The 216,290-nt window shown below is 61.3% G+C and carries 203 protein-coding genes, 3 tRNA genes and 24 pseudogenes; 123 read left to right on the top strand and 107 right to left on the bottom strand.

Annotation, left to right across the window (positions count from 1 at the left end; all coding sequences use genetic code 11):
* The 10 genes and pseudogenes from X744_RS0137215 to X744_RS153570 all read right to left on the bottom strand — a co-directional run.
* Nucleotides 1-608, bottom strand: a pseudogene (locus X744_RS0137215) (PP2C family protein-serine/threonine phosphatase); the annotation flags it as partial.
* Nucleotides 568-1,197, bottom strand: a complete 630-nt coding sequence (locus X744_RS1000000176260) for a SpoIIE family protein phosphatase (RefSeq protein ID WP_348626164.1) — start codon at nt 1,195-1,197, stop codon at nt 568-570. The gene X744_RS1000000176260 and the pseudogene X744_RS0137215, both read right to left, overlap by 41 nt.
* Nucleotides 1,198-1,226: 29 nt before the next feature.
* Nucleotides 1,227-1,562: pseudogene (locus X744_RS1000000173835) on the bottom strand (HAMP domain-containing protein); the annotation flags it as partial.
* A gap of 3 nt (nt 1,563-1,565) precedes the next feature.
* Nucleotides 1,566-3,123 (bottom strand): annotated as a pseudogene (locus X744_RS01000000169830) (HAMP domain-containing protein); the annotation flags it as partial.
* A pseudogene (locus X744_RS1000000173830) lies at nt 3,120-3,470 on the bottom strand (SAM-dependent methyltransferase); the annotation flags it as partial. The pseudogenes X744_RS1000000173830 and X744_RS01000000169830, both read right to left, overlap by 4 nt.
* 12 nt (nt 3,471-3,482) lie before the next feature.
* Nucleotides 3,483-4,499, bottom strand: a pseudogene (locus X744_RS14275) (methyltransferase domain-containing protein); the annotation flags it as partial.
* Nucleotides 4,500-4,604: 105 nt separating this feature from the next.
* Nucleotides 4,605-5,096: pseudogene (locus tag X744_RS0137195) on the bottom strand (ubiquinone biosynthesis methyltransferase UbiE); the annotation flags it as partial.
* Nucleotides 5,097-5,269: 173 nt separating this feature from the next.
* Nucleotides 5,270-6,181: pseudogene (locus X744_RS0137190) on the bottom strand (GGDEF domain-containing phosphodiesterase); the annotation flags it as partial.
* Nucleotides 6,147-6,920, bottom strand: coding sequence for a diguanylate cyclase (locus X744_RS1000000175230; protein WP_280948953.1), 774 nt, complete (start codon nt 6,918-6,920; stop codon nt 6,147-6,149). The pseudogene X744_RS0137190 and the gene X744_RS1000000175230, both read right to left, overlap by 35 nt.
* Before the next feature lie 700 nt (nt 6,921-7,620).
* Nucleotides 7,621-8,562, bottom strand: a complete 942-nt coding sequence (locus X744_RS153570) for a helix-turn-helix domain-containing protein (RefSeq protein WP_245266668.1) — start codon at nt 8,560-8,562, stop codon at nt 7,621-7,623.
* A gap of 1,249 nt (nt 8,563-9,811) precedes the next feature.
* On the opposite strand from X744_RS153570, the gene X744_RS0137180 reads away from it, so the two are divergent.
* From X744_RS0137180 to X744_RS153600, 7 genes and pseudogenes are all read left to right on the top strand, one after another.
* Nucleotides 9,812-10,042, top strand: coding sequence for a hypothetical protein (locus X744_RS0137180; RefSeq protein WP_031260381.1), 231 nt, complete (start codon nt 9,812-9,814; stop codon nt 10,040-10,042).
* A 1,449-nt stretch (nt 10,043-11,491) separates the two neighbouring features.
* Nucleotides 11,492-11,860: a hypothetical protein gene (locus X744_RS153575; protein ID WP_023759994.1), complete on the top strand. Its 369-nt coding sequence runs from the start codon at nt 11,492-11,494 to the stop codon at nt 11,858-11,860.
* A 635-nt stretch (nt 11,861-12,495) separates the two neighbouring features.
* On the top strand, nt 12,496-12,810 hold the full coding sequence (locus X744_RS153585) for a YMGG-like glycine zipper-containing protein (RefSeq protein WP_023759992.1): 315 nt from the start codon (nt 12,496-12,498) through the stop codon (nt 12,808-12,810).
* A gap of 337 nt (nt 12,811-13,147) precedes the next feature.
* A pseudogene (locus X744_RS01000000169825) lies at nt 13,148-13,437 on the top strand (pyrroline-5-carboxylate reductase dimerization domain-containing protein); the annotation flags it as partial.
* A 560-nt stretch (nt 13,438-13,997) separates the two neighbouring features.
* Entirely contained in the window at nt 13,998-15,503 is a 1,506-nt protein-coding gene (locus X744_RS153590; RefSeq protein WP_023759990.1) for a family 16 glycosylhydrolase, read from the top strand.
* A 48-nt stretch (nt 15,504-15,551) separates the two neighbouring features.
* Entirely contained in the window at nt 15,552-17,315 is a 1,764-nt protein-coding gene (locus tag X744_RS153595) for a type I secretion system permease/ATPase (protein ID WP_023759989.1), read from the top strand.
* The gene (locus tag X744_RS153600; RefSeq protein WP_023759988.1) at nt 17,312-18,631 is read left to right on the top strand and encodes an HlyD family type I secretion periplasmic adaptor subunit; all 1,320 of its coding nucleotides are present in this window, start codon (nt 17,312-17,314) and stop codon (nt 18,629-18,631) included. The genes X744_RS153595 and X744_RS153600 overlap by 4 nt, the downstream gene beginning before the upstream one ends.
* Nucleotides 18,632-19,019: 388 nt before the next feature.
* Here X744_RS153600 and X744_RS153605 read toward each other — a convergent pair whose 3' ends face one another.
* The gene (locus tag X744_RS153605; RefSeq protein WP_023759986.1) at nt 19,020-19,451 is read right to left on the bottom strand and encodes a hypothetical protein; all 432 of its coding nucleotides are present in this window, start codon (nt 19,449-19,451) and stop codon (nt 19,020-19,022) included.
* Between the two features lie 95 nt (nt 19,452-19,546).
* On the opposite strand from X744_RS153605, the gene X744_RS1000000171035 reads away from it, so the two are divergent.
* Nucleotides 19,547-20,662: an acyltransferase gene (locus X744_RS1000000171035; protein WP_050589543.1), complete on the top strand. Its 1,116-nt coding sequence runs from the start codon at nt 19,547-19,549 to the stop codon at nt 20,660-20,662.
* 75 nt (nt 20,663-20,737) lie between these two features.
* Here the strand turns inward: X744_RS1000000171035 and X744_RS153610 are convergent, their stop codons facing one another.
* Nucleotides 20,738-21,913 carry an acyltransferase gene (locus X744_RS153610; RefSeq protein ID WP_023759984.1) on the bottom strand — a complete coding sequence of 392 codons (1,176 nt, stop codon included), beginning with the start codon at nt 21,911-21,913 and terminating at the stop codon, nt 20,738-20,740.
* A 351-nt stretch (nt 21,914-22,264) separates the two neighbouring features.
* Between X744_RS153610 and X744_RS153615 the strand changes: the two genes are divergently transcribed.
* On the top strand, nt 22,265-22,501 hold the full coding sequence (locus X744_RS153615) for a PQQ-binding-like beta-propeller repeat protein (protein WP_023759982.1): 237 nt from the start codon (nt 22,265-22,267) through the stop codon (nt 22,499-22,501).
* A gap of 5 nt (nt 22,502-22,506) precedes the next feature.
* On the opposite strand, the gene X744_RS0137165 is transcribed toward X744_RS153615, so the two are convergent.
* Nucleotides 22,507-22,998, bottom strand: a complete 492-nt coding sequence (locus tag X744_RS0137165; protein ID WP_245266666.1) for a GFA family protein — start codon at nt 22,996-22,998, stop codon at nt 22,507-22,509.
* Here X744_RS0137165 and X744_RS1000000175225 point away from each other — a divergent pair.
* The 4 genes from X744_RS1000000175225 (at nt 22,997) to X744_RS153635 (ending at nt 24,569) form a co-directional block, all read left to right on the top strand.
* Nucleotides 22,997-23,425, top strand: coding sequence for a hypothetical protein (locus tag X744_RS1000000175225; protein WP_023759980.1), 429 nt, complete (start codon nt 22,997-22,999; stop codon nt 23,423-23,425). The genes X744_RS0137165 and X744_RS1000000175225 overlap by 2 nt on opposite strands.
* A 61-nt stretch (nt 23,426-23,486) precedes the next feature.
* A complete protein-coding gene (locus X744_RS1000000175220; RefSeq protein ID WP_023759979.1) occupies nt 23,487-23,726 on the top strand; it encodes a hypothetical protein in 240 nt (79 codons plus the stop codon).
* A gap of 74 nt (nt 23,727-23,800) precedes the next feature.
* Nucleotides 23,801-24,049: a hypothetical protein gene (locus tag X744_RS153630; RefSeq protein WP_023759978.1), complete on the top strand. Its 249-nt coding sequence runs from the start codon at nt 23,801-23,803 to the stop codon at nt 24,047-24,049.
* A 217-nt stretch (nt 24,050-24,266) separates the two neighbouring features.
* The gene (locus X744_RS153635) at nt 24,267-24,569 is read left to right on the top strand and encodes a DUF1330 domain-containing protein (RefSeq protein ID WP_023759977.1); all 303 of its coding nucleotides are present in this window, start codon (nt 24,267-24,269) and stop codon (nt 24,567-24,569) included.
* 47 nt (nt 24,570-24,616) lie between these two features.
* Here the strand turns inward: X744_RS153635 and X744_RS1000000176255 are convergent.
* Nucleotides 24,617-24,851: pseudogene (locus X744_RS1000000176255) on the bottom strand (transcriptional regulator).
* A 200-nt stretch (nt 24,852-25,051) separates the two neighbouring features.
* Between X744_RS1000000176255 and X744_RS153640 the strand changes: the two are divergent.
* The 9 genes from X744_RS153640 to X744_RS153685 all read left to right on the top strand — a co-directional run bounded on the left by X744_RS153640 (nt 25,052) and on the right by X744_RS153685 (nt 34,216).
* Nucleotides 25,052-26,179 (top strand): FAD-dependent monooxygenase, encoded by a 1,128-nt coding sequence (locus tag X744_RS153640; RefSeq protein WP_023759975.1) that lies wholly within the window; start codon nt 25,052-25,054, stop codon nt 26,177-26,179.
* A gap of 356 nt (nt 26,180-26,535) precedes the next feature.
* The gene (locus tag X744_RS153645; protein ID WP_023759974.1) at nt 26,536-27,468 is read left to right on the top strand and encodes a PfkB family carbohydrate kinase; all 933 of its coding nucleotides are present in this window, start codon (nt 26,536-26,538) and stop codon (nt 27,466-27,468) included.
* Nucleotides 27,469-28,635: 1,167 nt separating this feature from the next.
* Entirely contained in the window at nt 28,636-29,769 is a 1,134-nt protein-coding gene (locus X744_RS1000000172185; protein ID WP_023759972.1) for a DUF3182 family protein, read from the top strand.
* Nucleotides 29,770-29,783: 14 nt separating this feature from the next.
* Nucleotides 29,784-29,930, top strand: a complete 147-nt coding sequence (locus X744_RS153660) for a hypothetical protein (RefSeq protein WP_023759971.1) — start codon at nt 29,784-29,786, stop codon at nt 29,928-29,930.
* Between the two features lie 97 nt (nt 29,931-30,027).
* Nucleotides 30,028-30,672 (top strand): redoxin domain-containing protein, encoded by a 645-nt coding sequence (locus X744_RS153665; protein WP_023759970.1) that lies wholly within the window; start codon nt 30,028-30,030, stop codon nt 30,670-30,672.
* Between the two features lie 39 nt (nt 30,673-30,711).
* Complete coding sequence (locus X744_RS153670) at nt 30,712-31,713, top strand: MBL fold metallo-hydrolase (RefSeq protein ID WP_023759969.1); 1,002 nt, start codon at nt 30,712-30,714, stop codon at nt 31,711-31,713.
* Nucleotides 31,714-31,778: 65 nt separating this feature from the next.
* On the top strand, nt 31,779-31,928 hold the full coding sequence (locus X744_RS1000000173825) for a hypothetical protein (RefSeq protein ID WP_023759968.1): 150 nt from the start codon (nt 31,779-31,781) through the stop codon (nt 31,926-31,928).
* Between the two features lie 439 nt (nt 31,929-32,367).
* Entirely contained in the window at nt 32,368-33,606 is a 1,239-nt protein-coding gene (locus X744_RS153680) for a hypothetical protein (protein WP_023759966.1), read from the top strand.
* Nucleotides 33,593-34,216: a hypothetical protein gene (locus X744_RS153685; protein ID WP_023759965.1), complete on the top strand. Its 624-nt coding sequence runs from the start codon at nt 33,593-33,595 to the stop codon at nt 34,214-34,216. The genes X744_RS153680 and X744_RS153685 overlap by 14 nt, the downstream gene beginning before the upstream one ends.
* A 97-nt stretch (nt 34,217-34,313) precedes the next feature.
* On the opposite strand, the pseudogene X744_RS1000000172180 reads toward X744_RS153685, so the two are convergent.
* A pseudogene (locus X744_RS1000000172180) lies at nt 34,314-34,953 on the bottom strand (AraC family transcriptional regulator); the annotation flags it as partial.
* Between X744_RS1000000172180 and X744_RS1000000174495 the strand changes: the two are divergent.
* Entirely contained in the window at nt 34,904-35,230 is a 327-nt protein-coding gene (locus tag X744_RS1000000174495; RefSeq protein ID WP_198032234.1) for a hypothetical protein, read from the top strand. The pseudogene X744_RS1000000172180 and the gene X744_RS1000000174495 overlap by 50 nt on opposite strands.
* A gap of 36 nt (nt 35,231-35,266) precedes the next feature.
* Here the strand turns inward: X744_RS1000000174495 and X744_RS153695 are convergent, their stop codons facing one another.
* From X744_RS153695 to X744_RS153745, 13 genes and pseudogenes are all read right to left on the bottom strand, one after another.
* Nucleotides 35,267-35,749, bottom strand: a complete 483-nt coding sequence (locus tag X744_RS153695) for a GtrA family protein (protein ID WP_245266664.1) — start codon at nt 35,747-35,749, stop codon at nt 35,267-35,269.
* Nucleotides 35,694-36,386, bottom strand: coding sequence for a class I SAM-dependent methyltransferase (locus X744_RS153700; RefSeq protein WP_023759962.1), 693 nt, complete (start codon nt 36,384-36,386; stop codon nt 35,694-35,696). Before X744_RS153700 ends, X744_RS153695 begins: the two co-directional genes overlap by 56 nt.
* Nucleotides 36,361-37,428 carry a glycosyltransferase family 2 protein gene (locus X744_RS153705; RefSeq protein ID WP_198032233.1) on the bottom strand — a complete coding sequence of 356 codons (1,068 nt, stop codon included), beginning with the start codon at nt 37,426-37,428 and terminating at the stop codon, nt 36,361-36,363. The genes X744_RS153700 and X744_RS153705 overlap by 26 nt, the downstream gene beginning before the upstream one ends.
* A gap of 177 nt (nt 37,429-37,605) precedes the next feature.
* A complete protein-coding gene (locus X744_RS153710; protein ID WP_023759960.1) occupies nt 37,606-37,830 on the bottom strand; it encodes a DUF768 domain-containing protein in 225 nt (74 codons plus the stop codon).
* Between the two features lie 261 nt (nt 37,831-38,091).
* Nucleotides 38,092-39,498: a DUF6600 domain-containing protein gene (locus tag X744_RS1000000171025; RefSeq protein WP_023759959.1), complete on the bottom strand. Its 1,407-nt coding sequence runs from the start codon at nt 39,496-39,498 to the stop codon at nt 38,092-38,094.
* A 711-nt stretch (nt 39,499-40,209) separates the two neighbouring features.
* Nucleotides 40,210-40,412, bottom strand: a pseudogene (locus tag X744_RS1000000175215) (IS91 family transposase); the annotation flags it as partial.
* A 37-nt stretch (nt 40,413-40,449) separates the two neighbouring features.
* The gene (locus X744_RS153715) at nt 40,450-41,154 is read right to left on the bottom strand and encodes a GntR family transcriptional regulator (RefSeq protein WP_023759958.1); all 705 of its coding nucleotides are present in this window, start codon (nt 41,152-41,154) and stop codon (nt 40,450-40,452) included.
* A gap of 102 nt (nt 41,155-41,256) precedes the next feature.
* Nucleotides 41,257-41,997, bottom strand: coding sequence for an aspartate/glutamate racemase family protein (locus X744_RS153720; protein WP_023759957.1), 741 nt, complete (start codon nt 41,995-41,997; stop codon nt 41,257-41,259).
* A gap of 8 nt (nt 41,998-42,005) precedes the next feature.
* Complete coding sequence (locus tag X744_RS153725) at nt 42,006-42,728, bottom strand: ABC transporter ATP-binding protein (protein WP_023759956.1); 723 nt, start codon at nt 42,726-42,728, stop codon at nt 42,006-42,008.
* Nucleotides 42,729-42,730: 2 nt separating this feature from the next.
* Nucleotides 42,731-43,510, bottom strand: a complete 780-nt coding sequence (locus X744_RS153730; RefSeq protein ID WP_023759955.1) for an ABC transporter ATP-binding protein — start codon at nt 43,508-43,510, stop codon at nt 42,731-42,733.
* Between the two features lie 4 nt (nt 43,511-43,514).
* Entirely contained in the window at nt 43,515-44,489 is a 975-nt protein-coding gene (locus X744_RS153735; protein ID WP_023759954.1) for a branched-chain amino acid ABC transporter permease, read from the bottom strand.
* Between the two features lie 5 nt (nt 44,490-44,494).
* Nucleotides 44,495-45,361, bottom strand: coding sequence for a branched-chain amino acid ABC transporter permease (locus tag X744_RS153740; protein WP_023759953.1), 867 nt, complete (start codon nt 45,359-45,361; stop codon nt 44,495-44,497).
* A gap of 77 nt (nt 45,362-45,438) precedes the next feature.
* Entirely contained in the window at nt 45,439-46,641 is a 1,203-nt protein-coding gene (locus X744_RS153745) for an ABC transporter substrate-binding protein (protein ID WP_031260363.1), read from the bottom strand.
* Nucleotides 46,642-47,748: 1,107 nt separating this feature from the next.
* Between X744_RS153745 and X744_RS153750 the strand changes: the two genes are divergently transcribed.
* On the top strand, nt 47,749-48,144 hold the full coding sequence (locus X744_RS153750; RefSeq protein WP_023759950.1) for a hypothetical protein: 396 nt from the start codon (nt 47,749-47,751) through the stop codon (nt 48,142-48,144).
* Nucleotides 48,145-48,422: 278 nt separating this feature from the next.
* Here the strand turns inward: X744_RS153750 and X744_RS01000000169815 are convergent.
* Both X744_RS01000000169815 and X744_RS1000000175210 read right to left on the bottom strand, forming a co-directional pair.
* Nucleotides 48,423-49,815: pseudogene (locus X744_RS01000000169815) on the bottom strand (PRC-barrel domain-containing protein).
* Between the two features lie 345 nt (nt 49,816-50,160).
* Nucleotides 50,161-50,465: pseudogene (locus X744_RS1000000175210) on the bottom strand (hypothetical protein); the annotation flags it as partial.
* 299 nt (nt 50,466-50,764) lie between these two features.
* Between X744_RS1000000175210 and X744_RS0137145 the strand changes: the two are divergent.
* Nucleotides 50,765-51,121: pseudogene (locus tag X744_RS0137145) on the top strand (transposase); the annotation flags it as partial.
* 1 nt (nt 51,122) lies between these two features.
* On the opposite strand, the pseudogene X744_RS1000000173815 reads toward X744_RS0137145, so the two are convergent.
* From X744_RS1000000173815 to X744_RS153760, 4 genes and pseudogenes are all read right to left on the bottom strand, one after another.
* Nucleotides 51,123-51,275: pseudogene (locus X744_RS1000000173815) on the bottom strand (transposase); the annotation flags it as partial.
* 5 nt (nt 51,276-51,280) lie between these two features.
* A pseudogene (locus X744_RS1000000175205) lies at nt 51,281-51,397 on the bottom strand (transposase); the annotation flags it as partial.
* Between the two features lie 155 nt (nt 51,398-51,552).
* Nucleotides 51,553-52,035: a GNAT family N-acetyltransferase gene (locus tag X744_RS153755; RefSeq protein WP_245266663.1), complete on the bottom strand. Its 483-nt coding sequence runs from the start codon at nt 52,033-52,035 to the stop codon at nt 51,553-51,555.
* A 186-nt stretch (nt 52,036-52,221) separates the two neighbouring features.
* Entirely contained in the window at nt 52,222-53,958 is a 1,737-nt protein-coding gene (locus X744_RS153760; protein WP_023759946.1) for an adenylate/guanylate cyclase domain-containing protein, read from the bottom strand.
* Between the two features lie 403 nt (nt 53,959-54,361).
* On the opposite strand from X744_RS153760, the gene X744_RS153765 reads away from it, so the two are divergent.
* The 4 genes and pseudogenes from X744_RS153765 to X744_RS01000000169810 all read left to right on the top strand — a co-directional run.
* Entirely contained in the window at nt 54,362-54,748 is a 387-nt protein-coding gene (locus X744_RS153765; protein WP_023759945.1) for a hypothetical protein, read from the top strand.
* Nucleotides 54,745-55,317, top strand: coding sequence for an RES domain-containing protein (locus X744_RS1000000175200; protein ID WP_245266661.1), 573 nt, complete (start codon nt 54,745-54,747; stop codon nt 55,315-55,317). Before X744_RS153765 ends, X744_RS1000000175200 begins: the two co-directional genes overlap by 4 nt.
* The gene (locus tag X744_RS153770) at nt 55,296-55,910 is read left to right on the top strand and encodes an NAD(P)H-dependent oxidoreductase (RefSeq protein ID WP_023759944.1); all 615 of its coding nucleotides are present in this window, start codon (nt 55,296-55,298) and stop codon (nt 55,908-55,910) included. Before X744_RS1000000175200 ends, X744_RS153770 begins: the two co-directional genes overlap by 22 nt.
* A 317-nt stretch (nt 55,911-56,227) precedes the next feature.
* Nucleotides 56,228-56,657: pseudogene (locus tag X744_RS01000000169810) on the top strand (glutathione S-transferase); the annotation flags it as partial.
* Nucleotides 56,658-56,900: 243 nt separating this feature from the next.
* Here X744_RS01000000169810 and X744_RS153775 read toward each other — a convergent pair.
* A complete protein-coding gene (locus X744_RS153775; protein WP_023759943.1) occupies nt 56,901-58,001 on the bottom strand; it encodes a GSU2403 family nucleotidyltransferase fold protein in 1,101 nt (366 codons plus the stop codon).
* Nucleotides 58,002-58,290: 289 nt separating this feature from the next.
* On the opposite strand from X744_RS153775, the gene X744_RS153780 reads away from it, so the two are divergent.
* Together X744_RS153780 and X744_RS01000000169805 are read left to right on the top strand one after the other, a co-directional pair.
* Nucleotides 58,291-58,626, top strand: coding sequence for a helix-turn-helix transcriptional regulator (locus X744_RS153780; RefSeq protein WP_023759942.1), 336 nt, complete (start codon nt 58,291-58,293; stop codon nt 58,624-58,626).
* Nucleotides 58,619-59,817: pseudogene (locus tag X744_RS01000000169805) on the top strand (HipA domain-containing protein). Before X744_RS153780 ends, X744_RS01000000169805 begins: the two are co-directional and overlap by 8 nt.
* 666 nt (nt 59,818-60,483) lie before the next feature.
* On the opposite strand, the gene X744_RS153790 reads toward X744_RS01000000169805, so the two are convergent.
* Together X744_RS153790 and X744_RS1000000175190 are read right to left on the bottom strand one after the other, a co-directional pair.
* The gene (locus tag X744_RS153790) at nt 60,484-61,164 is read right to left on the bottom strand and encodes a peroxiredoxin-like family protein (RefSeq protein ID WP_023759940.1); all 681 of its coding nucleotides are present in this window, start codon (nt 61,162-61,164) and stop codon (nt 60,484-60,486) included.
* A 277-nt stretch (nt 61,165-61,441) separates the two neighbouring features.
* A pseudogene (locus tag X744_RS1000000175190) lies at nt 61,442-61,818 on the bottom strand (hypothetical protein); the annotation flags it as partial.
* A 965-nt stretch (nt 61,819-62,783) separates the two neighbouring features.
* Between X744_RS1000000175190 and X744_RS153795 the strand changes: the two are divergent.
* Nucleotides 62,784-64,124 (top strand): ISNCY-like element ISMesp5 family transposase, encoded by a 1,341-nt coding sequence (locus tag X744_RS153795; RefSeq protein WP_023759937.1) that lies wholly within the window; start codon nt 62,784-62,786, stop codon nt 64,122-64,124.
* Nucleotides 64,125-64,980: 856 nt separating this feature from the next.
* On the opposite strand, the gene X744_RS01000000169795 is transcribed toward X744_RS153795, so the two are convergent.
* Complete coding sequence (locus X744_RS01000000169795; protein WP_156938566.1) at nt 64,981-65,427, bottom strand: hypothetical protein; 447 nt, start codon at nt 65,425-65,427, stop codon at nt 64,981-64,983.
* Between X744_RS01000000169795 and X744_RS1000000173795 the strand changes: the two genes are divergently transcribed.
* On the top strand, nt 65,426-65,785 hold the full coding sequence (locus tag X744_RS1000000173795; RefSeq protein WP_156938565.1) for a hypothetical protein: 360 nt from the start codon (nt 65,426-65,428) through the stop codon (nt 65,783-65,785). The genes X744_RS01000000169795 and X744_RS1000000173795 overlap by 2 nt on opposite strands.
* Nucleotides 65,786-65,935: 150 nt before the next feature.
* Here the strand turns inward: X744_RS1000000173795 and X744_RS1000000172140 are convergent.
* Nucleotides 65,936-66,842: pseudogene (locus X744_RS1000000172140) on the bottom strand (transposase); the annotation flags it as partial.
* Nucleotides 66,843-67,176: 334 nt separating this feature from the next.
* On the opposite strand from X744_RS1000000172140, the gene X744_RS153805 reads away from it, so the two are divergent.
* Together X744_RS153805 and X744_RS1000000172135 are read left to right on the top strand one after the other, a co-directional pair.
* Nucleotides 67,177-68,382 (top strand): AI-2E family transporter, encoded by a 1,206-nt coding sequence (locus tag X744_RS153805; RefSeq protein WP_023759933.1) that lies wholly within the window; start codon nt 67,177-67,179, stop codon nt 68,380-68,382.
* Between the two features lie 94 nt (nt 68,383-68,476).
* Nucleotides 68,477-68,878 (top strand): hypothetical protein, encoded by a 402-nt coding sequence (locus X744_RS1000000172135; protein ID WP_023759932.1) that lies wholly within the window; start codon nt 68,477-68,479, stop codon nt 68,876-68,878.
* A 120-nt stretch (nt 68,879-68,998) separates the two neighbouring features.
* Here the strand turns inward: X744_RS1000000172135 and X744_RS153810 are convergent, their stop codons facing one another.
* The 3 genes from X744_RS153810 to X744_RS153820 all read right to left on the bottom strand — a co-directional run bounded on the left by X744_RS153810 (nt 68,999) and on the right by X744_RS153820 (nt 71,398).
* The gene (locus X744_RS153810; RefSeq protein WP_023759931.1) at nt 68,999-69,895 is read right to left on the bottom strand and encodes a DMT family transporter; all 897 of its coding nucleotides are present in this window, start codon (nt 69,893-69,895) and stop codon (nt 68,999-69,001) included.
* A gap of 127 nt (nt 69,896-70,022) precedes the next feature.
* A complete protein-coding gene (locus tag X744_RS153815; protein ID WP_023759930.1) occupies nt 70,023-70,787 on the bottom strand; it encodes an arginyltransferase in 765 nt (254 codons plus the stop codon).
* Between the two features lie 140 nt (nt 70,788-70,927).
* Nucleotides 70,928-71,398: an RDD family protein gene (locus tag X744_RS153820; RefSeq protein WP_023759929.1), complete on the bottom strand. Its 471-nt coding sequence runs from the start codon at nt 71,396-71,398 to the stop codon at nt 70,928-70,930.
* Between the two features lie 202 nt (nt 71,399-71,600).
* On the opposite strand from X744_RS153820, the gene sthA reads away from it, so the two are divergent.
* Nucleotides 71,601-72,989: a Si-specific NAD(P)(+) transhydrogenase gene (sthA, locus tag X744_RS153825; RefSeq protein ID WP_023759928.1), complete on the top strand. Its 1,389-nt coding sequence runs from the start codon at nt 71,601-71,603 to the stop codon at nt 72,987-72,989.
* A gap of 26 nt (nt 72,990-73,015) precedes the next feature.
* Here sthA and X744_RS153830 read toward each other — a convergent pair whose 3' ends face one another.
* Nucleotides 73,016-73,684: an alpha/beta hydrolase gene (locus tag X744_RS153830; protein ID WP_023759927.1), complete on the bottom strand. Its 669-nt coding sequence runs from the start codon at nt 73,682-73,684 to the stop codon at nt 73,016-73,018.
* Between the two features lie 253 nt (nt 73,685-73,937).
* Here X744_RS153830 and X744_RS153835 point away from each other — a divergent pair, with 253 nt between their 5' ends.
* On the top strand, nt 73,938-75,128 hold the full coding sequence (locus tag X744_RS153835; protein WP_245266659.1) for an OpgC family protein: 1,191 nt from the start codon (nt 73,938-73,940) through the stop codon (nt 75,126-75,128).
* Nucleotides 75,129-75,142: 14 nt separating this feature from the next.
* Here X744_RS153835 and X744_RS153840 read toward each other — a convergent pair whose 3' ends face one another.
* The gene (locus X744_RS153840; RefSeq protein ID WP_023759925.1) at nt 75,143-76,222 is read right to left on the bottom strand and encodes a substrate-binding domain-containing protein; all 1,080 of its coding nucleotides are present in this window, start codon (nt 76,220-76,222) and stop codon (nt 75,143-75,145) included.
* A 355-nt stretch (nt 76,223-76,577) separates the two neighbouring features.
* Here X744_RS153840 and X744_RS1000000172125 point away from each other — a divergent pair, with 355 nt between their 5' ends.
* A complete protein-coding gene (locus X744_RS1000000172125; RefSeq protein ID WP_023759923.1) occupies nt 76,578-76,727 on the top strand; it encodes a hypothetical protein in 150 nt (49 codons plus the stop codon).
* Between the two features lie 51 nt (nt 76,728-76,778).
* Here X744_RS1000000172125 and X744_RS153845 read toward each other — a convergent pair whose 3' ends face one another.
* Together X744_RS153845 and X744_RS153850 are read right to left on the bottom strand one after the other, a co-directional pair.
* Nucleotides 76,779-77,150: a DUF423 domain-containing protein gene (locus X744_RS153845; RefSeq protein ID WP_031260359.1), complete on the bottom strand. Its 372-nt coding sequence runs from the start codon at nt 77,148-77,150 to the stop codon at nt 76,779-76,781.
* A gap of 29 nt (nt 77,151-77,179) precedes the next feature.
* A complete protein-coding gene (locus X744_RS153850; RefSeq protein WP_023759921.1) occupies nt 77,180-78,439 on the bottom strand; it encodes a multidrug efflux MFS transporter in 1,260 nt (419 codons plus the stop codon).
* A 176-nt stretch (nt 78,440-78,615) separates the two neighbouring features.
* Here X744_RS153850 and X744_RS153855 point away from each other — a divergent pair, with 176 nt between their 5' ends.
* On the top strand, nt 78,616-79,281 hold the full coding sequence (locus X744_RS153855) for a GntR family transcriptional regulator (protein WP_023759920.1): 666 nt from the start codon (nt 78,616-78,618) through the stop codon (nt 79,279-79,281).
* A 90-nt stretch (nt 79,282-79,371) separates the two neighbouring features.
* The gene (locus tag X744_RS153860) at nt 79,372-79,632 is read left to right on the top strand and encodes a DUF982 domain-containing protein (protein ID WP_023759919.1); all 261 of its coding nucleotides are present in this window, start codon (nt 79,372-79,374) and stop codon (nt 79,630-79,632) included.
* 96 nt (nt 79,633-79,728) lie between these two features.
* Here the strand turns inward: X744_RS153860 and X744_RS1000000172120 are convergent, their stop codons facing one another.
* Nucleotides 79,729-79,881, bottom strand: a complete 153-nt coding sequence (locus X744_RS1000000172120) for a hypothetical protein (protein WP_023759918.1) — start codon at nt 79,879-79,881, stop codon at nt 79,729-79,731.
* 349 nt (nt 79,882-80,230) lie between these two features.
* On the opposite strand from X744_RS1000000172120, the gene X744_RS153865 reads away from it, so the two are divergent.
* Nucleotides 80,231-81,202 carry a glycosyl transferase family 90 gene (locus tag X744_RS153865; RefSeq protein ID WP_023759917.1) on the top strand — a complete coding sequence of 324 codons (972 nt, stop codon included), beginning with the start codon at nt 80,231-80,233 and terminating at the stop codon, nt 81,200-81,202.
* Nucleotides 81,203-81,235: 33 nt separating this feature from the next.
* Here the strand turns inward: X744_RS153865 and X744_RS153870 are convergent, their stop codons facing one another.
* Nucleotides 81,236-82,279 carry an aldo/keto reductase gene (locus tag X744_RS153870; RefSeq protein ID WP_023759916.1) on the bottom strand — a complete coding sequence of 348 codons (1,044 nt, stop codon included), beginning with the start codon at nt 82,277-82,279 and terminating at the stop codon, nt 81,236-81,238.
* A gap of 279 nt (nt 82,280-82,558) precedes the next feature.
* Between X744_RS153870 and ppk2 the strand changes: the two genes are divergently transcribed.
* Complete coding sequence (ppk2, locus tag X744_RS153875) at nt 82,559-83,479, top strand: polyphosphate kinase 2 (protein WP_023759915.1); 921 nt, start codon at nt 82,559-82,561, stop codon at nt 83,477-83,479.
* A 24-nt stretch (nt 83,480-83,503) separates the two neighbouring features.
* On the opposite strand, the gene X744_RS153880 is transcribed toward ppk2, so the two are convergent.
* From X744_RS153880 to X744_RS153895, 4 genes are all read right to left on the bottom strand, one after another.
* A complete protein-coding gene (locus X744_RS153880) occupies nt 83,504-84,151 on the bottom strand; it encodes a dihydrofolate reductase family protein (protein WP_023759914.1) in 648 nt (215 codons plus the stop codon).
* A gap of 513 nt (nt 84,152-84,664) precedes the next feature.
* Nucleotides 84,665-84,961: a nucleotidyltransferase gene (locus X744_RS153885; protein ID WP_023759913.1), complete on the bottom strand. Its 297-nt coding sequence runs from the start codon at nt 84,959-84,961 to the stop codon at nt 84,665-84,667.
* Between the two features lie 48 nt (nt 84,962-85,009).
* Entirely contained in the window at nt 85,010-86,041 is a 1,032-nt protein-coding gene (gene hemB, locus X744_RS153890) for a porphobilinogen synthase (protein WP_023759912.1), read from the bottom strand.
* Between the two features lie 99 nt (nt 86,042-86,140).
* The gene (locus tag X744_RS153895; RefSeq protein ID WP_023759911.1) at nt 86,141-86,968 is read right to left on the bottom strand and encodes a DUF2066 domain-containing protein; all 828 of its coding nucleotides are present in this window, start codon (nt 86,966-86,968) and stop codon (nt 86,141-86,143) included.
* Nucleotides 86,969-87,278: 310 nt separating this feature from the next.
* Here X744_RS153895 and X744_RS153900 point away from each other — a divergent pair, with 310 nt between their 5' ends.
* From X744_RS153900 to X744_RS153980, 17 genes are all read left to right on the top strand, one after another.
* Nucleotides 87,279-88,322, top strand: a complete 1,044-nt coding sequence (locus X744_RS153900) for an enoyl-CoA hydratase/isomerase family protein (RefSeq protein WP_023759910.1) — start codon at nt 87,279-87,281, stop codon at nt 88,320-88,322.
* The gene (locus tag X744_RS153905) at nt 88,319-88,741 is read left to right on the top strand and encodes a DUF6163 family protein (protein ID WP_023759909.1); all 423 of its coding nucleotides are present in this window, start codon (nt 88,319-88,321) and stop codon (nt 88,739-88,741) included. The genes X744_RS153900 and X744_RS153905 overlap by 4 nt, the downstream gene beginning before the upstream one ends.
* A 238-nt stretch (nt 88,742-88,979) precedes the next feature.
* A complete protein-coding gene (locus X744_RS153910) occupies nt 88,980-89,495 on the top strand; it encodes a winged helix DNA-binding protein (RefSeq protein WP_008875359.1) in 516 nt (171 codons plus the stop codon).
* A gap of 350 nt (nt 89,496-89,845) precedes the next feature.
* Entirely contained in the window at nt 89,846-91,099 is a 1,254-nt protein-coding gene (locus X744_RS153915) for a L,D-transpeptidase family protein (RefSeq protein ID WP_023759908.1), read from the top strand.
* 139 nt (nt 91,100-91,238) lie between these two features.
* Complete coding sequence (locus tag X744_RS153920) at nt 91,239-92,885, top strand: Na+/H+ antiporter (protein ID WP_023759907.1); 1,647 nt, start codon at nt 91,239-91,241, stop codon at nt 92,883-92,885.
* A gap of 177 nt (nt 92,886-93,062) precedes the next feature.
* Entirely contained in the window at nt 93,063-94,376 is a 1,314-nt protein-coding gene (glyA, locus tag X744_RS153925; protein ID WP_023759906.1) for a serine hydroxymethyltransferase, read from the top strand.
* Between the two features lie 81 nt (nt 94,377-94,457).
* Nucleotides 94,458-95,048 carry a hypothetical protein gene (locus tag X744_RS153930; RefSeq protein ID WP_023759905.1) on the top strand — a complete coding sequence of 197 codons (591 nt, stop codon included), beginning with the start codon at nt 94,458-94,460 and terminating at the stop codon, nt 95,046-95,048.
* Nucleotides 95,049-95,438: 390 nt separating this feature from the next.
* Complete coding sequence (gene nrdR, locus X744_RS153935; protein ID WP_023759903.1) at nt 95,439-95,918, top strand: transcriptional regulator NrdR; 480 nt, start codon at nt 95,439-95,441, stop codon at nt 95,916-95,918.
* A 2-nt stretch (nt 95,919-95,920) separates the two neighbouring features.
* Nucleotides 95,921-97,036, top strand: coding sequence for a bifunctional diaminohydroxyphosphoribosylaminopyrimidine deaminase/5-amino-6-(5-phosphoribosylamino)uracil reductase RibD (ribD, locus tag X744_RS153940; RefSeq protein ID WP_023759902.1), 1,116 nt, complete (start codon nt 95,921-95,923; stop codon nt 97,034-97,036).
* An 11-nt stretch (nt 97,037-97,047) separates the two neighbouring features.
* The gene (locus X744_RS153945; RefSeq protein WP_023759901.1) at nt 97,048-97,665 is read left to right on the top strand and encodes a riboflavin synthase; all 618 of its coding nucleotides are present in this window, start codon (nt 97,048-97,050) and stop codon (nt 97,663-97,665) included.
* 312 nt (nt 97,666-97,977) lie between these two features.
* Nucleotides 97,978-98,472, top strand: a complete 495-nt coding sequence (locus X744_RS153950) for a 6,7-dimethyl-8-ribityllumazine synthase (RefSeq protein ID WP_023759900.1) — start codon at nt 97,978-97,980, stop codon at nt 98,470-98,472.
* Nucleotides 98,469-98,969 (top strand): transcription antitermination factor NusB, encoded by a 501-nt coding sequence (gene nusB / locus X744_RS153955; RefSeq protein ID WP_023759899.1) that lies wholly within the window; start codon nt 98,469-98,471, stop codon nt 98,967-98,969. Before X744_RS153950 ends, nusB begins: the two co-directional genes overlap by 4 nt.
* Nucleotides 98,966-100,183, top strand: coding sequence for an MFS transporter (locus tag X744_RS153960; RefSeq protein ID WP_023759898.1), 1,218 nt, complete (start codon nt 98,966-98,968; stop codon nt 100,181-100,183). Before nusB ends, X744_RS153960 begins: the two co-directional genes overlap by 4 nt.
* Before the next feature lie 178 nt (nt 100,184-100,361).
* Nucleotides 100,362-101,273, top strand: a complete 912-nt coding sequence (locus X744_RS153965; RefSeq protein WP_023759897.1) for an ABC transporter substrate-binding protein — start codon at nt 100,362-100,364, stop codon at nt 101,271-101,273.
* Nucleotides 101,274-101,586: 313 nt separating this feature from the next.
* Entirely contained in the window at nt 101,587-102,750 is a 1,164-nt protein-coding gene (locus tag X744_RS153970; protein ID WP_023759896.1) for an ABC transporter permease, read from the top strand.
* Entirely contained in the window at nt 102,747-103,685 is a 939-nt protein-coding gene (locus tag X744_RS153975) for an ABC transporter ATP-binding protein (RefSeq protein WP_023759895.1), read from the top strand. The genes X744_RS153970 and X744_RS153975 overlap by 4 nt, the downstream gene beginning before the upstream one ends.
* Nucleotides 103,682-104,431 carry an ABC transporter permease gene (locus X744_RS153980; protein WP_023759894.1) on the top strand — a complete coding sequence of 250 codons (750 nt, stop codon included), beginning with the start codon at nt 103,682-103,684 and terminating at the stop codon, nt 104,429-104,431. The genes X744_RS153975 and X744_RS153980 overlap by 4 nt, the downstream gene beginning before the upstream one ends.
* Nucleotides 104,432-104,437: 6 nt before the next feature.
* On the opposite strand, the gene X744_RS153985 is transcribed toward X744_RS153980, so the two are convergent.
* From X744_RS153985 to X744_RS1000000173780, 3 genes are read right to left on the bottom strand one after another with little or no spacing between them, the layout of a single operon-like run.
* A complete protein-coding gene (locus X744_RS153985; protein WP_023759893.1) occupies nt 104,438-104,644 on the bottom strand; it encodes a type II toxin-antitoxin system HicA family toxin in 207 nt (68 codons plus the stop codon).
* Nucleotides 104,641-104,844 (bottom strand): type II toxin-antitoxin system HicB family antitoxin, encoded by a 204-nt coding sequence (locus X744_RS153990; RefSeq protein ID WP_023759892.1) that lies wholly within the window; start codon nt 104,842-104,844, stop codon nt 104,641-104,643. Before X744_RS153990 ends, X744_RS153985 begins: the two co-directional genes overlap by 4 nt.
* The gene (locus X744_RS1000000173780) at nt 104,841-105,227 is read right to left on the bottom strand and encodes a hypothetical protein (protein ID WP_156938563.1); all 387 of its coding nucleotides are present in this window, start codon (nt 105,225-105,227) and stop codon (nt 104,841-104,843) included. Before X744_RS1000000173780 ends, X744_RS153990 begins: the two co-directional genes overlap by 4 nt.
* On the opposite strand from X744_RS1000000173780, the gene X744_RS153995 reads away from it, so the two are divergent.
* The gene (locus X744_RS153995; protein ID WP_023759891.1) at nt 105,205-107,346 is read left to right on the top strand and encodes a sodium-translocating pyrophosphatase; all 2,142 of its coding nucleotides are present in this window, start codon (nt 105,205-105,207) and stop codon (nt 107,344-107,346) included. The two genes, X744_RS1000000173780 and X744_RS153995, sit on opposite strands and share 23 nt — an antisense overlap.
* Nucleotides 107,347-107,636: 290 nt before the next feature.
* On the opposite strand, the gene X744_RS154000 is transcribed toward X744_RS153995, so the two are convergent.
* Nucleotides 107,637-108,152 (bottom strand): outer membrane protein assembly factor BamE, encoded by a 516-nt coding sequence (locus X744_RS154000; RefSeq protein ID WP_023759890.1) that lies wholly within the window; start codon nt 108,150-108,152, stop codon nt 107,637-107,639.
* A 114-nt stretch (nt 108,153-108,266) separates the two neighbouring features.
* On the opposite strand from X744_RS154000, the gene X744_RS154005 reads away from it, so the two are divergent.
* The 7 genes from X744_RS154005 (at nt 108,267) to X744_RS154035 (ending at nt 113,101) form a co-directional block, all read left to right on the top strand.
* On the top strand, nt 108,267-108,809 hold the full coding sequence (locus tag X744_RS154005) for a ubiquinol-cytochrome C chaperone family protein (protein ID WP_023759889.1): 543 nt from the start codon (nt 108,267-108,269) through the stop codon (nt 108,807-108,809).
* A gap of 3 nt (nt 108,810-108,812) precedes the next feature.
* On the top strand, nt 108,813-109,361 hold the full coding sequence (locus tag X744_RS154010) for a YceD family protein (RefSeq protein ID WP_023759888.1): 549 nt from the start codon (nt 108,813-108,815) through the stop codon (nt 109,359-109,361).
* Nucleotides 109,362-109,474: 113 nt separating this feature from the next.
* The gene (gene plsX, locus X744_RS154015; RefSeq protein ID WP_023759887.1) at nt 109,475-110,545 is read left to right on the top strand and encodes a phosphate acyltransferase PlsX; all 1,071 of its coding nucleotides are present in this window, start codon (nt 109,475-109,477) and stop codon (nt 110,543-110,545) included.
* A gap of 9 nt (nt 110,546-110,554) precedes the next feature.
* Nucleotides 110,555-111,526: a beta-ketoacyl-ACP synthase III gene (locus X744_RS154020; protein WP_023759886.1), complete on the top strand. Its 972-nt coding sequence runs from the start codon at nt 110,555-110,557 to the stop codon at nt 111,524-111,526.
* Between the two features lie 103 nt (nt 111,527-111,629).
* Nucleotides 111,630-111,953 carry an integration host factor subunit alpha gene (locus X744_RS154025; protein ID WP_023759885.1) on the top strand — a complete coding sequence of 108 codons (324 nt, stop codon included), beginning with the start codon at nt 111,630-111,632 and terminating at the stop codon, nt 111,951-111,953.
* A 126-nt stretch (nt 111,954-112,079) separates the two neighbouring features.
* Entirely contained in the window at nt 112,080-112,619 is a 540-nt protein-coding gene (locus X744_RS154030; RefSeq protein WP_023759884.1) for a MerR family transcriptional regulator, read from the top strand.
* 179 nt (nt 112,620-112,798) lie between these two features.
* Nucleotides 112,799-113,101, top strand: a complete 303-nt coding sequence (locus tag X744_RS154035; RefSeq protein WP_023759883.1) for a hypothetical protein — start codon at nt 112,799-112,801, stop codon at nt 113,099-113,101.
* A gap of 143 nt (nt 113,102-113,244) precedes the next feature.
* On the opposite strand, the gene X744_RS0137105 is transcribed toward X744_RS154035, so the two are convergent.
* Nucleotides 113,245-113,448, bottom strand: a complete 204-nt coding sequence (locus X744_RS0137105; RefSeq protein ID WP_031260354.1) for a hypothetical protein — start codon at nt 113,446-113,448, stop codon at nt 113,245-113,247.
* Nucleotides 113,449-113,754: 306 nt separating this feature from the next.
* Between X744_RS0137105 and X744_RS154040 the strand changes: the two genes are divergently transcribed.
* The 3 genes from X744_RS154040 to X744_RS154050 all read left to right on the top strand — a co-directional run bounded on the left by X744_RS154040 (nt 113,755) and on the right by X744_RS154050 (nt 114,870).
* Nucleotides 113,755-114,039 (top strand): helix-turn-helix domain-containing protein, encoded by a 285-nt coding sequence (locus tag X744_RS154040; RefSeq protein ID WP_023759881.1) that lies wholly within the window; start codon nt 113,755-113,757, stop codon nt 114,037-114,039.
* Between the two features lie 183 nt (nt 114,040-114,222).
* Entirely contained in the window at nt 114,223-114,684 is a 462-nt protein-coding gene (locus X744_RS154045; RefSeq protein ID WP_023759880.1) for a YbaK/EbsC family protein, read from the top strand.
* Nucleotides 114,685-114,793: 109 nt separating this feature from the next.
* A tRNA-Pro gene (locus X744_RS154050) sits at nt 114,794-114,870 on the top strand.
* Nucleotides 114,871-114,935: 65 nt separating this feature from the next.
* Here X744_RS154050 and X744_RS154055 read toward each other — a convergent pair.
* From X744_RS154055 to X744_RS154065, 4 genes and pseudogenes are all read right to left on the bottom strand, one after another.
* The gene (locus tag X744_RS154055) at nt 114,936-116,186 is read right to left on the bottom strand and encodes an O-antigen ligase family protein (RefSeq protein ID WP_023759879.1); all 1,251 of its coding nucleotides are present in this window, start codon (nt 116,184-116,186) and stop codon (nt 114,936-114,938) included.
* On the bottom strand, nt 116,183-117,718 hold the full coding sequence (locus X744_RS154060; RefSeq protein ID WP_023759878.1) for an undecaprenyl-phosphate glucose phosphotransferase: 1,536 nt from the start codon (nt 117,716-117,718) through the stop codon (nt 116,183-116,185). The genes X744_RS154055 and X744_RS154060 overlap by 4 nt, the downstream gene beginning before the upstream one ends.
* A gap of 81 nt (nt 117,719-117,799) precedes the next feature.
* Nucleotides 117,800-118,941: pseudogene (locus tag X744_RS01000000169785) on the bottom strand (glycosyltransferase family 4 protein).
* A gap of 8 nt (nt 118,942-118,949) precedes the next feature.
* Nucleotides 118,950-119,513, bottom strand: coding sequence for a polysaccharide biosynthesis/export family protein (locus X744_RS154065; RefSeq protein WP_023759877.1), 564 nt, complete (start codon nt 119,511-119,513; stop codon nt 118,950-118,952).
* 258 nt (nt 119,514-119,771) lie between these two features.
* Between X744_RS154065 and X744_RS154070 the strand changes: the two genes are divergently transcribed.
* A complete protein-coding gene (locus X744_RS154070; RefSeq protein ID WP_023759876.1) occupies nt 119,772-122,042 on the top strand; it encodes an exopolysaccharide transport family protein in 2,271 nt (756 codons plus the stop codon).
* Between the two features lie 42 nt (nt 122,043-122,084).
* Here the strand turns inward: X744_RS154070 and X744_RS154075 are convergent, their stop codons facing one another.
* From X744_RS154075 to X744_RS154100, 6 genes and pseudogenes are all read right to left on the bottom strand, one after another.
* Nucleotides 122,085-122,921: a GNAT family N-acetyltransferase gene (locus tag X744_RS154075; RefSeq protein ID WP_023759875.1), complete on the bottom strand. Its 837-nt coding sequence runs from the start codon at nt 122,919-122,921 to the stop codon at nt 122,085-122,087.
* 5 nt (nt 122,922-122,926) lie between these two features.
* Entirely contained in the window at nt 122,927-123,673 is a 747-nt protein-coding gene (locus X744_RS154080) for an aspartate/glutamate racemase family protein (RefSeq protein WP_023759874.1), read from the bottom strand.
* 2 nt (nt 123,674-123,675) lie between these two features.
* Entirely contained in the window at nt 123,676-124,494 is an 819-nt protein-coding gene (locus X744_RS154085) for an ABC transporter permease (protein WP_023759873.1), read from the bottom strand.
* Nucleotide 124,495: 1 nt separating this feature from the next.
* Nucleotides 124,496-125,332: pseudogene (locus tag X744_RS154090) on the bottom strand (ABC transporter permease); the annotation flags it as partial.
* Nucleotides 125,333-125,504: 172 nt separating this feature from the next.
* Entirely contained in the window at nt 125,505-126,794 is a 1,290-nt protein-coding gene (locus X744_RS154095; RefSeq protein WP_023759871.1) for a PotD/PotF family extracellular solute-binding protein, read from the bottom strand.
* A gap of 33 nt (nt 126,795-126,827) precedes the next feature.
* Entirely contained in the window at nt 126,828-127,916 is a 1,089-nt protein-coding gene (locus X744_RS154100; protein ID WP_023759870.1) for an ABC transporter ATP-binding protein, read from the bottom strand.
* Nucleotides 127,917-128,178: 262 nt separating this feature from the next.
* Here X744_RS154100 and X744_RS154105 point away from each other — a divergent pair, with 262 nt between their 5' ends.
* Complete coding sequence (locus X744_RS154105; protein ID WP_023759869.1) at nt 128,179-128,892, top strand: GntR family transcriptional regulator; 714 nt, start codon at nt 128,179-128,181, stop codon at nt 128,890-128,892.
* Between the two features lie 3 nt (nt 128,893-128,895).
* On the opposite strand, the gene X744_RS154110 is transcribed toward X744_RS154105, so the two are convergent.
* Entirely contained in the window at nt 128,896-130,125 is a 1,230-nt protein-coding gene (locus X744_RS154110) for a GNAT family N-acetyltransferase (RefSeq protein ID WP_023759868.1), read from the bottom strand.
* A 91-nt stretch (nt 130,126-130,216) separates the two neighbouring features.
* On the opposite strand from X744_RS154110, the gene X744_RS154115 reads away from it, so the two are divergent.
* Nucleotides 130,217-131,275, top strand: coding sequence for a polysaccharide deacetylase family protein (locus tag X744_RS154115; RefSeq protein WP_023759867.1), 1,059 nt, complete (start codon nt 130,217-130,219; stop codon nt 131,273-131,275).
* A 23-nt stretch (nt 131,276-131,298) separates the two neighbouring features.
* Here the strand turns inward: X744_RS154115 and X744_RS154120 are convergent, their stop codons facing one another.
* A complete protein-coding gene (locus tag X744_RS154120; protein WP_023759866.1) occupies nt 131,299-131,514 on the bottom strand; it encodes a DUF2842 domain-containing protein in 216 nt (71 codons plus the stop codon).
* A 200-nt stretch (nt 131,515-131,714) separates the two neighbouring features.
* Between X744_RS154120 and X744_RS154125 the strand changes: the two genes are divergently transcribed.
* Complete coding sequence (locus tag X744_RS154125; protein ID WP_023759864.1) at nt 131,715-132,806, top strand: COX15/CtaA family protein; 1,092 nt, start codon at nt 131,715-131,717, stop codon at nt 132,804-132,806.
* Between the two features lie 91 nt (nt 132,807-132,897).
* Here X744_RS154125 and X744_RS154130 read toward each other — a convergent pair whose 3' ends face one another.
* Nucleotides 132,898-133,215, bottom strand: coding sequence for a hypothetical protein (locus tag X744_RS154130; protein ID WP_023759863.1), 318 nt, complete (start codon nt 133,213-133,215; stop codon nt 132,898-132,900).
* 244 nt (nt 133,216-133,459) lie between these two features.
* Here X744_RS154130 and X744_RS154135 point away from each other — a divergent pair, with 244 nt between their 5' ends.
* Complete coding sequence (locus tag X744_RS154135) at nt 133,460-134,704, top strand: serine/threonine-protein kinase (RefSeq protein ID WP_023759862.1); 1,245 nt, start codon at nt 133,460-133,462, stop codon at nt 134,702-134,704.
* A gap of 18 nt (nt 134,705-134,722) precedes the next feature.
* On the opposite strand, the gene argC is transcribed toward X744_RS154135, so the two are convergent.
* Complete coding sequence (gene argC, locus X744_RS154140; protein WP_023759861.1) at nt 134,723-135,652, bottom strand: N-acetyl-gamma-glutamyl-phosphate reductase; 930 nt, start codon at nt 135,650-135,652, stop codon at nt 134,723-134,725.
* 30 nt (nt 135,653-135,682) lie between these two features.
* Nucleotides 135,683-136,693: an agmatinase gene (gene speB / locus X744_RS154145; RefSeq protein WP_023759860.1), complete on the bottom strand. Its 1,011-nt coding sequence runs from the start codon at nt 136,691-136,693 to the stop codon at nt 135,683-135,685.
* 543 nt (nt 136,694-137,236) lie between these two features.
* On the opposite strand from speB, the gene X744_RS154150 reads away from it, so the two are divergent.
* From X744_RS154150 to X744_RS154160, 3 genes are all read left to right on the top strand, one after another.
* On the top strand, nt 137,237-137,881 hold the full coding sequence (locus tag X744_RS154150) for an XRE family transcriptional regulator (protein WP_023759859.1): 645 nt from the start codon (nt 137,237-137,239) through the stop codon (nt 137,879-137,881).
* Between the two features lie 48 nt (nt 137,882-137,929).
* Nucleotides 137,930-138,568 (top strand): FMN-binding negative transcriptional regulator, encoded by a 639-nt coding sequence (locus tag X744_RS154155; RefSeq protein WP_023759858.1) that lies wholly within the window; start codon nt 137,930-137,932, stop codon nt 138,566-138,568.
* Between the two features lie 353 nt (nt 138,569-138,921).
* Nucleotides 138,922-139,980: a glycerophosphodiester phosphodiesterase family protein gene (locus tag X744_RS154160; protein ID WP_023759857.1), complete on the top strand. Its 1,059-nt coding sequence runs from the start codon at nt 138,922-138,924 to the stop codon at nt 139,978-139,980.
* Between the two features lie 225 nt (nt 139,981-140,205).
* Here the strand turns inward: X744_RS154160 and X744_RS154165 are convergent, their stop codons facing one another.
* Nucleotides 140,206-141,078 carry an aldo/keto reductase family oxidoreductase gene (locus tag X744_RS154165; protein ID WP_023759856.1) on the bottom strand — a complete coding sequence of 291 codons (873 nt, stop codon included), beginning with the start codon at nt 141,076-141,078 and terminating at the stop codon, nt 140,206-140,208.
* 91 nt (nt 141,079-141,169) lie between these two features.
* Here X744_RS154165 and X744_RS154170 point away from each other — a divergent pair, with 91 nt between their 5' ends.
* Nucleotides 141,170-142,069 (top strand): LysR family transcriptional regulator, encoded by a 900-nt coding sequence (locus tag X744_RS154170; RefSeq protein WP_023759855.1) that lies wholly within the window; start codon nt 141,170-141,172, stop codon nt 142,067-142,069.
* Between the two features lie 99 nt (nt 142,070-142,168).
* Here X744_RS154170 and rpsI read toward each other — a convergent pair whose 3' ends face one another.
* The 4 genes from rpsI to X744_RS154185 form a co-directional block, all read right to left on the bottom strand.
* A complete protein-coding gene (rpsI, locus tag X744_RS154175) occupies nt 142,169-142,651 on the bottom strand; it encodes a 30S ribosomal protein S9 (RefSeq protein WP_023759854.1) in 483 nt (160 codons plus the stop codon).
* 1 nt (nt 142,652) lies between these two features.
* Complete coding sequence (gene rplM, locus X744_RS154180) at nt 142,653-143,117, bottom strand: 50S ribosomal protein L13 (protein ID WP_023759853.1); 465 nt, start codon at nt 143,115-143,117, stop codon at nt 142,653-142,655.
* 345 nt (nt 143,118-143,462) lie between these two features.
* Nucleotides 143,463-144,296, bottom strand: coding sequence for a class I SAM-dependent methyltransferase (locus tag X744_RS1000000171010; protein WP_023759852.1), 834 nt, complete (start codon nt 144,294-144,296; stop codon nt 143,463-143,465).
* A 146-nt stretch (nt 144,297-144,442) separates the two neighbouring features.
* The gene (locus X744_RS154185) at nt 144,443-144,895 is read right to left on the bottom strand and encodes a PaaI family thioesterase (RefSeq protein ID WP_023759851.1); all 453 of its coding nucleotides are present in this window, start codon (nt 144,893-144,895) and stop codon (nt 144,443-144,445) included.
* Nucleotides 144,896-145,049: 154 nt separating this feature from the next.
* Here X744_RS154185 and X744_RS154190 point away from each other — a divergent pair, with 154 nt between their 5' ends.
* From X744_RS154190 to X744_RS154215, 6 genes are all read left to right on the top strand, one after another.
* Nucleotides 145,050-145,871, top strand: coding sequence for an enoyl-CoA hydratase (locus X744_RS154190; RefSeq protein ID WP_023759850.1), 822 nt, complete (start codon nt 145,050-145,052; stop codon nt 145,869-145,871).
* 10 nt (nt 145,872-145,881) lie between these two features.
* A complete protein-coding gene (locus tag X744_RS154195; protein WP_023759849.1) occupies nt 145,882-146,304 on the top strand; it encodes a VOC family protein in 423 nt (140 codons plus the stop codon).
* Entirely contained in the window at nt 146,304-147,086 is a 783-nt protein-coding gene (locus X744_RS154200) for an AAA family ATPase (RefSeq protein WP_023759848.1), read from the top strand. Before X744_RS154195 ends, X744_RS154200 begins: the two co-directional genes overlap by 1 nt.
* A complete protein-coding gene (locus tag X744_RS154205) occupies nt 147,083-147,604 on the top strand; it encodes a CoA-binding protein (RefSeq protein ID WP_023759847.1) in 522 nt (173 codons plus the stop codon). The genes X744_RS154200 and X744_RS154205 overlap by 4 nt, the downstream gene beginning before the upstream one ends.
* Before the next feature lie 159 nt (nt 147,605-147,763).
* Nucleotides 147,764-149,044, top strand: a complete 1,281-nt coding sequence (locus X744_RS154210) for an O-acetylhomoserine aminocarboxypropyltransferase (protein WP_023759846.1) — start codon at nt 147,764-147,766, stop codon at nt 149,042-149,044.
* Between the two features lie 95 nt (nt 149,045-149,139).
* Nucleotides 149,140-149,487, top strand: a complete 348-nt coding sequence (locus tag X744_RS154215) for a cupin domain-containing protein (RefSeq protein ID WP_023759845.1) — start codon at nt 149,140-149,142, stop codon at nt 149,485-149,487.
* 178 nt (nt 149,488-149,665) lie between these two features.
* On the opposite strand, the gene X744_RS154220 is transcribed toward X744_RS154215, so the two are convergent.
* The 3 genes from X744_RS154220 to X744_RS154225 form a co-directional block, all read right to left on the bottom strand.
* Nucleotides 149,666-150,625 carry an AraC family transcriptional regulator gene (locus X744_RS154220; protein WP_023759844.1) on the bottom strand — a complete coding sequence of 320 codons (960 nt, stop codon included), beginning with the start codon at nt 150,623-150,625 and terminating at the stop codon, nt 149,666-149,668.
* 154 nt (nt 150,626-150,779) lie between these two features.
* Nucleotides 150,780-150,950 carry a hypothetical protein gene (locus X744_RS1000000173765; protein WP_023759843.1) on the bottom strand — a complete coding sequence of 57 codons (171 nt, stop codon included), beginning with the start codon at nt 150,948-150,950 and terminating at the stop codon, nt 150,780-150,782.
* A complete protein-coding gene (locus tag X744_RS154225; RefSeq protein WP_023759842.1) occupies nt 150,947-152,197 on the bottom strand; it encodes a cytochrome P450 in 1,251 nt (416 codons plus the stop codon). Before X744_RS154225 ends, X744_RS1000000173765 begins: the two co-directional genes overlap by 4 nt.
* Nucleotides 152,198-152,302: 105 nt before the next feature.
* Between X744_RS154225 and X744_RS154230 the strand changes: the two genes are divergently transcribed.
* The 4 genes from X744_RS154230 (at nt 152,303) to lon (ending at nt 158,546) form a co-directional block, all read left to right on the top strand.
* Nucleotides 152,303-153,406, top strand: coding sequence for an FAD-dependent oxidoreductase (locus X744_RS154230; RefSeq protein ID WP_023759841.1), 1,104 nt, complete (start codon nt 152,303-152,305; stop codon nt 153,404-153,406).
* 280 nt (nt 153,407-153,686) lie between these two features.
* Nucleotides 153,687-154,316 carry an ATP-dependent Clp endopeptidase proteolytic subunit ClpP gene (gene clpP, locus X744_RS154235; RefSeq protein WP_023759840.1) on the top strand — a complete coding sequence of 210 codons (630 nt, stop codon included), beginning with the start codon at nt 153,687-153,689 and terminating at the stop codon, nt 154,314-154,316.
* 296 nt (nt 154,317-154,612) lie between these two features.
* Nucleotides 154,613-155,887: an ATP-dependent Clp protease ATP-binding subunit ClpX gene (gene clpX / locus X744_RS154240; protein WP_023759839.1), complete on the top strand. Its 1,275-nt coding sequence runs from the start codon at nt 154,613-154,615 to the stop codon at nt 155,885-155,887.
* A gap of 307 nt (nt 155,888-156,194) precedes the next feature.
* Nucleotides 156,195-158,546 (top strand): endopeptidase La, encoded by a 2,352-nt coding sequence (lon, locus tag X744_RS154245; RefSeq protein WP_023759838.1) that lies wholly within the window; start codon nt 156,195-156,197, stop codon nt 158,544-158,546.
* A 36-nt stretch (nt 158,547-158,582) separates the two neighbouring features.
* Here lon and X744_RS1000000173760 read toward each other — a convergent pair whose 3' ends face one another.
* Nucleotides 158,583-158,852, bottom strand: coding sequence for a hypothetical protein (locus X744_RS1000000173760; protein WP_156938561.1), 270 nt, complete (start codon nt 158,850-158,852; stop codon nt 158,583-158,585).
* Between X744_RS1000000173760 and X744_RS154250 the strand changes: the two genes are divergently transcribed.
* Nucleotides 158,845-159,117, top strand: a complete 273-nt coding sequence (locus X744_RS154250; RefSeq protein WP_015318196.1) for an HU family DNA-binding protein — start codon at nt 158,845-158,847, stop codon at nt 159,115-159,117. The genes X744_RS1000000173760 and X744_RS154250 overlap by 8 nt on opposite strands.
* An 88-nt stretch (nt 159,118-159,205) precedes the next feature.
* Here the strand turns inward: X744_RS154250 and X744_RS154255 are convergent, their stop codons facing one another.
* The gene (locus X744_RS154255; protein WP_023759837.1) at nt 159,206-160,228 is read right to left on the bottom strand and encodes an aldo/keto reductase; all 1,023 of its coding nucleotides are present in this window, start codon (nt 160,226-160,228) and stop codon (nt 159,206-159,208) included.
* A gap of 175 nt (nt 160,229-160,403) precedes the next feature.
* Here X744_RS154255 and X744_RS154260 point away from each other — a divergent pair, with 175 nt between their 5' ends.
* Together X744_RS154260 and X744_RS154265 are read left to right on the top strand one after the other, a co-directional pair.
* Complete coding sequence (locus X744_RS154260; protein WP_023759836.1) at nt 160,404-160,970, top strand: SIS domain-containing protein; 567 nt, start codon at nt 160,404-160,406, stop codon at nt 160,968-160,970.
* A 3-nt stretch (nt 160,971-160,973) separates the two neighbouring features.
* A complete protein-coding gene (locus tag X744_RS154265) occupies nt 160,974-161,717 on the top strand; it encodes a creatininase family protein (RefSeq protein WP_023759835.1) in 744 nt (247 codons plus the stop codon).
* A 245-nt stretch (nt 161,718-161,962) separates the two neighbouring features.
* On the opposite strand, the gene X744_RS154270 is transcribed toward X744_RS154265, so the two are convergent.
* The 3 genes from X744_RS154270 to X744_RS154280 all read right to left on the bottom strand — a co-directional run bounded on the left by X744_RS154270 (nt 161,963) and on the right by X744_RS154280 (nt 165,808).
* A complete protein-coding gene (locus X744_RS154270) occupies nt 161,963-162,880 on the bottom strand; it encodes a carbohydrate ABC transporter permease (protein WP_023759834.1) in 918 nt (305 codons plus the stop codon).
* A gap of 45 nt (nt 162,881-162,925) precedes the next feature.
* Nucleotides 162,926-164,047, bottom strand: coding sequence for a sugar ABC transporter permease (locus X744_RS154275; RefSeq protein ID WP_031260347.1), 1,122 nt, complete (start codon nt 164,045-164,047; stop codon nt 162,926-162,928).
* Nucleotides 164,048-164,131: 84 nt separating this feature from the next.
* Nucleotides 164,132-165,808, bottom strand: a complete 1,677-nt coding sequence (locus X744_RS154280; RefSeq protein WP_023759832.1) for a sugar ABC transporter substrate-binding protein — start codon at nt 165,806-165,808, stop codon at nt 164,132-164,134.
* A gap of 284 nt (nt 165,809-166,092) precedes the next feature.
* On the opposite strand from X744_RS154280, the gene ugpC reads away from it, so the two are divergent.
* The 4 genes from ugpC (at nt 166,093) to X744_RS154300 (ending at nt 169,239) form a co-directional block, all read left to right on the top strand.
* Nucleotides 166,093-167,151 carry a sn-glycerol-3-phosphate ABC transporter ATP-binding protein UgpC gene (gene ugpC, locus X744_RS154285; protein WP_023759831.1) on the top strand — a complete coding sequence of 353 codons (1,059 nt, stop codon included), beginning with the start codon at nt 166,093-166,095 and terminating at the stop codon, nt 167,149-167,151.
* Nucleotides 167,152-167,178: 27 nt separating this feature from the next.
* Complete coding sequence (locus X744_RS154290) at nt 167,179-167,631, top strand: RbsD/FucU family protein (RefSeq protein ID WP_023759830.1); 453 nt, start codon at nt 167,179-167,181, stop codon at nt 167,629-167,631.
* 4 nt (nt 167,632-167,635) lie between these two features.
* A complete protein-coding gene (gene rbsK, locus X744_RS154295; protein WP_023759829.1) occupies nt 167,636-168,565 on the top strand; it encodes a ribokinase in 930 nt (309 codons plus the stop codon).
* A gap of 356 nt (nt 168,566-168,921) precedes the next feature.
* Nucleotides 168,922-169,239 carry a hypothetical protein gene (locus X744_RS154300; RefSeq protein ID WP_156938560.1) on the top strand — a complete coding sequence of 106 codons (318 nt, stop codon included), beginning with the start codon at nt 168,922-168,924 and terminating at the stop codon, nt 169,237-169,239.
* Nucleotides 169,240-169,363: 124 nt separating this feature from the next.
* Here X744_RS154300 and X744_RS154305 read toward each other — a convergent pair.
* Nucleotides 169,364-169,440: transfer RNA gene (locus X744_RS154305), tRNA-Asp, on the bottom strand.
* A 216-nt stretch (nt 169,441-169,656) separates the two neighbouring features.
* Between X744_RS154305 and X744_RS154310 the strand changes: the two genes are divergently transcribed.
* The 3 genes from X744_RS154310 (at nt 169,657) to X744_RS154320 (ending at nt 171,308) form a co-directional block, all read left to right on the top strand.
* Nucleotides 169,657-169,732: transfer RNA gene (locus tag X744_RS154310), tRNA-Val, on the top strand.
* Between the two features lie 187 nt (nt 169,733-169,919).
* Nucleotides 169,920-170,351 carry a hypothetical protein gene (locus X744_RS154315; RefSeq protein ID WP_023759827.1) on the top strand — a complete coding sequence of 144 codons (432 nt, stop codon included), beginning with the start codon at nt 169,920-169,922 and terminating at the stop codon, nt 170,349-170,351.
* Nucleotides 170,352-170,780: 429 nt separating this feature from the next.
* Nucleotides 170,781-171,308, top strand: a complete 528-nt coding sequence (locus X744_RS154320) for a ferritin-like domain-containing protein (RefSeq protein ID WP_023759826.1) — start codon at nt 170,781-170,783, stop codon at nt 171,306-171,308.
* 138 nt (nt 171,309-171,446) lie between these two features.
* Here the strand turns inward: X744_RS154320 and X744_RS1000000172105 are convergent, their stop codons facing one another.
* Both X744_RS1000000172105 and X744_RS1000000175180 read right to left on the bottom strand, forming a co-directional pair.
* Nucleotides 171,447-171,614 carry a DUF3309 family protein gene (locus tag X744_RS1000000172105; RefSeq protein WP_023759825.1) on the bottom strand — a complete coding sequence of 56 codons (168 nt, stop codon included), beginning with the start codon at nt 171,612-171,614 and terminating at the stop codon, nt 171,447-171,449.
* 292 nt (nt 171,615-171,906) lie between these two features.
* Nucleotides 171,907-172,302, bottom strand: coding sequence for a DUF1236 domain-containing protein (locus X744_RS1000000175180; protein WP_245266657.1), 396 nt, complete (start codon nt 172,300-172,302; stop codon nt 171,907-171,909).
* A 40-nt stretch (nt 172,303-172,342) separates the two neighbouring features.
* Here X744_RS1000000175180 and X744_RS1000000175175 point away from each other — a divergent pair, with 40 nt between their 5' ends.
* From X744_RS1000000175175 to X744_RS154335, 4 genes are all read left to right on the top strand, one after another.
* Nucleotides 172,343-172,804 carry a hypothetical protein gene (locus tag X744_RS1000000175175; protein ID WP_245266655.1) on the top strand — a complete coding sequence of 154 codons (462 nt, stop codon included), beginning with the start codon at nt 172,343-172,345 and terminating at the stop codon, nt 172,802-172,804.
* A gap of 198 nt (nt 172,805-173,002) precedes the next feature.
* On the top strand, nt 173,003-173,302 hold the full coding sequence (locus X744_RS154325) for a DUF1236 domain-containing protein (protein WP_023759824.1): 300 nt from the start codon (nt 173,003-173,005) through the stop codon (nt 173,300-173,302).
* Between the two features lie 393 nt (nt 173,303-173,695).
* Nucleotides 173,696-174,031 carry a PRC-barrel domain-containing protein gene (locus X744_RS154330; protein WP_023759823.1) on the top strand — a complete coding sequence of 112 codons (336 nt, stop codon included), beginning with the start codon at nt 173,696-173,698 and terminating at the stop codon, nt 174,029-174,031.
* Between the two features lie 777 nt (nt 174,032-174,808).
* Nucleotides 174,809-174,958: a hypothetical protein gene (locus X744_RS154335; protein ID WP_245266653.1), complete on the top strand. Its 150-nt coding sequence runs from the start codon at nt 174,809-174,811 to the stop codon at nt 174,956-174,958.
* Nucleotides 174,959-175,101: 143 nt separating this feature from the next.
* Here the strand turns inward: X744_RS154335 and X744_RS154340 are convergent, their stop codons facing one another.
* Together X744_RS154340 and X744_RS154345 are read right to left on the bottom strand one after the other, a co-directional pair.
* A complete protein-coding gene (locus X744_RS154340) occupies nt 175,102-175,542 on the bottom strand; it encodes a DUF2267 domain-containing protein (protein ID WP_023759820.1) in 441 nt (146 codons plus the stop codon).
* Nucleotides 175,543-175,560: 18 nt separating this feature from the next.
* A complete protein-coding gene (locus tag X744_RS154345) occupies nt 175,561-175,932 on the bottom strand; it encodes a hypothetical protein (RefSeq protein WP_023759819.1) in 372 nt (123 codons plus the stop codon).
* Between the two features lie 76 nt (nt 175,933-176,008).
* Here X744_RS154345 and X744_RS154350 point away from each other — a divergent pair, with 76 nt between their 5' ends.
* From X744_RS154350 to X744_RS154355, 4 genes are read left to right on the top strand one after another with little or no spacing between them, the layout of a single operon-like run.
* Nucleotides 176,009-176,809, top strand: a complete 801-nt coding sequence (locus X744_RS154350) for a Ku protein (RefSeq protein ID WP_023759818.1) — start codon at nt 176,009-176,011, stop codon at nt 176,807-176,809.
* A 51-nt stretch (nt 176,810-176,860) separates the two neighbouring features.
* The gene (locus X744_RS1000000174490; protein ID WP_050589538.1) at nt 176,861-177,232 is read left to right on the top strand and encodes a hypothetical protein; all 372 of its coding nucleotides are present in this window, start codon (nt 176,861-176,863) and stop codon (nt 177,230-177,232) included.
* Complete coding sequence (locus X744_RS01000000169765; protein WP_050589537.1) at nt 177,184-178,131, top strand: cytochrome P450; 948 nt, start codon at nt 177,184-177,186, stop codon at nt 178,129-178,131. The genes X744_RS1000000174490 and X744_RS01000000169765 overlap by 49 nt, the downstream gene beginning before the upstream one ends.
* Nucleotides 178,128-179,126 carry an ATP-dependent DNA ligase gene (locus X744_RS154355; protein ID WP_023759817.1) on the top strand — a complete coding sequence of 333 codons (999 nt, stop codon included), beginning with the start codon at nt 178,128-178,130 and terminating at the stop codon, nt 179,124-179,126. The genes X744_RS01000000169765 and X744_RS154355 overlap by 4 nt, the downstream gene beginning before the upstream one ends.
* 82 nt (nt 179,127-179,208) lie before the next feature.
* On the opposite strand, the gene ligD is transcribed toward X744_RS154355, so the two are convergent.
* The 3 genes from ligD to X744_RS154370 form a co-directional block, all read right to left on the bottom strand.
* Entirely contained in the window at nt 179,209-181,752 is a 2,544-nt protein-coding gene (ligD, locus tag X744_RS154360) for a DNA ligase D (protein ID WP_023759816.1), read from the bottom strand.
* A gap of 3 nt (nt 181,753-181,755) precedes the next feature.
* Nucleotides 181,756-182,625: a Ku protein gene (locus X744_RS154365; protein ID WP_023759815.1), complete on the bottom strand. Its 870-nt coding sequence runs from the start codon at nt 182,623-182,625 to the stop codon at nt 181,756-181,758.
* A gap of 259 nt (nt 182,626-182,884) precedes the next feature.
* Nucleotides 182,885-183,085: a hypothetical protein gene (locus X744_RS154370; RefSeq protein ID WP_023759814.1), complete on the bottom strand. Its 201-nt coding sequence runs from the start codon at nt 183,083-183,085 to the stop codon at nt 182,885-182,887.
* Between the two features lie 248 nt (nt 183,086-183,333).
* Here X744_RS154370 and X744_RS0137070 point away from each other — a divergent pair, with 248 nt between their 5' ends.
* On the top strand, nt 183,334-183,774 hold the full coding sequence (locus X744_RS0137070) for a hypothetical protein (protein WP_023759813.1): 441 nt from the start codon (nt 183,334-183,336) through the stop codon (nt 183,772-183,774).
* A gap of 71 nt (nt 183,775-183,845) precedes the next feature.
* Here X744_RS0137070 and X744_RS1000000172095 read toward each other — a convergent pair whose 3' ends face one another.
* The 9 genes from X744_RS1000000172095 to X744_RS154410 all read right to left on the bottom strand — a co-directional run bounded on the left by X744_RS1000000172095 (nt 183,846) and on the right by X744_RS154410 (nt 191,728).
* The gene (locus X744_RS1000000172095) at nt 183,846-184,064 is read right to left on the bottom strand and encodes a hypothetical protein (protein WP_084025454.1); all 219 of its coding nucleotides are present in this window, start codon (nt 184,062-184,064) and stop codon (nt 183,846-183,848) included.
* 10 nt (nt 184,065-184,074) lie between these two features.
* Complete coding sequence (locus tag X744_RS1000000172090) at nt 184,075-184,254, bottom strand: hypothetical protein (RefSeq protein ID WP_084025452.1); 180 nt, start codon at nt 184,252-184,254, stop codon at nt 184,075-184,077.
* A gap of 232 nt (nt 184,255-184,486) precedes the next feature.
* The gene (locus X744_RS154380; RefSeq protein ID WP_023759809.1) at nt 184,487-185,257 is read right to left on the bottom strand and encodes an SDR family oxidoreductase; all 771 of its coding nucleotides are present in this window, start codon (nt 185,255-185,257) and stop codon (nt 184,487-184,489) included.
* A 13-nt stretch (nt 185,258-185,270) separates the two neighbouring features.
* Nucleotides 185,271-186,266 carry an ABC transporter permease gene (locus X744_RS154385; RefSeq protein WP_031260342.1) on the bottom strand — a complete coding sequence of 332 codons (996 nt, stop codon included), beginning with the start codon at nt 186,264-186,266 and terminating at the stop codon, nt 185,271-185,273.
* 149 nt (nt 186,267-186,415) lie between these two features.
* Nucleotides 186,416-187,456 (bottom strand): sugar ABC transporter substrate-binding protein, encoded by a 1,041-nt coding sequence (locus X744_RS154390; RefSeq protein ID WP_023759807.1) that lies wholly within the window; start codon nt 187,454-187,456, stop codon nt 186,416-186,418.
* 40 nt (nt 187,457-187,496) lie between these two features.
* The gene (locus X744_RS154395) at nt 187,497-188,261 is read right to left on the bottom strand and encodes an ATP-binding cassette domain-containing protein (protein ID WP_023759806.1); all 765 of its coding nucleotides are present in this window, start codon (nt 188,259-188,261) and stop codon (nt 187,497-187,499) included.
* The gene (locus X744_RS154400) at nt 188,258-189,424 is read right to left on the bottom strand and encodes an ROK family transcriptional regulator (protein ID WP_023759805.1); all 1,167 of its coding nucleotides are present in this window, start codon (nt 189,422-189,424) and stop codon (nt 188,258-188,260) included. The genes X744_RS154395 and X744_RS154400 overlap by 4 nt, the downstream gene beginning before the upstream one ends.
* Before the next feature lie 383 nt (nt 189,425-189,807).
* Nucleotides 189,808-191,112, bottom strand: coding sequence for a M23 family metallopeptidase (locus X744_RS154405; RefSeq protein ID WP_023759804.1), 1,305 nt, complete (start codon nt 191,110-191,112; stop codon nt 189,808-189,810).
* Between the two features lie 148 nt (nt 191,113-191,260).
* Nucleotides 191,261-191,728, bottom strand: a complete 468-nt coding sequence (locus X744_RS154410) for a peroxiredoxin (RefSeq protein ID WP_023759803.1) — start codon at nt 191,726-191,728, stop codon at nt 191,261-191,263.
* Nucleotides 191,729-191,823: 95 nt separating this feature from the next.
* Here X744_RS154410 and X744_RS1000000176250 point away from each other — a divergent pair.
* Together X744_RS1000000176250 and X744_RS154415 are read left to right on the top strand one after the other, a co-directional pair.
* A pseudogene (locus X744_RS1000000176250) lies at nt 191,824-195,086 on the top strand (hypothetical protein).
* A gap of 10 nt (nt 195,087-195,096) precedes the next feature.
* Nucleotides 195,097-195,585: a hypothetical protein gene (locus X744_RS154415; RefSeq protein ID WP_156938558.1), complete on the top strand. Its 489-nt coding sequence runs from the start codon at nt 195,097-195,099 to the stop codon at nt 195,583-195,585.
* Nucleotides 195,586-195,613: 28 nt separating this feature from the next.
* On the opposite strand, the gene tyrS is transcribed toward X744_RS154415, so the two are convergent.
* Nucleotides 195,614-196,867 (bottom strand): tyrosine--tRNA ligase, encoded by a 1,254-nt coding sequence (tyrS, locus tag X744_RS154420; RefSeq protein WP_023759801.1) that lies wholly within the window; start codon nt 196,865-196,867, stop codon nt 195,614-195,616.
* A 482-nt stretch (nt 196,868-197,349) separates the two neighbouring features.
* Here tyrS and X744_RS154425 point away from each other — a divergent pair, with 482 nt between their 5' ends.
* Both X744_RS154425 and X744_RS154430 read left to right on the top strand, forming a co-directional pair.
* Entirely contained in the window at nt 197,350-198,993 is a 1,644-nt protein-coding gene (locus tag X744_RS154425) for a glycosyltransferase family 39 protein (RefSeq protein ID WP_023759800.1), read from the top strand.
* A 45-nt stretch (nt 198,994-199,038) separates the two neighbouring features.
* On the top strand, nt 199,039-199,866 hold the full coding sequence (locus X744_RS154430; protein WP_023759799.1) for a phosphatase PAP2 family protein: 828 nt from the start codon (nt 199,039-199,041) through the stop codon (nt 199,864-199,866).
* Between the two features lie 84 nt (nt 199,867-199,950).
* Here X744_RS154430 and X744_RS154435 read toward each other — a convergent pair whose 3' ends face one another.
* Nucleotides 199,951-200,625 carry an alpha/beta hydrolase gene (locus tag X744_RS154435; protein ID WP_013532163.1) on the bottom strand — a complete coding sequence of 225 codons (675 nt, stop codon included), beginning with the start codon at nt 200,623-200,625 and terminating at the stop codon, nt 199,951-199,953.
* Between the two features lie 236 nt (nt 200,626-200,861).
* Here X744_RS154435 and X744_RS154440 point away from each other — a divergent pair, with 236 nt between their 5' ends.
* The 8 genes and pseudogenes from X744_RS154440 (at nt 200,862) to X744_RS154470 (ending at nt 208,569) form a co-directional block, all read left to right on the top strand.
* The gene (locus tag X744_RS154440; protein WP_023759798.1) at nt 200,862-202,040 is read left to right on the top strand and encodes a cysteine desulfurase family protein; all 1,179 of its coding nucleotides are present in this window, start codon (nt 200,862-200,864) and stop codon (nt 202,038-202,040) included.
* Between the two features lie 185 nt (nt 202,041-202,225).
* Nucleotides 202,226-203,743 carry a Fe-S cluster assembly protein SufB gene (sufB, locus tag X744_RS154445; RefSeq protein WP_023759797.1) on the top strand — a complete coding sequence of 506 codons (1,518 nt, stop codon included), beginning with the start codon at nt 202,226-202,228 and terminating at the stop codon, nt 203,741-203,743.
* 27 nt (nt 203,744-203,770) lie between these two features.
* Nucleotides 203,771-204,526, top strand: coding sequence for a Fe-S cluster assembly ATPase SufC (sufC, locus tag X744_RS154450; RefSeq protein WP_023759796.1), 756 nt, complete (start codon nt 203,771-203,773; stop codon nt 204,524-204,526).
* Between the two features lie 19 nt (nt 204,527-204,545).
* Entirely contained in the window at nt 204,546-205,814 is a 1,269-nt protein-coding gene (gene sufD, locus X744_RS154455; protein ID WP_023759795.1) for a Fe-S cluster assembly protein SufD, read from the top strand.
* A 4-nt stretch (nt 205,815-205,818) separates the two neighbouring features.
* Complete coding sequence (locus tag X744_RS154460) at nt 205,819-207,186, top strand: cysteine desulfurase (protein ID WP_023759794.1); 1,368 nt, start codon at nt 205,819-205,821, stop codon at nt 207,184-207,186.
* A 21-nt stretch (nt 207,187-207,207) separates the two neighbouring features.
* A pseudogene (locus X744_RS01000000169755) lies at nt 207,208-207,539 on the top strand (iron-sulfur cluster assembly protein).
* Nucleotides 207,540-207,639: 100 nt separating this feature from the next.
* Nucleotides 207,640-208,026, top strand: coding sequence for a Fe-S cluster assembly scaffold SufA (gene sufA, locus X744_RS154465; RefSeq protein WP_023759793.1), 387 nt, complete (start codon nt 207,640-207,642; stop codon nt 208,024-208,026).
* A gap of 9 nt (nt 208,027-208,035) precedes the next feature.
* Entirely contained in the window at nt 208,036-208,569 is a 534-nt protein-coding gene (locus tag X744_RS154470; protein WP_084025450.1) for a DUF2199 domain-containing protein, read from the top strand.
* On the opposite strand, the gene X744_RS154475 is transcribed toward X744_RS154470, so the two are convergent.
* On the bottom strand, nt 208,566-209,063 hold the full coding sequence (locus tag X744_RS154475) for a GFA family protein (RefSeq protein WP_023759791.1): 498 nt from the start codon (nt 209,061-209,063) through the stop codon (nt 208,566-208,568). The genes X744_RS154470 and X744_RS154475 overlap by 4 nt on opposite strands.
* A gap of 89 nt (nt 209,064-209,152) precedes the next feature.
* Between X744_RS154475 and X744_RS154480 the strand changes: the two genes are divergently transcribed.
* Nucleotides 209,153-209,476, top strand: coding sequence for a TfoX/Sxy family protein (locus X744_RS154480; protein WP_023759790.1), 324 nt, complete (start codon nt 209,153-209,155; stop codon nt 209,474-209,476).
* Between the two features lie 210 nt (nt 209,477-209,686).
* Here the strand turns inward: X744_RS154480 and X744_RS154485 are convergent, their stop codons facing one another.
* Complete coding sequence (locus X744_RS154485) at nt 209,687-210,604, bottom strand: pseudouridine-5'-phosphate glycosidase (protein WP_023759789.1); 918 nt, start codon at nt 210,602-210,604, stop codon at nt 209,687-209,689.
* A 76-nt stretch (nt 210,605-210,680) separates the two neighbouring features.
* On the bottom strand, nt 210,681-211,625 hold the full coding sequence (locus X744_RS154490; RefSeq protein WP_023759788.1) for a carbohydrate kinase family protein: 945 nt from the start codon (nt 211,623-211,625) through the stop codon (nt 210,681-210,683).
* Between the two features lie 285 nt (nt 211,626-211,910).
* Here X744_RS154490 and recA point away from each other — a divergent pair, with 285 nt between their 5' ends.
* Together recA and alaS are read left to right on the top strand one after the other, a co-directional pair.
* On the top strand, nt 211,911-213,008 hold the full coding sequence (recA, locus tag X744_RS154495) for a recombinase RecA (protein ID WP_023759787.1): 1,098 nt from the start codon (nt 211,911-211,913) through the stop codon (nt 213,006-213,008).
* A 293-nt stretch (nt 213,009-213,301) separates the two neighbouring features.
* Nucleotides 213,302-215,968, top strand: a complete 2,667-nt coding sequence (gene alaS / locus X744_RS154500) for an alanine--tRNA ligase (protein WP_023759786.1) — start codon at nt 213,302-213,304, stop codon at nt 215,966-215,968.
* The last annotated feature ends 322 nt before the right edge of the window (nt 215,969-216,290 follow it).

Below are 216,290 nucleotides of genomic sequence, written 5' to 3'. Positions count from 1 at the left end.
TGGATCCCGATATGGGCCATCAGATCGTCGATGATGCCGGTCTTGATGTCCTCGGCGCTGCTGCCGCGACGCTTTTGTGCGCTCTCGCAGAGGCGCTCGAATCCGAACAATTTTCTGTCTTGGTCTTCCGCCTCGGTCACTCCGTCCGTGTGCAGCACGATCACGTCGCCGCTCCCGAACACGATGTCGCGCGTGGCGATGAACTTCGAGATGTCATTCTCTAGGCCAACCGGCAGACCCAGATCCATCGTGTCGATACGTTCGACGTCCCCGTCCGCACGCACGACGAGAACGTCCTCATGCTGGCCGGATAGCGTTACCCGCTCATCCTCGAAGTCAAGGAAGGCCAGCGAGAGATGCTTGCCGGTGTTCGTCCGCTCGATGTTCTTGTAGATCGCTCTGTTCAGCCGATCCAGAAACTGGTGCGGATCCCTTTCGTTGGTCTCCTGCAGCGCGCGTGCAACGGATTGGACCATGAGCATCAGCACGCCGCTCTCAAGACCATGACCGGTCACGTCGCCGATGCCGATTTTGACTCGTGACCCGTTCTGCAGGACGTCATAATAGTCACCGCCGACCTCGTCGGCCGGCCGCATGTAGGCCGCGATNGGTGTTCGTCCGCTCGATGTTCTTGTAGATCGCTCTGTTCAGCCGATCCAGAAACTGGTGCGGATCCCTTTCGTCGGTCTCCTGCAGCGCGCGTGCAACGGATTGGACCATGAGCATCAGCACGCCGCTCTCGAGACCATGACCGGTCACGTCGCCGATGCCGATTTTGACCCGTGACCCGTTCTGCAGGACGTCATAATAGTCACCGCCGACCTCGTCGGCCGGCCGCATGTAGGCCGCGATCTCCAGCCCTGGAATCGCTTCGAGTTCGAATTGTTTCGGCAGGACCATCATCTGTATCTGCCTAGCGACCGCGAGTTCGGCGCCAAGGCGGACGTTCTCATCCTGCAGCTTTTCGTTGAGTGCGGAAATCTCCTGATTGGCNACCGCGAGTTCGGCGCCAAGGCGGACGTTCTCATCCTGCAGCTTTTCGTTGAGTGCGGAAATCTCCTGATTGGCATCCCCGAGTTCCCGAGTTCGTTCGTCGACGATTTGCTCGAGGTTTTCCGTGTGAAAGCTGATCTGCTCGGCCATCCGGTTGAAAGCGATCCCTGCCGCTCCAACCTCGTCGCGCGTTGGAATGCTCACGCGGACCGAATAATCTTTGGACTGTAGCNGACCGCGAGTTCGGCGCCAAGGCGGACGTTCTCATCCTGCAGCTTTTCGTTGAGTGCGGAAATCTCCTGATTGGCGTCCCCGAGTTCCCGAGTTCGTTCGTCGACGAGTTGCTCGAGGTTTTCCGTATGAAAGCTGATCTGCTCGGCCATCCGGTTGAAAGCGATTCCTGCCGCTCCAACCTCGTCGCGCGTTGGAATGCTCACGCGGACCGAATAATCTTTGGACTGTAGCCGCTGGGCGGCGCTGGCGAGCGCCCTGAGACCTGCGGTGATCCGCTTCGAAATTCCGAGCACGGCGGCAAAAACTATCAGAAGCGAAACGACGATCGCAGCGATCTNCCCTGCCGCTCCAACCTCGTCGCGCGTTGGAATGCTCACGCGGACCGAATAATCTTTGGACTGTAGCCGCTGGGCGGCGCTGGCGAGCGCCCTGAGACCCGCGGTGATCCGCTTCGAAATTCCGAGCACGGCGGCAAAAACTATCAGAAGCGAAACGACGATCGCAGCGATCTGAAAAAGCAGGACACGGTTGGTCGCGCGGGAAATACTGTCCTGCGCGGCGAACAGGGACGCATAGATCTCCCGTTCGGGAACGACGATCCCGACCGACATCGTTTCGGACTTGATCGGTCCTGAACTCCACAGATTGGTTGGCTTCAATCTTTTGAGGACAACAATGTAGGGTACGTGTTCGCCCTTNTCGTCGAGCATGATATGCTGAATCACGCCGTCATTGTTCTGGTCGAGAGGCAGCACTGCGATAGCCGGCTGCGTGCTTCCCCGCAGTGACCTCTCCAGGCCAGTGACGCCTTGGCTGCCCGCATCGCTCGATGACGTCAGGCCGATGATTGCCTGGCCCGACGGATTGATCGCCACCACGTTGCCAGTCGACATCGTGAGAAAGCCGAACCCGGTTTCAGCGATCTTCACACGTTCGACGACTTCCGCGAGTTGGTCGAGAGTGATGTCTGCTCCCGCTGTACCGGCAATACCGGTGTGATCACGCGTCCACAGCGGATGGAAAAAGCTGACGATCAGCTTTCCCGTGATTGCATCGGTGTAGGGCGCCGTCTGGGTAATGTCATCGGGCACCGGCCGAGAGGCCGGATCCCTACCCCATTGCTGCCACGACCCGTAGATACCCGGAAAGAAGAACTCCCAGAATTCCGCCTTGTTGTGGCCCGGATAGANCCCATTGCTGCCACGACCCGTAGATACCCGGAAAGAAGAACTCCCAGAATTCCGCCTTGTTGTGGCCCGGATAGAGCTTGTCGAAGGTCTGTGCCTGGTCCGTATACGGTACGGTCCTAAATATCGGCCGTTCTTTTGGACCAATATAATACATCTGCAGTTTGGATGACCCGCTGGCCATTAGCGTCGGCGCAACGAGGTCTAGGACGGTGCTGTCTTCTATTGCCTGCTGAACGCTTGGCAGCGGACTGTGGTCGGCGCCCAGCAGGTAGCCCCAGACGCTGACCACGGACGGCGCGCCCGGCAGGTTCTGTGCCCAATCGCCCTGCGCGTCATAGACCACCTTTACCGAGCCGGGCGCTTGCTGCGAAAGCGTGGCTCCGACCTGTTGCTGCCTGCTTGGATCGTCGATCTGGGCCTGCAGCACGCCGGCCAACGCCTTGACGTCCCCATGAACTCGATCGAGCAGCAGGTCGACGCTCAGCGCTGTCGATTGGGCATAGGAACGAATGTATTCCTGGTTTGCGGTCGTCAGGCCCTCACCGACTTCCGATGTGGCATCGCGCGACAGCTTTTGAACGTTCCAAAGCGCCAGGCCACCGCTCAAAAGGAGATCGAACAGCACGGCGCCGCCAACGACCAACACGAATTTCGCTCGAAACGAGCGCAAGCCGAAGCGCGGCGTTCCCTCATCGGCGGCTTTCATTGCGGCCGTCGCCCCGATGCGACCCAGATCGGCCAACCCGCATAACCCTTGGGGTGGAGCGCAGCGAAAATGTGGTCCTCGAAGCCCTGCCGAAAGCGCGTGACGAACTCCGGCCCATCGCCGCGTCTGGTCGCCATCTCGCCCGCATAGACATCCGCCCAGGCTGCAATGACATCGGCGAAGTCCTGCGGATCGCCGTCCAGGTTAGTGACCATGAAGGTCTCCACAAGGATGTCTTCGAATCCAGCTTCCACCAGGTATCGCCGACTCTTGGGCCCAAGCTCGACGTCCATCTCGAAATGCCCGAACAGCTTCGCCACCTCGTCGTAGGTCCAGCGAATGCTTTCGCCGCNATCCGCCCAGGCTGCAATGACATCGGCGAAGTCCTGCGGATCGCCGTCCAGGTTAGTGACCATGAAGGTCTCCACCAGGATGTCTTCGAATCCGGCTTCCACCAGGTATCGCCGACTCTTGGGCCCGAGCTCGACGTCCATCTCGAAATGCCCGAACAGCTTCGCCACCTCGTCGTAGGTCCAGCGAATGCTTTCGCCGCGCGGCTCGCCGAGGCAATGCGAATTCTTTTCGTTCGTGATATAGACCCGACCGCCTGGCTTGCAGATGCGGTAGAGCTCCTTGAGGATGAGTTCAGGTCGATTGAAGATTTGCAGGGAATGTCGGCAGGTGACCAAGTCGAACTGCGCTTCGTCGAGCAGCATCTCCGACGCATCGCCATACGTATATTCGATGCCTCGGATGTCGAACTCCCGCATCACTCGTCGAGCATAGTTCAGGCTTGATCTGGAGTGGTCGAGGGCGACGATGCGTGATGGCTGGAACTCCTTCTGCGCGAGCACAGCGAAATCGCCGATCCCGCAACAGATGTCGGCCATGACGATCCCGGGCCTCATCCCGTGTCGCGGCAAGATTGCCCGCTCGTGGCGCCATGTCATCTTTGTCTGAGTACGCAGGATCGGCACGAACCCGCCTTCCTCAAGAAAGCCCTGCCCCGGATAGAATTCGGTATCATATTCCTCGACGGTGATGTTCGGTTCAATTCCGCTCAGGCGACCGAATTTTCGCGAGGTCCATCCGACGACGCTTGACGTGATGACGACGAATTTGAGATCGGGTCGAGCGCGACAGGCGTCGATGATGATCCTCGAAAAGATGTGAAACGCGGCGTTGTTCATCTGCGTCAGGCGCCTGACATTGACGTAGAGAACGCCGCGCACACGGCCGATCGCATCGCGAAGCAATGCTATGCTGGGCCCAAGCTCATCGATCGCCTGAGGCCGGACCACTCCCGATATGGAGAACTCCTGGTTGTTCGCGTCATATTGCGCCTTAAAGCGCGGGAGAAGGTCGTATGGGCTCAATTTTGCAAGCCCTCGAGCGGAAGATCCAGGACAAGCTTGATTGCATCGCCGTCGGCCTCCTCGATCCAGAGTGTCGCGTTGTAGTCGACAGCCAGTTCCACGAGNGACAAGCTTGATTGCATCGCCGTCGGCCTCCTCGATCCAGAGTGTCGCGTTGTAGTCGACAGCCAGTTCCACGAGTATGACCCCGCGGCTCGGCGCGAGATCCCCAGACACCGAATTGAGGTATCGCTCTCTGGCCTCCATTCCTGCAAGTTGCGACACGGCTTCTTCGTAAAATTGGCGCTCCGCCGGCAAGCAAGGAAATGTCAACTCGATCCTATCTGTCGCGCCATGGCGAGACACCCTGCATGCCAGTTCGCCATCGGCATGGCGCGTGCGAAAGGCGACTTCGAGCAATTCGTTGAAGGCGGAGGAAAAAAGATTTGAATGCCGGACCGAGTCAGACCTGTTCTGACTGATCATCCGGGCCATGTATGTCGAGACATAATCGCAGTGTCTCCAGGCTGAGACAAAAGCTTTGATTCCCATGTCGATCTGGATCATGGGTTCAAAGGTCGGTCCGCCGTCAGCCAAGTCATGATGAACAGGTCCCATCGGCATCCTCACTTGTTGCTTCAGCATTGAACCCCGCGGGGTGATGGCCTCCGCGACGAAAAACTTCAACGCCCGTGGTCAGGCAGTCTGGCACCGACTTGAACAATTGCGCGGTATTGCCCTCGATCGTTCCACAAATCCCCACTTCATCGTTAGCAAAAGGGTTCGAAGCGCTAGAGCGCCCGATTTGATTCCTGCATCGCTCGTGCCACCCTCGGCGGGGACCGCTTGATGAAATCGCCGATCGCCTCGGCTGGGAGAGGCCGCCCCAGGAAATAACCTTGCAGACAATCGCAATTTTCCTTGATCAGCCACCGTGCCTGTGCCGATGTCTCGACCCCCTCGGCAGTGACATTTATCCCTAGGCCGTGCGCCAGGTTCATGATCGATCGCACGATCGTTTGGCTTTTGAGGTCGGTCTCCAGGTCCGCAATGAAGTACTGATCGATCTTCAGAGTATCGAAGGGAAAGTTCTTAAGATAGCTTAGCGATGAGTAGTATGTTCCAAAATCGTCGAGCGAAATTCGTATTCCCAGGACGTTCAGGGTATTCAACGTATCGATATTGTCGATCGTCTTCTCAAGCAGGACCGTCTCCGTTATCTCAAGTTCAAGTCTGTCGGCTTCGATTCCAACTGCGTCGATGATCTGGGCGATGGTGTCCGTCAGTGAACCGCTAAGGAACTGAGCTGGTGACAGGTTCACCGCGACTGTCAGCGAGGAAGGCCACGTCAATGCCTGGCGACAGGCTTCCTCGAGCACCCATCGTCCAATCTCTTCCATCAGACCGTCGGCTTCGGCGATCGGTATGAACACGTTAGGTGGAATGATTCCGACCTCAGGGTGCCGCCACCGCAGCAGCGCTTCGAAACCGATCACCGACGAGGGGGGCCGAATGAGCGGCTGATACTCCAGATAAAGCTCGCCCCGCTCCAGCGCGGTTCGAAGGCTGCGTCTCAGATTCTCGCGTTGCTCAAGCAAGAGCAGCATCGAACGATTGAATATTCGAGCGCAGCCGCGTCCATCTGTCTTGGCCGCGTAAAGAGCAATGTCAGCGGCTTTCATCAACTGTTCGCCATCGGTCCCGTGCTCCGGCCCGAAAGCAATNTATGAACACGTTAGGTGGAATGATTCCGACCTCAGGGTGCCGCCACCGCAGCAGCGCTTCGAAACCGATCACTGACGAGGGGGGCCGAATGAGCGGCTGATACTCCAGATAAAGCTCGCCCCGCTCCAGCGCGGTTCGAAGGCTGCGTCTCAGATTCTCGCGTTGCTCAAGCAAGAGCAGCATCGAACGGTTGAATATTCGAGCGCAGCCGCGTCCATCTGTCTTAGCCGCGTAAAGAGCAATGTCAGCGGCTTTCATCAACTGTTCGCCATCGGTCCCGTGCTCCGGCCCGAAAGCAATTCCGATACTCGAGCCGACGAAGACGGGAATGCCGTTGATGACGAACGGGTTCTTGAACGCGTCGACCAGGGAACCGGCAAGGCGCTCAGCTTCAGCTGGCTGCTCTTTTCCCAATTGGATGACAGCGAACTCATCGCCGGCATACCGGTACGCGGATTCGCCGTCCTGCAGCGCGTCGCGGATACGGCCCGCCGCGAGCTGAAGAAGCGTATCGCCTGCTCCATGCCCGAGCGTGTCGTTGACTGCTTTGAAATCGTCAAGGTCGATCTGCAGCAGGGCGGCTTTCGGCTTCAGTTCACCGAGGGCCGCCAACGCTTGCTGAAGCCGCTCGCCGAATCGCCGCCGATTCTGCAGTCCGGTCAGCATGTCGTGCGTCGCCTGATGGAGCAGAATTACATGCTCTTGCTCGTCCGTCACGCTGCGCCCATCGCGCTCCCTTGATTCAATGATTCCAACACCATTTGCAGTGGCGAAAACAAAAACGGACCGCAGCCCTTCGCCCGATGACCGCGGCAAATCGATGCTTGCCGGTGAGCCACCGTGGAACACACGAAGAAATTCGCCGCGATACGTTGCATCGAGGAAGCTCGGGTAGATCTCCCAAAGGGCTGCACCCGGTGTCACCGCGCCTCCGTACACGCCCCTGAGCTTGGTTGCGTAGTGGGTCAGACAGAAGTCGCGGTCGTAGAACGACAAAAGTTCGGTCGTGTTGGCCAAAAGGTCAGCGAGAAGCGCTTCGCCGGGACGTCGAACATCGCTTGAGGAAGCCCCGTCACTCCCGTTGCCGACGCCTGATGCCTCTGGAGCCAAGAGTCACCTCCATAAGCGGCGCGAATCCACGCCGCCCAGTCCAAAAATAACATAACTGTCAAGCTTGGCAAACTTTTAACTCGCAGTCTTAACAAGTGCGGCATACGGCGTAGGTGCAATGCGTGCTCTGCTGTGGTTTTCGACGATAATAGTCAAAAATCACAGTTGGTTAATAAATCGGGAATTGTTTCGAATTGGCAATATGATTGATGGCGCGGTAGACGCGACACGAAATATTCTGGTCCATGAGGCGGCGTGGCCTTCCCCTGTTTTGAGCCCGCCCCCTCAACCGCCGCCAATCTTGTACTCAGCTTCCGAGCGCTTTGAGCCAACCTTCAAAGGAAGACGCCTTCACGTGTTCAGCAAGCGAAACAGAGTGGGCGGGGCGCGGTAACACCACAGTACTGCGACCTTCGCGGGGGCTGTAACCGAATTCCTTGCTGAATGCTCGGCTGAAATTAGCCGCTGAACTAAACCCGAAGGCCTCAGCGATATCGACAATTCGTCGGCTGTCCGCCGGATCGCTAAGCGCAAGATGGGCTGCCAGAAGTCGACGACTTTGTATGTAATGGAGAACACCACCGCTCGGTTCGAATAATTGATAGAGACGAGAGCGCGATACGCCGAGCGCTCGGCACATTGAATCGGGTGCCAGATGAGCCGCATCCAGATTGGTTTGGACATATCGACGCGCTCGCTCCATCAGCGCGACACTCGCCAATTGTTCGGCGGCCGCGGCATGTTCCGCCGGAGGCGCGAGGCAGGCAATGATCATGCTCCGGGTAGCGTGTACGATGCGGGGCAGATCTTCAGCCGTGAGACTGCGCAGTCTTGCTTCTATGCTGTTGACGTAGTCGGCAAAGAGGTTGGCAAAGTTGCCGGACATAATTGTATTGTTCTTTGCGTCGAGGGTTGACGCCGCATCAGAGAACAAATCACGCGGCAGATAGAGAAAGAGGCTTTCCGAGTCCGTTACCCTCCCGCGAAACGGGTAGCCAAGCGACCTGATCTCCAAATTGCCCGGCTGGTTTTCCGCAACGCGGCGATCGACCTCCGTCCATGACCGGCCACTACGCGGCAAGACGATGTACCAGTGATCGATCGAACTGGATCGGAGCTTCGCGGCGGAACGCATGTAGCTATGTGCCGGCGCGCGCTGTTGAACGATCAGCACGCCACCGAGATTCCAGGCTGTGTGGTCGGCGGGGAAACCATCGTCCAGCGATTTGTCNTCGACAAGCGGCGCCATTTGCGCTTGCCAAGCGGCGAATTGATCCCCTGGCGCCAGCTCGAGCGTTGAAAAGGACAGAGGTTCCAGCGCCGGCGCGAACGATGGAGCGGCCTCATTGCGGGGTTGGTCTTCGCGCGACCAACGACGTCGCTCACGGTCCCGCGGCTGCCTCGCAGGAGCCTCGTCTTGCCTCTTGGTGTCCATCGCGTGGTGCCATATCCGAATCGGGTATGCCCATGCCCCTTTCAATCATGTGGTGTATTTCAGGCATCTGGCAAGGCTGGCGGAACTCCAGTCGACCGAAACGGCGATCACGCTGGATTACAGTAAGAAATGCATTCCGGGATAAGTTTCTGGATGCGAAGATAACGACNCCGAAACGGCGATCACGCTGGATTACAGTAAGAAATGCATTCCGGGATAAGTTTCTGGATGCGAAGATAACGACACTCTCAACCTGATGCGTATAAAATCTGGCATCGTGAAATAGTGAGTTGAGGATGTCACCGAAATGACCACAAAGCTCAACGGCGAAGCTCGTCGCAAGGTAATTCTTGAGGGATACGGTAACAATGAGCCGTTGAAAGCTATNCACAAAGCTCAACGGCGAAGCTCGTCGCAAGGTAATTCTTGAGGGATACGGTAACAATGAGCCGTTGAAAGCTATTGCGGCAAAGATCGGATGCTCGCTGGCCAGTTTGAAAGTCACCGCCAGCAAACTCGGCTGTACACGAACTCCGAAAGAAGCGGCGGAATTTCGACGCGGATTTCAGGTTCCGGAAGACAAGCAGCGAGATTACTACCAGCTTATGACTGCCGGGCAATATAGAGCTCGTGAGTGCGCGCTGATNCACAAAGCTCAACGGCGAAGCTCGTCGCAAGGTAATTCTTGAGGGATACGGTAACAATGAGCCGTTGAAAGCTATAGCGGCAAAGATCGGATGCTCGCTGGCCAGTTTGAAAGTCACCGCCAGCAAAATCGGCTGTACACGAACTCCGAAAGAAGCGGCGGAATTTCGACGCGGATTTCAGGTCCCGGAAGACAAGCAGCGAGATTACTACCAGCTTATGACTGCCGGGCAATATAGAGCTCGTGAGTGCGCGCTGATTTTGGGACTCTTAACAGAGCAATCATCAGGTAGCAGGTAAACTGATTCCAATACACCTGTGGACGATATTGTCACCTAAGCATTCCATCGTGACAGCGGTTCATCACTAAAAAGCCCGCCGCAAAGCACGGGCGGCAGGCGCTGAAAGGTTCGCACAGATGCTGCGTCGGCGTTTCAATCACTCCTGCCTCAGCCCTCACGATCTGGCTATTTGCGAACGTGTGTTCGATCGGGTCTGCGCGAATGAACATCTCGACCCTTTAGACCCGGACGCCGAAATCTTGGCGGTGATGGTCGTGGCCATTTTTCAAAATGTTCACACCGGCGAGCGCGAACTGCTGGAGGCGGTCAAGTGTCGTCGGCAAAAGGCTGCGGGAACCGGGCACTAGTATATGTCGCCCAAAAGTGCGCAGCGGTTTTAGTANCAAGTGTCGTCGGCAAAAGGCTGCGGGAACCGGGCACTAGTATATGTCGCCCAAAAGTGCGCAGCGGTTTTAGTAGACCTACTTCGACAGGAACATTCCGCCCCGCAAGCAGCTCATGCATCCGAGAAAGTTCAAGGCCCATGAAAAAACCGGAATCATTAAAGACCGGCAAGAGTTCAAGTGGACAAGTTTCGCGACGCCGCTCGCGGATAGTAAACCGACGAGTCACAAGAAGCCTTTGACCGCGCGTTGAAAAAGGTTGTAAAGGCTCCCAAGCTGGACCGAATTGCGATCAGATCACAAAGAGCCCCGGCATGATCCGGGGTTTTTGTTGCGGCTATAGCCATTCCCCTACGGCTGGGTAATCCTTTTGGCGAAATTGCGCGGGCGCTGACGTGCCCTTAAATTGCGGTTGTCCCCGTGAAAGAGTGACCAGTGCGGCAGCCCTCTCCACAAGTCCCGCCGCACTGGTCATGCTCCCTACGGCTGAGCAGCTAGGCCGGCTATCCCTTCGTCAATAATCTCTCGTATCTGCGGCGCGTTCGCCTCGTGCACCGCCTGCCTATGAGCCAGTTCAAGGTCATGCGACCTTTGAAGCGTATGGGTCTCTTGGTCCATTCGCCCCAACGTTGGCGATTGTGCGCGGTTCCTCGATTTGGTGATCTGCCGGCCTATGATTTGGCTGGGTTGGTCAAAGGGACAATCGCCGCTGCAAACATGAACAAAAAGTGAACAGATAGTTAAAATGAAGCCTTGACCAGAGAGGAATATGTTCCTTATTCATGGCAGTATCTGAGCAGAAAAGGCTATGCCGGAAGCGCCGAGGCACGCCGACTGGTGAGGTTATGCCTGAATTGGTAACACGGATCGGTGGACGATTGATAAGGCTCGCGGCGACGTCGTTGTCGCGTTGCTGCCCCTCATTGCCTAAAATGAGGCGCTTCGCCGACAACTTGCTTTGTATCGTATAGCCCTGTCGAACGGCTAATTCGCGCGGCTGACACAAGGGTCGTTGCTAAATGTGGACCCGCCGAGGACATTCTCAGAACGGAGGTTAGGGCCGGGAGGGAACGCGCATCGAACCGGGGCCGATCTCCGGATGCGATGGTCTGCAGCCGCTTGCACGCTGTCGTCCGACGCCGACCCAGGGTGATGTTGATTTACTACAACAGCCGACATGGCGTGGAAAAGAATCCCGACACCAGGCGAGCCCACAGTGGGCCGCTGCAAACGGCTATGCAGGCCCCGTACCAAAATGCTCACAGGATGCTGAGGTGAGAGGCCGGCCCGACTCATCAAGCGCTATGGAAAAGGGCTCTGTTCAGCTTGCGCTTTTCTGCACCAGTGGCGACCGGGGGCCGGTCCTGCGAGGTTAGAAGTCCACAGGTTACCGAGAAATTGAGAGACTTGGACATGCATGACTTGATCGATTTCTTCCAGGCGAATGCGACGTTGGTAATCGCCAATCCCGCACCCTTTGCAATCTTCGCCTTGCTCTTTGGCAGCGGAGGGTTCGCCGTGGGCCGCTTCTTTTTGACAGAACGCATCGCCAATCTTGAAAGCCGTATCGCGCGGCGCGATGACGAGATAAAGCAGCTGAAATCTCGGAGCACCACGAACAAGACGGAAGGATCGCTGATCCCGATCATAGGCACCTCGGCAAGCGGAAACGAAACGGCTCCGCTGTTGGGAAAATGGCCAGATCGGCGCCAGTCGGGCAAACTGTCAGCCCCGCCGCGTCACAAAGACAATCGAACGGCTATAGACGAGCCGGCACCCTGAGGGGAGCGTGAGGTCAGCGGCCGATCTTCTGACACTCTTCGAGGGTGCCGCCGAGTTCCTGGCAAAGAAAGACTTGGGCCAACTCATTCGACTTGTTATCCAGGCCAATCCACCTGTTATAGGCCGACACCTCGTCCCTCAATTGGGACACTCGGCCAGCCCTGTGACCGCTGGAATAAGCCCAGCCGCCTACAGCACATGTGATCAGTACATAAACCAAGAGATCAATGGTCACCCTGCTGCCGCGCACCTTTTCAGGCAACAATTTAACGACCCGCCTGGACCACCTGGTGAAATTTAGACAGTGCGCTGGATCTATGATGAATGCGCGCCATCTGCAGCTCGACGGGCCGCATGGACCTGTTCCATCATCCAGCGCCTAAAAGGCAGTTTGAACGTTCGCCTAAACCTGCCAATCTAACGGACTGGCGCTGGAATTTCGTTAAATTTTCATGGACACTTTGTGTCAAATGGAGCCTTGTTGCTATGGCACGATGCTCGAAACTCGAAGGCAAGCCTCAATCAACGCCCGAGAAACCATGTTTTCTTTCGTGAGGCCCCGTGCCCCCGTTCCGCCGCAATGCAGCGGCACGGGACGAGCCATAGGGATTTTAGGCCTTCAAGGGAGACCTCACATGAACTTTCACCAAGCCATAGCCGCCGTGCTGATGACCGCAGCACTGGCGGGCTGCGCGCAGACCGAGGGCCAGCAGCGGGCCGGAACCGGCGCGCTGATCGGCGGCGCCGGCGGCGCCCTCGTCGGCCAAGCCATCGGCGGCAACACCAAGAGCACGGTCATCGGTGCTGCCAGCGGCGCCCTGCTCGGCGCGGTCGTCGGCTCGGCCACCACCCCGCAGCGCCGCGGCGAGCAGCTCTGCCGCTACCAGGACCGCTACGGCCGCATCTACACTGCGCCTTGCGACGACCGATACTACAACGGCGACTACTAACCAGAGATGGTATCTGATCGTCGTCGTCGTCGGTTCGGAAGTTAAGGACGCGCGGCGAAGCAGCCCGAGAAGCGCTGGTCGCGCATTCTTTCTCATCGGCGCCGCCGGAAGCGGCGCTACGACCGCCTCTGTCGCCTTCGGCAACATCTCCGCCTCAAGGGGAGATTGGCAGGCCCTTACTCGGCCGGCGTCCTCTCGGGCGCTGGCCAGGTCTTGCGGCCAAAGCGCTGGCCGACAAAGCAGCCCGCCTTCTGGCCGGGAACCTCGATCAGATCATAGGTGACTAAGACAACGGGTCACAGTCGGCAGGACGATTGCAACGACGATCGCGAAAGCCAGCGGCGCCGCCTTCCCTGCCCTGCTCGCCGACGCCATGGTATGCGACGCCGTTGCCTTCGGCATCGCGCCGGACGTGGCGCGCCGCGCCGTCGCCACGGTGCTCACCGGAACCGGCCGGCTGCTGGAGCTCCACGACGCCTCGCCGGCCGACACGGCGGAAGCCTTCCTCGGCTATCGCGGCACCACGGCGGCCGCGATCGAAACCATGTGCGAAGCAGGCTTCGAGGCGGCGGTGTCGAAGGGGGACTGGCGGCGTTCCTGAAGTCGATCGCGATGGGCAAGGGGTGAGCGGCGCCGGTCATCGTGACCCGAAGGCGGCAATGCGCCGATCGCCGACACCTCGCCTGTGCGGTCTAATTGGTCTGCCGGCACGCTCGAGGCATATTCCTTTTTTAAATATGACCTGGGAGAGGCTCACAGCGGTGGCTCGGCGCGGCCGACCTCAACGGCAACATGGATGAGAACTGGCTCCCCAGCCACGGACCCCTGTGGCATTCACCGTTGTGCCGCTTCCAAAGCTATGGGTGCTTCCGAAGGCTTGGCCGATTCGAACCTCCGCCCAGGTCAGAGCGGCGACGTTGAAACAAATGCATTCACCGCGACGGCCTGCCGAACCAGTTAGGCAGAAATTCAGAAATATTGTATAAAATTGGCATGGCTTCACGCTTAAGTTGTATTGGCAAATTCCCTCATTCTACCTGTTAATCGATCCGTGGAGATTTTTTCTCTGTACTACATGGTTATTCCGTGAAACTATCATTTGAATAACAAGTTGGTCCGGCAGTGATCGGTCGAACGCGCATCGACGGTTTCAGGCAAGGTCACGCACTACGAGGAGGGTCTGGGTTATGACGACGATCGTCAACGCTATAGGCGTTCCTCTTCCGTACAGTGGATCTTCAAGTCATTGGTTCTCGGCCTCAGGGGCTGGATCGGACTTGTACGGCACCCCCGGAAACGACACCTTCTACGGAGCATCCGGCGTCAATGTCACCATGCACGGTGGCTATGGCGACGACATCTACTACCTCTACGCGGCGGGCAACAAGGTGGCGGAGGCCGGCAGCCAAGGGATCGACACGATCAGCACATGGATGAGCTACACGCTCCCGGGCAACGTCGAGAATCTGGTCGTAACCAACGCCAACAACTATGCATTCGGAAATGGATTGGACAACATCATCACCGCCAAGGCCGGCCACCAGACGCTGGACGGCGGCAAGGGCAATGATGTTCTGATCGACGGTGGCGGCGGCTACGACACTTTCATCATCGCGAACGGCAACGGAAGCGACCTGATCGCCAATTTCGCCGCGACCGACACCGTCCGTCTCGATGGCTATGGGTTCATGTCCTTCGACGCCATCCACGCGAACATGATCCAGGCTGGACCGAACGTGATCTTGAATCTCGGATCCGGCGAGATCCTCGAGTTCAAGGACAGGACCATCGACAAATTCCAGCCCAGCCAGTTCGAGCTGCCGATTAACAAGGTCGGAATGACCCTGTCCTTCAACGACGATTTCAACGCATTGAGCCTTCATAATAGCCAAGGCGGCACGTGGGACACCAACTTCTGGTGGGGAGCGCCCAACGGCAGTACCTTGACCGGCAATGGCGAGCTGCAGTGGTATATCGACGCGAGTTATGTCCCGACGAGCTCCGTCCACCCGTTTAGCGTGAACAACGGCGTGCTCACCATCACTGCCGCGCAGACACCGGCGGATATCAAGCCGCTGATCAACAATTACGAGTACACATCCGGCATCCTGACGACGCACGACTCCTTCTCGCAGACTTATGGCTATTTCGAAATGCGCGCCGACCTGCCCGAGCACGCCGGCGCCTGGCCGGCCTTCTGGCTGCTGCCGGAAGACGGCTCGTGGCCGCCGGAATTGGACGCGGTGGAAATGTACGGGCAGAAGCCCAACTCGCTTGTGATGACCGCGCACAGCAACGAGACGGGAACGCACACCAAGGTCTCGACCACGGTGAACGTCATGGATACCGCAGGCTTCCACACCTATGGTGTGCTGTGGACACCGGACAAGCTTATCTGGACCTATGATGGCGTGCAGGTTGCGGAAGCGGCGACACCGTCCGACATGAACAAGCCCCTGTACATGCTGGTCGATCTTGCGATCGGCGGTCAAGCCGGCGCGCCGCCGGACCATCTCGCCACGCCGGCCGAGATGAAGATCGACTACATCCACGCCTATACGCTGGACGCTGTGCAGGCGAACCCCTTGCTCGTCAGCAGTAGCAGCAGCACCACCACGCACAGCGTTGCCACGCACAGCTTCGGCAACAGCACACTGCACCACGGTGGTTCCGAATTTGGTGGCCACGTGTAAGATCAGGCGACCGGTTCGATGTCTCGGGATCATGCAGCGGCGGCAGAAATGACTGGATCGTTGAGCCTGCGCGCGGTGTTCCTGCGCGCCATCGCCGATGTCGGCGTCTTCTCGCTGCTGATCAACATCCTGGTTCTGGTGATCCCGCTCTATTTGCTGCAGCTCTATGACCGCGTGCTGCCGTCGTCCAGTGTGGAGACGCTTGTCTATCTGTCGGCCATCGCGGTCCTCGCGCTTGCTTTCCTCGGCTTGCTCGACGCAGTGCGTGCCGTTTACACGCAGCGCGTCGCGGCCACCGTCGACAGGAAGCTCGGCGCGAGGACATTTGCCCTTTCGCTGGCGCCCAAATATGCCAGCGGCCGATCGCCGCTGCGCGACCTCGCCTCGGTCTGCGCTTTCATCAGGTCGCGCGGTGTGGCTGTGCTGTTTGACCTGCCCTTTGCACCCGTGTTCCTCGCGCTCCTCTATCTCATCCATCCCGTCCTGTTCTGGCTGACGCTCGCCGGCACGGCGCTGCTCGTTGCGCTGGTCGCGGCCAACCAGCTTGCCATCGGCAGGAAGGATGCGCTGTCCACGGAGCGTTCGGCGCTCGCCAGCCACGCCGAGCAGGTCTTTGCCCGCAATGCGGAGACGCTGCGCGCCATGGGCATGGTCGAGAATGCCGCTCGCGTCTGGGGAAGGCATGTCGGGGCAGCGCTCACCCTTTATGACCGCTCCTCGAGCGCCAACGCGATCTTCAGCGCCGCCTCGCGGGCGCTGCGCATGATGTTGCAGCTGGCGATCCTCGGCGCCGGTGCCTGGCTGGTGATCGAGGGGCAGATGACGCCCGGCATGATCTTCGCCTCCTCGCTGGTGTCGTCGCGCGCGCTGCAGCCGCTCGACCAGTTGATCGGCTCCTGGCGGCAGATCGTCGACGCCAGGCGAGCCTGGAAGCAGCTGGAGACGGCACTTGCGGCGCATCCGACTGAAGCGCGCAAACTGACGCTGCCCGACCCGTCGGGGACGTTTTCGGTGCAGGACGTTTTCTTCATGGCGCCGAATGCACGGCCCGGCACCGAACCCATCCTCACGCGGCTGAACTTCGCGGTTCGCGCCGGCGAAGCTATAGCGATCGTCGGCCCGAGTGGCGCCGGCAAATCGACGCTGGCGCGATTGCTCATCGGTGCTGTGCAGCCGACCGGCGGCTCGGTCCGGATCGACGGCGCCGATCTCCGGAACTGGGACCAAAGACAGCTCGGAAAGCAGATCGGCTACCTGGCCCAGGAGGTGGAGCTCTTCCCCGGATCGATCGGCGACAATGTCGCCCGCTTCGACGCGCAGGCGGCGGATGCCGCGATCGTCGAGGCGGCGCGGCGCGCTGAGGCGCATGAGCTGATCCTGGCGCAGCGCGACGGGTACCAGACGATGATCGGGCCTTCGGACAGGACGCTCTCGGGCGGCGAGCGCCAGCGGATCGGGCTGGCGCGCGCCTTCTATGGCGGCCCGCGGATCCTCGTGCTCGACGAGCCCAGCTCCAATCTCGACGGCAGCGGCGAAACGGCGCTCGAAGCGATGCTTGTCGCGGCGAAAGCCGCGGGCGTCACGACTATCGTGATCACGCATCGCCCGTCCATCGCCACGGCCTGCGATCGCGTGATGGTTTTGCGCGGCGGCATCATCGAGGCCTTCGGCCCGAGCGCCGAGGTGCTGCGGCAGCCTGTGGTCAGCAATGGCGTCGCCAAGGGTGTTCCGGCCCGGCCGAGCACGGTGGTGACCGGGTCCTTCGCGCCGACGATCCGCACGCACGACATCCGCTTCGGTCCCACACGATGACGGCCAAGAGCCTTGCCAGGAACGGCGAGCCGCGCACCGACATAAGGCGCGTGGCCCTCACCGGCTACGTGGCAATAGGGCTGCTGGCGGGCAGCTTCGGCTATTGGGCGGCCACCGCGCCGCTCTCCGGCGCGGTGATCACGCAGGGCACGATCTCCGCAACGGGCGGCAACATCCACATCCAGCAGCCCGAAGGCGGCATCGTCCAGCAACTGCTGATCCACGAGGGCGATCGCGTGCAGCAGGGCCAGGACCTTGTCATCCTCGACAAGACAGCCGCACAGGCCGAGCTCAACCGGCTGACCAGACAGTCGATCGCGCTCGAGGCGAGCATGGCGCGGCTGGAGGCCGAACGCGACGGGATGGACAGGCTGGCGCCGATCAACGAGGCGGCGCCGGCGTCGTTCCAGCAGGATTTCCAAAAGCTCATCCGTGAACAGCAAAAGGAGTTCGACGCAAGGCTCGCTCGGTTCCGGTCGGAACAATCGATCATGGCGCAGCGGGTCGCCATGCATCGGGAGTCAGTCGTGGGCCTGAACGCCCAGAAGCTTGCCATCGAGCAGCAGTCCGAGGTGGTAAAAAAGGAGCTCGGCATCAAGACCGGCCTGCTCGACAAGGGCCTCACCAACCGCACCGAATATTCGCAGCTACTGCGCAGCGAGGCCGATCTCGTCGGCCAGGCCGGCGCGCTGGAGGCAAATCTTGCCGCAGCCAACAGCCAAATCGTCGAAGCCCAGGTGCAGGTCGAGCGCCTGACCTCGCAACGCGTGGAAGAGGCGCTGACCAAGCTCAACGAGGTCCGCACCAATCTCGCCGATTTCGGGGAACAGATCAGGGCGGCCGAGGCGGTGCTTCAGCGCACGACGATCAAGGCGCCGGTAGCCGGCATCGTGGTGTCGTCGACCTATAATTCCAAGGGCAGCGTGATCGCGCCCGGCGAAAAGATCATGGAGATTCTGCCCACGGCATCGGGTCTCAACGTCCATGCGAAGCTGCGGCCGAAGGATGTCGATCAGGTGCGTGTCGGCCAGCGAGCGAAACTCAGATTGTCGGCGCTCAACATGCGCCTGACGCCCGAGGTTTCAGCCACAGTCACACAGATCTCCGCCGACCGGCTGGTCGACCAAGTCACGCATGAACCCTATTTCCGCGCCAAGCTCAAGATTGCCGACGCCCTGCCGCCCGGCGTGAAGGCCGAGCAGCTTTATCCCGGAACGCCGGTCGAAGCCTTCATCAATACCGGCGACCGGACTTTCTTCGAGTATCTCGCACGGCCGATGATGGACTCGTTTGCGCGGGCATTCGCCGAGCGGTAGGTTCATGCGCCACTTCACATTCCGATTTTGATTTCATTTCCGATAGGCCCTGCATTATGCGCCATGCGATGCACGATTCCTTGCGGAGCGGTAAGCGTTGTCCTCAGGGTGCGTAATTGCTCACGTCCCGACGTTTGGTGACGGGGGATGGCTTATCAGGCGGCAACTATTTTTTGGTGAACCGGGCGGCGAGCACGGTGTTGGCCGTGTTGCAGATCGAAGTCGGCCGGGTTGAACTCCTGGCCGATCCAGTCGATAGCTCCAGACGCCGCCCACTTTGGCGCGCACGAGAGGGCGTGACACAGTTTTAGCTGGATTTGGTTGCCCGCCGGTTGTGTCATGACAGCGTGCCCATTTGGCCGACGCGATTGCGATCGGCAGCGCACAATCACGCGCTGCGCTTGACGCTCTCCAGCGCCGGCCCGCCCAAAGCGCCGGACGACGAAGCGGCCCGCCTTCTGGGAATCTCGATCAGCTTGCAGGTGATCCAGGACAGCAGGGTCACCGTCGGCAGGACGACGGCAACGACGATCGCGAAACGCAGCGGCGCCGCCGGACCATGGCCGTATTGGCTGATGACGAACGCCGCGACAAGACCCGGAGGTGAATCAGGTAGGCTGAAGGAAGGCTCGCCCGTTATATGAAAGACCCGTTGCTGAGCGTCACGGCCATAGCCCTCGCCAGCGTCCGCCGCTTCCGGCAGCATGCGGTACAGAACCAGCGCAAAGAACCCCGCCGCCAGCTTCATGCACCAGAAGCTTCCCCGGGTGGCGGACAAGGAGTCGCGGGCGCGGCTGATCGAGCCTTCTGCAATGCCCATGTCTGGCTTCCTGGATGTGGGTTGAGTGTGCGTCGCAAAACGATGTTGTGCATTGCAGCAATCCGTGCGTAGATGAACGAAGTAACGGATACGGAATGACCAAAACGCCAGAACCAAGGGCGGAAACGGCCCACTTCGACGCTTTGCATGGTCTCCGGGGCATCGCTGCTGTTTTGGTGATGCTAGGCCACTTCACCGAATTCACGGGCCGGCGATATGATCTGGCGCCGTCCGGCTTCCTCGCCGTCGACCTGTTTTTCCTCTTGAGCGGCTTCGTGATCGCCCATGCCTACGACGATAAGTTCCGAAAAGGCATGTCATTTTGGGAGTTCACGGAGATCCGTCTCCTCAGGCTCTACCCGCTATATTTTGCCGCAGTCGGCCTGGCCGTGATCGGCGTGGGTGCAATCGTCGCAACGCATGGGCTCAGTTCGTATTCGCGGCTGGATTTGCTCGCAAGTGTTGGGTTTTCCGTTCTTTTCTTACCCACGCCGCCGTCGCTCTCGACATTTCCCGACGTGCTTTTCCCGCTGAATGGCCCGGCGTGGTCGCTATTTTATGAACTCGTCGCCAACGCCGTATTTGCCGCGCTGGCCGTAAGGCTGGCTGCTCGGTCACTTGCGCTCATTGTCGGTGTTGCCTTCCTGGCCCTGGTGCTTCTGGCTTGGCAGGGCTTCGTCCTTGGGGGCGGCGCCCATTGGGACGACACGATCGCGGCTCCCGCCCGGATCGCGTTCTCGTTCTTCCTCGGGGTCTTTCTCAACCGATATGCGACCGGAAAGAGTCGGGATGGCAATCTCTATATGCCGTTTCTCCTGACGCTATGCGGCCTGCTCATGATCTTCAGACCCGTCGAACATGTGCAACTATACAGTCTGGCGATCATAGCCCTGGTCTGGCCCTGGCTCGTTCTCGTCGCCTCCCGTTTGCGGCTATCCGGGTTTTGGCGCTGGATTGCGCTCTTCTCCGGCAATATCTCTTATGCCCTCTATGTTCTTCACACTCCGCTCATCCGCCTTTCGAACGCCGTGGTCGAATCTGTGACCGGGACCTCGTGGAACGAGCACGGCTTGCCGTTCATTCTGGGAACATCCGTGGTCATCATCGCGATCTCGGCATTCGCGCATTATGTCTACGACAAGAACATCCGGACGTTGCTGCGGCAGTGGCTTTCACTTTGGCGCGCACGAGAGGGCGTGACACAGTTCTAGCTGGATTTGGTTCGCCGCCGGTTGTGTCATGACAGCGTGCCCATTTGGCCGACGCGATTGCGATCGGCAGCACGATCACGCACTGCGCTTGACGCTCTCCAGCGCCGGCGCGCCGCCCTTGCGGCCAAAGCACTGGACGACGAAGCGGCCCGCCTTCTGGCCGGGAACCTCGATCAGATTGTAGGTGACCCAGGACAAAAGGGTCACCGTCGGCAGGACGACGGCAACGACGATCGCGAAACGCAGCGGCGCCGCCAGCCCGTGGCCATATTGGCTGATGACGAATGCCGCGACAGGCTGCAACACCAGCAGATGGATCAGGTAGATGCTGAAGGAAAGCTCGCCCATGAGATGAAAGAACCGGTTGCTGAGCGTCATGGCTATCGCCCTCGCCAGCGTTCCCGCCGCCCCCGGCAGCATGCGGTAGAGAACCAGCGCAAAGAACCCCGCTACCAGCGCTTCACGCACCAGCAGCTTTTCCAGTCCGTAGTCGCCGCCAAACGGCAGCGCCGCCAAAAGCAGCGCCAGTGCCAGATACAGGATCGGCCGTGGTTGGCTTTGATGCACGACGCCCGCCAGCAGCATGCCGCACAGGAATATCTGGATCTTCAGCGCCAGGAACGACGGCATCGGAAAATGGATCGACAATCGACCCAGCGCAAACACGATGATGCAGCCAACCGCGGCGACCAACCCGGCGCTTCTTATCCAGTCGAACCTGCGCACCAACAGCATGATGGCCGGGAAAGCTGCGTAAAACTGCATCTCCAGCCCCAGGCTCCAGTCGGGGAGCGGCGTGCGATAGGCGAAATCTGGCAGCAGGCCGAACAGGAACGTCAGATGCGCGACGATGTTCTTCAGGCCGCTGTCGAGATAGCGCTCGGGCGCCTGGTGCGATCTCGACAGGAAATCGTCGATGATCATCCTGCAGTCGTAGAGATAGGGGCCAAGCACGAGTGCCAGCAAAAGCATGACGTAGAACAGCGGCGCGATCCTGAAGTAGCGGCGCGTCCAGAATTTCAGCCATGTTCCCGGTCTTTGCCAGGGCTCCTTGTCCTGGCGCAGCTGATAATGAAACACCATCAGGAAGCCGGACAGCATGATGAAGAGATCGACGCCGAGATCCGGCTCGCCGACGATGGGAACACGCCAGCCGGTCAGAAGCAGGCAATGCCCGACAAGCACCCAGATCGCCGCGAGCGCGCGAAGCCCGTCCAGGCATTCGATGCGCGATGACCTGATATCTGTCATTGCGGACTCCGAGATAGAAATGTTGCAGTGCAGCATGGCGGCCGAGGCCGGATTGTCAACCCGCCGCAAGATGACGAATTGCTCTCCGCTGTTACGCAAAAGCGGGTGGGAGACTGAAGTCCACTTCGTCAGTGACTGATCGACGACATGAACAGGCGGCGTTTCTCACGGGAAACGCAGCGCAACTATCTCCGCGACATCGGCGCCCTGGCGCCGTTTCTCGGGCGCTCGCCGGACACAGCACCACCGACGACCTGAGCCGGTTCCACCATCGACCTCAAGACAGGCAGGAGCCTGGGGGACGAGCTGCTCGGCAGCGCTAACAACAACGGCCCGTTCGGCATCCCGTCCATGCTGCCGCTAGCCATCGGAACACCGAACAATGGCGGTCCGCTGGTGACGGCCGGTGGCTTGATCTTTATCGCCGCGACCACCGACAACAAGCTGCGCGCGCTCAACATCAAGACCGGAAGGCAGGTCTGGCAGGATGATCTTCCGGCCGGCGACCAGACGACGGAGGCGCATCGATCCCTGGCGCCCCTTAGCCATCATACCGGCAGCGTGGCCGGGCCATCGTGCGTTCTCTAACCCCTCTAACCTGCCTGCTCCTTTGGAAGGCGGTCAGTCAGATCATAGAAGTCGGATTTCGAGCCGACGAAAATATGTTTGCTAATCCGAAGGCCAGTCGGCGGGTCGAGAGTACCGGCCGCGACGAAGGTCTGCAGGCCAGGCGCCGCCTTCCAGAACAGGTTGCCGCCGCAGCGCGAGCAGAAGCCGCGTTCGACGTAACGCGACGAGCGGTACCACCTGAGCGTGGACGAGGTCAGCAGCATGAGATCGGCCGAGCGGCAGGCCGCCATGGCCGCAAAATTACCACTTGTTCGCGCGCACTGGGAGCAGTGACAGGCTATCAGCGGGGCAAGCTCGCCTGCGATTTCGTAGCGCACGCCCCCGCATAGGCAATGTCCCGATGACACCTTATCACGTGTTGTTTCCTTCATCGGACGGTTCTCACGTTCAATTTCGCTAAAATGCAACCAAATCGGCCCGGGCGCCTTGTCTGGCAGTTGGAGGATCGAGTGCATGCGTAACGCCGCAGGCCGGCTGAAGTTCATCAAGCCGCAGGAACCGGTCCTGGTCGAGACGCCGCCGGTCAGCGACGACTGGCTGCACGAGATCAAGTATGACGGCTTTCGCACCCAGATCATTTCTCGACTGGGCTGGCGCGCGCGCCTTCACCCGCACCGGGATCATTTTGGTCCAAGCGCTACTGGCCGATTGTCGCCGCTGCCGAGAAGCTCAAGGCGAAATCCTTCGTCCTCGACGGCGAGAGCGCATGGCGATCCTGTGGGATTTGATCAAGCCGGCACAAGGCATCATTCAGTACAGCCAACATGTGAGGGCGGCGGTGCCGAGTTCTTCGAGGCGGCCGAGAAAATGGGCCTCGAAGGAATGGTGTCGAGCCGACGGGAAAGCTCCTACCGCAGCGGCGCCAGGACGAGGCCTGGCTGAAAATCAAATGCTGGGACATCTCCGAGTTTGATCTAATTGGCGTGAAGCGACAGGCCGGCAAGTGGACCGAGGGCTGTTTGCTTGGGACGAGAAGTATGTCGGCAAGGCTGTGATCGCCACGACCAACGCAATCAAGGACCGGCTACGGAAACGTGTGCAGCAGGCCCGCAGCAGCCCAGCCGGTGCGGTAGTCACTCCGGACGTCGAACGGGTCAAGCCCATCAAGGCGAGCGTCAGGACGCTACGTGGTGAGCGCAAGCTGCGCCATGCGTCGATGCAGAATTTCAGGGAGGAGTCCTGAAGACGGTCTTGGCGGTTCGCTGGAGATAGGAATATAGTCCTCCAGTTGCGGCGCCCATTCAACGGAGATCGCCAATGGCCAGGACCAAATTATCCAAGCACCTTTCACAAGCTGAGATTGACCACTTTTTGGCCGAGGCAGAACGGCTGCATAAGAGCATCGTCCAGCCGCGTCTGTCGCCAAGCAGCGAGCATTACCGCTCGCTGCAAAACACGCATGAGGCGCTGTTGAAGACGGTCAAGGATATCACCGGCAAGGATGCGTCATTCATTAGGTGGCACGGTACAGGACCGGTGCAGCCAACACCGGGCAAACCGGCTTGACGGAACATTAGCGACCTCTAACTATTTGTGCTGTGGCAGACGATGCTCACCCCATCGCTGCTGATGATCGGGACGACCTTCACCGGCTCCTGATCGGCCCGCGCCTCCCGCAAGTGGCGCGGGCTTTGCGTGCACAGAGACAACGGCAAGAAAGTGCGGGTCGTGGAAATCACGCCGGAGCCGAGGAGCGCGAGCTAGGTCAAAGGGAGGAACACAAATGGCCGCCTATCTGATCGCGGATGTAGACATAAAAGACGCTGCCTTGTTCGAGGAATATCGGCGGGACGTTCCGGCCACCGAAGAGCGCTACGGTGGGCGATACCTGGGTCGTGGTGGTGCGACCAAGGTTCTAGAAGGTGATTGGGATCCACACCGACTGGTCATTGTTGAATTCCCCGACATGGCGTCATTGATGGGCTGGTACAATTCTCCTGAATATGCCCGGCTGATCGAGATCCGCAAACGTTCCGCAAATACCAGGATCATTGCGTTAGAAGGGATTGCAACGCCCGCGGCGTGACCATGTGGGCGGCCAGCGGGCCCGACGACCGTTGGGCATCCTCAGCGTCATTTCTTCCTCAGCCTCACTCGGGCACCGCCACCGTTCTCGGGAATGAACTCGACGCCGTTCGAGGGCGCGGCACACGGCCTCGACGTTGTTGACCATCCTGACTGCAGGACCGTCGCTGCCTTCCATTCGTTTGATGGTCAGCACCGAGGCTTTCGATCGCTCGGCTAGTTCTGGTTGCGTGAACCCAACCAAGATTCGAGCTGCTGCGATGTGTCGGCCTGTCGGCTTCATTCGGCAAGCCGACTGCGACTTGGAGGAAACGGCCGACGATGAGGAGCCTGTCGTGCCGGCCATGTCGCTCAGTGCGTGAAAACCGGAGGGCACGAGCTGACAGTGGGTGGCTCAATTGGCGCGCAACCTCTGTTCCTGGGATGCGTTCCATCTGCGACAAAGTGCCGACGGTGCGGACAGGCTAGGAGAAGGCGGCGGTCGTGCCCGGAAAAGAAGCTTCGATCCTGATCGTCGGCGCGGGCCCAACGGGGCTGACAGCGGCGCTGGAGCTTGCGCGAAGAGGCGCCCATCCCCGCGTCATAGACAAGAAGGACGGACCTACGCCGCTCAGCAAGGCGGTCGGCATCAGTTCACATAGCCTGGATGTTCTCGAAGCGTCGGGGGTGAGCAGCAAGCTGCTTGCAGAGGGGCTCAAGGTGCGTCACGCGCATTTCCATGCAGGAACCCGTGAGCTCGTCACAATCGACTTTTCGCTGCTGCCGCACCGCTACAATTTCCTGCTGTCGCTGCCACAGCGCGACACCGAAAGGATCATGGCCGAGACAGTCGCGACATTCGGCGTCGACGTCGAATGGCGGACGGAACTGGCCGGCCTCACCCAGCAAGCCGACAAAGTGGAGGTTCGGACCAGGAGAGACGGTGAAGAAGAGCAAAGCCACAGCTTCGATATCGTCTTCGGCGCCGACGGCGCCGAGAGCTTAGTCCGCAAATCATCGAGCATCGAGTTCGAGGGCTACACGCACAGGCGGCGATGGAGCATCACCGATGCGGAGATCGCGTCCTGGCCTTACGAGGTGGACGCGGCACAGGCTTTCCTGCATCGAGACGGGGACGTCGGCTTCATCATACCGATCGGCGGCAACCGCTTTCGCGCGGTCTCCAACACACCCGATGCGCTGGCGCATGTGCCGGGCAACTATAGCGTGTCGCAGCTGCTGCGGACCGATCATTTCCACATTCCGGCAAAACAGGCGTCCCGCTATCAAACCGCCCGCGTCTTCCTCGGCGGCGATGCCGCGCATGCGCACTCGCCGCTTGGCGCGCGCGGCATGAATCTCGGTATTGAGGATGCAGCTTGCTTCGCCCGGCGTTTCAACGATGGCACGCTTGCGGGCTACACGGACGAGCGTCGACCGGTGGGAGGTCGCTGGATCGATTTGAGCGAACGTATTCTGTCCACGGCGCAGTCGACCAACAGCTTCGTCCAGACATGCAGGAACTTCGTCATGTTGACGATCGGTTCCTTCCCCATTCTGCAAAAGCCCCCTGCTCGAGCGCGTAGCCGGATTGAAGGAATAGATTTCAAACGAGCAACTGCTCGATCCTGATCGGCAGGTCGCGGACGCGCTTGCGTCCACTTGAATGCTGAAGATGGTGGTTTATTTGCTCGTCGCCTCTGCCGTATTCCCCAGCACTTTCCGCTGAACCCGCTAACGAACTCGTCCAGAATCCGGCCATAAGGCGGTCGCCTGGGATGTGAATCGATCTCCGAGAGCTTTGTCCCGGAACCATTCTTGCCCGGACCAGTTTTGGCAACGACTATCGTGTTCAACGCGTCCGAAACTGCGGCGTTCGGTCGACGATTGCCCCGGAGGCTCGCGGACCGCGAAGCAAGGCGTATGGGACCAAGCAAGCTGGGTTGCAGATCACACCAGCGAATAATCCGAAAAGCGGAGTTTGAAGTTTGGCACAGCCGGCGGTTCTATCTCTGGGTAGCATTAATGCCGACCTGAGGTTCGAGGTCGACAAGCCGTTCAGCAGTGACGCGACCGTCAGAGCATCCGGATTTTCTCGAAAGAGCGGCGGAAAGGCTGCCAATGTGGCTTATTTTACGCAGCGGCTCGGATTTCCAACAAAGCTTCTCGGCCAAGTCGGAGACGACGATCTCGCGACGGTGGCCATTGGTCCGTTCATGCAAGAGAATCTCGATTTGGAGGCTGTCTTTGTCGCTCCAAATTCGATGACAGGCATAGCGGTCGTCGTCGTTCCAGCAGATGGCAACAAGTCAATCCTTTCAGTCGCAAACGCCAATATGAACTGGCAAACTCCCGCTGTCGAAAAAGTAGTGCAGGCAATCGACAACGCCCCAGCATCCTCCGTCCTGATCGCCGATTTCGAGGTTCCTCGCATTGTGCTTGAGGCCGCATTCAAAGCTGCGGAAAGGCGCGGCTTCAGGATCATCGTCGACCCAACATTTGCCGATCAAATCGAGAAGACCGATCTAAAACGCTTCTATGCGGTGTCGCCCAACCAAAAGGAAGCAGCGGATGTTTTAGGAATTGAAGTGGCCAATGAAAGTCAGGCCAGCCAGGCAGCAACCGAATTCAACGCCCTAGGGGCGAAATTGCATGCGTTAAGCTCCCCGACGGTGGCTGCATCCTTTGTGAGAGGAATGAGACGACCGCAATACGAGCGCCCGCTGTCGATGTCGTGGACAAGACGGGGGCCGGCGATGCCTTTATTGCCGCGTTCGCTGCCGCGACCCTGGAGGACAAATCGGCATATGAAGCCGCCTGCTGGGGCGTTGCGGCTTCAACCTTCTCGGTTGGTCGGAAGGGCACGCAGGCGTCTTATCCCACTCGGTCGGAGTTCGATCAGATGTTCGCTGCTGTATTGAAGAAGAATGGCCGATGACATGGCCGACCGTTCGGCTTGGCGCTCTGCCAGGAGATGGTGACCGACGCTGAGCTCTGTGAACGCTCCAGCCAAAAGCCGCGCGTCGATTTTTCGGAGCCACTACAACTCTGATACGGCCTTAGCCATTTCTCTCCAAACTTCCATGGAGGCGACCTGGCCTGGAACAGAAAGATTTCCACTGGCGCAAACGACGGGCCGCGAGATGCCTCGATAGGTTTGCCCGATAACAGTTCCTAGCCCGTTCACCGATAAGGATCAGATCGAGCGGGTCGGCAAGGCACTGGCGCGCGAGCCGCAAAAAAGCGGCCGTCCACGAATTGAAAGCCAAGCTGCACATCTTCGCAGAGGCTGGGATCGTCGGCACGTTCGAGCGGGCCTGACCGTTGGCGCCCCTGCTACTAGCAGAACAAGCAAATTTCTGGACAAATCGTCCTTTCTTTTCGCTGCCCGTCATCGTGAGAAACAACAGCAACACGGGTCCTGCGTTCTCCCTGTTCCCATCCAGTCTCGGCAGCGAGTTTAGCCGCCGTGCATGGCCGCGCTGGCGTTCGCTCTCGACCTTGTCTAACAATGGATGCCACTCTCCAACGGCACCGATCCGGCCGATCTGTATGCCGTAGCGCATCAGGCGTCCGGGCAATTCGCGTGGTTTCGGTGACCTGGTCATCTTGGCTCCTTCTATTGAAGCCTGCTGAGATCTACCGCGTCTCGATTGTACAGTTGCCCTCGCGGATTTGCGGCGAATGCCAAGCCGCAAGAGCCGGGGCTGCGAGGGCTGGCGACCGCCGCACTTGTTCCAGAAGTATCGTGGGCCTGAGCTTGTTCCCCGGTTCCCCGTTTGATTCGACGTTCTTGTAGTATGGCCTGTGACGTCTGTAAGAAAATAGATCGCGTTCTGGCTGAGCCCCGCAAACGCCATTGGGCACGCCCGAATGTGCCGACCCCTGCCCGGCGGCGAGCACGCAATAACCGATCTCTCGATCAGTTTTCGAATCCCGTCGACGCGGATAATGGCGCGGGTTTCGACACGCTCCCCTTCTAGGGAAGCTCGCTAACTGAAACCGGAACAGAACGTTTTCGCCACCCCGCCGTTTTCGCAGTTGGAGACGTGCGGCCGCACGGACGTAAACAGGATTGTGGATTGAGGATGACAAGCAATACATGCCCGGACGGGCCAAAAGGAATTGTGATCGCATGCTCCGCGCCAGGCAGCGAAGCTCTCTTCGTCCATGAACGGCACGCGATCAATGCGGTCGCCCGCCAGATCGCTCTACTCAAAGGGTTTGCATTCGAGGGCGATCTTAGCGCGTTCAAGTTGGACGGAGAATACTTGTACTACGTCCCGGACGACAGCCTGCTTCTCGCCGATGCGAGCCGAATGGGGATCGCAGGTCCAAAAGACTTCTTTGGCGGCGTGCTTCCGTCCCGCCTGGCGATGACCAAAGTCATCACGCATGACGTGATCAGCGCGTCCGCATTTCGGCCTGATGACTGGCCAGCGGAATTCCCTGAACGGGTCAGCGCTGCGGTTTTGCCGGGTTACAGCACATTCTCCCGAACGGACACTTTGCAAGCGGCGGATCGGCTCCTGCGGCAAGGACCAGTTCGTCTTAAGCCTCCGCTTGCATCGCGCGGACGCGAACAACAGATCGCTTCTTCCGTGTCGGAAGTCGAAGCTTTCCTGGAACGCTATCAAGCCTCAAATCTAGAAAAAAACGGACTCGTTCTAGAGACGAATCTAGCTGACATCGCCACGCTAAGCGTCGGAATCGCGGATGTAGGCGAGATCGCCATTGCGTACGTCGGCACGCAGAGAATAACGGCGGATAATGCGGGACAACCCGTTTATGGCGGGTCCGATATCATCGCCGTACGCGGGGGATGGGAGGCACTCGCAGGCCTCAGTCTTTCATCTGCTTCAGCGCTGGCGGTCGCGCAGGCGAGAACATATGACGCTGCGATGATCGAGTGTCCCGGATTTTTCGCATCGCGGCGCAACTATGACATCGGCCAAGGGACCGACTGGTCTGGGAAGTGGAAGTCGGGAGTGCTCGAAGCCTGCTGGCGGATCGGCGGCAGCAGCACCGCCGAACTTGCGGCCATGAATGTCATGCAGCAATACCCTGATGTCCAGTTCGTATGCGCTTCGGCGGTCAAAGCTTTTGGCATGAATTGTCAGCCGCCGGCCAACGCTACCGTGCATTTTCAAGGAGAGGATCCCGACGAGGGTGCCATCACGCGCTACACGGCGGTTACGCGGATATCACGGAAGACCGCTTAGCGACGATCACGGGAGTGATTGACGAACTCGAAAGACAGGCCGCCGAAAACCCGTCGAAGCTCAAGGTTCGAAAAAAGGGCGGCAAGACGATCATCGATGGCGAAGTCGAGTTGGATGGGCTCGTGATGGTGGTCGTCGGTGCTACGGCGGGCGGCCCTTAGAGTCGGCCGTCTCATTCGGCTTGCCTGGAATCAAGGAACATGGGGAGGAGTCGTTTGTTCGGGAGTTACAGGAACCGGATTGATGGAGCGACTGAAAATGAGACAAGATATCGTGGCTGGCGCGAAGTTCCCCGATTACGTTCTACCCGACCACACCAAGACGCCACGGCGGCTGTCGGACCTGCAGGGCGACCAGCTGATGATCGTGATGCTGACGCGTGGATTGTTCTGCCCGAAAGACCGGCAGCAAGTGCTCGAACTGGTGCGGTTTCACCCGCAATTGGTCGTCGGCTACACCCAGCTCGTCACGATCACCACGGACGATTGGCATACGACCAACAATTACCGCCAGCAGACCTCGGCGCCTTGGCCCTTTCTGTATGACGAGGAACGCCTCGTGCAGAAGGACCTGGACATCAAGGAATACACCGACACCACGCACGACGTGATGGTCCCGCACACCATCGTGCTGGGGCGAGACCTCGAAGTCTTCAAGGTCTACAACGGTTATTACTACTGGGGCCGCCCCTCCACCGTCGAATTGCACATAGAGCTGCGCGAACTGGCGCGAAGAACCTATCGCGACTGGGACATCACCGAACCCGAGCTGCGGGAGAAATGGAACAAAGGCGATAAATCCGACTTCTACCCCTATGGCGGGAATTCCATCTCTATGGCGACACTCATGCTCCAGATGGCCGGAGCGGTCGACCAATATGCCGGCCGGGCAAAGAGAAGCTGAACGGATGAAGCCTGCATCGCTCGCGGCGGTCTTCTCGCAGTGACGCTTTTCGTCCAGCCACGCTTGGTAAACGAACCCTTTTCCGATCCGGGCGTGCTACTGGATTTTCGCTTCGGCAACAGGGCCTTGCTGTTCGATCTCGGAGATCTTTCGACCCTTTCGCCGCGTGAAATCCTGCGGATCTCGCATGTCTTCGTGACGCATATGCATATGGATCACTTCAGCGGTTTCGATCGCCTGCTCAGGCTGTCGCTTTACCGGGACAGACGCGTCCATATCGTCGGACCGCCCGGTCTGACTGACGCCGTCGAGGCCAAGTTGCGGGCTTACACCTGGAACCTGCTGGACGGGCGGTCCCATGATTTGGAGATCGCCGCCTCCGACTGGGCGGAGGGAGGCTTCATTACCGAGGTCGTCTTCAGGGCGCGCAACGCTTTTGTTCGCGAAAACCAGCAGCCGTCGGAAGCGCGGCTTCCGCTCGACGACCCGGAATTCAAGGTCGTTGCGGTCACGCTTGATCATGGCATTCCTTGCCTGGCCTTCTCATTCCAGGAGAAAATCAGGGTCAACGTTCACAAGACGCGTCTCGACGAGCTCCGCCTTCCAGTTGGTCCCTGGCTGGCCGAAGCCAAACGGGCCGTTCGCAGCGGCGCCGGGCCTGCAACCGAGTTCATGCCCACCAAGGACAGGAAGGTAGTTCTGGGAGAACTGCTGCAAAGCCAAGCGCTCGTCTGCGCGCCGGGCCAGCGCGTTGCCTATGCCACTGACCTGGCCTTCCATTCCTTGAACATAACCCGGCTTTGCAGCTTGGCGTGCGGCGCCGATCAACTCTTTATCGAAGGTGGATTCTTGCAGGAGGATCGGGGACTCGCCGCTTCAAAGAAGCACCTGACAGCAGTGCAGGCGGGCGAGATCGCCCGCCTGGCGGCAGTGGACTTCGCTCACCAGATGCATTTCTCGCCGCGCTATCTCGGACGGGAGGACGAACTGCGGGCCGAATTCGAGCTTGCGTTCCATGGCCGCTCGGTTGCGCGTAGATAGTAAATGCTGCGGAACATTCACGCGGCGAGGCGGTTCTGGAAACATCAGGATTCCAGGAGGAAACCATGGCAACGAAACTCAAAGACGGCAAGACCGCAAAATCTTCCCAAGGGGCGCACGGAGGCAACCGTGCAGGCAATCAGGACAAACGCGACGAACAGCCGAAGAAAAGCAGTCAGGCGGCCGGCAAAGACCCGCGCCGCGGCAAGGATTGAACCACGCTGTTCCCGTTTTTCTCGAAGCAGCGTTGCGGCGAGCTGGCGCAGGTCGCGTCCCCGCAGGAGGTGTAGCTTGGCGGCAGCGGAGCCGCTGGCGAGAGCGGTCTCGATAGCGCTGTAGCGAGCGACGCGCTCGAGCTGGAGGTTGGGGCCGCCACCGGCGCCCGCCTATGCGAGAAGAACCCGTTGTCGCGAGCGCGACTGGGAGACGCGGGCCGGACCGTCGATGAAGAAGGCCGCCCGTTGCGAGGAAACGGTGCCGTTGAAGCGCGAATATCGCTCCCTTCTTCGACTGGTGTGATCGATCGACCTGGCCCCAACGAACTCCTGCTGCAGAAGGAACCGAAGCGGCGCGGCATCGTTGATCCTCAAGATCAAGTCGCAGACGGGGCTTCAAGTCGGTTGATGATCTTGATGCTTCCGATGGACCGATTTTATGGCTGGCAGCGCCATCGAGCCGGCGAACTCGGGCTCGCCATCGCAGATTCTGGCGCCATCCCCTGTGGAGACACAACTGGCGCTTGGAGACATGGCTCGCGCAAACGCTGGCCGTCGCCTTTGTGTCACCGCCGTTGCGGTTCCGCTCCTGTTCATGATCAGCGGGCTTGTCATTCGGTATGCTGCATTCCATTCAGTCTCGGCAGTTTCAGGCTTCGAAGCTTATGCGCGTGCGCTCTGCAGGTGGGACTGCGCGTGGTATGTGGACATTTCCGAACACGGCTACGAGCGTTTTCCCATTCCAGGCCAAAGCAACGTCGGACGCTGGGGCTTTTTTCCCTTGTATCCCATGCTCGTGACGACTCTTCGGTTTGCTTTCCCTTTTCCCACGATTCTGATCGCGACGATCACCTCGATGGCATGCAGCTACGCCGCCTGTCTTGTGGCATGGCCACTGCTGGAGAAGAACATGCGCGCTTATACGCTGTATTGCGCTTTCCTGCTTAGCGGCCCGTTCTCCTTCCACTTCACCACGTTCCTTACCGAACCTCTTTTCGTGTTCCTGACTTCGTGCGTCTTTTTGGCACTCAAGCGCTCCAACTACCTGGCCGCTGGCGTTTCATGCGCTTTGCTGTCGGCAACGAGGGTGGTCGGGGTCCTTGCTGTGTTTGCAACCGTCATCCGAATGTTCGAGCAGCACCGCCAGCAGGGCGGGTCGGCGGTGTCTTTCCCACGATGGGTGCTTGGTCGTCCGGATATGCTCGTAGCTATCTTCATCTCACCCGCCGGCTTGTTTGCTTACATGCTCTTTTTGTATCTCACTGTCGGGGATGGGTTTGCGTTCTTGCACGTCCAGCGCGCGTTTGGGCGGGTTGCTGGCGATCCGCTCCTTTTTCTATGGGACGGTCTCGCTGCTGTGCCGACAAAAGGATGGCTGCCCACGGCGCCGCAATGGAGCGCGCTCGCAGCGATCATAGGGCTGATCCTATCGGTCGTTCTGGCGGCTCGCAGGCGATATGGCGCTGCGCTCTTCTGTGCGAGCAGCATCATCCTGCCGTTGATCACCAACCTGGCTTCCATGATCAGATACGTCATTGGGCTTGCGCCGCTGATGATGTTGATTGCCGAGCTGCTGTCGGTATCGAAACTGACCTATCTCGTGACTTTGGCTCTTTTCCTGAGCGCATGTTATTTCATGACTGTGGCATGGATTGGAGGCTATCTTGCCCTGGTCTGACGGCCTGTCATCCTATGGCCGTGCTGCCTCGACTGGCGGCTACGCGCTGGCGGTGGTTTTGGCCGTGTCCGAGATCATCATCCTCGCACTCGCTCTCAATCCAGATGTCAACGCTGATTATCGGGCCTATTACATTGATCGCACGACGACGTGCCTCAATCGCGATGCGGTTGGCAGCTACACTCCTGGGCAGACGGTATCTTTCCGGTCCGACGGTGCCAAACAAGCAGCCGGCATGATGGTCTGCGGTTGGTCGGGGCCGGTAGCCGACGGAACCCATTCGCTCGGCGAGACCTCTCGGCTGAGGCTGGAAATACCTTCGCTTCGCGACGGGTTTACAGCCACGCTACAAATGTCTGCCGTCATTCGTCCACCACAAACCATACAAAGGGTAATGATCTCGGTGAACGGAGTTCGGGTACACGAGGTAACACTGTCGAGCCAAGACCCGACGACGATCTCGTTCGCGATCCCGCACGCAGCATTTGCCAGCGCAAAGGTACTCGAAGTGACTTTCGACTATCGCGACGGGATTCCGCCAAGCCCCGCCGCCAGCAAGATCTACAAACGCGCCATTAAATTGGTGTCGTTCCGGCTGGACGCCGGCTAGAGCACTTCACTTTTCCGCTGAAACGGCGAAGTGCCCTAGCTCTTTGTATTGACGCAATTCCGGACGGAAAGCCGCTTCACAACTTTCTGGAGTTGCCCTAGTTCAGCGGCAGCAACAGTTCCGTGCTCGCCTCATGTGCCTGCACCTCCGGGATGGAGGAGAGCCGGCGTTGGCAATAGATCGGGAAGTCGCGTGCCTCCCCGCAGTTGGCCAATAGTCAAGCGATAGAGGTAGAGCGCGGCGGGCTCGAGATCGTTTTTTAGCGCAGCACCGCGCAGCATCCGGCGGGATCACGCCAGCTTTCATTAGCGCGTCATTCGCCTCGATCGACTGATCGGTCTGGGACGGCGGCTCCCTTTCGGAACGGAAGACCATGAAAGTAGAGCTTGTCAGCGGCGACGAGCCATTCGCTTTGGGCCAGGCCCTGAACCGCCGGAAGGTGTCTTCGGGCGTCACCCTGTCCCCGCGATACTCGATCACCACCACCGGCGTAGGCGCCACATCACGGATCGTCGTGGTCAAAGATTATCTGCATGGGCTCGTTGCTTGCGTTGTCGAGGGGCCCCGAAGGCCATAAGCCACGACCCACAGCTGGGAGATATTCGGAGCGACGAAGGCGATTGCCCGAACCGTCGCCGAGAGGCGCGGGCGAACACATCGGGCGCATCGTAACCTGCATCCATGGCTATGTCCGTGACGCTTTGGGCGTCCATGTCGGCGAGCCGGTACGAAGCGCGCCAAGGCCAGCTCATCGTCCAGATGCTGGTCAATGTGAGCACCCGCAGGTTTCAAGTGCCGCCTTCATTGCCTCTCTTCCTGCGTGGTGACACCAGCCAGGCCCTCCCGGGCATGGCGCTCGACCGATCCTGCGATTTGGATGGTTCAACATGTGCTGCCAGCAACGGCTTAAAGGCAAAGCGATCGACGGTTGAACGGAGCCCGGCATCATCCAATCGTAAGGGCCGTGCTTCAGCAAGCGGCTTGGAGCAGTTCATCATTTCCGTGAAACGGTGAACTGTTTTGGAACGAATCTTTCTGGCCGATCACGCGTCAACCATCGCCGGACTGATCGGGAATGTGTTCTGCAAAGACCCATCGGTGGAGCACGACGAAATTGATCGCGGGCACAAGCAAGCAGGTAATCATGATGGGAAAGATGAGCGGCAGGCCCAGCTTCGCCGTCAAGAGCGCCGGCGCGCCATAGGCGATGGCCAAGCCGATCGCCGCCAGCAAGAGAAAACGCGGAGCCTCTGATCTATGCAATCCGCGCGACATGAAGGTTACTGACCTGTGCGCGAGATAGGAAAACAAGGCTGCGGCTGCGTATGCTGCAAGGGACGCTTGAACGGGGCTGAAGCCGAACCGTTCCGATTTGACAAAGACATCCGCCAAGGCGGCATACAGGATTGTGGCGGCGACGCCGACCAGGCCGAAGCGCGCCAGAAGCTTCAGGACGGTGCCAGCGGTACGCGGAAATTCAGACACGGGCACTACACGCATACTGGGCGCCAAGCGGCAGCGGCGCGAGGGCACGCTCAACCTTTCTGGCGAATCTGCCGGCCGACGGGAGCAGCAGGAAATGCTCGCATCGAACCTCCCTGAAGCCTGCTTGTCGAAAGAGGGCCGCTGCTTTGACCGCGTTGAGCAGGACCGCGTCTTGGTCAAACGGACATCGGAGCACCGCCAGGCGCGTCAGCGGATTATAGGGATTGTGCTCGATGATGCAGGCGACGCCGCCTTGCCGCACGACGCGTCGCATCTCGCGAAAAAAATCGAGCCAGGATGCGGGCGAAACATGATGAACAACACAACTGGCAAAAGCCAGGTCGAACACGCAGTCGTCATAAGGCAGGGCCGTCGTGGTGCATGTCCTATAGACGACGCCCGGATTGTCCTCGCTGGCGCGCTGGATCGACTCCTGCGAGACGTCGCAGCCATCCAGGCGCTCGAAAGCGCCGTCTAGATAAGGATGGAGCGAACCGACACCGCAGCCCACATCAAGCGCCCGCAGCATGGCTCCCCGTCGACGAAGTCCTCGCTCGGCGACTAGGCGTCGCAGCAGGTCGGCCTTTGCGACCAAAAAGAATGCGTGCTTGAGTCCGGAAAAGCGGATCGACGCATCGATCGTCTCTCCATAACTGGATCTATAGCTGTCGAAGAGTTCGGACACTGGGAGCGGCTCCGTTCTTAGGCTTGCGAAACGATCTCCGGCTCCCACCAGCGATGGCACGCACCGGCTCGTCGAAGCCGGTAAGCCGATCGATCACGTAAAGAGGGCGGCGTTTCACTTCGGCGTGGATGCTACCGACATAGAGGCCGACCACGCCTGTCATGAAAAGATTGATGCCGCACAGGAACGATACGATCACAATGGTAGACGTCCAGCCGGCAATGACGCCGGTTTCAAAAATCCAGGCGAAGACGGCATAAGCGCCAAAGGCCAGCGCAAGTGCAGAAATGGCCGATCCGCCCCAAAGCGCAAAGTGAAGCGGCTTTTCCGAGAAGCTGACAATGGCGTGGACAGCAAGGTGCATCATCTTCCAGAAAGGGTATTTGGTCTGGCCGATGGTCCTCGGGGGGCGTTCGAATGGCACTCCCGCTTGCTTGAATCCCATCCAGCCGAACATGCCCCTCACGAAGCGATCGTGTTCAGGCATGTGTTTGAAGACGTCCAGCGCATGGCGGCCGACCAGACGGAAGTCCCCGACGTTGCGTGGGATGTTGACCGACGTCATCTTCTCGAGGAAACGGTAGAAAAGATCGGCGCTAAGCCGCTTGAACCAGGATTCGCCCTCGCGCTTGACACGGCGGGCGTAGACGATCTCGAAACCTTCCTTCCACTTCGCCACGAGATCAAGAACGACCTCCGGTGGATCTTGCAGGTCGGCATCCATGACGATGACTGCATCACCCGCGGCAGCATCCATGCCAGCCGTGATCGCAATCTGGTGTCCGAAATTACGGGAAAGCTCGATAAGCCGGAAGCGAGGTTCGGCGGTGACCACCCGCCGAAGGTATTTGACGCTGCCGTCATAGCTACCGTCATCGACAAAAATCGCCTCAGTCTCTCCGTCCAGCCGACTGATCAGTGACCTGATCCGTTCGATCAGTCGCGGCAGCACTTGTTCTTCATTATATATCGGCAGGACCAGCGAGTAGCGCGGCGACGCGTTCACTCCCGTCCCGACGCGTTGGATCACAGAGGCTCGCATGCGGATGAAAATGAAACGCCCGCACCAAAGTTCCATAAGGCATAGCTAATTTAGAAAATTTTAGATATGGCGAGTCGGGGGAAAGACAGGCGCGCTGCTGCCACCTGCTCAAAACTCAATAGTCCATATCTGCAGCCTCGTCGCGACCGCGAGCCGCCGGAGGCAACCACAAAATCTTTAATCCGCGAGACCGCCGTCGCGATGTTCAACGGCATGAATGATCACTTCATAGACGCTCCCGATCTCTTCATCGATCTCCTGAATTGGGATGCCTTCGATGGCGGCCGCCCGCAGGGCCTGGTCTGCCATATCGGTCACAAGCCGGCCCGGGTCGTCGGTTGGCCCTTCCGGCATATGTTCGGAAATCCATTTGTATAGAAAGTCGGCACCGCGGGTGCTCATGGCCGTTTCTGGATAAGGACCTCTGCCGATACAAACCTAGGATGGGTAACAGACAATGTCAGGCTTTTCGAAATAGCCTCGGGCGCGAGGTGACGTCTCACCCTCTTCGGCTTGCATGCTTACCCTGTGTTCGTTGACGGGCGTTCCGCGCTTCCAGCCGATATAGAGGAGAGCAGGCGGCAGCGAAGGAAAGTGGCGAGGATCGCGGCTTTTCGCGCATTCAGCGGCACCGCGATGGAATAATCGCGGTGCCGCGCACAGCTAGCAGTTCGCGTCAGTCTGCGGATCGCACGCCTTGTTTTTTTGCTTCTGTGGCTTGGGTTTGGCCGCCTGCTCGGGCTCGGCCTGCTGCTGCTCGGCGGCCGGCTGCTTCTTGCCCTTCGGCTTCTCAGGCTTGGCCGCCTGCTCGGGCTCGGCCTGCTGCTGCTCGGCGGCGGGCTGCTTCTTGGCCTTCGGCTTCTGAGGCTTGGCCGCTTGCTCTGGCTCGGCCTGCTGCGGCTCGGCGGCGGGCTGCTTCTTGGCCTTCCGCTTCTCAGGCTTGGCCGCTTGCTCTGGCTCGGCCTGCTGCGGCTCGGCGGCCGGCTGCTTCTTGGCCTTCGGCTTCTCAGGCTTGGCCGCCTGTTCCGGCTGGGCCTGCTGCTGCTCGGCGGCGGGCTGCTTCTTGGCCTTCGGCTTCTCAGGCTTGGCCGCCTTGCCGGGCTCGGCCTGCTGCTCGGCCGCGGGCTGCTCCTGGGTTGTCGGCTTCTCAGGCTTGGCCGCCTGTTCCGGCTGGGCCTGTTCGGTCTTTGCTGCGCCTTCGGTCGGCTTCGATTTCCGGCTAGCCTGAACCTGCTTCACCTCCTCGATGTCTTTGAGCTTGGCTGGTTTGGCCTTGGGGTCGGCTTTCACCTCACCTTCAAAGACCGCGACCGTATCGTTTTCCAATTTGCCGGACTGCTCGGGTGCTTCGGTCTTGCTGACCTTGACGGCAGTCACCTTCTGGTTCGTCTCCTTTTCGATCACATCAACATCAACGACTTTGTTGATCACCACGTTGTTCTGGATCGTCACGTCGCCGGCCGGCTCGGCCGCCTCGACAATGCGCACAAACTCCGGCTCATCACGGATAACGACGACAGAAATGTCCGCAGCAAGGAATTCGCGGGTAGGGACCACAACCCAGTAAAAATCCGGCGTCGCGTCGAAGGTCACCTCGATTGAAATCAGATCCGGATCGCGGCGCGGCGGCAGCGGAGCCCAAATGATGTGCTCCCTTTCACGACGCCAACTCACCCATGCTGGCGCCCAACGAGTCCCCGGAACCCAGTACCAACCGATATCGTCGGCATAGCCCCACCGGCCGTAATGGTACGTCGCCCAACCGAATGGCTCGTCGGATACCCAGAGCCAGCCATACTGCTCGGTATAGACCCAGTGTCCAAGGGTATACGGACGCCAATCGTCACGTACATGAACCGGCACGAAAACGGTCGCACCGTGGTACGAAACCCAATCACCATAGGGAGACAAGTCTTGGTAGAATGTGCTGATCGAAACGGTGGCAGCCCTTGCCTCGGACACAAGCAACAATGGCGTAATCGGGTTTGGAATCTCGACGACCGTGAGTAGACAGGCGGCTACGCCGCTCAGCATCAGTCGAACCGCATTTTGGGCAAGGACGCGTTTCATCCCGTTTCCTCCGAAACAGATCGCCCTTCGTCTTAGAAACTCGCCGGCTGTCGGATTGTTCCACCTTGCTAGCGTCGCCCGCATTGGCTCACGCAGCGGCTTTGGCATCGCACAATGATAAGGATCAAACGTCAGAGTTGCTTCATGAGGGCACCAGGTGACCAACCGCCCTCAGTTCCGCGCCCGGAGATTGGAGATGTTCCTGCTCGCAACCACGAAACTGTTTCCGCAAAGTCAGATGAGGAGACAGCCATTTTCGGACCGCTCGATGCCGCGAAGAAACCCTGCAAGCAAGCCTATGTAGACAAAGCTTCCTGCTCCCACCAATCTGAGTAGCGTGGCAATGGCCTTGAACAAATCCCGGCGTGCACACACACACACTGGGATGAGATACTATTTCAAACGAACCGCTGCGCCGGCTCGGCGGGCACAAGAGCAGCACCGTCTTGGCCGAAGCGGTCGTTGCATCGCGCCGGGCCTGACAGGCCCAGTTCTCAGTCGCTCAAAGCATAAAAGTCAGGCCATCGGCCGCCGATTTCAAGCAGTTGCGAAATATCGAGCGCCCCTCCGGAGCCGCATGAAGAAGCGGCGCGGGAACACTGCGCTACCTTCTCATGGGAACTTCCGGCTCAATCGGCCCCACTTGGGCCGGTCCACGGAACTCGATCCCATAGCCGCCCCCGAGTTCCGCCACTTTGGTTATGGAGGCTAGGCGAGCACCGCCTCCGGGCCGGCGGAGGGCGCCTTGGCGTAGACCACCCAGCACTTCTTCCGGACCGGCGACAGGTGGCGCAGGAATGCCCCCGTTCCGCGAGATGAGCAATTGCGCCGAAGAAGGCGAGCCGGCTAGCGTCGTGCAGCGCGACCAACCGGGAGAGGAACAGGCGGCGGAACAGCTTGCCGAGCACGCGCACCGAATGCGAAGCTTGGCGAAGAGTTTGACAGCGCAGATCAGCGCAAGATGTCCGACAGGCTCTCGGGCTTCTTCTCGCCAAGCGACAGATCAAGGCCCGACAGAAGTTCGACGAGATGGCTTCGCATCAGGTCGGACGCGTTTTGTGCGTCGTGCTTTTCGATGGCATCGACGAGGGCGTGATGGGCGTGGCTTTCGCAGGTGGTGTCGCGGCGGCGCCAGTAGAGCGCGATGATCAGCGACGACCGCGACAGCAGGTCTTTGACGAAGCCGGTCAGGATAGAATGGCCGGCGATTTCGGCGATGCCGATATGGAATTTTGCCGACAGCATAATGGCGTCGCTGTCGCGGCCGGCATGCAGGGCCTCGTGCTCTTTTTCGAGATGAAGCCGCAGTTGCGCGACCTCGGCCGGCTTTGCCACTTCGGCGGCAAGCGCCGCGACCTTGGGCTCGATCAGCGCCCGCGCTTCGAACACCTCGCGCGCTTCCTGCTTGGTCGGCTGGGCGACGAACGCGCCGCGGTTCGGCTCGAGCCGAGCCAAGCGGTCATGCGACAGTGCCTGCAGCGCCGCGCGTATTACCGCGCGGCTCACCGAATAGATCGAGGCGAGTTCGTCCTCGGGTAGTTTTGTGCCCGGTGCGATGCGGTGGCTGACGATGGCGTCGCGCAGGCCGGCATAGACCGGAAACCAGCGCATCGTCGGCTTGTCGCCATCCCGTGGCTTTGGCCCAAGCAGGTCCATCGTCTCATTGTCCCGGCGGCCGGATCGCATAGCGGCGCGAACACCGCGTTTCCGGCCGCACATCAAACATCCTGTGTGGGAATGTCAACAATTTTGCACGCATCAGGATGCACGGCCGGTGGGCGAAAAGGGCGCAAAGATTCCGGCGAAGGATTTTTCGAGTGGAACCTGGTAGCCGCCGCGCTTTGAGGTCGACAGGCCAAGGCCGACGAGGCTCTCGCAGAGTTTTACTGCGCAGGCGACGCCGTCGATCACGGGAAGGCTATGTTCGCGGCTGAGCGCGGCAGCGAGGTCGGCCATGCCGGCGCATCCCAGCACAATCGCTTCGGCCCGGTCGTCGCGGATGGCGCGCTCGATCTCCTCCGAAATTCGATGGCGGGCGTTGGAGCCGGGCACTTCGAGCTCCAGAACGGGAACGTCGCTGGCTCGTACCCTGGCGCAGCGGCTGGCGAGGCCGTAGCGCACCAGATTGTGCTCGATCGCCGGCACCGAACGCGACAGCGTCGTCACCACGCTGAACTTGCCGGCAATCAGGCTGGCCATGTGAAACGCCGCTTCGCCGATGCCGATCACCGGCATCTCGCCAACGCAGCGTACTGCGTCGAGGCCGGTGTCGTCGAAGCAAGCGATGACGCAGGCGCTCGACGCCGGATGTCTCTGGATCTCGCCAATCATTCCCGGGATGGCGAAGACCTCGTCGAAATAGCCTTCGATGCTCGGCGGCCCATCCTTCGGATTGGTCGCGATGATCCTGGTGCCGGCCGAAGCCGCGCCGCGTGCCGCCTCGCCGATCTTCTCGGTCATGGACGCAGTGGTGTTGGGATTGACGACGAGTATGTCCATTTGCGCCTTCATATTTCGCCGCCGAGATAGAGTTTCTTGACCCGATCGTCGGCAAGCAGCTCAGCCGAATCTCCGGCCAGCGCGATCGTTCCGGTCGTCAGTGCGTAGGCGCGCTGCGAGATGCGCAGCGCCATGCGCGAATTCTGCTCGACCAGCAGCACGCTGACCTTTTCGTCGCGGTTGATCGCGACGATCGAGCGGGCGATGTCCTGCACGAGCTTCGGCGCGACGCCGAGCGAGGGTTCGTCGAGCAAGAGCAGCTTCGGCTTGGCCATCAGCGCCCGCCCGATCACCAGCATCTGCTGTTCGCCGCCGCTCATCGTGCCCGCCGTCTGCGAATAGCGTTCCTTCAGGCGCGGAAAACGCCCGAGCACCATCTCCAGCGTCGTGGCGATGTCGGCCTTGTTGGTGCGGGTGAATGCGCCCATCATCAGATTGTCGCGCACGGTCATGTAGGAAAAGACGCGCCGGCCCTCCGGCACCATAGCGATGCCCATCCTGACCAGCTCGTCCGGCCGCGTTTTGTCGATGCGGCGGCCCTGGAAATGGATCTCGCCGCTACGGACTTTTTTCAGGCCGGTGATTGCGCGCAGGATTGACGATTTGCCCGCACCGTTCGCGCCGATCAGCGCTACCGTCTCGCCCTCGTTGACGCTCAGCGACACGCCCTTCAGCGCATAGACGTGGTCGTAGTAGAGTTCGACATTGGAGACGCTCAGCAGTTCGCTCATGGCTAAAATCCGATCGTCTCGTCTTCGGCGCCGAGATAGGCTTCGATGACCTTTTCGTTCTCTTGGATTTCTTTAGGCGTTCCCTCGGCGATTTTGACGCCGAAGTTCAGGACGACGATACGGTCGGAAATGTTCATCACGGCGGGCATGTCGTGCTCGACGAGTAGCACGGTCACGCCGCGTTTGCGTACGCCGCGCACCATTTTCACCGCACGCACGGTTTCGTCGTGGTTCATGCCGGCAAAGGGTTCGTCGAGCAGGAGCACGGTCGGGTTGGTGGCGAGGCCGATGGCAATCCCCAGCGCGCGCAGATGCCCGTGCGGCAGCGTGCTCGCGATCTCATGCCGTTGCGCGCCGAGATCGAGGAAATCGATGATCTCGTCGGCGGATCGTCCGAATTCGGCCTCATCGCGCCGCGCTGTAATCGTGCCAAGATAGAAGCCGGCAAGGGTGGCATTGGAACGCAGGTGATGTGCGATGATGACGTTGTCGCGCACGGTCATGCCCTTGAAGATCGTCGTCTCCTGGAATGTGCGAACGACGCCCTTCCGGGCGACGATATGCGGCGCCAGGCCGGAAATCCGCTGTCCGCGAAACAGCACCTCGCCCGAGCTCGGACTGAGGAAAGAGGAAATCAGCTTGAACAGCGTCGATTTGCCGGCGCCGTTGGGACCGATCACGGAGAGGATTTCGCGTTCGCGGACCGCGAAGGAAACGTTGTTGACCGCGATCAGTCCGCCGAAGCGTTTGGTCACTGCCTTGATCTGGAGAAGTTCGGTCATGGTCCTAGCCCTGCTTCTTGCCGAACAGCCGCAGGCTGAGCAGGCCGTTGGGAAGGAACAGCATCAGCGCGATCAGCACCGACGAGAAGATCAGCAACTGGAACTCGCCGGTCTCGAACAGGAAATCCCAGCCGAAATAGAGCACGAAGGTGCCGATCATCGGCCCGAAGACGTAGCTGAGCCCGCCGAGGAAGCAGTTCAGCATGAAGTTCACCGAGTCGGTGACGGTGAAGCTGGACGGATAAATCGACTGCGAAATGGCAACAAACATTGCGCCGCCGAGACCGCCGAGGAACGAGGAGATGGCGTAGGCGATGACGCGCAGATAGGCGATGTTGACGCCGATCGAGGAGGCCAGTTCCTCGTTCTGCTGCAGCGACTGGCAGAGCTTGCCGATGCGCGAATGGACAAGGCGGTAAAGCCCGGCAAAGCACAGCACCATCAGCACCACCGAAACGAGATAGAACGCCGGGCGTGGATTGGCGAGCGTTGCGAAATCGGGAAGGATGGTCAGGCCGAAGATCGAAATGCCGCCGGGGAGCGGAATGCTCACCATGCCCTTGGCGCCGTTGGTGATCGGCAGCGCCAGCGCCAGCAGCCGCGCCACTTCGGTCAACACCAGCGTGACCATCGCGAAATAAACGCCGCGGAGCCTCAGGATGGGCAGTCCGATCAGCACGCTTGCAGCGGCGCAGAACAGCCCGGCCAGCGGCAGTGTCAGCCAGAACGACAAACCGTGCTGGACGACAAGGATGGCCGAAACATAGCCGCCCATAAGCGCGAAGGCACCCTGGCCGATATTGATACGGCCGATGTAGAAGGTCACCCACACGCCGGCGCTGGCGATGCTCAGCAAAGCGACCGAGGTCAGCGTGTAGTAGAGGTCGAGCCGACCGGTCGCCTCGATCAGCCAGGGCACGCCGATGAGTACGACCAGCAGGAAGACAGCGACGGCGAAGATGTTGCGTGTACGCTTCATGTCGATCATCCCCACGGTTTGCCCATGAGCCCGTTGGGGCGGATGCTGAGAAAGACCATCAGCGCGGCGAAGATGACGAGATAGGTGACGTCGCCATAGTGGCGTAGCACCGTCAGGCCGACCGATTCCATCATGCCGAGGATGAAGCCGCCGGCGATCGCTCCGCTGACGACGCCGGCTCCACCGATCATCACCATCAAGAACGCCTTGATCGAGATCGGCCCGCCGATGCCCGAATTGACGCCGGTGATGGCGACCAGCAGTCCGCCGACTATGCCGGCAAGCATGGCGCCAAGCGCAAAGCCGATCATCGAATAGCGGTCGACGTCGACGCCCATAAGCTGCGCCGCGATCCGGTCCTGCGCCAGCGCCCGCATGGCGCGTCCCGGCTTGCTATACTGCATGAAAAGCACGAAGGAGGCGATGAACAGTATGGCGAGTGCGCCGACCAGCAGCCGGTCGTAAGGCATTATGAGGCCGTCGGAGACGAAGACGCCGCTGACGATCTTCGGCACGCCGCGCTGCTTTTCACCGAACAGCAGGAGGATCACGGCGTCGAGGAAGAATGCGACCGCCGCCGCGAGAAGCATCGTACTTTCCTCCCGCACGCTTCGCCTAATCACCGTTCTGAAAAGGAATTTCTCGACCAGCGCTCCAATGACCAGCAGCGTGATCCCGGACGCGACGAGGGCGACGACGAAAGGCATGCCGAGCTGGCCATAGACGGTGTAGGTGACGAAGCCACCGAGAACGTACATCTGCCCATGGGCAAAGTTCAGCACGTTCATCAGAGCGAAGATCAGGGTCAGACCGAGCGCGATCAAGGCGTATTGCGCGCCAAGATAAAGCCCGTTGGCGATGACTTGTTCCATCAGGATGGTTCCCGGCCATTCAGAGGCTCAAGGCGAATGCACGAGCCTCTGCGGCAATCCGCTTCAGTGCAGTTGCGTCAATCGACTTGAGCGACGAAGAGCGTCTCGAACTTGCCGTCGCGGTATTCCGTGACCACCATCGGGACCGAAAGCTGGCGCTTCTGGCCAAACGACGTCATTCCGACATAGGTCAGCTTGGCATCGCCCTTCAGATAGGGATTGGGTGCCGAGAAAGTGTCGATCGTCTTCTTGAACTCTTCGACATTGTTGATCGCGGCCGGGTTCGCCTTCAGCGTCTCGATGATGTATTCGAGCGCGTAGACCTTGGTGTTGGACTCGTCATTGTATTCGCCGAACATTTTCGTATAGCGGTCGACGAACTCTTTCATCATGTCGGACGCGATTTCGGGCGTCGATGCGCCGCCGACTGAGATGAAGCCGTTGGCCAACTCGCCCGCGCCCTCTTCCAGCACCTTGGCATCCTGCGCCGTTTCGGTGGAGATCAGACCTTCGTAGCCGAGCTCGCGCGCGGCGCGGATCAGCAGCGGCGCATTGCCGGGCGCGACACCCGAAAGCACCAGCAGGTCCGGTTTTTGCAAAACGATCGGCGTCAGTACCGGGGTGAAATCGCGGGTATCGTTTTGGTAGACGTCCGTGGCAGCCACAACCTCAAGCCCGAGCGCCTTTGCCGCGGCAACACCGCCATCCCGCTGGCTCAGCGGATCGGATTCGTTGGCGGCGACAAAGGCAACTTTTTTCACGCCCCTGTTTTCCTTGAGATATTTGTAGATCGCCGGAGCTGACTGGTAGTTGGCGATCATGCCGAGCACGGCATTGGACGCCGGCGGGGTGTAGAGTTCCTTCGGGAATGCGTAGGGAAAATAGATGATGCCCTTGGATTCTGCCACGGGGCGCACCGCCGCCGCGCCGTCGTCGACATTCGGACCGACGACATAGTGGATGCCCTCCTGGGCCATCTTCTCCATGCCGGCGATCGCCCGCTTCGGGTCCTTCTGATCGTCGAAGGTAACAATTTTGATGTCATAGGTCTCGTCACCAATCTTCACACCGCCGGTTTCGTTGATCCAGGCGGCGCGCGTCTGCATCGAGCGGACGTTGGATGTGCCCCACGCAGCGGCCGCGCCACTCGTGACGCCGACAAAGCCGATCTTGAGTTCCTTGTTGGCGGCGTGCACCGTGATTGTGCCGCCGGCCATGATTGCCAGCGCAGAGACGGGGCCGAGCGCGGCGAATGTGATTATTGAACGTCTATTGATCATTGTTCTTTCCCCTTTGGAGGCCGCGCATTGTTGCGACAGAACTCGACCGATACGCGACTTTTGTGAGTGAAGGCTCGAATCTATTATTTGTCAACAAAAGTTTTACAGATTGTTGACAATCTGTAAGGTCGTAGATGAAGGACGCAGTCCGCATCCGATGCGCTGCTGCAATCGATCGACCTGGCGGTTCGCAGTAACCTGCTGATTTTGCTAGCCAACTTAGCCACAATCGGTGACTCGAACTATCACAAATCCTGGCCGCTGCCTGCTCTTTCCGATAGGGACACCAGTGCTGTGACGGTCGAACATTAGAACCGCTTAATAACATCTCCACTAGCACTACGCAGGCGATTTGGTCCGCAGTGAGGGGCGGATGGGGTTAGGTTGCCCACTAGCATCTACCCCACAGTTCACAAGGGCTTCCACTGGCACTGTGGCGGCGATTGGCTCTCGTGGAAATTCCCCACCCACTAGCACTGCGGCGGGCGACAAAGGCCTCCACTGCCACTGTGAAGACGAACCCATACCACCAGGATGGTGAAGGTGATTTCCTCGCCGGCCGACAACGGCCCCTAAGATTACGCAGACCTACCGACCGGCGGCTGTTCTCCCAGCGTTGCGGCTGCCCTTTCTCCTTCCAAGCGATGGAGGTGGCGCACTGGCCGGTCGGCGCCGAAACAACGAACGAAAGCCCGAATCGTTCCGAAAGACCGCTGCAATTCCCCAACACAATCGGTTTGCGAGATCTGGTCGAGGGCGAAGGCGGTTAGCACTCCGACGCGGCATGCGAGGCAGTTGTGTCAGCAGTTCCACTCCGGTCGACAGATAGCCGGAATGCACTGCGGCCGATGGATTTGCAAGACTGTTCGGCCTGGACGTCGGGGTCGGAGGGCCGACTGGATCAGGCGGTTTTGCGGGTCCGCTCGACATTCGGCACCGGCCAAATGCGGTCGCTCTGTATTAAACTTGGCCCCAAGCCGGTGTCGAGACTCGCCGCCGATCGAGTAATTCTTTGATCATGTTTGGTCGAAAAGAGGCGAGTGGGATGGTTGTGCACAAACCAACTGATCAATTGCAATCCTGATCTTCTTGGGAGCAAATCTTGGCATGGCGGCGGAAGAGCTGGACGCGCTTGTTTTCGGGATGGCGGTCGACGGCGTTCGTGCGCTTCCCGTTGGCTTCACCGAAAAAGTCGCAGAAATCGCCAGCAGAAGCCACGGCGTCCTGCTTTTCGATTTGCGCATCGATGGCGACTTGGAAATGCAACGGATCGCCGCCATCGAATATCCGAGCAATCAGACAGGCATCCTGGCGCTGGACAAGCAGGGCTCGGTGATCAGCCATTGCATGGTCAATGGGACTTTCTCCACCTTTATCGCTCCGTTGGCGGACTGGAACACTCTGCCGTTGCCCATGCAGGCCAGGACGAGTATCACCGGCCCGGCAAGCCTCTTCATCGGCGCTTTACGCAACGCCGGATATATCCCGCGCGGCAGGCCCTGACCCGAAGTTTAGTTCGACGAGCATGACGGGCCAGGGTTCATCCTCAAGATCGGGGCCCACCGTGGACGGTCGATCGCCGTGACACTCAACGACAACCTCGACTATTTCGGCCAGACCGTGAATGTCGCCGCGCGCGTCCGTCCTTGGCAGAAGTCGGACAATGGATGCCGCAAGTGCTACGACGGCGGAAAAGTCACGGCACTGCTACCCCTCTTGGCGTAAGAGATCCGGCGAGCGGAGCCAAATAGCGGCTGTACTCGCCGGGGCGCCTATTCTAGCTACCGCACGACCATTCGCTGCTGGTCACGCCTCTGTGCATAGCTGCCCTTGTCATAGGCGGCCTGTGCCTGGAGCTGTTCCTTGGTGAATGTCGTGTACAGATACTTCTTGCCATTCTTGTCGGTCATGAATTTCAAATTGTCCATGCCGACCGCCACTTCCTTCGAACCTATGCCAAGGAAGCCGCCGACATCGACGATCACCGCGTCGGGCTTCTTGTCCGGCGTCAGCACGACATCGCCGATCTGGCCGACCTTGGCATCATTGGCACCGTAGACCGTCGTGCCCTTCAGATCGTCACCTCGGATTTCCCCAATCGGCATCTGCTTGAGCGTGGACTTGTCGATTGCCCCGGTCGTTGTCTGGTCAGGTGCCGTAGTGGCCGCAGGGGCCGCGGCCGTCTTGTTGGCGGGAGCGGCGGCAGGGGCCGTGGTCACGGCTGGGGCGGTTGCAGCCGGCTGATTGGATGCCGTTGTGGCCGGTGCAGGGTCGTAGGCCTTGCGATTGAAATCCGGCTGCGCCTGCAACTCCTCCTTGGTGGTCTGCGCCACCAGCCAGCGGTTGCCGTTCTTCTCCGCCCACTGTGCCTTGTCGAAATCATAGGTGACGTTCTTGGTGCCCAGACCAAGGAAACCACCCACGCCGATGACCAGGGACTGCGCCTTGCCTTCCTTGGACAGAACGATGTCCTCGACCTTGCCGATATTCTGCGCGTCATCGCCCGTACCGTTGTAGACGGTCTCGCCGAGAATGTTGGTGGCAAGGTTGCCATCGGCCCGCTTCACCGGCTCTGCCGGGGCGGTGTTCGTGGCGGGGGCCTGCGCGGTGGTGGTCGGGGCGGAAGCCGACGGAGCTTGCGTGGTCGTCAATGGTGCGGGCGGCGGGGCATAGGCGTTGCTGTCGAAGTCCGGCCGTGCCTTCAGTTCGTCCTTGGTCGTTTGGGCGACCAGCCAGGTCCCGGTGGACGATTTTTTCCTCTTGCCCGGANTCCGGCTGCGCCTGCAACTCCTCCTTGGTGGTCTGCGCCACCAGCCAGCGGTCGCCGTTCTTCTCAGCCCACTGCAGCTTGTCGAAATCGAAGGCGACATTCTTCGTCCCTACACCCAGGAAGCCGCCGACGCCGATGACGACGGATTTCGCCTGGCCGTTCTTGTCGAAGACGACGTCGCTGACCTTGCCGATATTCTCGGCATTGTCACTGGTGCCGTTGTAGACGGTTTCGCCGATGATGTTGGTGACGATGCTGCCCTCGGCGCGGGGTACCGGAGCGGTGACCGCGGGCTCCTGCGCGGATGGTGGGGCGGCAGGCGTCGGGGTGCTCGTGCTCTGCGCATACGCGCCTGTCGCGATCAATGTCGCGAGGGCGGTGGTGGCTAAAAGGGTGCGAATCATGATAGTCTCTCCTGTGCCTGATTTCGTATAGGCCGCGCGGCCCTGCGGGACATCGGGCGCGGCACTTCACGATTCACAACGTTGGGACAGCGCCGTTGTTCCGGCAAAACTCAATGGTATATTGGCCACCTCTCCTTCGCTCCTGCTATGCATTCCGCTCCTCGGAAAACGCTGTTTGACTTCCGCCGTAAGGCGTTGACGTCTTGAAGCGGATCAGCTCGCCATTTCCATTGCCGGCGTAGGCGGCGCATCGATCACACCGCGAACAAGTCTGGATCTGCGAAGGTTCCCTCAACTCGCGAATCTCGAAATTTTCAGTGTTATCGCGATCGGCTAATCGGTTTGGCCATAAGACACGCCTGGAAATCGTATGGCAAAAACGCTGCTTGATAGCTGCCGCCTGAAAACGTCGTTAGTCGGTTGAGCCCGAAATGATCACGCGACGCACCCATTCCAAGATTTGTTCCTGTTCGACAGTCGGACGCGAGTTGAAATCTTCGGGAAGATGCCACGCCAGACGTCTGCGTTCAGCCGGACCGATATCGTCGAGCCATATGTCCGGTCGCTGATCGTGCCCGATGCGGGAGCTTTCCTTTGAAGTACCCCTCTGGGAGGCTATACCGACGTTCAATCCGACCGAGAAGCTCGAAGCCGCGAAGTCGCGTCCCGATGTCCCGCCCTCATTTCCCAGACCGCAAGCCCGGCGGCGTTGCGCTGCCGGTCGGTTTCGTCGCTACGGCACTCATGGCGTCGGGCCAGAACGCCGGAATAGGGCGTTGCGCCCTTCGCGTCGGCGATCATCATGGCGTCCGGCCGCTGCGGCATGTTCAAGCGTGAGACGGGCATTCTTGTGGATGTTCATTCGGACCCTCCGGTGAGTGCTGCAGCTTGGTAACTCCAGTCTCCTCGGTCCGGTCCGAATGGACAACCCTCTGAAAGCTCACACCTAGGTCTCTCGACCCGCTCGGTCGATGACCTGGTCAAGGTCATGGGCATGAGCGGCATCTCCAAGAGGCAGGGCAGCCGGCTGTGCGAAGAGATCGACGGCAAGGTCAAAGCGTTCCTCGAAAGACCCATCGACGGCGACTGGCTATATCTGTGGATCGACGCCACCTACCTGAAGGTGCGCTGCGGCGGCCGCATCGTCTCGGTCACCGTCATTATCGCTGTCGGCGTCAATGCGGACGGCCGACGCGAGGTGCTGGGCATGGAGATCGGCACGTCTGAGGCCGAGCCGACCTGGACGGAGTTCCTGCGCAAGCCGACGGGCCTGCGCGGCGTCAAGCTCGTCGTCTCCGACGCCCATGGCTCTCCCGGTTGGCCAGCTCAACGCCCAAAACCTGGCGCCGGCCCTCCCAATCCACGCCGATCGCCACCAGCACTGCCTGGCTGGCGATCACGCCCGCCTCGCGAGCCCGCTCGTAGCGCGCGTCCAAAATGAGATACGGATAGCTTTCCTCGNATGGCTCTCCCGGTTGGCCAGCTCAACGCCCAAAACCTGGCGCCGGCCCTCCCAATCCACGCCGATCGCCACCAGCACTGCCTGGCTGGCGATCAGGCCCGCCTCGCGAGCCCGTGTCCAAAATGAAAATCAGGATGCCATCAATGGCTTGCGGATAGTTCACGGACGAAGTTCTCTTTCGTTCGAGATGGCCTGGTTCAATCTCCAGCATTCTCCTGCTGCCATACTGGCCGGAGCGAGTGCCGGCCGCGAGCGAGTGACCTTTGAGCCGTGGCTCAGAGCGTCTTGCTCATCATCAGGATTGGAACCGGAGCGCCGCCACGGTCATCGACGAATTTCTCGGCGGGTTGGTAGCCGCAGGCTCGATAGAGCGGCTCTCCTGCCATCGTGGCTGCCAGATCGGCACGGCGGAAGCCCTCAGCCTTAGCGGCACGTTCACAAAGTGAAAGGATAAGACGGCCGACGCCTCGCCGGACAAAGTCCGGATGCGTATACATGGCTCTGATACGTGCCGCGTCCGTGGCTGGATCAAGCAGTGCCGCGTTGCGTACCGGTAACTGATCGCCACCATACATGGTCGTGCGCCGGCTCCAGCCACCGCACCCTGCCAGGACGCCGTCGTGCTTCACGACGAAATAGGTGCCATCATCGATAAGCTGCGTGTCCAGCCCCATGATTGCGCGGCTGGATCGGATCTGGTCATCGTCGAGAAACGGTTTCTGGAGTTCGGAGATCGCTGCGTCCATGAGCGCAATCATGGAGGCGAGGTCCTCGCGTCGTGCTATCCGGTGCCGAAAGTCTTCACTAGCCATGTTCAAGCCCCACGTGAGGCGAAACAAACGCTCGATATGGCGAATTTCGTTCCGTCAGAAGACCAAATGTTCGCTGCTGCGACAGGCTTGGGACGCCTGACGACAGCAGGCCGAAGCTATAACTAATGACAGTCATGCTGGCAGGCCCGCCATGCGATAACCTTCCTCGATGTGCCGTCGCACGTCTTCGGCCGGGAATGGCTGCGATTCCGACCAGTGCCGGATAGTGAAGTGCGGATTGCTCATCATGAACATTTTCGCCTCCCAGCGCGCTTCCTCCAAACGGCCAAGTTGCGCAAGGCTTGCTGCAAGCAGGCGCCGTGAAGTCGTGCGATAGGTTTCGGGCCTGCGCAGCGTTTGGATCGCGGATTCGTAGTCGCCCATGGCATATTGGGCCTGACCCAACATCCAATAATACCAACCGGGCGGGTGAGGGTTGAGTCGCAGTGCCCTGCGGACCTGGTCTATGGCTTCGGCAGGTCGGCCCTTTTGCGTCGTCAATTCGGCCCGCATAGCCCAAGCATCGGCGTGGTTGGGATCCAGCTCGTGGGCAGCATTGAATTCGGCATCCGATTCCGCCCAGCGACTCTCATGTCCCAATATGACGCCCAATACCCATCTGTTCCCGGCGTCGTTCGGATCGAGTTCGACCGCCAGCTGCGCTTCGGCGAGCGCTCTTGCGCGGTTGGGGTCCATCGGTTCGTCCCAGAACTCCCAGCCCAGCCAGAGGTTGAGTGCCAGCCAACGGTGCGCCTCCGCGTATTCCGGGTCGAGCGCGATTGCGCGGTCCAGCAGCAAAATGGCCTCTTTCGCGGTAAGCGCCGTTTGCAGACCAAGGGCCCGGGCACGCACACAGATATCATAAGCCTCCAGGTTGCTCGGTCTGCTGCGCGCCGGCGCTGTGGTCAGGCGGCCAACCAGAGCCTCGACAATCTTGCCGGTCACCTCATCCTGAACAGCGAAGATATCTTCTAGGCTGCGGTCGAATCTTTCGGCCCAAAGGTGGTCACCCGCGATCGCGTCGATCAGTTGGGCGTTGATACGCACCCGTCCAGCGGCCCGCCGTGCACTACCTTCAAGAAGATGGCGAACGCCCAATTCGCGCGCGATGCGACGCACATCAACGTGCCTGCCTTTGTATGCAAATGCCGAGTTGCTGGCGATGACGAACAACTCGCTTGTCCGCGACAGATCCGTGATCAAGTCTTCGGTGAGGCCATCGACAAATGCCTCCTGCTCCGGATCATTGCTCATGTTCGTAAAGGGGAGGACGGCAATGGACGGCTTGGCGGGGAGCTGCAGAGGCGCTTTCTCTGCGAGCCCGCCATCGTCCGACGCGGTCGACAACGAGATCCGGTAGACTGACACCGGTTCGGTGACGTTCTTGATCGCTTGCGGACCAAGTTCGTCGAAGCCGCAATCGAGCTTCCGCTTGACTTGGTCGTAGACGCTGCCGGACACAAAGACATCTCCTGCCCCGGCCATTGCCTGGAGCCGCACTGCGACAATGACGCCGTCGCCGAACAGATCGCCGTCCTCGACGACGACATCGCCCAGATTGATGCCGATATGCAGGTTGATTCTCCGGTCGGCGGTCACACCCTCGTTTGCGGCCGCCATCCGCTTCTGAAGGTCCACGGCGCATGACACGGCGTTCACGGCGCTTCCGAACTCGACCAGAACGCCATCACCCATCACTTTTACAATACGGCCTTTACGGTCGCGCACGAGCGGTTCGAGAATTTCCTTCCTCCTCCTCCTTAACGCGGCCAACGTTCCTTGCTCGTCCACGTCCAGAAGTCGACTGTAGCCCACCACGTCGGCAGCCAATATGGCGGCAAGGCGGCGTTGGGGGCGTTCTTCGGCCATTTCGCGTTGCTTTCATTGAAAGCAGAAAAGCGAATTTTATGCCGACCATTTCAAAAGTCTATCAGGTTGACTTCGAGGCTCGATCGCCAAGCAGCTACATACGGTCATCGCAGCTGTCGATTGTCCCCACTTGGGCTACGACTTGCCCTTGGGCTCGTCTTGGAGAAGGTCAGCAAGGGGTCAGTGCCGAGTGCCGTGAATGTCGGGTAGGTGTTGACCCGGCCATATCCGCGTCTGGTAGACGGAAAGCGCTAGTAAAGTGACCGAGATGGAGCGTTACTGCGGTTAGCAACCGCTGAATAATGGGGAAGGACAGCAGTGCGCTGCAAGGGGTCAGGCCACCGTTCATTTGCTATGCGTTAAAATGTGCATATATTGTGCAATGAGAGGTCGGAGAATTGTCATGGCCCATGCACAGCTAGCACATTCCACAATGATCTCGGGCTTTGTCGACAGCCTGCAGGAACCGCGCACCCCATATATCTCGCCGAGGCGCCTGTCGCAGGCGCTGGGCGTCAAGGTAGCCAACCTGGCGCAGTTGACCGGCGTCCACCGTAACACGCTCCGCAATCCATCATCGGAGCGACTGCAGGGTCGGCTGCGTGAGATGGTGAAGGTGATTTCAGCCGCGACGGAGCTCACCGGCGACGTCAACAAGGCGATCTACTGGTATCGCAATGAACCGATCGCCGACTATGGCCATCGCACGGCGGCCGAGCTCGTCGCCGGCGGCCAGGTCGAAGCAGTCCTGGCCTTCATTCGGGATCTCGAGAATGGGGCGCGCGGGTGAAAGTCACCCGAGTCGGGCCGGACGAGATATTCCATCGCTATCTGACACCCAAATGGGCTTTCCTGCCCACAAGCGGGGCAGGAGCAGCGATCGACGGCGGGCGATTCAATCGGCCCGGCGTCGAAGCACTTTACCTGTCCCGCGCGCCTCAGACGGCGTTGGAGGAATACAAGCAGGGCGCCAGCATCACCCCGCCCGCCACCCTTGCCGCCTACAAGATCACGCTTTCCGAGGTCGCCGACCTATCGCACCGGTTCGACCCAAATGTCTGGGACAGCGCCTGGAGGGAATGGGATTATGCCTGGCGCCAGATCGCCCGACGGATGAACCCAGCGAAAGGATACGTCGCCGGCAGATGCGCTGATCTGCACCGATCCGATCCTGGCGACAACGGCAGCGCTACCTTGACCCTTGCCGTCATCGGCCATCAACGAACATTTATCTGTCGTTCTCTCGTGGTATCGACAATGTCGGCACGCCAACCAAGGCGAGGTAGCTCGGGTTGCCCGTCCTTCAATTCCTGCGCCTCTCAGCCGAGGAGTAAACGGTGCGCATCTTCTCCATCATAGCCCACCCGCGTGCCAACAGCTTTTGCCACGCAATTTCTGCACGCGTTCGCAACGCGCTGATCGGCGACGGCCACGCAATCGAACATCACGATCTCTATATGGAAGGCTTCGATCCGTGCCTAACCGCGGAAGAGGCCTACACGGTCGGCGACACCCTGGAAGAAGCGCTTTCACGCGCCGAAGATCGCGTTTTGCTCCAGCACCGGACGCAAGTCGCGAATGCGGATGGTTTACTGATCGTCCACCCGAACTGGTGGGGGAAGCCACCTGCAATTCTGGCGGGATGGCTCGATCGCGTTCTGGTTCCTGGTGTTGCCTATCGCCTGAAAACCGCGGATGGGTTGCCCGAAGGCCTCCTCTCGATCAAGAAAGCCATTATTTTCAATACTTCCGATACCGATGCGACGAGAGAGGTGAATGACCTCGGTGATCCGCTCGGACTGATCTGGGGACGATGCGTCCTCCCATATTGCGGGGTTCTGGAACATGAACGACATGTGTTCAGGCCAGTTGTCGGCAGTTCCGAGGAGCAACGGGAGAACTGGCTCGAGGAGGCCACTGCCAAATGCCGGACCACGTTCGGGGCAAGTTGAATGTGATTAAATCCGGTCCGTCCGCAATTCTGTCATAACCGTGCTCGCCTGAATTTCGGCTCCCGTCCGCCTCGGGCCTATCCAAGCACGCGGCGCAGATCCTGATGCCGGCGACGTATCCTTTCGCTGGACTGGTCCGTCTTAGCTGTTGATGGGCGGTCATCCCAAAGTCGCCCTCCCAAACGTATTGGAACAGGACACACCATGAAATGCTGGTGGAGGCTTGGCGCAGCGAGCCGCAAAGTTTCGGGGGTCAGTATCGTGAAACGCGCCGATCGTTCGTCCTTGGGACCGAAACAAAGATATCAAGAGAAGCGATGACCGCCATCATTACCGTCTTTGAGCGGTCGCCCGATGGCGGCAAGGGACTGGCGCGTGATACGCGCGTTCGCTGGGCGCTGGACGAAGTGGGCCAACCTTACGAGGTTCGCCTCGATTCGTTCAAGGCGATGAAGGAACCGGCGCATCTGGCGCTTCAACCTTTCGGGCAAATTCCGGCCTACGAAGAAGGCGATCTCCGGTTGTTCGGGACCGGGTCGATCGTGTTCCATATCGCGGAAACGCCATCCGGGCCTGTTGCCGGACGATGTAAATGCCCGGGCGCGCGCCATCACCTGGATATTCGCCGCGCTCAACACGGTGGAGCCGCCAATCCTTAGACTTGTAACCGCCAAGTTCCTTGAAGGCGACAAGCCTTGGGCGGCGCAACGCCTGCCTCTCATCCAGGATCGCATCCGCAATCGGCTTGGCAATTGTCCCGACGTCTTGACAAGGCCAACGGTCGACGGTGCGTTCAGCGCAGACGACCCCGTGAAATGCCTAATGTTTCCGGACATCACGCCAGTCTGCCTTTTATGCGATTTTGGACGGACACACGGCGAACAGACCTTAACAGCTACGGTATACTTCCTCGTACCCGATGCTGATCCACGAGGGTCTTCCTCAATCCCAAGTGATAAGGGCGGCTTTCGGGCCTCGCCCTTTTTCCGGCTACGATTTCACGGCGGCCGGGTCGAAGCCGTCCAGCTCCTCGCCGATCTCGACAAGGGCCTTTCTGACTGTGTCCTCAACTTCCTGTCGTTTCTTCGGCGGCATCAGGCCCAGCCCCTTCAGCATCGCCTCGCGCCAGTGCTGCCCCCTGCCCCACGCTTCCGAGAACACTGTTGCAAGGTCGTCCTTGCGCCGGGTCGCCTCCAGTGCCTCGACAAGGAGGCTGGCCTGATAGACGTCTTTTTCGCGCTTGGCGACGCCATTTGCATCTGATTGCCTGCGAGAGGCGACGATGAGCTTGTGAACTGCATACCGTTCCGGCGACGGCACGGTTACAGGCACCCCTGACCGATGCAGCATCACGGTCCGGATGGGCTCGTGGATCAGGAAATCGAGGAAACGCAAGGGCTGCGCCGAAGCTCCCCCCAGTGCTGGCATCGGACTGGCATGGTCGGTGAAGTCATCGGATCCCCGGTTCGGCGTAAGGAACTCGACCTTGTATCGCGTTGCATTCTCGAATTGCGTCGTGTGTCCGGGATCCGATCTGTGGGGGATTTCCCTGAAGGTTGGGTCAATCTCTCTCAAGATTTCCAGGATCGGCGGCAGGCTGTCTTCGACTGACGACGAGATCGAGTAGTGCTGCGCGAAATCGGCATCGCCGGTTTGCAATGAAGCGCCTGGCAACCTTACACCGAGATGTCCTGCATACGTCTGGAAGGCAACCGTACCAACGAGCACGCCTCTTAGGCGGAAGATTCCTGCTGCTCCCATGGCTTCAACGACATCGCCAGTGAACCGGTCCGGAGCAGTCAGCATTGCTTCGCGAGTCAGCGTGGAGACGAGTTTCCGTCGGCCGCGGAGGTCTTCCTTAATCTCTTGGAAGGTTTCAACGCGTTTCGCGATCTCGGGGTCGTCGGACGGGCCGACATACTTCCGCGTTTTCTTAGGTTGGGTTTCCTCAAAATACCAATAGCCCCGCCCCTTCACCGGCACCCGGACAAAATTTCCCGCCGTGGAGAAGTCGGTTTCGAACGATGCATCAAGGCAGCGCTGAACAAGTTCCGCATACATCGTGCGATAAACGAGATCGACCGTCTTCATGCGTCGGCTCCGTTATAAGAAAAATGAGTTTCTCTTATAACGGCATGAGCTCAAGCGATGCAAGCGACGTTATAAGAAAATTGCCGAAATCTTATAACGCTGCCTTCCGCGTTGACGGTCGCCCAGCGAGCCCGCGGACGTGAAAACCACGGTCGCCGCGATCGCCGACGTTCGGGGGGTCCCCGGTGGATGCCGTCATGACGATCGAACCTTCGCTCTCTACTGGGGTATAGAAAGATTGTAATCTTCGTGCTACATATCCGCTCGATCTGTAGTGCGAAGGTGTCAAATGCCCACTCCACACAACCCTCCTGCTGCAGTGCGGCGCGCGCTGCGCAAACTTGGGGCGGACATCCATGATGCCCGTCGACGCCGACGGCTGCCGATGGCGGTCGTAGCCGAGCGCGCCTTCACGTCTCGCTCGACACTGCAAAGGGTCGAAGCTGGCGACACCAACGTCAGCGTCGGCATTTATGCCGGCGTCCTGCAGGCGCTCGGCCTGCTCGACGGCCTGAGCCAAGTCGCCGACATCAGCAACGACAGCGTCGGTCAGGCGCTCGCCAGTGCGGACCTGCCTAAGCATGTCCACCTCAGGCGGCCAACCGGATCGTCCCGCGATGACTGACTTCGAGGTCCATGTCGATTTGGACGGCCGCACACGCCCGGTCGGACTGGCGAGGAGCAATCGCGTCCGGGGCATCGAGACCATCCTCTTCGAGTATGACGGCGCATGGCTTGAGGACCCGGACCGCTTCTCCCTGGAGCCAGCCCTTGCTCTGACCCGTGGCGCCTTCGCCCCTCCTGCCGGTCTTGCGACATTCGGCTCCATCGGTGACTCAGCGCCTGACACCTGGGGCCGGCGCCTCATGCAGCGCGCCGAACGCCGTCTCGCCGATCGGGAAGGCCGCGCGGTTCGCACGCTTGTAGAAAGCGACTACCTTCTTGGAGTGGCCGATGAGACCCGGCTTGGCGCACTCCGATTCCGCTGGGTCGGCGAAGAGATTTTCCAAGCGCCGATCCGTGCCGGCGTTCCTGCCCTGATCGAGCTTGGCCAATTGCTCCAGATCGCCGAACGGGTTCTCCGGGACGAAGAAACGGATGAAGACCTGCAGCTCATCTTTGCCCCAGGCTCCTCCCTTGGCGGTGCCCGCCCGAAGGCGTCGGTCATCGACCAACATGGTCACCTCTCCATCGCGAAATTCCCGAAGGAGACCGACGACTACAGCATGGAGACCTGGGAAGAGATCGCGCTGCGGCTAGCCGGACAGGCAGGTATCGCCACCCCTCAGCACGAGCTGATCGACGTCGCCGGCAAGGCGGTCATGCTGTCGCGACGCTTCGATCGTGACGGGGCGATCCGCACCCCGTTCCCGTCGGCGATGGCGATGACGGGCGCCAGGGACGGCGAGCGCGGCAGCTATCCGGAGATCGTCGATGCTCTCGCTCAACACGGCGCTCAGGGAAAGACGGACGCCCATGCCTTATATCGGCGTGTCGTCTTCAACGTGCTGATCTCCAATGTCGACGACCACCTCCGTAATCACGGTTTCCTGTGGCTTGGAAAGGCGGGTTGGTCTCTCTCGCCGGCATACGACCTCAATCCCGTTCCGACTGATCTCAAGGCCCGGGTACTGACGACGAACATCGATCTCGATGAGGGCACCTGTTCGCTCGATCTGCTGGAAGCCGCGTCGGAGTTTTTCGCGCTCCAACCTGGCGCGATACCGCCAAGGAGGTCGGCGCCCGCCCAGCCGAGATCAACCGCATGGCCAGCGCCTTCGAACACGACGATCTCAAACGGGCGCTGGCGCTATAACGAGGACATTCCTGCACAGCTTCGAGCCAGCCAGCGCCAGTCCGATCACCGGCGCCACCGTCGAGGGTGCATGGAACAGACGATGAGTCCGCGGACGAAATCCCGATTTGAGAAAGCCGTGCAGCATCAATGGCATGATGGTGCATGATTTTGGATTTGCCGAGGAGCAAGTTCGGGCGATCCTACATGATCCCCCGCGCCCGGTAGCGCCCCCGGCCCGTCACCTCCCGGATGCCGAGTTCGGCGACCAGGTCGAGCGGGCGCGCTGGCTGATTTTCAGCTCGGCCGCGATCAGTCCGGCCGAGGCCACCTCGGCGAAAGTGTGGAGGATAGTGTCGCTTTACAGTAATTATGAGAATCGCTTTTCAATCAATTCAGTTGGTCAGCTGTGCACTTAATTTGAGAACGTGCACTTGAGTTGATAATCATGCCGGCCGTCGGCATTTGATTTGACCAGCGTCTGCAGCGTAACGGGATCGAATTTCCAGAAGACAGTGTATAAAGGTCAAAGGATTAATGATCTTTCCGCTGATGCGATTGCAGTTAACTTGAGAATCTGGCGTCCAATATTCTCACGATTAAATGCCAATCCTGAACCAAACCGGCGCATTCTTACAATTAGGTGCCAAGCGACACGAGTTTTCAGCAGCCCATTTCAGCAGCTGATTAATGTGTGAGTTGGGAAGCTGCTGATATCAATTCCGCGGGATTCGGCGCCCGGCATACATTTTGACCTCCCTCTTCGGCTTCTGTGAAGCTCCAGCGCACAACGCCTTCCCGATCGAGCAGGAACTCGCCGATAAGCGGCATGTGACCGGCGATCATAATCTGCTGGTCGGCCTCCGTAATTTCATACCCGTCCTTTTTTTCGAGAAAGTCGCCCGCCGCAGCCGGGTTCATCGGTTCGGGCAACTCCCCCGGCAGATCGATCCGCAGTGTCGTGACCAGGTCCATTCCGACTTTGTGCGGCCATTCGGTTTCATTCTCCGTCAACTCGACGATGGGTAAACCGAAGGCGCGATGCGAAGTCCCCTCCGGATCGGATGCGCTAAGAAGATTGGGTAGCGGATGGTAACGGAAGTAAAGCCGCGCACGTTCGACCGGCGTCTTGACCACTGCGAGACATTCGACGCCCTTCTCCTTCAGGGCCGGGTTGAGCTGCGCCATCGCCGCGACATGGCGCCGGCAGAACGGACAGTGCAGGCCTCGAAACAATCCGATCAGTAACGGGCTACGGCCTCGAAAATCATCGAGCGCGATCTTGCCTTCGCGCGAGATCGCGTCGAGCATAATATTCGGTGCCCGGTCGCCCGGCTGCAGCGGGCGGTCGACATTACTCGTGGACATGGACAACCTCCTCGCCCGGATCAGTCAAGAAGAGGCAACACGCCCAGCGCTTCGGTGTTGAGTCCGTGCTGGGGGCGCAAACCTTCCTGCGCCGGGCAAAATGGCGTTCGGCCTCTGCCATAACGCCGAGGTCGAAATTACGCGCGTTGCAAGCCCATCATAACACGAAAAAAGCATCTGCGTGTCGCCCGTGTGACGGTGCTCGAACCCCGCCAGTATTTCCACGCATGCGACGGCACCGTAAAGTTATCGCTTGCAGGGTAAAGTGGTGGCGTCCTCATCCAAGTTTCATGCCAGCAGTGACGTGAGTGATTTCGCGCCAAGTTTCCGTGGCAGCGAAGCGCAGTTCACGATGGTCGGCGGATCGTTCTCGTCGTCGTATCGGCTGGTGCGAGTTCTCCGCTCGGTTGTTCAATCCCTTGTGCCGGCGATGTTCGACCTGCGGCATGATCTCTCGACCAGCCACAGCGGATCATGAAGCGCTTCAAGTCATCCGGCCAACTTAAGCGGTTCGTTTCCATCCACGATCCGTTTGCCACCTGTTTCACTTTCCCCGCCACGCTCTTTCACGTAAGAGCCGAGCTTGTCGGTGATCATCACGCGCGGTGCATGACTCTGCTTTTTCAGCAGTTTGCGCATCAGCCGCTTTGCAGCCTTGGCATTTGTGCTGGGGATCGTTCACAGCGGGATTCTGGTTAAGCGTCTGCGTGCTCTGGTGCTCGGAGCGCTTGTTGTTATGGCCGCCGTGCGCTTTGTGCCGCTCGGCGCGGTCCTATTCTACATCGGGAGCGCAGCGACGATGCTGGCGCTGTGGCCGCTGGCCTACGAGATGTCGCGACATCAGGAGAGCGGCGCGCTGAGCAAACGCCAACCGTGGCAGGCTGATCACACCGTGAGGTGCGAGCTTGATCGGCGGGAGCGAAATCAAACTTTGATACCCCGGAGACCGTCTTTACGCCGCTCTCGGCGCTATTTGGGCTACCGTTACGAAACGCGTGATGCCGCCCTATGCCGCCCTTGGTCAGCCGCCTTCGCCTCATCGATGCGGTGAACTTGAGCCGGAAATACGGTGTGGATGCTTCCGGACGTCGCACAAATGGGGAGCAGCCAATCCCGTGAGCTAAAACCGCGCCTATGCGGCCCGACGTGCCCCGCAGTGCTGTCAGCCGCCCGTCCGCGCGGCTTCATCGACCGAAGGAAATTCCCCACCCAGCCAAGCACTCGGTAATGCACTCGATGTTGGCCCAGCGGATGATCCTGTCACGGTCGCGTTGACCTGAGATCGGGTAATTTCGAGCGCGTTCATGAATTCGGGGGTCGCAGTCGGCTGTCGGAACGCAGTGGTGAGTTCGGGTCAGGGCGAGGAATATCCCTCAGGTGTGGTAGCTCTAACTGCTCTGATTGAGTGCGCCAGGAGCTTACTCACAGCCGCTAGACGCCACACCATCTGACCAATGGCGACCCCCCGAATTCTAACCTAGTTTCCGTCCATAAACGCCAACATATTGATATTCTTGCGTGAATCGGCATTTTGCGCAGGCAAGGCCCGGCGGTTTCAGGTACACTTTGGTCTCATGCCACTGATTCCAAAGCACAATCTGCAACCGCCGGAGCCGACAATGCGCCAAGAACGCACCGTCCAAGCCAGCATATTCGATCTTTTTGCCGCGCACGAGATCGGCCACGAACTGAAGGCGATGTCGCAGTGGCTGGACGAGCACCCCGACCTGCTTGGCTTGGTGGCGCGAGACCTGGTTCGGAGCAGCGTCAGGGCCACCGGACGGCAAGGCCTACCTGCTGAAGCGGTGTTGCGCTGTGCGCTTCTCAAGCAATACCGGCAACTGAGCTATCAGGAACTGGCATTCCACCTCGAGGACTCAGCCTCATTTCGCGCCTTTGCCCGCCTGCCATGGTCGTGGAGCCCGCAGAAGTCGGTGCTGCAAAAGACGATCAGCGCGATCCGGTCCGACACCTGGGAAGAGATCAATCGGGCGCTGCTGTCGAATGCCCGGCAGGTAAAACTGGAAGACGGTGCGGTCGTGCGGCTGGACAGCACTGTGACCTCGGCACTCATGCACGAACCGAGCGACAGCAGCCTGCTGTGGGACGCTGTGCGGGTCATGGTGCGCCTGTTGAAGCAGGCTGATGCCTTGGCCGGTGGCGCCGGCTTGGAATGGCGAAATCATTGCCGCGCGGCCAAGAAGCGCGCCCGCAAGATCCAGTTCACACGCGGCCGACCCAACCGCGTCCAACTCTACCGTGAACTGATTGCGATCGCCTGCGCGACCTTGGCCTATCTGAAGCAGGCCACGGAACGATTGGCCGTGGCGAGCACTCCGCTCATCGCACTGTGGCAGGCCCAGGTTAGTCACCATCGGCCGCTGATCGAGCAAATCATCGCCCAGAGTGAGCGACGAGTGCTGGCCGGGAACTTGGTGCCGGCCAGCGACAAGCTGGTCAGCCTGTTCGAGCCCCATGCCGATATCATCGTCAAAGGCAGCCGCGACACCGAATACGGTCACAAACTCAACCTGACCACCGGCAGGAGCGGCATGATCCTCGATCTGGTGATCGAGGCGGGCAATCCGCGCGACAGCGATCGATTGCTGCCGATGCTGGAACGCCACATCGGCATCTGGGGCCGGGCGCCGCGGCAGGCGGCGGCCGACGGCGGCTTTGCCAGTCGCGACAATCTGGCTACAGCCAAGACCTTGGGCGTTCGCGACATGGCATTCCACAAGAAAGCCGGCCTCAGGATCGAGGACATGGTTAGAAGCAATTGGGTCTACCGCAAGCTGCGCAACTTCCGTGCCGGCATCGAGGCCGACATCTCGTGCCTCAAGCGTGCTTACGGCTTGGCGCGCTGCACCTGGCGCGGCCTTGATCACTTCAAGAGCTACGTCTGGTCCTCGGTCGTGGCCTACAATCTCGTCCTCTTCACACGTCTCAAACCGACCTGACGGCGAGCCATTGCGCGGGTCAGCAGCCCGCCGGCAGGCGCCGGCTCCATAGCCACGACTAACTTCCGTTCGGCGAGTTCTATCTGGCGTGATCCATTGGACTTCGCGTCGGCACGGTACCGCAAACGACGTTCGTCCTGCGGCAAACCTCTGTAAATCCTCACCAAAATGGGCGTTTATGGATGGAAACTANTCAGAAGATCGACCGCGCGGGCGCAAACGACGTTCGTCCTGCGGCAAACCTCTGTAAATCCTCACCAAAATGGGCGTTTATGGATGGAAACTAGACTAGAGGAGGTGGAGCTGACCCAACGGCGCTATGCGGAAATCGCGACCACGACCGACCTACGCATGGTCCACCTCAGAGGCGACAACGCCGTCCGGCTGGGTGTGCCGACCGATGTCGTTCGGGCGCAGCGCCAGAACCGGGCACGCCGGTGGTCGCTGGCGTTTCATGAGCACCCATCTGAGCCCGACGGGATCATTTATCCTCGCGCCTCAATGAGGCGACCAATCTTGCCATCTACGATCGCGCGATACCGAAGCTTCAGGTGAAGCGTGTTGTGACCGTTCTCGGCGCGCCAGGGCTGGGTCAGGTACTGGAGGATTTCAGGGTGGGGTTGGTGTGAGATGTAACTCGTGTCCGTATCGCCTGGCAAAGATGGCTATAGCGGCAGAATCGCACTAAGCCGGAGCAACGGAACGACCGGTATGGGGCCGCCTCCAGACAGTCCGCTTTCTGGGCGTGGGAGGCCGAATAGGCCTCTCGACTGTTAATCGAGCGGCCGTAGGGAAGGGCTTCGCCAGAAGGCGGCTTTCAATAAGCCGAGTGATCTTCTACGAAGAGGGGTAGGCGTCAAACGTCGTTCCGGAGGTGAGCGACCTCGTCTCGGCCACCCGTGGCGCGAACCCCTACTGCACTGGAGGTGCTCAACGCATAGAGCACCATTCCGTTCATCTCGAAGGGGAACATGATCGGATTTGACGCAAGCGTCGCCACGGAAATTGGGCGCTCCGAGTATCGAATGCACGCCTCCACGAGCCACGCGATAAGTTTGGGTTCGCTCACCTTCGTCTTCGGCACGCGAGCCAAGCGCTTGCCATTCATTGTGCGCTCGAGCGTTCCGCAGCTTGCCTGAGACTGAAGCACCATGTTGGTCATGCGGCGGGTGCCTTCACGTTCGCCATAGATCTCGGCCATTCGCCGATGCACCTCGGCGGACGCGCAATCTTCCTGCAATGCGGTCAGACGCCCGACAATCTCGGCCACTTTTCCAAAGAACGAATAGGTGGTGATGGCCATGCCCCAGGTAAGCAGGGGAATGGGGGAGAACGGGGATCCCGGTAATGTGAATGCCGCGATCGGAAAAGTCCACGAGATCAGGCCTTTGCCTCGTGCAGCGGGCATCGCGCAGCCCCATATAGCGAATATTGATATTTTCGGCCGATCGATCCGGGCCGAACTCGCCTCCATCAATAGCGAATGCTTCCAGGCTTCTCTGAAAAACATGCTTCCGACGAGCTGGACGTTCCACCTATTCCTGACCACACTTGGTCTTCTGTTTACGAGCTTGCCGGTTCCGCGGCCGCCGATCCGCTCGACCGCGAGCGATTTGGCAAATTCGTGCGTGGCTGGAAGACTGTATCAACTTTGGAGGTGATGGCCTACGACGGCCTAATGGAAGACCTATACGGGTCTTGGACCGACGTTGACCCGATCAAGTTGTGTGCGTCAAGTTCTGCAAAAATGGCGTGGCGGTAGCTGTGACGTCGGCGTGTCCGCCGCGCAGCTCCCGTGTTTAGCGGAGCGGCGGACNCCGATAGAAGCTCAGCGTCTCCTCGATGTTGTCCTCCACCCAGTTGACCAGCTTCGGATATTTGGCCTGCCATTTGGCAATCCACTGCGCCAGGTCGCGCTTGACCTCGGCAAGGTCGCGGCGGTCGTAGAACCATCTGAGCTCCATCAGGCAGTCGTCGTCGACCTTGCGCGGCACATAGTCGAGCGCGTTTCTGAGGAAGTGCACGTAGNTCGGAGACGACGAACTCGACGCCGGCGAGCCCGCGATTCTTGAGCCCTGTCACGAACGCGCGCCAACTCGAATGGCTCTCCCGGTTGGCCAGCTCAACGCCCAAAACCTGGCGCCGGCCCTCCCAATCCACGCCGATCGCCACCAGCACTGCCTGGCTGGCGATCACGCCCGCCTCGCGAGCCCGCTCGTAGCGCGCGTCCAAAATGAGATACGGATAGCCTTCCGTGAGCCGCTGCTCAAAGAACGCCTTCAGCGCCTCATCCAGCCGCACCGTCGCCTCGCTCACCGTCGAGGCCGAGAAAGCGTGGCCGCACAATTCCTCCGTCACCGCTTTCACCTTGCGGGTCGAAACGCCCTGCACGTACATCTCGACCAGCGCCGACACCAACGCCTTCTCCGAACGCTGGTAGCGCTCAAACAACTCCGTCGAGAACCGGCCCGCCCGATCCTGCGGGACCCGCAGCTCCAGAACCCCAACCCGCGTCACCAGCTTGCGCTCGTAATAGCCGGACCGATAGCCAATCCGCTCTGTCGTCCGCTCCCCTTTGCCGGCCCCGATCGCCTCCGTCATCTCGGCCTCCAGAGCCTCCTGCACGACAAGCTGCAACGCCTTGCGAAACCCGTCCTCATCCGACAACAGCAACGCTTTCAACTCACCCCTGCTCAGTCTAGCTTCTCGATTGGTCATGGCACTTCCCCTTCCACGGGAATCGGTGATTGCANGCCATGGCCGCTTTCGCCTCAGCGCAACGACCGTTCTCTCTCCAAAACTTTTTGCAGAACCTTCAGGACACTATCAGCTTCGCCCTTTCTGCCCGCTTTCCAATGTTGGCGATTTGCGAAAGCCGACATGACAGCCAATCTCCCCCTTGCGGGGGAGATGTCCGGCAGGACAGAGGGGGGTGCTGGCCCGCGGCGGCGCCAATGGCGCGCGCAGCTCCACCCAACCATTTGGACTATCGTCACGATTGCTGCACTATATCAGTGCATAAGCGGGAAGGGTGTTTGGAAGAGGCAGGCGATTGAAGGAATCAAAAATCCAGAAACCGGAACGACAGCAGCGCTTGTTCGGCCTGTCGACGCCGCTGCGGGCCGCCGTCATTCCGCCGCTGTCGGCGGCGCGCTGGCTGCTGGTGCTGATCGTCGCCGCCGGCGTCTATTTCTTCCACGGCTTCCTGTTTCCTGTGCTGGCGGCGCTCGTCATCGCCTTCGCCAGCTGGCCGCTCTACCGCCGCCTGCTTGTCGCGGTCGGCGGCAACCGCACCATCGCCGCGACCTTTGCCATCCTCTTCATCCTCGCCTTCCTGGTGATACCGATCGCTCTCGCCGGCACCTACGCGATCAACGAGGTCCGCGAGTGGGTCGCGTGGGCGATCGAGACCAACCGGCATGGCGCGGTCACGCCGCACTGGATCGCCACCATGCCTGTCGTGGGCGAGTGGCTGAACGAGCAATGGACGACCAATTTCGGCCATCCCGGCGGCATTGGTGAACTGATCCAGCTGGTCAGCGGCGCCAACATCGGCAGCATCTACCGCGGAGTACTGGCCGCCGGCGGCAGCGCCTTCGGCCTGCTCCTGACGCTGCTGTTCATGATGATCGCGCTGTTCTTCGCCTATCGCGACGGCGAACACTTTGCCGGCCAGGTCGACCGCCTCGGCGAACGTATCCTGCCGACCAGGTGGGAGCGGATTTCGCGCGTCGTGCCGGCGACGATCTCTTCGACCGTGACCGGCATGACCGTCATCGCCATCGGCGAAGGCCTGGTGCTGGGCATTGCCTATTGGCTGGCCGGCGTGCCGTCGCCGGTAACGCTCGGCGCCCTGACCGGCGTCATGGCGCTGATCCCCGGCGGCGCGCCGCTGTCTTTCACGCTGGTCTCGATTTACCTCGCCGCCAGCGGATCGCCGATGGCCGGTCTGGCGCTGTTCCTGTGGGGCGCGGTCGAACTGTTCATCGTCGACAAGACATTGCGCCCGAAACTGGTCGGCGGGCCGATAAAACTGCCCTTCCTGCCGACCTTTTTCGGCCTGATCGGCGGCGTCAAGACCATGGGGTTTCTCGGCCTGTTTATCGGCCCGGTGCTGATGGCGCTGCTAGTCGCGATCTGGCGCGAATGGTTGCGTGAGGTGGAACTGGCCGACGAGCTTGGGGCCGCGGCACCTATGGAGTTGGAGGGTAGTCCGCCGCAGATCGAGATTGTCGCCGATAAAAAGGCCAGCGCCTGAAGATCCAGGCTGTGAAATTCAACGCTCACTGAACTGTCAGCAGCTACCCTGAGCGACTATTGATCCATTCCCGATCAGAAATAATATCCTGCGTATGTTTTTGCGATTTGTTCGATCAAAAATCATCAAGGGAACGCATGCGCGCGAAGGTTTCTTTGGCGCTGCCTACGAACTGCGGGGTCAACCGGATGTCGATCGACATACGTTGGACCAGCTGGAAGATAATCTTGCCTGGTTTCGACAGAACCTCGCAATACCGCCGCGTTTCAACCTCTCAAGATCGAAGGGTTTTTACCGGAGAGAAACGACCCAAGGATTGAGCTGGTTCAAGCCAACAGCAACGGAACATTTGGCAAGGGCCTTTGATCTCACGGGGCTCCTTGCGCATCACGGGCATCATGTCGAGGTCATGAAGAGCGCTCGTCTGGGTTATGTCGTGTACGAGGACGAATACCAGATAGTTGCTGAGCCTTTTTCAGATTCGCCGACTGGTTGATCGCACTTGGCCGCATGCGCCACAATCCTAGGAATGACAGCTTTCCAACCATCTCGGCCGTTTGTGGCAACCCGTTGATTGGTTTTGACTCCAGAGTGCCTTGGCGCGGCTCAGAGTGCGCTACACCGGATGATGCACCGCAAAGTCGCTACGGCGCTTGCGCCCGTCATGCAGTTGCCAGGCCGAATGTGCGATCAGCGTCACGATCAGGATCGCACCACCAATCAGGCTGTTGCGGGTCGGTGTCTCGGCAAAGATCATCCACACCCAGACCGGCGCCAGCACGGTTTCGAGCAGGTAGAACATCGCCACTTCCGGTCCAGAAATGTATTTCGGCCCAGCGGCGAGGCAGAAGAACGAGATCGGCATGATGACGGCGCCGTTGAAGATGATCCAGCATGGCGCGTTCACGTGAAAGCCTTCGCCGCTCACCATGAAGGCTGCCAGCCCAAGCGGCAGAAGGACGCCGACGAGCGAGGTGAATCCCATGTCCTTGCCGCTGCCGCGCGAGATGGTGATGGCCACGGCGATGAAGAAGGCCGAGCACAGCGCCATGAAATCGCCGAACAACTTTCCGGTGCCGACGGAACCACCGACGATGATCAGCACGCCGAGGATCATGATCAGCATTGCGGCTATCGTCACTAGCCGCGGCCTCTCCCGCAGGAATATCCAGGACAGCAACCCCGCGAACACGGTGTTGAAGGCCAGGATGAACACCAGATCGGCGGTCGAGGTGTGATAGACAGCGGTGACGAAGGTGATCCCGGTCAGCCCATAGCAGGTCGCCACGATCAGGCCGGACCAGCCGGGGATAAGTGGCGGGGCGTTCCGGCTCAGAGCGCGCCAGACCGACCAGATGACCATCGCCGCGACGAATGTGGTGCCGGTGCGCAGCAGCATGATCGTCCAAGCGCCACCGTCGGCGAGGCGGATCAGAGGTATGTCGACAGTCAGCGTCAGCCCGCCAATGGCGGTTATCAAAAGACCCTTCTGGTGATCATGGTGAGAGAACATGGAGGAACTTTCGCAATGAAGAGCAGGCTGGCGGCCGGCCGGCGCAATGGCGCACCCTCTCCAGCCGACCGGCTGAAAGACCAGCATCTCCTGCCTTGAAACAGTTTAAGAGCGGATCGTGGAAAACTCAGCGTAAAACCGCTTCGTTGGTGTAGCGCTCCCAGCCTTTTGGGCCGAGATGCTCCTGCGGCATGAAGCGCATCTTATAATTCATCTTGCGCGAGCCGTTGACCCAGTAGCCGAGGTAGACATGGGGCAGGCCCATCGCCTTGGCGCGGGCGATGTGATCGAGGATCATGAACGTGCCGAGCGACCGCTCCTCGAAATCGGGATTGAAGTAGGAATAGACCATCGACAGGCCGTCGGCCATCTTGTCGGTGAGCGCAACCGCGATCAGCTCGCCCTGTCCCTTGCCGGTGATGAACGTGTCGGGCCCGCGCCGCCGATACTCGATCACCTTGGTGTCGACATGGGTATCCTCGACCATCATGGCATAGTCGAGCACCGTCATGTCGGACATGCCGCCACGCCGGTGGCGGGCATCGAGGTAGCTGCGGAACAGGGAATATTGCTCGGTCGAGGGCTCTGCGTTGTGCATGTAGCCGACGAGATCGGAATTGTGGTGCAGCACGCGCTTCATGTTGCGGCTGGCGACGAATTCCTGGGCGAGGATGCGTACCGAAACACAGGCACGGCAGGTTTCGCATGCCGGCCTGTAGGCGATGTTCTGCGAGCGCCGGAAGCCGCCTTGCGTCAAGAGGTCGTTCATCTCCGCGGCCTTGTCGCCGACCAGATGCGTGAACACCTTGCGCTCGAACTGGCCGTCGAGATAGGGGCACGGCGATGGCGCGGTCAGGAAGAATTGCGGCGACTGGGTCGGATGCTGCGTCATCGAGCCTTGGAAACACTCCTTCGAATCGCTCTACCTTTGGCGCGGACGGCGAAAAATTCAACAGGATTGTGAGGACGTGGTCGACTCGACGCCTTCACATTTGCGCTTTATCGGCTGCGACTGCTCTTCAGAGGGCCGTTTCAGCGGTCGGTGCGGCTGACGACCGTGCCGAGCAAAAGATCGTGCAAGGTGCGCTTGCGGTCGGAAAACAGCGTCACCAGCAGCACCAGCGGCGACAGGATGACGTTGCCGGCCCAGAACAGCACCGAATGGACGACCGCGGTGAGGCCGTCGATCGGCCTGCCGTCGAGCCGGTCGAGCCGGATGCCCATCAGCTTCATGCCCGTGGTGGCCTGATCGGCGCTGCCAAGCGTGTTCCAGATGTAGAGGATGGCGACGGCCGGCACCAGGACGCCAAACAGCATCCAGCCAAGCCCGAGGGTCAAAAGCCCGAGGAAGAACACCAGGATGGCAAACGGAATGGTGAGCAGCGCGACGATGACATAGTCGATCACGAAGGCCAGGATGCGCCGCGTGCGCACGCCGTCATAGGCCCTGACATCGTCGAGCCTGGTGGTGATGATTTCGCCGTCGAGAACGCGGGCGTTCATGTCATTTCCTCGTAACAGGGGCCCGGCATAGGATGCGGGCCGCTCAGCAATGAAATGGTGAAGACTTGTAACGGAATCAAGATCGGCCTTTTTGCGAGGCGCAAGCCCATACGCGTCAGATACAATCCGAATCGGTTGAATTTGCGGTGCGGATGGCATTAGCTTGCTGCGGCGCAACAAAGCGCTCAGGGGACGGGGCAAGATGGACTACGACATGCTGGTCATCGGCAGCGGCCCTTCCGGCCGCCGCGCCGCGGTGCAGTCGGCCAAGCTTGGCAAATCGGTTCTGGTGGTCGACCGCGGCCGGCGCCTGGGTGGTGTCTCCGTGCATACCGGCACGATCCCGTCGAAAACGCTGCGTGAAACAGTGCTCAACCTGTCCGGCTGGCGCGAGCGTGGTTTTTACGGGCGCGGCTACCGGGTCAAGCAGGATATCTCGGTCGGCGATCTGGTCGAGCGCCTGCACAAGACGCTCGACCACGAGGTCGAGGTGCTGCAGCACCAGTTCATGCGCAACACGGTCAAGAGCGCCCGCGCCGCGGTGAAATTTCTCGGCCCCAACAAGGTCAGCCTGACATCAGACACCGGCGATTACAGCGAGGTCGGTTTTGCCAACGCACTGATCGCGGTTGGCACAAGGCCGCACCGGCCGAGCGAAATACCTTTCGACAAGACCCGCGTCTTCGACAGCGATGAGATGCTGGAGCTGGATCGTTTGCCGCGCACACTGACCGTGATCGGCGCCGGCGTCATCGGTGTCGAATATGCGACGATCTTTTCCGCGCTCGACGTGCCGGTGACGCTGGTCGAACCGCGCAATTCCATCCTTGATTTCGTCGACCGCGAGATCGTCGACGATTTCATCCACCAGATGCGCGATCGCGGCATGACCATCCGGCTGGGCAGCGCGGTGAAGGAAATACGCTCCAAGCCTGATACCGCCGAGGTGGAACTGGCCGATGGCCGCACCATCCGTTCCGAGGTCGTGCTCTACGCGGCCGGCCGCACCGGCAATGTCGGCAGCCTTGGCCTGGATGTCGTCGGTATCGACGCCGACTCCAGAGGACGTATCAAGGTCGATCCGCAATCCTTCCAGACCAGCGTGCCCAACATCTATGCCGCCGGCGACGTCATTGGTTTTCCAAGCCTCGCCTCGACTTCGATGGAGCAGGGCAGGGTGGCGGCCTGCCATGCGTTCGGCGTGCCCTTGCCGCCGCCACCGGAAACATTTCCCTACGGCATCTATGCGGTGCCGGAAATCTCGACCGTCGGCCAGTCCGAGGAACAGGTGCGCGAGAGCGGTGCCGCCTATGAGGTCGGCGTGGCGCGTTTTCGCGAGACCTCGCGCGGCCACATCATGGGCGTCAACACCGGTTTCCTGAAGCTGTTGTTCTCGATCGAAACGCGCCGCCTGCTCGGCGCGCATATCGTCGGCGAGGGCGCCACCGAGCTCATTCACATCGGCCAGGCGGTGATCAATCTCGGTGGCACCGTCGACTTCTTCGTCAACAACACCTTCAATTATCCGACGCTCGCCGAAGCCTACAAGATCGCCGGGCTGGACGCCTGGAACAGGATGGGACGAGGGTAGGCAGGCTGGTCATGCTGGTGAGGCAGTCAGCCTGCCTGCGCCGCCGCCGCCGATCCCGACAGCCATTGCCGGACGATCACCGCGTCGGCGCTGCCGAATTCGTGACCGGATGGAACAATCCGGGCATCGATCTCGGCGCCGTGCTGGCTGAGCAGCGTGACGAGTGCCGGCGCGAAGGGCGCGTAGGTGAGATCCGCCGCGCCGGCGATCATCAGTACCCGTACCTTTGACAAATCCGTCGCCGGCACGCCATCGAGCACCGGCATCGGCCGCAGCAGTGCGGCGCGTTCGACCAGGCCGGGATGCAGCAGCATCAGGCTCGAAACCAGATTGGCGCCGTTCGAATAGCCAAGGAAAGTCGTGCGGGAAAGGTCGAGGTTGTGGCGCGCGGCCACGTCGGTGACGAAGCCCGCAAAGGCATCCGTTTCGGTGCGGATGCTCTGCTGTTCGAAGCGCGTCGGCGTGATGCGCGAGAACCAGCGGAAACCATCCTCCTGGACGACGCGGCCGCGCACCGCGATCAGCATGGCACGCGGCGCTGTCTCTCGTGCCAGCGGTACCAATGTCGTCTCGTCGACGCCCGAACCATGCAGCAGGAAGAAGCATTCGCCGGTTGAATCCGCCGGGCAGTAAAGGCGATAGGGGAAGGCGAGATCACGCTGTAACGCACCATCTTGTGAGGTCTCTTCAGTCATGCCTCATCCTTTTGATTTCATGATGACTTCGGTCAGTTTGCCGGCTTCAAAACGTAATATTTTCAAGCTCCGCGAAAGTTGATTGAACCGGGCGCACTACAGTCCGTTTCTTCGCCGATAATAGTCCTTCGGGAGGAATCGAAGCGGTGCGCCGGGGGTCGCATTGCCGGTATGAACAACCAGCTTTGAGGCCTTTTTGTCGATGACCACCCAGATTTCCCCAGACCGCGATTCGCGTGTCCCGGACCGCGAAATGCGTGTCCCGGACCGCGAAATGCGTGTCCCGGACCGCGACACCCGTATCGATGTGATCCGCGCTCTCGCTCTGCTGACCATCTTTGTCGACCATGTGCCGGGTACCGCCTTCGAGTATCTGACTTACAAGAATTTCGGCTTTTCGGATGCGGCGGAGGTCTTCGTGCTGATCTCCGGCATCTCGGTCGCGCTCGCTTACGGGAAGAAATTCCAGCCTGGAAACCGGCTGCTGGCAACGTTGAAGATGTGGCGCCGCGCCGGTGTGCTCTACGCCGCCCACATCGTCACCACCATGGTGGTGATGGCGATCTTCTGCGCCGCGGCGGTGTTCGCCAGGCGACCGGAGCTTTTGACGATGATCAACATCGAGCCGTTGATCAAGAATGCGCCGCAAGTGCTGATCGGCATCGTGACGCTTGGCCACCAGCTCGGCTACAACAACATCCTGCCGGTCTATACGGTGCTGCTCTTGCTGGCGCCGCTTTTCCTGCTCTTCGTCAGCTATCGGCCGGTCTTGGCACTGGTTGCTTCCGGCGCGCTGTGGCTGGTCGCGGGAATTTACCAGATTGCTCCGCCTAACTATCCCGAGCCCGGCTTCTGGTTCCTCAACCCGCTGTCATGGCAGTTCCTTTTCAACATCGGCCTGGCAGGCACGCTGCATGTGCGTCGCGGTGGCACCATCCCGGTCAATCGCTGGCTGGTCGGTGCCGCCTTGGCTTACACTGCTGTGGCGCTGGTCTGGGTGCACAGCCCGCTCTGGGGGCATCTCTCCTGGTTTGGCCTGCCTCCGGTGCTGACCGGCTTCGACAAGACGTTCCTGTCACTGCCGAGGCTGCTGCATATATTGGCGGTGAGCTACCTGATCGTGGCATTCCCGGCCATCTCGAACCTGTTCCGCGCCGGGCGCGATCATCCGCTTGCCATACTGGGCAAAAGATCGCTGCCGGTTTTCATTGCCGGCACGGTGCTCGCAATGGCGGCGCAGGTGCTGAAGCTGATCAATCCCGGCGGGTTTGCCTATGACAGCCTGCTGATATCAGCCGGCATCGCCATGCAGTTCGCGCTCGCCTACTATCTCGAATGGATTTCGGGCCTTGGCTGGTCCGGCAAAAGCAGGCCGGCTCGCAACGTGGCACCGCCCCTCCATCCGTCCTTCAGTATGTCGATGGCGGCAAGAATGGGCCGGTGATGGGCGTTGAGGCGTCAGGCGGGTGAGGGGCCGGATGAGGCCCGCACCACGAGGTCGACCGGCAGCAATTGCCGGCTGAACGAGCCGTCATTTTCAAGGATCGCCTTGACGGCAAGGCGGCCCATCTCGGCGATGGGCTGGACGATTGTGGTCAGGGGCGGCTTGGAAACCGCTCCTTCCGGGACGCCGTCGAAGCCGACGATCGAAACATCGCCCGGTACAGTCATGTCATGCTGCCGTAGCCAGTCCAGCGCATGGAGCGCTATCCTGTCCGACATGGCCAGGATGGCAGTCGGTGTCTCGGCGGCGGCGAAAATATGATCGAGGCCCGCCCAAACGCTCTCCTCGTTATTTTCCGTCTCGTAGATCGGCACGCGCGAGACGTCGATGTCGACGCGCGAGAGTTCCGCGAAGTAGCCACGCAGGCGGTCGCGCGTGCCGGAATAGAGAGCCTTCTCCATCTGCTCCTGCGTGGTCGGACCGAAGCCGGAATCGGCGTATGGCAGGGCAAGCACGGCAAAGCGACGATGCCCGAGCTCGGTCAGATGGCGCGCCGCCAGGCTTGCCCCGGCGATATTGTCCACGCCGATCGCCGCGACCGCCTCGTCGTCGTCTGAATCGAGATCGAGTGCGACAAAGGGGAGTTTGCGGTCGCGCGCCAGTTCGACCAGCTTTGAACCGCCCTCGACGCAGAAGACGATAAAGCCATCGACAAGCGCACTCTGGATGTTCCAGGCAAGCTGTTCGCTGTTGGCGGCCGAGACCAGCGAGATCCCCGCACCGGTCGCGTCACAGGCCTGCGAGATGCTGGCCATCATCACCCGGGCGAAAGGGTCTTCGAAGAAATAGGACAACGGTTCCGCGGTGGCGACGCCGATGGCGTTCACCTTGCCGGCGCGCAGCAGCCGACCCTTGGGGTCAGGTCCGCCATATCCCATTGCCTCGGCTGCCGCCTTGACCCGATCGCGAACCTCCTCGCGCACGATCTCCGGGCGGGCGAACACATTGGAGGCGGTGCCGTGCGACACGCCGGCCGCCTTTGCAATGTCTGCCAGCCGCACCGGTCTTGTCTTTGCAGAGGTCAATGGCGCCATCTCCGTCTCCCTGAATTCATCCCATCTAACACTTTCGTTGGATCGGTTCAAATTTTGGCTTGATGGCAGGCCAGACGAAGTGTATGTTTGAATCGATCCAATGAATGATGCTGCTGTTGATTGGATCGATTCAAGTAGGAAGGTGTGTCATGCATCCCGTCAATTTTCTATTCGAAGACATCTACCGCAACGACTGGAGCGTCTCGTCAGACGCAGCGAGGCGGAGGCGCCGTGCCACCTCCAGCCCATGGGTTCGCGAGTTGCGGTTCCTTGTGGAGCGCAAGCGGAGCTGATCGGCGCTACATTTTCGTGGCGACCGATTGGATCGATTCAAGCGTTGAAAGGAGTGCACATCATGCATCCCGTGAGCTATCTGTTCGAAGACATCTACCGCAACTACTGGGGCATCGCGCCGGCGTCCGAGCGGCCGGCGGCGCGTCGGTTGGCGAGGCTGCGACGCCCAAATCGCGAATTGCTCATCCAGCCCGAACGCCGGCAGGACTAATTGCTGCGCAGACGCTGGCGCAGGCCTGGTATCGGGCAGGGGCCAGGGGCGTCAGGAACGCGCGCGCGCTAGCGCCGATGCAGCGATTGTTAGCCAGCCGACGACGAGCAAGGTGCCGCCGATCGGCGCCGACAGCGGGAATAGCCGTGAGCCGAGGAAGTCGCGGGCCAGCAGGTCGCTGCAAAACAAGAGCAGGCCAACCAGCAGGGTCAGGCTTCCCATTCGCAGGATCCGGTTCGCGCCAAGCAATCCAGCGGCGAGGAAGACCGGCGCATGCATGAGCAGGAAGGATGCGGCGGTGCCGACGAAGGCTCCGCCCAGATGCGCCGCCGCGGCCGACAGCGCCACTCCGGCGGCGCCACAGAGACCGCCGGCCAGGACGAGGATACGGCTGCTGTTGCCGGAAAACTGCTCGGCTGTCATGTCCAGGGCTCCGTGATGCGCCAACCCCGTCAGGGCTTGCCGGCATCGGCAAGCATGTCCTGCTCGCGGCGCGATTGCGCCAGCCAATTATACACCGCACCGCCGGCCATCAAGACCGATGTGCCCAGAAACACCGAGCGCATGCCGAAATGGCCACCGGCAAAGCCGCCAAGCAAGGGACCGGCGACCTGCCCGACATACTGGGCGGAGATCGACAGCCCGAGCACATTGCCGCCGACACCATCGGGAACATTGTGGCGGATGACGCTGGTGATGCAGGGTAAGAGGCCGCCCAGCGCCAGGCCCATCAGGAAGCGTAGGCCGATGAGTTGCCAGCTCTGCGTCACGAAGGCCTGCGGGATCAGCAGCAGCGCGGACACGGCAAGCGCGCCGATGACGACGTTCCAGTGACCGATGCGGTCTGCGAGCTTGCCAAGACGCGAAGCCGACAGGATGGCGCCAAGCGCGGCCGCAGACATGACGACGCCTGATATCAACGTCACGCGGCTTTGGTCTTCGACGAGCTGCTGCACGTAGACGGTGATGATCGGCTCGATCGACATGGTGGCGAAACTCAACAGCATGCCGGTCGCCAGCATGGCGATAACAGGACGCTTGTCCGGTATTTGCGCCCAGCCACCTTTCGGCTTCTGCTTCGCAGCTGCGTCTGCTGGTTTCGGCCGGGGATTTTCCTTGATCAGAAACGTGGTCGCAAGGAACGCCAGGAAGATGACGCCGCCTGACAGGAGAAAGGTCGCGCGAATGCCGATCACCGGCGGCAGGGCGCCGCCAACCAGCGGGCCGACCAATGCACCACCGGTGATGCCGGCCGACAGCAGGCCCAAGGCCCAGCCGGAGCGCTCCTTCGGCGTTTGCATGGCGACGAGGATGGTCGACCCCGAGGAATAGCCGCCGGCAAAACCGATCAGCAGCCGCAGCAGCACCAATTGCCAGACCGTCTGCACCATACCGGTCAGCGACATGCATATGGCCATGCCGAAGCTGGCGCGAACCAGCATCACCTTGCGGCCGTAGAGGTCGCCGAGACGTCCCCAGAGCGGCGCTACCAGCGCCGCAGCGAGGAACGTCGCTCCATAGGCAATCCCCGACCATTGCACGATTGCCGCGTGACCCTCGGCGCCCAACTGCTCGATATAGAGCGGCAGGAACGGCAGAAGCAGCGTCATGGCGACGAGTGTGGAGAACGAACCGGCAAAACACACGAACAGATTGCGCCGCCAGTGGATGTTGTAGGTGCTGTCGGTCGCCGGGGGCGCGTTCTGAGGCATGACATATGTCCTGTCCGAGCAACGCGGAGTTACGGGTTGCTGCGGATACCAAGTTGGGATACCAATATGGTACTCGTCATGGACGCAAGCCTGGCCGCTGTCAATGCAACCTGTCCACAGTGATCGGGAACAGCAATTGGCAAGCGGTCCGAAGCGGCCAGAAAATGGAAACGACAATGTCGCAGATGCAGAGCGTCGAAAAACAGCTTCGACAGATGATCCTGGGCCTCGAGATCGGCCCCGGCGAGAAGCTGACCGAGCGCTGGATCGAAAGCCGCTTCGGTGCGTCGCGAACCCCGGTCAGGGCAGCACTTCTGCGGCTCGAGACCGAGGGCCTGGTCGGCAGGGACGGGCGTGGCTGGACGGTGTCTCCGATCAATTTGGCTGAACTCGAGCAGATCGCCGTCTATAGGGAGGCTGTCGAGGTCGCGGCACTTCGCCTGTCATGCGGCTTGGTGGACCGCAGCGCCGTCGATGTCATCGAGGCGATGCTCGAATCCTGCGACAAAGACACGCCACGCGAGGAATGGCATCGCGTCGGCATGGATTTCCACATCGAACTGGCGCGTCTGTCGGGCAATGATTTCCTGTTCCGGGCGGTCCGCGATGCCATGACGCGCCTCTCGCGGGCGCGCTGGCTGGAGGTTCGCAACGAAGCTGCACTCAGCCGCGCCTGGGCCGAACATCGCGCCATACTGGCGGCGGCACGTGTTGGCGATGCCGATGAAGCCGCGCGCCTGCTTTCGGGCCATATCGTCGGCAGCCGCGAGCGACTGGTGACGTCGCTGGCCAACGATCGCCGCGGTCTTCGTGCCAGAGGCTTTGCCGTCGTCCCCGCTTAAGGCGTGGGGTAGGGGACGCAAAAAGCGGCGTCTGGACCTATGCGCACTTTCGGCCTCGCTTCACAGACGCCGATGGCGTAAGGAGCGGCGATGGAAAACAACCGATTTGAAACACCTGTGACTGTGAAGTCAGCCGCAGCGGGAAGCACTCAGCTCTTGCGCACGGTGCGTGAGGCTTCCGACTACCTCCTCAACAGCTGGCCCGGCAAGCGCAGCCCCAAGCACCGCGCGGCGCTGCAGGCGTGCCACGATGCGCTGGCGGGTGACAAGCCGGCCATGAACGCCAGGCGCGCCTTCATTGCGGCAGCGCGCGAAGTGGATGTCTTTGTCAGCGACAAGGCGCCAGCCTGATATGCAAGCGCCCCTGATACGAGCGCGATAATCTAGGCAGACAATCTGGACTGTGGCGCGGCCCGCTTTCGCGGGNCTTTCGCGGGCCGCTTGCCGTCACTTTTCGGTGTCGGTCTCGGTTTCGGTCTCGTCCTCGGGCTTCGAACGTTCTCTCGCCGCAACCTTGGCCGCCAGCTTCTCGGCCTTCTTGGCCGCCTTCTGGCGGTCGCGTTCCTTGCGTTCCTGATCGTAATTTGGTGGTCGCGCCATATCGGCTCCTTTTCACTGCTGGACCGGTTCGTCGTTTCACGGAAACGCAGAAGCGCTCCAGCTCTTTGTTTGGCGCAATCCCCTAGGAGAAAGCGCACGCGCTTTTTTCCGGGAAAACCGTTTCACACTTTTCCTGGAATTGCTTTTAGCGGCTCTGGTCCTGCCTAGGAGCATTAGCCGTCAAACACAACAGCTGAAGCGATAGTCCCCGGGCCGTTCGCGTCGATGATGGCCGGGGCTTGCAAGATGCGGGGCTTGCAAGATGCGCGGCACGATGATGTAGGGAGAGCCGGGATGCCAAGGTATCCAACATATTGAGCGCTGCCCGTTTGTTTTGATCAAGTGAACTATGGCCACGATTCCCCGAACGACGGCGAAGGTTTTCTATTACGCGCGAAACGTCTTGCGCGACATCGCTCCACAGGCACTCTTCCGCCGACGGTTGGCGGGCCGTCTCGAACAGGCCAGACTCACGGATGAGGTGGTGCAGCGGCGGCTGAACTATTACAACAAGCTGTACGACGCGTTTACGCCCAGCCCTGCCGCGGTGCGGATCGACAAGCTGCCGTCCACGCCGACCATGTACTATTACGACCTCAAGGAATTTGCCCGCTATTTCGATCCGGCATTGCTCGTCGACAGCGAATTCGGCGACGTCATCGAGGTGCCGAAGGTGCCGTCGCTCGTCAAGGATCGGCCGATCCGCGCTGACGACAAAAATGCGGTGATCATGAAATTCAACAAGTTCCGGCACTTCCACATGCCGGCCGATACAACAGCATTCGCCGACAAGCGCCCGACCGTGGTCTGGCGCGGCGATCTCAACAATCCCAAACGGACAAGATTTATCGACGCTGTGCGTGACTTGCCGTTCTGCGACGCCGGCTCGCACAAGCCAAACGCGCCGGCCGAATACAGCAAGCCTTTTCTCAGCGTCAGCCAGCAGCTGCTTTACCGCTACATTGTCTCGATCGAAGGCAACGACGTGGCGACCAACCTCAAATGGATCCTGAATTCGAATTCGCTCTGCCTGATGCCGCCGCCGACATACGAGACATGGTTTGCGGAAAGGCAACTTGAGGCTGGTGTCCACTATGTGCCGCTCGACCCGGATTTCGCCGATGTCGCCGATAAGGTGCGTTATTTCGAACGACACCCGGCCGAGGCGCAACGCATTATCGCAGCGGCAAATGCCTATTGCCGCCAATTCTCCAACCAGCAGCACGAGCAGGCGATCTCGCTGCTCGTGCTCTACAAATATTTTGTCCTCAGCGGCCAGATCGAGCCTGATCCCGAGGTCTGGCGCTTTATCCAGAGTTAGAGCGTCGCGGGCTTTGGCGCCGAATTTCGCTCGTCAGATGCCGCTTCGGTCAATCACCAGATCGGCGGGGCCGAAGCGGTCCTTTGCCGTCAGCTGCTGGTGCCAGTAGGGATAGAGCAAGGGCGGCCGGCTGACCGCGTCGAGGCGACCGCGTTCGTCGCCGGTGAGCACCAGGCTCGCCGCCGCGATGTTGTCCCTGAACTGCGCTTCGGTCCTGCCGCCGATCACCAGCGAACTGACCGCCGGCCGGCCGAGCAGCCAGGCCAGTGCCACCTGCGCCGCCGACACACCGCGCTGCGTGCCGATCTCGACAAGCACGTCGACGATCCGCCACAGCCGGTCCTCGTCGCGGATCGGCGGTTCGGACCAGCCGGCGAGCTGGCGGGCGGTGGGGCTGTCGCGGCGGTATTTGCCGGACAGCAATCCGCCGGCAAGCGGGCTCCAGACCAGAACGCCCAGCCCCTGGTCGACGGAAATCGGCAGCAATTCATACTCCGCCTCGCGCGCTTCCAGCGTGTAGTGGATCTGCTGGGTGACGAAGCGCGGCTGGTGATGGCTGTCGCTGATGCCGAGCGCCTTCATCACCTGCCAGCCGGAATAGTTGGAACAGCCGACATAACGGATCTTGCCCTGGGCAACCAGCGTGTCGAGCGCGGCGATGGTTTCTTCCAGCGGCGTCACGCCATCCCATTCGTGCAGGAAGTAGATGTCGATGACGTCGGTCTTGAGCCGCTTCAGGCTCTTCTCGCATTCGCGGATCAGGTGATGGCGCGACAGGCCCTCATCGTTGGGACCTTTGCCGATCCGCATCCGTGCCTTCGATGCGATCAACACGTCGCCCTTGCGCTTGCCGCCGAGGGCTTCGCCAATGATCTCTTCCGAAATGCCGTTCGAATAGACATTGGCGGTGTCGATGACGTTGATGCCGGCATCGATGCAGAGGTCGATCATCCGGCGCGCCTCGTCGAGGTCGGTCTTGCCGACCGCCGAAAACGCGCCGGCGCCGCCGAAAGTCATGGTGCCCATGGTCAGCGTCGAAACCTTCAAGCCGGAACGGCCGAGAGTGCGGTATTCCATGTCAGATCCTCGTGATTGCATTGGGAAAGGGGCTGGGGAGGGGTGCCCCGAATGTGACTGCTATTTGTAGGACAATTTGAGCGGCTTGTCGCCATGCCACGACGACGGATCGATCATGCCTCACGGGATTTGCAGCGGCGACGTCACGTTCCAGGCTGCAATAAAACCGTCATTGCCGGCCTATATTGAAGTCGGCTCAGGTGTTGCCGCTCCGAGACGCAAGCCAGCAACTAGGGGCGCCGACGTGGACCGACAGAGCTTGCAAGCGGAGCAACTGATATGACCGAGCTAAAGCAGAATTCTCCTGCCAGGGACTGGCTTGAAGCCGAGCTCGCCGACACGCTCGACGAGGACTATGAGCTCGAAATATCGGAGCCGGCGCTGTCGATGGAGATCGCCAAGATCTACAAGAACGCGCATCCGCCCTCGATTGAACGCATGCAGTATTTTCGCGACTTGATCACCTTGCAGTCCGAACTGATCAAGCTGCAGTCCTGGGTCGCCTACCACAAGAAAAAGCTGGTGGTGATCTTCGAGGGACGCGATTCGGCCGGCAAGGGCGGCGTCATCAAGCGCATCACCCAGCGGCTCAACCCGCGCATCTGCCGTGTCGTGGCACTGCCGGCGCCGACCGAGCGCGAGAAGTCGCAATGGTATTTCCAGCGTTATGTCCCGCATCTGCCGGCCGGCGGCGAAATCGTGCTGTTCGACCGCTCCTGGTACAACCGCTCGGGCGTCGAACGGGTAATGGGCTTTGCCCAGCCCGATCAGGTCGAAGAATTCTTCCGCGACGTGCCGGAGTTCGAGCGCATGCTGGTCCGCTCGGGCATCACCGTCGTCAAATACTGGTTCTCGATCACCGACGAGGAACAGCAGATGCGCTTTCTGATGCGCATCCACGATCCCATGAAGCAGTGGAAACTGTCGCCGATGGACCTGCAGTCGCGTGTGCGCTGGGAACAGTACACCAAGGCCAAGGAAGAAACTTTCATCCGGACCAACATCCCGGAAGCCCCTTGGTTCATCGTCGAGGGCAACGACAAGAAGCGGGCGCGGCTGAACTGCATCGACCACCTGCTCAAGCAAATGCCATATGAGGAGGTGCCGCACGAGGAGATCACGCTGCCCGAGCGCGTCTTCAACCCCGAATACGAGCGCCAGACGCTACCGCGCGAACTCTACGTGCCGGAGAAGTATTGAGATAGGGGGAGATTGGCTCTCCACCTAAGCCCGCTTAATGGTGACGTGCGTGGCGAGCGGCGTCGCAACTTGCTCGCTGCAGACATAGCCGAGCTTGACCATGTCCAGGCCGCCAAAAAGGTTCTCGCCCGTACCGAGCAGCACCGGCGCGATCGCCAGATGCATCTCATCGATCAGCTTCTCCTGGAGATATTGCTGGATGGTGGCGACGCCGCCGCCCACCCGCACGTCCTTGCCATTAGCCGCTGCTTTTGCCTGTTCAAGTGCCGAATGGATGCCGTCGGTGATGAAATAGAAGGTCGTGCCGCCCTCCATGACGATCGGTTCGCGCTTGTGATGGGTCAACACGAAAACCGGCACATGGTAGGGCGGGTTATCGCCCCACCAGCCCTTCCAGCTGTCATCGGGCCATTCGCCGCGGATCGGTCCGAACATGTTGCGGCCGAGGATCCATGCGCCGACATTCTCGAAACTGCGCGCCGCGAACGCCTCGTTTATATCGGTGGTGCCGCCATCTTGTCCGAGCACCATCTCACGGAAGGTGCGAGTGTCGACAAACCACTTGTGCAAGGATTCCCCACCGACGCCGAGCGGATTTTGCAGATCCTGATCGGGACCGGCGCCATAGCCGTCGAGCGATAGGGTGAAAGCGTTGACACGAAGTTTGGGCATGCGAGCCTCCTCTCAATAACCAGTTGCACTTCACAATCAGTTTTCTTATAGCAAACTGATTGTGAAGTGCAAATGGTATTCTAGGGCGACGATCGGACTGTCGGCTCTGAAGACAAGCCAGCGGCCTCGCTGGCGAGAACCGGTCGTTGCTGCCGCGCTAGTTACACGCGGTAGTTACATGTGCAGACAAGAAAGATCCGGCGGTCACGTTGCGCAAAAATGCTCCTTCTGGATGCGATAGCGTATGACGAGATAAATCTCACACTTCCCCGACTCGAAACAGGATGCCCCCGCAGCCTGGCTGCTGGCCACAATTATTGGCGCCGCGATGCTTCGAGCATGCGTTCGACAGCAAGACGTAGTGGCGGCAGGCTGTCGGTCACTACAGCCCACACTATCCTTCCGGAGGGCTTGTGATATTCGTGACGCAAAATGTTGCCTGCGGTGGCAGCTGCGATGCCGTACAAGGCTTCTATGATTTCGGCTAGAATCGGTCGATCCGGCGCACTGCCATCAGAATATGCGCACAGCAGATCGTTCGATATCGGCCTTCAACATGGGATTAAGGCTGTCACGGGTGGTGATATCGATCTCCGCTGACATCTTCTCTTCAAGAAATTGCTTGATGCCGACCAGATCGATCAGCGAAAAGTGCCTTGAAGGATCATAATCGATGAAGAGGTCGAGATCGCTGTCGGGCCCTGCGTCGCCCCGCAAAGTCGATCCGAAGAGATAAAGCGAAGTCGCGCCCATGCCTTTGATGGCATCTGCATTTCTCTGCAACCGCTCTATGACCTCATTCCTGCTCATGAATTCATTCTAACGGATTGCGTTAAAATTCCAAAACGACTTAGCGGTCTATCCCTTCAACAGCTTCGCCACTTCGGGGGCGAAGTAGGTGAGGATGCCGTCGCAGCCGGCGCGCTTGAAGGCCAGCAGGCTTTCAAGCATCGCCTTCTCGCCATCGATCCAGCCATTGGCGGCAGCGGCCTTGATCATCGAATATTCGCCGGACACCTGGTAGGCGAAGGTCGGCATCTGGAATTCGTCCTTCAGCCGCCGGATGATGTCGAGATAGGGCAGGCCGGGCTTGACCATCAGCATGTCGGCGCCTTCCGCGACGTCCTGTTCGGCCTCGCGCACCGCCTCGTCGGAATTGGCATGGTCGATGTAATAGGTCTTCTTGTCGCCCTTGAGCAGGCCGGCGGTGCCGACCGCCTCGCGATAGGGGCCGTAGAAGGCCGAGGCGAACTTAGTCGCGTAGGACATGATCGCCACGTCCTGGAAACCGTTGGCGTCCAGCGCGTCGCGGATAGCGCCGATGCGGCCGTCCATCATGTCGGACGGTGCGATGATGTCGGCGCCGGCCGCCGCCTGGATGACGGCCGCGGCGGTCACCTGTTCCACCGTCTCGTCGTTGACGACGATGCCGTCGCGCAGGATGCCGTCATGGCCGTGGCTGGTGAACGGGTCGAGCGCGGCGTCGGTGATGATGCCGATCTCCGGCACCGCGTCCTTGATCGCGCGGGTGGCGCGGTTGATGACGTTGTTGGGGTCGAGGATGTGCGAGCCGGTCTGGTCGCGCAGCGAGATGTCGACATTCGGGAAGGTGGCGAGTGCGGGAATACCGAGCTTTGCCGCGCGTTCGGCCTCCTTGACCGCGAGATCGATCGACAACCGGAAGACGCCCGGCATGGCGGCGATCGGCTCGCGCACTTGTCTGCCGTCAACGACGAAGATCGGCCAGATCAGATCATCGACCGAGAGCCTGTTCTCCTGCACCAGACGGCGCGACCAGTCGGCCTTGCGCATGCGGCGCAAGCGGCGGCTGCCGGTGATGTCGTCGACGCTGCGAGCGCCGGCTGGCTTTGCGGGGGTGAATTTGTTCATCGCCAAAACTCCAGATCGGCGGCTTTTATCACGAGCCCTTGCCGCTGACCAATGCGACACGTTTGTGCCAGCAGATCGCCCGGAGGGCAGCACGGCCTGTCAAGGCGATCCATTGCCCGAAAGGATCTGAGCAGCACCCCGCATGGCGACACGAAACGCTTCATCGAAACTAACGCCGCGCACTTGCCAATGATAGGTCTTCCCGTCCGCTTTAAGCCGCCAATCGGCGATCCAGCCGAGGTCCTTGTCGCTCCACACGATGCTGCCGGCCAAGACTTGGCGGCTGCCGATACTTCTTGCAACATTGCCTAGCAGTTCGGGTGAGATAGGACCCACCTCTTCGAAAGTGAGTCCGGCCTTGGCGAGCGTGGCCTTGTTCGGAACGACAATCGACATCGCCATGGAGCCGGCGGCCGATTGAAAAGACTCTATCATGTACGGATTTTCGTTCCCATCACTGGCAAGGACGAAATGTCGGCGCGAGTCGTCTACAGCCAGGACGATGGAGAGCGCCGGCCGTTCGGTCAGCCAGGGCTTGCTGCCGAGCGAAGCCAGAACCGGGTCGATCGTCGCCGGCGTGTACTGGCAATAAAGGTCATGCGGCCGGTCATGAGTACCTTGCTCGTCATGAACCGGAATGCCTTCCATGCGGTCGCGGTAACGGAAGCCGGTGACGAAGCTGCCGGCCTTGTCGCGCAGTGCCGTCATCTCTGGTTTTTCCAGCAGGCGTTGGTCGCCGGAAACCCGGACCAGGACCTCATCGAGGCAGATCTTGAAACCTGCCTGGCGGTTTGGCTCGCCCTGGCCAGTGACGATCGTTTGGGATTTATAGAGATCGTCGATATCAGCCGCCTTGGCCAGACCGTTGGCGGCGCAGATGGCCAGCAGGCCACCCAGAACAAGGGCAAGGCGCAAAAACCGCCGCATGTCTTACCGTCCGGTTCGAGGCTGTCAGCCACTCTCTAGCATCGGCTGCCGCCGGTGGCCAAGACGACGCTGGCGGCCCAGTTTTAACTTATCCTGGATCCGGACACGGCTGCGTCTTCGACGAATGTCCTGAAGTCGGTTGGAGGGTCCAATGCTGATGCGCACCAATTTGGCTGGGCCGCAAAGGATGGCCTCTTTCTGCCCTCGAGATCCAAACTGACCCCGACCGGCAGGGCTTGGCATTGACGCGCCCATGCGCCACGCTCTAGCACTTCAATCCCGGCGGCGCGGGAGAAGGGATTCTTTCACGATGGATTTTGGCGGCGGCGACGAGATCCGCTTCGAACATCTGGGCCGGGCCGGCGTCATTACGCTGACGCGGCCGCAGGCGCTCAATGCCTTGACGCATCGCATGATCAGGGCGCTCGACGCTGCCCTTTCCGCCTGGGAAGCCGACCAGGGCGTCGATATCGTCGTCGTCAAGGCCGAGTGCAGGGCCTTTTCGGCAGGCGGCGACATACTGCATATCTATGAGACCGGCCGGGCGGGAAAACCGCCGGTCGATTTCTTCGCCGACGAATACCGGCTCAACGCCCGCATCAGCAGCTTCAGGAAACCCTATGTCGCGCTCATCGACGGCATCGTCATGGGCGGGGGCGTCGGCATCTCGTTCCACGGCTCGCACCGGGTGATGACCGAAAATGCCCAGTTCGCCATGCCGGAGGTCGGCATCGGCTTTTTCCCGGATGTCGGCGCCAGCCACCTGCTGCCCGATCTCGGTGGCTCGTTCGGGATGTATCTGGCGCTGACGGGCAATCGTATCCGCTATGGCGATGCGCTGTGGTCGGGGCTGGCTACCCACACCATCAAGGCCGAGGATCAGGGCACCTTCCTCGAACGGCTGACGTTGACCGGCGATCCGGAATTGGTGCTGCGCGACTTCTTCTCTCACGCAGGGCGAGAGACCGACAGGCCGACGCTGGAGGCGATATCTCGCCATTTTTCGCAACCATCCTTGAAACGCGTCATCGACAGCCTGGAGCGCGCGGCGGACACTGACGAGTTCGCCGCTAAGACGCTGGCGACGATCCGCACTCGCTCGCCGACCAGCCTGCGCGTCGCCTGGCGCCAGATCAGCGCCGGGCTGACGCTGTCCATGGACGCTTGCATGAAAATGGAGTTCCGCATCCTCAACAGGATGCTTGCCGGCCACGATTTCTACGAGGGCATCCGCGCCGCCGTCATCGACAAGGACGCAAAACCGCAATGGCGTCCGGCTAGCCTCGATGCGATCAGCGAGGCGGATGTCGACGCCTATTTCGCTCCGCTTGGGGAACGGGAGCTCGTGCTTTGAGCGATGTGACCTCAAGACGCGTCGTGCTGCAGCCTTCCGGGGTGGAGGTGATCTTTGCCTGGTTTCAGCGGGTCATATCAGCTTACTGCCTGCTGTTCGGCATTCTGTACTGGATCAAGCTGATCGGCTTCTATCCGGGCCCGCTGTGGCGTTTCGACCTGATGCCCGTGCACTGGCAAGTCGCCGCCGTGGTGCTCGCCGTTTTCTTTCCCTTCGCCGCTGCGGGCCTGTGGATGCTGGCGTCCTGGGGCCCGGTGATCTGGTTCATTTGCGCGGCGACCGAGACAGTGATGTATGCCGGGTTTCCCGAGCTTTTCGGCCATCACCTGCTGATTGTCGTCTCGCATGCCGCAGTGGCGGTGCTTTACATCGTCTTCCGCGTCATCATCTACCTGCAGAAGCGCCCCGTCCGCCACTAAGCCCTTGAGCACATTGGCGACCTGGCGGCTGCCTGAATTCAGCCCCGAAATCACTGCCGAAATCTTTAGGTTAATTATCCTTGCTCGGGTGACCGTTCGTTAAGCCTCTTTCGAAACCTATTACCGGTAAGCTCTTGTTAGCCCTAGCGTTTAAGTCGAATTTTATGAGTATTCGATAGTGTCGCGATCAAGGTGAAAAACAAAAAATCACCAGGGCGACAAACGAGAGGCAAAGACAATGATCAATTCGCGTCCGGCGGCGAAGACCGCCAACGTATCCGACGATCGCCGCGAGGCTATCCGTTCCCTGTACATGGAATCGCTGCAGCTTGTTGAACGGCTTCACCGCCGCCTGCTTGATGTCATCAAGGACGAGTTCGACCGCAACGGCCGTTCCGACATCAATGCCATCCAGGCGCTGCTGCTGTTCAACATCGGCAATTCCGAACTGACAGCCGGAGAGCTACGCTCGCGTGGCTACTATCTCGGCTCCAACGTCTCCTACAATCTGAAGAAGCTGGTCGATCTCGGCTTCATCAATCACCAGCGCTCACGCATCGACCGCCGTTCGGTCCGCGTCTCGCTGACCCCGAAGGGCAACGAGGTCGCGGAAGTCGTCGCCGGTCTCTACGAGCGCCATGTCGGCTCGATCGAGCAGGTCGGCGGCATCAACACCGACGAGTTCAAGCAGATGAACCGCGCTTTGCAGCGGCTCGACCGCTTCTGGAATGATACGATCGCCTACCGGATGTAAGGCGCAAACATCGTATCCGGCCCGCGCCACAGAAGCGCGGCCGAAATATCGACCTTCAGTCAGGGCCGGTGCCGAAAAGCATCGGTCCATTTCTTTTCGGGATGCCAGCCGGTCGGATTTGGACGCCAGGCCACGTTGCCGCCATATTCCAATGGAACCGAGAGTGGCAGTGATGCTGTGGTGAAGACCCTGCGTTCACCCGCAATCCGTATCGCGCCTCGTGCGTTGCACCAAGGTGATGCGGAGCATGGTTGGCTAATTGTTAAGATTGCCAATTTTAGAGTGCGGGCGAGATCGCCCGGTGATCAACGCAGCAAGTGATCGAACTGCTACAAATGTCTGGAACGTCCATGAAGACCAGCCGTCGTTTTTTCCTCTCCGGGGCCTCCGCGCTCGCAGCTGCGCTGGTTGCCGGCGGCGCCAATGCGCAGGATGTGATCGGTGATATCTTGAAGTCCTCGGCGCGCGGCAATTGGGACGATCAGTTCGATGCCCGCGCCAGCGAGGGCGGCAAGGTGGCCTCGACGCTGCCGATCTTCAGCCTGCAGACCGTCGCCTTTACCGAACAGGCGGTCGCGCAATATCAGAATATCGTCGGGCAGGGCGGCTGGGTAGAGGTTCCCGCGACCAAGAAACTGCAGCTCGGCGTCGATGATCCCGACGTGGTGCCGTTGCGCAAGCGGTTGATGGTTTCCGGCGACCTGGCACAAGGCGCCGGCATTTCGACGGCATTCGATTCCTATGTCGACTCTGCGGTCAAGCGCTTCCAGTTGCGCCACGGTCTGCCTGCCGACGGTTCGCTCGGCAAATACACCTACGCGGCGATGAACATTTCGGCGCAGATCAGGCTTGGCCAGTTGCAGACCAATCTGCAGCGGCTGCGCGAGAAGGCCGGCACTTTGGGCAACCGCTATGTGCTGGTCGACATTCCGGCGGCACAGATCGAAGCCGTCGAGAACGACCGCGTCGTGCTCCGCCACACCGCCATCGTCGGCAAGATCGATCGCCAGACGCCGATCGTCAATTCCAAGATCAACGAGATCATCGTCAATCCGTACTGGAATGCGCCGGTTTCGATCGTGCGCAAGGACATCATTCCGCTGATGCGGAAGAATCCCGATTATCTGAAGGACAGTCACATCCGCCTGTTCGCGCCGGACGGCAGCGAGGTCGATCCTCTCAATGTCGACTGGTCGACCGACGATGCCGCCAAGTATCGCTTCCGCCAGGACCCGGGTGCGGGCAACGCGATGGCTTCGGTCAAGATCAATTTCCCGAGCCCCGACGGCGTCTACATGCACGACACCCCGCAGCAGAGCCTGTTTGGGAAGATGATGCGTTTCGATTCCTCGGGCTGCGTGCGCGTGCAGAATGTGCGTGACCTCGTCACCTGGATCTTGCGCGACACCCCCGGCTGGGACCGCCAGCATTTCGAGGCGGCGATCAAGACTGGTGAAAACACGCCGATCCAGGTCACCAACCCGGTGCCGGTCCACTTCCTCTATCTCTCGGCCTGGTCGACGGGTCCGGGCGTCGTGCAGTTCCGCGACGACGTCTACGCGCTCGACGGCGCCAACGAGCTGCAGATCACGTCGTCGCTTTAAGTAACTGAATCTTTTATTAAAAAGGCCGCCGTTCAAGGCGGCCTTTTCGTTACTCGGTCTCGCCGCAGTTTCATGGGAGGGCGGCTGGACGGATTGGCCGGCTTTGCGCATGGTCGGCGGACAAGTCTGGAACCGGACCATGGAAGTCGCCGTCTTCATTCTGGTTGTGCTCGCCTTCGTCGCGCTTTCCGGCGCGCTGGTGCGCCTGGTTCGGGTGCCGCTACCGGTGCTGCAGATTGCCATGGGCGCCGCACTCGCATGGCCGGTGCGCGGCATCCATGTCCAGATCGATCCGGAACTGTTTCTGCTGGTGTTCATCCCGCCGCTGCTGTTTGGCGATGCCTATGGCGCGCCGAAGCGTGAATTGGTGGCTCTGCGCGGACCGATCCTGGATCTTGCCATCGGGCTCGTCTTCTTCACCATCGTCGGCTTCGGCTACGCCTTGCACTGGCTGGTGCCGAGCATCCCACTGGTTGTCGCTTTCGCGCTGGCCGCGGTGCTGTCGCCGACCGATGCTGTGGCTGTGTCTTCGATCGTCGACAAGAATGTCGTTCCGGCGCGGCTGATGCACATTCTCGAAGGCGAGTCGCTGCTCAACGATGCGTCGGGCCTCGTCATGTTCCGCTTCGCCGTGGCAGCAGCACTGACCGGCAGCTTTTCCTTTGCCGCGGCATCACTGAGTTTCCTCTACGCCGTGGCGATCGGCATCCTGATCGGCGTCGCGGCGTTGTTCGTCGCCGCCAAGCTGCTGCAAGTGCTCAACCGCATCGGCGGCGTGCCAGCCGAGGCGCAGGTGTTGGTCATGATCCTGCTGCCCTTCATAGCTTATCTCGGCGCCGAGCACGTCGGAGCGTCCGGCATCCTGGCGGCGGTCGCCGCCGGCCTGCTCGCCGGTGGCTCCGGCGTGTTCCGCTTCCTCGGCGTCTCGGCGCGCATGCAGACGATGTCGCTGTGGATGACGCTTTCCTTCGTTTTCAACGGCGCTCTCTTCATCGTGCTCGGCCTGCAGCTTCCCGACATCATCCGCCATGTGCCGCCGGAACTGATGAGCCTGCATCCGATCATCCAACCGATCGCGACTGTTATTGCGCTGACGCTGTGCCTGATCGCGCTACGCTTCCTGTGGATTTGGATCGGCGATATCGCGGCCGGTATCGCCGCGCGTCTGGGCAAGCGCAAGGCGGAGCCGTTCGGGCTGCGCGTGCGGCTCGCCGGTTCCGTGGCCGGTGTGCGCGGCGCGATCACGCTGGCCGGCATATTGTCGCTGCCGCTCGCCATGCCGGACGGCTCGCCGTTTCCGGCGCGCAATCTGGTTATCTTCCTCGCCGCCGGCGTGATCATCTGCTCGCTGGTCTTCGCCAGTCTCGCTCTGCCAAGGATCGCCAGGGGGCTGGTCGAACCGGGCGAGGAGGCCGGTGCCGCCGAGGAACGCCTGGCGCGTGTCGGTGCTGCCAAGGCGGCAATCGCGCGCATCGAGAGCATTGCGGCGGCGGAGGATGAGGGCGAAGGCGAGGTGCCCGGCGCCAGGATTGCCGCCGCCGAGAACATCGTCGCCGGTTACCGGCGTCGCATCGCCGCCTCGGATGAAGCCGATGAGGCCCGCGCCGAGGCCCGCGAATCCGGAAGGCTGGAGCTGGAACTGCGGCTCGCCGGCATCGACGCCGAGCGCGCGGCCGTGCGTGACATGTTTCGCGCCGGCGAGATCAATGACCATACGTCGCAGGCGCTGTTTACCGAGATCACGCTCACCGAAGCCTTGCTGAAAGGTCGGAAGACGAGGAAATAGTCTCTTGTTGCCTCGCTGGCGCAAACCGGCCAGCAAATTTCGCGCCGCAAACGTGGCGGGGCGAAAACAACTGTGTTAATGGCCCGGCAAATGCATGTCGCCCAGAAGTGTGCAGCGGTTATGGTGCAACGACATGCATAGACAAAATTGCCCCCGAACCCCCGAGGATTTCAGCCCATGGCAACAGCAGCGGCAGTGTCGAACAAGTTCGAATCTTTCTTCGAAACCACGCTGGAAGATGCCGATCCGGAGATTTTCGGCGCCATCCGCAACGAACTTGGCCGCCAGCGCCATGAGATCGAGCTGATCGCCTCGGAAAACATTGTTTCCCGCGCTGTACTGGAGGCGCAGGGCTCGATCATGACCAACAAATATGCCGAGGGCTATCCAGGCAAGCGCTATTATGGCGGTTGCCAGTTCGTCGACATAGCCGAGGAACTGGCCATCGAGCGGGCCAAGAAGCTGTTCGGCTGCAACTTCGCCAACGTCCAACCGAATTCCGGCAGCCAGATGAACCAGGCGGTGTTCCTGGCGCTCTTGCAGCCCGGCGACACTTTCATGGGCCTCGACCTCAATTCGGGCGGCCACCTGACCCATGGTTCGCCGGTCAACATGAGCGGCAAATGGTTCAAGGTCGTGTCGTATGGTGTGCGCAAGGACGACCATCTGCTCGACATGGACGCCATCGAGAAGACCGCGCATGAGACCAAGCCGAAGCTGATCCTGGCTGGTGGCACTGCCTATTCGCGCGTCTGGGACTGGAAGCGTTTTCGCGAGATCGCCGATGCGGTCGGTGCCTATCTGATGGTCGACATGGCGCACATTGCTGGCCTGGTCGCTGGCGGCGTGCATCCGTCGCCACTGCCGCACGCGCATGTCGTGACGACCACCACGCACAAGTCGCTGCGCGGCCCGCGCGGCGGGATGATCCTGTGCAATGACGAGGACATCGCCAAGAAGATGAATTCGGCGGTATTCCCCGGCCTGCAGGGCGGCCCGCTGATGCATGTTATCGCCGCCAAGGCGGTTGCCTTCGGCGAAGCGCTGAAGCCGAGCTTCAAGGTCTATGCCGAGAGCGTCGCCGCCAACGCCAAGGCGCTCGCCTCCAGTCTCAAGGAAACCGGCCTCGACATCGTCTCCGGCGGCACCGACAACCATCTGATGCTGGTCGATCTCAGGCCCAAGAACGCCACCGGCAAGCGCGCCGAGGCGGCACTCGGCCGCGCCAACATCACCTGCAACAAGAACGGCATCCCGTTCGACCCGGAAAAGCCTTTCGTCACCTCGGGCGTGCGCCTCGGCACCCCGGCCGGCACCACGCGCGGCTTCGGCCAAGCCGAATTCCGCGAGATAGGCAAGCTGATCGCCGAAGTGCTGGATGGTCTCAAGGTCGCCAATTCCGACGAGGGCAATGCGACTGTGGAAGCGGCAGTCAAGGCCAAGGTCGTGGCGCTGACCGATCGTTTCCCGCTCTATCCCTATCTCGGTTGACCTGACGCGAGGCGTCATCTCTTATCGGCCAGCGGCGCGCCTGCCCATTGTTGGGTGGCGCGCCGAACAGGAGATCTGATGATGCGCAATTTCCGCCTCACCACCCTTGGGGCCCATGGTTGGCTGGTCGCTTTCCTGACACTGTCCGGCAGTGCCTTCGCGCAGACCCAGCCCACTCCAAACGTACCTGCTACCGGCACCTTCGGCAGATGGGCCACCATCGTCGATGTCCTGGACACGGGCCAGGATGCGCGCAAGACCTGCGTCGCCTCGACCGCTTTCGTCGACAGCGGCGGCTATCCTGGTACGTTGACCCTTTCGATCTCGAATGGTGATGCCTTGCCGCCGGATGCTTACCCGGCGATGACGATCGCCATCGGCAACAAGGATCTTCCGACCGGCAAGAAGATCGCGGCAAAATTCGGCGACGCCGCCGGTCAGGTTGCCGCAACCGTCTATTCCGACGAGTCCGTCGCCGGCCGTCTCGCCTGGATGGTCGAGAACAAGCCCAAGACCGGCCTGGCGTTGCTGCGCGCCATGCGCCGTGCGACCACGCTCGACGTGGTCTTCGGCAAACAGCCGGTCGCGACCATCTCGATGGACGGTTTCTCCAAGGCCTACCGCAGCCTTGGCATGTCCTGTGGCTTCGCGACAGCCGACGTCGCACCTTGAAGCTGCTGTCTGGCAGGCATTGGGCAGGCATTAGAGGGAAGCATTGAATGGATATCGTCTGGAAAGGCGTAGTCGGCGGATTGATGACGGCGCTGATCGTCTGGGCGTCCAAGCGCGGCAACATCTTGCCCGGGATCCTGCCGCTGGCGCCGACATTTGCCGTCATCGCGTTGCTCGCCGTGGGCGCCAGGGGCGAACCAGGCGGCTTTCGCGATGCCTGCCTCGCCGGCGTCAAGACCATTCCTGCCTATCTCGCTTTCCTTGGCGCCTGCTGCTGTTCATCGATCGTGTCGACTACCGGCTGGCTGTCGCCGGCGGCATCGCCATCTGGCTGGTTGCCGCGCTGGCAATCTTCCTCGCGCCTCGCTATCTCTGATGCNAAGGCTCTCCATGCGCTGTCCCTATTGCCAGTCCGAAGATACGCAGGTGAAGGATTCTCGCCCGGCCGAGGATGGCGCGGCGATCCGCAGGCGGCGCGTCTGCCCCGATTGCGGCGGCCGCTTCACCACATTCGAGCGCGTGCAGTTGCGCGACCTCGTGGTGGTCAAGAAATCGGGCCGCAAAGTGCCGTTCGACCGCGACAAGCTGCTGCGCTCGGTTGAGATCGCCGTGCGCAAGCGCAATGTCGATCCCGAGCGCATCGACCGCGCGGTGACCGGCATCGTGCGCCAGCTCGAAAGCTCCGGCGAGACCGAAGTCGCCTCCGGCGAGGTTGGCCGCCTGGTCATGGAAGCGCTGAAGTCGCTCGACGATGTCGCCTATGTCCGCTTCGCCTCGGTCTACCGCAATTTTCGCGAGGCCAAGGATTTCCACGAATTGCTGGGCGAACTCAAGGGAGACGAAGCCAAAGGCGAAGAGGACGCCAGCTGAGCATGACTGCAAGCGAACAGGCCGCCCTTGATCGCCGGTTCATGGCGGCGGCGCTCCGCCTTTCACGCAAGAACGCCGGGCGCACCTCGACCAATCCGTCTGTCGGCACGCTGATCGTGCGCGATGACGGCAACGGTCCCATGATCATCGGCACCGGCGTCACCGCTGTCGGCGGCCGCCCGCATGCCGAGACCGAGGCCCTGGCCGAGGCCGGCGAGCTCGCGCGTGGTGCTACCGCCTATGTCACGCTGGAACCTTGCGCCCATCATGGCCGCACGCCGCCTTGCGCCAATGCGCTGGTCAATGCCGGCGTCGCGCGCGTCGTCGGCGCGGCCAGCGATCCCGATCCGCGCGTGTCCGGCAAGGGCTACGCAATCCTGCGTGCCGCCGGTGTCGAGGTGGTCGAGAAGGTCTTGGCCGGGGAAGCTGCCGAGCAGATGGCCGGCTATCTGATTCGATCGCTGAGAAAACGCCCCGAAGTGGTTCTCAAGCTTGCGCTTTCCAGCGACGGCAAGATCGGCAGGGAGGGCGAGGGGCAGGTGTCGATCACCGGCGATATCGCGCGCCGCGAGGTGTATCTGATGCGGGCCGAGGCGGACGGCATACTGATCGGCATCGGCACAGCCCTTGAAGACGATCCGGCCCTGACGGTACGCTTGCCGGGGCTGGAGAACCGTTCGCCGGCGCGCATCGTGCTCGACCGCCAGATCAGGTTGCCGGAGGCCTCGAAACTGGTGTCGGGCGTGGACCGGGTACCGCTCTATGTCGCCGCTAGCCTGGAGGCCGATCCGCAGCGGCGGACTATGCTGGAACGCGCCGGGGTGCGCTTCATCGGCACCGAAACACATGAAGGCGGTGTCGCACTGCCCGAACTGCTTGAGGATCTCGCCGCGCTCGGCATGGCAAGCGTGCTGGTCGAGGGCGGCGCCAAGGTGGCGAGCGCCTTCCTCGCCGATGGGTTGGTCGACCGCATCGTGCTGTTCCAGGGGCCGGAAGCGATCGGTGATGACGGCATTGCATCGCCGATCGACCTCGACCATATCCCGGCAGGTTTTCGCAAGCTGCGCGAGATGCGTTTCGGCGAAGACCGCTATGCCGAGTGGATAAGAGACATTTAGGATCAACATCGATGTTTACAGGGATTGTCACCGATGTCGGCGCTATCGCTTCCGTCAAGCGGCTCAGGGAAGGGGTTGGGTTGCGCATCGACACCGCCTATGACCCTGAAACCATCGCCATCGGCGCCTCGATCTCCTGCGGCGGCGTCTGCCTGACGGTTACGGGCTTGCCCGACAGCGGCTCGAACGCGCGCTGGTTCGAGGTCGAGGCCTGGGAGGAGGCGCTCAGGCTGACGACGGCGATGGGCTGGAAATCGGGCACGCGGATCAATCTGGAGCGGGCGCTGAAGATCGGCGACGAACTCGGCGGCCACATCGTTTCGGGCCATGTCGACGGCATGGCCGAGATCGTCGAGCGCAAGGATGAGGGCGACGCGGTGCGCTTCACGCTGGAGGCGCCGCGCGAGCTGGCGAAATTCATTGCGCCAAAAGGCTCGGTGGCGCTCGACGGCACCTCGCTCACCGTCAACAAGGTGGAAGGCACGCGCTTCGACGTGCTTTTGATCCACCACTCGCTGACCGTGACCACCTGGGGCGAGCGCAAGGTCGGCGACCGCGTCAATATCGAGATCGACACCATGGCCCGCTACGCGGCGCGGCTGGTGGAGGCCGCGAAAGAGGGGCTATAGTGGCGGTCAAATGATAGACTTGCGAGCCCTCCAAGGCAGGTCGCCGCGTTGTTCAATTGAGGAAGTAGCTGGAATGGAAAGCAGGGATTCCAAGGAGGAAGAACGGCTTACGCGAGAAGCCTTAGCCGATGTAGACGCTGGCCGTGTTGTGGATCACGAAGCCGTTGCTGCCTGGGCTGACAGCCTTGGTGCCGCCGGCCAGGTCTCAGCACCATGTCCAAAGAGCCTATAGGCGCGACACGCCTCCAGCAATCTTCTGCTTGCGATCAATCCGGCTTCGGCCTAAGTCACCGGCGATCCCCGGAGACTTTTATGGCTGGCACATCCCAACACGGCAAAGCGTTTATCCGTCCGAAGAAGAAGGCACGCGTTCTGATCATCGAGGCGCGCTTCCACGACGACCTTGCCGACGCGCTGCTCGATGGCGCGACAAGCGCGCTCGATGAAGCTGGAGCGACCTATGACGTTGTCACCGTCCCCGGTTCGCTCGAAATCCCCGCGGTGATTTCCTTCGCGCTCGACGGCATGGCCGAAGGCGGCACAAACTACGACGGTTTTGTTGCGCTTGGCACCGTCATCCGCGGCGACACCTATCATTTCGACATCGTCGCCAATGAATCCAGCCGTGCTCTGATGGATATCTCCGTGCAGGACTCCGTCTGCATCGGCAACGGCATCCTGACCACCGAGAACGACGCCCAGGCCTGGACGCGTGCAAAGCGTTCGGAAGGCGACAAGGGCGGCTTTGCCGCGCGTGCGGCGCTGACCATGATTGCCCTCAAAGAACAACTGGGAGCGCTGTCGTGAGCGACCCCGCTTCGCCCGGCCAGCCCGCGGTGCGCCACGCCAACAAGCGCGGAGCTGCCCGTCTGGCCGCCGTGCAGGCGCTCTATCAGATGGATGTGGCTGGCAGCGGCGTCTTCGAGATCACGGCCGAATACGAGGCCTTTCGCCTCGGCAAGGAAGTCGACGGGGCGCTTTACCGCGAGGCCGATGCGCAATGGTTCCGCGCCATCCTGGCGGGTGTCGTCGAGAACCAGAAGACCATCGATCCCATCATCCGCCAGGCGTTGACCGAGGACTGGCCGCTGTCCCGGCTCGATTCGACGCTGCGCGCCATTCTTCGCGCCGGCGTCTATGAACTGATGAAGCGCGAGGATGTTCCTGTCGCCGTCATCGTCTCCGAATATGTCGACATCGCAAAGGCTTTTTACGAGGAAGACGAGCCGAAGCTGGTCAATGCCGTGCTCGACCGCGTGTCGCGCCGGGTGCGAGGCGAGGGGCGCGGCAAGGACGCATCATGACGGCAATTGCCGTTGAGGCAGGCAAGGAAGCGCGTCGCACCGCGCTGATCCTCGCCGCTTCGCAGGCGATCATCGGCTCGGCGGCCCCCATCGCCATCTCCATGGGGGCGCTGGCCGGGCAATATCTACTTGGCCCCGACAAATCATTGGCGACGGCGCCGATCACCGGCTTCAACATCGGCGTGGCGCTCGGCGCGCTGCCAGCAGCGGCCATTATCCGCGGCATGGGGCAGCGCGACGGCTTCATGATCGGCACGATCGTCACGGCGCTGGGCGGCTTGGTCGCCACGCTGGCGCTTTATCAGGGCAGCTTCTGGCTGTTTGCCTTTGGCCTGCTCACGATCGGTGTCGGGGGTGCCTTCGTCCAGCAGTTCCGCTTCGCCGCCGCCGACAATGCGCCGCCGGAATTCAAGGCGCGCGCCATCTCCTTCGTACTGGCCGGCGGCATCGTCACCGCCATCCTCGGGCCGCAGATCGTCATCTTCACCCGCGAATTGTTGGCGCCGGTGATGTTTGCCGGTTCGTTCGCCGCCATCCTGCCGCTGGCCGCGGTCGGCGCCATCATCCTGTCGTTCCTGCGGCTGCCGGCAAAGGCATCCAGCAGGGTAGAGATCACCGACAGCGACGCCAGGCCATTGGCCGAAATCGTGACGCAGCCGCGTTTCGTAGCGGCATTGTTCTGCGCGGTCGGCAGCTATGCGCTGATGAGCTTCGTCATGACCGGCGCTCCTCTGGCCATGGTTGGCTGCGGCCTGTCTGAGAACGACGCGACGCTCGGTATCTCCTGGCACGTCATGGCGATGTTCGCGCCGAGCTTCTTCACCGGCTCGCTGATCCATCGCTTCGGCCCCGAACGCATTGTGGCGACCGGCCTGATCCTGCTCATTGGCTGCGCCATTGTCGCCCTGTCGGGCCTGGCGTTGTGGCAATTCTGGACGTCGCTGATCCTGCTCGGCCTTGGCTGGAATTTTGGCTTCATCGGCGCCACGGCGATGGTGTCGGCCAGCTACCGGTCGTCCGAAAAGGGCAAGGTGCAAGGCTTCCACGACTTTGTCCTGTTCGGCTCCGTCGCCTGCGCTTCGCTGATGTCAGGCATGGTCTATAACGCCTGGGGCTGGGAGATGCTGAACTGGATGATATTCCCGGTCACCGTTCTGTGTTTCGTGGCGCTAGGCGCACTCAAGCTCACCGGCTTGCGCAAAGTCGAAGTCTGATCCCTTCGCCGCTTCACCTGACACAGCGCTGTCAGCATAAGGCCGGCCGCATCTGCCGCACCGCAACAAAAATATTGCGTCAGCGCGTATTGTTATGAAACCGTATGCCCCGACTGGCCGTTGAAGCCATGCTCATATGCGGCCACCGCATTACGGTTCTTAGCAAGGGGTTTTCACGATGCTTTCAGTCAAGGTTCTGGCCGGCGCGGCATTGGCGCTCGGCATCACGGCGGCTTCCGCCAGTGCTCAGGTGGTTGTCTCCTCGAAGATCGACACCGAGGGCGGCGTGCTCGGCAACATCATCCAGCTGGTGCTCAACGCCAACAACATCAAGACAACAGACCGCATTCAGCTCGGCGGTACGCCGGTGGTGCGCAAGGCGATCACCGCCGGTGAGATCGACATCTATCCCGAATACACCGGCAACGCCGCTTTCTTCTTCGAGAAGGCCAACGATCCTGTGTGGAAGGATGCCGCCAAGGCCTATGAGACGGCCAAGAAGCTTGACTATGACGCCAACAAGATCGTCTGGCTGTCGCCGTCGCCCGCCAACAACACCTGGGCGATTGCGCTGCGCAAGGAGGTCGCCGAGACCAACAAGCTCGCCACGCTTTCAGACTTCGGCAAGTACGTCGCGGGCGGCGGTCAGGTGGTGCTGGCGGCTTCCGCCGAGTTCGTCAATTCGGCGGCAGCACTTCCGGCGTTCCAGACCACCTATGGCTTCACACTGAAGCCGGACCAGCTGATCACGCTCTCCGGCGGCGACACGGCGGCGACCATCGCCGCGGCGGCCAACCAGACCAACGGCGCCAACGCGGCCATGGTCTACGGCACCGATGGCGGCATCGCGCCGTCTGGCCTCGTCGTGCTCGATGATGACAAGGGCGTCCAGCCGGTCTACCAGCCGGCGCCGATCATCCGCGAAGCGGTGCTGAAACAACACCCCGAGATCGAGACGCTGCTGAAGCCGGTCTTCGCCAAGCTCGACCTCGTCACGCTGCAGGAACTGAACGGGCGCGTGCAGGTCGGCGGCGAGCCGGTCAAGGGCGTCGCCGAAGACTTCCTGAAGAAGAACGGGTTTTTGAAATAGTCTGCACCTAGCTCATAGTGACACCGGTGCAAGGCACCTCCCTCTGGAAGCTGCTGATCTCCCCACTTGCGGGGGAGATGTCCGGCAGGACAGAGAGGGGTGCTGCCCCGCCGACCTCTCAAACCGTCAAAGGTGCGTGCCTCGACAGGGTTGCTTCTGAACAAGCCGCTCGAAAGTTGGCGATCCTTCACACCCCCCTCTGGCCTGCCGGCCATCTCCCCCGCAAGGGGGGAGATTGGATATCGCGTCGGCTTTCGCTAATCCCCAGAGAGAGCTGCGAGACGTGGCAAATCGCTCCTCATGAGGGGCAGCCATGACCCTCCGCTTCGACAAGCTCGGCGTGGTGATCGCCGCGATATCAGCCTACGCGGCTTTTGCGGCGCCCTTTGCCACGTTCCGTGCCAACCGCATCGTCCCCGGTCAGGCGCGCTCGATTATCGAGGCATTGCCGGCAGCGACCGGGCCGATGCTGCTCGCCATCATAGTCGCCGCGGCACTTGTCGCGCTGTTCAGGACACCGCTCGCGCTGCGCCTGGCAGCCAGCGCGGTGGCGCTTGCCGCACTCGCGCTGCTGATCGGCGTCGCCGGCACATTTCTTACGCCGGCGGGCAACACCTTTGCGAGAATTTCGCCGGCCTCCGGTTTCTGGAGTCTCATCTTTGCCTTCACGCTCTTGCTCGCCGACGTGCTGACACGGCTGAATCTGTCGCCCTGGGCGAGGGTTGGCGCGCTCGTGGTCGCGGCTTTGGCGATCGGTCTGTTGTTGATTTCGGGAAGCTGGGACAATCTGTCGATCCTGAAGGAATATTTCAACCGCGCCGACAGTTTCTGGGCCGAGGGCTCCAAGCATGTGACGCTGGCGCTCGGTTCGCTGGCGGCTGCGGTGATCGTCGGTCTGCCGCTCGGCATTCTCTGCCATCACGTCGAAAGGCTGCGCGCCGGCGTTCTCAACGTGCTCAACATCATCCAGACCATTCCCTCGATCGCGCTGTTCGGCCTGCTGATCGCGCCGCTCGGCTGGGTTGCCACGCATGTGCCGGGGGCTGCCGCGCTCGGCATTCGCGGCATCGGCACAGCACCCGCCTTCGTCGCGCTGTTCCTCTATTCGCTGCTGCCGGTGGTGGCCAACACCGTGGTCGGTCTCGCTGGCGTACCGCGCGCCGCCAACGACGCTGCGCGCGGCATGGGCATGACCGACAGGCAGCGCCTGTTCGGCGTCGAGTTTCCGCTGGCTTTTCCTGTCATCCTCACAGGCATCCGCATCGTTCTGGTGCAAAATATCGGCCTTGCCACCATTGCCGCGCTGATCGGTGGCGGCGGGTTCGGCGTGTTCGTCTTCCAGGGCGTTGGCCAGACGGCGATGGACCTTGTGCTGCTCGGCGCCGTGCCGACGGTCGCGCTCGCCTTTGCCGCCGCCATCATTCTCGATGCGGTGATCGAAATGACTGCCACCAAGCGCAGGGTTGAAACGGCATGATCGAGATCGAAGGCATTACCAAGCGCTATGACGCGACAACAGTGGTCGATGACGTTTCGATGGTCATCGAGCCGCGCACCATCGCCGTCATTGTCGGCACCTCCGGTTCCGGCAAGACGACGCTGCTGCGCATGATCAACCGGCTGGTCGAGCCGACCGCGGGCATCATCAAACTCGACGGCGCCGACAATCGTTCGCTGCCCGGTTACGAACTGCGCCGCAGCATCGGCTACGCTATCCAGGGCCACGGCCTGTTTCCGCATCGCACGGTAGCGCAGAACATCGCCACCGTGCCGGTGCTGCTTGGCTGGGACAAGGCCCGCATCAAGGCCCGGGTCGACGAGTTGATGACGCTCTATCAGCTTGATCCCGAAGCATTCGGGCCGCGCTATCCTCACGAACTGTCGGGCGGTCAGCAGCAGCGCGTTGGCGTTGCCCGCGCGCTTGCCGCCGAGCCCAACGTGCTGTTGATGGACGAACCGTTCGGCGCGCTCGACCCGATCATCCGCACCAAGGCGCAGGAGGATCTGCTGGCGATCCAGAAGCGCTTCGGCACCACCATCATCCTCGTCACCCACGACATGGAAGAGGCCGTGCATATGGGCGACAAGATCGCGGTCATGGATGCCGGCAAGCTGGTGCAATACGCCAAGCCCGCCGAGATCCTGGCGAAGCCTGCAAGCGCCTTCGTCGAGACCCTGGTCGGCGCCAGCGAAAGGCCATTCCGGTTGCTTTCACTCGGCCGCGTGCGCGATGCCGTGGAGAAGGGCTCCGCCGAAGGCGAAGCGATCCCCGGCGACGCCAGCCAGCGCGATGCACTGGCTGAATTGCTGTGGTCAGGCAGGCCGGCGCTGCCCGTCAAAGGCGCCGACGGCAAGTCGCTTGGCCGCGTCACGGTCGACGGTCTGGTGAAACGCGCGGCGAGGCCGGCATGAAGCCCTGGCTTCCATCGCTGCTCAGGCTAGCCTTGGTGGTGCTGCTCGTTGCTTTCGTCACCAATCCCGGCTGGTTCGAGCCGCTGCTGAAGCCGCTGACGGAGAACAACGCGCCGGTAATCTACAACCAGGGCAGCCTGCTGACGCTGACATTGCTGCATTTGCGCACCGTCCTGATCGCCACCGTGGCCGCGACCATTGTCGCTGTAGCGCTTGCCATCCTGGTCACAAGGCCGGCCGGCGCCGAATTCCTGCCGCTGTCGCGCAGCCTGGTCAACATCGGCCAGACCTTTCCGCCGGTGGCGGTGCTGGCGCTTGCCGTGCCGGCCGTCGGATTCGGCGAGAGGCCGACGCTGATCGCGCTGTTCCTCTACGGGCTGTTGCCGATCTTCGAAAATGCGCTGACCGGCCTGACGACGCTGCCGGCCAATGTCGTCGAGGCGGCGCGCGGTGCCGGCATGACCGGCTGGCAAAGGCTCATCAAGGTCGAACTGCCGCTCAGCGCCCCGATCATCCTCGGCGGCATCAGACTGTCGGTGGTGATCAGCCTTGCCACCGCCACCATCGGCTCGACGGTGGCCGCCAGGACGCTCGGCGAAGTGATCATCGCCGGGCTGTTGTCCAACAACCTCGCCTTCGTCCTTCAGGGCGGCCTGATCGTGGCGGCTCTGGCCGTGCTGATCTATGACGGCCTGTCGGCGATCGAGCGCTACACGGCGCGTCGCATGGGCCGGGAGGCAGAGTAGTCGGTTTCAGATTTCATCTTCGCCAACTTCCGCCATCTTCATAAGATGACGCAACAGGCCAGTCTTGAGCGGCGTATTGCCGTGTATCGGAATCGACAGACGTACGACGCTTCCCTGCTTTCCGTAGATATGATGGCTTCCGGCGACACGCAGAAGCTCCCAACCGCGTCGCTCGACTGCCCGCGAGAGTTCCTTGCCGGAAATGGGCTTCAAACTGCGACTTCCACGATCCTGCCGGGTTCCGAAGTCAAGGACGACGGAAGGTCGACTGAAAGACAGCCCTCAATGGCTTCGCGCAGATTTGCCAACAGCTCGTCCAGGGTTTCTCCCTGCGTTGCGCACCCTGGAATGGCGGGGACTTCGGCCCAGAATCCACCTTCCTCGGCTTCGTGGACAATAGCTTTGAATTTCATCGATCAACTCCTGCCTTGGTCCAGAAGATATGCTCGCGATGAGCATTTGCAAAGCAGGCGATCGTGCGGCCTACTCCGCAGCGTCGGTTTGGATCAGACAGAGCGTCCGACCCTATCGCCGGCAACCAGACGAAATCGTTCTCATTCAATCGATCTAATTCAGTAATGGCGCCGATGAGAATGGCGCCGCTTTCCACTTTTGGGCGAAAGCCGGGCAAAAACCGAACAATATCTTGACGTTCGCAGCCCTGTTTCGCATACACCGCTGCGAAGAGGCGGATTCCGTGCGCGGAATCCGGTCTTTGTCTCAACGGCCCAGGGAGGGGTTCTTTTGGGCCATCAATCGAGGATAATCCGGCAATGACAATTATCTCCGCCGTCATCGCCTGCGGCCTGCTTTCAATCCTTTACGCCATCTGGGCGACACGTTCGGTCCTTGCGGCCGATCAGGGCAATGCACGCATGCAGGAAATCTCCGCGGCCATCCGCGAGGGCGCACAAGCCTATCTGGCGCGTCAGTACACCACCATCGCCATCGTTGGCGTCGTCGTCCTCGTGCTCGCTTGGTGGTTGCTGTCCATCACCGCCGCGGTCGGCTTCCTGATCGGTGCAGTGCTTTCGGGCTCCGCCGGCTTCATCGGCATGCATGTCTCCGTTCGCGCCAACGTTCGCACGGCTCAGGCCGCATCAAACAGCCTCGCTGCCGGCCTCGACATCGCGTTCAAGTCGGGCGCCATCACCGGCATGCTCGTTGCTGGCCTGGCCTTGCTTGGCGTGTCGATCTACTACCTTGTCCTGACTCACTTCTTGGGCCTTCAGCCCGATGACCGCATCGTCATCGACTCGCTGGTCTCGCTCGGCTTCGGCGCGTCGCTGATCTCGATCTTCGCCCGTCTCGGCGGCGGCATCTTCACCAAGGGCGCCGATGTCGGCGGCGATCTCGTCGGCAAGGTCGAAGCCGGTATTCCCGAGGATGATCCGCGCAACCCCGCCACCATCGCCGACAATGTCGGCGACAATGTCGGCGACTGCGCCGGCATGGCCGCCGACCTGTTCGAAACCTATGCGGTGACCGTTGTCGCCACCATGGTTCTCGGCTCCATCTTCTTTGGCGGCACCGCCGTTCTGGGTGCTGCGATGCTCTATCCGCTCGCCATTTGCGGCGCCTGCATCCTGACCTCGATCGTCGGCACTTTCTTCGTCAAGCTCGGCTCTAACGGCTCGATCATGGGCGCCCTCTACAAGGGCCTGATCGTCACCGGCCTGTTGTCCGTCGTCGGTCTCGGCGTCGCCACCTCCGTATGTCTTGGCTGGGGTGAGGTCGGCACTGTCGCGGGCATGGTCATCACCGGCAAGAACCTGTTCATCTGCGGCCTGATCGGCCTCGCGGTGACCGGTCTCATCGTCGTGATCACCGAATACTACACCGGGACCAACAAGCGCCCGGTCAACTCCATCGCCCAGGCGTCGGTGACCGGTCACGGCACCAACGTCATCCAGGGCCTTGCGGTCTCGCTGGAATCGACGGCACTGCCGGCGATCGTCATCGTCGGCGGCATCATCTCGACCTATCAGCTCGCCGGGCTCTATGGCACGGCGATCGCGGTCACGACTATGCTCGGCCTTGCCGGCATGATCGTTGCGCTCGACGCCTTCGGCCCGGTCACCGACAATGCTGGCGGCATTGCTGAAATGGCCGGCCTGCCCAAGGAAGTGCGCCACTCCACCGACGCGCTCGACGCGGTCGGCAACACCACCAAGGCGGTGACCAAGGGCTACGCCATCGGTTCGGCCGGCCTCGGCGCGCTGGTGCTGTTCGCCGCTTATTCGAACGACCTGAAGTTCTTTGCCGCCAATGGCGACAAATATCCCTACTTCCAGGGCATGGGCGAGATCTCCTTCGATCTCTCCAACCCCTACGTCGTTGCCGGCCTGATCTTCGGCGGCCTGATCCCGTATCTGTTCGGCGGCATCGCCATGACGGCTGTCGGCCGTGCTGCCGGCGCCATCGTCGAGGAGGTGCGCAAGCAGTTCCGCGAGGATCCGGGCATCATGGCCGGCACTTCCAAGCCGAACTACGCCCGCGCGGTCGATCTTCTGACCAAGGCGGCGATCCGGGAAATGATCATCCCGTCTCTGCTGCCGGTGCTGGCGCCGCTCGTCGTCTATTTCGGCGTGCTGCTGATCTCGGGCTCGAAGGCGTCCGCCTTTGCAGCGCTGGGAGCCTCGCTGCTCGGCGTCATCGTCAACGGCCTGTTCGTCGCCATCTCGATGACCTCCGGTGGCGGCGCCTGGGACAACGCCAAGAAGTCCTTCGAGGACGGCTTTGTCGACAAGGACGGCGTCAAGCATCGCAAGGGTTCCGAGGCGCACAAGGCTTCGGTGACCGGCGACACGGTCGGCGATCCCTACAAGGACACCGCCGGCCCGGCCGTCAACCCGGCGATCAAGATCACCAACATCGTGGCTCTCCTGCTGCTGGCCGTGCTCGCGCACGGCTGATCGAAGAGCATTGGTCGAAACAAAACCCGCGGGAGCGATCCCGCGGGTTTTGCTATTGAACGATAACGACGTCGATCCCTCAGTGCTTCTCTTCGGCCCAGCCTTCGCGGCGTTCGCGATAACGCAAGCGCCCAGGCCTGGCCCGCGTCTCGACTGTCGGCCACTCTAATTCTGTTTGGCGAGCATTCCGCCGCCTCGCCTTGACCGTGGCCATAACAAAAACCCGCAGGATCGCTCCCGCGGGTTTTTGGTCGCCTGAGATGGTGCTGCCCTCTCCGGGCGGTCTGAGATCAGGGAGTGCCGCCGCCGGGAACGCCGGGGGCCAGCTTGCTGGCGCCGTTGATGATCTGGCTGAGGAAGTTCTGGTCCTTGCCGCCGGTCGGTGTGGTGCGCGAGATGAAGTCGAAAATCTTGCCGTCCTTCAAGCCATATTTGGCGATCTGGGTGACGCGGCCGTCGGCGCCGAAATAGACCGCCAGCACCTTCTGGTCGACGAGCCTCGGCTTGTCGAAGGCCACGTAGCGCTTGCGCGTCTGCGAAATGTAGTAGAACGCCTCATTGTCGAAGGTCGCCGTCGTCGACGGCGTGCCGAGCGCCAGCAGCACCTGCTCGCGGCTAGAGCCGACGGGCACCGAATCGATTGCCTGCTGGTCGATGACATACCCTTGCGTCAGCGTCTCGCTCGGGCTGAGGTCGCCGATCATCTTGGAGGTGTGGCAGGCGGATAGCGCCGAAATGATAACCAGCAGCGAGATTGCGCCGGCGGGCCTGGACGAGTAGGTCGACTTGAAATTCAGGGCGCGCAACAACAACTCCATTAGCTGGCCGCAACTTGCGCTGGGCCGCGAAACCGGTAAACCAGCTTGCTTGCCGATGCAACAAGGCCACTTCAACAAACGGTCCCCAGGAGACCATCCCCAATGTTCCAGCGCCTTTTTGGCCGCGAACGCCACGCCAACCGCGCTATCACCGAGGCGCTTTACGCACAAATCGTGGCGGCCGCGCGGCAGACCGTGTTTTATTCCCATTGGAATGTGCCGGACACGCCGCTTGGCCGTTTCGAGATGCTGTCGCTGCACATGTTCCTGTTCCAGCACCGGTTGCGCGGCGAGGGTGGCGTGGCGCAAGAGGTTGCCCAGGTGCTGATCGACGAGTTCTTCCTCGACGTGGATCATTCGCTGCGGGAATTGGGCGTTGGCGATGTCGGTGTACCCAAGCGCATGAAAAAGTTGGCAAGGATGTTTTATGGCCGAACCGCCGCATATGACGATGCGCTGGAAAGAAATGACCGCAACGGGCTCACCGCAGCCCTTGCCCGCAATGTCCGGCCCGACTCCGGCGCCTGGCCGGAAGCATCGCTCCTTGCCAACTACGTCACCGATGCTCGCGATCAACTGGCCGCGCAGTCATCCGAATCGATTGTCGCCGGCACGCTGGCGTTTCCCGTTGCCAAGGGAGATTGAACAATGAAGCACGTTGACCTGCAAAGCCCGGTATCCTTCCGCGCAAACGTCACTCGCCTGCCGCAGAAGGGTCTGCCGGTGGTTATCGAGGCCGATGCCGCACAGCGTGCGGCGCTGGCCGAGGAGCACGGGCTGATTTCGGTCGAATCCTATCGCGCCGAGCTTCTGGTGGCGTCATGGAAGCGCAATGGCGTGAAGGTCAGCGGTCGTGTCGAAGCCGACATCACCCAGGCCTGTATCGTCACGCTCGAGCCCATCGGGGCGCATATCGACGAACCGGTCGAAGCGCTGTTGCTGCCTGAGGACTCCAAGCTGGGACGGCAGGGTTTCGAGGGTGGCGGCGAGATCCTGCTCGACGCCGAAGGCCCTGACAGTCCCGAAACGTTTTCCGGTGACACGATCGATGTCGGGGCACTTGCCGAACAGTACTTCGGACTGGCCATCGACCCTTATCCGCGCAAGCAGGGTGCCTCGCTGGCGGCCGGCAGCGAGACCGAACCGGCGGAGAATGAATTTCAGCAAAAACTGCGATCCTTGCTGGGAAAATCCTGAAAACCTCGCCCGTGACGGAAAAGCCGGTTGTGCGGCAGCCCAAAACCGTTATTTTCGCCGAACCTTCGCGGTCGCTGAAGCGACCTGCCGCCTAACCGTGAGATAAATACCGCGTGATCAGGATTTCCATCGATGCCATGGGCGGCGATCACGGACCAGCCGTGGTCATTCCGGCGCTCATGACCGTCGCGACCCGCCGTCCCGACATCCGCTTCGTCATCTTCGGGCGTGAGGAGGTCGTGCGCCCGGAACTAGCCAAATTTCCGAAGCTCGCCGCGGTCACCGAGTTCTTCCATTGCGAGGTGGCGGTCAGAATGGACGACAAGCCGAGCCAGGCGCTGCGCCAGGGCCGCTGGAAGTCGTCGATGTGGAAGGCGGTCGAAGCGGTCAAGGCCGGCACGGCGGACGCCTGCATTTCCGCCGGCAACACCGGCGCGCTGATGGCGATGTCGAAATTCTGCCTGCGCACCATGGCCACCATCGATCGCCCGGCGATCGCGGCCCTGTGGCCGACATTGCGGGGCGAAAGCGTGGTGCTGGACGTTGGCGCCACCATCGGCGCCGACGCGCACCAGCTGATCGACTTTGCCATTCTGGGCACCGGCATGGCGCGCTCGGTCTTCGGCGTCGCCAGGCCGACCGTTGGCCTGCTCAATGTCGGGGTTGAGGAGATCAAGGGCCAGGAAGAGGTCAAGGAGGCCGGGCGCATGCTGCGCGAAGCCAACATGGCCTCGATGAACTATCATGGTTTCGTCGAGGGCGACGACATCGGCAAGGGCGTGGTCGACGTTGTCGTCACCGAAGGCTTTGCCGGCAACATCGCGCTGAAAACGGCGGAAGGCACGGTGCGCCAGATCAGTGGTTATCTGCGCGCGGCGATGAGCCGGACGCTGATGGCCAGGATCGGCTACATTTTCGCCAAGGGCGCTTTCGATCGCCTGCGCGAAAAGATGGATGTCGGCCGCTCCAACGGCGGCGTCTTCCTTGGACTGAACGGCATCGTGGTGAAAAGCCACGGCGGTGCCGATTCGGACGGCTTCGCTGCGGCGATCGAGCTTGGCTATGATATGGTGCGCAACAATCTGCTCGACCGCATCGAGGCCGACCTCCACCTGTTCCATGCGCGCAACCCGCATGCCCAGGCAAACAGGAAATCCGACGTCGTAACCGACGCAAAGGAATAGGAAAGAACTTTGATCAGATCAGTCGTGCGCGGCACGGGCGCCGCGCTGCCCCGCAGAATCATGAAGAATGCCGATTTCGAAGGCATGGTCGAAACATCCGACGAGTGGATCGCGCAGCGCACCGGCATTCGCCAGCGCCATATCGCTGGGGATGACGAGACCACGGCTTCGCTCGGTGAGGCGGCGGCGCGCGCAGCGCTTGCCAATGCTGGTCTCACGCCCGCCGACATCGATCTGGTCGTGCTGGCGACCTCGACGCCCAACAACACCTTCCCGGCCACCGCCGTCGATATCCAGAACCGGCTCGGCATGCATCACGGCTTTGCCTTCGATCTGCAGGCGGTCTGCTCGGGCTTTGTCTATGCCGTGGCCACCGCCGATCTCTACATCCGCGGCGGTCTCGCCAAGCGCGTCCTAGTCATCGGCTCGGAGACGTTCTCGCGCATCCTCGACTGGAGCGACCGCTCGACCTGTGTGCTGTTCGGCGACGGCGCCGGTGCCGTGGTCGTGGAAGCCGGCGAGGGGACTGGCGCAATCGCCGACCGTGGCGTGCTGGCGGCCAGCCTGCGCTCGGACGGTACTCACAAGGACAAGCTTTTCGTCGACGGCGGGCCGTCGACCACGGGCACCGTCGGCCACCTCCGAATGGAGGGCCGCGAAGTCTTCAAGCATGCGGTGGGCATGATTACCGACGTCATCGAAGCGACGTTCGCGCAAGCCGGCATCACCGCCGATGACCTCGATTGGTTCGTGCCGCACCAGGCCAATAAACGAATTATTGACGCTTCCGCCAAGAAGCTCGGGATAGCCGAGCAAAAGGTGGTGGTCACGGTCGATTTGCACGGTAACACCTCGGCTGCTTCCGTGCCCCTGGCGCTTTCGGTGGCCGTCGCGGACGGCCGCATCAAGAAGGGCGATCTGGTGCTTCTGGAGGCCATGGGTGGCGGCTTCACCTGGGGTGCGGTCCTGGTTCGCTGGTAAGTGCCAAACGGTCCGGTTTCGGTCCTTGACCTTGCCGGATCAATTACTTAGGCTCTATCGTTGTTGTGCCGAATTTTATGTTTTGAGCTGATGGGACGGTCGGATGGGGGGAAAGACACTTACGCGCGCCGACCTTGCCGAGGCGGTTTACCGGAAGGTCGGCCTGTCGCGCACTGAATCGGCCGAACTCGTCGAAGCGGTGCTGGACGAAATCTGCGAGGCGATCGTCCGTGGCGAGACGGTGAAGCTGTCGTCCTTCGCGACGTTCCACGTTCGCTCCAAGAACGAGCGCATCGGCCGCAATCCGAAGACCGGCGAAGAAGTGCCGATCCTGCCGCGCCGGGTGATGACCTTCAAGTCGTCGAACGTCCTGAAGAACCGTATCTTGCGCTCCCACCAAAGCGGCAAGGCCAAAAGCGGCAAGTAGACCATCGCGCGGTTGAAAACCGCCGCCGCCATGACGCCGGGCTTGAATATTGCTTCATAAACCGCTGAAATGAGACCCGATTCGGCAGGGTAAAGCCGGATCATCGTCCAGCGTGAGGATTCGCCCATGGACAAGAGCCCCGACGCCTTTCGTACCATCAGCGAGGTCGCTGAAGATCTCGATTTGCCGCAGCATGTGCTGCGCTTCTGGGAAACGCGTTTCACCCAGATCAAGCCGATGAAGCGCGGGGGCGGCCGTCGTTACTATCGGCCGCAGGATGTCGAACTGATCAAGGGCATCCGCCACATGCTCTACGACCAGGGCTACACCATCAAGGGCGTGCAGAAGCTGTTGCGCGAGAACGGCAATCATTTCCTGGTCGCCATCGGCAGTGGCGACATGGCGGCCGTTGAGGCGATTTCGCAGCGAAAGCAGGCCGATCAAGTGCCGTTGACGCCCGCGGCCCAGCCGCGCGGCATGGACGACGAACTGGTTGGCCAGCCGCGCGTCAAACCCAGCCGCCGCTTTTTCGGCCTCGGCAAGAGCGACGAGGACGGTCCGGTGCAGCCGGACGCGTCGAAACTCTCGCGCGACAATCGCGCGCTGCTGCAGGAAGCGCTGTTCGATCTTCTGGAATGCAAGCGCCTGCTTGACCAGGTGCGCTAAAGCAATTCCAGCAAAAGTGTGAAACGGTTTTGCCGGGAAAAGCGCACAGCGCTTTCCCTTTGGGAATTGCGTAAAAACAAAGAGATAGAGCTGCCCGAACCGATATCGATATTTCGAAAACCGGAACCCGTCTTCCGATGAGGCGTTACGCTTCCTTCTAAACGTGAAGGAAACACATCATGGCATCATCTTCGACCCTCTCTGGCATGGATATCGACAGACAGGTCGCGGCTCTGACCAAGGAATTGGCCAGCCTGAGAAAGGCAGTGGCCAAGCGAGGCGGTGCCTACTACGAGGACGGTCGCGATGCCGCGCTCGACACCTATTCCGATCTTGCCGAACGTCTGCGCGATGCCATGCCGGCAATCCGCAAACGGGGCAGAGTGATCGAGAAGTCGGCCCGCGATCATCCGGCGGTAGCCGCTGCGGTCGGCCTTGTGGTGGTTGGCCTCGTCGCCAGCCTGCTGTTCAGCCGGCGCTGAGGAGTAGGCCCGGTCATTCGGATGCTGAAGATCCCCGACGCTGTCGTTCGACGAAATCGACGCGCCCGCATCGTGTCGCGCCGCAGTGCCAAGAGGAGACCAGCCTTGAACAAGTAGCCAAGGCCGGTCTTCTGGTTGGCATGTTAGTAGGCCTTCCTCATCATATTCTTCATGTGGTGGTGATGAACGTGATGGCGGCGATGCATCCCATAGTGGCAAACAGCGTGGTGGTGATGACGATGATGTCTTGCCATCGGGGCCGCATCCGCGCTCGTTGCGCCGATCACCGGCACCGTGAAAGCAAGTGCAACTGCAAGCCCGAGGGTCGAGAGGAGGGACTTCTTCATGGATCGTTTCCTTCTTAGCAGGTTCATCGGCTCGGTCATCCGATCGCCGCGAATGGGATTACGCTCCTGAATTTTTTCGTCAGTATCTCCCGATTGTAGAATCTTGTTTCCGGACTGTTTCTACGCAATCCAGGGCCGCCGGCGTCATCATCGCCAGGGCCGAAACGCCGCGCCTCGCAGGCGGCTGGTTCACGATCCCGTGACGGTCCGTTTGGCTCTTGGCAAATCGCTGGCGAGCGGGCATCTTCCCGGTCGTCTCAGGCAACACTCCTCATTTGATCAAACCTTTCAGTCATGGAGTTGCCAATGCCCCATAATGCAAAAAGCGAAGCCCGCCCCGAATCGGCAATCAACGGGAGCGGGCCTGATTACAGCACCCTCAGAGCGATGCGGGAGGCCCGCGGCTACAGCGTGGAAAAGCTTTCCCTGACGTGCGGTCTGGCGGTCGACGAGATTGAGGATATCGAGAGCGGCAAGGTGACCGATCCGTTGAAGCTGCGTCGTATTGTGTCCGCGCTTCGACTTCCCCAGGAGGCCCTGATCACTCCGGCCGTGCCAACGCCGGCCGCGCAAGGCCGATCCCTGTCATAATCTGCACCAGGTGTTCCAAGAACCCGCCAAGGCCTCCTTGGCGGGTTCTTTGTACCTGCCGCTGCATTCGCTTCAGTCTGGGGCTTGCCGATTTGTGTGTCGCGCGTGTTCATACGCGCGGCGGCCAAAATCCGCTGGAAGTCACTCTGCCATTCATCAACTTTTGAATCATGGATTTTGACGATGAGCCTGGAATCCGTTCGTGCCTTCTTCGCCACCCGCGCACCCGACATCGATGTCATCGTCACGGAAGCGAGTTCGGCGACGGTGACCTTGGCGGCGGAGGCGCATGGCGTGCTGCCGGCACAGATCGCCAAGACGATCTGCCTGCGCGTCGGCGATCGCACCATGCTGGTGGTGACCAGCGGTATCGCCAGGCTGGACAACCGCAAGTTCAAGGACCAGTTCGGCGGCAAGCCGCGCATGCTCGACGCCGCCGAGGTTGTCGAAGCGACGAGCCATCCGGTCGGCGGCGTCTGCCCGTTCGGCCTGCCGGCGCCACTGCCGACCTTCTGTGATGTATCGCTGCGCGAATTCGACGAGGTCGTGCCAGCCGCAGGCGCCACCAATGCCGCGGTGCGAATCGCGCTACAGCGCATGATCGATCTCACTGGTGCTGAGTGGGTCGATGTCTGCCAAGGGTAGGTCAGGCCCGGTATTGCAGGGCTCGCCGGCAGCCGCGATCGTACCGGCATGATAGGCGCCGAATTTCGGTTGACCCGACCGGGGTTATCACGATACATCGCGACCGGTCCGGAGTGTAGCGCAGCCCGGTAGCGCACTTGACTGGGGGTCAAGGGGTCGTCGGTTCGAATCCGGCCACTCCGACCATTTTGAGGCAGGACTTCCCCCGAGTCCGCATTGGCTGGAAATCCAGCCAGATCAGGTTCCAATCTTTAGCTTCTTGCTTGTACCGACGCAGGCCGCAACAGTCGCTGATGGCGATACTCCAGTGCGATCGCGCCCCAGATCAGGCCGAGCAGCAAATAGACGTGACGCCAGTGGTCGATGTCGATGAAGGTGCCGAGCCCGATATTGCCGATGAAGGCGACATAGGCGCACAGGAGATAGGGCTGCCACGGACGGTCGCGCAGCAGGATGCGGAAGCCGGCTGATATCGTCCATAAGACGAGCGCGAGGAACGACACGAAGCCGAGCCAGCCATAGTCCATCAGCATCTTCAGCCAGATGTCGTGGGTGTCCTCGCCAAAAATCTTGCCGAAGACCAGCGGACCGATGCCGAACGGATGCTCCATCGCCATCTGGAAGCCGATCCCGTAGCGGGCGAAGCGGCCGAGGCGGGCGGTGTCGTAGCTCTGCTCGAGATGGGCGCGGTTGGAGAACATTTCCGACACGCCGGGCAGCTGCAGGATGACGATCATGGCGACGACCAGCAGTGCCAGCGCGGCGATCGTCATCACCACCACGCGCAGCCGGAACATGCCGCTGGCGCTCTGCAGGAACAGGCAGCCGGTGAGCAGGACAGCGGAGACGGCGAACATGCCCCAGGCGCCGCGCGAGAAGGAAAAGAAGATGCCCGCCGTGATGATCAGCAGCGGCACTGCCAGCAGAGGCATGCGTGCGACCGGTCCGGTCAACAGCAGATAGAGCAGATAGATGCCGGGCAGCACCAGGAATGGTCCGAACACGTTCGGATCCTGGAAAGCGCCGGCGGCGCGGTCGTATTTGGTGAACATCGCCGCACCCGGAAAGGCATGGAAATAGCCGGCAATGCCGAGCAGCGAGGTTATCACCGCCGACACGACATAGGCGACGAAGATCAGCCGGTAGAGGCTGGGTTGTACCGCCGTCACCGAGGCGAAGAACACGGCGGTGAAGGCAAGAAACAGCGAGACGGCGAGATAGAGCGGCGTGTTGGCGAGATCCGACATCTGCGTCATCGCCATCATGCCGCCGATGTTCATCGTCACCAGCAGCACCAGGAGCGGCATTGCGGCACGCGACACCCTGAGGCCGAACAGGGCCCAGATGGCGATCAGTCCCGCCATATAAAGTTCGTAAGGCGCCGGTTCGCTGATGACGAAGCCGGACAGGAATATGCCGAGGAAGACCGCGCATGAGGAGATCAGTGCGATCAGCTTGGCGTTGACCGCCGCGCGCGGCAAATCATGGCTGATCGCGCTCAATAGGCGTTTTCCGTGTTGAGCAGCCGGACCGGCGTCAGGAACAGGATGCGCAAGTCGAACAGCAGCGACCAGTTCTCGATGTAGTAGAGGTCGTACTCCGTCCGCATGCGGATCTTCTCATTGGTGTCCATCTCGCCGCGCCAGCCATTGATCTGCGCCCAGCCGGTGACGCCGGGCTTGACCTTGTGGCGCGCGAAATAGCCGTCGACCACTTCGTTGTAGAGCAGGTTGTGCGACTGCGCGGCGATGGCATGCGGGCGTGGACCGACAAGCGACAGCGAACCCAAGAGCGAGTTGAAGAACTGCGGCAGCTCGTCGATCGAGGTCTTGCGGATGAAGCGGCCGACACGGGTGACGCGCGGGTCGTTCTTGGTCACCGTCTGCTTGGCGGTCGGGTCGGCCTTATCCGTATACATCGAACGGAACTTGTAGACCTCGATGATCTCGTTGTTGAAGCCGTGCCGCTTCTGGTGGAACAGCACCGGCCCCTTGCTGTCCAGCTTGATGGCGATGGCGGTCGCCAGCATCACCGGCGAGAACACGACGATGCCGATGAGACTGAAGACGATATCGAAGGCGCGCTTGGCGACCGAATCCCAGTCGTTGATCGGCTTGTCGAAAATATCGAGCATCGGCACCGAGCCGATGTAGGAATAAGAGCGCGGGCGAAATTGCAGTGCGTTGGAATGCGCCGACAGCCGGATGTCGACCGGCAGCACCCATAGTTTCTTCAGTAGCTGCAACACGCGCGATTCCGCAGTCAGCGGCAGCGACACGATCAGCATGTCGATGCGGGCGATGCGGGCGAATTCGATCAGTTCCGAGATGGTGCCGAGCTTCGGATAGCCGGCGACGATGGGCGGCGAGCGCTTGTCCCCGCGATCGTCGAAGATGCCGCAGATGCGGATGTCGTTGTAAGGCTGCTTTTCGACCGAACGGATCAGGATTTCCGCCGCCTTGCCGCCGCCGACGATGACGGCGCGCCGTTCCATGCGGCCATCGCGCGCCCAGCGCCGGATCAACTTCGACATCACCAGCCTGAGGCCGAAGATGAGGACGAAACCGATGACGAACCAGCTGCCGAACAAAAGGCGCGAATAGTCTTGCGCCATCTTCATGGCGAACGCGGTCAACGCCATCAGGGCGAAGGCACCAGCCCAGGCCAGCAGGATGCGGCTGAAATTAGCGATCGGCCGCATCAGCGAAACAACCTGGTAGCAGTCGGTAACGTCGAGCAGAACCACGGCCAGGAAAGACGCGGCGGCGATCGTCAGCGGATACTGCCAGGCGAGATAGTTGAAGAACCCGACAAAATGGAAATAGACGGCGAGCCCAGACAGCAGCAGCAAGCCGAATTCGACCATGCGCAGGACGCCGCTGACCATGATCGGCGACATCGTATCGCGCCTGTACTGCGTAGCGACCTGGCGGGCGACATCGTTCATGCCGATGGGAGTATCGCCATCGGCCGGGCCGTCGAATTTACGCACCGCCTCTGCTGAAAAGCGGCGCGCGGGGTCGATCTCGTTCATGGGGCTTTCCGCAAGCTTCCCGACGGTGAATAGCAAAAGAGAGCTAAGAAACCCTTGAAACAACCTGTGGTTTTGAAACGGCTATCTGTCGAGCGCGGCGAAGTAGGCCTTTTCGATGTCGGCGGCCATCACATCGGCGCCGAACCGCGCCTTGAGGTTCGCGCCATCGGGCATCAGGTTGATATAGGCAGCAGGGTCGGCCAGCGCTTGGCCTATCTTGTCGGCAAGCTCGACCGGGTCGGGCCGGATCAGCGCAGGGGAACTCGTGCCGAAGATCTCCGGAATGCCGCCGACTGCGGTGGCGACCATCGGCTTTCCCGCGGCAAGCGTTTCCAGCACGATATAGGGCATGGCTTCGGCGCGTGAGGGAACGATGACGAGCGCCGCCAGTGCAAAGGCGTCCCTGGCCGGCATCGGCGGCAGGAAGCGGACATGACGCTCAAGCCCCAGGCGTTTTACTTGCACGTGGTAGCGCGGCAGGTCGTCGCCGTGTCCGACCATGACCGCGGTCAGTGCGCGGCCGAACTGGGGGCCGGCCAGCGCCAAGGCATCGATAAAGATATCCGGCCCCTTCAGGTCGCGCATCATGCCGATATAGAGCAGATCGGCTGCGTCGGGCTCGGTGATCGNTCGGTGATCGCCGGTTCGAATTCTGTGGCGCGCAGACCGTTATAGACAAGGGTGTTGGGAATGGGCGGTTCGCCGACCTTATGGCGATAGGTTCGCCTCTCATAGTCGGAGACAAACAGCAGGCAGTCGGTGAAGCGGGCCATGAAGCGCTCGAGCGCGAAGAACAGCTTTCCGGTGGTCGTGTTCTCGTCATAGTGGAGAGAGCCGCCATGCGGCGAATAGAGGCGGGCTACGCGAGACCTTGATACCCGCAACAATGAGCCGAACAGACGGGCATAGGCGCCACCCTTGGCGCCGTGCCCGTGCAAAACGTCCGGCCGCAATTCCTTGATGATCCTGTAAGTGCGCCAGGCCGAGGCAAGGTCGCCCGGGCCGACATGGCGCTGCATCGGCGTGCGATGGATGCCGAGCGCCAGCATGTCCTTCATCTGCTCGAACAGATTTTCCTCGAACTCGCCGCCCGTTGTCGAATCGCAAACGATGCCGACGGAATGCCCGGCGGCGACCTGCGCCTCGGTCAGGTCGCGCACATGGCGGAAAATTCCCCCGACGGGTGAGCGAAAGCAATGGACGATCCTGAGGGTGTCCGCCACGTGGTTCGTCAGAACAGGCGTTCGCGGACGTAGACGGTATCGCCGGGCAGCAGCGGGTCGGAGGTGACCACGCGGCCGGTCATCACCTTGCCGTTGATGTCGCGGGTGATGTCGACGCTTTCCTGGTTGGCGCGCGGCGTGAAGCCGCCGGCAATGGCGATCGCCTTCTGCACCGTCAGGCCGGGGACATAGGAATATTGGCCGCCGGCACCCACTTCGCCCATGACGAAGATCGGCCGGTAGCGATCGATCTCGACCGAAACGTCGGGATCGCGCAGATAGCCTTGCCGCAATTTGTCGGCGATTTGCTTTTCCATCTGCTGCGCGGTGTGGCCACGTGCCGGTATGGCGCCGACAAGCGGGAAGGAGATGTACCCGGATTGGTCGACGCTGTAGGTGTTGGTCAGCCCGTCCTGCTCGAACACTGTGACGCGGACGCGGTCGCCGGCGCCAAGACGATAGGGCTGATCAAGCACCTCGTGGAAGGCTGCCGGCGTCGGCCGATAGCTGGAACAGCCAGCAAGCATCGACACGGCAAGCAGAGCGCGAAACAGGGGAGCAGTGCTTTTCATGACCGGACAGGTACCTTCGACTTGCCGCTGCGGCGTCGCAGCAAACATCAGGGATCGGGTTCGTTATCATCCTGTTAGGGTTAATGACCGGTAAAGGGAGGGGCTGACGCATGGCGCATCGGCAAGAGTTTTTGCGTTTTTTTGCAGGTTTGTTTTTCACTCGCCAGTAAACCCTAACGGAAACTTACCGTGTTCTTAACGGCTGAGTTACCATAGTTGTTTACGGTGCATCCTGACCCAGTATCGGAGTAGGGATGCATGTCCGTTCAGTCCGCGGCCGCAGATGTCGATGTCGATCTCAGGCAACTCTTCGCCAGCCTGGCGAGGAACTGGTTGCGCATAGTCGTCGTCGTGCTGTCGGTGACAGGGCTGGCATTCGCTTTCGCTTCGTTGGCAACCCGCCACTACAAGGCCGAGACGCAGGTGGAGATCGCACCACGCGAATCTGTCTACACGCGGCCGGCCAGCAACAACAATGACACCGACAAGCCAATTCTCGACGAACAGGGCGTCGCCACCCAGGTCCAGATAATTTCCTCCAACGAAATCCTCAAGCAGGTCGCACAAAAGCTTGGTCTGGAAAAATTGCCCGAGTTCGACGACGCGCTCGACATGTCGCCGTTGAGCCGCGCCCTGGTCCTCGTAGGCTTGAAAAGCGATCCGATGGAGATTCCGGCGGAAGAACGCGTCCTCAAGAAAATGCACGAGAAGCTCAACGTCTATGGTGTCGAGAAGACCCGCATCATTGCCATTGAGTTCTCGTCGGAAGATCCCAAGCTCGCGGCCGCCATACCGGACGCCATTGCCGCCGCTTATATAGCAGGGCAAGGGGCGGCCAAGCTCGAATCCAACAACGCCGCTGCTGACTTTCTGGCACCGGAGATCGCCGACCTGTCAAAACAGGTCAAGGACGCCGAGGCCAAGGTAGCCGCCTACCGCTCACAGTCCGATCTTCTGATGGGTGGCAACAATTCGGTGCTGGCCACCCAGCAGCTTTCGGAACTGTCGAGCGAACTGTCGAAAGTGCGCGCCAACCGCGCCGCTGCCGAAGCGACCGCTGACGGTGTGCGCAGGGCGCTGCAGACTGGCGGTTCGCTGGATGCCGTGCCGGAGGTTTTGTCGTCGGACCTGATCCAGCGCTTGCGCGAGCGACAGGTCGAATTGCGCTCCAACATCGCCGATCTGTCGACCACGTTGCTTGGCAATCATCCGCGTATTCGCGCGCTGAAATCGCAACTGGCCGATCTCGACGCGCAGATCCGCAGCGAGGCCCAGAAGATCATGAAAGGCCTGTTGATGCAGGCCGAGACGGCAAAGGCCCGCGAGAACCAGCTTGTCGCCGACGTCAACACGTTGAAGGCGGCTTCGGCGCAAGCCGGCGAACAGCAGGTCGATCTCGACGCGCTGCAGCGCGACGCTACCGCCAAACGGCAGCAGCTCGAGCTGTATCTGGCCAACTATCGCGAAGCGGCTTCGCGCCAAGACCGCAACTATCTGCCGGTTGACGCCCGGATCGCCTCGAAGGCTTCGGTTCCCTCCGAGGCCTATTTCCCGAAGGTCGGACCTATCGTTGGCGCCGCTTTCGCCGCATCGCTGCTGATCATGGCCATCGTGACGCTTCTGCGGGAGCTGTTTTCCGGCCGTGCGATGCGTCCGGCGACCGGTTCCCGCTTCGAACGGATCGATGAGGTCGCGATGCCCCATGTGGCGCAGGCGTCTGACATGGTCGCAATGCCGGTTGTCCGCCAGGAACCCGCCGTCCTCCGGGATCCCGTCCTTCGCCCGGAGATGGGGAACCGCCCGGCTGCGGCGGAGGCCAAGCCCTACGCCACGATGCCCGCCATGGCCGAAGCGCCTGATATGGTCGCAATGGCCGAGGCAGCGGCAGCCAAGCAGACGGCTGTCGAGCCCGAACCGGTGCATTCGACGCTGGGTGAGATCGACGTTGAGAAGGCTGCCGAAAAGCTGATCGCCAGTGGTGCCGCGCGCGCCATCTTCGTCTCGCCGGAGGGCGACGAGGCCGCCGCATCCGCGGTCCTGGTCGCACGCGAGGTCGCCGACGCCGGCCTGCGCGTCCTGTTGCTGGATCTCACCGCGTCGGGGGCGGCCTCACGGCCGATGCTGGACAGTGGGCTTTTCCCCGGCATCACGAACCTGCTCGCTTCGGAGGCGCAGTTCAGCGACGTCATCCACGCCGATCTCTACTCGGACTGTCACGTCATTCCCGTCGGCACCGCCGATCCGGTCCGCGCCATGCGCGCCGCCGACCGGCTGCCGATCATCATGCAGTCGCTGACAACGGCTTATGATCTGGTCGTGGTCGAATGCGGACCAGCCGACGCGCAAGGCATCAGCCGTCTGACCGGCGATGCCACCGAGGTCTTTCTCTCCATGCTGGAGTCGGACGACGAAGTAGCACAGGCCGCGGTCAAGCTGATCGAAAGCGGCTATCCCGACCTGACGCTGGTGACGCCGCTCGGCCACGAGCCGCCCGGCAATCCGGTGCCGGGACGGCGCACTGCCGCCTGAAGGAGTTCCTTGGCGGGGGCCGGTCAGAGGTCCGTACCGTCGCTATCCCAGTTCCAGCGTCGTCACGCCGAACAACCGTTGCGGGCCGAGCTTCGGGGGCGGGCCCTTGTACATGCGGGTGGTGGTGAAGGTCGGCACAAAACCGGCCGCATTGAGCGCTGCGATAAAATCCCGTTTGGTGGCTGGAACGTCGATGCTCAGATCGCCGCCCTCGCAGGCACCAGCCAGTCGTTCCAGCAATTGCAGGGCGATTTTCATATCGTCGGCAAACAACGGACCGATCTTGAAGCCGGACCGACACCGCCGCGCTACGCCATAGCCGCTGGTGCCACGCGAATTGATCGCCGCCAGCCCGTGATGCGGCGCCTGCAGCCATCGCTGCAGGAAGGCACGCCGGGGCGCGGGAAAGCAATGTGCGTCATAGGCGATGATGTCGGGCACGAGCTCTGTCGTCAACAACCGCAGTCCGTCGGCTCTGCCCGAGGGTCCCACCTTGCGCCCGCTGTAGCGGGTGGTCTCGTAGGCCGGGCTGAAGCCCATGCGCCGGTAATTCGCCTGCTGCTCTGCGACGCCGTCGAGCCCGATGGTGCGGCCGGCAAGCCTTTTCATGCCGGCGTTCCACACCGCCTTGCCGTAGCCTTTGCCGCGCATATCCGGCCGGCAGATGTAGAGGCCAATGAAGCCGAACTCGATTCCATAGGCCACCGCCGAGATTGCCGCGACCATTTCGTTGCCGACAAAGGCGCCGATGAAGCCTTCGGGATCCGCGGCCTGGAACATCGCCGCGTCTTCAAGGCCTGGGTTCCAGCCTTCCGCGGCCGCCCAGTCGACGAGAACAGCCAGCTCCTGCAGCGACAGCGTCCGGATGGTCGGCTTCATGGCGCTCACTCCGCAGCGGCTATTCCGGGTGAGAAGGATTTCAGCACACCACGATAGGGCTTGGCCAGCGGGCTTGCATAGGCGCCGCGCTTCGATGTCGACAGGCCGAGCGAGATAAGCGCCTCGGCCTGCTTGAGTGCTGCTCCGACGCCGTCGATCACCGGTAGTTGGAACTCCGCCTGTAGCCGCTGCGCAAGGTCGGCCATACCGGCGCAGCCGAGCACGATGGCCTCGGCGCGATCCTCCCGGATGGCTCGGGCGATTTCGTCGCGCAGTTTTCCGACCGCGCCAGATGCCGGGTCCTCCAGCGCAAGCACGGATATGTCCGCAGCGCGCACGCGGACGCGGCCCGCCATGCCGTAGCGCTGCACCAGCCCCTCGACAGGTACAAGCGAGCGTTCGGTGGTTGTCACCACGGTGAAGCGCTGGGCAATGAAAGCGGCGATGGAAAGCGCCGCCTCGCAGATACCGATGACAGGGATACCGGCCATGGCGCGTGCCGCATCCAGGCCGGTGTCGTCGAAACAGGCGATGATGGCCGCCTGCGCGCCGCGACGCTCGCCGGCGGCGATCTCCATCAGCAGGCCCGGCACGGCCAGCGCCTCGTCATAATAGCCTTCGATCGACACCGGTCCCATGGACGAAGTGACGGCAACCACCTCCGTCCAGGCACTGGCGACCGCGCGTGCTGCGGCGGCGATCGTCTCGGTCATGCTCGAGGTCGTGTTTGGGTTTACCACAAGTATCTGCACGGTCACGCTCTCGCCCGGCGGCGGCCGACATAGAGGATGGCGCCCAACGTCGCCAGGATCACCAGGAACGAAAACACCGTGGTCACCGTGCCAAGCGCGTAGAGCACGGGCGTCGTGACATTGGTGGTCATGCCATAGATTTCGAGCGGCAGCGTGTTGAAGGTGCCTGAGGTCATCAGCGTACGCGCGAACTCGTCGTAGGACAGCGTGAAGCCGAACAGGCCAACGCCGATCAGGCTCGGCGCGATCATCGGCAGCACGACATGGGCGAAGGTCTGCCAGGAGGTGGCGCCGAGGTCGCGTGCGGCTTCCTCGTAGGCCGGCGAGAAGCGGTTGAAGACTGCAAACATGATCAGTACGCCGAACGGCAAGGTCCAGGTCAGATGCGCGCCGAAGGCGGACGTGTACCAGGCCGGACGAAAGCCGATCTGCTGGAAGACCACGCCGATGCCCAGTGAAATGATGATCGAGGGCACGACGAGGCTGGCGACAGCCAGGTAGAACAGCGCGGTAGCGCCCCGAAATTTCTGGCGGAAGGCAAGGCCCGCCAGCAGTGACACAACGACGGTGACGATCATCACCATGACGCCCAGCACCAGCGAGCGCTTGAAGCTGCCGCCGAAATCGCCGACCGCCTGGCGCTCGAACAGATTGGCGAACCAGTGCAGCGACACACCGTTGAGCGGGAAGGTGAGGCCGCCGGTCTCGCCCTGAAAGGAGAGAATCAGGATCGCTGACAGCGGGCCGTAGAGGAACAATACGAACAGCGTGAAGAAGACCGCCAGCACGTAGAAACCGACAGTGCGTTTTTCGGGGCTCACGTCAGAGCTCCTTGCGAATGTCGACAATGCGCAGGATGCCGGCGACTATCAGCAGCACCAGCACCAGCAGCACCACCGCATTGGCGGCGGCGGCCGGATACTGCAGCAGTGACATCTGGTTCTTCATCATCAGCGCAACGGAGGCGCTCTGGCCGCCCGACATCACCTGCACGGTTGAGAAGTCGGCCATGACAAGCGTGACGACGAAGATGGTGCCGATCGCCATGCCCGGCTTGGCCAGCGGAATGATGACGTTCCACAGCACCTGCCAGCCGGACGCACCCGCGTCGCGCGCGGCCTCGACCAGCGAGCGGTCGATGCGCATCAGCGTGTTGAAGATCGGCGTCACCATGAACAGCGTGTAAAGATGAACCATGGCTAGCACGACCGCGAATTCGGAATAGAGCAACCATTCAATCGGTTTCGGCACCAGCCCCAGATGCACCAGCGTCGAGTTGATCAGCCCGTTGCGGCCGAGCACCGGAATCCATGAGATCATGCGGATGATGTTGGAGGTTAGGAAAGGCACGGTGCAGACCAGGAACAGCACCATCTGCATGGCCGTGGTGCGGATGTGGAAGGCGAGGAAATAGGCGACCCAGAAGCCGATGCACAAGGTCAGCGCCCAAACGATGGCGGCGAACTTGATGGTGTTGAGATAGGTCTTCCAGGTAACCCACGAGCCCAGAACGTCGGAATAGTTGGTGGTCAGGAAATCCGGATACATGGCGGCGAAGTCGTAATCCCAGAAGGACACGACGACGATCATGATGATGGGCAGGAGCAGGAATGCGCTGAGGATCAGCGCCAGTGGCGCCGATTGGAGATAGGGCGTGACCCCGCCGAACGCGAAGCGTCGTCGTCGGGCTGGTTTCGCGGCGGCGGCAATTGCGGGGCGGTCGAGCGCGACTGTCATTAATGCTCTCGGTGCAGGTTTGTGGTGCGGGCGCTGCGCGCCAATCCCCTTCTCCCACAAGGGGAGAAGGGGAAGAGAAGGGGCGCTGACTAGATCAAGCCGCGATGAACTCGTTCCAGCGCTTCACCATGTAGCGGTCCTCGTCCATGACCGAGTTCCAGCAGGCGACCTTGCCCATGCGCTCCTCGAACGAGCCGCCGTCACGCACCGCGCCGGCCTTCTCCATGACCGTGCCGTCCGGTGCCTTGATCTCGCCCTTGGCTGGCTTGCCTTCAATCCAGTAGCCCCATTCGTCCTCGGTCATGAATTTCTTGGCTGAGACCATGTTGGCCGAATAGTAGCCCTGGCGATTGAGATAGCCGCCGACCCAGCCCGAAGTGTACCAGTTTATGTACTCGTAAGCAGCGTCGAGCTCGGCGCCCTTGAGGTGGGCGGCAAGACCGAGGCCGCCACCCCATGAGCGGTAGCCTTCCTTGAGCGGCTGGAAGCGGCAGGCGATGCCCTTGGAGCGCACGGCGGCGACGGCGGGTGACCACATCGACTGGATGACGACTTCGCCCGACGCCATCAGATTGACGCTCTCGTCGAAGGACTTCCAGAAGGCGCGGAACTGGCCGGCCTGCTTGGCCTTGATCAGGAAGTCGATCGTCTTGTCGATCTCGTCCTTTGTCATGTTGCCCTTGTCGGCATATTTGATATTGCCCGTGGCTTCCATGATCATCGCCGCATCCATGATGCCGATGGAGGGGATGTTGAGGATTGCGGTCTTGCCCTTGAAGGCCGGGTCCATGATATCGGCCCATGTGGTGATGTCGCGGCCGACGAGGTCGGGGCGGATGCCCAGCGTGTCGGCGTTGTAGATGGTCGGCACCATGGTGAACCAGTTGGTCGGTGCCTTGGCGAAGGTCTTTGAGTCCTGCGCGTCGACATACCCGACCGTGTGCGGCGCCGTGCCCTGCGCGATGACGCTGTCGGGCGTCAGCTTGCCGGTTTTGAACAGCGGCACCAGTTCGTCGTAGTACTTCAGTTTGCTGACGTCCATCGGCTGCAGGACGCCGCTCGGGAACACCTTCTTGCAGATCCAGTATTCGATGTCGGCGATGTCGTAACTGTCGGGCTGGGTCACTGCACGTTGGGCGGCCGCGTCGGAATCTGTCGCCGTCATCTCCAGCGTGATACCGAGATCGGCCTTGCACTTGTCGGCGATGGCGTTGAGGTTCGACACGCCGGTGCCGAACTGGCGCAGCGTGATGTTGGATTGCGCCCAAATGGTCGGAAAGCCTGATATGGCACCGGAGCCGGCGGCAAGGCCGACGGCAGCGGCACCCGTCTTGAGCAGCGAGCGGCGCGAAATGCCCGCCTTGGTTTGCGTAGTGTTTGTCATCCTATTCCCCTATCTTGTTTTGCTTGGTTGACGTCATGAATGCAGGCGGCCGAGGATGATGGCATCCTCGGAACCCCAGGCGAGCGGCACGGCGTTGCCAATGGCGACTGGTTTGGCGAAGAAGTCGGAATCGTCGACGATGACGGTGAAATCGTCGATGCCGGCGCCGGTGACCGACAGCTTCACCGTGGCGCCGCGATATTCGATGTTGGAGACGATGCCCGTGAAGCCGAGACCGGGCGAGGGCGCCTCGCCGATGCGCACATGGTCGGTGCGGATGGCGATATCGATCGGCGCTCCCACGTCCCGTGGTTGGCCGCTGGCGGCAAGCGAGCCGCCGCCATTCACGTCGAAGGTGACCATGGCGCCGCGTTCGCCGGTGACCCGGCCGGAGATGACATTGTGGTCGCCCATGAAGCGGGCAACGAAGGCGGTGGCCGGCCGCTCGAAAACGTCGCGCGGCGGCGCCGCTTGTTCGATGAGGCCGTCATTCATCACCACGATCAGGTCGGCGAGTGCCATCGCCTCCTCCTGGCTGTGGGTGACGTGGACGAAAGTGATGCCGAGTGACGTCTGCAGCTTTTTCAGCTCGGCCCGCATGCGGATCTTCAGGAACGGATCGAGCGCGGAAAGCGGCTCGTCGAGCAACAGCGCCTCGGGATCGGTGATCAGCGCGCGCGCCAGCGCGACGCGCTGCTGCTGGCCGCCGGAAAGCTGTGCGGGCCGGCGCGTCGCATAGGCCTCCATCTGCATCAGCTTCAGCATGTCGAGCGCCTTGGCACGACGCTTTTCCTTGTCGATGCCCTTCATCTTGAGGCTGAAGGCGACATTGTCGATGAGGTCGAGATGCGGGAAGAGCGCATAGGACTGGAACATCATCGCCGTGCCCCGCTTGGCCGGCGGCAAGTCCGTCACCACCACGTTGCCAAGGCGGACATCGCCGCTGGAAATGCTCTCATGGCCGGCGATCATGCGCAGCGTCGAGGTCTTGCCGCAGCCGGAAGGGCCGAGCAAGCAGCAATAGGTGCCGGCCGGGATCTTGAGGCTGATGCCCTCGACGGCGGTCGTCGTTCCATAGATTTTCGAAACGGACACAATGTCGATTTCGGCGGCTTTGGACATCAGGCATCCCCGTTTGGTCGTATTAGCCAAAGCATCATGCATGCCAATCGCCATGCTGCCGACCAAGCATTTAAATTGTCGGGGAAATCGGGATTTTCGGGTGTCGCCTATCAAACGGGCGTTTTGTGCGTTGCACAAATTATGGGCGATTGTCTGCGATCTATACACAAATCGTATGCAATCTTTTTTGCCTTCGTGTCCACTTTGCCTCTCGTGCTGACGTCGAGAGTCGCGTTAGAAGGGGACGGAAAGAATTGCCGCCATGAACTTTGCCGACCAGATCTATTCCGCCACCGACAGTGCCACGCAGGATCGTGCCCAGGCGATCCGCGACCAGCTACGCGACGCCATCGTCGACCGCCGGCTGGCGCCGGGCACCAAACTGTCGGAAGGCGAGGTCGGCACGCTGTTCGACGTCTCCCGTACGGTGGCACGCGCGGCGCTGCAGATGCTGTCCTTCGAAGGGCTGGTGCGCACCGAGCGCAACCGTGGCGCCTTCGTCGCCAACCCATCGCCAGAGGAAGCGCGCCAGGTGTTCGCCTCGCGACGGCTGATCGAACCGGGCATTGCCATCGCCGCCTGCGGCCGCGTCACCGCTGCCGACATAGCTGCATTCAAGGCGCAGCTCGACGAGGAGGGCCGCTTCATTGCCGAGCGTGGGCCGAATGCGCGGCGTTCCGAAATCAGGGCGTCGGGCGATTTCCACTTGCTGCTCGCCGCCGTCGCCGGCAATGCCATCCTGCAGCGCTTCATGGAGGAGCTGGTGGCGCGCTCGTCACTGGTCATCGCGCTCTACGGGCGGTCTGGCATATCCGCCTGTGGGCACAGCGAACACACGGAAATTGTCGGCGCGCTGGGGAGCGGAGATTGCGGGCGGGCGAGCCTGCTGATGCTGCACCACCTCGATCATATCGAGGCCGATCTGGATTTGCGCGTCAGGGCCAGCCCGGCGCTGAGGGAAGCCCTCGACTTCTGAGAGCTAGCTGTCGTCTTCGCCGGCAGTGGATGCCGCCTGTCCCGCCGCCTTGCGGCGCAGCATCTTGGTCAGCTTCCAGATCGTCGGGCTGTTCTTGATGAAGGCTTTCAGCCGCGCGCCTTGCCTGAGCATCAGCGCCAGCACGCGGCCCTTCAGGGTCAGTGGTATCAGCACTTCGAAATGTTGGGTCTCCATATCGCACCACAGCCGCTTGTAGGCCTCGTCGCCGACGGAAAAATCATAGACCTCGAAGCCGGTCGCGCAGGCTTCCTGGATGTTGTCGAAGAACAGGAAGTCGCCGGGGCTGGTATGGCCGAGGTCGTCGTCGGCAATCGCGCCGAACTCGCAGATCAGGCGCTTACCCGAGCGGCTCGATCCGGTGACGGCGCGCAGCTTGCCGGCAACCTCTAGCCCGTGCAGCACGAAAGAAGGTTTGTCCTCGGCAAGCGCTTGCACGAACAGCGCTCGAAAGAAGCTGCGCACCAACTCGTCGCCGAAGACGTTGGTGATGCCCATCTTGCGGAAACGGAATTCCTTCATCTCGAAAAAGCCATCGAGCAGCCTTGCGACCTCGTCGGCCGTGCGCGCCTCGATCCGGCGATGGCTGCCGACGGCTTCGAATTTCCGGATCTGCGAACGGTGCTTCTTGCGTTTGCGTTTGCCGCTGGCGCGAGAAAGCAGCGCATCGAAGCCTCCGACAAGGTCGACGGCCAGCGACAGATTGGGGCTGGCAAAATGGTCAAGTGAGGCGAAGGGATTGGCGACGCCGTCCAGATTGGGCAGCAATCGTTCCAACGCGACGAGATCGATGTCCGGACGTTCCTTGGCGATGGCCGCCAGCATCGATCGGACGGCCCGGATATCCGCTTTGGCCAGCCAGCCAGGGTCCGCGGCGACGAAGTTGCCATTGGCGTGGCGACCTCCCATGAAGCGGGCGACGCGGAACGGACCGCTGGCGGTGACCTCCAGCGCCAGCGAAAAAACCGGCTTGCCGTCGGCGCTCAATGTCGCGACGAGCAAATCCGGCCTGACCTGTGCAGCCCAGTTCAAGACCCAGCCAGCACTTTGCGCCGGCGCAAACAGGGCCGAGCGGCAGAACTCGGCATAGGCCGCGAGCCCGTCCGCCGACACCACTGAAATGAACAGGCCGGCATGGTCCTGCGGCAAGGCGCGCGGCGACGCCTCGGTCGCCGCAAGCCGATTGCCGTCAAATGACGCGGTTGCGTCAACCATACCTCAATCCTTAGGGCATATTGATCGCGATTTGGGGCTTCGCGCAGGCGCGTTCCGTGCTTGGATCAGCCTAGGCGCAAAAGGTGAATGAATGATCGACGGCGGGGAGGCAATCCGGAAACTGGCGCTGAACGTCGCCCGCTATACCGGCCTTGCACCGCTGGCCAAGCCGTTCATCGGCGGCATTGGCGCCATACTGATGCTGCACCGCGTCACCGCGACGCCGGAAAAGCCGCACAGCGTCAACCGCCATTTGAACATAGCACCCGGCTTCCTCGATGCCATGATCGCCGACATGAAGGCGAGCGGCTATGCCTTCGTCGCCATGGACGAAGCCGTCGAGCGCATCAAGGTGGGCGGCAAAGGTGGCCAGTTCGCCACCATCACCGCCGACGACGCCTATCGCGACAACATGACCGAGGCGCTGCCGTTGCTGGAGAAGCACGGTGCACCGATCACCATCTATGTCGCGCCCGGGCTTATCAACGGCACCGCCGACCTGTGGTGGGATGTGGTCGAGGACATCGTCAACGCGCGCGACAGCCTCACTCTGACGCGACCGAACGGTCCATTGACGATCGATTGCTCGACACCTGCGAAGAAACTGCAGGCCAATGCACGCCTGCATGCCTATCTAACCTCCGAAGTCCGCGAGGAGAATCTGCAAGCGGTGCTGCGCGAACTGGCTCGCTCAAATGGCGTTGACGCCGACGGCCCGCGCTTGCGGACATTGATGAACTGGGACGAAATCCGCAGCATCGCCGCGCATCCGCTGGTGACGATCGGCGCTCATACGATCAACCACAGCAATCTGAAGCGGCTTTCAGAAGCCGACGCCCGTCAGGAGACCGGCGCCGTGCGCGCCATGTTGCAGGCGGAGCTGGGCGAAAAGCCCGGCCATTTCGCCTACCCCTATGGCTATGCAAGTGCTGTTGGCTGCCGCGAAGTCCGCTTTGCCCGCGACTCGGGCTATGCATCCGCTGTAACGACGCGCCACGGTGTGCTGCGCGCCGAACATGCCGGTTTCCTGCATGCCTTGCCGCGCATTTCAGTCAACGGCCGCTACCAGAGCCTCGCCCATATCCGCACCATGCTGTCGGGCGTGACGACGCCGCTCGCTAACGCCGGCAAGATGCTCGTTACGATTTGATGGCGGCGGGGCCCGGATTCCGCTTAGCGCTTCGCCCGCGGCTCCAGCATCAGCCATTTGATGATGCCCATTGCCGGCAGCACCCAGAGCAGGCCGCTGAGCAGGAAGAACAGGAAATGCACCCACGGGCCCGACTCCGACAGCTGGGCGACCGCGAAGATCGATGCGACGAGCGCATAGATGATGACCAGCGCGATCAGCAGGAACATTCCGATCAGCTTTTTCAGGCGCAGGGGCATGGTTGGTCTCCTGGTCGAGGATGCCGGCAACTCGGACAGGGGACCACCGGGCAAACTCAGAGTGTTGGCCTCGCATAGGCCTTGGCGCGAAGCTGTGCAACCGATGAGACGCGGCGCGACGGCGTGCCGCGCTGCATGGCCTTGCCAGCGCGGGTGCGATGGTCCACCAATCCGCCAAACCAACCTGCCGGGACAAGACCATGGCTGCCATATCAGCTGCCGCACCATTTGTGGCCCGCGACCGCGACCTGCGCAACCGGGCGCTGTTGCGCGGCTGGCTCTATATGGTGGTGCTGGTGCTGTTTGCGTTGGTGTTGGTCGGCGGCGCCACCAGGCTTACCGAGTCCGGCCTGTCGATCACGCAGTGGAAGCCTATCCATGGCGTGATCCCGCCGCTCAACGACGCCGAGTGGCAAGAGGAATTCCAGCTCTATCAGCAGATCCCGCAATATGCCGAGCTCAACAAGGGCATGAGCATCGAGGCGTTCAAGTCGATCTTTTGGTGGGAATGGGCGCACCGCATCCTGGCGCGTAGCGTCGGCCTGGTCTTTGCCTTGCCGTTGCTGTTCTTCTGGGCGACACGCCGCATCGAGCACGGTCTGGGGCTGAAACTCGTGGGCATCCTTTTGCTCGGCGGCCTGCAGGGCGCCATAGGCTGGTGGATGGTGGCCTCCGGCCTGGTCGATCGGGTCTCCGTCAGTCAGTACCGGCTGGCGACCCACCTGACACTCGCCGCACTGATCTTCACCGCGACCATGGTCGTGGCACGCGGGCTGGCGCCGCATTCCGAGCCTGCCGCCGATCGGTCGACGCAGAGGCTGGCCGGTTTCATCGTGCTTCTGGCGCTGGTCCAGATCTATCTCGGCGGCCTGGTCGCTGGGCTCGACGCGGGCCTGAGCTACAACACCTGGCCGCTGATGGACGGCAAGATCATCCCGGGCGATCTCTTGCTGCTCGAGCCGGCGTGGCGCAACTTCTTCGAAAGTCCGAAGACGGTGCAATTCGTCCACCGGCTCGGCGCCTATACGGTGTTCATCGTGGCCTTGTGGCACATGATCGCCACGCGCCGGCGGCTGCCAGGCTCAACGCACGCTCGCCGTGCGACGCTGCTGTTTCTGCTGGTGCTGGTGCAGGCCTCGATCGGCATCGGCACGCTGCTGATGCATGTGCCGCTGCACATGGCGCTGACGCATCAGGGTTTTGCACTCATCGTGCTGGGCTTTGCCGCGGCGCATTGGCGCGGCACCAAGGGCGCCTATCCCTTGCCGCACGAAATCGCGCTCAGGAGCTGATCCCAGGAAAAGTGTGAAACGGTTTTCCCGGGAACGCGCATAGCGCTTTCCCTTAGGGAATTGCGTCACAACAAAAAGATGGATCGGCCAGTTACATCCAGAATTCGTTTGAAGATGTCGTCTTCTCGCCGTCGAATTCCGCCTGACGCAACGCGGCGGCTGATGGCGCGGATTGGCCCTGATCGGCCTTGGCAGCCTTGTCGGCGGCCTTGAGTGCATCAAGTCTGGCTTGGGCCACGGCGATATCTTGCTGCACATGCGCGGCCTTGACCTGATCCGTGATCGCCTTGGCCTGATCTTCCAGATCCTGGATCTGCTTCTCGAGCGCGGCCTCCTGGGCTGCATTGCTCGACGAGCTGGACGAGGAATACTGGGTTACCTGGGAGGGCCCCGAAATCGCGCTGACCATGACAAATCCCAGAATGGAGCCGGGACCAGTCAGTAGCCCATCGTGGTGAACAGGCGGTTACTTGCGCTGCCCTTGCATAGTTCATTCGCCGTTCAGAAGATGCGCCTGCTTGTCAAAACGGCATCTGTCCCAGCTAGCACTTCGACCCTTCGATATCTGTGCGTTGGTTCCAATTTTTGATGAAAGCCAAATGCACAACGTTTAAGTTGCGGAGTTCCGGAGTGAGAAGGGCCACAGTGATCCAATGTCGAAACTCAAGCAGCCGATCTCGCTAAATACGGCGTTCAACGACTACACCATAGACGAGCAGATAGGTGAAGGTGGCGCCGGTCGTGTCTACGCCGGGAAAGATAATGCTGGCGAATCGGTAGCAGTAAAAGTTCTTACTCAATCCTCATCGGACAAAAGAAGAAGATTTAAAAACGAAATTGCTTTCCTGATGCGAAATAAGCATAAAAATATAGTAACCGTAATCGATTTTGGAATTGCTGCTACAGAAAAGTTCAATGGTCCATTTTACGTGATGCGTCTATATAGCGGTAGCCTTCGCGACGAATTAAGCAAAGGCATTCAACCCAGCAACGTATTAAAACTATTTTCCCAAATTTTAGATGGCGTCGAAGCGGCGCATCTTCTCGGAGTAACACATCGCGATTTGAAACCAGAAAACATACTATTCGACAACAGAACGGATGTCCCAGCTATTGCAGATTTTGGCATTGCAAACTTTTCAGAAGATACCTTGGCCACGATGGTAGAGACTGGGCCAACTCAACGGATGGCAAATTTCATTTACGCTGCACCCGAGCAGCGCGGTTTTGGCAAGAAAGTCCTACCATCTGCCGATATCTACGCGTTGGGCCTAATGTTGAATGAGATGTTTACCGGCAGCGTACCCCATGGGACCGACTACAGCTCTATAGAAGGTATTGCGACAGAATTCGCATACTTGGACCGTGTTGTGGCAAGTATGATAAAGCAAAATCCTAGTGACAGGCCGGAATCCATAGCGGCGATTAAGATGCTTGTTCAGAAGTATCATGCCGAGTCGGTTTCGTTGCAGAAACTGAGCGCGATCACAAATACCGTGGTGAAAATGGGAGAGATCGATGATCCTCTCGCCCATGAGCCACCAAAGTTAATTGGTGCAAATTGGGATGACGGGATACTCCGGCTGACGCTTGATCGTCCTGTAACGCCAGAATGGATTGAGGCGCTTAACAATATGGGAAGTTATAGCTCGATTATGGGGGTAGAACCTCATTCGTTTCGGTTCATAGGGGCGGAAGCGTCCGCTTCAGTTCCAGAGCACTCTGCCCAAGCTGCAATAGATCATTTTAAACAGTGGCTTCCGAGAACGACCCTTATTTTGAGGGAGCGGCTTACAGCGAAGGCGCGCCAAAAGGAAATGCAGCAGATCGAACAACTTAAGCGAGAAAGGGAGGCGGAAGAAAGGCGCCTCCGCGTCAACGGGAGTTTAAGAATATAAACCCGGTGTGAAGGTGACCTAGGTCAGCCCGAGCATCAAGTCCATGTTCTGGACGGCGGCACCCGAGGCACCCTTGCCGAGATTGTCATAGACCGCCAGCAGCAGGGCCTGCGCGCGTTTGTCGTTGGCAAAGACGTAGACCTTCATCCGGTTGGTGCCATTGTAGACCTCCGGATCGATCTCCGGCATGCGCTCCGAATGCGCATAGGGCGCCACCTCGACCACGCCGCCCTTGATGGCAGCGAAATGGTCGGCAATCGCCGCATGCAGCTCCGCACCCGTCGGCACATGGTCGAGACCGCCCAGTTGCAATGGCACGACCGTGATCATGCCTTGCGCGAAATTGCCGACCGCCGGCTGCATGATCGGATCATGCGATAGCTTGGCATAGGCCCTGAGTTCCGGCACGTGCTTGTGCTGCAAGGTGAGGCCGTAAGGGAGGAATTCCGAGGCGTCCTCGCCCTTGGCGACATAGTCCTCGATCATCGGCCGTCCGCCGCCCGAATAGCCCGAAATACCGTTGACGGTGATCGGGAAATCGGCGGGTAGCAGGCCGGCGGTGACCAGCGGCCGCAGCGTGGCGATCGGTCCCTGCGGCCAGCAGCCGGGGTTGGCAACGCGTTTTGCCGAGGCAATTGTCTTCGCCTGCGTCTTGTCCATCTCGGCGAAACCATACGCCCAGCCTTCCGCCACGCGATGCGCGGTCGACGCATCGATGACCTTGGTGGTGTCGTTGGCGATAAGCGACACGCTCTCCTTCGCCGCATCGTCGGGCAGGCACAGGATCGCGACATCGGCGGCATTGAGGAACTCGGCGCGCGCAGCTGTTTCCTTGCGACGCTCGGCGGGAACCGAGATGATTTCCAGGTCGCCGCGCTCGGCAAGCAGCGCCCGGATCTGCAGACCGGTAGTGCCGTGTTCGCCGTCGATGAAGATTTTCGGTTTCATGGACTGATCAAATTCCCTGTTAATTCAGGACTATATGTCCTGTCCTTGATTCACTGCGGCACCCTGGTGGCTGCCGTTGTTGCTCAGCTCTTCGAGCCGTGCCTTTCGCTCCGCCAGCAGGCCGAGATATTGCATGGCCACCATCGAGCCGGCGATCGCCGTTATATCGGCGTGATCATAGGCCGGCGCAACCTCTACGACATCGGCGCCGACAATGTCGATCTGGTTGAGCTGACGCAGCGTCGAAAGGATCTTCGCCGAGGACGGTCCGCCGGCTACCGGCGTGCCTGTTCCCGGCGCATAGGCCGGATCGAGGCAGTCGATGTCGAAGGTGAGATAGGTCTTCTTGCCGCCGGTGCGGTCGACGATGGCGTAGGCGATATCGGATGCCCGCATTTCCTCGATTTCATGGCCGTGGAGGATCTTGATGCCGAACGTGTCGGGCGCGTGGGTGCGGATCCCGATCTGGATCGAGCGATCTGGATCGATGATGCCCTCCTTGACGGCGCGGCCGACGAAGGATCCGTGGTCGATGCGCTTGCCATCATCCGGCCAGGTGTCCTGATGCGCGTCGAACTGCACCAGGGCGAGGGGACCGTGGATGGCGGCATGCGCCTTGAGCAATGGCCAGGTGACGAAATGGTCGCCGCCGAGCGTCAGCAGGAAGGCGCCTGATTTGAGTATCTTCGCCGCCTCACGCTCGATCGTGCCGGGCGTCTTCTGGTGGTTGCCTGAGTCGAGCAGGCAATCGCCATAGTCGACGACCGCCAGATGCTCGAATAGATCACGTGAAAACGGGTATTGCGGGTCGTTGTCGAGGATCGCCGAGGCGCGGCGTATAGCCTGCGGCCCGAAACGAGCGCCAGGCCGGTTGGTCACGGCGGCGTCGAACGGAATGCCCCACACCACCGCGTCAGCGCCCTTCACGTCCTTGGTGTATTTACGCCGCATGAACGACAGCGCGCCGGAATAGGTCGGCTCGAACGCGGCGCCCATTTTGGAACGGGCGGTGAAGGCGTTGTCGATGTTGTTGTTCGCCATTGCGGATCCTCGTTTTCATCGGGGTGCAACAACTACAGAAGCGGCAGGGAAGATACCAGTCACAGCTTGGCGAGACGGAATGGTGCTGCGCGAGTGCCACTCCAAGGCAGGATTTGTCGCCTTGCGGGCCTGATTTCAGCATGATTCCATTGCAGGGGCGCGACAGGTCCTCGCCAGGACCGACTGGACCCTCGCCGAGATCGTGATGAGGGCGGTTATCGTGCTTTTCGTCTGCCTGGCGGGCGACAATGATTTCGGTATCGCGGCACCGCTGGGTCACCTCGATCGAGGGGTTGCCCGCAAAGGTCGTCATGGCCGACGCGGCCTACGATGCCAAATACCCGATCGACAAGTGTCCACTCATCCTAGGGCCTGCATCAGTTCGTTGATAATGTCCTGAGGATGCTCAAGTCCCACGGACATTCGTAGCAATCCGGCTGGCGCCTTGGCGCATCGATGATTTCCTCGCTACGGCGCAGTTGCAAATTCGCGTCGGTCATTATATTGACCGCAATAGATGAGCCGAGGCACTAAGTCAATATAATGACCGATGTTACGACAGCGATGGATTCCGAGCAGATGCTTGGCAAAGCGATAGCGGTTCGAATCCGAGACTTGAGGCGCGACCAAAATCTGACCCTGGATCGACTGGCAAAACTGAGCGGGTTGTCCAAGGGAACCGTCGTCTCGCTTGAGCAAGGCAAGGCGAACCCCAGTATCGGCATACTTTGCCGACTGGCGGCGGCGTTTTCGCTCTCCGTGGCCGATTTGCTGAATGACGATCCTTCCACAGTTCGCCTTCCCATTGAGCGGACAGAGACGAGGACGCTTTGGACAAGCGCCAAAGGAAGCTTTGCACAACTTCATTCATCGACCTCGGGACGCACGATGTTCGAATTGTGGAGCTGGGTCATTATGCCGGGCGACGTGTTTTCCGCAGATGCTCATAGTCCGGATACGCGCGAGCTGATCTCGGTGACTCAGGGGTCCCTGAGTGTCCTGGTGGGTACCCATGCAGTAATTTTGAGCCAGGGCGAGAGTGCGCGGCTTGTCACTGATCAACCGCACACATACGCGGCGGTATCTGATGTGCCCGCCCACTTCTCGATGGCCGTCCTTGAGCGTGGTGGACAGCGAGATGCGGGGCGCTCGTCGACCGCAACGAAGATGCCCGGGCCCGTTCCGTAAGATTTCGCCGATCACTAACAGCCGCCACTCACGACAGGAGAAATACCGTTGTACGTTCCGCCCCATTTTGCCGTTCCCGATCAGAACGCCCAGTTCGACCTTATCGAGAGACACCCGCTCGGTATCCTGGTCACCCAAAGCAAAGGCATCCTCGACGCGAACCACGTCCCCTTTGAGCTCGACCGCTCGAAGGGAGACAAGGGCGTCCTCAATTGTCATGTTGCCCGCAAGAATCCAGTCTGGCAGGAAGTCGCCAATGGCGATGAAGTCCTCGTTATCTTCCGTGCGGCCGACGCTTACATCTCGCCGAACTGGTATCCAAGCAAGCACGAACTCCACAAGCAGGTGCCGACGTGGAACTATCTCGTCGTCCACGCCCACGGACGCATCACTGTCCGGGATGATGAGCGATATGTACGCCGTAACGTGGCGAAGCTCACTCATATACAAGAAGCCTCGCAGCTTGCCCCGTGGAAGATGGGCGACGCGCCGAGGGACTTCATAGACACGATGGTTAAGGCGATCGTCGCCCTGGAGATCGAGATCACCGGCCTGGTTGGGAAATCAAAACTCAGCCAGAACAAAGAGGTGCGCGATATTCAGAACGCTGGTGAAATGCTGAATGCCCAAGGCGTCAATGGGATAGGAGAAGCGATGCTCGCGGCTGCGGCGGCCAAATCCCAATAGCATCAGTCTTGTCCCGACAGGTGGCCCTGAGAGACAAATGCTTCGGCTCGCGGGGAACGCGACCTGCATTCGTCGTCATGGCCGACGCGGGCTAAGATGCCGATCTGTTGCGCCGCAAATACCCGATCGACAAGCGCCGCTATGCCCAACGTCACCTGATCGAATGTCGCTTTTCCCAGGCTCAAGCAGTTCCTACGCCCTCGCCACACAATTCGAGAAACTATCTTGCCGTCACATCGCGGCAACCGTCCTCTGGATTCAGACAAGTGTCCACGCATCCTAGCCGGCTGCGTTCACCTCCCTGTCACGGGCATCGCTTATCTCGATTTCGTCCCGGCAAGGAGCGATTCTCGATGCGGACCATCTGGCTCAGCCTATTCTTTTCCTCGGCACTTGCGGTCTTCTCTGGCCAGTCGTTGGCCGGTGAGACCCGCGCCAGCCAGATTCTCGACCGCTTCGACCATGCCAACCAGTGGCGCGACCACGTGATGGTGGCCGCGCATCGCGCCGGCAGCATGCAGGCCGGCAAGACGCTTTATGCGGAAAACTCGATTGCCGCGGTCGAAGGCTCGATCGCCATGGGCGCTGAGATCGTCGAGGTCGACATCCGGCGTTCGAAGGATGGTGAGTTCGTCGTCATGCATGACAGCTGGCTTGATCGCACCACGACCTGCAAGGGCGAGGTGGTCAAATACACGCTGGCGGAACTCAGGACCTGTAGGCTGGTGATCGAAGGTACCCGCATCGTTACCGATGAGACGGTCTCGACGCTGCGCGAGATGCTGACGGCAACGCGAGACAGGATTCTCATCAATCTCGATAACAAGCTCGACGTCGGCGATCTCTCGGGCATGATCGCTGTCGCTCGCGATCTCGGCATGGCCGAGCAGGTCATCGTCAAGGAGAACCTGTGGAACCAGAACAGGATTTCCACGGTCAAGGCCGCCATGAGCGCCATCAACGGCGGCTTTCAGTTCATGCCGATCATCGCCGACGACGCGGTGCATAATGCCGGTTTCGCCGAAACGGTCGACCGTGCCTTGTCGCCGCGCGCGATCGAACTGATCAACTGGCGGGCGGGCGCTGAGACGCTGACCGAGACCGGCGGGCCGCTATTCAGCACGCGAATGCGCGCGGCTGCCGTACGTGGCAACTGGCACATCTGGGCCGACACCTACGCCATCGTCAACAAGCCGGGCGGCTTCCTTGCCGGCGGCCGCGGCGATGAACTGGCAGTCCAGGCCAGCCTGCCGCGCGAAGCCTGGGGCTTCTGGGCCGATCGCGGCGCCACTATCATCCAGACCGATGAGCCGAAGGCAGCCATCGGCTGGCTGGCGGCGAACGGTTTTCGCGTGCCTTATGCCATCGAGGCGCGGCCGGTTGAGCCGGCGAACACGGCGAGTATCAATTAGTTAGGAACGCTGGCGCCGCACCCCACCCGGCGCTCCGCGCCGACCTCCCCATCGAGGGAGGTAGAAGGTCACGGCAGATTCCCACCCATCGAGTGTCTCGCAAGGCCTGGCAAGTGCTGGAGCGCGCCACCCTACCTCCCCTTGATGGGGAGGTCGGCGCGAAGCGCCGGGTGGGTGACTGCCGAGCCCTAACTGGAAGGCCTTGCTCCCCAGTGGGTCCCACCCTCAAGCAGCCATCGCTATGCCATCCAATTCGCTCAGCACGTTGTCCGAAAGCACCAGTTCGCCAGCCGCTAGGTTCTCCCTGAGATGCCCGACAGACGATGTGCCGGGGATCAGCAGGATATTGGGGGCGCGACGCAGCAGCCAGGCGAGCGCGACCTGCATCGAGGTGGCGCCGAGGCGCTGGGCCACATCGGACAGCGTCGACGACTGCAGCGGGTTGAAGCCGCCGAGCGGAAAGAACGGTACATAGGCGATGCCGTCGCGGGCGAGGTCGTCGATCAGGGAGTCGTCGCCGCGATGCGCCAGATTGTACTGGTTCTGCACACAGACGATCTCGGCGATCCGGCGTCCTTGCGCGATCTGCGCAGCCGTCACGTTGCTCAGTCCGATATGCCTGACCAAGCCCTTTCGTTGAAGCTCGGCCAGCACGGTGAGCGGCGCTTCGATCGACCCTTCGGCGGGGCCATGGGTGTCGAACATGACGCGCAAATTGACCACGTCGAGCACTTCGAGCCCGAGATTGCTTAGATTGTCGTGTACCGCCTGGGTCAGGGCTTCGCGAGAAAAGGCCGGCAGCCATGAACCATCCGCACCGCGGCGTGCGCCGATCTTGGTGACGATGACGAGATCGTCGGGGTAGGGTGCCAGCGCCTCGCGGATCAGCCGGTTGGTGACGTGCGGACCATAGAAGTCGCTGGTGTCGATGTGGTCGACGCCTTGTGCAACCGCTTCGCGCAGCACGGCCAATGCCGCGTCATGATCCTTGGGCGGCCCGAACACGCCGGGTCCGGCGAGCTGCATGGCGCCGTAGCCGAGCCGCTTCACGGTATGGCTGCCAAGGGTGAAAGTGCCGGCCTGTTGAATATCGGACATGATTGATCTCCTTTGATGAGGCAGAGATAGACGCTGCTCAACCTCGTGATAATCAGGTACAATCCACACAGGCTGTGCGGAATGGCGAACAATGATGGACCTCAGTGATCTGAACGCCTTCGTGGCTGTGGCGCGCGCCGGCGGTTTCCGCGACGGGGCGCGAGCCAGCGGCGGCAGCGCCTCCGGTTTGAGCGAGGCGGTGCGTCGCCTCGAGACACAGCTGGGTGTCAGGCTGTTCAACCGAACCACGCGCAGCGTTGTGCCGACCGAGGCCGGCCTCAGCTTGCTGGAACGGCTTGGCCCGGCGCTGTCGGAGGTGGAGGCGGCGCTGGACGTGGTGAATGGCTTTCGCGACAGGCCGGCGGGCTCGTTGCGGCTCAACGTGCCGGTAAGCGCGGCGCGGCTGATATTGCCCGACATCGTCCCGGGTTTTCTTGCCGCCTATCCCGGTATCCGGCTGGAGGTGATCGCCGACGAGAACTTTGTCGACGTGCTGGCGGCCGGGTGCGACGCCGGTATCCGCTACGACGAGCGGCTGGAGCAGGACATGATCGCGGTGCCTATCGGGCCGCGCGTGCAGCATTTCGCCACCGCCGCCAGCCCTGCCTATCTCGATCGCCATGGACGGCCGGAACACCCGAGCGACCTGCTTGGACATTCCTGCGTGCGCGGCCGCTTTGCCAGCGGTGCGATGCTGCCATGGGAATTCGAGCGCGACGGGGAGGTGGTCCGGGTCGATCCAACGGGGCCTTTGATCGTGCGGATCGGCGGGGCGACTGACCTTGCCGTCGATGCGGCCATCGCCGGCACCGGCATCATCGGCCTCTTCGAGGGCTGGCTACGCCCTTACTTCGACAGCGGCGCGCTTGAGCCCATTCTCGAACCGTGGTGGCCGAGTTTTCCCGGACCGTTTCTGTATTATCCCGGCCGGCGCCTGGTGCCGGCCCCGCTGCGGGCGTTCATCGATTTCATCAGGTCCGGCAAGTCCTGAGCTGTCGTGACGCCAAAGGCATGGATGGAGTGATTGGTGAGCCGCAAACAAAAAGGCCGCCCGGAGGCGGCCTTTCGATTGTCTGAAGCGGCGGTGCGATTAGCGCTTCGAGAACTGGAAGCTGCGGCGGGCCTTCGCCTTGCCGTACTTCTTGCGCTCGACGACGCGGCTGTCGCGGGTCAGGAAGCCGCCCTTCTTGAGCACGGCGCGCAGCGTCGGCTCGTAGTAGGTCAGCGCCTTGGAGATGCCGTGGCGCACGGCGCCGGCCTGGCCGGAGAGGCCGCCGCCGACGACGGTGGCGACGATGTCGTACTGGCCCGAACGGTTCGAGGCGATGATCGGCTGGTTGAGGATCATCTGCAGGACCGGGCGCGCGAAATAGGTCGCGAATTCCTTGTCGTTGACGATGATCTTGCCCGAGCCGGGCTTCACCCAGACACGCGCAATGGCGTTCTTGCGCTTGCCGGTGGCATAGGCGCGGCCCGACTTGTCGAGCTTCTGGACGTGGACGGGGGCCGCGGCTTGCGTATTGGTGTTGCCGGTGGCGGCGCCCAGTTCTGCGAGCGAGGAAAGCTCAGCCATCTTATGCGACCTTCTTGTTCTTGGAATTCAGCTTGGCCACGTCGAGAACCTGGGGCTGCTGGGCGACATGCGGATGCTCGGCGCCTGCATAGACGCGCAGGTTCTTCATCTGGCGACGGCCGAGCGGGCCACGCGGCACCATGCGCTCAACGGCCTTCTCGACGACACGCTCGGGGAAACGGCCCTCGAGCAGCTGGCGCGCGGTGCGCTCCTTGATGCCGCCGGGGTGGCCGGTGTGCCAGTAATAGACCTTGTCGGTGAACTTCTTGCCGGTGAACACCACCTTGTCGGCATTGATGACGATGACATTGTCGCCGTCGTCGACATGCGGGGTGAAGGTCGGCTTGTGCTTGCCGCGAAGATGATTGGCGATGACAGTGGCGAGACGACCGACGACGAGACCTTCGGCGTCGATCAGGATCCACTTCTTCACCACATCCGCAGGCTTCTGCGAAAAGGTTGTCATGTTTTCTGCTCTCGGTTCTGACCTTCACGAGGGAAGGCGTTTCTTGTTGCTTGGATTGGCGAAAAGCGCTTGCCCGCCGCCAATAACAAAACGGCGGCCTTTGCGGGCCGCTGCTTCGTGAGGGGCTTATAGGCGAGGGTGGTTGTGGCGTCAAGGCATAGGAAAAGCAGGTTTGTACGCAAAAAAGCAGCAAAAACAATCGCTTAGCAAAAAGGTATTATTTTACCACATCGAAATGGTTCGACAGGAACGGAACCGAGACAAGGTGGCTGCCTTCTGCCAAGGCGGCGGTGAATTGGGATCGACTCGGTAGCGCGTCGCCTATCCCGGTCCAATGTGACGCCTCTACGTCGTACGACAGACCGTAAGGACAAAAAGTTCTCGGTAACAGAAGTCGGGCTGGTCGAGCAGCTCGCCCGGATTTTGGCCCAGGCGCTGCCAATAGCTCCGGTCGGCCTGGCTGAGGTCGTAAGTGGTTGAAACGGATGCGAAGTAAGCCAGGAGATCGGCGACATAAGCGCGCGTGAAAGACGAAACGGGCGCCCAGCGCTCCACGAGCCAACCCTTACGCCACAAAGGTGTGATGCCGACGGCTCGAAGGCGAGCGGGCAGCGTCGATCCGCAATCCGTTCCCAATACCCCCTTGTCGCGGAATGCCTGCAGGCGGATCGCCATGAAACGCGAGAGAACGCCCCGGTCGATCGGCAGGATATGCAACAGAGTCGAGTCGAAGTCCTTGATGGCAAGCATCCCGCCGGGCTTCAGGACACGGCAAGCTTCCCGGACCGCTTGGGCGAACTCGGCCGGGGTCAGGTATTGCATGACGTTGGCCGACCAGACGCAGTCGAAGGAAGCGTCGATAAAGGGCAATTCCAGAACGTTGCCAGTTTGGGCGTGGATTGTCGGCTCCTGCCCAAGGTCCGGTATCCAGCCCTTCACCCGCGCGATGTTCTCGGGTGCCATGTCGATCACATCGATCGTTCCGCTCGGCCCTACCAAGTCACGCAGGACAGGCAAGAAGCTGCCGCTGCCGCAGCCAGCGTCCAGAACCGCCCAACCCGGCTGAATGCCTATCGCACGCAGCGCCTGTTCATATTCAGGACGCGACGACTCGAAGTGCAAGTCAAGCCACCCCGCATCGCTGGCTTCGTGTCCCGTAGAGGTGGAGTTCGTTGCCAAGGGCTCAGTCTCTCTGGTTCCGACCGTGGATGCTGGCCAAGATTAGTCGGTTGCTTGTCCGGCGGAAAGCTTTCTTGTTGCCCCGGTCCGACTGCTCTTGCCCAAACCAAGGACCATCATGTCATCCTGCTGCGCCTTGTCCGGCACTATGTGTTACGCTTCGGCGGGATCGAATAGGTACCGGTGGCGTGAGCCACCGTGTGGGCTTCCGGGCCGGCAACCATGTCGATGTCGAACACCATCAGGCTCTTTCCGAGCTTCAGGATGCGGCAGTGACCATCGATCGGTCCGGCCTCGGCCTTGCGGACGAAATTGATGTTGAGATTGGTGGTCACCGAGAGCGCATCCGGTCCGGCATGCGACAGCACGCAGACATACCCACCAATGTCGGCCAGCGTGAACAGCGAGGGGCCGGATACCGTGCCGCCGGGACGCAGATGCCGCTCGCCTGCATTGAGCCGCACGGTGCAACCGCCCGGAAACACCTCGATCGCCTCGTAATATCTGAACTGCTCGTTGAGCTGCGGATAGACAGTTTCCATCAGCACATTGACCTGTGCCGCGGTCAGCACCGGCTTGAGGTTGGTCTGGGCGGGCATATCGGCCTCTCGTTTCGGGCCAGGCCTGTATGAGCGCAGCACGGCGTTTCTAGCAACACCTTCGTCCGTTGGCGCAAGCGATCGGTGTTGGACGAAACCCGATCCGGTATTAGATACTCTGCCAGCCCCGAGCGGAATCGCGGAGACTATATCCATGGCCGAAATCCTTGCCATCAAGCCTGTTGCCGTTGACGGTCCGGTTGCCGCAAGGCTGGACAAGGGCGTGCTGCGCCTGACGCTTGCCAATCCGCCCGCTAACGCCCTGTCGCTGGCGGTGATGGCGGCGCTGACGGCGGAACTCGAACGCGCCAAGGCCGACAAGGCCGTTCGCGTCATCGTTCTGTCGGCGTCCGGCAAGGTGTTCTGCGCCGGCCATGATCTCAAGGAAATGACCGCGAGGCGCTCCGATGCCGACCGTGGCAGGGCCTTCTTCGAAGAGACGTTTGCGGCTTGTGCCGCGCTGATGCAGGCGATTGTGCGTCATCCGCTGCCCGTGATTGCCGAAGTCGACGGCCTCGCCACCGCCGCCGGGCTGCAACTGGTCGCCAGTTGCGATCTGGCGATTGCCTCGCATGAGGCGACTTTCTGCACGCCAGGCGTCAACATCGGTCTGTTCTGCTCGACGCCGATGGTGGCGCTGTCGCGCAACGTTTCGCGCAAGCATGCGATGGAGATGCTGCTGACTGGCGAAACGATCGATGCCGCGACCGCCAAAGAATTCGGCCTGGTCAACCGCGTCGTGCCGCGTGAGTATCTGAATCAGATTGTCACCAAATACGCGCAAACCATTGCTGCCAAATCATCTTTGGTGGTCAAGACCGGCAAGGAAGCCTTTTACGCGCAGGCCGAAATGGGACTGGCGGATGCCTATGCCCTTACCGGCCGCGTCATGGTCGAGAACATGCTGGCACGTGACGCCGAGGAAGGCATCGGCGCCTTCATCGGCAAGCGCAAACCGGAATGGACGGACGAATAGGGGCAGCACCATGGAACCGCGCATCTCCATTGTCACCATCGCCACAGACGATCTCGACCGCGCCGTTCGCTTCTACGAAGCGATGGGCCTGACCCGTCATACCGGGATCACCGAGGGTGTCGCCTTTTTCCAGATGGGCGGCGTTATTCTCGGCCTGTTCCCGCGCGCCAGCGCCGAGGAGGATTCGGGTGTTGCCTTTTCCGGCGCACCGTCCGCTGTCTATCTCGCCTACAACACCCGTTCCGACACGGAGGTCGATGAAGTCCTCGCCAGGGCCGAGAAAGCCGGCGGCCGCATCGTCAAGCCGGCCGGGCGCGCCTTCTGGGGCGGCTGGTATGGCTATTTCGCCGACGCCGACGGGCATGTCTGGGAAGTGGCGCACAATCCGGCCTTTCCGATCGCGGAAGACGGCACGATCTCGCTGCCCGATTGATGGCCTACCGCAAGCAGCTGACGCGGCTCAAGGCACCTTATCTCAAGCGCATCCTGCTCGACCCCGCACGGGTCGAGGATTGGGAAAAATACCCCTGGAACCTGCCGCTGTTTCGCGGCCACGACTTCGAACTCGAATTCACCACGCCGATCACCATTATCGTCGGCGAGAACGGCACCGGCAAATCGACGCTGCTCGCGGCGATCGGCGCATTGGCCGGCTATGACGAAGCCGGCGGCGGCAAGGGCTACCGGCCGGTCGACCATTCCAGCGCCATCGACAAGAGTGGCTCAGCATTGGCAAACACATTCCGCGGCCACTGGCTGCCGAAGGTCACCGCCGGCTGGTTCTTTCGTGCCGAATCCTTCTACTCCGTGGCTCGTTATCTCGACCAGGCGGCGCTGGAAGATCCGTTCAAGCCGCCGCCGCCGGACTTCCTGTCCTGGTCGCATGGCGAGGGTTTCATCCGCTTTTTCGAGGAACGCTGCCGCAGGCAAGGCATCTACATCCTCGACGAGCCGGAGAGCGCGCTTTCGCCATCGCGCCAGATCGAGCTGCTCAAGATGCTGCGGCGCATGGACCAGTCGGGCACCGCGCAGGTGGTCATGGCGACGCATTCGCCGTTGCTGATGGCCTGTCCCGGGGCGCGGCTGTTCCGCATCAGCCGCTTCGGGCTGGAACCCTCCGATTTTCGCGATACCGACCATTTCCGCATGATGCGCGATTTCAGCAATGACCCGGATGGCTTTCTCGACGAGGCGTTGTATGAGGACGAGCCATGAACCACGATAGCTACGACAACACCTACATCGCCGGCATCCTCAACTCGGTGAAGACCGTCGCCATGGTCGGCGCATCCGCCAATGATGTGCGGCCTAGCTATTTCGTGCTGAAATATCTGCTGGCCAAGGGGTTTTCGGTGTTTCCGATCAATCCCGGCCAGGCCGGCAAGGAGATCCTCGGCCGGATGACCTATGCCAGGCTGGCCGACATTCCGGAGCCGATCGACATGGTCGACATCTTTCGCGCGCCAGCAGCGGTGCCCGGCATCATCGACGAGGTGTTGCGGCTCGACCCCTTGCCGAAAGTGATCTGGATGCAGCTTGGCGTGCGCCACGACGAGGCAGCCGCCCGCGCCGAGGCCGCCGGCATCAAGGTGGTGATGAACCGCTGCCCCAAGATCGAATACGGCAAACTGTCCGGCGAGATCGGCTGGACCGGCGTCAACTCCGGCGTGCTGTCGTCGAAGAAGCCGCTGATGCGGTCGGGATTCCAGAGTTTCGGCGTGCGCCAGAAGTAGGCGAGGGGCAACAGCGCAAAATTATTCCGGCAAACGCCATATTTTCCAGCCACTTGATAGAAGGTCCCGCACGGAAGGGTATTTTCTTCTTTGCATTCGAGGCCGGGCTTCGCCAAGAATGCCCGGCGAATTTCAGAAGGTTTTTCAGGGAGGTTTTCAGTGACCCGCACGCCAGGTTTCAATACGCTCGCCGTCCACGCCGGGGCCAAGCCCGACCCGGCGACCGGCGCTCGTGCCACGCCGATCTACCAGACGACCTCCTTCGTCTTCGACGACGCCGACCATGCCGCCTCACTGTTCGGACTGAAGGCTTTCGGCAACATCTACACCCGCATCATGAATCCGACGCAGGCGGTGCTGGAAGAGCGCATGGCGGCACTCGAAGGCGGCACGGCGGCTCTTGCGGTCGCCTCCGGCCACGCCGCGCAGGTGATCGTGTTCCACAATCTGATGCAGCCGGGCGACAATTTCGTTGCCGCCAACAAGCTTTATGGCGGTTCGATCAACCAGTTCGGCCATGCCTTCAAGAATTATGGCTGGGAGGTGCGCTGGGCCGACACCAACGACATCTCGACCTTCGAAAGCCAGATCGACGACAGGACCAAGGCGATCTTCATCGAGAGCCTCGCCAATCCGGGCGGCACCTTCGTCGATATCGAGAAGATCGGCGACATTGCGCGCAAGCATGGTCTGCCGCTCATCGTCGACAACACGCTGGCCTCGCCCTACCTGATCCGGCCGATCGAGCATGGCGCCGACATCGTCGTGCATTCGCTGACCAAATTCATCGGCGGCCACGGCAATTCGATCGGCGGCGCCATCGTCGATGGCGGCACCTTCGACTGGTCGAAGTCCGGCAAATACCCGATGCTGTCGGAACCGCGCCCTGAATATGGCGGCCTCGTCCTGCACGAAACCTTCGGCAATTTCGCGTTCGCCATTGCCGCGCGTGTGCTCGGCCTGCGCGATCTCGGCCCGGCGATCTCGCCGTTCAACGCCTTCCTCATCCTGACCGGCCTGGAAACCTTGCCGCTGCGCATGCAGCGCCACTGCGACAACGCCGTGACGATCGCAGCCTGGCTGTCCAACCACCCCAAGGTCGCGTCTGTGAACTACCCCGGCCTTCCCAGCGACAAGAACAACGCGCTGCAGAAGAAATACTCGCCGCAGGGCGCCGGCGCCGTGTTCACCTTCGCACTGAAGGGTGGCTATGACGCCGGCGTCAAATTCGTCGAGGCGCTCGAACTGTTCTCGCACCTGGCCAATGTCGGCGACACCAAGTCGCTGGTCATCCATCCGGCTTCGACCACGCACCGCCAGCTTTCCGACGAGCAGAAGGTCAAGGCCGGCGCGGGACCGGACACGGTGCGGCTTTCCATAGGCATCGAGGACGTCAACGACATCGTCGCCGACCTCGAACAGGCGCTTGCCAAGGTCTGATCTTTTTACCCTCCCCCTTGTGGGGAGGGTCGGCGCGCAGCGCCGGGGTGGGGGTGAGCCGGGCGCAGCGCCGGCTCTTTTCATGGAGGCAAGTCTTGTCGGCGCATTACCTGACAATATCGACGGACAGCGTCGAGGCCGAGCCTGGCTCGCCGGCACCGGATCGGCTGATCTCGGGCGATCCCAAATTCCGCACCTGGAACGTCGAGGAGCGCGACGGCGGGCTCTATGCCGGCATCTGGGAATCGACCCCCGGCAAGTGGCGCATCGTCTATGACGAGTGGGAGTTCTGCCACATCTTGTCCGGCGTTTCGGTGATCGCGGAGGACGGTGGGCAGGCGCGCACCGTCAAGACTGGCGACAGCTTTGTGCTGAGGCCCGGCTTCAATGGCAGCTGGGAAGTGCTTGAAACGACGCGCAAGGAGTATGTGATCAAGCTCTGATCTCGCGTCGCAACGATTCTGGTGAAATGCCGGTGCGGTTCCGCGCCGCGGTACAGCAGACATTGGCGGCCTGCCGACCGAGCGGGCCGTGAACTCATCAATGCGGCATGACGGGAGTGATGGACAGCAACCTGTCCGCTTCTCGCGAGCGGAAGGGACAAGCCGCTGTCCTGCCGAGTTATTTCAAAGGCAGAAAGAGTTCAACGACCACTTCGCGTAGCGGCCCCTCCGGGAAATGGGACAGATGCCGTTGGCAATAGATCGGAAAGTCGCGTGCTTCCTCGCCGCTCGCCGGAAGCCATTCACGATAAAGGTAAAGTGCTGCGGGCTCGAGATTGTTGGTGTTGCCGGGGTAGCGCAGCACCGCACAGCGCCCGCCGGGGATCACGCCAGCCTTCATCTGCGCGTCATTCGCCTCGATCGGCTGGTCGGTCCCGGCACAAATGTCCATGCTATAGTCAGCCGGGACAGCGGGCTCCCGTTCGGAACGGAAGACGTTGAAGGTCGGGCTTGTCTCGGGCGACAAGCCCGCGGCCTTACGCCAGGCGATGAACCGCTGGATGGTGTCCTGGAGCGTCGCCCGGTCTCCGCGATGCTCCATGATCGCCACCGGCGTCGGAGGCACATTGCGGATCGTCACGTCGTCGTGTTCAAAGATTATCTGCATGAGCGTGTTCCTTGCTTTTTCGAGGGGCCCGAAGGCCATGAGCCACGACCCCCAGTCGGGAGACTTCCGGAACGACGAGGGCGATTGTCCGAACCGTTGCCGAAAGGCGCGGGCGAAGGCATCCGGTGCGTCGTAACCGGCATCCATGGCTATGTCGGTGACGCTCTGGGCGTCACTCTCGGCAAGCCTGTACGAAGCACGCTTCATGCGGGCGAGCTGGACATAGCGATGCACGGACACCCCGAAGGTNCTCTCGGCAAGCCTGTACGAAGCACGCTTCATGCGGGCGAGCTGGACATAGCGATGCACGGACACCCCGAAGGTGGACGTGAACTGCCGGTGGAAATGGTATTTCGAGAACGCCGCGACACCGCTCAACGCCTCCAGGCTCAGATCGTCATCGAGATGCTGGTCTATATGGTCCAGCACTCGCTGCATTCGGGCCTGGTAGTTTTCAAGTGCGGCCTTCAACGTCTCTTCCTCCGTGACGACACCAGTTAGGCCTTTCCGGATATGTCGCGCTCGACCGATCTTGCGATTTGGCATGGATCAACAGGGGCCTGCCAGCAACGGCTTTCAGGCTCCCCCGCGAGGATCGAGCCAAGCTTGCACTGCCTGGGTACGACTATTTCACTGGAAACTGGCTGCAGGCCGCATCGGAGATCTCGTCGCAATAATACTGCGCCAGGAGATCGAGCCCTTCCTGGCCGATGCCCTGGGTCGGCACTTCGCGGGCAAGGCAGCCGCACAGGGCGCCATGGTTGAAATAGGCCGGCGGCCAACCCGCGATCGTCAAAAGCCGACGGCGAGCGTTTCCAGCCCATGGAAGTGGTAAGTGTCGCGGAAGCTTGGGCTTTCGGCAAGATGGAGCTTTGGGTGGCGTTCGAACAGGGTTTTCAGCGACACCTGCAATTCGAGCCGGGCCAGCGGCGCACCGATGCAGAAATGAATGCCGGCGCCGAAGGACACGTTCTTCTGGTCCGAACGGCCGGGCTGAAAGGCTTGCGGTTCGGCAAAGGCGCGCGGGTCATGATTGGCCATGCCCAGCAGCAGCCCGATCGTCTGGCCCGGCTGCACGACGATGCCGGGGCCAACTTCGATCTCCTGGTAGGCGTAGCGCGTGAACATGTGCAGCGGCGCGTCGAAGCGCAGGCATTCCTCGACCGTGGCCGCGGTCGCTTCGGGTGAACCGAAGAAGCGGCTGACATCGCCGCCTTGCGCCAGGATCGAGCGGATGGCATTGCCGGTCTGGTGCACCGTCGCTTCGTGACCGGCATTAAGCAGCAGGATCGCCGAGGACACCATTTCGTCCTCCGACAGTTTTTGGCCGTCCTCCTGCGCCGAGATCAGCAGCGACAGCAGGTCGTCGCCGGGGTTCTTGCGCCGCTCGTTGACGCAACCGTGCAGGAAATCGGCGAATTCGCCCGCCGCGCGGTTGGCCGTCTCCTCGGTTTCGCGCGTGCGGCCATGCATGTACATGGCAACCATTCGGTGCGACCAGTCGAGCAGTTGCGGCCCCATCTCGACCGGCACCCCGAGCATTTCAGCAATGATGGTGATCGGCAGCGGCGCCGCGAAGGCCGGCAACAAGTCGACGGTCTTGCCCGGTTGGAAACGGTCGATCAACTCGTTGGCGAGCGCTTCGACTCGCGGCCGCAGCCGTTCGACCTGCCGCGAGACGAAGGCGCGGTTGACCAGTGTTCTGAGCCGCGTGTGCACCGGCGGCTCCAGTTCCAGCATCGAATTGGCTTCGATGCCGTCGAATGCGCTGAGATGGCTGCGGTCCTCGCCGATGCCGCGGCTGTCTGGAATGCCGGCAGGGTTCTGGCGGCCGAAGCGGCGGTCGCGCAGCAGCCGGTTGACGTCGTCGAAGCCGCCAAAGCACCAGAAGCCGAATTCTTCCCAGAAGAATGCATTCGATGCGTCGTGCAGAAAGGCATAGGCCTCGTACGGGTTTTGAAAAAAGGCCGGCTCGTGCGGGTCAAGCCGCAGGCGTCGAGTGGCGGGATCAAAGGCCAGGGCGGGTGGCGTCAATTTGCTCATGCCAGACCAATAGCGCGGCTTGCCAGCCGGGTTCCAGACCGTATGTTGGCGCCGAACAGCCCAATGCGTTGAGCCAGCCGGACCGGCTGCGGAAAGACTGATTTGATGAATGTGATCGTTGTCGGCGCGGGCATTGCCGGTCTCTCCACCGCGTGGTCGCTGGTCAAGGCAGGTTACAGTGTTTCGATCGTCGAGCAGGGACCGATTCCCAATCCGCTGGCCGCGTCGGGTGACCACCATCGCATCATCCGCCGCGCCTACCGCGCCGGAACCGGTTACGGCCGGCTGATCACCGAAGCCTATGCGGCCTGGGACGAGATGTGGGCCGATCTCGGCGAAAGCCACCTCGATGCGCGCGGATTTGTCTGCATTTCGCGCGAGCCGGGCGACGAGGCCGAGGAATACCGCGAGGGCCTCGAAGAGGGCAATTTTCCTTTCGAATTGCTGGAGCCGGACGCGGCGGTGAAACGCTGGCCGTTTCTCGAGCCAGGCACGTTCCGCTATGCCTATTATTCGCCGGAAGGCGGCGCGCTCCACTGCCGCAAGATAGCTTCCGGCCTTGCCGCCTGGCTGCGTGCCAACGGCGCCAATGTGTACGAGCACAGCAAAGTGACGGCAATCGATGCCGAAGCCGGCCGCCTCGTGCTCGAAAGCGGCGACACGATGCAGGCCGACCGCATCATCGTCACGGCAGGAGCGTGGGTGTTGAAACTATTCCCGGAGCTGGACGGCGAACTGAAGACCTATCGAACCGCGCTCGCCTATGTCGAACCGCCGGCCGACTTGAGAGCGGCCTGGCAGGTTTCACCGGTTGTCCTCGATATCGGCGGCGCGGTCGACGGCTATGTGATCCCGCCCTCCGGCGGCGCCGGTATGAAATTCGGTTCCGGGCTGCACAGGGTGCCGACCAGCGATGCCGATTGGAACCGTCAGCCGGTGGCGGGCGAAGGCGAGGCGATCCGTAACCTGTTCTCGCCGCCGATCGCCCGGATCGAGGAATACAGGGTGACCGAGGTCGTCACCTGCGCCTACACCTTCACATCAGACGAGAAGTTCTTCGCCCATGAGCGAGGAAAATGCCTGATCGTTTCGGCCTGCTCCGGCCATGGCTACAAGTTCGGCGCGGCGGTTGGCCGGCGCGTTGCCGCCGCCGTCGGCAATCGCGATGTCGCCGGCCTGAAGCGCTGGCTGCGAGCGGAGGTGGCCTGAACGCCGCCGGCGGCCAACCTAGTCCTGGCAATGCCTCGGACGCGGTCAAGAAACAGCTACCCTGCGGTAATGGCGGTACGGCTATAGGCTCGCAGGAGCACCTGCCCTGCGAATCCTTGGTCAGGAAGCTTGATTCGACTTACCCAGATGGCTAGGAGGGGTCGGCCTTGCACAAGGATGAGCCGGCATCCTATTTACGGAATACCGATCCAGAACCGATTCTGCCCGATCTGCCAGCACTGCCGGCGCCGGAATCCCACCGCGAGATAAGAGATATCTGATGAAAAACCCCGTCGAAACCTACATGAACCTCGTTCCGATGGTGGTCGAACAGACCAATCGCGGCGAGCGGGCCTATGACATTTTCTCGCGTCTCCTCAAGGAGCGCATCATTTTCATCACCGGTCCGGTCGAGGACGGCATGGCGACGCTGGTCTGCGCGCAGCTGCTGTTCCTCGAAGCCGAGAATCCGAAGAAGGAAATCAATCTCTACATCAACTCGCCGGGCGGCGTCGTCACCTCAGGCATGGCGATCTACGACACAATGCAGTTCATCAAGCCGGCCGTGTCGACGCTTTGCATCGGCCAGGCGGCCTCGATGGGCTCGCTGCTCCTGACCGCCGGCCACAAGGACATGCGCTTTGCCACGCCGAACGCCCGCATCATGGTTCACCAGCCTTCCGGTGGTTTCCAGGGCCAGGCGTCCGACATCGAACGCCATGCGCAGGACATCATCAAGCTGAAGCGCCGCCTCAACGAGGTCTACGTCAAGCACACCGGCAAAAGCTACGAAGAGATTGAAAAGACGCTCGACCGCGACCATTTCATGACCGCCGACGAGGCCAGGGAGTTCGGCCTCATCGATAAGGTCATTTCGTCGCGCGAGGCGGCAGAAGTCGCTCTGGTATAAGGGCTTATTGGCAGCTGGATGGCGCCATCACGCGCTTTTGGCGTGTCTTGCGGCATTTCGGCCACAATTGGCTGTTCCCTCGGGGGACAGGATTGCCTACGTTAAGCCTATGTTGAGTTTCGGCGGCTTAGCTTTATGCGGGGTTGTCGCGAATCATTGCCACGTTTTCTGATTTGTGTTTCGTAGGGAAGCGTTGCGGGAGCCGGGACACACTGGCGGCGGCGGATTCCCGCGATAGATAGAGAATGCGCCCTTTCAGCCAGACCATCGGCGGGCGGCCATGAAAGGACATGAAAATGAGCAAGGTCGGCAACAACAGCGGCGATTCGAAGAACACGCTTTACTGCTCGTTTTGCGGCAAAAGCCAGCACGAAGTGCGCAAGCTGATCGCCGGTCCGACGGTCTTCATCTGCGACGAGTGCGTCGAGCTTTGCATGGATATCATCCGCGAGGAGAACAAGACCTCGATGGTGAAGTCGCGCGAAGGCGTGCCGACACCGCAGGAGATCCTCAAGGTTCTCGATGACTATGTCATCGGCCAGCCCTACGCCAAGCGCGTGCTGTCGGTGGCGGTCCACAACCACTACAAGCGCCTCGCGCATGCCGGCAAGAACAACGATGTCGAGTTGGCGAAGTCCAACATCCTGCTGATCGGCCCGACCGGTTGCGGCAAGACGCTGCTTGCGCAGACGCTCGCCCGCATCATCGACGTGCCCTTCACCATGGCTGACGCGACGACGCTGACCGAAGCCGGTTATGTCGGTGAGGACGTCGAAAACATCATCCTCAAGCTGTTGCAGTCGGCCGACTACAATGTCGAGCGGGCCCAGCGCGGCATCGTCTACATCGACGAAATCGACAAGATTTCGCGCAAGTCGGACAACCCTTCGATCACCCGCGACGTGTCGGGCGAGGGCGTGCAGCAGGCGCTGTTGAAGATCATGGAGGGCACCGTCGCCTCCGTGCCGCCGCAGGGCGGCAGGAAGCATCCGCAGCAGGAGTTCCTGCAGGTTGACACCGCCAACATCCTGTTCATCTGCGGCGGCGCCTTCGCCGGGCTGGACAAGATCATCTCGGATCGCGGCCGCAAGACGTCGATCGGCTTCGGTGCCATTGTCGCCTCGCCCGAGGATCGCCGCACCGGCGATGTCTTCCGCCTGGTCGAGCCCGAGGATTTGCTGAAATTCGGTCTCATCCCCGAGTTTGTCGGCCGTCTGCCGGTCCTGGCGACGCTGGAAGATCTCGACGAGCCGGCACTGATCCAGATCCTGACCGAGCCGAAGAACGCGCTGGTCAAGCAGTACCAGCGGCTGTTCGAGATGGAGAATGTCGACCTGACCTTCCACGAGAACGCGCTGTCGGCGATCGCCAAGCGCGCCATCGAGCGCAAGACCGGCGCACGCGGCCTGCGTTCGATCATGGAAGCGATCCTGCTCGATACGATGTTCGAACTTCCGGCGCTCGAAGGCGTGCGCGAGGTCGTGATTTCGGAGGAGGTGGTGACCGGCAGCGCCCGGCCGCTCTATATCTACTCCGAGCAGAAGGAAAAGAAGGGCAATGTCAGCGCCTGACATGAGCTCGCAGCGAAGTTCTGAAACGGCGCCGCAAGGCGCCGTTTTGCTGTCGCGCAGGTTTTTTTGCAGGACGTTCGGTGTGGTCGTCGCAAATGTGTCACTTGCGGGCACGCTGGAGCTACGGATTTGGACTCGCCCCTTGATCTTTGGGGATCGTGCATCCAACTAAATGGAGAAGGCCGAGGTGCCCGATTTCTGTGCTGTAAAAATCCCGTCACAAACGATGGTAGGCGGAACGATCCCCGGTCGTTAATATAAGATTCGCGGTTGGCTGATTGGCGGCCGCGACATGAAAGGTTGGACAATGGCCAAAATATCCAAGGCACCCAGCGACGGCGTCTTCGCAGTCCTCCCACTGCGCGACATCGTGGTATTCCCGCATATGATCGTTCCGCTCTTCGTCGGGCGTGAGAAGTCGATCAAGGCGCTGGAAGAGGTGATGGGTCAGGAAAAGCAGATCCTGCTTGCCACCCAGATGAATGCCGCCGATNTGAAGCTGCCCGACGGCACCGTCAAGGTTCTGGTCGAGGGCGCCTCGCGCGCGAAAATCGTCTCGTTCACCGACCGTCCCGACTTCCATGAAGCCCGCGCCTCGGCATTGGTCGAGCCGGACGAGGAAGAGGTCGAGGTCGAGGCGCTGGCTCGTTCCGTCGTCACCGACTTCGAGAACTACGTCAAGCTGAACAAGAAGATCTCGCCCGAAGTGGTGGGTGCCGCCAGCCAGATCGACGACTATTCCAAGCTCGCCGACACGGTCGCTTCGCATCTCGCCATCAAGATCCCTGAAAAGCAGGAAATGCTGGCCACGCTCTCGGTGAAGGAGCGTCTGGAAAAGGCGATGGGGTTCATGGAGGCCGAAATCTCGGTCCTGCAGGTGGAGAAGCGCATCCGCTCGCGCGTCAAGCGCCAGATGGAGAAGACGCAGCGCGAATACTACCTCAACGAGCAGATGAAGGCGATCCAGAAAGAACTCGGCGAGGGCGAGGACGGCCGCGACGAAGCCGCCGAGATCGAGGCTCGCATCAAGAAAACCAAGCTCTCCAAGGAGGCCCGCGAAAAGGCGGAAGCCGAGTTGAAGAAGCTCAGGACGATGTCGCCCATGTCGGCCGAATCGACGGTCGTGCGCAATTATCTCGACTGGATCCTGTCGATCCCGTGGGGCAAGAACTCCAAGGTCAAGCAGGATCTGGCTTTCGCGCAGAACGTGCTCGACACCGACCATTTCGGCCTCGACAAGGTCAAGGACCGCATCGTCGAGTACCTTGCCGTGCAAAGCCGTCAGAAGAAGCTGAAGGGGCCGATCCTGTGCCTCGTCGGCCCTCCCGGCGTCGGCAAGACGTCGCTCGGCAAGTCTATCGCCAAGGCGACCGGTCGCGAATTCATCCGCATGGCGCTTGGCGGCGTGCGTGACGAGGCCGAGATCCGTGGCCACCGCCGCACCTACATCGGCTCGATGCCCGGCAAGGTCATCCAGTCGATGAAGAAGGCGAAGAAGTCCAACCCGCTCTTCCTGCTCGACGAGATCGACAAGATGGGCCAGGACTTCCGTGGTGATCCGTCGTCGGCTCTGCTCGAGGTCCTCGATCCCGAACAGAACTCGACGTTCATGGACCATTACCTCGAGGTCGAATACGACCTGTCGAGCGTGATGTTCGTGACGACGGCGAACACGCTGAACATCCCTGCGCCCTTGATGGACCGCATGGAGATCATCCGTATCGCCGGCTACACCGAGGACGAGAAGATCGAGATCGCCAAGCGGCACCTGATGCCGAAAGTGGTGCGCGACCATGCCCTGCAGCCGAAGGAGTTCTCCGTCGGCGAGGACGCGATCCGCGCCATCATCCAGACCTACACCCGTGAAGCGGGTGTCAGAAGCCTGGAGCGCGAACTGATGAAGCTCGGCCGCAAGGCGGTGACCGAGATCCTGAAGACGAAGAAGAAGACGGTGGACATCACGGCGGCGAACCTCGCCGACTACCTCGGTGTTCCGCGGTTCCGCTTCGGTCAGGTCGAGGCTGACGATCAGGTCGGTGTCGTTACCGGGCTCGCCTGGACGGAAGTCGGCGGCGAGCTGCTGACGATCGAAGGCGTCATGATGCCCGGCAAGGGCCGCATGACGGTGACGGGCAATCTGCGCGACGTGATGAAGGAATCGATATCGGCGGCGGCTTCCTATGTCCGCTCCCGTGCCATCGATTTCGGCGTCGAGCCGCCGCTGTTCGACAAGCGCGACATCCACGTGCACGTTCCGGAAGGTGCGACGCCCAAGGACGGACCGTCGGCAGGCGTGGCGATGGCGACCGCAATCGTCTCCGTTCTGACCGGCATTCCGGTCAAGGCGGATGTGGCGATGACCGGCGAGATCACGTTGCGCGGCAGGGTTCTGCCGATCGGCGGCCTGAAGGAGAAGCTGCTTGCCGCATTGCGCGGCGGCATCAAGAAGGTGCTGATCCCGGAAGACAACGCCAAGGATCTGGCGGACATTCCGGACAACGTGAAGAACGGCATGGAGATCATTCCGGTCGCACGGGTCGGTGAAGTGTTGCGCCACGCGCTGGTGCGTATGCCGGAGGCGATCGAATGGATCGAACCGGTAAATCCTCCGGCCGCGACCGACACCACGGACGATGCCGGGAAGACGCTTGCCCACTAGAGCGCCGCGCGTCCGCTTGGACGAGCAAAGGACGCTCTAGTACTTGGACTTGCGCATGGCCCTTTCCGAAAACCGGCTGCGTTTTTCGGAGCCATGCGTTGGTTTTCGCCAAGGTTGCAATGCATAAACAGAGAGCCGGGCTTCGCGCCCGGCTTTTTCATGTGAAAAACCCCGGAATTCCGGGCTTTTTCCGCTTTTTTCACGGCTTTGCGACTTGGTTGCGGCAACGCTTCTTTCTAAAGTCCGTTTCCTGCCGGATGAGTCGTAAGTTCCGGTGTTCTCATGGAAGGGAATTTTTATGAACAAGAACGAACTGGTGTCCGCTGTCGCCGACGCCGCGAGCATTTCGAAGGGTGACGCGCAGTCGGCGGTGGATGCGGTATTTTCCGTGATCAGCGGCGAACTGAAGAAGGGCGGCGATGTCCGGCTTGTCGGCTTTGGCAATTTCACCGTGTCAAAGCGTGCGGCGTCGACCGGCCGCAATCCTCAGACCGGCGCCGAAGTGAAGATCCCGGCACGCACCGTGCCGAAGTTCTCGGCCGGCAAGGGCCTCAAGGACGCAGTCAACTAAGCGCCTTTTTTCTTTTCAGAGACCAGAAAAGCCGGGCTTGCCCGGCTTTTCATTTTTGTGCCCGACGCCGATGCGCATGGCGACTGGGTTATGCGGTCGGCGCCTCAGTGCGCATGAGGCCTTCCTTCTTGAGATCGGCCCAAAGCGCTGCGGGCAGTTTTGCATCGAGCAGCGAACGGTTGCTCTCGACTTCGCTCGGCCGCTGGCCACCGGGGATCACCGAGACGACCGAGGGGTGCAGCAGCGGGAATTGCAGCGCGGCCTCGATCAGGCGCACGCCGTGGCGCTTGCAGACGCTTTCGATGGCGGCGACCCGGTCGAGGATGTCCTTCGGCGCTTCGGAATAGTTGTAGTGTGCGCCGGGCTTCGGTCCCGTCGCCAGGATGCCGGAGTTGTAGGGCCCGCCCAGAACGATGCCGATGCCGCGCGCCTGGCAAAGCGGCAGGAAGGATGTCAGCGCCTCCTGTTCGAGCAGCGTATAGCGGCCGGCAAGCAGGAACAGGTCGAAATCGCCGCGCTCGGCCAGCGTCTGCGCAACCTGCCACTCATTGATGCCTCCGCCGAACGCCTTGATCACGCCCTGGTCGCGCAGCGAGAGCAAACCGTAATAGCCGGAGCGCATGAATTCTTCGATGCGCCGGTCGGACGCTTCCTTGCTGCCATGGGTGAAGATGTCGACATCGTGCACGAAGAGGATGTCGATACGGTCGACGCCGAGGCGCTCCAGCGAGGCTTCGAACGAGCGCATCACGCCGTCATAGCTGTAGTCGTACACCTCGCGGCGCGATGGCGTGTCGAAGAACTTGCCGATGCCGGTGCGCTCTTCAGGCGGGCAGACGCGCATGATACGGCCGACTTTGCTCGACAGCACATAGTCGTCGCGCTTCTTGCCGCGCAGGAAAGGGTTGAGCCGGGTTTCCGACAGGCCAAGCCCGTAGAGCGGCGCGGTGTCGTAGTAGCGGCAGCCGGTCGCCCAGGCGGCCTCCAGCGTGGCGTTGGCATCCTCGTCCGAGACGGCACGGTAGAGATTGCCAAGCGGCGCCGTGCCGAAGCCGAGTTCGGTGAAGCTGATGCCGCCATTGCCGATGCGGTCGAAATGCCGTGTCTTCATATCCTGCCGTTTGCCTCACTTGATTTGTCTGCATGACATTATCATGCCTGTGATCAGGCAAAAGCGCCGCGCAGCGTTGGACACGCATTTTCGCGATTGCTAGCATGAACGAAATCAAGCTGTTCGTGGCAGCAAGAGCGGCAAATCCCAGGGTGTTTTCGATGGCAGGTTTGCGGTGAGCGACAAGAGCAAAGGCCTGTTCGGGACCGCGCTTGACGAACTCGGCGGCGTGCTGGCGCGCGTTGACGAGCGCCGGATCGATGCTGCCTGCAAGATGCTGGCCGGCGCCAGGCAGATCGTCGTCTATGGCTGTGGCCGCGAGGGTTTGCAGGTCAGGGGCTTTGCCATGCGGCTCTACCATCTTGGCCTGCCGGTCGCCGTGGTCGGCGACATGACCACGCCGCCCCTGGGGCCAGGCGATGTCTTCCTGGTCAGTTCCGGACCCGGAGAAACCTCGACCGTGCTGACCCTCATGCAGGTCGCGAACGATGCAGGCGCGACCAACCTGCTGCTGACGGCCCAGGACGATGGCAGCGCGGCAAAGCGCGCCGATTTCACGCTGCTCATTCCAGCGCAGACCATGGCCAGCGACCAGGGAGCGCGGAAGACGTCGGTGCTGCCGATGGGCTCGGTCTTTGAAGGCGCATTGTTCCTGCTGTTCGAGGTGATGGTGCTGAAGCTCAAGGATTTGACCGGCGCGTCGCCGGACGCCATGCGCGCCCGCCACACAAACATGGAATAGATCATGCGCTACGAACTGATGCTGCCTCACCAGATCCGCAGGGCGATCGCCGAGAACTGGCCGGTCGCCCTCCCGCTTGGCGTGCTCGAATACCATGGCGAGCACATGGCCGTCGGCATGGACACGCTGGCCGTCATCAAGACCCTGGAGCTATTCGAAAAGGAGAGGGACGTCGTCATCCTGCCACCCTTCTACTACGGTTCTGCGAGCTACGCTGTGGCGCCGCCGGAGGGCAGCGGCTCGGTGCAGGTCGGCGGCAATGCGCTGGCGCCGTTCGGCGAGGAGCTGTTCTACAGCCTGCTGCGCATAGGTTTTCGCAACATCCACGCCATCATCCACCACCAGACCGAGAATTTCACCGCCGGCATGCCGACCGATCTGGCGTTCAAGACCGCCGGCCGCCAGGCGATCTTCCGCTTTCTCGAGAAGGAACGCGGCGAAGGCTGGTGGGGCTCCGAGGCGATGGCCGACTACTATGCCGAGCACGCCGAGGGCGCCAATTTCTTCAACTGGGTGCAGGTGCATCCGCTGATGTCGGCTGATATGAATGGCAAGTACCCGTTCGATCATGCCGGCATTTGCGAGACGTCGCTGATGCTGGCGCTATGCCCGGAGGCTGTCGATACCAACCACTTCGAAGACAATACCGGCTGGTATACGGCGAGTGCCAAGGATGCTTCGGCGGAGCTCGGAGAAAAGGGCGTCGCAATGATCATGGATCACCTGCGCACGATCCTGAGACGCTAGCAGACAAAGCCGCTATGCAGCGATCCTTCACACCCCCCTCTGTCCTGCCGGACATCTCCCCCGCAAGGGGGGAGATTGGATGCCGCCAAGACTTTCGCCAATCGCCAATGTCGGAAGGCTGGCGGAACGCATGAGCTGCCGATCTCCCTCCTTGCGGGGGAGATGGCCGGTAGGCCAGAGGGGGGTGCTGCCCCGCCGAGGTCGAAAATTTACAGATCAGGGGCGCGAGGCCGCCCCCTCCCGCTCTACTTCACCGCTCCCGCGGTCATGCCCATGATCAGATAGCGCTCGAGCGCTATGCCGATGACAGCGAGAGGCGCGATGGCCGCCGTCGCAAGCGCCGCCATCGACCACCAGTTGATGCCTTGCGAGCCGGTCTGGCTCGCCACCATGACGGGGATGGTCTTGGCATCGGTCGAGGTCAAAAGGGCGGCGAAGAAATATTCATTCCAGCACAGCACCATCGCCAGGATGAAGGCGGCGACCATGCCGGGCAGCGCGATCGGCATGACGATGCGGAAGAAGGCTCCCCAGATCGACAACCCGTCAACGAGCGCTGCTTCCTCGAGCTCGACCGGGATGGAGTTGAACTGGTCGCGCATGATCCAGATGACGATCGGCAGCACCATCAGCGTGTAGAGCAGGATCAGCCCGACGCGCGTGTCGAGCAGGCCGACTTCACGGTAGAGCACCAGGAAGGGCAGAGCCAGCACCACCGGAGGCAGGATCAGCTGCGACAGGAAGAAGAACGAGATGTCCTCGTTCTTGAACCAGGCGAAATGGTAGCGATAGCGGGTGAGCCCGTAGGCGGCGAGGCTGCCGATGACGATGGCCAGGCTCGATGCGCCGACCGAGGTGATCACCGAATTCATGAAGCGCTTGAGGAACTCCTCGCGCACCGTCGAGGTCTGGAAGATCGAGTCCGGCGACAGGCCGAGCGAGCGCCAGCCCTTCCAGTCCGGCTGGAAGTCGACGAAGGGGATCAGATGGCCTTGGGTGACGTCGACCGCGGTCTTGAACGAGGTCGTGATCGTCCAATAGATCGGGAACAGGCAGACGAACGCCCAGAAGGCCAGCGCCGCATAGATGAAGAAGCGGCTGGCGAGGAAGCTCGCCGGCGAGCGGATCTCCGAGGCTACATATTCGGTGGTCAGTACGCTCATCTTGCTTCAATTCACCCGATCTTGCTTCAATTGATCCGCCCTGCTTCAATTCACATTGCGCACGAAGCGGTTGGCAAATTTCAACAGCCACGTGACGAATACGATGATGATCACCAGATAGGCCATCGCCAGCATGGTTCCGTAGCCGACATTCGAGCGGTCGCGGTATTCGCGATAGATGAAGCTCGACACGGAATCGGTAGCGCCGCCCGGGCCGCCCGATGTCACCGTGATGATGATGTCGGCAAGCTTCAGCTTGAAGATGATGCGCAGGATCACCGCCGTCACCGACACCGGCAGCATCAGCGGGAAGGTGACCTGCCAGAAGGTCTGCCACACATTGGCGCCGTCCACGCGGGCGGCTTCGAGCACCTCGCGCGACATCGCCTGCAGCCCGGCCAGCAGCATGATCATCATGAACGGAATGAACGTCCAGGCATCCAGCACCATGATTGCGATGCGCGCGATGATCGGGTCGCTGAAGAAGGCTGGATTCTCCCAGCCGAGATGGCGCGCCAGCGTCGCTGCCGGTCCGAAGCGGTATTCCATCAGCGATTTGCCGATCATCCACGACACCGCGACCGGCGACAGCATCAAGGGCAAGAGGAAGACGACGCGGAAGAATTTGCGCGCCCGGATCTGCGCGTTGAGCAACAGCGCCAGGCCGAAGGCAATGACATATTCGACCGCCACCGCCAGCACATAGAGCACCATGTTGAACAGCGCATTGCGGTAATAGGGATCGCCCAGCATCTGCCAGAAATTGGCGAGCCCGTTGAACTTGCGGCCAGAGAAGGAACTGAGATTCCAGTCGGTGAGCGCGATGTAGAAACCGAACAGCGTCGGGAAGATCACCATGGCGATGGTGAACAGCAGCGCCGGCAGCAGGAACAGCGCACGCTGGCCGTCTTCGCCGCGCGTCAGCACCTGGCCGATGCCGATAGCCACGCCCCACAGCACATAGGCGTAGACGACCGGGCGCCAGGTTTCGAAGCCGACGGTGTCGGCTTCGGTCTTGTACAGGATCTCCAGCGCGATCACCGCCAGCAGACCGAGAGTTGCAGCAGCCATCAAAGCCCAGCCCAGGCGTTTGCGGCTCGGTGAAATCAGATCGTAAGGGGCGGCGTCTGCCGGCCACGCATTGGTGGGCAAAGTCTGGTTAGCCACGCGTCCCGTCCGTTCACAGAAGGCCCTTTGCCGGCCGTCAGGTCCGGCGGCTTTGCGCCGCCGAACCACGGTTTATAAGCCAGCCTACATGCCGAGCGAGGCCTTGTAGAGCTTGATCTGGTTGTCGCGGCCGATCTGATCGGTCAGCTTCTCCCAGGCCGCCGCAATGGCGTCGGCGCCTTCCTGCGCCTTCATCTTGCCGGCGAAGGTGTTGGCCAGGATGTCCTCGGCGGCGCTGTAGTATTGGAAGATGCCGGGGATGCGCGGCTCGATCGCCGCATTCGGATGGTTGTAGCTGTCGGCCTCCGACTTGAGGTAGGAGGTGATGAACGCCTCGTCGTAGCCGGCCGCCACCCATTCCGGAATGTCGAAATGGGAATTGCGGTACGGCTGGAAGCCCGATGGATATGCGGCGCACCAGAGCGACAGGTCCTTGCCGCCGAGATGGGCTGCCGCAGACCAGGCTGCCTTTTTCTTCTTCTCGTCACTGTCGACGCGGGCCATGACATAGACGCCCCAGCCGAGATAGGCGCAGTTCGGCGCATAGTTAGGGCCGCTGGCCAGTTTGTCCCACTTGCCAGTTTTGGAATTGTAGACATCGTCGGAGCCTGGCAGGATCGAGAAGCCTGTGACATCGCCGACGACCGACGAATCGTTAGTTTTCGCATTCGAGCCCGCGTCTCCCCACCAAGCTAGCATCGAACCGGTGCCGCCCAGGAATTGGGAGAAACAGGTCTGGTTCGGGTCGGCATTGATTTGATCTTGCGGCTCGGAAGGCAGCGCATCGATCACGTCCTGGATCGCGCGCACCCAAGCCGGGTTGTTGACGCGCGGTTTCATGGTATCCGGATCGAATAGCCACGCCTTGTCATCCGGATGCTTGGCATAGGCGGAGGCGCGGCTGCCGAGGAAATAGAAGCCGAAGCCGCCCCAGGGCTTGGGCGCGTCGAGGTAGCCGTAGACGTCCTGGCCCTTCATCTGCTTGCCCTTGAGGAACTTGGTCACTACCTGCACCTGCTGCCAGGTCTTCGGCACGCCCCATTCCGTCAGGCCTGCCTTGTCGCCGCTATCGGCTTTCCAGGCTGCTGCCAGATCAGAGTCGGAGAACACGTCGGTGCGGTAGTTGAAGTTGTGCGCGTCTCCGTCGACGGTAACGCGATACTGCTTGCCGTTCCAGGTGCCGACCGGCGGCTTCAGATAGGCCACCAGATCATCCATATCGATCTGCTTCCTGACCCAGTCGGGCATCTCGGAAGTGAGGCCCTTGCCGCAGACATCGCCTTCGAAAGGCGCGCCCATCTCGACGATATCAAAGTCGATTGTGTTCGTGGCGATAGCCTGCTGCAGGCGCGGATTGTAGTCAGCCTGCGCCAGGTCGATCCAGTTGATCTTGGCCCCGGTATAGGCCTCCCACGGCTTCAGGAAGCCGCGGAACAGCACATTGTGCAGGTTCTGGTTGTTGAGGCCCATGAAGGAGAGCTCGACGCCGGCGAATTCGCCTTCCTTGACGTTGGCCTTGGTGGCTTCGAGGCAAAGCTCGCCGACCTTCTGGAAGTCGGCATCGGTCGGCTGACCCTTGCCGACGCCGGGGATCTGCAGGATTTTGGAGCGAAGTTCGCTTGCAGCGGAAGCCGGGCGCGTCAAGGCGCCGAGCCCTGCACCAGATGCCGCTGCGATTGCGGCCATGCTGGCCGCACCCTTCAATATGTCGCGCCTTGTGGCGCCGGCACGAACCAGTTTCTCGTAAAGATCCGTTCTCATTGCCTGTTCCTCCCAGAATTCAGTGTGAATAAGTGACCAACTGTCGGACGCTGGAGCGCCAACGATGCTCCCGTTCGGAAACGAATTAGGCAGGACCCCACCCTGCGGCGATTAAAGTTCCGATTGCGGATCGGGTACCGACATTTTGACCAGCAGCTGCCACTATTCTCGCAACCAAACGCCGTGTCAACGAGAACGGGTTTACCTGTATCAGACTGACTTGCCCTGACCGGTCGCGTTGGTTAGCTTCTGCGCCTACGGCTAATGGAGCCGGCGGGGGAGATATGGCGCAAGTCGCGATCAGCAAGGTGGCCAAGGCATTCGGAACCGTCAAGGTTCTGCACGAAGTCAGCGTCGACATCTCAGACGGGCAGTTCGTGGTTCTGGTGGGGCCTTCGGGTTGCGGCAAGTCCACGCTGCTCAGGATGGTTGCCGGGCTGGAGACGGTCTCCGGCGGCACGATCGCCATCGGCGACCGGATCGTCAACCATCTGCCGCCGGCCAAGCGCGACATCGCCATGGTGTTCCAGAACTATGCGCTTTATCCGCACAAGACGGTCGAGCAGAACATGGCCTTTGCGCTCAAGCTGCGGAAAACCGATCCGGCCGTGGTCGCCGAGCGGGTCAAGCGCGCCGCCGACATCCTCGACCTCAATCCCTACCTGAAGCGCTATCCGCGCCAGCTCTCCGGCGGGCAGCGCCAGCGCGTGGCGATGGGGCGCGCCATTGTGCGAAATCCCCAAGTGTTCCTGTTCGACGAGCCGCTCTCCAATCTGGACGCCAAGCTGCGCGTACAGATGCGCACCGAGATCAAGGAACTCCACCAGCGGCTGAAGACCACCACCATCTACGTCACCCATGACCAGATCGAGGCCATGACCATGGCCGACAAAATCGTCGTCATGCGCGACGGCCGCATCGAGCAGGTCGGCGCGCCGCTGGAACTGTTCGACCGACCGGCCAACCTGTTTGTCGCCGGATTCATCGGCTCGCCTTCGATGAACCTGCTCAAGGGCGTCATGCGCAAGGGTGCGAAGCCAGGTGTCGATATTGCGGGCACGCTGTTCCCGGTTGCATCGGACAATGCCGCACAGGACGGCCAGGCCATTGTCTATGGCGTGCGCCCGGAACACCTCGAAATCCATCCCGATGGCGTGCCGGCGAAGATTTCGGTGGTTGAGCCGACCGGCTCTGAAACGCTGGTCTTCCTGCGCTTCGGCGAAGGCGAGATGGTGGCGCTGTTTCGCGAGCGCCACGACTTCAAGCCGGGCGACACGCTCACGCTGAAGCCGCGGCTCGACCAGATCCATCTTTTCGACGCCGAGACCGGCAAGCGTCTCTGATCTCAATCGGACTTCACGAGGAATATCATGCTCAAAGGCATCAACCCGCTGCTCAATGCCGACGTGCTGCAGGCATTGCGGGCAATGGGGCATGGCGATGATCTGATCATCGCCGACACCAATTTTCCGTCCGATTCGGTGGCGCGCCAGACCGCGCTCGGCCGCCTTCTGCGCATCGATGCGTCGGCCGCGGAGGTCGCAAAGGCGGTGCTGTCGCTCTACCCGCTGGACACGTTCGTCGACGACTCCGCCGCGCGCATGGAGATCGTCGGCAAGCCAGACGAGATTCCCGCTGTGCAGAACGAGGTACAAAAGGAAATCGACGCGGCCGAGGGCAAGTCGTGGCCGATGGTAGCGGTTGAGCGCTATGCCTTCTACGAGCGCGCCAAGCAGGCCTATTGCGTCATCCAGACCGGCGAGCGCCGCTTCTATGGCTGCTTCGCCTTCCGCAAGGGCGTCGTGCCTCCGGATGCGGAGTAGCGGCGTGGCTTCGGGCAAGCCTGTCGTCATATTGGGTGTGTTCGTCGCCGACACCGCCTACAGGGCACTGCGGCAGCCGCGCATGGGCGAAACGATCCTCGGGACATCCTTCACGCTGGGGCCGGGCGGCAAGGGCTCAAACCAGGCGGTTGCCGCCGGCAAGCTTGGCGCCGATGTCACCTTCCTCACCCGCCTCGGCGTCGACCCCTTCGCCGACATGGCCAGGCAGACCTGGGCGCAGGCGGGCGTCAAGAATGCCGTCATCGACACACCGGAAAGCTATACCGGTGCCGCCTACATCTTCGTCGAGGAGACGACCGGCAACAATGCCATCATCGTCAGCCCCGGTGCCGCCATGCTGATCTCGCCAGCCGACATCGAAGCCAATGCCGGGCTCATCCGTAGTGCCGGCGTCTTCGTCACCCAGCTCGAACAGCCGATCGAAGCAGCTATGCGAGCGCTGGAGATCGCACGTGGGGCAGGGGTGACGACGATCCTCAACCCGGCCCCGGCGGCAAAACTTCCCGACCGCATCTATGCGTTGTGTGACTATTTCACGCCCAACGAGACCGAGACGGAGGAATTGACCGGGATGAAGGTGTCCTCCGTCGACGAGGCGCGAGCCGCCGCGGACAGGCTGCTCGAAATGGGTGTCGGCACAGTCATCGTCACGCTGGGTGACAAGGGCGCGCTTTTACACTCGAAGGGCCGCTCCGACCATATTCCCACCGTCAGTGCGGGACCGGTGATCGAAACAACCGGGGCGGGCGACGCCTTCAATGGCGGCCTGGCCGCGGCACTTTCGCGAGGCGTGGAGCCGTTTCAAGCCGTGCGCTTCGCCTGCGCCGTCGCCGGAATTTCAGTGACGCGACCAGGGACCGCGCCGTCGATGCCGACGCTTCAGGAGGTCGAGGCGCTGCTGGCGAGGGGATAAGGTTAGGGCTGCTCGGATTGCAAGGCTGGGCACGCGACCGCCAACCGATGTTCTTCAGCTTCATTCCTGACAACGAAGGCCGTGATCAGGCTCGCAATCGCTGTAGAGGCCGGGCCGTTTAGGCCATGCCCGCTGCCTCACGGTGGCGGGCTTCTGTCAACGCGACACGGTGCTGACAACGAACGATTTCAAGGTTGCCCTCGGGTGCTCCGGTGGCAGGACAGCTCCGCGGAGTGTCATTATATTAGCACTAAACGATATATTAACAGCCGTGATGCAGCCTTTCCACATCACGGGGGAAAACACGTCCTCGTCGACGTTTCCGGTGGGACGGTCGACCAATGCGGAGCAAACGCATGAGTGTCGGAGCAGCTCTCGAACAATTGCTGCGGTTGATTCATCGCCGAGCCATGAAATTAGCGGCGATGCCGGAGGATGAAAGGGATTCACACTACGATCTCATCCGCCTGTCATGTTGCGCAGCCGCCGAACGCATTGGCCAAAGTCCCGACAAGGCCGCCATTACGGCAAATGATATGGTTGAATTTGTTCGCGCACTGGTCGGAATCATCGAGGTAGGCTGCGGGTCAGACCAAAGGCCAAGTGACGATCGACCGGCCGCATCATCGGCACGGCATTTTGGCAGCCGGGAGAATGGCGCTGCGCGCATCTAGGGGGGGCGCGCTTCAAGCGGCAGCAGTCGTCCGCGAATTCTTCGCAGCCTGCTACATGGTCCGATTGCCTGACAAGGCCGAAGCCTACTTAGCGCGAAAACCATTTAACTATCAGTAAGTTAAATGGCGCGAGTGACGGGGCTCGAACCCGCGACCTCCGGCGTGACAGGCCGGCACTCTAACCAACTGAGCTACACCCGCGCATGGCGAACACGTGTCAGCCGTGTTCGTCGTTGGGGCGCTGGATAAGGGGTTCGCCACCGGGTGTCAAGCGTGACGGCACAGCATAACAGCAAACAGGAGAAGGTTTTTTGACAGCCGGCCTTTTGTTGGCAAAACCGGTATCCAACCAGAGCGCTCTGCGCTCATTTGGCCTTGCGAAGCCGATCCCGACCGCTTAAAGGTCCGGCCCGGAGCGGGCGATTAGCTCAGTTGGTAGAGCGCTTCGTTTACACCGAAGATGTCGGCGGTTCGAGCCCGTCATCGCCCACCATATGCAAATTTCAGGGCAATTGGCCTGTCACGCCCCCAGCGGCCTCGATGCGTGAGAAGCCAGCGCACCTTCCGACAGGATTGCAGCATCGTTTGATGGAACTCTTTCGGCAATGCTCTTGTCGGCTGATGCCGTCGCGGTACTTCTCCTGAAGGGGTGAATGCTGCGCTGTCAACAGGAGCCGACCATGAAACACCAGACGCTTCACGAGCTGCGAACAATCGCAGACGTCAATCCCTTGGCGCAAAGCGCCATCATGACCAGAACGCAAAGGATCGAACGTTGGGCAGAGCTCCTCGAGCGGCAACCCGCGCGATGCCTTGGAGCACTGACCGGCACCGAACATCTGCATCCGAAAGTCCGCGCGGAAACGCGAACGGCGGGGTCGGCGATCACCGTTGCGTTCGAGGATCCGCTGCTGCGTGCCGCGGGTCTCCAGGGTGATAGCTACGGGGAAGCAAAACGTTTCTTCAAGCTGAGCGATGGGCAACTGCACGACATCGTCTGCAGCTGCCATATCGGGGCAACGATGCAAGCCAGCTGGGCTGCCGCCAGGGTGCGCAAGACCATCCGTGGAAGCAGGCTGATGGCCTGGCTGCGGAACGTGCTGGTACACTGAAGCCGCTTTGCACAAGCATCTAAACGGTGCGGTGATTGTCGACGGATGTTTCAGCGACATTACGGCGCACCGGCCAGCGCAGGCCGCTCATGCGCCGTTGAAGGACTTCGACGAAGCAAAGCGCTGCTTTCGCTGTAAGCAGTAAGCGTCATTTTGGCCTTCGCATCACCTTCCACTAAGGCGATATGAGCGGGCGCACCTCGCCACTGAAGAGAGCCCGAGCAAGACCAGGGGAGCACGTCACCTGATCCGTCGCCCGCGGCAGACGTGAAAAAGAACGCCGAAGAGATTGCCGAAAATGCCGGGCCAGCCTCATCCTGGAGAATTCTTCGACGGTGCTCGGTCGCCCGGGAACTTGTCTCCGGCAGGTGGGTTATCGAGTGCCTCGCACTTTTGCGGAGGCTGCTACCAACCCAGCGGGAGACGATTATGGCAACCACGAAGAAAACAACGAAAGCGGCAAGGAAGGGTCTTGAGGACCTATTCCTCGATGGACTGAAGGATCTCTATTATGCCGAGAAGAAGATACTGAGGACCCTGCCCAAGATGGCCAGAGCGGCGGAATCGGAAGAAGTGACCGCCGCCTTCGAGAAACACCGGATGGAAACGGAAGGCCATGTGGATCGCCTCGAGGAAGTGTTCGAGAAAATCGGCAGGTCGGCACGCGGCAAGACCTGTCCTGCCATCGACGGCATTGTCGAAGAGGGCTCGGAAGTGCTGGAGGAATATGAAGGCGCGCCCGCACTTGACGCCGGACTGGTTGCAGCCGCGCAGGCAGTCGAGCACTACGAGATTGCTCGATACGGCACTCTGATTGCCTGGGCCGAACAGATGGGTAAGAGAGACGTCGCGGACTTGCTCAATGCCACTCTTAAGGAAGAGATGGCGACCGACGAAGCGCTTTCCAGGCTGGGCGAGGGGGGTGTCAACGAGCGCGCTCTGCAGCAAGCTGCGTAGCCCGATTGCGATCGGCGGAATCCCTGCGACGCGTCGGGCTTCCGCCGTCTTATCTCTTCTCTCGGAAGTTGGTCGGCGTTCGTTGTCACGCCGACCACGGCGCGGGCCCCGCCCTGAGGGACAGACTGGGTCGCTGCGCTATATGCGCCCGAGGAGAGCCAGGATGATGATGATAATCAACACCAGTCCAAGCCCACCGCCGCCGTAATAGCCGGTGCCATAGAACGGCCCGCCGCCTAGGCCGCTGAGGCCGCCGAGCAAGGCAAGTACCAGTATGATGATGAGAATAATTCCGAGGATGCTCATGTCCTCTCCATTTTGCCAACGCGTGCGTTCGCCGCGTATTTTGATGAAGATGACTATGGAACGCGCAGCAAGCCGTCCTGTTCCCAGCGGCGGCCCGAACACGCGATTGATATAGGCGGGAACAATCAGCCTGCAGAGCGCTGGAGAGAAAGCAGCGAGAGGGCGAGAGCCACGAAACCGCCCAGCTTTATGGCGGCGACAGCCACGGAGCAGCGTATCAGACTGGGCTTGATTATGGATATCAGCGTGGAAAGGCCCGCCATGCCTTCGGCGCGGCGGGCATGTGTCCCCGTCAGGTCAGGATAAGGACGATCTTCAGCGTATTCGGGTCGACGATCACGATGCGGCCATCGGCCAGCACGAAGTACTCGTAGCCCTCATAGGCTGGGACAATCTTGACGATACGGGCAGGCAGACGATGCAGCCGAACCTTTTTCCTGGGAATCTCAACGCCTACGCTGATGTCGAAGGTCACATTCGACACCGGTTCGACCCTGGTCTCATGGATCACGTTGACGATCTGCGTCTTCTGTTCGACCGTCACGTTGTTGATGGACGCGGTCGAGGTGTTGTCCTGGGTCGAGGTTTTGCCTTGGGCCTGCTGATTGGTGGTCATGCCGGCTTTGCCCTGCGCCTGCTGGTTGGTCTGGGTCGACGCCTTGCCTTGGGCCTGCTGGTTGGTGGTCATGCCGGCTTTGCCCTGCGCCTGCTNGGGTCGACGCCTTGCCTTGGGCCTGCTGGTTGGTGGTCATGCCGGCTTTGCCCTGCGCCTGCTCGTTGGTCTGGGTCGAAGCCTTGCCCTGGACCTGTTCGCCCTTCTTCGAGCCCTTCTTGCAATTGGGCATTCCAGCTGTGCAGTTGGTGCCGGCCTGATCCTGCGCCTGCTGCTCGGTGGTTGCGCCAGCCTTGCCCTGGGCCTGCTGCTCGGTAGCGCCGGGCTTGCCCTGGGCCTGCTGCTCAGTCTTCGCATTGGCCTTGCCCTGGGTCTGCTCTTCGGTCTTGACCTTGCCCTGCGCCCGCTGGCCCATATTGGAACCCTTCTGACATTTGGCGGTACCCATCGTGCATTTGGTATCGCCGCCCGACTGGTTGTCCACAGGTTGCTGCGTCTGGGCGAGTGCCGCCCCGCAACTGACGCCAAGCGCCAGCATGCTGGTGATCAGAACGCGTTTCATGGGAATTCTCCTTGAACGTGTGAGTCCCTTCGCGGGGTAGAACTCTGACCCAAAAACTTTGTTCCCGGTCTGTTAGCGGGCGGTTCGGAGGAACAAGCCGCATCCGATGGCGTTTACGACCAGGCAGCCCGGGCTGCGGGCGGCAACGATGTGACGCAGCCGAGAGGTGGCCAGCTTTCACAGGAGACCATCCAGCTTTCAAAGGAGACCATCATGAGATTGCATCTTACCAGTGTTGCGGCGGGCTTCCTGCTGCTGGCGGGCGTTGGCGCGGCGGCTGCTCAGGATGTGGTGATTCAACCCGAGCAGGAAACGGTCATCAAGGAGTATGTGAGGAAGCAGCCTCTGGCTTCAGTTAACCTGCCCGGCGTCGAGCTCAACATCGGTTCCGCCTTGCCCGATACCGTCGAACTGCACGAGATACCCAACGTCCAATACCGCTATGTCGTCGTCGACAATCAGACGCTGCTGGTAGATCCGAGCACCCGCAAGGTGGTCAAGGTGATTCAGTGATCGGCGATCAATTCGGACGGGGGCGCTGCACGGAATTCCGACCCGCCTTTTTCCGTAGCAGAGGCGGTGAGGGTACCCTCGTCGCCTTTCGCTACTGTTCGAACCGAGGACCAGGAATTCCGTTATCGGCAGGCGTTATCGCAGCCGTGTAACGACGTGCTGTGCGACGGCCACTCCGTCGAGTCCGGACCACAGAGCACCGGCAGTTTTTTGGGAACATCAGCGCCGACCGCCCGTTTGGTGGGTATCTGACTTGGACAGAGAGGAGCTCAAGAAATGCCAACTCCGAGTGGCCATACCGACGCCATCCGTGCCTCGCGCGTGATTGGCACAACTGTTTACAACACGGNCCGTTTGGTGGGTATCTGACTTGGACAGAGAGGAGCTCAAGAAATGCCAACTCCGAGTGGCCATACCGACGCCATCCGCGCCTCGCGCGTGATTGGCACAACTGTCTACAACACGGCGGGCGAGGAAATTGGTACGATCGACGACGTGATGCTCGAAAAGACCGCGAATGGCATCATGTTCGCAGTGATTTCCTTTGGCGGTTTTCTGGGCATCGGTGAAAGATACCACGCGGTGCCATGGTCCCTCTTGGATTATGATCCGGACCGCGGCGGATACGTTGTCTCTTTCAGCACAGATCAGCTCAAGNCCGTCGACGATGGAAGGCCGGCCCGCGAAGCTTCGTATCGATATTGGAGGGTCGAACCCTACTGGCACTGATCGTTATGCCAGCCCTTGCGGCGTATGCTGATGTGGGCGCGAATGCGCGCTCCGAAGGTGAATGCCGAAGCCTAGGAGAGCCCGATGACACCAGGCCCGATGACACCAGGTAAGAAACCCGTCGTCACATCCGAAGGACCAGCACTCGAAAAGCAGGATTGGGACGCGATCCGAGGCAGCGAGGTTCTTCCGGATGGTGTGCCGCCAGACGGCGACAGTNCTCGAAAAGCAGGATTGGGACGCGATCCGAGGCAGCGAGGTTCTTCCGGATGGTGTGCCGCCAGACGGCGACAGTCGCAACGCCACCGAGAAGAGTGGTGAATTGCCCGAAGAAGAGGACGATAACGCGTACCAGAACAGACGAAGCGCTGCCGGATGACGAGGAAGAGCGTCTCATTTCGCAGAACCCCTCGAAGCTGGACATCGACGAGCCGTAGAATTCCCTCAGTCGACGGTTGCAGAAAGACGCGCGAAGCAGCGTGGAACGACAGCTTCCAGTCGCTGAGCTGGATAGCGACGCTCTCAAATGCTCTGTGAGAGCGGCTGGTCATTGCGCAGGGGATCGGATGTCAGGACCGACATGCCTCATCTTGTTGATCCTGAAATCCGCATCCTCCGCAGCAAGGACCAGGAGAGAGTCCACAACGAGAATCGTGCCGACGAATAGCGCGGTTCGTGGGAGATTACTGGATACGATGGAGGCAGCAGCCAATGTCACGCGGAAGCAAGAAACAAATCGGAGCGGGTTCACGTGGAAAGGGTTCCGGCACGGGCGCCATGACCATGACGCCGAAGGACAAGCTCAAGGAAAACCAGATCCTGTCTAATCGCGACAAGGCCCAGCATACCCGAGAACGTGGCCTGGATTCCAAACAGGTCGCAACCGAGCAGCGCCAGGACCAGTCTGCCAACCGTTTGCGGGACTGACGGCCCATCGGCGTCCGCAGCGCGCTGGTAACTTGCGAAAAAGAGGATTGGTGGCTTTCCGGGGTGCGGAACCCGCTTCCACTGGTTCGGGAGGCACTGAACGTCTCCTGAGCACCAACTGAAAATGATAGGCTGGTTTAGCGCTATCGGACGCCGACGCTGTCGGGCCAGAGCGCCTGGATTTCCTTCGGCAGTGCATCCCGCACCTTTGCCGACTGGCCAAGGTCGACATGCCGCGCCAGCACCCGAAAGACCGAACGCGCCGCATCCTCGGGGTCGACAGGGCGAATGGTCTTCAATTCCTCACTGATACGCTGCGAGAATTCTTCCAGCGAGCCTGTCTTTTCGGCCTCAGCCGCAGGCCGGTACTGGTCGTAGTAGGCGCCGCGTACCAGCAGCGGCAGCTCAGCGCCCAGTTTGGCGGCGAGCCCGAGTTGCAGCCTGTCCCTTAGCGTCCGCAGGACAGCGCCCAATATGTGCCAGGCAATGCGCCGGTCGGGACCCAGATCGGCCATGATCTCGTCGAGCCAGATGTTGGTGGTCTGCAGCGTCTTGTCGAAGACATCCAAGCCGGTTGCGCTCATCATCGCCTCCTTGCAAACTCATGACTGGATCGAAACGATGCTCGGGGACAATTGTTTCGTCATCCGAGGACAATTATTGTCTCGGCGGCGAGCAAATTGGTGCCTGTGGCAAGCACCGGAAAAGACGGGGCCAGATGCCCGCGAGAATGCGCACGCCATGCTGTGGCCGTACATCGTTTCCGTCTCGATCAGAACAGCGCGGCGCTTGCCCATTACATCGTAGAGATATCGGGCAATGGCTGCTCCGGTCTGATCGTCCCGGTTGGTGAAGCAAAAGACGTTCGTCAAAGCGCGCTCGGTCAGCGCCGTGTCGGAAGCGATGGGCGTGATCATCGCGAGGTCGTGGGCGGCATAGATATCGGCCGCGGCGATGGTGACGATGTTGTTCACGGCCTTCAGTCGCGTGAGACCGGGAACAATCGATCTGTCTGGCGCGTTCGACTGTTTTGCATCTCAAGGTTTCCCAATGGCGCCACGTCCCTTCTGGAAAGGCTATCTGAAGCTCTCGCTGGTCACCTGCCCGGTCGCGATGACGCCCGCTACCACCGAGAGTGAAAAGGTCCGCTTCCACACGCTCAATCGCAAGAGCGGGAACCGCGTCGTCAGCCAGTATGTCGATGCCGTCAGCGGTAAGCCGGTGGCTGAGGACGATGAGGTGAAGGGCTACCAACGCGGCGAGGACGAATTTGTGCTTCTCGAGGATGAGGAGCTCGACGCGGTCGCACTGGAGAGCACGCGGACGATCGATATCGATATGTTCGTCGAGGCCGACAGCATCGGCTGGATCTGGTACGACAAGCCTCACTACCTGACGCCGGACGATCCGGTCGGGGAGGAGGCATTCTCGGTCATTCGCGATGCGATGAAGTCGACCGGAACCGTTGGGATATCGCGGCTGGTGATGTATCGGCGCGAGCGTGCCGTGATGCTGGAGCCGCGTGACAAGGGTATTGTGCTGTGGACGCTTCGCTACGGCGATGAGGTGCGCGACCCCAAGGGCTACTTCGGCCAGATCAGCGAGAGAAAACCTGACAAGAAGCTGATGGACATGGTCGAGACCCTGATCGACGAGCGTACCAAGCAATGGGATCCCGCCATGTCGGCAGATCCCGTCCAAGCGCGACTGCTCGAGATCATCGCCTCGAAGAAGAAGGGCAAGAAGCGCCCGGCCAAAGCCAAGGCCGAGGCTGGGCAGCCGCCCAGCAACGTGATCGACATCATGGATGCGCTGCGCAAAAGCATCCGTTCGGAGGCGGGAAAAAAATAGGTCCTTGGAGGAGGAAGGGCAGGGTGGCGGCGGCGCAAACGAGGCAAGATCATGAAGGCCATCCCCCATGAACCCGCTTTGGACAATACACTGGCACTGCTTCGCGAAGTCTACGAGTTTATCGGCCGTCGATGCGACCGGCTCAACACCGACATCTTTGCCACGCGCCTGCTGTTGAAAAGGGCGATCTGCGTCCGCGGCGCAAGCGCCGCCGAAATGTTCTATGGCGGCGACCGCTTCACCCGAAACGGTGCGATGCCGCAAACGACGCTGCGACTGCTGCAGGACAAGGGCAGTGTCCAGGGTCTCGACGATGGCGCGCCCATCGCCACCGCAAGGCAATGTTTCTTTCCTTGCTCCTTGCGGCGGATCCGGTGGAGCGCCTGCGCACGATTTTCCGCGAGGAGTGGCTTGAGGCGCTGAGGCACTGGCAGCGGCGCGGCGAGATCAGCCTGTTCGAAGAGGTGAACCTCATCCTGACGAGATCCGTCGCGCGATGGTCGGCACTGCCGCTCGACGAAATCAGCGCCGAAGGCCTCTGTCGCGAACTGAGCGGCATGGTCGAGAATGCCGGCGGTTTCGGACCGAACACGTGGCTTGCACTTTGGCGGCGCCGGCGAACGGAGCGATTTGTCGGCTCCGTGGTACGGCGTATCCGCTCAGGAGAACTCACGCTCGGCGAAAACGCACCGATCCGGATCATAGCCGAGCATCGTGATGAGACAGGAAATCTGCTCGAAATATCGGACGCAGCGGTCGAAATCATCAATATCCTGCGCCCGGTGGTCGCGATCGGCCGCTACATCGTCTTTACCGCCATGGCGCTGAATGAGCAGCAACAATGGGCGGATCGCTTCGCAGCCGGGGATGAGGCCAGCCTTGAAGCGTTCGCCGAAGAGGTGAGACGGCTTTATCCGTTCTTTCCGTTCATCGGCGGCGTCGCCCGGGAGACGTTCGAGTGGCATGGCTACAGGATCGACAAGGGCGCCTGGGTGCTGCTTGATCTCCACGGTACCAATCATGACCCGCGGCGGTTTCCCGCGCCGGACACCTTTTCGCTCGACCGCGACATTGGCTGGCGGATGCAAGGCTTCGATTTCGTACCGCATGGCGGCGGCGACGCTTCGGTTACGCATCGTTGTCCGGGCGAGGCAGTGACAGTCGCGTTGATGAAGGAGGCGATCCGTGTGTTAACCCGATCGATGACGTACGAAATCACCGACAAAGTGTCGCCGCTGGACCTGTCTCGCATACCGGCACTGCCGAAAAAGGGCCTGCGAATGCGCGACATCCGCCGCAGCGACACCGGGGCAGGGCAATGAGCGGCGACTTCGCCTTGCCACTCGACACGCCTCCCATGGAAGCCAAGGCGGCAGACGAAATTCCCGAAGGAGAGGGTTGGCAATATGAGCGCAAATGGGACGGCTTCCGTTGCCTGGCGTTCCGACAGGGCGAGGCGGTAGATCTGCGTGCGAAATCGGGCAAGCCGCTCGGCCGATACTTTCCCGAGCTCGTCGCGACATTGAAGGAGCTGCCGTCGCCGCGCTTTGTCGCCGATGGCGAGATCGTTGTCTCGATCGCCGGTAAATTGTCATTCGCCGCGCTGCAGATGCGGCTTCATCCGGCAGCGACGCGGATACGCAAGCTGTCCGTCGAAACGCCGGCCGATCTGATCTTGTTCGACATACTCTGCGACGAGCATGGAGAACTCATAACGAACCGGACGCTGAAGGAACGCAGGGCGGCGCTCGAGGAGTTTGTCGCTTCGGCCGATCGCAAGAACATTCTACTCTCGCATGCTACACGCGACGTAAGCGAGGCACGTTCCTGGCTGAGCGATGCAGGACATGGATCGACGGACGGCGTCGTCGCCAAGCGGCTGGACGAGCCATACCGGCCAGGCGTGCGGTCGATGGTGAAGGTGAAGCGACTGCGTTCGGCCGATTGCGTGGTCGGCGGTTTTCGCTATCTCAACAACAGTTCGCAGGTCGGCTCCTTGCTGCTGGGCCTCTATGATGATGCGGGCAAGCTCGATCATGTCGGGTTCACCTCGACAATTGCAAATGACCACAGGGCCGAGCTCACCCGCAAGCTTGAAGCGATGCGCGAACCGCCGGGCTTCACCGGAAAGGCACCGGGTGGGCCGAGCCGCTGGAGCACCGAGCGCAGCAGCGAATGGGAGCCGGTTCGGCCGGAACTGGTGGTGGAAGTTCGATTCGATCATGTGACCGGCGATCGTTTCCGGCACGGCACCAAATTCTTGCGCTGGCGACCGGAAAAGGCGCCAGAGCAGTGCACGTTCGAGCAAATCGCCTAGGGCAATTCCAGGAAAGATGTGGAAACGTTTTGCCACCCGGAATTGCGTCGAGGCAAAGGCGCCTGCTCTGCGTTGATGCTCCTCAAGCCGCTTTCTTGCGCTGACGCTCTTCGATTGGCGCCGCGGCTGTGCGAAAATCTTGCCATGGATCAGAAGACAGCGAGGCAAGCCGGGTTGGGGTGTTTTCCACTGTGAAATAGGCCGGCCCGACGCTGGGGCCGAGTTCGTCCCATGACAGCGGCATCGAAACTGCCGCTCCCGGCCGTGCCCTTGTCGAATAAGGAGCGACCGCGGTGGCACCGCGCTGGTTGCGCAGATAGTCGACGAGGATTTTCCCGCGCCGCTTGGACTTTGTGATGGTCGCGACGTAGCGGCTGGGACTGTCGGAGGCCATGGCGTCCGCGACTCCCTTGGTGAAGGCTTTCACGGCGGGCCATTCGGCTTGCGGCTTCAACGGCGCTACCACATGCAGGCCCTTGCCGCCGGAGGTCTTGAGGAATGGGACAAGCCCTGCTTCCCGCAGCCGCTCGCGTGTCTCGACAGCCGCTTCGGTCATCGCCTCCCAGCTCACGCCCTCGCCGGGGTCGAGATCCATGATGATCGTATCGGGACGCTCCCAGTCGCTCACCATCGACCCCCAGGGGTGAATCTCCAGCGCCGCCGACTGGACGAGACCCATCAAGCCGTCGAGGTCGTTGATGCTGATCAGCTTCTCATCCGGCGGATCCCTGGGGTCCTGGACCAGCACGATGTTGGGATTGAGACCCTTCCAGGCATGCTTCTGGAAGAACTGCTCGCCTGAAATGCCGTTGGGGCAGCGCAGCAGTGCCAACGCACGCCCGACCATATAGGGCGACGCATAGCGCCAGGCTTCGGCATAGTAGTCGGCGAGGCCCTCCTTGGTGACGCCCTGGTCCGGCCAGTAGAGGCGATCGGGATGGGTGAGCTTGACGGTCCGCCGCTGCGGCTGTTCGGTCTCCTTGTTCATCTTCGTCGCCTCGCGGACGATCTCTTTGGCTGGCTTGTCTTCGCGAAGTCCGCGAAACGAGGCATGGCGAAGATTGCCGTCGGCGGTCCAGGCGCGAAACTCGATCTCGGCGACGAGTTCGGGTCTGACATAACGGACCTGCCGCGCCTCTTCCGCACTCAGCCGCTCGTCGAACGGGCTCGAGGCAACGCGCATGCGCTCGAGTGTCTTGAACAGGTCCTGCGCGACCGCGGCCGTGTAACCAGTGCCGACGCGCCCGACATGGTGAAGCTTGCCTTGGTCATGGACGCCGAGCACGAGCGAGCCGATGGCATTGCGCGAGGTGGTCGACGGCACATAGCCGGCCACGACGAACTCCTGCCGCGCGGAGCATTTGGACTTGACCCAATTCCTGCCGCGGCCGGAGCGATAGGGCGCATCGCGAAGCTTGGAGACGACGCCTTCGAGGCTCAGCCGGCAGGCATGCCGCAGCACCAGCGCGCCGTTCTCCTCGAAATGCTGGCTGTAACGGATGAGCTCTGGGCCGGCGGCTGTGATCTTTCCCAACAGCTCCTTGCGTTCGGCCAAGGCGACATCGCGCAGATCGTATCCATCGAGATACAGCAGGTCGAAGACGTAGAAGCGAAAGCGATCGTTGCGCCCGGTGCTGAGATCGGCTTGCAGGGCGCCGAAGTCGGATGCGCCGACCGATGTCTCAACCACGAGTTCGCCGTCGATCAGTGCCGTGCCGACGGCGAGTTCGGCCAGCGCCGTAACGACCGCCTTGCCGAACTTCTGCGTCCAGTCGAGGCCGCTGCGCGTCAGCAGCTTCACCCGGCCGGCTTCGATCCTGGCCTGCAGCCGGTAACCGTCGAATTTGATCTCGTGCAGCCAGCGTTGACCTGATGGCGCCGTCGAAACTAGCGTCGCCAGCGTCGGCTCGACGAAATCCGGAAGCGCCGCCTTCCTGGCGCCCTTGATGCTGGACGGGTCCGTCACGTCGACAGGGGCGGTCTGCTCTTGGAGCGGGGCGGCCTTTGTGTGCCGGCCACGGGTCTTTCGGATGCGGCCGGTGCTCGATGACCAGCCGGGCTCCTCGCCGGCGATATCTTCGATATCGCGGCCGGTCAGGACCGATTCCGGACGCTCGTCCAGGATGTCGGCCTCGCTCTTATCGCGCGCGGCGTCGTCGTCGCCCTTGATCAGCAGCCAGTTCTCACGTTTTTCCCGCGGCTTTCCGGCCATGCGCACCAGATGCCACCGGCCGCCAAGTTTCTCGCCATGCAGTACGAAATCCATTTGGCCCTTGGCGTAGCCACGGCGGGCATCGCCGATCGGGGTCCAGGTGCCCTTGTCCCACAGGAGGACGGCCCCGCCGCCATATTCGCCCTTCGGGATCGTCCCTTCGAAGCCGCCATAGTCCAGGGGATGATCCTCGACATGCACGGCAAGACGCTTTTCGCCGGGGACGAGGCTCGGTCCCTTGGTGACCGCCCAGCTCTTCAGCACGCCATCCATTTCGAGACGGAAGTCGTAATGGAGCCGCGTTGCGGCATGTTTCTGGATGACGAAGCTGTTGCCGGTCTTCGCCGCCTTGCGGCCCTGCGGTTCAGGGGTGATGGAGAAATTGCGCTTCTTGCGATAGGTCTCGAGCGCCATCTGTCAGCCGGCTTTCCGACGCGGTGCGGTTTCCTTTGCCCTCGCACGCTGCGGTTCCTTGGATTTTGCAGCGCCTTTCCGCGGCGTTGGCTGTTTTTCGCCAACGCCTGCACTTTGGCGCAGCGCGTCCATGAGGTCGACGACCTTCTCGCGCTTCGGTTGTTTGGGTGGCTCGATCTTCCTGCCCTCAAGCTTCGCCTTGACGAGTTCGGCAAGCGCCGCCTCGTAGCGGTCGTCGAATGTGGTCGGGTCGAACTTGCCTCGCTTGGTTTTGATGATGTGCTCGGCCAGATCGAGCATCTCGCCCTGGACCTTGATGTCGGGTACGTCCTCGAAGGCGTCGGTCGCCGAGCGCACTTCATAGTCGAAATTGAGCGTGGTCCCGATCAGGCCCTCGTCGTAGACGCGGATAAGCAAGGTGCGGACGCGCCGGAACAGAACCGTTTGGGCGATGGCGGCGACTTTCTTCCGACGCATGCCTTCACGGATGAGCGTGAATGCCTCTTCGCCATGCTTGTCCGAAGGAGCTAGGTAGTAGGGTTTGTCGAAATACACGTCGTCGACGCCCGAGCAGCCGACGAAGGCCGAGACCGACAGTGTCTTGTCGCTTTCGGGGACGGCGGCGGCGACCTCGTCGGGCTCGACCACGACATACTCGCCCGAACCTGTCTCATAACCCTTGACCTGCTCGTCCTTCTCCACCGGCTTACCGGTCTCGCTATCGACGAACTCGCGATGAACCCTGTGGCCGGTCGCGCGGTTTACCGTGTGAAAGGCGATCCGCTCGGAAGTCGAGGCGGCGGTGTAGAGCGCCACCGGGCAGCTGAGCTCCCCTACCTTCAGGAAACCTTTCCAATTTGCCCTGGGCGCCAAAATACTGCCTCGCTGGTTCAACACGTGAGCAGGTGCAACGTGGCGGCGCCGGGATTTGTTCCTGGAGATAAACAATCATGCCATGCGATCGCGGCCGCTACCTGCAAACCCTCTCTTCACGCGCCTGCCGAATGGTCTCGTACCGCCTGGCGAAAACCTTGGAAGCAATGTCGAGCCGCGAAGGAGCCGCGCCCGTGGGAGCGGCGGAACATCAACGGCTCCGCACGAGGCGCCGGCGGTTCGTTGGCTCATGCCGGTGTTAGGGACCTCCGGCCATGGAGCCGACGACCACCATAACCAGCGCGTCGACGTCGATCTCGCCATCGACGATTATTTTATCGCCATCCCGTCGAACCTTGAGTTTCGACGGGTTTTCGGCCGCCTGCCTTTCGAGTTCCTCTATCACTCCGGTGATCGCCTTGACCTCGAGCGGTCGCGCTTTCATTTCGCTGGCACCCATTCCAGAACACTCCTTCTTTTGGCTTGGGACAATGCTTGAATTCGCATTCGAAGCGACCCCATGGGATGCGGCGGATGTAAGCCTGTCGCCAAGCTAACCCTCGAAGGCGAGGAGTGTTCCCGATCAGTGTCCAAAGACGCAACCGTCAGCGGATCTCTTGCTGGGTACGTCAGCGGATCTCTCGCTGGGTAGTTGGAACATTTCCTGACCGGCCCAGTTTGTTGCTAGGAACATATCGGGAGTGACACATGGCAAAAGATGGCGATGAACATGGCCGTATCCGCGAGCGTGGGCTGAACGCAAGGCAGATGGAATCCGCGCGCAAGAGCGGATGGTCAGACCGGGTGTCGCAGGCGCCGAATGAGCCGGAGCCAGTGTCGACAGGGATGGTCACCCTTGTCGACCACGAGGCTATTCGTGATTGGGCAGCAGCACGCGCTGGCTTCCCCGCGCTTCTCCCGGCCGAGCCTTCGATCGAACAAAATGAGCCCTCGCTTGTCATCGTCTTCGGCCAACACACCTATCAGGACCAGGACCGAGGAGCGGATCGACCACCGACCATGGGTGGACCGGAACAGGTTGAATGGGAAGAATGGTTCGAGATTTTTGACGCCCGCGGACTTGCACTTGTGGTGGCTGAGGACAGGCCCGGCGTCCGCGAGCAATTTCATGAGTTGGTAGCACGGTGAGCTGGCGGTCCCGTACGGAGACGCCACTCACGGCTCCCGGTCGTTTATCCTTCGATTTCTGCTCAGCCGGATTATGGCTGGTGCGCTGGCCTGGTGCCGCCACCTTTCCTTTCTGCGTCATGCGTATGGTGGCTGTCACGCTCGCCGCCGCCTCCAGATATCCTGCTGCGCTTGCGCTGGTCGGAATCCGCGGGCGGTTTGTTGATCTTGAGCGGAGCCTTGGCATTTTCGTGTGAAGCGCCAGGGCCACCCTGCCGGATGCTCGCAGGGGTTTTCTTGGACGTGGACATCTTTCTCGCCTCAGCGGTCTTGCTGATTGATCTGATGAGTGGTGTTGACGTTGATATTGCCTTGCTGGCCCTGCTTCTCGGGGTTGGGAGCCTGGCGTTTGCTCGCCTCATCGAGCCGAACCGACTTGCGTTCGCCGACACCCTTGGGACTCCGATTTTCGGCTGGGACCGGTGGGGGTTTCTTGCTCATGGCTGAACTCCTTCCTGGAGAAGAACCGATGGCACGGTCGATTGTTCCGCGAATTGCCGCGCGCACTGATCATCACGCGTTCTCCGCGCTTCGGTCGGGAAGCTAAGGCTCCCGAGAAGCTGTACACAGCCAATAATCCGGCGGTCGCTGCCGAGGTTCGTCGCGCCGTCGCGAGCGGTCAAGCCGTTGCCGAAGTGCGAGGCTGTGTCACTCGCCAATGCGAGCGCAATGCTCAAGGCGGCAAAAGCCTGAAATCATTGCCCTCGGGCAACAGCTGCCCGCCGTCGACAACAATGGTCGTGCCGGTGATGTAGCTGGCGTCGTCGGAAGCGAGGAACAGGAAGGCGTTGGCGACGTCGCGCGGGCTGCCAAGGCGGCCGAGCGGAATGGAGTCCTCCATGTTCTTGATGTATGCCGCGCCGCGATGCAGCTCGATCGCCTCGGTGAGGATGTTGCCAGGCTCAACGCCGTTGACCGTGATGCCGTAGCCGGAGAATTCGAGCGCTGCAGCGCGGATGAAGCCGTTGATGCCGGCCTTGCTGGCGGAATAGTGGCCGTGGCCAGGGCTGGTGACGTGTGGGCCGGTGATGGACGAGGTGTAGAGCATGCGGCCAAAGCCTTGCGCCTTCATCGGCACCAGAGCGGCGCGGCTGGCATTGAAGGTGCCGCGCAGATTGACGGCCATGACGCGGTCCCAATCGTCGGCACTGGTGTTTTCGATCAACTGCCAGGGATAGATGCCGGCATTCTGCACGATGATGTCGAGGCGGCCGTGCTGTTTGAGCGCCAGCGCCACCGCTGCCTCTGCATCGGCCATCAGCGAGATGTCGGTGTGAATGAAAGGCACGGCCAGTTCGTCCGCGGTCGCTTGTCCGGCCCCATCCTCGGTGTCGGCGAGGACCAGCCGCGCACCCTCTTCGGCGAAGCGCCGCGCGATGCCCTTGCCGATGCCGCGGGCGCTGCCGATGATCAGCGCCACTCTGTCCTTCAGTCGGTCGGTCATGCGAGCAGTCCCGTCATGCGAGCCTCTGGCGGATGGTCTGCTTGAAAGCATCGAGCAGCACTGCGGCCAGAACCAACAGGCCATGGATCACCTGTGTGAAGTTGGCCGGCAAGCCCATCAGGTTGATTGCCGTGTTGATGGCCGAGAGCAGCAGCACCCCGGCATAGACGCCGGGCAAGGTGCCGACACCGCCTTTCAGGCTGACGCCGCCGATCACGACGGCGGCGAAAGCATTGAACAGCAGGCCGACGCCGAGATTGGCGGTGGCTCCTGACGTGCGGATCGCCAGCAGCCAGCCGGCAAGGCCGGCGATTGCGCCGGCGAGAACGAAGGCGATGACGAGATTGCGGTTGACGCGGATGCCGGCGCGAAAAGTTGCCGTCTCGTTGCCGCCAATCATGACGAGATGCCGGCCGAACGGCGTCTTGGCCATGATCAGCGAGAAGACGACGAAGCAGCCAACCGCGATCCATGCGGTGAGCGGGAGGCCGACAAGGCGCTGGATGCCGAACCAACGGATGGCCGGCGCCAGGTCCTGAGCCGAGCGGCCGCCCGAAACGACAAGCACAAGGCCGCGTACCCAGATGTAGGACGCCAGCGTGATGATGAAGGCGCTCATCTTGACCTTGACCACGAGGTAGCCGTTGAAGGCGCCGATGATGCCGCCGACAGCAAGCGCCAGCAGTAGCGAGACCGGAACCATCAGCCATTCCGGATGCAACTGCACGCCCATGCCGATGCCTGACGAGCAGAACAGGATGCCGACCGCCATGGCGCTGAGCGCGGCCACGGATTCCACCGACAGGTCCATGTGACCGGCGATGATGACCAGCGCCAGGCCGATCGACATGACGCCGAGCACGCTCGAAGCCTCGATGATGTTGGCGAAGATGCCGAGCTGGAAGTAGTTCGGGACAAAGATGGAGAAGACCACCAGCACGAACAGCAGCATGAACCAGACAAGGTTATCGAGAACGAACTCCAGGGCTTTGCGTGTGCGCGGGTTCATAGGATGATCCGGTTGGCGCATGCCCCGCGAAATCAATTCGATTTCGTCGGTTTCAGGCGCGGAGTCAAATTCGCCACGGCGTCCTTTCGGACGCGGCGTTGTGAAAGGGCAGGCTCCGGGCCACTACGGCCCGGAGCGCTTTCAGATGACTATTCGACGGACTTGATGGTGTCCGTCGGCGGCTTCTGGTTGCCCCAGAAGGCCGGGTTGTCGACATTTTCCTTGGTGATGGCGGCGCCGGGGATCTTGATGTTCGGGCCCCAGGCTTCCTTGGTCACGGTCGATTTCAGGCCGAGCACGTCGTATTCGCCGGGCTTGATCTCTTCCTTTTTGACGATCTTGTCCATGAACATGGCGACAGCCGCGGCCTGCGCGTAAAGCGGCTGCTCGACTTCGACGTTGAGCCAGCCCTTGCGGATCAGGTCGAGTCCGACCGGCGCGCCGTTCGAGCTCATCAGCATGACGTCACCCGGCTTTTTACCGGCGGCCTCGAGCGAGGCGACGGCAGCGACCGACAGGTGCGCGGCATGGCTGAAGATGAGGTCTATGTCGGGGTTTGCAAGGATCTGGTCGTTGACGATAGTCCCGGCTGCATCCGCTGCCCACTGCATGGCCGGAAGCGAGATGATCTTGACGTCCGGGAACGCCTTCATCTTCTCCTCAAAGCCCTTCTGGATATCGAGCGTGTAGGGGTCACCCGGATCGCCGAGCACTTGCAGCACCTTGCCCTTCACCGAGCCGTTCTTGGCTTTCAGCAGTTTCTGGGCCTGGTCGGCGGCGACGTAGCCGATCTCGACCGTTCCCGCGACAGAGGTGAAGTCGGAGGGCGTAGCGGTGATCTGGCGGTCGAACTCGACCACGGGGATGCCGGCCGCACGGGCGGCCTCGACGGACGGTTTCAGCGCATTGAAATCGACGGCCGCCAGAATGATGGCCGCCGGCTTCAGCGCGATGACGTCGTTCATCTGCGATTGCTGGGCGTCGGTCTTGTTGTCGGCGTTCAGCGTCTTCATCTCATAGCCGGTCTGCTTCAGGAACAGCTCCAGAGCGCTCACCGAGCCGGTCTGGAACTCGTCCAGCAGTGTCGGCACCAAATAGTAGACGATACCCTTGGACTGCGCGAATGCCGGCGTGAGCGTGGCAAAGGCCAATGCCAGGATACCGAAGACAGCAAGAAGTATTCGCTTCATGTCGTTCGCTCCTCTTAAGCCGGACCCCTCTTTTTGTCCCTCAGCCCGCCGGTCCGGCACCGGCAAGCGTCTCCCCGGTGATCATGTTGATCACCGCGTCGGGACTTGTTTTATTGCGTGCGACGTCGCCCGCCACGACGCCTTGCCGGATCACAACGATCCGATCGGCGACCTGGAAGGCCTGTTGCATGATGTGAGTGATGATGACGACGCCGATGCCCTGGTTGGCCACCTGGCGGATCATGTCGAGACCGCGCCGCGTCTGCTCGACACCAAGGGCTGCGAACGGTTCGTCGAGCAGCACCAGCTTGCCGCCCCAGTGCACGAAGCGGTTGAGTTCGATGGCTTGCCGCTGGCCGCCCGAAAGGTGCTCGACATTGGTGCGCAGCGACGGAATACGGGTGCCGGCACTGGCCAGCGCCTTTCCGACGACGGCTTCCATGGCGCGCTCATCGAGCACGGGAATGCCAAGAACCTTCCTGGTGATTTCGCGGCCCATGAAGAAATTGGCGACCACGTCGACGTTGGTGCACAGCGACAGGTCCTGATAGACGGTCTCGATGCCCGCCGCCTTGGCCTCGGCGGGTGTTCGGGCAAGGAACTCCTTGCCTTCGAACAGCATGCGGCCCGAGGTCGGCTCCAGCCCGCCAGCGATGATCTTGACCAGTGTCGATTTGCCGGCGCCGTTGTCGCCCAGCAGCGCCACGACTTCGCCCTTGCCGATCGAGAAGCTGATCCCCTTGAGCGCTTCGATGGCGCCATAGTTCTTGGTGACGTTGTCGAGCACCAGCAAGGGTTCGTTCATGCCGCAATCTCCCTGCCTTTGAGAAGGTCGCGCTCGCGTTCACGTTCGGCAGCGAACATCTGGCCGAAGCGAGGCGACAGCACGCCGGAAACCGCAAGGGCGGCAGCGCCGCGCAACACCGAATGTTGGCCGCCGCGCGCGACGAGGATTCGAGGCGTCGTGCGGTCCTGCCGTGCCGAAACGGAGTTGTGCAGGCCGACGGTCGAACCGGCAAGCCGTTCGAGCAGATCGGTGGATGCCAGCCCGCCGAGGATGACCGTTTCAGGGTCGAACAGGTTCTCGATCGTGGCGACGGCATTGTGAAAGATCGGTGCGACTTCGGCCACCCATTCGGCCTCGCCGCCGGTCCAACGCCCCCGCGCTTCGAGCGAGAGGTAGCGTTCGAGACAGCCTCGGTTGCCGCACGGGCAAGCCTCGCCGCCGGGAACGACGGGAATGTGTCCGATCTCGCCGGCATTTCCCCAGGCGCCGCGCAACGCGGAGCCGTCATGAACCATGACCCCGCCAAGGCCGACGCCGAAATAGAGATAGTAGTATTCGGAAAACTGGGCGCCGAGGCCATAGAGGCGCTCGCCCATGGCTGCAGCCGCCATGTCGGTTTCAAAGAAGGCCGGCAGCCCGGTGGAAGTCGCCAATCGCTCGCCCAGTGCCACACCCTTCCAACCGGTCATGGTGGTCGGACCGACGAAACTCATGGATTCGACATCGAATGGCCCGGGCAGGGCCAATCCCACGCCCAGCACGCGTCCTCCAGCCCGCAGGCCGGTCAGTTCGATTGCCATCGCCGCGATCAAATCGAAGGCATGGTCCGGCGTCGCGTTCGGCGCCTCGCGATAGGTGCTCTCGATGACGTCGCCGCTCAGATTGATCAAGGCTGCACTGATACCAAGCGGGGTAATGTGAACACCGACGGCATAGCCGCCCTCGGGGTTGATGCGTAGGGTCGCCGGGGGCAGGCCGCGCCCCTTAGGCTCTTCGCGCAGCGACAGGATATAGCCTTGCTCTTCCAACTCGCGAACGATGGTCGATACGGTCTGGACGGTCAGCCCGACGCGCCGGGCGATCTCGCCGCGGGCGATCGGCCCATGCAGGCGGATGGACTCAAGCACGATGCGCCGGTTGTACGGCCGCCCGAACTCCTGATTCGTCCCCCGCAGTGCCATGATTTGCGTGCCCTTAGGAGATGGTAGCTTCGCACCTGTTATTTATTCAGTCAAATGGAATTCAAAAATAAAATCACGGGCGCATCAAATGGCTGCTTGCCGGCATGCATCGGCCGGAACGGTCCACGCTCCCGCGAGAGAGCTAAGCGGCAAAGACGGCGATGAACACGCCGGGCATGTCGACGCTGGTGCCATTTGAGGCTGAGGTGGAACGCGTTGGATGCCGACCACTATATGGGCTTCGACAATCTGCGTCCGTCCCGCAAGCAGAAAGCCCGAACGGCGACAAGAGTCCGAAGAAGGAATGAGGCCTGCGCGAGATGGAGGTTGCCCGAACGGTTCGATTGCCTGAGAGCCGGGATTCTGCTCCCGGCCTGCATTCCTCAGAGGTACTGTGCGACCTTCCTGCCGACGGTGAGGAAGCGCAGTGGATCGATCGCTTCGCCATTGTGGCGGACTTCATAATGCAGATGCGGGCCGGTCGACCGGCCGCTGCTGCCGGTCTTGCCGATGACGGCGCCGGCATCCAGTTTCTCGCCCACGGTCACGTCGATTTCGCTGAGATGTCCGTAACGCGTCGCAAAGCCATTGCCGTGGTCGACTTCCACCATGCGGCCATAGCCGCCGTTCCAGCCTGCCTTGGTGACGACACCGGGAGCCGTGACCTTGGCGGCCATGCCGATCGGGGCCCTGAAGTCCATGCCGGAATGGAGTGCCGCGGTGCCGAGAAGGGGATCGGTGCGCACCCCGAACGGGCTGGTGACGGAGTGACCCGGCGCCGGGTTGGTGAGCGGCAGCCGGCGCGCTTCCTTCTTGAGATGGTCGAGCGCATCAAGCGCTTCGTCCAATTCCTTGACCTTGCTGTCGAACTTCATCGAGGAGTCGAGCGGGATCAGCGGTCCGCCGACATCGCTATCGCCCTTGCCGAAATCGCTGTCGACCGGCAGTCCTGCTGCCTGAAGCGCCTGTGTGATCGCGTCGGCGCTCTTATACGCGTTGTCGGCAAGCGTGCTGATGCGGGTCAGTTGGTCATTCTCGATGGATTTCAGCGACTGGTTGATCGACACGAACAATTTGTCGGCACGATCGGCGGCGGAATCGTTGGGCAGCGGATCGGAGCGGGTCGACCATAGCGAAAACGGCCTGGTGTCGCCGGCGCCGAGGTCGGCGCCAAGGCTGGCGACCGCATAGTTCTGCGCTGGCTCCTTGATGCTGCCGATCACTTCGGCGCGTTTGTCCGGTTTGCCCACCGCTGCCGGATCTTCGGCTGGCGCCGCGCCGACTTCGTTCTCCGCACGTTCGAGCAGCGGGCCAAGCCTACCGTGGCGCTGGCTCAACTGGCTCTGCCGTTCCAGCAGTTCGCTGACCTTGGTTTCCATCAGCTGCTGGTCGAGCAACTGGCGGCTGGTGATGCGGTCGACCTGGGCGCGAAGCGCCGAAATGCGATCTTCATAGGCTTGCTGCATGCGTGCCTGCCGCGCCGTGGTGGCGCCGATCAAATCGTCACGCAGCACGAGATAAGAGGTGGCCATGAGGTAGCCGATGGCAATGGCGGCCAGCGCCGAGCCGACAAAAGCCGCGAGCCAGGGACGGATCGTGAAGTGCCTGATCTCATTGCCCCGGGCGATGATGACCGTATGGGGCTCCTTGCGCCTGCCGAAGACTGCTGACTGACCGGTTGCGTTCACGGGACCAAGCTTTCGGTTACGACACCACGACAGCTTGACTACACATTATTAAGGTTAACAAAGGCTTGTTGTGCACCGGCTTGCGGCGGCGCCCGTCAGGCGAGCATAAAGTTTGGGGGGAAGGCACGAACAGCCGTGCGGTAAGCGCTCAAAGCGCGCGAACGGCCTCGAGCACCTCTTCGGCATGGCCCTTGACGCGGACCTTGCGCCAGATCCTGGCGATCCGTCCGTCGCGACCGATCAGGAACGTCGCGCGCTCGACGCCCATGTATTTGCGGCCATACATCGATTTCTCGACCCACAGATGGTAAGCCTCGATCACTTTGCGCTCCTCGTCGGCGGCAAGGTCGATGGTCAGATTGTATTTCGACTTGAACTTGTCGTGCTTCCTGGCGGTGTCGGGCGACAGGCCGATCACCACGGCGCCCGCCTTCTCGAAGTCTGGCTTCAGCTGCGAAAAGCTGATCGCCTCTTGCGTGCAGCTTGTTGTGTCATCCTGCGGATAGAAATAGAGGACAATGGGCTTGCCGGAGAATGCGGCAAGGCTGAGCGATCCGCCGCCGTCGCGCGGCAGATCGAATTGCGGCGCAAGATCGCCTACGTCGAGGTCAGCCATACCGATGCCCTTGTTTGAGGTTACGCGCGAAGCCACACCGATATAGTGTCGAGCGGGGAGTCGTCCACGATCGAGTTCGTACAACGGAAAATTGCTTGGATCAGGAGCAACCGCAGCACAAGAAGATCCGGTTCAGGCGTGGCGAGATCACCGACCTGGCGGCTTTCCCGTCGGCGTGTCGCGTGCCGCCGCTCGGTCAGGCGCGGATCGGACGCGGCTTTCGCATCTTGTCGCGGCTGTTCGCCAGTCTGGTCGCTCTTGTATTGCTGGCCGCCGTGCTCGTTTATCTGGTTGGCGCCTCCGGCATCGGGGCCGACCGGCTTCGCATCGAGGCGGAAACGGCTCTTGAGAAACTGGCCGGCGTCGATGTCAATGTCGCGGTCGGGCCGGCGCGCATCACGCTCGACAGTTCGAGTTTCATAGCGCTCCAGGTCAGCGACGTCAGCCTGAAGACCGCCGACGGCAAGCCGATGGCCGATGCCGGCCGCGTGCGATTCGGCGTGCGCCTGGTTCCGCTGCTGTGGGGGGATGTGCGGCTGACCAGCGCCAGGATCTCCGATGCTCGCATAGTCGTGGCGGCGATGCCGTCCGGCGGCGACTGGACCGCCGCCCTGCGCAATGCGGACGGCCTCATCGACCCGGAGAAGCTGTCCAATGCGGTGTTCGGAAACGTCAACCGCGCGCTCGATGCCGTGCGGGAAGATTCGCTGCGCCAGATCGATCTTCGCAATGTCGAATTCGTGCTGCCCGAAACCGGAACGATCAACCTCTTCAAGATAACCGACGCCACCGTCGTGCAATCGGGACCGGGCGGCATGCAGTTTTCATCCAAGGCGGATGTCAACGGCAGGACGGTTACCGTTGCCGCTTCCGCCACCCGCGACATCGCGGCACACCGCGTCACGGCGCTGGACGCCATCATCGACCTGGCGGATGCCGACGGTCCCGCGGCCGCCGCCGGGAAGTTGGGCGCTGTCGCGCTGAAGCTGACGGGATCGGAAGGATCGGGGGCAAATGCATCGCGGCTGACGGCTCTTTTGTCGTCGACGGGTTCCGTTCTCGATCTGGGCACACGCGGGCTGCTGCCGGCCGACGTCGATGTCGACGCAACGCTTGTTGCCGGCAGCAACAAGGTTCAGGTCGACAGGTTGCTGCTGAAGACTGGTCGCTCGACATTCGATTTCGCGGGTTCGATCGGTCCGAAGCCGACAAGCGGGGCGGCGGGTGAGGAGCCTTCCTATCGCTATGACCTGACCAGCGACGGTTCGTCGCTGGCGCCTTCGGAGTCGCCTGAGCCAGCGCTGACCTTCCTCGCCCGGATTGCCGGTGTCTACAACACGGTTAGCCACAGACTGGTCGCCGACCAGATCGCGCTTCGGTCCGCTGCCTCCAGCGAAGTGCTTGGCACCGCTGCCGTGGCGTTCGTCGACGGCAAGGCGCCGGGGATCAACCTTGCCGTCAATATCCACAACATGCAGGTCTCTCACGTCAAGCAGCTGTGGCCGTGGTTTTCGGCGCGCAACGCGCGGCTGTGGGTGCTCGCCAATCTGTTCGGCGGCCGCGTCGTCGACGCCAACCTCCAGTTCCAGGTCGTGCCGGGCCGGCTGGGCAACGGCGTGCCGCTGTCCGCCGACGAAATATTCGGCCGCTTCCAGATCGAGGGTTCGCGCTTCGACACGGCCGGCCGCATTCCGCCGATACGCGACGCGGTTGGCGTCGTCGGCTTTCACGGCAACGATGTCGATATCTCCCTGTCCTCTGGCACCGTCTATATGCCCAGCGGCCGCACCGTGGCGGCCAGCAATGGCACGCTGGCGATCAAGGCGGCCAATCACCCGCCGGTCATCGGCGCGCTCGACATCGACGTTGACGGCGACGCATCCGCTGTTGCCGAACTCGCATCCTACGAGCCGATCAACGCCATGCGTCATGTCGGCATTCTGCCGGAAGAACTGTCGGGCAGCGTCACCGGCCACGTCAGGGCGAATATTCCGCTGCAGTCCGGCGTCGACTCCTCGAAGCTCGATTGGCTGGTGTCGCTCGACTACACCGGCNACTCGATCTGATCGAGCCGCTCAGGGATGATGGGCCGGCGCGCAGCCGCAAGGTGGCCTTGGTGCTCGACGACAAGGTCCGCGCCGCCGCCATGCCGGGTCTGAAGCCGCTGCTTGCCGGAACGGTGAAAGTAGCGATCGACAAGAACGGGAGCGGCAACCAGAACGTCTCGGCCGATCTGACCAATGCCAGGCTGGACATCCCCTGGGCGGGTTGGAGCAAGGGCGCGGGGGTCCCCGCCAATGTCACATTCGTCATGACCAAGGCCGGCGATACGACGACGCTGTCCGACTTCAACCTCGACGGAGAGAGTTTCTCGATCGACGGCAGCATCGTGCTGGTCAATGGTGCCTTGTCGTCGGCGCGGTTCAGCAAGGTCACCTTGAACAGGGGCGACGACGTCGCGGTTTCGGTGAAGCGATCCGGCAAGAGCTATGCGGTCGACATCACAGGCAATGCCCTGGATGCCCGGTCGCTCATCAAGCAGTTCACTTCGGATGTGGATACGGCCACCAAGACGACAGGTTCCGACGCCATTTCCGTCAGCGCCGATGTCGATCAGCTGACCGGTTTCCACGACGAGCAATTGTCTAATTTGAAGCTCGACTACAGTGCGGCCGGATCGCGGGTGAACGGGCTGAAGGTCAGCGCCATGGCAAGTTCGGGCGCTGCCATAACCATCAGCAACACCACCGGTGCCGGCCGACGCGCCCTCAACATGCAGTCCGCGGACGCTGGCGCCGTCCTCAGGTTCCTCAACATCTATGAGCATATGGAAGGCGGAACGATCACCCTGGCGCTGGCGGGGCCGAGCGACGGAGCGCTGAAGGGCAAGGTCGACACCAGCAACTTTTTCGTGGTCAACGAGCCGAAACTGGCCTCTATCGTCTCGACCACGCCGGCCGGCGACAACCGCAGCCTCGATCAGGCGGTCAAGGGTAAGCTGGACACGTCGCGGGTGAAGTTCGAGCGCGGCTATGCCGAGATCGACAAGGGCAGCGGCTACCTGAAACTGGCCAATGGCGTGCTGCGCGGCCCGCGCATCGGTACGACGTTCCAGGGCACGCTCTACGACCAGAACAACAACATGGACATGACCGGCACGTTCATGCCGGTCTATGGCCTCAATCGCATCTTCGGGGAGTTGCCCATCGTTGGCGCGCTGCTCGGCAATGGCCGCGACCGTGGCCTGATCGGCGTGACCTACCGGCTCAAGGGCAATGCCAACAAGCCGCTGCTCGACATCAATCCGCTGTCGGTCATCGCGCCTGGAATATTCAGGTCGATCTTCGAATACCGGTGAGGCGCGACCGGTGACGATGCTAGCCAAGATCTTGATTGCACTGGGCGCTGGTGCCGCACTCCTGGTCATCGCCGGCGGGTCACTCAACGCATCCAATTTCTGCTTTGCGCAGCGCAAGTTCCTGTCGGACGACGAGCTCTTGGCGGCTGCCGTTGCGGATATTCCAAAACTTGTCGAACTTACTCAGGAGAGAGGAAGAATTCTTCTGAGCTATGCAGACAAGTCTACCGATTATTCAAATGTAACGATCGTCAACTACGAAGACGCTTCTGATTTTGTTAAGAAAAACCCAAACTGCTGTCGCATCGGTCGCTTTGACGGACCGCGCGAGCCCGTATTTCCGCCGGATTGGTGGACCGTGGTGTCAGGTTATGCGGCAAAAATCGTTACCGTGAATTACAAGCTGCGTTTCCTTACTCCGACGGGTGAAGAGTCTTTCCAAAATGATCCTTTTTACATCTGGATAGACTCTTGTGGGAAAATTAAACCGTACACCTAAGAGACGGCCGGGATAGATCAGGCTCCGGTTAGACCGGCCGCACCAGAATGTGTTTTTTCTTTCCCAAAGACAGCTTGACGACGTTTTCCGGACTCAAATCCTTGGAGGTCACCAGCCGGCGCTCGTCGCTGACCGGCTCGTCGTTCAGGCGCACGGCACCACCTTGAACATGCCGCCGCGCCTCGCCGTTCGACGCCGCCAGTCCGGCGGTGACGAGCAGCGACAGGATACCGACGCCGGCCTCGAGCGCGGCCTTGTCAACCTCGACGGTCGGCAATGTTTCGGCGAGCGCGCCTTCCTCGAACGTCTTGCGCGCCGTATCGCTGGCTTGCTCCGCGGCTGCGCGGCCGTGCAGCAAGGCGGTGATCTCGGTGGCGAGGATTTTCTTCGCCTCGTTGATTTCGGACCCGCCGAGCCGCTCTAGCCGTGCGACCTCGTCCAGCGGCAATGTCGTGTAGAGTTTCAGGAAGCGGGCAACGTCGGCATCCTCGGTGTTGCGCCAGTACTGCCAGAATTCATAGGGGCTCAGCATCTCCGCATCGAGCCAGACCGCGCCCGAGGCAGACTTGCCCATCTTGGCGCCCGACGAGGTGGTGAGCAGCGGCGTGGTCAGCGCATAAAGCTGCGCGTTCTCCATGCGGTGGCCGAGATCGATGCCGTTGATGATGTTGCCCCACTGGTCGGAGCCACCCATCTGCAGGCGGCAGCCGAGACGCTTGTAGAGTTCGACGAAATCATAGGCTTGCAGGATCATGTAGTTGAATTCGAGGAACGACAGCGACTGCTCGCGATCGAGCCGGAGCTTGACGGAATCGAAGGCCAGCATGCGGTTGACGGAAAAGTGACGGCCGACGTCCCGCAGGAAATTGACGTAGTTGATCTCCATCAGCCAGTCGGCGTTGTTTACCATGATGGCGTCGTTCGGACCGCTGCCGAATTTGAGATACGGCATGAAGTTGCGGCGGATGCCGGCGAGATTGTCGTCGATGTCCTGCGGGGTCAGCAGCTTGCGCGCCTCGTCCTTGAACGACGGGTCGCCGATCATCGAGGTGCCGCCACCCATCAGCGCGATCGGCCGATGACCGGTCTGCTGCAGCCAGTGCAGCATCATGATCTGGATCAGCGAGCCGGCGTGCAGGCTCTTGGCGGTAGCGTCGAAGCCGATATAGGCCGTCACCGTCTCCTTGGCGAAGATATTGTCGAGGCCGGCATCATCCGAAGTCTGGTGGATGAAACCGCGCTCGCTCATCGTGCGCAGGAAATCGGATTTGAAGGCGGACATTGTTTCTTTCCCGAAAGCACCCGGCCGCTGCGGCTCGGACGTGCATGAACGCGGGCGTTTAGCATCCAAGCGCGATCAGCAAAAGTGGTTTCCGGTTTTGCGGCCCGGGCGGGTGGCCAAGTAGGGCAACGACTCGGGTTAACGGGTTCCTTCGGAGCCTTCGCCGGCGCGTAGGCTGACGGAAACGAAAAACCCGCCTGTGCGGCGGGTCACTGGCGCAAATCAGCACCATAGAGGAATATGTACCATAGCTGAGGGCACAGAGTCAAGAAAAAATTCCTATCGTGAAAAGCTGCCGGTACAGAAGCTGCCGACACCGCTGAACTGGCTGCCGTCAGGTTTTACCTGAGTTCGGAGCCCTAGATGGCCAAGCCCACTTCTTGCCTCATCCTTTTGGCTGGCGTATTGAGGCGCCGCGCAGGGGCAGGGCCGAAGCGCCACGACGGCGCCATCCCGCAGATCAGACCCGGAAAGCTCCCGCGATGAACAGGAACTATCTCCTCCTCTTTCTGTTCAGTCTGCTGATGACTTTCGGCGGCCTGATGAGCCTTCCGCCGGTCGACCGCGACGAGTCGCGTTTTGTCCAGGCCACCAAGCAGATGGTCGAAACCTCCGACTATGTCGACATCCGTTTTCAGGATGCCTCGCGCTACAAGAAGCCGATCGGCATCTATTGGCTTCAATCGGCGGCCGTGGCGCTGAGCGGCGAGGGCGCGGCGGCGCCGATCTGGGTCTATCGCCTCGTCTCCATGCTTGGCATTGCCCTGTCCGTCGTCGGTATCGCCTGGACGGGCATCAAGCTCTTCGGGGCCAATGCGGGTCTCGCCGCCGGTCTGATGATGGCGGCGATCTTCGCCACCGCCTTCGAGGGCCGCGACGCCAAGACCGACGCGATGCTGCTGGCTTGCTGCGTTGCGGCTCAAGGCGCGCTCGCCCAGATCTATCTGGCGTCGCGGCGAAAGGAACCGATAGCCGCCCATCTGCCGTGGGTCTTCTGGGCGGCCCAAGGCCTGGGGATCCTTATCAAAGGACCCGTCGCCCCGCTGTTGTCGGTACTGACGGTCGCCACCCTTTTCGCCTTCGAGCGCGACTGGCGCTGGATCCTGAAGCTGAAGCTCGGGCGCGGCGTCGCTCTGGTGCTCCTTATCGTGCTGCCCTGGGTCGCGCTCATCACCTGGAAGAGCGGTGGCGCCTTTCTGCAGGATGCCGTCGGCAAGGACATGGTGGCCAAGGTCGCGTCGGGTGAGGAGTCGCACGGCCTGCCGCCCGGTTTCTACATGCTGACCTATTCGCTGTTCATGTGGCCCTTCGGCCTGATCGCGGTCGGCGCCGGGCTCCAGGCCCTCAACCGGTTGCGCGACGATCCGCGGCTGCGTTTCTGCCTCGCCTGGTACATTCCGTTCTGGCTGGTGTTCGAGTTGATTCCGACCAAGCTGCCGCACTATGTCCTGCCGGCCTATCCCGGCATGGCGCTGCTGATCGGCTGGCTGCTGACGTTGTCGCCGCAGGAGGCGAATGCGCCGCTCAAGCGCTGGCAGAATTGGTTGTGGTGGTCGACAGCATTCGGTCTGGTCGTGGTCAGCCTCGGCCTTGCGGTAGTCTGCATCGAAGCGCCGATCTACCTCACCGGCACCTTCTCCTGGTGGAGCATCCCGGCCGCTGCGGCGGCGCTGGGGGCGGGCTATTTCGCCTTTTCGCGGCAGCTGCAAGTGCCGCTGCGCCGCATCGGCGCCATCGCGGTCTGCGCGGGCATCACCTATGGCCTGCTGTTCGGCGTCATCGCGCCTTCGCTGAAGCCGATCTGGCTGAGCCCGGCCGTCGAGGCGGCGGTCCGTGCCAACAGGCCCTGCGAGACCACGGTGCTCGCCTCGGCGGAATATCACGAGCCGAGCCTGGTGTTCCTGGTGGGCACGAAGACGGTGCTGACCGATGTCGATGGCGTCGCCAGGCATCTGCTTGGCGACCCGGCCTGCGCGCTGGCGCTGGCACAGGTCGGCGACGAGCAGAAATTGAACGGCCTGCTGGCCGCACAAGGCAAGTCGGCAAACCGAGTGGCGCGGATCGACGGGCTCAACTACTCGTCGGGAGACAAACTGTCTCTCGGCCTCTATCGTGTGGCCCAATGACGGCTCGTCGATGCCCATGACGGCAACAATGGGGTCGAATTTCCAATGCTGGTGAAATCGCGCCCTTCCGTTTCCGGCCTGCTCCTTGGGCTAGGGCGCCGGTCCGTCGACAATTTTCGCGATACGATGCAGATCGTCAAAAGGCGCTTTGCCGTCCGTCCGGCCAGATACCCGAACATCTTGTGGTCGGTCTGGGTGCTGGTCTGGGCTTTGTTGACGGCAGCAGCGTTCGTCCGCCTCGACACGCCGGCCGGAATGCTTCACGGCCAGTGGTCGGCGAAATTTGTCCGACTTGCCGACTTTTTCACACAGTTCGGCCTGGGTGGCTGGTATCTCATCCCGTCGGCGCTTCTGCTGGTTGCCGCGAACCTGACGAACTGGCGAAGCCTCTCGAGGCGCTCGCTGATGCTCGCCTACAACTGGACCTGCCTGGCTTTTCTGGTGCTGGGCGCCGTCGGCCTGTCGGGCCTCGCCGTCAATGTGCTGAAATACGCGATCGGTCGGGCTCGCCCGCTCTATTTCGGCGACTTTGGTGTGCTGGCCTTGCATCCCTTCGCTTTTGATGCGCGCTTCGCCGGCTTCCCGTCCGGCCATGCCACGACCATGGGCGCCGTATTCGGCGTCGCTCTGCTGCTGTTTCCAAGGCGCTGGTACATCGCATTGGCGATCACGGCTTGCATCGCCTCGACGCGGGTCTTCGTCGGCGCGCACTATCCCAGCGACACCGTTGCCGGCTTCGGCCTCGGCTGCGCCTTCGCGCTGGCCTGCGGGCTGCTCTTTGCCCGGCTCGGCTTCATCTTTCGTCCGATGCCGTCCGGACTGCCGGTCCGCAAGAACACATTTCGGCTGGTCGGACCGACAAGGAAGGCCTGAACGCTCGGTTCGGCTCGAACCGCCCCTGGCGTGCGCCTTTCCCTGAGACGAGGAGGCTCGTACGTGGCTGCAGTTCTTCCCCGTCTATCTCAGCCGCTTCGGCCGCGGATCCGACAATTCACCGGCAAGCCGGCGGTCGAGATAATCAGCGCATTCCTCGAGCAACAGGTCGGCGTCGTTGGAGAAGAAATGGTTGGCGCCGGGCAACGTCTTCTGCGTGATGGTGATGCCTTTTTGCGTGTGCAGCTTGTCGACCAGGCCTTGCACATCCTTTGGTGGCGCCACCTTGTCGGCATCGCCATGGATGATCAGGCCCGATGACGGGCAGGGCGCCAGGAACGAGAAATCATAGGTGTTGGGCTGCGGCGCGATCGAGATGAAACCTTCGATCTCCGGCCGGCGCATCAAAAGCTGCATGCCGATCCAGGAGCCGAAGGAGTAACCGGCGACCCAGCAACTCTTGGAATCCGGATGCAGCGACTGCACCCAATCCAGCGCTGCGGCGGCATCCGACAATTCGCCGGTGCCGTGATCGAATTCGCCCTGGCTGCGGCCAATGCCGCGGAAATTGAAGCGAAGCGTCGTGAAATCCCGCTTCTGGAACATGTAGAAGAGGTCGTAGACGATCTTGTTGTTCATCGTGCCGCCGAACTGAGGGTGCGGGTGCAACACGATGGCTATCGGCGCGCTCTTTTCCTTGGAAGGCTGGTAGCGCCCCTCCAGGCGGCCGGCAGGACCGGTGAAAATGACCTCAGGCATAAAATACTCCACTTGCAACGAATGCGCGGCGCCCGGAACATGTCTTCCTCTGGCCTTGACGCAGGGCGAGCGTCTTCTTAGAAGCTAGTTTAGAATTGTTCAAAACTGAGTGGCAAGACATCGAGCCGGGCCACCCGCGCCGCAAGCCGCGTAAATAGGACGCCTCGCCTTGGAATTTCAAGGAAATAACGCGATACGTCGGCGGAATGGCTTCTAACGGGACCAACTGGACGAAAATGGCCGCAAAACGAGCCTATCTCGACTACAATGCCAGTGCGCCGCTGCTTGCAGTGGCCCGCGAGGCTATGGTCGCGGCGCTCGATATCGCCGCCAACCCGTCCTCGGTCCATGCCGAAGGGCGCGCCGCGCGACGCCTGATCGAGACCGCAAGGCGTGACGTGGCGGCACTTGTCAACGCCAAGCCCGAGCACATCGTGTTCACCTCCGGCGCGACTGAATCTGCCTCGACGCTGCTTTCACCCGATTGGCAGATGGGACGCGGCGCCATACGCATGAGCCGGCTCTACGTGTCCGAAGCCGATCATCCCTGTCTGTTGAACGGCGGGCGCTTCCCGGCCGGCCTGGTGACGCGGCTCGGCGTCGATGCTGACGGTACCGCCGATCTTGCAGCCTTGGCCGCAGCGCTTGTGGCGCATGACAAGGCCGATGGCCTGCCGCTGGTCGCCATCCATGCCGCCAACAACGAGACCGGTGTCATTCAGCCGATCGATCGCATCGCCGGGATCGTCAAGCAGGCGGGCGGCATCCTCGTCGTCGACGCCGTCCAGGCTGCGGGGCGCGTTTCAATCGACATGTCAGCGGGTTACGCCGATTATCTGATACTGTCTTCGCACAAGATCGGCGGCCCCAAGGGCGTCGGCGCCATTGTCGCCGCCTCCAATCTGATGATGCCGAAGCCGCTGATCAATGGCGGCGGCCAGGAAAAGGGCCACCGTGGCGGCACCGAAAACCTCGCCGCCATTGCCGGTTTTGGCGCCGCCGCATGCGAGGCTCTGGCCGGGCTGCCGGCCATGGATGCGGTGCGGCAGCGCCGCGACGAGATCGAAGCCATCGTGAAAATGTTGGTGCCGGACGCGGAAATCTTTGGAACGGGTGCGCCAAGGCTTGCCAATACGACATTCTTCGCTATTGCGGGCGTCAAAGCCGAAACCGCTCAGATCGCTTTCGATCTGGCCGGCGTGGCGCTATCGGCCGGCTCGGCCTGTTCGTCGGGCAAGGTCGGACCGAGCCATGTGCTGAAGGCCATGGGATACGGCGACAGTCTTGGCGCCTTGCGCGTGTCGATCGGTTCGGCGACGGGCGCTGAGGATATCGAGCTGTTCCGCACCGCGCTGGCGGGGATCGCCGCACGGCAAACCGCCAGGGATAAGGCGGATAGAGACCAGGCCGCGTGAGCGGTTGGACAAGTTTGGGCCTTTCGGCCTGGTAGAGCCGTGCGTTTCATATTGGCCGGGTGAATTTCCGGTCGAGGCGCACTATATTGAACTCACGCTGCCGCTAGCGCTTTTTCGGCGTTGAATGGCAGTGCCATAGTTTGAAAACTGTCGGGCCTTGACCCCGGCGTGGATGGAGAACGCATATGCCTGCTGTGCAGGACACGATCGATCGGGTCCGAAAGATCGACGTCGACCAATACAAATATGGATTCCAGACCGAAATAGCGATGGACAAGGCCCCCAAGGGCCTGAGCGAAGACATCATCCGTTTCATTTCGGCCAAGAAGGACGAGCCATCCTGGATGCTGGAATGGCGTCTGGAAGCGTATCGCCGTTGGCTGACGCTGGACGAGCCGACCTGGGCGCGCGTCCATTATCCGAAGATCGATTTCCAGGACATCTACTATTACGCTGCGCCGAAGAGCACGCCCGGCCCGACGTCGCTGAGCGATGTCGATCCCGAACTGCTGAAGGTCTACGAGAAGCTCGGCATTCCGTTGAGGGAACAGGAAATTCTCGCCGGCGTGCAAAAGGCTGACGCCTCCGAGCTTGAGGAAGCCAGCGACAATGTCTACAAATCGGGCCGTGTCGCGGTCGACGCCGTGTTCGATTCCGTATCGGTCGTCACCACCTTCAAGAAAGAGCTGGCGCAGGCCGGCGTCATCTTCTGTTCGATCTCGGAAGCCATCCGCGAGCATCCGGAACTGGTGAAGAAATATCTCGGTTCGGTCGTGCCGACCTCCGACAATTATTACGCCACGCTGAACTCCGCCGTGTTCACCGACGGCTCGTTCGTCTTCGTGCCCAAGGGCGTACGCTGCCCGATGGAACTGTCGACCTATTTCCGCATGAACGAGAAGAACACCGGCCAGTTCGAGCGCACGCTGATCATCGCCGAGGAGGGGGCCTACGTCTCCTATCTCGAAGGTTGCACGGCGCCGCAGCGCGACGAGAACCAGCTGCATGCGGCAGTTGTCGAACTGGTGGCGCTCGACGATGCCGAGATCAAATATTCGACGGTGCAGAACTGGTATCCCGGCGACGCCGAGGGCAAGGGCGGCATCTACAATTTCGTCACCAAGCGCGGTGACTGCCGTGGTCACCGTTCGAAGATCTCGTGGACGCAGGTCGAGACCGGTTCGGCGATCACCTGGAAATACCCGAGTTGCATCCTGCGCGGCGACGATTCCAGCGGCGAATTCTATTCGATCGCCGTGTCGAACGGCTATCAGCAGGTCGATAGCGGCACCAAGATGATCCATCTCGGCAAGAACACGTCGAGCCGCATCATCTCCAAGGGCATCGCCGCCGGCTTCTCGCAGAACACCTATCGCGGCCAGGTCTCGGCGCACCGCAAGGCGACCAACGCCCGCAACTTCACCAACTGCGACAGTCTGCTGATCGGCGACCAGTGCGGCGCGCACACCGTGCCCTACATGGAAGCCAAGAACTCGACGGCGCAGTTCGAGCATGAAGCCACGACCTCGAAGATTTCCGAGGACCAGAAGTTCTACGTCATGCAGCGCGGCATCCCCGAGGAAGAGGCGATCGCCCTGATCGTCAACGGCTTCGTCAAGGATGTGATCCAGCAACTTCCGATGGAGTTCGCGGTCGAAGCGCAAAAGCTGATCGGAATTTCGCTTGAGGGCTCGGTCGGTTGACCGGACAGATATTCAGGAAACAAAAGAATGCTTGAAATCAGAAATCTGCATGCCCGCATCGTCGATGACGGCACCGAAATCATCCGCGGCCTGAGCCTGACGGTGAAAGCCGGCGAGGTCGCTGCGATCATGGGACCGAACGGCTCGGGCAAGTCGACGCTGTCCTACATCCTCGCCGGCCGCGAGGACTATGAGGTGACCGAGGGCGACATCCTCTACAACGGCCAGTCGATCCTCGAAATGGATCCGGCCGAGCGTGCCACGTCGGGCATTTTCCTCGCCTTCCAGTACCCGATGGAGATACCGGGCGTGGCGACCATGGAATTCCTGAAAGTGGCGATGAACGAGCAGCGCAAGGCGCGTGGCGAGGAGCCGTTGAAGATTCCGGAATTCCTGAAGCGGGTGAAGGAGGCAGCTGCCTCGCTCAGCATGGACATGGCGATGCTGAAGCGGCCGCTCAATGTCGGCTTCTCCGGCGGCGAGAAGAAGCGCGCCGAGATCCTGCAGATGAAACTGCTTGAGCCGAAGCTGTGCGTGCTCGACGAGACCGATTCCGGCCTCGACATCGACGCGCTGAAGATCGTGTCCGACGGCGTCAACGCGCTGCGCGCGCCAGACCGGGCATTCCTGGTCATCACCCATTACCAGCGCCTGCTCGAACACATCGTGCCGGACAGCGTGCACGTGCTCTACAAGGGCCAGGTCATCAAGTCGGGCGACAAGTCGCTGGCGCTTGATCTTGAGGCCAATGGCTATGCCGGCGTGATCGGCGAAGCCGCGTGAGATGCCAGAGGGCAGATTGATGAATATGCACACTCAACCGCAGCGGACGCAGGCCGAGACAGCGTTGATCGACGCGTTCGGCGACCGGCTGTCGCTGCTGCCGGGCGACGGCGCGGTGATGCTGAAGCGCGACGACGCCATCGAGGCGATCAAGCACGGCCTGCCGACTCGGCGCATCGAATCCTGGCATTACACCGACCTGCGCCGGCTGTTGAATGCGGTGCCCGACTTCGACCCGGCCGCCATGGCCAAGGCCGTTGCACCGATCGTCGATGGTTCTGCCGTGGTGTCGATCCTGAACGGCAAGTCCGACGCGAAGGTGCCGGCGGTCGAAGGCGTCGCCTTCCAGCCTCTGTCGGAGAAGCTGATCGATGGCAGCATCGCGCCAGGGCTCGATCCCTATGGCAGCGACGATGCCATCGGCGCGCTAAACACGGCGTTCGTCGCCGACGGATATTTTGTCGACATCGCCGATGGCACTGAACTGGAAAAGCCGATCGAACTGCAGAATTTGCAGGCCGGCGGCCAGACGCATGTGCGTTTGCCGGTGCGTATCGGCGCTGGCGCCAAGGCCGTCATCGTCGAGCGTCAGACGGGTGACGGGGCTGCTTTGGTCAGCTCGGTTAGCCAGCTCGTGCTCGGCGAGGGCGCCGAGGTGACGTGGCTGATCGTGCAGGAGCAGCCGGAAACGGCGACGCATCTGGCGCAGTTCAAGGCCCATATCGGCAAGAATGCGAAGCTGACGCTGTTCGTCATGAACGCCGGCGGCAAGCTCGTGCGTCAGGAGATCATGGTCAGGACGACTGGCGAAGGCGCCGATTTCAAACTGCGCGGCATCAATCTTCTGGCCGGCGACACCCACACCGACGTGACCATGGTTCTCGATCATGCCGTGCCGCACACGACCTCGACGGAAGTGATCCGCAATGTGGTGACGGGCAAGGCGCGGGGCGCCTTCCAGGGCCGCATCAACGTCCATCAATACGCGCAGAAGACCAACGCCAAGATGGCTTGCAACACGCTGCTGCTGTCGGACGACGGCGAGTTCTCGACCAAGCCCGAGCTTGAAATCTTCGCCGACGACGTCATCTGCGGCCATGGCGCGACCGTCACCGAGATCGACCACGACCATTTGTTCTACCTGATGGCACGTGGCGTCGACGAGAAGACCGCGAGGGGGTTGCTCGTGAAAGCCTTCGTGGCAGAGGTGATCGAGGAACTGGACGACGAGGCGATTGTCGAGGCGCTCGAAGCGCGGCTCGACGGCTGGTTTGTGGCACACGGGTGAAGTGATGAACGCGCCGGGCAAGATCGGAGATTTCTACGACGTCGAAGCGATCCGCGGCGATTTCCCGATCCTGTCGCGGGAAGTCTATGGCAAGCCGCTGGTCTATCTCGACAATGGCGCCTCGGCACAGAAGCCGCAGGTGGTGCTGGACACGATACAGCACGCCTATTCCCAGGAATACGCCAACGTCCATCGCGGCCTGCATTTTCTTTCCAATGCCGCGACGGACGCGTATGAAAAGGCGCGGGAAACGGTGCGCCGTTTCCTCAACGCGCCAAGCACCGACAACATCGTCTTCACCTCGAACACGACCTCGGCCATCAACACGGTCGCCTATGGCTATGGCATGCCCAACATCGGCGAGGGCGACGAGATCGTGCTGTCGATCATGGAGCACCACTCCAACATCGTACCGTGGCATTTCATCCGCGAGCGGCAGGGCGCCAAGCTGGTCTGGGCACCGGTCGACGATCTCGGCGTCTTCCACATCGAGGAATTCGAGAAGCGGCTGACCAGCAAGACAAAGCTCGTTGCCATCACGCAGATGTCGAATGCGCTGGGCACGGTGACGCCGATCAAGGAGATCGTGCGCATCGCGCATTCGCGTGGAATTCCCGTACTCGTCGACGGCAGCCAGAGCGCGGTGCATATGCCTGTTGACGTGCAGGATCTCGACTGCGATTTCTTCGTCTTCACCGGCCACAAAGTCTACGGCCCCTCGGGCATCGGCGTGCTCTACGGCAAGAAGGACATTCTTGAGGGCATGCGCCCCTTCATGGGCGGTGGCGAGATGATCGAGGAGGTGACGGAAGACATCGTCACCTACAACGAGCCGCCACACCGCTTCGAGGCCGGCACGCCGCCGATCGTCCAGGCGATCGGGCTGGGCGCCGCGCTCGACTATATGGAAAAGATCGGCCGCGAGCACATTGCGGCCCATGAGGCCGACCTCAAGAATTATGCGCATGAGCGGCTGCGCGCCATCAACTCGCTGCGCATCTTTGGCGACGCACCCGGCAAGGGCGCCATCATCTCCTTCGAACTAAGGGGTATTCATGCTCATGACGTCTCGATGGTGATAGACAGGCAAGGGGTGGCGGTCCGTGCCGGCACCCATTGCGCCCAGCNCGACGCACCGGATAAGGGCGCCATCATCTCGTTCGAATTGCAGGGTATTCACGCGCATGACGTGTCGATGGTGATTGATCGGCAAGGCATTGCCGTCCGCGCGGGCACCCACTGCGCCCAGCCGCTGTTGAAACGCTTCGGCGTAACCTCCACATGCAGGGCATCGTTCGGCATGTATAATACCAGGGCCGAAGTTGACGCTTTGGCCGAGGCGCTTGAGAAAGCGCGCAAATTCTTCGGATGACGATTTGTTTGGGTGACGACCATGGATGATGTGAGCCACACCACCGAGACCGCACCGGAAGCGGCCATCAACCCGCTGGTTTCCGCCTCGGCGATTCCCGCCGACGAATTGGCGCGGCTGACCGACGACATCGTCTCGGCGCTGAAGACCGTCTACGACCCGGAAATCCCAGCCGATATCTACGAGCTTGGCCTCGTCTACAAGATCGACATCGAGGACAATCGCGCGGTCAAGATCGACATGACGCTGACCGCGCCCGGCTGCCCTGTGGCCGGCGAAATGCCTGGCTGGGTGGAAAATGCCNGCCCGATCGCATGTCGGAAGAGGCGCAGGTGGCGGTGGGTTGGTACTAGCGTCGAGCCCGGCACACTTGCGCCAGTGATAAAACTTCACCATTTTAGGTGAAGAATCATTCGGCAGGGCTTGAACCTGCATGGAATGGAAGGAAAAAGAATGGGACGCTTCGCCGTCATCACGATGACCGAAAAGGCCGCCGACCGGGTGCGCGAGATCGTCGCCACCCGCGACAACGCGCATGGCATCCGCCTCGGCATCAAGAAGGGCGGCTGCGCGGGCATGGAATACACGGTCGACCTGGTGACAGAGCCCAACACCAAGGACGACCATATCGAGCGCGACGGCGCCCATGTCTATGTGGCGCCCGAGGCCGCGCTTTTCCTGTTCGGCACCGAGATGGATTTCGAGCAGACGACGCTGCGCACCGGCTTCACCTTCCACAACCCGAACCAGAGCTCGGCCTGCGGCTGCGGCGAATCCGTCGAGTTGAAGCCGGCGGACCTCAAGGCGCTGGCAGAGGCACGCGCGGCAACCGCCGCTTAGCGTCTGGCGATGAGCGCCGAGGCGTATCGCTGGCGGTGTGCCTGTTGCGGTGAAGAATTTACCGGTCTTCCAACGGATATGGCATTCGATGCGCCCGTCAATCGGGACGCACTCGAAGAAGGCGGTCAATCGACCTTCCGAAAAAATGACGATTTCTGCGAAGTACGCCACGCCTCGGGCAAGACGGATCGGTACATTCGTTGCCTGCTACCTCTGCCGGTGCCCCAGCTATCCAACGAGTTCTGTTTCGGGGTCTGGATGTCGGTCTCGGAAAGAAGCTGGAATTTGTACCGAGATGGGTATGACAGAGGCCAATACGAGGAAGAGCTCTGTTTTGGGTATCTGATGCACGACATCCCAGAGTATCCAGGTTCGTTGCTCCTGCATGCCGATGTTGTGTTTCAGCCCGGTAATCAGCGGCCGAAGGTGTTTCTGCATGACGCAGACCATCCCTTGGTTGCGGTCCAACGCGGTGGGGTGGATGTGACCCAAATTGAGCGCTGGCTCGCTCTCACGCACCGGTCCAAAGCCGGGAGCAACTAATCCACCCACATTCCCGTCCGTTTGTGCCAGTCGGCGATCGATTCCTCGGGATAGACGTCGAACGCCTTGTCGCCCTTGCCGATATCGGGCTCGACCCAGTTCGCCTTGTATTTCAGCATCAGATGCACTCGGCTCGGTGGAATGGGCAGGTCGCTGTCGACAGCCGAGGCAAAGGGATGCACCAGTTCCGGCCAAGTCGGATCGTAGAGCCACAGCGCCGACCCGCACTTCTTGCAGAAATTGCGTTCGCCGGTCGATATCTCGCACCGCGGGTGCTCGTCGTCTTCGATCTCGGCCTGGTAGACGCCGAGGCTTCTCTTGCCCCTGACATTCAACGTTTCGTAGTCGGCGCCGAGATTGATGGCAAAACCGCCGCCGCCCTGCTGCTTGCGGCAGATCGAACAGTAGCACAGCATGAATGGCGCCGGCGTGTGGCTCTCCACCTCGAAGCGGACGGCATTGCAGCGGCAGGACCCTTTGAGCAAAAGCGGCATGGCAAAACTCCCACGGATGGCTCTCAACCTGTCAGCATGATTTTGGTTGCGGCGATGACAAGGTCAAATGCCGGTGACATGATCGCGGCATGGACAATGAACGCATCGCCGAACTGTTCGAGGGCCTCGGCCCGGTCAGCATCCGAAAGCTGTTCGGCGGCAAGGGCATCTATTTCGACGGCGTCATCGTTGCCATCGTGCTGCGCGGCGAATTGATGCTGAAGGCAGACGACCAGAGCGCGCCCGAGTTCGAGGCCGCCGGCTGCACGCAATGGACCTATACCGGCTCCCGCCACGGCAAGCAGGTCTCCATGCCGTACTGGAGCGTTCCCGACAGCGCCTTCGATGATCCCGACGAGATGACGGTCTGGGCAAGGCGAGCGTATGAGGCGGGACGAAGGGCGGCGAAGTGACGGGCAATAATTGGGAACGTCGGCGGGACAGTACCCCCCTCTGGCCTGCCGGCCATCTCCCCCGCAAGGAGGGAGATTGGCAGTTTCAGCGTCTGCCTGCTTTTTTCAACGTTGAAGATTGGCGGAGGGTTTGATGACATTCGATCTCCCTCCTTGCGGGGGAGATGTCCGGCAGGACAGAGGGGGGTGCTGTCCCGCCGACATTGGCGGCTACAGCGCCTTCGCAATCCTTGCCGCAAGCCGCGCATTGTTCTCCACCAGCGCGATGTTGGTCTTCAGGCTCCTGCCGCCGGTCAGTTCGAGGATTTTCGACAGCAGGAACGGCGTCACCGCCTTGCCGGTGACGTTGAGCGCCTCGGCCGCCTTCTGCGCGGCTTCGATGTAGCCGGCCATCTCTTCGGCCGGGATTTCATGGTTCTCGGGCACCGGATTGGCGATCAGCATACCGCCGGTGAGCCCCAGCGAGGCCCGAGTCTGGTAGAAATGCGCGATCTCTTCCGGCTTGTGCAGGGTCAGCGGCGCGCGGAACGGCGAATGCCGCGACCAGAAGGCCGGCATCGTCTCGCAGCCATGGCCGATCACCGGCACGCCGCGCGTTTCCAGCACTTCCAACGTCTTTTCGATATCGAGGATGGCCTTGGCGCCGGCCGACACGACGATGACCGGCGTGCGTGCCAGTTCGTCGAGGTCGGCGGAAATATCAAAGCTCTTTTCCGCACCCTTGTGCACGCCGCCGATGCCGCCGGTGGCGAACACCTTTATGCCGACCATATGCGCAGCGATCATGGTGGCGGCGACCGTGGTGCCGCCTGTGCGCCCTTGCGCCACGGCAAAACCGAGGTCGGCGCGCGACAGCTTCATGGCGTCGCCTGTCATGGCAAGGGACTCACGCTCGCCGTCCGACAGCCCGATCTTGATGCGGCCGCCGACCACGGCGATCGTCGCCGGCACCGCGCCGCCATCGATGATGATCTTTTCGACATCCGCCGCCATGGCGCCATTGTCGGGGTAGGGCATGCCATGGGTGATGATGGTGCTTTCCAGCGCCACCACCGGCCGGCCGGCGGCCAGGGCTTGCGCCACCGGCGCGTGGATATCGATGAAGGGGCGGGCGGTCTCTGGGGTCATCTGGATCTCCAACCCGGAATGAAGCGCATCCTCATGGGGCGTGCGAAAAGATTCCGGCACTGTGAATTTGCCGGTCTCATGCCACTTCCTGCGCATCCGGCACAAGAGCCAACGCTTCCGCGAAGGTCGCCGCGGTGAAATCGGGAACGGCGTCGGCGCTTTCGATGGCCAGTGTTGCCGCGGCAATGCCCTCGCGCAGGGCCACCCGCAGCGGCAGGCCGTGCAGCAAGGCAGCGACCGTTGCGCCGGCCAGCGCATCGCCGGCGCCGGTGACGTCGGCGACCTTTCTTGGCGGCGGCGGCAGGATCGAGAAGGCGCCGGCTTCTTCGAAGCCCAACATGGCACTGCCGCCCGCCGTCACCACGCCGCTCTTGAGCCCCGCGCGTTTCAGCCCGGCGACGATGTCTTGCGGGGAAGCCGCCGCGTCCAGGTTTGCCAGCGCGATCGCCTCGCGCCGGTTCATGAAGACGACGGCCAGATTGCCAAGCACCGGCTTCAAACGCACGATCTTGGCCGGCGAAATGGCAATCGCGAAGACGGGCTTGCCGGCGGCAAGCGAAACCAGCCGCTCCAGTGCCGCCGTCGGCAAGTTGGCGTCGCAGAAGATGGCATCGGCCGCCGCGACCACCTCGCGGACCCTGGAGCGCCTGATCTGCTTGGGAAAGGCCAGGTCATAGAGCGCCATGTCGGCAAAGCCGACGATCAATTCGCCCTCGCTGTCGATGAGCGCCGTATAGCTGGGCGTCGTGCGGTCGAGGAACACCGCGGACAGGTCGGCAATGCCTGCCGCGGCGATGGCCCGTGAAACGGTATCGGCAGCGGCATCGCCGCCGCGCACCGACAGCAGCGATGCGGAGACGCCACGGCGAACCGCGCTGCGCAGCGCGTTGAAAACGCCGCCGCCGACATCCTCGCGCATCGTGCCCGGATTGGAGGCGGCCGGCACGTACGGGCCCGACACTTGGCCGCGCCGGTCGATATGGGCGCCACCTACGGCCAGTATTCTCGCGGATTTCAGCATGCAGGCGATATGACCTTTGTTATTCCAGTCGCACAAGCGCTAGGCTGCGTGACCGAGTTTCGCAACGCGAAGGTAGCGATTCGGCGGATCGAAACAATCGAGCCGCCTGGCCCAATGCGTTAGACATCGTGAAGCCAAATCGTGAGACAAAAAAAGAACAGATCTGGATATTTATTGTTTTTCAGATATTTGACCCCTCTTGCCAAACGAGAACAAAAAAGGTACAAATTGGGGCAGGGATTACGGATTGTCCGGCCTTCATTGACGACCAAGGGGTGATGTATCATGGCTCAGAATTCTTTGCGGCTGGTAGAGGACAAAGCGGTGGACAAATCAAAGGCTCTGGATGCGGCGCTGTCGCAAATCGAGCGGGCTTTCGGCAAGGGCTCGATCATGCGGCTCGGCGCGAACGAGCAGGTCGTCGAGATCGAAACGGTGCCGACCGGCTCGCTTGGCCTCGACATCGCGCTTGGCGTCGGTGGCCTGCCGCGCGGCCGCATCGTCGAGATCTACGGGCCGGAAAGCTCGGGCAAGACGACGCTGGCCCTGCACACGGTGGCCGAAGCCCAGAAGAAGGGCGGCATCTGCGCCTTCGTCGATGCCGAACACGCGCTCGATCCGGTCTATGCCCGCAAGCTTGGCGTCGATCTGGAAAACCTCCTGATCTCGCAGCCCGATACCGGTGAGCAGGCGCTGGAAATCTGCGACACGCTGGTGCGCTCCGGCGCCATCGACGTGCTGGTGGTCGATTCGGTCGCTGCGCTGACGCCACGCGCCGAAATCGAAGGCGAGATGGGCGATTCGCTGCCCGGCCTGCAAGCTCGCCTGATGAGCCAGGCGCTGCGCAAGCTGACCGCCTCGATCTCGCGTTCCAACACCATGGTCATCTTCATCAACCAGATCCGCATGAAGATTGGCGTCATGTTCGGTTCGCCCGAAACCACCACAGGCGGCAACGCGCTGAAATTCTACGCCTCGGTGCGCCTCGACATCCGCCGCATCGGCTCGGTCAAGGACCGCGACGAGGTCGTCGGCAACCAGACCCGCGTCAAGGTGGTCAAGAACAAGCTGGCGCCGCCCTTCAAGGTGGTCGAGTTCGACATCATGTATGGTGAAGGCGTGTCCAAGACCGGCGAACTGGTCGATCTCGGCGTCAAGGCCGGCGTGGTCGAGAAGTCGGGCGCCTGGTTCTCCTACAATTCGCAGCGTCTCGGCCAGGGCCGCGAAAACGCCAAGCTGTTCCTGCGCGACAACCCCGACACCGCGCGCGAGATCGAACTCGCGCTCAGGCAAAATGCCGGGCTGATCGCCGAGAAATTCCTTGAGAATGGCGGCTCCGAAGGTAGCGACGACGGTTTCGAGGAGGAATCGGGCGCGATGTGAGAGCCTCGCGCGATGGCCGGAGTTCGGCCATAATCTCGCTCTATTATCTCAGGCTTATGTAATCGAGTTCCGTGTTAATTGCGTTTCGAACCGCCGGCGTAGCGCCGGCGGTTTTTTGCGTCTTGGCAGGGAAACGGGGCCTGGCTCGGACAGCCGGCAAAGGTCATGGAATGGACCAATTCCGTGTTTCTGGACAGGGTGAAGCGCGGCGGCTAAAAGGCCAACTCTATCTCTGGAAACGCAGAGACCATTTCCGCCGGTTTGCCGGCGGCTCTCTCGAAAAGGCAGCATTCATGAGTGGCGTGAACGAAATCCGGTCGACATTTCTCGACTACTTTCGCAAGGAAGGTCACGAGATCGTCGCGTCGAGCCCACTGGTGCCGCGCAACGATCCGACGCTGATGTTCACCAACGCCGGCATGGTGCAGTTCAAGAACGTCTTCACCGGGTTGGAGAAGCGGCCCTATTCGCGCGCCTCGACCGCCCAGAAGAGCGTTCGCGCCGGCGGCAAGCACAACGACCTCGACAATGTCGGCTATACCGCGCGCCATCTGACCTTCTTCGAGATGCTCGGCAATTTCTCCTTTGGCGACTACTTCAAGGAGCGCGCCATCGAACTAGCCTGGAACCTGATCACCAAGGAATTCGGCCTGGACAAGGACAAGCTGCTGGTCACCGTCTATCACACGGATGACGAGGCGGCCGGCTTCTGGAAGAAGATCGCCGGGTTTTCCGATGACCGCATCATCCGCATCGCGACCTCGGACAATTTCTGGGCGATGGGCGACACCGGACCTTGCGGGCCGTGCTCGGAGATATTCATCGACCGCGGTGAACACATCTGGGGCGGACCTCCCGGCAGCCCGGAAGAGGACGGCGACCGTTTCCTCGAATTCTGGAACCTGGTGTTCATGCAGTATGAACAGGTGACGAAGGAGGAGCGCATCGATCTGCCGCGTCCGTCGATCGACACCGGCATGGGCCTGGAGCGCATGGCCTCCGTCCTGCAAGGGGTGGAAAGCGTCTTCGAGACCGATCTGTTCCGTCATCTGATCGAGGCGGCGTCGTCCGCGCTTGGACAGGGGCCCGACAAGGAGACGGTCGCGTCCTTTCGCGTCATTGCCGATCATTTGCGCTCGTCCGCTTTCCTGGTAGCCGATGGCGTGCTGCCGTCGAACGAAGGCCGCGGCTATGTCCTGCGCCGCATCATGCGCCGCGCGATGCGTCATGCGCAGCTGCTCGGTGCCCGCGATCCCCTGATGTGGCGCCTGGTGCCGGCGCTGGTGCGTGAGATGGGCCAGGCCTATCCGGAACTGGTGCGCGGCGAACAGTTGATCACCGAGACGCTGAAGCTCGAGGAGACCAGGTTCCGCAAGACGCTGGTGCGCGGCCTCGGACTGCTGTCGGAGGCGACGGAAACGCTGCGTGCCGGCGACATGCTGGACGGCGAGACGGCCTTCAAGCTCTACGACACCTACGGCTTCCCGCTCGATCTGACGCAGGACGCGCTGCGCCAGCGCAGCATTTCGGTCGATCTTGCAGGCTTCACCAATGCCATGGAGCAGCAGAAGGCCGAGGCGCGCAAGCATTGGGCTGGCTCCGGCGATGCGGCCACCGAGACCATCTGGTTTTCGGTGCGCGAGAAGGCGGGCGCCACCGAGTTCCTGGGCTACGAGACCGAGCAGGCAGAAGGCATCATCCAGGCGCTTGTCCGGGACGGCAAGACCGTCGACAGCGCCGGCAGAGGCGATGCGGTGGCGGTCGTCGTCAACCAGACGCCGTTCTATGCAGAGTCCGGCGGCCAGATGGGCGACACCGGTATCATTTCAGGCGAAGGGTTCTCGATCGAGGTCTCCGATACGCAGAAAAAGGCTGATGGCTTGTTCGTGCACATCGGCAAGGTGGCCAGCGGCACCGTCAAGACGGGCGCCGCAGTCGAGTTGAAGGTCGACCATAGTAGGCGCTCCCGGCTGCGCGCCAACCATTCCGCGACGCATCTGATCCATGAGGCGCTGCGTGAGGTGCTGGGCAGCCATGTCGCGCAGAAGGGCTCGCTTGTCGCACCGGAGCGTCTGCGCTTCGACATCTCGCACAACAAGCCGATTTCACCGGAGGATCTCGAAGAGGTCGAGCGCATGGCCAACGAGATCGTGGTGCAGAACGGCCCGGTGAACACGCGCCTGATGTCGGTCGACGATGCCATCGCCGAAGGCGCCATGGCGCTGTTTGGCGAGAAGTATGGTGACGAAGTGCGCGTTGTTTCGATGGGCACCGGCATGCATGGCGCCAAGGCCAACCGGCCCTATTCGGTCGAGCTCTGCGGCGGCACGCATGTCAGGGCGACCGGCGATATCGGTCTGGTGCGTGTCGTGTCGGACAGCGCGGTCGCCGCCGGCGTGCGCCGCATCGAGGCGCTGACCGGCGAGGCGGCGCGAAAACATCTCGATGAGCAGGACCGGCGTCTGAAATCGGTTGCGGCGACGCTGAAGATTTCGCCGGCCGACGTGCCGGCACGTGTCGAGGCGCTGCTCGACGAGCGCAAGAAGCTCGAAAAGGAGCTGACCGAAGCGCGCAAGAAGCTGGCGCTGGGCGGCGGTGCAGGGCCGGGTGCGCCAGCCGAGAACGAAACGGTGGCGGGTGTCGGCTTCCTCGGCAAGGCGGTCTCCGGCGTCTCGCCAAAAGATTTGAAGCCGCTGGCTGACGCCGGCAAGATCTCGCTGGGTTCGGGCGTCGTCGTCTTCGTAGGTGCCGGTGAGGACAACAAGGCGAGCGTTGTGGTCGCTGTCACCGACGATCTCGTCGGCCGTTTCAGCGCCGTCGATCTGGTGCGCGTGGCCTCCGCCGCATTGGGCGGGCAGGGCGGCGGCGGGCGGCCAGACATGGCCCAGGCCGGTGGTCCAGATGCGTCCAGGGCCAATGATGCGATCGCCGCGGTAAAGGCTGCACTCGAAGCCGCCTGACTAACGGCCGTCACGGCGGGGAGCCCTATCTTTGCTGGGTAGTGCTGCCCCTCATCTGGTTGCCGCCATCTTCTCCCCGTGAACGGCAGGGCTATCGCATCTGGAATTCCTCCGATGTCTGCCCGGCACGGACCCCCACCCCTAACCCCTCCCCACAAGGGGGAGGGAGACTTCCGTTGGTGCTGGCCCAGGAGAATCGCCTTCTTTTCGGCGCCAAGAAGAATTAAAGTTGTGTGCGTCAAGTTCTGCAAAAATGGCGTGGCGGTAGCTGTGACGTCGGCGTGTCCGCCGCGCAGCTCCCGTGTTTAGCGGAGCGGCGGAC

The organism is Mesorhizobium sp. LNHC252B00 (assembly GCF_000502955.1).
In the GTDB taxonomy this organism is placed as follows: Bacteria; Pseudomonadota; Alphaproteobacteria; order Rhizobiales; family Rhizobiaceae; genus Mesorhizobium.
This window is presented reverse-complemented; position numbering and strand designations above follow the sequence as displayed.

What these genes read in the sequence shown, in the direction of transcription:
- X744_RS0137180 (WP_031260381.1), top strand. Translation starts at nt 9,812, where the DNA reads ATGCTGCGTCGGCGTTTCAATCACTCCTGCCTCAGCCCTCACGATCTG.
- X744_RS153575 (WP_023759994.1), top strand. Translation starts at nt 11,492, where the DNA reads ATGCATGACTTGATCGATTTCTTCCAGGCGAATGCGACGTTGGTAATC.
- X744_RS153585 (WP_023759992.1), top strand. Translation starts at nt 12,496, where the DNA reads ATGAACTTTCACCAAGCCATAGCCGCCGTGCTGATGACCGCAGCACTG.
- X744_RS153590 (WP_023759990.1), top strand. Translation starts at nt 13,998, where the DNA reads ATGACGACGATCGTCAACGCTATAGGCGTTCCTCTTCCGTACAGTGGA.
- X744_RS153595 (WP_023759989.1), top strand. Translation starts at nt 15,552, where the DNA reads ATGACTGGATCGTTGAGCCTGCGCGCGGTGTTCCTGCGCGCCATCGCC.
- X744_RS153600 (WP_023759988.1), top strand. Translation starts at nt 17,312, where the DNA reads ATGACGGCCAAGAGCCTTGCCAGGAACGGCGAGCCGCGCACCGACATA.
- X744_RS153605 (WP_023759986.1), bottom strand. Translation starts at nt 19,451, where the DNA reads ATGGGCATTGCAGAAGGCTCGATCAGCCGCGCCCGCGACTCCTTGTCC.
- X744_RS1000000171035 (WP_050589543.1), top strand. Translation starts at nt 19,547, where the DNA reads ATGACCAAAACGCCAGAACCAAGGGCGGAAACGGCCCACTTCGACGCT.
- X744_RS153610 (WP_023759984.1), bottom strand. Translation starts at nt 21,913, where the DNA reads ATGACAGATATCAGGTCATCGCGCATCGAATGCCTGGACGGGCTTCGC.
- X744_RS153615 (WP_023759982.1), top strand. Translation starts at nt 22,265, where the DNA reads ATGCTGCCGCTAGCCATCGGAACACCGAACAATGGCGGTCCGCTGGTG.
- X744_RS1000000175225 (WP_023759980.1), top strand. Translation starts at nt 22,997, where the DNA reads ATGCGTAACGCCGCAGGCCGGCTGAAGTTCATCAAGCCGCAGGAACCG.
- X744_RS0137165 (WP_245266666.1), bottom strand. Translation starts at nt 22,998, where the DNA reads ATGCACTCGATCCTCCAACTGCCAGACAAGGCGCCCGGGCCGATTTGG.
- X744_RS153630 (WP_023759978.1), top strand. Translation starts at nt 23,801, where the DNA reads ATGGCCAGGACCAAATTATCCAAGCACCTTTCACAAGCTGAGATTGAC.
- X744_RS153635 (WP_023759977.1), top strand. Translation starts at nt 24,267, where the DNA reads ATGGCCGCCTATCTGATCGCGGATGTAGACATAAAAGACGCTGCCTTG.
- X744_RS1000000172185 (WP_023759972.1), top strand. Translation starts at nt 28,636, where the DNA reads ATGACAAGCAATACATGCCCGGACGGGCCAAAAGGAATTGTGATCGCA.
- X744_RS153665 (WP_023759970.1), top strand. Translation starts at nt 30,028, where the DNA reads ATGAGACAAGATATCGTGGCTGGCGCGAAGTTCCCCGATTACGTTCTA.
- X744_RS1000000173825 (WP_023759968.1), top strand. Translation starts at nt 31,779, where the DNA reads ATGGCAACGAAACTCAAAGACGGCAAGACCGCAAAATCTTCCCAAGGG.
- X744_RS153680 (WP_023759966.1), top strand. Translation starts at nt 32,368, where the DNA reads ATGGCTGGCAGCGCCATCGAGCCGGCGAACTCGGGCTCGCCATCGCAG.
- X744_RS1000000174495 (WP_198032234.1), top strand. Translation starts at nt 34,904, where the DNA reads ATGTCCGTGACGCTTTGGGCGTCCATGTCGGCGAGCCGGTACGAAGCG.
- X744_RS153705 (WP_198032233.1), bottom strand. Translation starts at nt 37,428, where the DNA reads ATGCGAGCCTCTGTGATCCAACGCGTCGGGACGGGAGTGAACGCGTCG.
- X744_RS153710 (WP_023759960.1), bottom strand. Translation starts at nt 37,830, where the DNA reads ATGAGCACCCGCGGTGCCGACTTTCTATACAAATGGATTTCCGAACAT.
- X744_RS1000000171025 (WP_023759959.1), bottom strand. Translation starts at nt 39,498, where the DNA reads ATGAAACGCGTCCTTGCCCAAAATGCGGTTCGACTGATGCTGAGCGGC.
- X744_RS153715 (WP_023759958.1), bottom strand. Translation starts at nt 41,154, where the DNA reads ATGGACCTGCTTGGGCCAAAGCCACGGGATGGCGACAAGCCGACGATG.
- X744_RS153720 (WP_023759957.1), bottom strand. Translation starts at nt 41,997, where the DNA reads ATGGACATACTCGTCGTCAATCCCAACACCACTGCGTCCATGACCGAG.
- X744_RS153725 (WP_023759956.1), bottom strand. Translation starts at nt 42,728, where the DNA reads ATGAGCGAACTGCTGAGCGTCTCCAATGTCGAACTCTACTACGACCAC.
- X744_RS153730 (WP_023759955.1), bottom strand. Translation starts at nt 43,510, where the DNA reads ATGACCGAACTTCTCCAGATCAAGGCAGTGACCAAACGCTTCGGCGGA.
- X744_RS153735 (WP_023759954.1), bottom strand. Translation starts at nt 44,489, where the DNA reads ATGAAGCGTACACGCAACATCTTCGCCGTCGCTGTCTTCCTGCTGGTC.
- X744_RS153740 (WP_023759953.1), bottom strand. Translation starts at nt 45,361, where the DNA reads ATGGAACAAGTCATCGCCAACGGGCTTTATCTTGGCGCGCAATACGCC.
- X744_RS153745 (WP_031260363.1), bottom strand. Translation starts at nt 46,641, where the DNA reads ATGATCAATAGACGTTCAATAATCACATTCGCCGCGCTCGGCCCCGTC.
- X744_RS153750 (WP_023759950.1), top strand. Translation starts at nt 47,749, where the DNA reads ATGGCGGCGGAAGAGCTGGACGCGCTTGTTTTCGGGATGGCGGTCGAC.
- X744_RS153755 (WP_245266663.1), bottom strand. Translation starts at nt 52,035, where the DNA reads ATGATTGCGCTCATGGACGCAGCGATCTCCGAACTCCAGAAACCGTTT.
- X744_RS153760 (WP_023759946.1), bottom strand. Translation starts at nt 53,958, where the DNA reads ATGGCCGAAGAACGCCCCCAACGCCGCCTTGCCGCCATATTGGCTGCC.
- X744_RS153765 (WP_023759945.1), top strand. Translation starts at nt 54,362, where the DNA reads ATGGCCCATGCACAGCTAGCACATTCCACAATGATCTCGGGCTTTGTC.
- X744_RS153775 (WP_023759943.1), bottom strand. Translation starts at nt 58,001, where the DNA reads ATGAAGACGGTCGATCTCGTTTATCGCACGATGTATGCGGAACTTGTT.
- X744_RS153780 (WP_023759942.1), top strand. Translation starts at nt 58,291, where the DNA reads ATGCCCACTCCACACAACCCTCCTGCTGCAGTGCGGCGCGCGCTGCGC.
- X744_RS153790 (WP_023759940.1), bottom strand. Translation starts at nt 61,164, where the DNA reads ATGTCCACGAGTAATGTCGACCGCCCGCTGCAGCCGGGCGACCGGGCA.
- X744_RS153795 (WP_023759937.1), top strand. Translation starts at nt 62,784, where the DNA reads ATGCGCCAAGAACGCACCGTCCAAGCCAGCATATTCGATCTTTTTGCC.
- X744_RS1000000173795 (WP_156938565.1), top strand. Translation starts at nt 65,426, where the DNA reads ATGCCCCAGGTAAGCAGGGGAATGGGGGAGAACGGGGATCCCGGTAAT.
- X744_RS01000000169795 (WP_156938566.1), bottom strand. Translation starts at nt 65,427, where the DNA reads ATGGCCATCACCACCTATTCGTTCTTTGGAAAAGTGGCCGAGATTGTC.
- X744_RS1000000172135 (WP_023759932.1), top strand. Translation starts at nt 68,477, where the DNA reads ATGTTTTTGCGATTTGTTCGATCAAAAATCATCAAGGGAACGCATGCG.
- X744_RS153810 (WP_023759931.1), bottom strand. Translation starts at nt 69,895, where the DNA reads ATGTTCTCTCACCATGATCACCAGAAGGGTCTTTTGATAACCGCCATT.
- X744_RS153815 (WP_023759930.1), bottom strand. Translation starts at nt 70,787, where the DNA reads ATGACGCAGCATCCGACCCAGTCGCCGCAATTCTTCCTGACCGCGCCA.
- X744_RS153820 (WP_023759929.1), bottom strand. Translation starts at nt 71,398, where the DNA reads ATGAACGCCCGCGTTCTCGACGGCGAAATCATCACCACCAGGCTCGAC.
- sthA (WP_023759928.1), top strand. Translation starts at nt 71,601, where the DNA reads ATGGACTACGACATGCTGGTCATCGGCAGCGGCCCTTCCGGCCGCCGC.
- X744_RS153830 (WP_023759927.1), bottom strand. Translation starts at nt 73,684, where the DNA reads ATGACTGAAGAGACCTCACAAGATGGTGCGTTACAGCGTGATCTCGCC.
- X744_RS153835 (WP_245266659.1), top strand. Translation starts at nt 73,938, where the DNA reads ATGCGTGTCCCGGACCGCGAAATGCGTGTCCCGGACCGCGACACCCGT.
- X744_RS153840 (WP_023759925.1), bottom strand. Translation starts at nt 76,222, where the DNA reads ATGGCGCCATTGACCTCTGCAAAGACAAGACCGGTGCGGCTGGCAGAC.
- X744_RS1000000172125 (WP_023759923.1), top strand. Translation starts at nt 76,578, where the DNA reads ATGCATCCCGTGAGCTATCTGTTCGAAGACATCTACCGCAACTACTGG.
- X744_RS153845 (WP_031260359.1), bottom strand. Translation starts at nt 77,150, where the DNA reads ATGACAGCCGAGCAGTTTTCCGGCAACAGCAGCCGTATCCTCGTCCTG.
- X744_RS153850 (WP_023759921.1), bottom strand. Translation starts at nt 78,439, where the DNA reads ATGCCTCAGAACGCGCCCCCGGCGACCGACAGCACCTACAACATCCAC.
- X744_RS153855 (WP_023759920.1), top strand. Translation starts at nt 78,616, where the DNA reads ATGTCGCAGATGCAGAGCGTCGAAAAACAGCTTCGACAGATGATCCTG.
- X744_RS153860 (WP_023759919.1), top strand. Translation starts at nt 79,372, where the DNA reads ATGGAAAACAACCGATTTGAAACACCTGTGACTGTGAAGTCAGCCGCA.
- X744_RS1000000172120 (WP_023759918.1), bottom strand. Translation starts at nt 79,881, where the DNA reads ATGGCGCGACCACCAAATTACGATCAGGAACGCAAGGAACGCGACCGC.
- X744_RS153865 (WP_023759917.1), top strand. Translation starts at nt 80,231, where the DNA reads ATGGCCACGATTCCCCGAACGACGGCGAAGGTTTTCTATTACGCGCGA.
- X744_RS153870 (WP_023759916.1), bottom strand. Translation starts at nt 82,279, where the DNA reads ATGGAATACCGCACTCTCGGCCGTTCCGGCTTGAAGGTTTCGACGCTG.
- ppk2 (WP_023759915.1), top strand. Translation starts at nt 82,559, where the DNA reads ATGACCGAGCTAAAGCAGAATTCTCCTGCCAGGGACTGGCTTGAAGCC.
- X744_RS153880 (WP_023759914.1), bottom strand. Translation starts at nt 84,151, where the DNA reads ATGCCCAAACTTCGTGTCAACGCTTTCACCCTATCGCTCGACGGCTAT.
- X744_RS153885 (WP_023759913.1), bottom strand. Translation starts at nt 84,961, where the DNA reads ATGAGCAGGAATGAGGTCATAGAGCGGTTGCAGAGAAATGCAGATGCC.
- hemB (WP_023759912.1), bottom strand. Translation starts at nt 86,041, where the DNA reads ATGAACAAATTCACCCCCGCAAAGCCAGCCGGCGCTCGCAGCGTCGAC.
- X744_RS153895 (WP_023759911.1), bottom strand. Translation starts at nt 86,968, where the DNA reads ATGCGGCGGTTTTTGCGCCTTGCCCTTGTTCTGGGTGGCCTGCTGGCC.
- X744_RS153900 (WP_023759910.1), top strand. Translation starts at nt 87,279, where the DNA reads ATGGATTTTGGCGGCGGCGACGAGATCCGCTTCGAACATCTGGGCCGG.
- X744_RS153910 (WP_008875359.1), top strand. Translation starts at nt 88,980, where the DNA reads ATGATCAATTCGCGTCCGGCGGCGAAGACCGCCAACGTATCCGACGAT.
- X744_RS153915 (WP_023759908.1), top strand. Translation starts at nt 89,846, where the DNA reads ATGAAGACCAGCCGTCGTTTTTTCCTCTCCGGGGCCTCCGCGCTCGCA.
- X744_RS153920 (WP_023759907.1), top strand. Translation starts at nt 91,239, where the DNA reads ATGGAAGTCGCCGTCTTCATTCTGGTTGTGCTCGCCTTCGTCGCGCTT.
- glyA (WP_023759906.1), top strand. Translation starts at nt 93,063, where the DNA reads ATGGCAACAGCAGCGGCAGTGTCGAACAAGTTCGAATCTTTCTTCGAA.
- X744_RS153930 (WP_023759905.1), top strand. Translation starts at nt 94,458, where the DNA reads ATGCGCAATTTCCGCCTCACCACCCTTGGGGCCCATGGTTGGCTGGTC.
- nrdR (WP_023759903.1), top strand. Translation starts at nt 95,439, where the DNA reads ATGCGCTGTCCCTATTGCCAGTCCGAAGATACGCAGGTGAAGGATTCT.
- ribD (WP_023759902.1), top strand. Translation starts at nt 95,921, where the DNA reads ATGACTGCAAGCGAACAGGCCGCCCTTGATCGCCGGTTCATGGCGGCG.
- X744_RS153945 (WP_023759901.1), top strand. Translation starts at nt 97,048, where the DNA reads ATGTTTACAGGGATTGTCACCGATGTCGGCGCTATCGCTTCCGTCAAG.
- X744_RS153950 (WP_023759900.1), top strand. Translation starts at nt 97,978, where the DNA reads ATGGCTGGCACATCCCAACACGGCAAAGCGTTTATCCGTCCGAAGAAG.
- X744_RS153960 (WP_023759898.1), top strand. Translation starts at nt 98,966, where the DNA reads ATGACGGCAATTGCCGTTGAGGCAGGCAAGGAAGCGCGTCGCACCGCG.
- X744_RS153965 (WP_023759897.1), top strand. Translation starts at nt 100,362, where the DNA reads ATGCTTTCAGTCAAGGTTCTGGCCGGCGCGGCATTGGCGCTCGGCATC.
- X744_RS153970 (WP_023759896.1), top strand. Translation starts at nt 101,587, where the DNA reads ATGACCCTCCGCTTCGACAAGCTCGGCGTGGTGATCGCCGCGATATCA.
- X744_RS153975 (WP_023759895.1), top strand. Translation starts at nt 102,747, where the DNA reads ATGATCGAGATCGAAGGCATTACCAAGCGCTATGACGCGACAACAGTG.
- X744_RS153980 (WP_023759894.1), top strand. Translation starts at nt 103,682, where the DNA reads ATGAAGCCCTGGCTTCCATCGCTGCTCAGGCTAGCCTTGGTGGTGCTG.
- X744_RS153990 (WP_023759892.1), bottom strand. Translation starts at nt 104,844, where the DNA reads ATGAAATTCAAAGCTATTGTCCACGAAGCCGAGGAAGGTGGATTCTGG.
- X744_RS153995 (WP_023759891.1), top strand. Translation starts at nt 105,205, where the DNA reads ATGACAATTATCTCCGCCGTCATCGCCTGCGGCCTGCTTTCAATCCTT.
- X744_RS1000000173780 (WP_156938563.1), bottom strand. Translation starts at nt 105,227, where the DNA reads ATGACGGCGGAGATAATTGTCATTGCCGGATTATCCTCGATTGATGGC.
- X744_RS154005 (WP_023759889.1), top strand. Translation starts at nt 108,267, where the DNA reads ATGTTCCAGCGCCTTTTTGGCCGCGAACGCCACGCCAACCGCGCTATC.
- X744_RS154010 (WP_023759888.1), top strand. Translation starts at nt 108,813, where the DNA reads ATGAAGCACGTTGACCTGCAAAGCCCGGTATCCTTCCGCGCAAACGTC.
- X744_RS154025 (WP_023759885.1), top strand. Translation starts at nt 111,630, where the DNA reads ATGGGGGGAAAGACACTTACGCGCGCCGACCTTGCCGAGGCGGTTTAC.
- X744_RS154030 (WP_023759884.1), top strand. Translation starts at nt 112,080, where the DNA reads ATGGACAAGAGCCCCGACGCCTTTCGTACCATCAGCGAGGTCGCTGAA.
- X744_RS154035 (WP_023759883.1), top strand. Translation starts at nt 112,799, where the DNA reads ATGGCATCATCTTCGACCCTCTCTGGCATGGATATCGACAGACAGGTC.
- X744_RS0137105 (WP_031260354.1), bottom strand. Translation starts at nt 113,448, where the DNA reads ATGAAGAAGTCCCTCCTCTCGACCCTCGGGCTTGCAGTTGCACTTGCT.
- X744_RS154040 (WP_023759881.1), top strand. Translation starts at nt 113,755, where the DNA reads ATGCCCCATAATGCAAAAAGCGAAGCCCGCCCCGAATCGGCAATCAAC.
- X744_RS154045 (WP_023759880.1), top strand. Translation starts at nt 114,223, where the DNA reads ATGAGCCTGGAATCCGTTCGTGCCTTCTTCGCCACCCGCGCACCCGAC.
- X744_RS154060 (WP_023759878.1), bottom strand. Translation starts at nt 117,718, where the DNA reads ATGAACGAGATCGACCCCGCGCGCCGCTTTTCAGCAGAGGCGGTGCGT.
- X744_RS154065 (WP_023759877.1), bottom strand. Translation starts at nt 119,513, where the DNA reads ATGAAAAGCACTGCTCCCCTGTTTCGCGCTCTGCTTGCCGTGTCGATG.
- X744_RS154070 (WP_023759876.1), top strand. Translation starts at nt 119,772, where the DNA reads ATGTCCGTTCAGTCCGCGGCCGCAGATGTCGATGTCGATCTCAGGCAA.
- X744_RS154075 (WP_023759875.1), bottom strand. Translation starts at nt 122,921, where the DNA reads ATGAAGCCGACCATCCGGACGCTGTCGCTGCAGGAGCTGGCTGTTCTC.
- X744_RS154095 (WP_023759871.1), bottom strand. Translation starts at nt 126,794, where the DNA reads ATGACAAACACTACGCAAACCAAGGCGGGCATTTCGCGCCGCTCGCTG.
- X744_RS154100 (WP_023759870.1), bottom strand. Translation starts at nt 127,916, where the DNA reads ATGTCCAAAGCCGCCGAAATCGACATTGTGTCCGTTTCGAAAATCTAT.
- X744_RS154105 (WP_023759869.1), top strand. Translation starts at nt 128,179, where the DNA reads ATGAACTTTGCCGACCAGATCTATTCCGCCACCGACAGTGCCACGCAG.
- X744_RS154110 (WP_023759868.1), bottom strand. Translation starts at nt 130,125, where the DNA reads ATGGTTGACGCAACCGCGTCATTTGACGGCAATCGGCTTGCGGCGACC.
- X744_RS154115 (WP_023759867.1), top strand. Translation starts at nt 130,217, where the DNA reads ATGATCGACGGCGGGGAGGCAATCCGGAAACTGGCGCTGAACGTCGCC.
- X744_RS154120 (WP_023759866.1), bottom strand. Translation starts at nt 131,514, where the DNA reads ATGCCCCTGCGCCTGAAAAAGCTGATCGGAATGTTCCTGCTGATCGCG.
- X744_RS154125 (WP_023759864.1), top strand. Translation starts at nt 131,715, where the DNA reads ATGGCTGCCATATCAGCTGCCGCACCATTTGTGGCCCGCGACCGCGAC.
- X744_RS154130 (WP_023759863.1), bottom strand. Translation starts at nt 133,215, where the DNA reads ATGGTCAGCGCGATTTCGGGGCCCTCCCAGGTAACCCAGTATTCCTCG.
- X744_RS154135 (WP_023759862.1), top strand. Translation starts at nt 133,460, where the DNA reads ATGTCGAAACTCAAGCAGCCGATCTCGCTAAATACGGCGTTCAACGAC.
- argC (WP_023759861.1), bottom strand. Translation starts at nt 135,652, where the DNA reads ATGAAACCGAAAATCTTCATCGACGGCGAACACGGCACTACCGGTCTG.
- speB (WP_023759860.1), bottom strand. Translation starts at nt 136,693, where the DNA reads ATGGCGAACAACAACATCGACAACGCCTTCACCGCCCGTTCCAAAATG.
- X744_RS154150 (WP_023759859.1), top strand. Translation starts at nt 137,237, where the DNA reads ATGACCGATGTTACGACAGCGATGGATTCCGAGCAGATGCTTGGCAAA.
- X744_RS154160 (WP_023759857.1), top strand. Translation starts at nt 138,922, where the DNA reads ATGCGGACCATCTGGCTCAGCCTATTCTTTTCCTCGGCACTTGCGGTC.
- X744_RS154165 (WP_023759856.1), bottom strand. Translation starts at nt 141,078, where the DNA reads ATGTCCGATATTCAACAGGCCGGCACTTTCACCCTTGGCAGCCATACC.
- X744_RS154170 (WP_023759855.1), top strand. Translation starts at nt 141,170, where the DNA reads ATGATGGACCTCAGTGATCTGAACGCCTTCGTGGCTGTGGCGCGCGCC.
- rpsI (WP_023759854.1), bottom strand. Translation starts at nt 142,651, where the DNA reads ATGGCTGAGCTTTCCTCGCTCGCAGAACTGGGCGCCGCCACCGGCAAC.
- rplM (WP_023759853.1), bottom strand. Translation starts at nt 143,117, where the DNA reads ATGACAACCTTTTCGCAGAAGCCTGCGGATGTGGTGAAGAAGTGGATC.
- X744_RS154185 (WP_023759851.1), bottom strand. Translation starts at nt 144,895, where the DNA reads ATGCCCGCCCAGACCAACCTCAAGCCGGTGCTGACCGCGGCACAGGTC.
- X744_RS154190 (WP_023759850.1), top strand. Translation starts at nt 145,050, where the DNA reads ATGGCCGAAATCCTTGCCATCAAGCCTGTTGCCGTTGACGGTCCGGTT.
- X744_RS154195 (WP_023759849.1), top strand. Translation starts at nt 145,882, where the DNA reads ATGGAACCGCGCATCTCCATTGTCACCATCGCCACAGACGATCTCGAC.
- X744_RS154200 (WP_023759848.1), top strand. Translation starts at nt 146,304, where the DNA reads ATGGCCTACCGCAAGCAGCTGACGCGGCTCAAGGCACCTTATCTCAAG.
- X744_RS154205 (WP_023759847.1), top strand. Translation starts at nt 147,083, where the DNA reads ATGAACCACGATAGCTACGACAACACCTACATCGCCGGCATCCTCAAC.
- X744_RS154225 (WP_023759842.1), bottom strand. Translation starts at nt 152,197, where the DNA reads ATGAGCAAATTGACGCCACCCGCCCTGGCCTTTGATCCCGCCACTCGA.
- X744_RS154230 (WP_023759841.1), top strand. Translation starts at nt 152,303, where the DNA reads ATGAATGTGATCGTTGTCGGCGCGGGCATTGCCGGTCTCTCCACCGCG.
- clpP (WP_023759840.1), top strand. Translation starts at nt 153,687, where the DNA reads ATGAAAAACCCCGTCGAAACCTACATGAACCTCGTTCCGATGGTGGTC.
- clpX (WP_023759839.1), top strand. Translation starts at nt 154,613, where the DNA reads ATGAGCAAGGTCGGCAACAACAGCGGCGATTCGAAGAACACGCTTTAC.
- X744_RS154250 (WP_015318196.1), top strand. Translation starts at nt 158,845, where the DNA reads ATGAACAAGAACGAACTGGTGTCCGCTGTCGCCGACGCCGCGAGCATT.
- X744_RS154255 (WP_023759837.1), bottom strand. Translation starts at nt 160,228, where the DNA reads ATGAAGACACGGCATTTCGACCGCATCGGCAATGGCGGCATCAGCTTC.
- X744_RS154265 (WP_023759835.1), top strand. Translation starts at nt 160,974, where the DNA reads ATGCGCTACGAACTGATGCTGCCTCACCAGATCCGCAGGGCGATCGCC.
- X744_RS154270 (WP_023759834.1), bottom strand. Translation starts at nt 162,880, where the DNA reads ATGAGCGTACTGACCACCGAATATGTAGCCTCGGAGATCCGCTCGCCG.
- X744_RS154280 (WP_023759832.1), bottom strand. Translation starts at nt 165,808, where the DNA reads ATGAGAACGGATCTTTACGAGAAACTGGTTCGTGCCGGCGCCACAAGG.
- ugpC (WP_023759831.1), top strand. Translation starts at nt 166,093, where the DNA reads ATGGCGCAAGTCGCGATCAGCAAGGTGGCCAAGGCATTCGGAACCGTC.
- X744_RS154290 (WP_023759830.1), top strand. Translation starts at nt 167,179, where the DNA reads ATGCTCAAAGGCATCAACCCGCTGCTCAATGCCGACGTGCTGCAGGCA.
- X744_RS154300 (WP_156938560.1), top strand. Translation starts at nt 168,922, where the DNA reads ATGAGTGTCGGAGCAGCTCTCGAACAATTGCTGCGGTTGATTCATCGC.
- X744_RS154315 (WP_023759827.1), top strand. Translation starts at nt 169,920, where the DNA reads ATGAAACACCAGACGCTTCACGAGCTGCGAACAATCGCAGACGTCAAT.
- X744_RS154320 (WP_023759826.1), top strand. Translation starts at nt 170,781, where the DNA reads ATGGCAACCACGAAGAAAACAACGAAAGCGGCAAGGAAGGGTCTTGAG.
- X744_RS1000000172105 (WP_023759825.1), bottom strand. Translation starts at nt 171,614, where the DNA reads ATGAGCATCCTCGGAATTATTCTCATCATCATACTGGTACTTGCCTTG.
- X744_RS1000000175180 (WP_245266657.1), bottom strand. Translation starts at nt 172,302, where the DNA reads ATGACCACCAACCAGCAGGCCCAAGGCAAGGCGTCGACCCAGACCAAC.
- X744_RS154325 (WP_023759824.1), top strand. Translation starts at nt 173,003, where the DNA reads ATGAGATTGCATCTTACCAGTGTTGCGGCGGGCTTCCTGCTGCTGGCG.
- X744_RS154335 (WP_245266653.1), top strand. Translation starts at nt 174,809, where the DNA reads ATGACCATGACGCCGAAGGACAAGCTCAAGGAAAACCAGATCCTGTCT.
- X744_RS154340 (WP_023759820.1), bottom strand. Translation starts at nt 175,542, where the DNA reads ATGAGCGCAACCGGCTTGGATGTCTTCGACAAGACGCTGCAGACCACC.
- X744_RS154350 (WP_023759818.1), top strand. Translation starts at nt 176,009, where the DNA reads ATGGCGCCACGTCCCTTCTGGAAAGGCTATCTGAAGCTCTCGCTGGTC.
- X744_RS1000000174490 (WP_050589538.1), top strand. Translation starts at nt 176,861, where the DNA reads ATGAAGGCCATCCCCCATGAACCCGCTTTGGACAATACACTGGCACTG.
- X744_RS154355 (WP_023759817.1), top strand. Translation starts at nt 178,128, where the DNA reads ATGAGCGGCGACTTCGCCTTGCCACTCGACACGCCTCCCATGGAAGCC.
- ligD (WP_023759816.1), bottom strand. Translation starts at nt 181,752, where the DNA reads ATGGCGCTCGAGACCTATCGCAAGAAGCGCAATTTCTCCATCACCCCT.
- X744_RS154370 (WP_023759814.1), bottom strand. Translation starts at nt 183,085, where the DNA reads ATGGGTGCCAGCGAAATGAAAGCGCGACCGCTCGAGGTCAAGGCGATC.
- X744_RS0137070 (WP_023759813.1), top strand. Translation starts at nt 183,334, where the DNA reads ATGGCAAAAGATGGCGATGAACATGGCCGTATCCGCGAGCGTGGGCTG.
- X744_RS1000000172095 (WP_084025454.1), bottom strand. Translation starts at nt 184,064, where the DNA reads ATGTCCACGTCCAAGAAAACCCCTGCGAGCATCCGGCAGGGTGGCCCT.
- X744_RS1000000172090 (WP_084025452.1), bottom strand. Translation starts at nt 184,254, where the DNA reads ATGAGCAAGAAACCCCCACCGGTCCCAGCCGAAAATCGGAGTCCCAAG.
- X744_RS154380 (WP_023759809.1), bottom strand. Translation starts at nt 185,257, where the DNA reads ATGACCGACCGACTGAAGGACAGAGTGGCGCTGATCATCGGCAGCGCC.
- X744_RS154385 (WP_031260342.1), bottom strand. Translation starts at nt 186,266, where the DNA reads ATGAACCCGCGCACACGCAAAGCCCTGGAGTTCGTTCTCGATAACCTT.
- X744_RS154390 (WP_023759807.1), bottom strand. Translation starts at nt 187,456, where the DNA reads ATGAAGCGAATACTTCTTGCTGTCTTCGGTATCCTGGCATTGGCCTTT.
- X744_RS154395 (WP_023759806.1), bottom strand. Translation starts at nt 188,261, where the DNA reads ATGAACGAACCCTTGCTGGTGCTCGACAACGTCACCAAGAACTATGGC.
- X744_RS154400 (WP_023759805.1), bottom strand. Translation starts at nt 189,424, where the DNA reads ATGGCACTGCGGGGGACGAATCAGGAGTTCGGGCGGCCGTACAACCGG.
- X744_RS154410 (WP_023759803.1), bottom strand. Translation starts at nt 191,728, where the DNA reads ATGGCTGACCTCGACGTAGGCGATCTTGCGCCGCAATTCGATCTGCCG.
- tyrS (WP_023759801.1), bottom strand. Translation starts at nt 196,867, where the DNA reads ATGTCCGCCTTCAAATCCGATTTCCTGCGCACGATGAGCGAGCGCGGT.
- X744_RS154425 (WP_023759800.1), top strand. Translation starts at nt 197,350, where the DNA reads ATGAACAGGAACTATCTCCTCCTCTTTCTGTTCAGTCTGCTGATGACT.
- X744_RS154430 (WP_023759799.1), top strand. Translation starts at nt 199,039, where the DNA reads ATGCTGGTGAAATCGCGCCCTTCCGTTTCCGGCCTGCTCCTTGGGCTA.
- X744_RS154435 (WP_013532163.1), bottom strand. Translation starts at nt 200,625, where the DNA reads ATGCCTGAGGTCATTTTCACCGGTCCTGCCGGCCGCCTGGAGGGGCGC.
- X744_RS154440 (WP_023759798.1), top strand. Translation starts at nt 200,862, where the DNA reads ATGGCCGCAAAACGAGCCTATCTCGACTACAATGCCAGTGCGCCGCTG.
- sufB (WP_023759797.1), top strand. Translation starts at nt 202,226, where the DNA reads ATGCCTGCTGTGCAGGACACGATCGATCGGGTCCGAAAGATCGACGTC.
- sufC (WP_023759796.1), top strand. Translation starts at nt 203,771, where the DNA reads ATGCTTGAAATCAGAAATCTGCATGCCCGCATCGTCGATGACGGCACC.
- sufD (WP_023759795.1), top strand. Translation starts at nt 204,546, where the DNA reads ATGAATATGCACACTCAACCGCAGCGGACGCAGGCCGAGACAGCGTTG.
- sufA (WP_023759793.1), top strand. Translation starts at nt 207,640, where the DNA reads ATGGGACGCTTCGCCGTCATCACGATGACCGAAAAGGCCGCCGACCGG.
- X744_RS154470 (WP_084025450.1), top strand. Translation starts at nt 208,036, where the DNA reads ATGAGCGCCGAGGCGTATCGCTGGCGGTGTGCCTGTTGCGGTGAAGAA.
- X744_RS154475 (WP_023759791.1), bottom strand. Translation starts at nt 209,063, where the DNA reads ATGCCGCTTTTGCTCAAAGGGTCCTGCCGCTGCAATGCCGTCCGCTTC.
- X744_RS154480 (WP_023759790.1), top strand. Translation starts at nt 209,153, where the DNA reads ATGGACAATGAACGCATCGCCGAACTGTTCGAGGGCCTCGGCCCGGTC.
- X744_RS154485 (WP_023759789.1), bottom strand. Translation starts at nt 210,604, where the DNA reads ATGACCCCAGAGACCGCCCGCCCCTTCATCGATATCCACGCGCCGGTG.
- X744_RS154490 (WP_023759788.1), bottom strand. Translation starts at nt 211,625, where the DNA reads ATGCTGAAATCCGCGAGAATACTGGCCGTAGGTGGCGCCCATATCGAC.
- recA (WP_023759787.1), top strand. Translation starts at nt 211,911, where the DNA reads ATGGCTCAGAATTCTTTGCGGCTGGTAGAGGACAAAGCGGTGGACAAA.
- alaS (WP_023759786.1), top strand. Translation starts at nt 213,302, where the DNA reads ATGAGTGGCGTGAACGAAATCCGGTCGACATTTCTCGACTACTTTCGC.